Consider the following 225835-nt stretch of genomic DNA (forward strand, 5'->3'; position numbering starts at 1 on the left):
GCGCGTCTCGCCGCGATGGCGCCAATAGCCGAGCGCCATTTTGATCGCGACCTCGACCGACGTCGAGCCGCTGTCCGAATAGAAGACGTAATCGAGCCCGGGCTGCGCAATCTCGACGAGACGGCGCGCCAACGCTTCCGCAGGCTCGTGTGTGAAGCCCGCAAAGATGATCTGATCGAGCGTTTCCGTCTGCTTGCGGATCGCCGCCATGATCTCGGGGCGGCGATGCCCGTGGGTGATCACCCACCAGGACGAGATGGCGTCGAGAAAGCGCGTTCCGTCTTCCGCCGTCAGCCATGCGCCTTCGGCATGCGCGATCTTATAGGCGCCCGGCTGCAAGGCGTGTTGCGTGAACGGGCGCCAGACAGGCGAATCGGTGACGATGCTCATCTATTCGAAATCCGTTCGCGAGAAGGCGGCGTCGAAAGCAGTGCGTAGCGTTTCTTTCGACAAGACGGCAAGGCGCGGCAGGCGCCCGAGCGCCTTCACCTTGCCGATCCGCAAGATCGTCTCCTGTGCCTCCCGTTCTTCCTCGCCGACAAAAGCGACGCCATGAATGGCGATGGCGCGATGGCGCAGAACCTCGATGGTGAGGAGCGAATGATTGATCGCGCCGAGCCGCGTGCGCGCCACCAGTATGACGGGCAGGCGCCAGCGCGCCAAAACGTCGATCGTCAGTATCTCGTCCGTGAGCGGAACCATCACGCCGCCCGCCGTCTCGATGACGAGCGGACCCGCGACATCCGGCGGCGTGAGGCTTGCGGCGTCTATCTCTACCCCTTCAGCGCGTGCGGCGATATGCGGCGAGGCGGCCAGCCGCAAGCGCCAGGCCTCGGGAAGAATGCGCTCTCGCGGCGCGCCCGAGAGCCGCGCGACTGTTTGCGAGTCCGTCTCCTCGTCGAGCCCAGCTTGCACGGGCTTCCAATAAGACGCGCCGAGCGCCTGCACGAGCGCGGCCGAGAAGATCGTCTTGCCTACGCCCGTGTCCGTCCCGACGATCACGAAGCGGCGCGTCATGCCTTTGCCTTCGCGAGTTCTTCGGCGAGATCCGAGATCATTTTCGTGGTCTGCGCGTTGCTGGCGTTGAGCGTCAGCGACAGCCGCAGGCGCGCCGTCCCTTCCGGCACGGTCGGCGGGCGAATGGCGCGAATATCATAGCCGCGCATGCGCATCCGCGCCGCAAGCGACATCGCCAAAGCGTCGGCGCCGACGATGACAGGCTGCACCTGCGAGCCGGACGGCGCGACGCCGCACAGACGCTGCAACTCGCGGCCAGCAAGCGCAACGCGCGCGCGCAAAGCCGCGCGGCGGTCTTCCGCGCTTTCGACGATCGTCAAAGCGGCGCGCACGCAAGCTGCGACGAGCGGCGAGGGCGCGGTCGCGAAGATGAAATTGCGGCAGCGATTGACCAGAAAATCACGCAGCGGCGCGGCGAGACAGACGAGCGCGCCCGATGCGCCGAGCGCCTTGCCGCAGGTGTGAACCGAAATCACATTCTCCCGCCCCTCGAAAGCCGCAGCGAGGCCGCGGCCACCTGGGCCATAGACGCCGCTCGCATGGGCTTCGTCGATCAGCAGAAAGGCCTCATGGCGGTCCGCCAAGGCCATCAACTCCTTGAGCGGCGCAACGTCGCCATCCATGCTGTAGAGGCTTTCGACGGCGATCCAGGGACGCCCCCTGCCGCCTTTCGCGCGCCAGCCGATGATCGCGTAGCCGAGCGCGCCGACGTCATTATGCGCGAAAGCGGCGCAGGGCGCGCGGGAGAGCCGCATGCCGTCATGGGCGCTCGCGTGAATCAGCGCATCGTAGAAGATCATATCCTCGCGCTGGGGCAGCGTCGACAGCAGCGCTTCATTCGCCGAGAAGCCCGCCCCGAAGAACAGCGCGCTTTCCGCATGGAAGAAGCGCGCGGCCTCCGCCTCCAGCGCCTCGTGCTCCGGGTGATTGCCGCGCAACAGCCGCGAGCCGCCGGCGCCGACGGGAACGCCGCGCGCGATCGCAGCCGCCGCGGCGGCCGAGAGCTCACGCGATTCGGCAAGCCCCAGATAGTCGTTGGAGGCGAAATCGAGGCCGGCGCGCGGCGCGAGCGTCCGCAGCCGGTCGCGCGCGGCAAGGCCGGCAAGGTCCGCCTTGTAAGGCTCGAGCGTCTCCGCCACGTGTCGCTCCCTAATGTCGCGTGTTTGGTAAAGACTGGCGCCAAACGGGTCAATGGACCGCGAGCCTTCAGGCTCGCTTCAAGAATGCGGGCCTGAAGGCCCGCGTCCCAGGGGCGCCCCGGCTTGGGCGCGGGGTTGAAAATTCGGGCGCGTCTCGCGATGTTAGGGGCGCTCGGAGTCCCCATCATGCCCTCTCCCGACGCCCCGCCTGCCCGCGCGCCCTGGCCGCCGATCCTGATTACGCTTACGATTCTCGCCGGTCTCGCGCTCGACCGATTGAGCGGCGGCGCCGTTGCGGGGCTCGTCGCCTTCCCCGGCGCCCAATTCCTCGGCGGCGTCATTATCGTGCTTGCGCTCGCCAATGACATTTGGTGCGCCCAAGCCTTTGCGCGTCACAAGACGACCATCCTGCCGCACCGCGCCGCCGCGCATCTCGTCACCGACGGCCCGTTTCGCTGGTCGCGCAATCCCATTTACATTTCACATATCGCGGTCGTTCTGGGCGTCGGACTTCTCATCGGCTCGCCCTTCACCGTGCTTTTGACGCCGCTTCTCGCCTTCGGGCTGCAAAAGCTCGCCATCGAGCCCGAGGAGCGGCACCTCGCTGCAAAATTTGGAAACGACTACCGGGCTTATATGGCGCGCACGCGTCGCTGGCTTTGAAGGAGGAATAGTTGAGCGCCGAGGCCACACGGTTCGACTTCAACGTGCGCGGCATGACTTGCGCCTCCTGCGTCTCTCATGTCGAGAAGGCGCTTGCCGCCACGCCTGGCGTCGCCTCGGCGAGCGTCAATCTCGCCACCGAAAGCGCCGGTGTCGCGCTTGCGCGGGGCGCCGACCCGGCGGCGATCGCCAAATCGGTTGCCGACGCCGGTTACGAGCCGGTCATCGAGACGATCGAGCTCGGCGTCGGCGGCATGACCTGCGCCTCCTGCGTCGCCCATGTCGAAAAGGCGCTCAAAAGCGTTCCGGGCGTGTTGGAAGCGAGCGTCAATCTCGCCACGGAACGCGCGAGCGTGCGCGCCCTCTCCGGCCCCGGCCTCGCCGAGCGCCTGCGTCGCGCCATTACTGAGGCCGGCTACGAGCCGCGCCGCATCGAGACCGACGCCGGCGCGACCGACCGCGAACGCGCGAGGCGCGAGGCGGAGATGAAGACGCTGCGCTTCAATCTCATCCTCTCCGCCGCGCTGAGCGCGCCGCTGTTCATGGTCGAGATGGGCGGACATCTCGTCCCCGCCTTTCATCATTGGACGATGATGACGATCGGCGAGGAATTGGTGCGCCAATTCTCCTTCCTCCTCGCGACGCTCGTTCTCTTCGGGCCGGGCGCCGTCTTCTTCGTCAAAGGCGTTCCGGCGCTGCTGCGCGGAGCGCCGGATATGAACGCGCTCGTCGCGGTCGGCACGCTCAGCGCCTATCTCTATTCCTTCGTCGCGACCTTCCTGCCGCAGCTTCTGCCGGCCGGCGCGGTCTATGTCTATTACGAGGCCGCGACCGTCATCGTGACGCTGATCCTTTTCGGCCGTTTTCTCGAAGCGCGCGCCAAGGGCCGCACCTCGGAAGCCATTCGCGCCCTTGCAAAACTGCAGCCTAAGACGGCGCGCGTCGAACGCGACGGCGAGACAACGGACGTCGATATAGACGACGTGCGCGTCGGCGATATTGTGCTGGTGCGGCCGGGCGAGCGTATCCCGACCGACGGCGTGGTGACGGCGGGCGCTTCCTATGTCGACGAATCCATGGTGACGGGCGAGCCCGCGCCTGTCGCGAAAACGATCGGCGCCACTGTTACGGGCGCGACAGTGAATGGCTCCGGCGCCTTCTCCTTCCGCGCGACGCGAGTCGGCGCGGATACGGTCCTCGCCGGCATCATCCGCATGGTGGAGCAGGCGCAGGGCGCGAAGCTTCCCATTCAGGCGATGGTCGATCGCGTCACCGCCGTCTTCGTGCCGACGATCTTCGCAATCGCGGCGATCACCTTCGTCGTCTGGATGGCGATCGGCCCGGAGCCGCGGCTGACCTATGCGCTGGTCAGCGCCGTCGCCGTGCTCATCATCGCCTGCCCCTGCGCCATGGGCCTCGCAACGCCGGCCGCCATCATGACCGGCACCGGGCGCGCGGCGGAATTGGGCGTGCTGTTTCGAAAGGGCGAGGCGCTGCAAACTCTGCAGGAGGTGACGCTCATCGCCTTCGACAAGACCGGCACGCTCACCTTCGGCAAGCCGCGCCTCACCGATCTGATCCCGGCGCACGGCGAAGAAGATGCCGAGCTGCTGCGGCTTGCAGCGAGCGTCGAGGCGCAATCGGAGCATCCCGTCGGCGCGGCGATCGTCGCCGCCGCGAAGGATCGTGGACTTGCCGTGCCGCCGGCCGCGCAGTTCGAGTCCGTTTCGGGCATGGGCGTCGCCGCCCTTGTCGATAGCCGGAAGGTCGCCATCGGCGCCGCGCGCTATATGGCCTCGCTGGGCCTCGATACGACCGCCTTCGAGGGAGACGCGGCCGCCCTCTCCGACGAGGGCAAGACGCCTTTCTATCTTGCTGTGGATGGCAAGACACGGGCGATCCTCTGCGTCGCCGACGATTTGAAGCCCACCACCAAGCCCGCCATCGACGCGCTGCACGCCATCGGCGTCAAGACAGCCATGATCACCGGCGACGAGGCGCGCACGGCCAACGCCATCGCGCGGCGGCTCGGGATCGACGAAGTGGTTGCCGGCGTCATGCCCGACGGCAAGGTCGCGACGCTCGAACGGCTGCGCGAGAGGGAAAAAATCGCCTTCGTCGGCGACGGCGTGAACGACGCCCCGGCGCTCGCCGCCGCGGACGCTGGCATCGCTATCGGCACGGGCACGGATATCGCGATCGAAGCCGCCGACGTCGTGCTGATGTCGGGCGATCTCGCCAAAGTGCCTGCGGCGCTGGCAGTGTCGCGCGCGACGATGCGCAACATCAAGCAGAATCTCTTCTGGGCGTTCGGCTACAACGCGCTGCTCGTTCCTGTCGCGGCGGGCGCGCTCTATCCGGTGAATGGCGTGCAGCTCTCGCCCATGCTCGGCGCCGGCGCCATGGCGCTTTCCAGCGTCTTCGTGCTGACCAACGCGCTACGGCTGCGCCGCTTCAAGCCGCCGGTGATCGCCGAGACGCCTCCCCGTCATCGCGAGGAGCGTAGCGACGAAGCGACCCAGGAGCCTCATCACGGCTCTGGATTGCTTCGCTCGGCTCGCAATGACGAGGCGGCGGCTGCGCCCGTAAAACAGGATAACAAGGAGGAAAGAATGACGACTTTCAATGTGAAAGACATGACCTGCAACATGTGCGTCAAGCATGTCACCAAAGCGGTACAGGCGGTCGAGCCCGGCGCAGATGTGAAGGTCGATCTCGCCAGCGGCAGGGTCGACGTCTCTCCGACGCCGAAGGACCCGGAGGCGCTGGCGAAAGCCATCACGGACGCCGGCTATCCCGCGCAAATCGCGGCTTGACGGAGAGCGTGGCCGGACGGCGTCAGGGGCCGCCCGGCTCTCGCCCAGCGTCTAAAATCTTTACATGCCGCCCGCCATTGCGTTCGATATTTCGAACGAAATCGGATATTATGCCGTCCGACTCAGAAACAGGGAGCCGGCCGGGGCGGCGTGAACGCAATGGGCGTCGAAGGGAAAGAAAAACACAAGATTCTCGAAGCGGGCGCGCTGGCGCTCTCGGGTCAGCTCGGCGCCACCGTTCAGCGGCTACGCAAGGCCTATAATCTATCGCTCTCCGAATTATCGCTGCAATCGGGCGTCGCCAAGTCGATCATCAGCCAGATCGAGCGAAACGAGACGAACCCGACGCTCGCCACCATCTGGCGCCTCGCCCAGGCTCTCGACGTCTCGATCGAGCGCGTGCTCCAAACGACTGAAGACGAACCTTTCCTCGAAAAGACCAGCAAAGCCGACACGCCGATCCTCGTTTCCGACGACGGCAAGTGCCGGTTGGCGATCATCGGCTGGATCAAGACGGTCGAGTGGCTGCAAGCCTACGAGCTTTCCGCTGACCCAGGCGGCGCACTCGAATCGGACGCCCATCAGCGCGGCTCGGTCGAGAGTCTCTCGGTGCGCGAGGGCGAGCTGGAGGTAGAGGTCGCCGGCGTCAAGGAGACCGTGAAGGCTGGCGAGACGCTGCGCTATCGCTGCGACCGGCCGCATGTCATCCGCAACATCGGCAAGGCGCAGGCGCAGGCGACCATGGTGTGTATTTTGAAAGCCGCGGTGATGGAGTAGAGCGCGAAAAAACCAAAGCGCGACAACCCATCACCCCTCTCTCTGTCCGTTCAAAATCGCGACGATCCGCCGGCTCGCAGGGTCGACGACGGCGATGCGCTGGCCAGCGACAATGAACCGGTAGCCGCGCAGTCCGGCCTCGTGCGCGATCAGTCTGCGCGGGAAAATCGCCAGATGGACGGCGCGAGGAACAAGGGCCCCAGGGGCGACAGGAAAAGACGCGTTCTTGACGCGCGCCGATCTCCAATCGCCGACGGTCGAAAAAATCTCCCGCTCCCGCTCGGGAGAAAGTCCTAGGGACGGTTGGGCGTCGTTTGACGCCTCTTGGTTGTTCCTGTCTCCTGCGAGCTGACTCGCTCCTGCTTGGGACGCGGTCCCCTGCTCCGTTTTCGCAACGCCTGTCGCTGGCCTTTCCCCCTGCATTTCCCTGAAACTTGCGAGTGGCGGGGCCGACTCCTCCACTCTCTGGCGATCGAGCTCCGCCATCTGAAGCGACGACGCGGCGGGGGAATTCCGAGTGAGTTTAGGCGACACGAAGCTCACTAAGAACGCCGCCACGGCAAGGGCGCAGAGCTGGGCGGCGACAACGCCGAATTGCAGGACTGGCCCCTGACGGTCCCTAGCTATCGGCTCGGGCGCGGAAAGTTCTTCAACGAGCGCCTGACGCTCCTCCGCCGCGCGCTTCGCTGTTTTCTCGACCTCCGCCGCCGCTGCGGCAAAAGCAATCAGCGAGTCTCTCGACGCTTGCTTTCCTGCGTCCACAATGCGGCCATCGAAGGTCAGATTATCATTTATCGAGCGCAAGCAGATTCGCCGGCGCATGAGATCCCGGATCACGTCGGATATTTCCGTGTAGCTTTCGCCGAGGCTGCCTATTGCGCTGACGACAAGCGTATCACCCGCTTTGAGCTTGTCGTGGACAGGCAGGCGCCCGCGATCCGCGTCGTCCGCGCCCCGCTCCGTAAACGCCTCGTCGATTGCGAGGCCCACGGCTTCAGCGCGGCGCCATTGCGTCGCAAGCGCTTGCCGAGATCGGGATGAAGGCGCCTCATAAAGGTAGGTGGTCACATCCGGGCCCATGCGCATCCGAAAGCAAGACACATATTGTGCTGCTCTGAGCGTTTGGCAGGTCCGGTGTATTGCTTATTGAGACGAGCCCGAGCTGAACCGGCGGCAAGAGGGCCCGCGAAAGGCGCCTTTGCTCAAGACGCCTCGCAGGCCGCCTGCGGCCCTTGCGGGATCTGGGTTAGGACGAAAGCCCGCCCATATGCTTCTGGCTGTAGAGCTGCACGCCGAGCTGCTTGATCAGCTCCTGCTGCGTTTCGAGGAAGTCGATATGCTCTTCCTCGCTCTTGATGATGCTCTCGAAGAGCTCCATCGACACGCGGTCATCCACGGAGTCGCAATAAACAGCAGCCTCGATATAGAGCTTCCGGGCGTCCGTTTCGGTGGCGAGATCGGCGGCGATGATCTCCTCGACGGTCTGCCCGATGCGCAGCGGATCGAGCACCTGCATGTTGGGGAAGCCTTCGAGGAAGAGGATGCGCTTGGTGAACCAATCGGCGTGAAGCATCTCCTCGATCGATTCCTTACGCCATTTCTCGGCCAGCTCCTTGAAGCCCCAATTGTCGAAAATGCGATAATGTAGCCAGTACTGGTTGACTGCCGTCAGCTCGGCGCGAAGCCCGCGATTGAGATATTCGATAACCTTCGCGTCGCCGCGCATGAGCAATCCCTTTCCATAGCTTAAAACTCACGCCGCCAAACCATCGGCGCGACAGCTGTCACAATCGCCTGTTCCGCCGCATTCGTCCAGTCTTGCCGCAGCATGCTGATCGACGATCGCGACGATGCTGCGAACACAGCGTCCGCATTTGGCCTCGCAGCCCATGTTGCGGAACACCGCCCCCACAGAGGGGCGATCGGCGCGCGCGCTCAACGATTCACGCACATCACGGTCAGAGAGGACGTTGCAGGAGCAGACGATCATGGCTTCGCCTAGTTTGGAAAGATTGCAAACTACCTTTTACTTCAGTAGCTTACAAAGCTCTCCCAGTTTTGCAACCCGTCACTGTCAGTTTCCCGACATCGCGTTGGCGGACACCTTAGAAGTCGCAATCGACGTGCCGCCGACTCGAAATTTGGAACTCTTCCACGCTGGGCAAAGGGGTCGCAAAAAAAGCCGCGACGAAAGCGTCGCGGCCTGTCTGTGCGTTTCTTTCAGAAAAGCCTGACCTGCTTAGTAGCCCGGCCCCCAAGGACGCGGATGCGGGCCGTAGATCGGGGGACGCGGACGCGGCCCATAGCCATACACGGGAGGGCGCGGGCGCGGCCCATAGCCATAGACCACCGGAGGACGCGGACGCGGGCGCCAGCCATAACCATAGCCCGGTCCGCCGGGGCGGCAGCCGTAAGGCCCACACCAAGCCTTTTCGACCTTTGGCCCGCCGCCGACGGCGACGCCAGGGTCCAGGCCCGGCATGGCCTGAGCCGACGAAAGGCCGAAGGCCAGCCCGCCGGCGATGGCCAGTCCAGCGAGCGTTTTGACGGTAACCAATTTCATGAGGCATTCTCCTGGAGCCAAATGGGCGCCCTGCTCAGCTAAGGTGGAAGAGAGTGGCGCAGCCGTCTTGAACTAAGCATTAAGCCCCCGCTCAGCAAGGATTCAGAAAGGCGCTCCATGCGGCGATTCATCGGCGCGATCGACCAGGGCACGACCAGCACGCGCTTCACGGTCATCGACGAGGCGGGCGAAATCCTCGCCTTCGACCAACGCGAGCATGCGCAGGTCTATCCCCGCCGGGGCTGGGTGGAGCACGACGCGGCTGAGATTCTCGCCAACACCTATCTCTCGATCGAAGGGGCGCTGGGAAAGGCGGGGCTCGCGCCCAACGACCTCGCCGCCGTCGGCGTAACCAATCAGCGCGAGACCTGTCTGTTGTGGGACCGCGCGACCGGCGCGCCGCTGCATCATGCGCTGGTCTGGATGGACACGCGCACGCAGCCGCTCGTCGATAAATATTCGGCGCAGGACGTCGGCGATCTCGTGCGGATGAAGACCGGCCTACCGCTCGCGACCTATTTCTCGGCGTTGAAGCTCGTGTGGCTCCTGGAGAATGTCCCCGGCGCGCGCGCAAAGGCCGAGCGCGGCGACGCGCTCTTCGGGACGATGGACAGCTGGCTCATGTGGAGCCTGACCGGCCGTCACATCACCGACGCCACAAACGCGGCGCGCACGCAGCTCATAAATCTCTCGACCCTGCAATGGGACGAGGAGCTGCTCGCGCTTTTCGGCGTCCCGCGCGTCTGCCTGCCGCAGATATGCTCGTCGAGCGAAGTTTATGGCGAATGCGCGGGGCCGCTCGCGGGCGTTCCGCTTGCGGGGGCGCTGGGAGACCAGCACGCCGCGCTTCTGGGTCAGGCCTGCATCGAACCGGGCGACGCCAAGAACACCTATGGCACTGGCTGCTTCCTGCTGATGAACACGGGCGAGACGCCGCATGTTTCGACCGCCGGCCTCCTGACGACGCTCGCCTATAAGCTCGGCGACGCGAAGCCGGTCTATGCGCTGGAAGGCTCGATCGCCATCGCAGGCGCCCTGGTGCAATGGCTGCGCGACAATCTCGGCCTCATCGAGAAAAGCCCCGAGATCGAGGCGCTGGCGAAAACGGTTCCCGACAATGGCGACGTCTATTTCGTGCCGGCCTTCTCCGGCCTTTACGCGCCGCGCTGGCGCGGCGACGCGCGCGGCGTCATCGCGGGGCTCACGCGCTTTTCCAACAAGGGCCATATCGCCCGCGCCGCGCTGGAGGCGGCCGCCTATCAGACGCGCGAGGTGCTTGCCGCGATGGCGGCGGATTCCGGCGTGGCGATCGGGGAGCTGAAGGTCGATGGCGGCATGGCGGCGAATGATCTGCTGATGCAGTTTCAGGCCGACATTCTCGACGCCCCGGTGGTGCGCCCCCGCCATTTGGAGACGACCTCGCTCGGCGCGGCCTATGCGGCCGGCCTCGCCGTCGGCGTGTTCAAGAACGTCGAAGATATTGCCGCCCATTGGCGCGCCTCGCAGCGCTTCGAGCCGGCGATGGCGGCGGAAGAACGGGCGCGGCTCATCGCCTCATGGGAGAAGGCGGTGGAGCGCTCGCTCGGTTGGGCGGTCTAATGACAGGGGCGGCGCTTCAGTCGAAATCCACCGTCAGCCCGTGCTTGGCGAGCTCCTTCTCGACCGCGTCGAGAATCCTCTGCAAATCGTCGATCGGAATTTCCTTGTCCTGATCGGGGGCATCCCAAGTATCGATCTCATCGAGACGCACGACGAAGTCCGTCTCCTCGCCGGACTCGGCGTCGGGCGCCTCCGCGTGGATCGTCAGCGTGCGCCCATCCTGATGGACGCGAATCGCGCCCTCCGTCATCTCGACCTTGATCTTCGCCCGCGCCATCGGCCGCGCCCCTGCTAATCATCGAGAAGCCCAGCCGCGACGGCGGCCTTGCGCATGAGCGTGGGCAAGCCTTCCTTACCTAGATTGCGCCGCGCCGCCCAGCGGCAATCGGAGTCCAACCGAAGCGGCGCCTTGGTTTGCGCCACGAAAACAGTAGCCCTCAGCGCGAAATGTGTGAAGACATGGGCGACTGGCTCGGCAAGCGCGCGCCAATCGGCCGGGCATGGCGCGAAATCGAGCCACTCCTGCGGGCCGACGTCCCGGGTTAAGGGCGTCGAAGGAAAGGCGCTCATGCCGCCAAAAAGGCCTTTGGGCGGGCGGCGCATCAGCAGCGTCTCCTCCCCCCGCCTCAGAACGAAAATGGCCCCGCGCCGCCTCGGCTTTTCTGCCTTCTTCTCCTTGACGGGGTAATCCTCCTGCGCGCCCGCGCGACGGGCGGCGCAATTTCCCGCCCATGGGCAGAGGCCGCACAAAGGCCCGCGCGGCGTGCAGACCGTGGCGCCGAGATCCATCAGCGCCTGGGCAAAATCGCCCGCGCGGGCAGTAGGGAGAAGCCCCTCGGTCTTTTGCCTGATGAGGGGTTTTGCCTGGCGGGCGGGAGTCTCGATTGCATAAAGCCGCGTGATCACCCGCTCGACATTGCCGTCGATGGCGGCGCAAGGGGCGTCGAAGGCGATGGCGGCGACGGCCGCCGCTGTATAGGGACCAACCCCCGGCAGATCCAGAAGCTCCGCTTCGCTCGCCGGAAACCGCCCGCCATATTCGCACGCGACCGTCCCAGCGCAGGCGTGGAGATTGCGGGCGCGGGCGTAATAGCCGAGCCCTGCCCAGGCCGCGAGCACATCCTCCAGCGGCGCCTCGGCCAGGGCGTCCACGGTCGGCCAGCGCGCCAGAAATTTTTGAAAATAGCCTTTCACGGTCGTTACCGTGGTCTGCTGCAACATAATTTCCGACAGCCAGACGGCGTAAGGGTCCGCCCGCCTTCCCGGCGGCGCGCGCCACGGCAGATCGCGGCGATGGGCGTCATACCAGGCGAGGAGCGTTTCGGCCGGCGCCGCGCCCTCAGGCCGCTTTCGCCGTTTGGCTGGAGGCTTTATCATCAAAGAGAGCCATTGGCGCCGCCGCCGCGCCGAAGCAAGGGAGAAGGCCGCATGAGCGTCGCGCCGCGCAGGAAAGGCGTCTTCGCCCGCCCGCTCGCCGAATATGTGCTCAAGCAGGTCGACCCGCTCGTGGCCAAAAAGGGCTTCGGCGAGGCGTCGCTCCTCATGCAATGGCGCGAGATCGTCGGCGCCCGCATCGCCGACATATGCGCGCCCGAGCGCCTGCAATGGCCGGCTCGCGGCCGCAAGCCCTCCCCTGACAAGGCGCAAGAGCCGGCGACGCTCATTCTGCGCGTCGAGCCGGGGTTCGGCCTCGAGATCCAGCATATGGCGCCGGCCATCGTCGACAGGGTCAACGCCCATCTCGGCTGGCGTTGCGTCTCGAAAGTGACGCTGCGGCAGCAGGCGCTGGCGCAACGGGCGGAAAAAAACCGCCCCAGGATCGCGCCCGTGGACCCTGCCGCTCGGGCGCGAGCAGTCGAGGCCTCAGAAGGGGTGGCCGAAGAATCGCTTCGGGCGGCGCTGGTGAAGCTCGGAGAAAGGGCGCTCGCGCCGCGCCGCATCGGCTAACCGCCTGGCCTTACGGTCAATTACGCGATCTGGCTGCAGGAGCGCTTGCAATCCCCGCCGTGAGCGAATAGGTTCGCGCCGCTTCGGGCCGCCATAGCTCAGTTGGTTAGAGCACCAGATTGTGGATCTGGGGGTCCCCCGTTCGAGCCGGGGTGGCGGTACCATCACAAAAACAAGAAATTATGCGTAGATTAATGGTCCGCTGAACGGTAAAGCTTGGGTCTCGGTAAGCGGACGGTAAGCAGAAATCGGAAATTCGGCGGAAGCGTCGGCAATTAATTAAACCCCCGTGATGCGCTCGCACGGCCGCTCGGCACCACTCAACGGCGCGGCTCCGGCTTCACCACAACACTCGCGGCGGCTGGCCTGCCTTCGCCCTCAGCGCCTCGTAAAGCTCCGCTGGCCCGAGCAGCACGTCCTTCAGATCCTCACGAACCCGAACCGACTCGAGCGCCTGGTTGCTCATGGTATTGTGCGCCGCAAGAGCGTCCATGATCGCGCTCATGATTTCCGAGGAGAGCGTCGGCGAGTTATCCGAGGTCCTGGCGCCGTGGGCTCGCGGGACAGCGCGATTAGCAGGCCGTTGAAAAACCGCCCCGCGTCGCTTTGAGAGCAGCCTCGTCGTCGCTGTCGTAGTCGAATTCGACCTTAATGGAGCCGTCTTCGAGCAACTCGGCGTTTCCTCCGCCGGAAACTTCATCCATCTCGTCGAAGCCGATCCACGTGAAGGCGATCGATGTGGGACCGTATTCAATATCGAGGGTCGCCTGCATGGCGCCGATGACGATTGCCGCGGGGCCGCACAGGTCGAGATAGTCCCGATCCCAAATGTCGGCCTCGACGATCCGCCAGCGACCGACGATCTTGCAGTTGGCGGGCGCGCTCACGCCGGCGCCGCCATCAGCTTCGGCAGTCTCACCAGGTTGTAAGCGACCGCGGCGAAGGTGAAGGCCCAGCCGACCCGCTCGCAGCCCCTGAACTTGGTCTGCTCTTGCCCGGCGACGGTCTTGATCCAGCCGAAGCCTTCCTCGATCTTCTTGCGGATGCGCTGGCTGACGGCGTAGCCCGCGTGCCGCGTCGTGCGCGCATCGATCGCCGAGGCGCGTCCGCTGGTATTTTGCGCGACATGCGGCGTCACCTTCATTGCGCGCAGCTCATTGACAAAATCCTCAGCATCATAGGCCTTGTCGGCGCCAAGCGTGATCGTCTGCGACCGATCCGCGTGCGGCTCGATCATGTGCAGCGCCGCCATGCGCTCGGCGTGGCCGTCTGCCGGCGTCAGGCAGGCGTCGACGAAGAGCGCGTGACGATTTTCCATCAGAGCATGGCCGATGAAGCAGAGCTTGGCTTCCTTGCCGCGCCCTTTGCGATAGAGGCGCGCTTCTGGATCTGTCGTCGAGGCATGCGTTTCATTCGAACGCTTCTCGCCGTGGAAATCCGCTTCTTTGTTGCGCCCGCCGCCTTCGCTGGGCGGTTCGTCCACCCCATTCTTGGGCTTGAAGCTCTTCATCGACGCCCAGGCTTGGATCAACGTGCCGTCGACCGAAAAGTGGTCCGTGCTCAAGAGCCTCTTCACGCGCGGCTGCTCGAGCGTCGCATTCAAGAACTTCACTGCGATGTCGCCCGCGAGCAGCCGGTCGCGGTTCTTCGAGAAAACTGAATGATCCCAAACAGGATCGTCAACGCCAAGACCCACGAACCAGCGGAACAGCAGGTCGAACTCCAGCCGCTCCATCAACTGGCGTTCCGAGCGGATCGAATAAAAGGCTTGAAGCAGCATCGCTCGCAGCAGCTTCTCGGGCGGGATCGACGGCCGACCCATCGGGGAATAGAGCGCGGAGAACTCTTTCTCGAGCGAAGACAGGGCTTCGTTCACAAGTTCCCTGATTGCCCGCAGGGGATGGCTCTTTCCCACTCGCGCCTCAAGATCGACATAGCTGAAAAGCGCCCCGGATCGTGCGTCCCCGCCCCGCATGACTCTTCGTCTCCCGTGCTGCCAAGGGAGTGAATCATGCCAAGATTCCGAGCGCCAGAGACTTTTTCAACAGCCTGTTAGACTGTCCATCATCTCGGGCTTGTCCTCGGCGGCCGTCCCGCCGCGAGCTTTGCTCGCGGATTAATGCTACCCGTTAGCAACGACACCTTGCCGGCGTCCCTAAAAAGGGGTAATCGCCCATCCAACGCAACGACGATTTCGCTCGATATTCGCCCTATGCGAATCCATTCAGATCGAATATATGAAACAAAATCAATGAGTTCTGCGATTAAAGCCGCCTCCGAACTGAAACACAAATTCCCGCAGCGAGATCGTGGCGTTTTATGCAGCTTCTGCTTGGAAGTAAAAAACCGATACCCGCAAGGCTATCTATAGGTTTACATCTGCAACGAGCGCAGCTTCGATAGGAGAACAGGCCAAAATGAGTGACGCTGTTTTTGAATATATGGGCTACAAAATCCCAATTCATCTCGTCAACTTAACGGGCGCAGGACCTGAGACGTTCGATACGATTGCCCGACACCATTTCCAGACACTGAATGACGTCGTCGGCATCGCTCCAGATCACACTGTTCTAGAAATCGGTTGCGGTATAGGAAGAGATGCCATGCAACTGACAAACATTATAACCGAGGGCACCTACATCGGAGTTGATATCATAAAGCCTTCTATTGACTGGTGCACGAACAACATCAGCAGAGCTTATAGCAATTTCAGGTTTTTCCATTTAGACATTCAAGACCACTTGCATAATCCAAATGGAACCCTCTCTACGCGCGACTGTAAAGTCCCCGCGAAAGACAACTCTGTTGATAGAATTATATTATGGTCTGTTTTTACGCACATGCTTGCTGACGATATTGCGCATTACATGCGTGAATTCAAGAGAGTTCTTAAATCTGACGGGTTAGTCTATGCTACATGCTTTGTCGTAAATGATGACATCATCGACGCTGCACGGCGCACGAATCTGACGATCTATGGCTTGACGTTTGAGCATCTCTACGAACAGGGGTGTTTCGTTCAGGACTTGGAAAGGCCTGCCGCAGCCGTTGCCTTTACTGAAGAAGCTATCTACAAAATCTCTCGAGCTGGCGGCCTCGAACTCGCGCAACCGATCATATTCGGCGCTTGGTCTGGCCATCACCGGTCTCCATACGGACAAGATGCTATGGTCCTCCAGAAGCGCGCTATTCGTTAAAGAGCATCCTGATCGCCTTGGTCAAGGCGGACCGATTAGAAAGTGTTCCAGAGTGAGCGGAAGACGATAGCAAAACTCCGCAGAACGAGCAGAGGTTGGTTTCATAACAAGGATTGATGATGATGTTGACGAATATTTTTAACATTATTGGTGGTCCAAAAAAGGAGCAGCTGGCTAATTTCGACCCCTCGTTCTACTCGATCTATTATCCAGACTTGGCAAGCCTCAAATCGGAAAGAACGCTGAGAAGGCATTACGTTATTTTTGGCGTCAATGAAGGACGCTTGAAAAATCAAGAAGAAGCGATGAATTTTTACGAGGCGAAGTTTGGCGTCGCCTTGCCGGAAGATTTCGATCTTGCGGCCTATCGTTCCTTCAATAAAGATCTTGCCAGCCAATTTACTCAGGACTGGCAATTCAAGTTGCACTACATTCAATATGGACGAAGAGAGCGCCGCAAATTCAAGCTGGATGGCGCGACACGATATGTTCATTCCTACGAACTTCTTGCACCGGACGGCTCAGTGCCGGCGCGCCGGCCGACCGATGAAACGGATTTCGCTTTGGAGATCCCTTTCCGCTTCGAGGCGCAGGTCTCGCAATCGCGCCCCATCGCCGCTTTTGTTCATTGTTTTTATCCAGATGTCTTGCCTCTGATTTTACAAAGACTGGAAAACATTCCGGGCGGCGTGGATCTTTATTTGTCAACCAACGTCGAGGAAAAAAAAGCAGAAGTCGAGGAACTGACGGCCTCCTGGCGCAAGGGCCGAGTGGAAATCCGGATTTTCCCAAATCGCGGACGCGACATCGCGCCGAAATTCGTCGGCTTCAAGGATGTCTATTCGCGTCACGACCTGTTCGTGCATCTACATACGAAGAAGTCGCCCCACGCTGGAGACATTCTGAGCGGATGGCGCGATTATCTTCTCGATAATCTTCTCGGATCGCCGGAAATCGTTCGTTCAAACCTCAGCCTTTTCGACGATCCTAAAATAGGTGTTGTCTTCCCTCAGCATTTTTTCAATGTGCGATCTATGCTGAATTGGGGCTTTGACTACGACATGGCGCGTGCGCTTGTCGCGCCTATGGGCGTCAGCTTGAACAAGAATCTCACGCTCGAATTCCCCTCCGGATCGATGTTCTGGGGCAGGACCGACGCCCTGAACCCCTTGCTCGAGTCAAAACTCCAGTTCTCGGACTTTCCGGAGGAGACCGGTCAAATCGATGGCACGATCGCGCATGCGATCGAACGCTCGTTGCTTATGATCGTGGAGTCGAGAGGCTATGAGTGGTTGAAGGTTGTGCAGCGCGATCTTTATCCGCTCGCCCAAACCATATTGTCGGTCGCCGGGCCCGACGACATTGCAAAGCACCGCTCACGTGTTTTTCAGCCATGCCTGTCCCGCGCCGACGCCATATCATGCACCGAGCGTCTCGGCATGCCTGAAACAAAACCGCTTCTATCCTACCCGTCCCGAAACGAGCGGCCGCGCATAAATATTCTCGTCCCGTCGGTGAATCCGGCGGAAATTTATGGTGGCATTTCCACCGCCTTGAAGCTGTTCGACCTGATTTCCGCCGCGTTAGGAGAGTCCTTCGACCGCCGCATCATCGTGACAGACAGCCGCATTTCGCCCGAAGCCTATGAAATCCACAGCGCCTATAGCCCGGTGCCCTTTTTCCAGTCGCTGGACGCCGAGCCGATGCAGATCGTCGACGGAACCGATCGCGCCGTTGGGCGGCTCAATCTACGCGCTGGCGATATTTTCCTCGCCACGGCCTGGTGGACCGCCCGCCACGCCGTTGAGTTTGGACGCGACCAAAAGCGTTATTTTCGGAAGAAGCCAGCTTTTATTTATTTCATTCAGGACGACGAGCCGTATTTTTATGGCTGGAGCTCCAAATGGGCACTCGCGGAATCGACCTATCATCTTCCCGGTGAGACTATCGCCGTCATCAATTCGGAAGAGCTCTATTCGGATATGACGAAGAGATACAGGTTCAAATCGGTGTTTTGCTATCCGTATAAGATGAACGCCAATATTTCGAATGCGCTGAAGAACCACCCGAGAGAGCGCATAATCCTCGTTTATGCGCGGCCTCATGCCACCCGCAACGCTTTCGAGCTGATCTGCGAATCCCTGCAGGAGTGGCAACAGCGCGAACCGATGCGCGCGCGGCATTGGCGTATCATTTGCCTTGGCCAGCAATTTGATGAGGAAATGACCTATCCCGTTCAGAATGTCTCCGTAGTCGGAAAGGTGAGCCTTGAGGAATATGCGGATTATCTGAGCCGCGCCTCGGTCGGCGTTTCCCTGATGCTGTCGCCGCATCCCAGCTATCCGCCGCTGGAGATGGCGGAGGCGGGCGTGACGACGATCACCAACCGCTATGGCGGAAAGGATCTTCGGCAGCGCTTCCCGGAAATTATTTCTCTCGACTATCTCGAGCCGATGTCGCTAGCGGACGCGATCGAAACTGCCGTGGGGCAGGCGGAGCGAAACATCGGCAGGATCGTGCCGCGCCGGACTCCCAAACAGCCTTTCTGGCGAAAGCCGCCGCCGCTCGACGTCGGTCGGATCGCCAGCGCCGTGCGCGCTGAATTGGGGGATGGCCGCGGACGGAAGACACTGCTTTTCTGGTGATGTCAATCTAATGGCTTGGCGAGGTGCTTGAGCGAGGCGGAGCACTGCGGATCGTGTTGTTGATTGTTGACAGCGCAGGGGATGTGGCAGTTGGACTGCGCAACCTGAATTGATTTGAAGTTGTGCGCCCTTGCCTGTGCGGCCGCATCACATGTTCAATCGAAGAGCAGACGGGCACGTTGGCTGAACAGCAATGCTTAATGGTTTCTGCCTCGTCCGAGAGCCTACTAAGGTAAGGTTGTCGACGTTGGCCTTGTTTAGGGAATGTCGGTTATGAGCGAAACGAACACCAGAGCGCTTGAGAGTTTTACCGGTGCAGATCTTGAACCTTATATTCACGAGGTAGGATTGGCAAAGATAGATCTCTTGGATGTAACCTCAAATCATTTGCAAGCAGATATTAATCGCTCAAATGAATTGCTGCGCTTTATCGATAGGGAGCATTATGGGATTGAAATAGCCCCTTGGATCAATCCAATTACACCGAAATCACATGGGTTTAACTGCCTAACACTTGATGTTTTTGATAAAAACACTCTCGTTTCAAAGGCTATGGCAGATCCAAATATACCTGATGGATGCTTAAACTTGATTGAGGATGTTGATTTTATAGGAAGCGCATGCGACATTGATTCAATAGTTTCGAGCAAGTGCGTTTTAGGATCATTTGATTATATTATTTCATCTCATAATTTTGAACACTTACCAAATCCAATATTGTTTTTGCAGGGCTGCTCAAAGGTTCTGAAACCAAACGGCATACTTTCTATGGCCCTTCCTGATAAAAGAGCGTCTTTTGACTACTTTCGTCCCCACTCCATTACGGCCGATTGGGTGGCGGCATATTATGAAAAGCGAGATCGGCCGAGCGCTCAGCAGCTTTTTGCACAAACCTCATTGCATAGCAGATTCCAGCAAGCTGACAGGGAAGCTTTGTGCTTTTCGCTAGGCGCTGATCCTGAACTTGTCGTGCCGTTTGAGACATTGAAAGAGGCCTTTCATACCTGGGATAACTTTCAAAAGTCGCCGGATGAGATATATAGAGATGTTCATTGCTCAGTATTTACTCCATCATCGTTCGAATTAATTTTGAGAGATTGTGAATTTCTTGGTCTAGTAGATTTCGACATACGTTCGATCTCGCAAAATAACGGAAATGAGTTCTATGTTCACCTTGAAAACGTAGCCGGCACGATTAGAAAGCGGCAGACAGAGAGGGAATTTTATGATCGTCGTAAGATTTTGCTCCAGAAAATCGGTTCTGAAATAGCAATAGATACTACTTTATCGACTGCTTACTCACGTTTGGTCAGGTCACTTAGCAATCTAAACGATCAACAAGCCGTCCGGCTGGAAGCTTTGGAGGAACAGATTGTGCGCTTGCGCAAGAAAACTTCTAAATTCAATCCGTTTCGATGGTTGGCCCGATACGGCATCCAAGGGGTCGTCCGGGATTAAGTAAATCGGCGGCGGAGTGATGCAGCGGGCGCGGGGATTCCAGCGTAAGGCGCGTTTTGCCGACGAAAATAGCGATGACTTGGTCGCTTGGCGCATCAAAACCTGGCTCGATCGCGCCTTTGCGCTGGCGCGAGATATCAGCACGCTGGCGCCCTCCACAATAAAGACGCGCCAGCGAAAACTCGAACGCGACCTCGATGCGATCCTCGCCGAGCCGGCGGCCTGCTCACTGGCTGCCGAGTTGCAAGCGCAATTTGCGCGAGCCAGGGAGCAACTGCTGACCTTCTGCGATTTCCCCAGCATGGTCGAGGCGACCAATAACGCCTGCGAGCGCGATTTGCGGCCGGCGGTGATCCAGCGCAAAGTAAGCGCGGGCGGCGCTCACCCCGCCGGCGCGGCCGGCGTCATTCAAGCGCCGACGGACCGTTCGTCCCGTGATCGCTGGCTCGCGACGCCTGGAAGCGTAGTTGCCCGACCAATTCGGCGTAGGCGCACACGATGTCGCCGCATCCAACGAGCAGCGCCATCGCTAGTTTTAAATCGCCTGGGGAAAGCTGTTCTCGCCGATCGAAATAACGAACGATGGCCCCGTTTACAGCTGTGGAAGCCCGACCGAGATTCTCAGTATCGCTACGCAATAAGGCACCAGCTATCAGTGCCCTCTTGTTCTGCGCACCCTTTGGACGGCCTCGCGGATTTCCGCTGACCCCGGGTGGGAATGGCCGCCCTCGCACTCGCTGTTTTTCCGCTGTATTTTTAGTCATCTTGGGTCCTCAATGCGCTGCAGCCTCAGGGAAGATGCTCTCGCAGCAAACGCTTTCTGGACTCCGGCTGCGCGACTTTGGCGGTCTGCAGCGGTGCGAGAACCTTTTTAGCGCCTGCCTTTGGGCTTGGCAGGATTGGTTGTGGTCGTTGTGACCTGCCCCTGAGCTTTCATCCAGCGGCGAGTTGAGTCCTGGCGGTTGTTGAAGCGCTTGGGAACGGTGGTCCAGGACCAGAGTTAGTTTCCGACGGCGTTTGAACCTATCATGCTGTCGAACTGACTGCCCGCAAACGCTGGCGAATACATCAAGAATGAGGTTGGCCATGGCTGAGTTTGGAGCGCGGGCGGTCGTCCTATCGGACGACAGCGGTGGATCGGCTGTCGTCCGATTGACAATTACCAAGCTGTAGCGGTTCTCCTGAAGCTAACAGAAGCGCTGTGTTGGTCAAAGGCGAGAGTTGTCCCGCCTGTCCCACTTGTCCCAAGCGTCCCAGTTGTCCCGCCCCTCTCATACTGTCCCAGGGGAACAGCGTGCCCCATTGGCCCGATTCGCCTAGGTTGCGTTGTCCCATTCAACTGCTTGGCTGGGACAGCGGAGTCCTTAGAAGAATGAGGGTTTAAGCCGATTTGTCCCGCTGGGACAGCACTAGGCTTGTCCCGCTGAGACAGCGTAGTCTTAGCAATTGCATGGAGATGCTTTAGCGCAAGCTCGCGGAGGCTCATTCGCGGTCTCCCTTCAGCTTGCGTCCCACCGCCGACCTCGACATCCCGAGCCGGTCGGCGATTTCACGAACGGTCGCGCCGCGCTCCTTCATGGCGCGGATCGTATCCAGGCAATCGTCCACGGCGATCTCGCCGACGATCCACTGCCCATCGACCAGACGCGCTTCAAAAGGCGCCGCGTCGTCACCCCAGAACCCTCGCGCCTTCGAATAATGGACCTCAAAGCGTGCTCCCTCGCTGGAGTCGTAATCAATTGGCCGCTTGAGACAGATAACACTGTCGAGAACATCTTCCTTTCGCGAAGTCCCGCGTTGCCCACCACCCTTTCCCGCGTGATGGATCAGCAGCACGGACTTTCCGGCCGCGCGCTGACGAAGACACCATGCTTGGATTGGTCCCCAGCTGTCGGCTTCGTTCTCGCGAAGAGTGCGACAGACGGTCGAGAGGTTATCGACGAAAATCGCATCGGCGTCGGCGATAGCGTCGTCGTAGAACCGCTGCGCGGTGGGGTCAGCAAGGTCGGGAAGACCGTCGGGCTGGAGGTCGGACGCTACGAGCCGGAAATAGTCTTCCGGCGCGTCAAAATTGGCGGCGGTTACGATTGCGGCGTAACGGTCCTTCAACACGCCAGCGGGCATTTCTCCGTCGATGTAGACGACGCGTGACGGACGAGAAGCGCGCCAGCGGAGGAATTCCCCGCCGCCAGCCATGGCGTGAGCGATGTTGAGGCCAATCCAAGTCTTGCCGATGCCCCGCTCGGAAAAAATCATCGCCAGGCCTTTCGAAGGGAGCCAAGGCGACAAAAGAAATTCGCGCGCAGGGAAATCGCGCTTTAGCAGCTCGGCGCCGGTGAGCGTGACAAGGCCTCGCTGATATGCGGGCGCGAAGGGGGCTTGCGGGCTTTCCGGCGCCGCGACGCGAATAATCGTTGAAGACTCAACGAGCGCGCCGCCCATTCCGTTTGGAAGCGGAGTGGGACGGCACCCGTCCCGTTCACGATGATATTCCGCTTTTGCTTCAGCGACAAATGACGAGCGGGAGGAACAGGGCGGCTCTCTCATCAAGCACCCCGGCCAATTTTCATCAGCTCACTGAACGAGCGGACGAGTTCGCGCCCGACAAGTCTGATTTGCTCGAGATGGATCGACGCAAGCGTGTCGCTCCCCCGCCAAGTCGCTTCGGCGAAGGAGACTGTGAGGCTTCCCAGCAGGTCCGCCTGCTCAATGACGAAGGCCCGGACGAGCGGTTCGCGGACATAATCCTTGATCGGGCCGCCGCTCATGGTATTGTTGGGCGTGAGATTTTTTGCATGAGCTTTTAACCCCGGCGTTCCCGCGCCGGGGTTTGCTTTTTCGGGAGGCGCGACCATCATGCCGCCTCCCTGCTCTCGGAGGTCGAGCGGATGGGAGCGCCGATCTTAGCGAGCGCCCATTCATCAAGTTTAGCCGGCTCATAGAGGGTGACGACGCCGGCCTTGCGAAACTCAGGACCGCCGCCGAGACAGGCGAGTTTCGCTAGCGTCTTCTCGCTACCAAATCCGTATTTTTGCTTGAGATATTCGCCGGCGGACTTGCGGCGGAGAAACTGCGGAGCATTGCTCATTCGTCATTCCTTTCTTGCGCGGTAGCGCGGGGAATGATGAAAGCATTTACTAGCATTTTCAGATAGATAAAAACGGGTGAACGCGTTCATCACTTATTGCACTTCACCAACTCTCCATTTTTTTCCCACTTGCTTAAGGCCGGAATCAGTTGTGTCTTCGGACACTTAATCTTACGGCCCAATCTAGCCTCGATTTTTTGGACCCTGTGGTACCATCTAGCCTCGATTTTTTCGGCCAATTCGACCTGAGTGATCTTGGGTTCTTTGCTCCGGATTTCTTTCGCCAGTTCCAGAGCGATTGGCTTCCAGGTAACTTCGGCTGTATCGCGTCGGCTTCGTGCGCTGACTTTTCCCCCTGGGCGACCATGCGCCATGCTGATGGCCTTCGGAATCCTGCGGAGATCAATGCGACTGGCGGCATCCGCACTCGCAAACATGAGGTCCAGGGCGGTGTTTAGGATCTCTATGCCGCGCTGCCGTTCGTCGTCCTTCGCTAATTCTGTCATTTGCTTGACCGCCACTTGCAAACGGGCCTTGCTCTCATCGAGAGCCGCCCTTTCTCCGTCGTCCGAAGCGTTGGCAATTTCGAAGTCAAGTTCTTTCAATATCCCGTTTTGAAAGCGCTTAAGTGCCATAGCTGCGCGCCCGACAGGAGATAAGTCGGCCAGCGATGGAGATTGCGACATACTCAGCGCCTCAACGTTTTTTGAATTTTACTATGGCCACTCTTTTCCCGTCATTCCCGCCATGCATTGCCGCGGCGATCGTCGCGCCGATGGTGTTGACCGCCCGACGCAGCGGGTCCAAATCCAAATGGGCGTAGCGCGCGGTGGTCGCGGGCTGTGTATGCCCTAATAATTTACCAATGATCGGCAATCCCAACGAGGCACCGGCGCCGAATGACGCGAAGCTGTGGCGGAGGTCGTGCAGCCGGACGCCTTCGAGGCCAGCCGCTCGGCAAACGGCGGCCCAGGGCTTCTTGAGGTCGGCCCGCGGCGCGCCCTCCTTCGCCCCAGCGATGATGTGCGGATTGCCTTCGATACGCGGTAGGCTCGCCAGGATGAGTTGCGCAGCCGCGGAAAGATAGACGGGCTTTCGCCCGGTCTTGGAATCCGGCAGGAAGATAATGCCGCGCTCGAAGTCGATGTGCGCCCATTGGGCGTCGAGAATTTCACGTAGTCTCGCGCCCGTCAGGATCAACAGCCGGATCGCAGCGACTGCGAAGGGGTCGAGCTTCACGCGCCGATTTTCGACGTTGGCCGCATGCTTCGCCTTCGGCTTCGTTTCATCGATCTCGTAGGTAAGGCCGATCGTCTCGCCTTCCGCGAGCGCTATGCCGAGGCGCGAAAGCTCTTCGGTCGTGAGAAAGCGTTCGCGGCCTTGCTCGGGGTAGCGCTCAATCCCTTTTGCCGGATTGTCGGCCGACGTAACCTCGTCGCGTCTGGAAGCCCAGTTCCAGATAGCCGAAGCTAGTGCGAGGCAATGATTGGCCGCGCGAGGCGTGTCCACCATTCTGGCGTGGAGCATTGACAAATCCGCCCGCCGCACGTCCAGGATGCGTTTCGAGCCGACGGCCGGCAAGAGGTGGAGATCGAGCAACCGGCGGTACTCGGCGGCCGTCCTCGATTTGCGCTTGGGTGTGATGTGGAGATTTAGGAAGTCATCCGCCACCGCACGGAATGTTCGCACTTCCCGCGTGGCCTTACGCTCGGCGATCGGGTCCGCTCCCGTTTCGACGGAACCCAGGACCATCTTGGCTTGCGAGCGCGCTTCATCCGGCGTCAGCCGGCCGTGGTCGCCAATCGCAATCCGTCGCGAGCGCCCGTCCTTACGGAACTGAGCCACATAGACCTTCTTGCCTGTCGGGAAGGCGGCGACGCCGAACCCTGCGAGCGCGTCGTCCCACAAGAAGATGCGATCCTTCCCGGACGGACAGACGAGAGCATCAACTGAGCGTTTGGAAATTCGGCCCTGCGCCATGGAACGGATTCCGGTAAGCAATCGGTAAGCAGAAGAAAGGTAGCTCCAGCGCTTACCGGAAATCAAGGGTAAACACCATTGCTATTTAAAACAGTGTGATGGCGATGAATTGAAATTTGCGGAAAGCGCCGGAAGACCTCGACCGTCAGATTGTGGATCTGGGGGTCCCCCGTTCGAGCCGGGGTGGCGGTACCATTAGAATCAATCGCTAAGGCGAGCGCGGCTCCCCATCAGTCGATGATCCTCGCCAGGTCGGCAAGGCTGATCTCAATAAGCCCCTCCGCAGATACTCGCCCATGCGAGTGCCGTTCGCTCGCTATTTCCTCGAACGCCTGCTCGTCACCGTCAAATCGCGCTCGCGTGCTTAGCAGGGCTTTGTCCACGAGCGCGTCGTCAGCAACGAAAACGCGTACGCTCTGCTCCGTGCCAACGATGCGCATCGAGAACGAATAGCCGCCGTCCTCACGATGAACGCTCGCGTCAACTCGCTCAAGGGACATTCTGCCCTCCTGCTTTTCGCCGAGATATACGCCGGATCGGATCTGCGCCGGACGCGCCGATTCTTGTTGGAAAGGCGCGACGCGGCGCTAGGCGAAGCTGCGCTGTATTTCCTGAAATTCGGACAATTCCGCGAGAAAGTCCGAGTTTGCGCGCCCCAAGTGGCGTTGTAGGCGGGGCTCGACCTGGACGAAGGGGCAGCGCTTTCCCCATGCATAGTATTGGAACAAAACCCCGATTTTACAGGTCTTGCCGCGGCGGCGGCGCCAATTAATTTGACCGCAACGAAGTGTGACCCCATTTCGCCTCCTGCGTTCTGTTTTAAGCGCCGCGGAAGCGTTCTCGTAGGAGCCACAAAATGGCAAGCACGTATGATCTCATCGTCATTGGCACAGGCGTCGCTGCGACGGGGATTGCACAGCAGTGCCGTAGCGTGGGTTGGCGCGTGGCCATCGTTGACCGACGCCCGTTCGGCGGGACATGCATGCTGCGAGGCTGCGACCCGAAAAAACTTCTCTGGGGCGTCGCCGAAGTCGTCGACGAAGCTCGACGCTTTCAGGGTGATGGTTTCGAAGCTCAAAACATTTCGCTGCGCTGGTCCGACCTTGCCCGGTTCAAACGGTCTTTCTTCGAGAATGCGCCGAGTGCTGTCGAACAGCGTCTGAAAGGCGCCGGGATAGAGACTTTTCACGGCAGCGCGCGCTTCGTGGATCACAACAGCGTCGCCATCGATGGTGAAACGCTCATCGGCCGGCACATCGTTATCGCTTCCGGGTCGCGGCCCGCGCCGTTGCCAATTTCCGGCGCCGAAAATCTGCTGACCAGCGACGACTTCCTGGACCTCGAAGAGCTACCCGAACGGCTGATCTTTGTCGGCGGAGGGTATATCTCCTTCGAATTCGCCCACATCGCAGCGCGCGCCGGGGCGAAGACGACCATCCTGCACGCAGACGACAAGCCCTTAGCGCACTTTGATCGAGCGCTCGTTGAACGGCTTCTCGACAAATCACGCCGCCTCGGCATCGATGTGCGCCTGAATTGCCGTGTTGAACGCATCGAGAAAACTGGTGAGGGGATCGAAGTCTCCACAAAAGACGCAAGCTTTGAAGCGGACGTCGCGGTGCATGGCGCCGGCCGCGTTCCAGATATCGACGATCTCGATTTAGAAGCCGGCGGAATTGAGCGGGACGGACCGCGGTTGCGGCTCAATCAATGGCTGCAAAGCGTATCCAATCCGGCTGTTTATGCCGCCGGAGACGCCGCAAACGCCGGCCCGATGCTGACGCCGGTTTCGGAGCTCGACGCCGAAGTGGTCGCCGCTAATCTCCTGGACGGCGCACGGCGCAGTCCCCAATATGCAGGCGTTCCGAGCGTCGTGTTCACCATTCCGCCGCTGGCTTCGGTCGGTCAGAATGAGGCGAGCGGCGACGCGCCGATCAAGGTGACGGAAGGCGACATCAGCTCCTGGTATTCTGCTCGACGGGTGAAAGAGGACACGGCCGCATACAAGCTCTTGACCGACCCCAACACCCGCCGTCTGCTCGGCGCACATATAATCGGACCGAATGCGGAGGAAGAAATAAACATCTTCGCGCTCGCCATGCGCCTCGGCCTGCGCTTGGATCAGCTGCGCGAATTCGTGCCTGCCTATCCGTCCGAAGCGGCGGATATCCCTTACATGCTCGGGTGAGCAATCCTTCGCTCGCCATCTACTTGAGCTGGGGCGGCCGCCCCCGTCCTGCCAGACGCGTACACTCAGAGGGATAACCGGAACGAGGGCGCTGCTTCTCTACCGCCCTCACGCTAGAACGTCCCCGAAGCAGGCTGGGGTCTGGTCGCCAGGATGACCTCGAGCGCATTAGTCTTTGTGCGCGTTCTTAGCCAAGGCTTCGTCAATGAGCGTCCTGATCTCGGGGCGGAGAACCTTACCGCCTTTTTCGAACAGGCCCGGCAACATGCCTGCCTTAACCAAGGAGGCGCGGATACGGCGCTTTTCTCGGGCGAGACGAGTCGCTTCGGCTTCATATGGGCGCTTAGGCATCGCCACTAGTTAGGACTTTTTCGCCGCGGGTCCACCCCCTCTCTCTCAGACCATAATTGACGGCCGCGACGCCCAGACGGCCGATTTTTCCGGCGCATGCGAGTCTATGTCAAAGCGCTACTCCCAGAAGCCTTCAAGATCGGCGATCGCGCGCTTGGTTGCGTTGCGCGACCGTCGCGCTGAACTCGCGCTTCCACTGTTTGAATACGAGCCGTACGCCTGGACGCTATCTTGCGCTCATATCGAAATGTCGATTGACGCCCGCGTGGATGACATTCCCGCCGAACTTCGTCTGGCTGAGGATGCCGTAACCATAGAACCCGCTGGGGTGGAATACCGGCGCCATGGCTGTCGCCGTCCCGAGGTCGTAATGGAGATATTCCGCCTTCGCGCTCCAATTCGGCGAGAGCGCCCATTCGAGTCCGCCCCCAGCCGTCCATCCAACGCGTGTTTCCTGATTCAGCGGGTTGCCTTGTGTTATTGTAAAGCCGCCGACTCGGTAGGTAAAAAGCGCCGCATTGGAGGTGACGCCGCCATAAGCGAGCCCGCCTGTTCCATAGAGCAGCACGGAAGGCGTTGCGAGATAGCCGAGGCGACAGCGTGCGGTTCCAAGGAAATTCAAGGTCGCCGAGCGCACGCCGTAATTGACGAAAGTGTTGCCGATCGACCAGGCTTTTGTCGCCTGCTGCATCCTATCGGTGTTTCCGCTGACGCCATGCAAATCCGTTTCGATACCGGCCACGACGTTTGTTTTGAACTTCCAGTTCCACCCGATCTGCCCGCCGCCGACGAATCCTGAGAGATTGAAATTGGCGGGCAGCATATTCGATGTCGCCGCGACGGGCAGGCTCGGCTGCGCTTTGCTGATCGGCCCAACAGACACCATTGATCTGGGGCTCGACCAGGCCCCGCCGCCATTGAGCCCGACATAAAAATCGCGCCAAGTCGGCAGCGTGGCCGGGGTCGGGCTCGATGATTGAGTGGGGAAAATCGCAACGAAATCCCGAGCGGGATTTCCGACGATCGGCTGACCGTCGCCGAAGGCGTTCGCCGACGCTTCGAGATAGAAGAAGTCGGTCGGCTGCGCGGTCAGGCCGTTTGTCGTGGTGGTTTGCCCTGGAAAGGATTGCGGGAAATATGTCTGCGCAAGGACAGGCGGCCCGAAGCTCGACGGATAAGAACCGGGCCAGAAGCGGGAATAGCTCGCGGTGATATTAATATATTGCGACAGCTTGTAACGCACGCGCACGTCCACTTCGGAGCCCAGGTAACCTCCTCTGTTGCCGAGCGGCGCATAGAGATTGGCGCGGTCCCACGCGGCGGCCGTGCTCGCAAGCCAGAAACCGCCGAAAGCCGTGTCTATCTGAAGATTCTTTGTCGGCGTGAACTCCAAACGGATTTTCGGCGCTTTGATGTTGTTCCAGGCAAAATAGTCGTTCCGTGAGAAAGGCTGATTGAAGCCGTAGAGAACATCAAGCGTCTGATTGGTGTTGTCGTATGGACTCTTGTCGCCGGAGCCATAGGCGTAATTGACGCTTATCCGTGGCTTCCAGGGATGGTCGACATAGGTGTAGCCCGCCTCGAAGGCATAGGCGATGGCGTCAAGGCGTACGCTCGTCAGCAAGGACGGCCCACCGAAGGGGTGATACTCGCCGATCTGGCCGAACTGCTTGGTGACGTCGAAATCATAGTCGAAGTTGCCGAGAACGCCGTAAACGCGCAGTCCCGGCGAATATGTCTCGCGGCTAACTCTGCTCGCCACCGAAGTGCTGGAAGGGTCTCCATATTGTTTACGCCCGATGAAATAGGGCTGGATCGTCGCATATTCCGACCATCGACGCACGCTCAGGACGCTGCCGTAGACCCAGTTCTGCCAATCGGGACGGTCGAATTCGTAGGGTAAGCGAACCACCGGCCGCATGACGAAATTGTCGAGGTCCCAATCATTGTCGCGTCTGCCGAGTTTAATGCGAAGCCCATCGAATGTGTTTGTGGTGTTACGAAATTCGTTCTCGGCGATCAAACGGCGATCGACGACCTCGAGATGGAAGCGGCCGGCGCGCACCGTCAGCGGACGGTCATTTCCGCGATCGTCCTTGCCGAGAGCGTCCTTGAAATAAAGTTCGCCATAGCCCGAGATGAGGTCCGCCTCGTTGATCTCCTGTCCCTGCAGCTCATAGATGCTGTTGAAGGCGCGCGAGTCCTGAAATTCCACGACGAAGCGGAAGGGATCGAGGATTTCCTTGACGCCGATATAGGCGCGCGTGCGCAGCAGCCACAGAGAGTTCGGGAAATATCTGCGTTTAGACGACGCTGGATTTGTCGACGTGTCGGTCCAGGGCCGATAATCATTTTTGCGATATTCAAATCTCGTGCGCGAATCGAGACCGACGTCCAGCCAGTCGATGCCTTCGAATTCCTTATATGTCCTGCCGAGATTGCGCACATAGGGCGGGATGTCGGGCTGCGGCTCCAATCGATAACCGCGTGTGGGCACATAATAGCTTTTTTTCGCCTCGACCGGCGCAGCGCCGGCTTTCGACGCGGGCGAGGCCGTCTTTACCACGGCTTGAGGAGCGCTCTTCGTCGCGCCCTTCGCAGGCTCGTTGCTTTGGGATTTTGACGGCGCGGCTTCATTTCCCGCAGGCGCCCCCGACGCTCCCCAGGAGGCGGACGCCAATACGACACCCAATGCAACCGACTTCATCCACAGGCAGGAATTACGCGACGCCATGACGACAGGCCTTTTTCAGATTCGAGGTAACGAGCGGCAATCAAAGTTTCGAAAGCAATGGCGGATTCCAATTGAAATGGTAATTGACGCCAGCTCGAACGATATTCCCGCTGTAATGCGCTTGCGTCTTCGCAGAAAGGTAAGAGAATTGATACACGGTCGTATAGTAATATGGATCCAGTGGATAAAGTGGATCAAAGCCACCACTTGTTGCGACAAAGGAAGATCCGGCAGAGCCAAGATCGTAGTAGAGATATTCGGCTTTTACGGACCAATTCGGCCAGACCATCCATTCTCCCCCGGCGCCGGCGGTCCAGCCGAAACGCGTCGTGCTGGAGGCGCCTGTTCCGACGCCGCCGATGGCCCCTTCGCCGGGTTGGAAAATCGACATACTCGAAGACGCGCCGCCATAAGCCGCGCCGCCGGTCGCATAAAGGAGGAAGGCGGGGGTCAAGAGGTAGCCCAAGCGGGCGCGAACGGTTCCGAGATAATCGAGCCGTGACGTTGGATGGAGTTGCGTGGTTGCGTTCGAGATAAACGCGCTGCCCGTGGCGCCAAGAACGCCCTGGAAATCCGCTTCGACGCCAGCGAGTATCTGTGGCGTGAGCAGAGCGTCGTAGCCAAGCTGGCCGCCGCCGATAAATCCCCCGCTTCTCGCGCCTATAATGGTTCCGGTAGCGTCAAAGGCAAAGCGATCGGCCCTCGGCGCCGGGCCTTGCGGAGTGACCAGAGGAGATGGCGCGGGCCAGGGGAAAGAAGAAATCCGGATATCGGGACTATTGGCCCAGGTATAACCGCCGTTGAGACCAACATGAAATCCAGCCCAGGCCGGCGGAGCAGGAGGCGGAAGAATTTGCGGGCTCTTGCGAATGAGATCGGCGGCGAGCGCCGGTCCTTGGTTCAAAGCAAGGGCGCAAAGCAAAGCGGTAACTTTTTTCATATGTTGTTCCCCCCACTGAGAACTCTGGACTGGAAAAGTAAGAGGCCCTCGAGCGACCGTGGTCGCCTAACCCACTGCGCAATCGCGCAGGAAAGATCGAAAGCCTCTGCGTGATGAGGCGGAGGCCGCCAGGCTACTGAGCGCTCGGCAATTTGTAACAGTGGTGCTGCAGGGCCGTCGCTTTTGCGCTGACGAGAAAATTCACGAAGGCTGTCAGCGCGGTTTCCTGATCGACGGTGCGCGTGCGGGCAATTTTTACGCCGGCGAGAACGATGTCGGTCGTATAATCTTGGCCGAGCACATATTCGTGATGGAAGCTGCCGGGCTCATATTGATCGACGTTCGTCACAGCGGTGCAGATTTGGGATTTTCCCGTGAAACCGTAAGCCGTTCCCAGATATGCGACCTGCGCATAAGAGCCGCCGGCGTCCGCTGTTTTGATCGTGAGACTCTGGCCTTGTGCATAAAGATATTCGGGTCCCAAGGCTTGAACCGCGGCTACGCCATAAGGATCCGCGGTGGCGGGGTCCGGCAAGGAAAAGGCCTGCAACTGAAGAGGGATGCCCTGGCTGATATCGACGGTGGTCGAATAAAGGACGAGCGTATCCTTCGCGAAGGGAAAGGGATCCCCCGAAACGAGAGTGGGATAATAATATTTCAGATTGGCTGGAACCGAATAGGATTGGGCCAATAAGAGATCATAAGGTCCCGTCGCGCCGCCGGCGACAATCGCGTCCTTAGAAAGACTGTCCGAAGAGCCGACGACAGCAACGTCATATGTTGGATTTGCGTTGACGAAATCCGCAACGAGATCGACGATAGCGTTGGCGGCCGTCGGCGTGACAGCCACTGTGATTGTCGTGGCTGCTTTGGCGGTCGCGCAGGAAAACGTGAAAGCTGCGACGCCAATTGCAAGTTGTTTGAATTGTTCTTTCAGCATCTACTTATCCTCAGATTTGCACGACCGGGCTTGCGAGTCGGCGCAGGCGAGCGCCGAGCAACGGAGGCGATTAGCCTCTCGGACCAAGGGGCGAACGATTGAAAGCGGCTGCGGAAAACGGTCGCCGCTGGAAACCCTCCGGCGGCGACCAATGCGCCCGACTACAACGTCAGTGAGTAGCAATAGTCTTTGATGACATTTTTTCCGGATGTGCTGTTTATAAAGTTTATGAAATTGGTCAGCACCGTATCCTGCGCAGAAGTGCGAGCCGAATTGACGAGTTTTATGCCGTATTGAGCGATTTCCGTGTGTGGGTACGTCGTGTCATTGTACGGATAGGTATGATGGTATCCTGCCACCCGAGTGAATGACTTCACGCCGCTCACAAGCTTGCAGATGGCCGATTGGTGCACGAAGCCATAGGAGTAGACACCGTTGCTGACATCCGAGTAAGTCAGGCTGATATTGGATTTCGTGAACACATGCGCCGTGCCCGACGGAGGATAAGGGCTCCCCGGCGTCCATGTGATGGACCACGGGCTCGCGCTGAGCACCTGAGCGGCGGCGGTTCCATAAGGCGCCTTGTTCGGATCAGCGAGCACAATATCCACCGGGATCGGGCTCGGCAGGCCCGCGCTGATATCCACTGTCGGCGACCAAAGCTCGAGCTCCCCGACAGCGTAGAGGAACGGGCTGCCGATCACGAGTGAGGGATAGCTCGTCGCGAGAGTCTGCGGGCGCGACTGGTCTGCTGACAAGAATAGATCGTAGGCGGTAGTATGATTGATGATTTCAGTCTGCAGGTAGGCAGAGGATTCTGACTTAAACGTTACGTCTACGCCGCTGCCATATACCGCCTTAAACGCGGAGATAAGCACGCCTAATGTCGCCGTAAAGTTGGCGGCAACGGCCACATTGATCGTTGTCGCGAATGCGGACGGACTCGCCAGAGTCGCAAAAGCGAAAGCGGATAGCGCCGCTGCCTTGAGCTTCATTGAGGACATAACCGTTTCCCTTCTCAGCAATTTCAAAATGAGGAGTTTTGATTTGTGGGAATAGGTCTCGCTACAAGACGATCATTCCCATGTCTTCCAGCGCCCTGGGCGCTTCCTACGGGACGGCGCTCGGCAATTTGTAGCAATGGTGCTGCAGTGCCGTCGCCTTCGCGCTGGTGAGGAAATTCACGAAGGCCGTCAGTGCGGTTTCCTGAGCAGCGGTGCGCGAGCGGGCAAGTTTTACGCCGGCGAGGACGATGTCGGTCACGTAGTTTTGCCCAAGCACATATTCGCGATGAAAGCTTCCCGCTTCATATTGTTCGACGCCCGTAACAGCGGTGCAGATTTGCGATTTTCCGGTGAAGCCGTAAGCCGTTCCCAGATATGCGACTTGCGCATAAGAGCCGCTGGCGTCAGCTGTTTTTACCGGCAGACTCTTGGCCAGCGCATAAAGATATTCGGCTCGCATAGCTTGAACCGCCGCCACGCCATAAGGATCCAGAGTGGCGGGGTCCGGCACGGAGAAAGCCTGCAGTTGGAGAGGGATGCCGCCGCTGATATCTACGGTCGTCGAATAAAGGACGAGCGTATCCTTCGCGAAGGGAAATAGATCCCCAGAAACGAGGCCGGGGTAAAAATATTTCAAGTCCGCAGGAACAAGATAGGACTGAGCCAACAACAGATCATATGGACCCGTAGCGCCGCCGGCGACGATAGCGTCCTTCGAAAGACTGTCCGAGGAGCCGACGACTGCGACGTCATATGTCGGATTTGCATTCACGAAATCCGCGACAAGGTCAACGATCGCAGCTGCGGCCGTCGGCGTCACCGCCACTGTAATCGTCGTGGCTGCTTTGGCGTTCACGCAGGATAACGTGAAAGCCACGAGGCCGATAGCAAGGTGTTTGAGTTTTTCTTTCCGCATCAACATATCCCTCAAATTTCCAGGACTAACTTACTCGACGTCAGCATCGAGCTACGATTGACGGACGCGGTCGTCCGTCACAACAAGCGACCACCTCGGACAACGTGGGCGCTTGTTGATGGCTGAAACCGTAAAGTGTTGAGGGCAAAGGAATGGCGCCCCCGGGGAGTTGGCAGCCGTATAAGCGGCATCCTAGCTCCCAGCAGGACAAGCCTATCCCATTGGTTTTGCTACTCTGTACTCATCTCACAGCCCCCTTAACCGCGCGCTCTCGTCTCGCATCAATAATGCGCACGCCGCCGTCGCGCCCTGCCCACATTTGTACATCAACATTATATAACGCACGGCAATGATCAAGATCGAAAATTGTGCGATAACTGCGTACGGCGCGATCTTGGCCGCAAAAATTATAGGCTTTGCAGAAAACATTACTGTCGCTATATATTCTAGTTATAGCGATTGTCAGCCGCTAAGCTGTTGTTTTGTCATTTGGAGTTTCAGATGACGCGTTCCGTTGCCGCTCCATCCGCGGCCATTCAGACGACCCGGGCTCCTTCGATTGGAGGAGCGCCTCTATCAGTGCGGCGTCGGAGACGATTGCTTTTGTCGACGGCCGCGGCATGCGCGCTGGCGACGGCTCCCTACGCCGCTCTTGCCAATCCTCTCGACGGGCAAGTCGTATCAGGGCAGGTCGGTATTGCCTCTGCCGGCAATCTGATGACCATCAATCAGTACACGCTCGCCGCCATCGTCAATTGGCGCAGCTTCTCGATCGCGCCCGGCGAGATCGTCAATTTCAATCAGCCCACGCCCTATTCGACAATTCTCAATCGTGTGGTGGGCAACGAGAAAAGCGTCATCGAAGGCGCAATGTACGCCAACGGCCAGGTCTTCCTCGTCAATTCCGCGGGAATTCTTTTCTCGAAGGGCGCACAGGTCAATGTCGGCGGACTCGTCGCCTCGACGCTCGACATTTCCAACGCCGATTTCAACGCAGGCAAATATGTCTTCTCCGGTAGCTCGACAGGGTCGGTCGTCAATCAGGGGACGATCACGGCCAACCCCGGCGGTTATGTCGCGCTGCTTGGAAACAACGTCTCGAACGAGGGTGTGATCGAGGCGACGTTAGGAACAGTGGCGCTCGCTGCAGGCGATAACATCACCCTCAATTTTGGCGGCAATTCGCTTGTGGACGTCACAGTCAACAAAGGGACGTTGAACGCGCTTGTCGAAAACAAGGGCGCCATCAAAGCCGATGGCGGGCGGGTCGTGCTCACCGCGCGCGCCGCGGACGCCCTGCTCTCCGCGCAGGTCAACAACACCGGAGTGATTCAGGCCCGCACGATGGCGGGCCTCATGGGCGGTCCGTCGCGAACCGGCGTCATCAAGCTTGCCGCAATCGGCGGAAAGGTTCGCGTCGGCGGTCGCCTGGACGCCTCGGCGCCACAGGGCGGCAATGGCGGAAAGATCGTCACCAAGGGCAGCAAAGTAACGATTGCGCCAGACGCCGACGTCACGACGAGCGCGCCATCGGGCCGGCCCGGGGATTGGATCATCAAATCGTATGGGTTCGCGATCGGACAGAATGGCGACATCGGCGGCGCGCAGTTGGCGAGCCTGTTGGGGGTCAACAATGTTACGATCCGTTCGGTCGGCGCGGAAAGTGAGGGAGACATCAGCGTCTCTGACGCCGTCGCATGGTCTGCCTCGACAAATCTGACGCTCGATGCGGCGCGAAACATCGACATCGCCTCGTCGCTCACGGCCACGGGAGATTCCGCAAATCTCGCGCTGCAATTTGGCGGAGATTATGTTTTCAAAAACGCCGCCAGCGCCATTTCGCTCACCGGGCCGAACGCCGGGCTGACAATCAACGGGCAATCATACCAGTTGATCAATACAATAGCCGAGCTGGCGGTCTTGGCGGATAATCCGGACGCCATTGCGTCAGGGTTCTACGCGCTCAACAGCGACATCGACGCGGGAAGCAGAGTTTTCGGCGGGCCTGTGATTTACACGCTGAGCGGCACGCTTGCCGGGATGGGCCATTCGATTCGCAATCTGACAATCGCCGATGATAGCCGCGAAAAAGACCTTGCTTTCATCGGGACAGCCACTGACACGGCCGTGATTCGCGATCTGACGCTCCTCAATACGAATATCCTAGTTGGTCAAGCATTCCCAGAAGCCGTCGGCGCTGCGGCCGCTCTCGTCGTTACGAACCAGGGCCTGATCAGCAATTCCTACGCCTACGGCGGCTATGTTTCGGGTTATCTCAACGTCGGCGGACTGGTTGCCGGGAACTACGGTTCGATCATCAATTCTGGCACGGATATTTCCGTCTCGGGGAGGGCTACTGTCGGCGGTTTGGCCGCCAACAATGGCATGTTTGCCAGCATCAGTAATTCGTTCGCGAACGGACCTCTCTTCGCTGGCTCACCTTCGACCACTTTCGGGGGGTGGGCGAATGCAGGAACTGCGGGCGGCCTCGTTGGCTTCAACGCTGGCGCCATCTCGGATTCGCGCGCCAATGTCGCGATGACAACTTATAACGCCCAGCACATCGGCGGGCTCGTCGGACACAACGTCAACATCGGTTTTGGGTTGCCGGGCGGCGAAATCAAAAACTCGTCGGCAACCGGCTGGATAAACGCAACCTGGCAATACCCGCTCGGCCTTGACAACCCTACCTCTATCGGGGGGCTGGTCGGGTACAACTGGGGCGGCGTTATTAGCGACGACTTCGCAAAAGTCGATATTACTCTGAATAGTATTGCGGGGTATTTCTACCCTATCAGCGCCGTAGGCGGACTCGTCGGCATAAATGATTTCGCCTTGGACGAGACCGGCGGCGTCATCACCAGATCGGTTTCGCTGTCCAATATCTACAACGACGGACGGGTCATAGACATCGGCGGGCTCGTTGGAGTTGCATACGCCGGCTCTATTACCGACAATTACGCTGCGGGGCAGGTCACGTCCGGCGTAGATGTCGTGCCCTACGGAGCCGGCGGTTTGATCGGCAACGCGGGGGGAGTCGCGACTTTCAGCGGCAATAGTTGGGATATCGCCGCCACCGGGCAGACCTCTGGCTTCGGAGGACTCCCCGTGTTCCACCCGCCTTCCGGCGTCACCGGGCTCGGCGATCCCAATTCCGCGCCGCCCTGGGCGATTGCAACGCCGGGCTCTCCGACCATCTCGACGCAGGTTGCGCTCGGCGCCGAGCAGCTCGGAACCGTCATCTCGACGACGAATACGCAACAGCAGGCGGCCTCGCCCCCATCCCCCGGGATGGCCGCCGCCGGGGTTGCCGCAGTCACGTCAATGGCGTCTCCGGCATTGGACAGCCATATCGACATCAAGGAATCGCCGCGCGAGGCGCCGTCGCAATCGACGTCCCGCGCCCCCGCGAGGGTCTCTTCGCTCGGCAATGGCGCGAGAGCCGCCTCTCGTGGATCCGCCGCCCTGGAAGACGCCCGGACGCATCGACAGGCAGGTCCGCAATCGGGCGCGAAACCGGCCTCATCGAAGCCCAAGAACGCCGATTACGGCGCGGCCATCCAGAGCATCGAAGTCGACGGCAAGCGGTTCAATCTTCAGGACCGCGCCCCCGGCGCCCCGAACAAACCCGCGCACCAGCGTTAATTTCCATCAGGCGTATCGAGAAAATGAGAAGAGTTCTTCAGCTTGCAAGCGCCTTTGGCGCACTCCAGCCCGCCTTTGGCTCCCTCTCGGCCGCACATGCGCAGGAGGCCGGCCCCTTCATCCCCTATACGCTCGGCGACGCCGTGCGCTCGGCCGAATCCGCGCGGCGCGAGGCCCCGCCGCCCCGTCGGCCGGACGTTGAAACGCCCGAGACCGCCGAGCCGCGTTTCACCATGCGGGACGGCGCAACGATTTTTATTCGGCGCATTACGCTCGACGGCCCCGATCTGGTGGGCGCGGAGAACATTCGTGATGCGCTGGAGCGCTACGAAAATCGGAAATTGACGCTTGGCCAGATTTACGAAGCCGCGGACAAAATCACCAATCTCTACCGCGCCAAGGGTTACATCGTCGCAAAGACCTATGTGCCGGAGCAGGACGCGCGCAATGGCCAACTGAAACTGAAAGTGATCCCCGGCCGCTACGGCGCGGTCAAGGTCGATAATAATTCTCTGGTGCGAACCGACTATCTGCAAAATGTGATCGACCGCGCGCTTGCGGGCTCGCCTTTCATCCGTAAGGATGAGCTTGAACGGGCGATGCTGCTAAACGCCGACCTCCCCGGCGCCGGCGCGCCACGGATTTCGATTGCGCCGGGACAAATGCCGGAAACATCCGACTTCGTCTTCAGTCCGCCGGAAGACCGAAGGATCGAAGGCTACCTTCTGGGCGATAATTACGGTTCTCCCTACACAGGACGAATCCGGACCAGCGGCGCGGTAACGCTGAATTCGCCAACCGGCTATGGCGACAGATTGTCGGCTTTCGGCATCGTATCGGAACACGGAGGACTGGTGAACGGGCGGTTGGCCTATGCGCCGCCGCCCGCCTATGGCGGCCTTCGCGGCGAGGTCAGCGTGTTCGAGACAGTCTATAAGCTCGGCGGCGTTTACAACAACGCGCACGCCTGGGGCGAGGCGAATGGCGTCGCGGCGAATCTCGTTTATCCGCTCAAGCGCCAACGCGACGAGAGTATCTATCTCTTTTCCAACTTCACGCACAAATATCTCAACGACAAGGTGCTAGGCGTCTCGACCGCCTATCGGTATATCGAGGTCGGGACGATCGGCGTCAATCATGACATGTTCGGCTCCTTTCTCGACTTGCCCTATGTGACCAATACGTCTCTTTCGGGCTCTTTCGGATTTGTGCGTTTTCCCAACACCGAGGAGCGTCGCGCCAACCAGGCCGGCATCGGCACGGCGGGAAGCTATGGACGAATAAATCTAAGCATCAACGGCACGCTGGCGATAACGCCGCTTGTTTCAGCGTCTCTTGCGTTTCGGGCACAAAAAGCCATCGGCCGCAATCTCGACTCGAGCGAGAGGCTCAGCTTGACCGGCTATTTCGGCGTCAGATCCTTCGACGAAGGCATGGCCGGAGACAGCGGCTTTGTGACCACACCCGAGGTCAGATACGCATTGCCGACGATCGAGGGTTACCAACATTCGGTCGGAGCATTCTCCGATATCGGGGCCGTATGGCTAGAGCACCCTTCCTACACAATCACTCAGAAGGCCTTCTCGCCTTTGAGCGACGTCGGGGCGGGCTATTATGGCTCATATGATTTGCCGAGTTTTGACGACGTGTCGCCCCTGCGTTCTGTCTTTCTGAAGGCGCAGGTCGCGCATTCGCTTGGCTGGAGCCAGATAGCCCCCGCCTACAACAAATACACAAAAGGATTGTTTCAAGTTGGCGTGACCTTCTGAAACACCTCAGCCAACACATTTTCAACCGCATGACTGGATCAAAATGGACATCGAAACGATCTCGAAACTCGTAGATTTCGGCGTCTTGGGTTTGCTCGCCACGCTGAGCGTGACAATCGTCGCCATCGCGCTGGAACGGGCCTTCTATTATCGAGCAGTCCGCCTCGAGACTTTCCGCAACGTAAAGGCGCTGGAGCTGGCGCTGACGCGGCGGCTGCACATCGTTGGGCTCGTCGCCGCGAATGCGCCCTATGTCGGACTTCTGGGGACAGTTCTCGGGATCATGGCGACCTTCTACAGCATGGGGCTCGACGGGTCGGCCGACGCCAATAAAATCATGGCGAGTCTCGGGCTTGCGCTGAAGGCGACTGCGGCTGGGCTCGTCGTCGCACTCATCGCCGTCACGCTCTATAATTGGCTTCTGCGTCGCGTCAAAGTTCTAACCATCGAGTGGGAAATCGCCAATGGATGACAAGCCATTCGAGTCGATCAATGTAGTGCCGTTGGTCGACATCATGCTCGTGCTTTTGACGATCGTCCTGACCACCGCGTCCTTCATATCAGCCGGCCGAATTCCTGTCTCTTTGCCTCAGGCATCAAAGCCCGACTACGAAAAGCACAAGGAAGCCATTATCGAGATCGCTGCCGGCGGCGAAATATATTTCGAAGGAGAAGCTGTCTCGATCACGGCTCTTGAAACGCGTCTCGTCGAGAGGCCGAGTCAGACGCCCGTTCTTGTGCGCGCCGACCGCGGATCAAAATTCCAGAGCTTCGTCGATGTCGCCGATGTTCTCAAACGGCTGAAAATAACCAAGGTCGGGATCCAGACCGAGAGAGCCTCCAAATAATACGACAATCTATCTGTTCCTTATTGTCACAAGCTCAGAAAATGACAAACAATCCGCAGTTCAACCTCTACCATGGAATCGCAGGATCGCTTGCGCTTCATTCTTTGGCTTTGTTCATACTCTGGGGCGCCGTTCAATCGTCGACCTCCGACATCGACGACACATTGGTCGTCGAATTCCAGGGCGTCGACTCCGACGTCCAGGCTGAAGAGAAAAATAAGCAGCAGAATTCCGGCGCAGGCGGCGCAGTCGACGCGCAGAACGCCAAGCAGGAAGAGCAGCGCCAGCAATCAGAGAAGACCGCCACGGACGATGATGCCTTTCCGGAGAGGATAAAGAAGGAGGGAAACGAAGGAGCCAAAGCCGCTGCTTCCGCTCAGCAAACCGGGCGCGACGTCGACGGGCGCGAAAACGAGCAAAGGGCGCAAGTCATCCAACGCCGCACCGACGAGCAGGGGAATGCGCTGAAAGCCTATATCCACAGCCTGTCGAAAAAGATTCAGGCGAAACTCATCTATCCCAAGGAAGCCCGGCATTCCGGCCTGCAAGGCGTGACGACTGTTTCATTCAGGATTTTGGAGGATGGGGCCATGCATCCAGCTTCGTTGAAAATCGTCGCCAGCAGTGGACAGACGGAGCTCGATATGAGCGCGCTCGACACTGTTCGCGCTTGCGCCCCATTTGTCGCGCCCCCGAGGGATATGACCGTCACTATGGCGGTCACTTACGGACGCAAGCGTTGATATGATCTCCCCAAAATCCGAGGTGGAAAAGAACGCTGAAAGGAATTGCGAACCTCTGCCGTGAGCGTCTTTTTTACGAGAAATTAATAAGTTGATTTCTGTCTGATCTCTTGGAAGCAGCGTATTTTCGAGGCCCGAGCTTCCGGGCCAGGGATCAGAAAGGGAACTATGGCGCATCGCCGCGAGCCGGATAAGCGCGCAAGGGGTTGCGTCCCTTGGATCGCCTTATTTACTCTTCTGGCGGGCTTCTTCTGGCCTGGCGCCCTCGGCGCCGCCTTCATGGGGCTTGCATATGTCGGCGCGCTCCATCTCGCCGTGCTTGCTTATGAAGAGATCACCGGGGCGAAGTTCCACGACAACATGAGCCCGGAGGAATTCGAACACTACTGCGCCTGCGTTCTTCGCGAGTGGAAATGGGATGCTCGCGTCACGCAATTTAGCGGCGATCAAGGCGTGGACATCGTGGCCGACAAGCGCGGCATGCGCATCGTTGTCCAATGCAAGAAATACGCAAAGCCCGTCGGCAACCGAGCAGTGCAAGAGATTGTCGCCGGCATCGCTCACCAAAACGCTCAAAGAGGCGTTGTCGTCACGACCAATGGTTACACGCCCTCAGCGCTGAAGCTGGCAGCTTCGAATCAGGTGCTGCTGCTCCACCATACGGATCTCCCGAGGATTGACAGGCTTCTGGCCGGATAGAAATAAGCTATGGAAACCCAGGCAATCACACAGCTGGCGATAAATTAATAAACGCGCCACTCGACGGACGCCTTTTACGAACTAACTGGCGGGTCTCATACCGAGTGTAGGAGGCCTAAATGTTTGGCTCGCGATCACAGAACCTTATGGCGGCCCTTTGCGCCACCGCTGTTGTTTCTGCCGCGCCAACGCCGTCGTTTGCCGGCGTCATGAGCGTCACCAGCAAAGCCGCGATCAGCTTCTCGCAGCCCGTGGAACAGGTCGACTGGCGGCCATATCAGCATCGGCATCATCACTGGCATATGGGCTGGCACTATGGCTGGCCGCGCTACCGCTACGGCCTCTATGCCGGGTGGAATCCGGCGAATGCGCCTAGAGCTTATGGATCCGCATATCGCGCCGCCGCAGTTTATGGCGCCGGATACCCCGCAGGAGTCTATGGATCCGCCGCGTACCCCGGCTGCGCGTCGCCGGGATATTATGGCTATGGCGGCAACGGCCTGTTTGGCCTCGGCGCTCCCGGCGGCGGCTTGTTCGGCTTGGGCCTGGGCCCGCTTTGAGCGACGCCTGACGCAAGAGCAAGAGCGCTCTTAGTCAGAAGGAAACGCCCCGCCGTCAAATCGAGTCGGGGCGTTCGGCGCGACGCCCGAATGCCCGGCGTGAAAAGAGAAGCTCGGGAAGCTTCTCGCCGAACTCCTGCGCGAAGCGCCGGAAGGCAAGATAGGGCAGCAGCGCCAGAAACATCAGCACGGCGGTCGCGGCGGCCTGTGTCACCGCCCCTCCGCCAATTTCTTTTACGCCGCGACCATGAAAATAGCCGACGACAAGTGCCTCTACGACGGACAAGAGGAAGAGCGCGATCGCGAAAAGCAGCGCTTTTTTCGCCGTCGGAATGAGGAGCGTCTCACCGTTTTCTTGGCGCTCGCCGCGCTTGGCCGTGTTCGGCGCCGCGATGAACTTGCCGAGGATCAACGCCTTTGCCGCGGCGAGGCCGAAGGGCGCGAACTCCACGCCCACGCCGCGCAAAATAGCCGCCTTGTAAACTAAGATGGCGCAGAACCAGACCAGCAGATAGCCGGATACGGCCAGATAGGAGATCAGCTCGTGGCTGGCTCGCCACGCGGCGCTCACGCGGCCGGCGAGAGTCTTGCCTCGACCCTGCGCGGCTCCCGGCGTGCTGACGGCGAATTGCGGGAGGCTGCGGGCGTCGGTCCATTCGGACATGCCGGGCGCCCACACGAGAAGCTGTTGCCGTTTGGCCTTGCCAAGGCGTTCCGCAATTTCCCCTGCGCCGACAGGCCCGAAAGTTTCGCCGCCCTCCGCGTAAAACCATATGTCCGCCATTGCGCCGCCTCGCCGTCGTTTTATCGCTTTCGGTGATGACGGCCAAGATTAAAGATAAATGCGGCTAATCTTTTGGCGTAACGTTGGCGGGCGGCGCAAAATCCAAAATTCCGCTCGTGTAGGTTTCGTGGACCTCGGAGAAGGGCTTCTGATCCTGCCCGTATAGGATCGCTGTGTGCTCGAAAATATCGTGAGGCAGCGGCAGTGCGCCCTCCCCTGATGGGGCGCTCTGCGGCGTCAATTCCCAGCCATCGGGCAAAGGCGACCAGCGCATTTTCATGTCGATCGTGCGGCGGAAAGGTTGCAATGGCGCCACGGCCTTCCCGAAGGGCGTCTGCGTCGTCTCGAGCGTTTTGTTCATGTCCTCGGACAGCCGGCCGGGAACATACCAATTGTCCGCCTCCGACAACACATGGGAGCCGCAGCTCAGTTGGACGCGTCGGTATTTGATCGGCTCCGATGCTTCAGCGCTGAGACGGCGCCGCGTATCTTCGCTCGGCGGCTTATCCGCGCCGGAGACCCGCTTTGCGATGATTTTGGACTCAGCCGCCATTTTGTGATCCGCGCACCATTTCTCCAATGTCGTCGTGGCGCTGCGGCTCGCGAGCAAAGAGGCGTTCAGCGTTTGAATGAGGGCGAGAATCTCGACCCGCGACAGAAATCCTTCCGGCCAAGGCTGCTGAGCCAGCGCGCCAGGAACAACGAGGAGCGTCGCCGCCGCCATCGCACTCACTCTTGGAAAAATGCCCGCTGCCATCCGTCCCCCCTCCGCGCCTGTCGTCGGCCCGGATTTTAAACGGATTTGGTAAAAGCGGTCCTGTTTCTGCGACGAAGCGCGCGTCTTTCTACAGGGTCATCCAAGAATGATAGGAGGCGACATGCTGCATGGCGCCTAGCGTCACGGCCACAGTCATGACCTCCACTAGCAAAGCAATTGCAACCGCGCTGAAAACGGTGGTTGCAATGATTGCTCGCATGTCCCGTCTCCTTCCCCTGGCGAAATGTGAGGAGAATGCCCGGCACAAGATGACTCTGCAAAAATTACATACGCCACAAAGGTCGGCAAGCGCCCAGGAGCAGAAATAGCCTGCGGGCGCTCATGCCGCGCCATGCGAGGCGGCGTCCACCCCCAGCAAGGAGGAAATTTCCGCCAGAGTGGATTTCTCCTTTTCGCTCATCCTGATGCCCCCGAAGCCAAGGAAAGTGTCTTCGAGACCCGCTTCCGCCACCAGGCGCGCGATTTTGACCAGCCATTCCTTGAAGGGCTTTGCGTGCTCGCCGGCCTTTGCGTCGAGTATCGCCCCCGTCTCTTTCAAGGAGTCGAGCGCGCGATGCTTTATCTCATCGAGAGCTGCGCCCTGCGCAACCGTACGCACCCCTTCGCGCGCGTCGGCGCGGCCGGTCGGGGTCAGAAGCTCATCCGCAACCGCCTTTATCAGCTCGTCGCCCGGCTGCTCTCTCGCCTGGGCAAGAGAGCGCGCAGCGGCGAAGGCCTCCTGAAGCAAACCGACAAAGCCGCTGGGGTCCGCCGCGCTGACTGCGTAGCCCGCGAGCAAGGGCGCCTGGACCAGCTTTTTCCATTCGACAGGCGCGAAATCCGATTTGCTGGTCATGGCCTTGCTCCGCTGTTCGCTTCTCCCAGATAGAACGCCCGCTTCGTGCGGCAATCGCGCCTTTCTAAGTGAAAGGGCCGGCGGGTGAGCGGCAGGCTGCTATGGGCCCGCCACGGTCAAGCTGGCGCTACGCGGGGGCAGTATCGTCCCATGCGGCTTGGGCTTCTCTGAATAGGCCCGACGCATTACCGGAACTTCCATGAGCATCAGCGTCGCTCCGGCCGCAAGCGACGCGAAGAGTATCGACAGGATGATGGCGTTGGAAATTTGAGGGCGGATCATTCTTTACGTTTGAGCGATGGGCGCTCGACTTGCAATCCACCACTTTGACGCACCCTTTGAGAAGGCGTCGCCCATGCTCTCACATCGCGCTGCTGGTTGTTTTGCTGATGCTTTATAGCGCTCTGGACCCGTCGATTGCATCCATGAGTAGAATCGGAATGCGCAAGCTTCATAAGGGTGGCGCCATCAAATGCGTCGTCGAGTGGTTCTTTTCCTTCGTCGGCTTTACCCAGAAAATGCCTCAACCTTCTGGCACAAAATAAGCACGCAATGACAAAGCGTCGCGAAGCGACGCAAGGGAGAATGCCCATGGTCCGCAAGGTTGGGGCCGACGACCCCGTCATGGTCGTCTCTGGAAACGCGCGCGCCCGCAAGGCCGCGCCGCTGCTACGAAGCTCGCAAACTGTTGCGGTCTCTGCATTTGCATCGGACAGACGCGCTAGCTGGAGCAACCCGAGCCGCTCCAATCGTCTGATCGATCTCGAGCGACGCGCGCGATTTGCACGCATTGAAAGCGCATAAGACGCGCATGCCGGCGCCGAAAAACGAAGCAAGCTGCGTCTGAATGCGTCAGAGAGATAACGAAGCGATCACCGAGAACAGGTCACACATCGAGATCGCGATAGACCGCGATCTCACGCTCGCGCGCGATGCGCGCGTCTTCCCCGGCGCGCACGCCCCGCCAAACGTCGAACATCATGACGAGGGTCGTGAAGAGCCCGGTCGTCTTGCCGAGAATGAAGCCGAACGGGAAGATGACACGCTCCGGAGCCAGGATGAATTGCGCGCCGAGAAAGATCGACGCGGCGTCCAGGAAATAGGCCGGCCGGTAGAGCGATTTCTCTTTCCAGGCGCTGCGCGCGTAATGGCGCGAATGCTTCTTCACTGCCCTGTTATATTCCGGATTTGAAAACAGACCCCAGAAACGCCGCTTAGGCGGCAGCGCATTCGGCCCGGCGATGAGCGCTTTCAGAAGCGCCTTGATCTCAAAATGCGCAACAGCCACAAGCAGGACATTTGCCACGACGAGCACGAGCTTGAGCTGCGGAGCAGAAATATAGAGCTGCGCCCCGATGTCGACGAAGAAGAGCTGCGTCGCCGCGTTCAGCACAAAGGCGGAGCGATGGAAAGCCGCGCGGTTGATGCTCTGGATCTTCTCGTCGAAGAAGGCGAGGCCCGGCTTGCTCCTGACAAGAATGTGGAGGGTCAGCCGCTCTTCCTCGTCGAGCGCCCAGCGCTTACCGAGCTCATCGATCGTCTCCCCCGGCGAGCCGCCCTTGGGGATCTTGAAGGTGACCTTCGCGACAAAGGCCGACAGGCGGGACAGAAAGCCCCGCGCCGCCGCGTAATGCGACGTCACCGCACCAAGAAGCTTTTCCGGTTCGGACGCCATCTTGCCCTTTCCAGCGCCGCCACAGCGCAGCCGGGACCGGATGCGCAAATCGCCGGAAACTTATGCGGCTTCGCAGGGCTTCCGCAAGAGAGGATCGCCCGGGCTCAGTGCCCGCCCGAGTCGGCCGCCCGCGCCGCCTCGAAAAGGAACCAGGTCCGCTTTTCCGTCTCGTCGAGATATTGCTCGATCAGGCTCGCTGTGGCGACGTCGTCCCAGTCGTCGCAGACGCCATGCGCTTCGCGCATAGATTTTGCGATGGAGATGTTATCGTTCATGAGCTCGACCAGCATCTCGTAGGGAGAGACGAAATCCTTCTGATTCTCGCGCAAGGACGCAAGCTGGAGAATCTGCGTGAGGGATTTTAACGTCGGCTGGCCAAGCTTGCGCACGCGCTCCGCCAAAGGATCGATCGACTCCAATATCTGTTCGCTCTGCTCATCCAGCATTTCGTGGAAATCGCGAAAGTTGGGCCCACTGACATGCCAGTGGAAGTTCTTGGTCTTCACGTAAAGCACATAGGCGTCGGCCACGAGCCGGTTGATGCTGTCCGCGAGCGTGGCCGTCGCCTCCGGCGAAAGGTCGCTCGGCGTATTGAGAGCCGCACGCTCCGTATCCCGGCTCTCGGCAATATTCATGGTCATTGCGGTCTCCTTCGAGCGCCTCCAGCGTCACGCGACGAACGCGCGCTCGGCCTTCATTGTTCCGGCAGTCGAAACGTTCTGCGGTCGTCAGGCGACGCGGGACGCCTTGCGCTCGAAGAACAGCGCCTGGCTGATCGTCGCCTTCACCGTATCAACCTTGTAAGGCTTGCTGATCAGGAAAGCCGGCTCAGGCCGCTCGCCCGTCAATAATCGCTCGGGGAAGGCAGTGATGAAAATCACCGGGCAGTCGAAGTTCTGCAGCAATTCATTCACCGCATTCAGCCCGGAACTGCCGTCGGCCAATTGAATATCCGCCAGGATCAGGCCGGGGCGGTGACCCTTCGCGAGTTCGAGCGCTTCCTTATGGGTGCGCGCGATGCCGATGACTTGATGTCCCAGATCGCGGGCGATGAATTCGATGTCCTGCGCGATGAGCGCCTCATCCTCTATGATGAGCACGTCGGTGGCGACGCGCTCGGCAATTTCGCGCCCGGCCTGCGCAATTAGCGCTTCGACTTCTTCTGGCGTGACCGACAGGATGTCGGCGACGTCCTCGGTGGAGAATCCCTCGACAGTCTTGAGCAGAAAGGCCTGGCGCGAGCGAGGCGTCAAAAGGCTGACATTGCGCTGTGCAGCGGAAATCTCGTCGTCTGGACGGTCCTCGACATTCAGAGCGATCGACGACCAGCTCCTCATGAAGAGATGATAAAGCCCGACCTTGGCCGACATCTTGGAAGGGAAAGCGTCGATATCCGCGACGAGCGCTTCCAACGTCGCAACAACATAAGCGTCGCCGCTTTTTTGCGACCCGCACAACGCGCGAGCGAAGCGACGCAGATAGGGAAGATGCGGAGCAATCTCGCGGGAGATGTTCATGACGACACCTTGCGGTCTTGTGAGAGGCTGTCAGTTGAGCATTATGTCGCGTCGAATTAGAAATCCACAACTTCCATCCGGAACGAATGCGCCGTCCCGGGGTTGGCTAACTAGGCGCCTGGAGCGAGGGCGCTCTGTCGAGGCTCCCTCCGATTGAACCAGCGCTTTCGGGACTATAGATGACGCAGGGCAACGAAAAAGAGGAGAGAAAGACCTTGGCGCCACGCGATACCGGGGACCTGGGCATGGACGCAGACCAGGTCGACGGCGTGGAAACGGCCTTTCTTGAGCCACATATCCAGGAGCAATTGGGGCGTGTGCTGCGCTCATTCTGCGACGACCTGATCCACCAGCCGATCCCAGACAAGTTTGTCGTGCTGCTCGCCCAGCTCGAAGCCAAACAGCGCGAGAAGAAATGACCGACGCGACCTTTGGAGAGCAGATGGTGGCGCAGATCCCATATTTACGGGCCTTCGCCATCTCGCTCTCGGGCTCATATAGCGTTGCGGACGACCTCGTCCAGGATACGCTTGTGAAAGCCTGGTCGCACGCCGACAGTTTCGAGCCGGGCACGAATTTCCGGGCATGGCTCGTAACGATTTTGCGCAACACCTATTTCTCGCAATACCGCAAGCGCTCGCGCGAGGTGCAGGACAGCGACAATGTTTTGGCGGAGCAGATTCCCGTCAAAGGGGGCCAGGAGTCCAACGTCACGATGCAGGATGTGCAGAAGGCGCTGGACAAGCTTGCGCCGGAGCATCGCGAAATCCTGCTCATGATCGGAATAACCGAATTATCTTACGAAGAAGCCGCCCAGGTCTGCAACATCGCCGTCGGAACAGTGAAGAGCAGGCTCAATCGCGCCCGCGCCAAGCTCGCGGAACATCTCGGGCTCAACGGCGCCCATGAGATCGATTGCGATCCGATGATAACGGGGATCGCCGCCCGAAAGAATACGAAGGCGATCTGAAACGGGTTCAGAAAATTCGCGCGCAGAAGCGGAACGAGGGAACTCGGCGAAGACCTCGCCAGTTTCAGCATCGTCCCGGCAACGTTCGTGCAGCCTTCAGGCGGCGTCGGCGCAAACGCCCGTGGCCCAATGCAGTTGGCGCGGAGTGATTGGTGGTCGAAAAAGACCTCGTGCGAATCCTGGGATTCGCCCTTCCAAGCAATATTTCCCTTGTCACGAAAAGCCATAACACGCTGGCGGCTGAGTCCCGCCCGCTTGCGCAAGCGGAGCTTTCCTCAACGTTGGGGCAAGCCGCCATCGTTACGCTGGTGATCGCTTTCGTCGCCGCGCTCGTCATGCTTTATCGTCTCGACTCGGCCCGGAGGCGGAATACTGCGGCGACGCACCGGCTTGCGGAATTGGCGCATCGCTTGAAGGCGGGCGAGGCGCCGGCCTGGACCGCAACTGGGGTTACCGACATCGACGATATCGCGCGCGCGCTCGACGAATTCGAACAGAGACTTCGTCGCAAACGCGCGCTGCTCACCCGGCTCAATGAAGAGCTGATCAGAGGTTACGACGCGGCCAACGAGCCGAGCGGCTTCAACAACAGGCTTCGAGCCATAATCGACGCGCTTCCGGTTGGCGTTCTGATCGCGGAAGCACCGAGCGGCCGCATCCTCGAAGGCAATTCGGCGCTCGAAGCAATCCGGCGGGGGCCCGTGATCTATTCCGAAGGAGTGGATAAATATCATCACTGGGCTGCGGTGCACGAGAGCGGCGAGCCCGTGCAGGAGATGGAATATCCCCTCGCCCGCGCCCTTGCCGGGGAAGACCGGCCGACGCTCGAATGCCGGCATCAGCGCGCGGACGGCACATGGGGATGGATCAACATCGTTGGCGCGCCGATCCGCGACGCCCATGGCAAAATTCTAGCGGCCATCGTCGCGATCACCGACATCGACGAGATCAAAAACGCCGAGGAGCATCGGCGCATTATGAACCTCGAGCTGCACCATCGGGTGAACAACTCTTTGGCGATGATCCAGGGCGTGGCCAATATCACCGCGCGCACAGCGACCGACTTTGCCAGCTTTCGCAACAGCTTTTCTGACCGCATTCAATGTCTCAGCCGTCTGTCGACCCTGCTGGTGAAGAAATCCTGGGCGGAAACGCCGATGAAGGAGCTGGCGACGACAGCGCTCGCCTATGACTCGCTCGCCACGCGCGATCGGATATCCATGTCAGGGGAAGAGGTCGAACTGCGCTCGGAAGTCGCCCTGGCCCTGGGCATGGCTCTGCACGAGCTTCTCTCCAATGCCGAGCAGCACGGCGCTCTGTCGACCGAAGAAGGGTGCGTAATGATCGACTGGCGGATCGGCGATGACGAAGGCCGATGGCTGCGGGTCAATTGGAAGGAGCGCGGCGGGCCGCAGGTTGCAGACCCGCAACATTCAGGCGTCGGTCTCTATCTGATGAAGACCGTCCTTACGAGACAGTTCGGCGGCGACATCAACATTGCCTTCGAGCCCGATGGGTTGCGCGCAACCATCACGGCGGAGGTTTAGAGAACGCCCCTCCGCTTTGCTGGATCATTGCAAAGCTGACGCACTCTTTTTTGAGCGCCTCACCACTGGGCGAGACGTTCAAAGCCTCCAATTCCCCGGTTCTGTGAAACGCGCAGGGGAGTTCGAGAATGCCCGGGCCCAAAAGCTGGCGTAACGCGCTATTCGGAATCCTCGTCGTCTGGCTCGCCACCTTCGCGTGGGCCAATCGTTTCGTCCCCACGAGCTCGCCTTATTTTCATAAAAACCGCTATACCGGCGCGCAATGCCACAGAGGCGTCGAGTGCTGGATGCCGCATTCGGCCGGGACCTGGGCGGCGAAAGCCGAATGACGGAGCCTGTTCACTTCGACGGGGCCGCAAATTTGGAGACGAACGCCTCGATGATCGGGCGCTGACCCTTCGTGATTTTCCCCAGCGCTTCCCGAGGCTCGAACCAGCCGGCTCTGTCGATCTCGGGAATGTCGATCATCCGCCCGGATTTCGGCGGCCATTCGATCAGGCATTCATTGCTTTTGACGCGTGAGGGCTCGACGTCGCCCTCGAGCGCGAAGGCGGCCACCTGCTTGCCGCTGGGCTGCTTGAAAACCCCGAGAGGCGTCAGCGCGCCCGTCAGCGCCACGCCCGTTTCTTCTGCGAACTCGCGCCTGGCGGCGCCTTCCAGCTCTTCCCCGTCATCGATCTCTCCTTTCGGGATCGACCAGGCACCGTCGTCCTTTCTGGCCCAAAAAGGCCCGCCGGGGTGGACCAGAAAGACTTCGATCCCATTAGCGATACGCCGGTAAAGGAGTACGCCCGCGCTGCGTTTCGGCATGGCTCGCTCTCCCACACGCCCGATTTTCGGAAATGACGCGTCAGATTTCGGCCGCATTCGTCAACAAACAGTCTCCCCGCCGAGAATGCCAAACGAACGGAGTGACGAAAGCGCCATGAGGAACCGGTTAAGCTTGCCCTTGAAAGCGCTCTTCGCCCTCGCCGTGACGGCGCCTGGGACGGCCCTTGGAAGTCCCTTGGATCGCGGGCCGATCGCAGATTTTTTGACCCTTTTCCGTCAGCAATCGATTCCCAAGCAGGTCGTGCTCTGGCGTCACCCGGAATATAAAGCGGGAACCGTCGTCATCTCGACCACGGAACGGCGTCTTTACTATGTGCTCGGCGGCGGTCAGGCGATCGAATATGGCGTCGGCGTCGGTCGCGAGGGCTTCACCTGGTCGGGCGTGAAGACTGTCTCACGCAAGCGCGAGTGGCCCGACTGGCGCCCGCCCACGCCGATGCTGAAACGCCGGCCTGATTTGCCGCGCTATATGGCGGGCGGCATGGAGAATCCGCTCGGAGCCCGGGCGCTCTATCTCGGCTCCAGCGACTATCGCATCCATGGTTCGAACGAGCCGGATACGATCGGCGCGGCCGTGTCCTCCGGCTGCATCCGCATGACCAACAACGACGTGATCGACCTCTATTCACGCGTGAAGGTCGGCACGAAGGTCGTGGTTCTCCGATAGATCAGCGCGTGGCGGCCTTCTGGCTCGCTTCGACCCTAAGCCGAGCCTGCATCGCCTCGCCCGCGCGATGAAAGCGGACGTCGATCTCGCTTCCGGCCGGGGTCGCGCCGAGGAATGCGCGCAATTGCGCAGGAGCCGCGATCGAGCGCCCATCGACCGCGGTTATAACATCGCCTTTGCGAAGTCCGGCGAGCGCCGCCGAAGAGGCCGGCTCCACCGTGACGATCTCGGCGCCTGCGCCATTCCCCGAAGGCGAACGGATCGAAACCCCGATATGGCCGCGACGCACCTCCCCGCTTTCGACAATCTGCGCCATGATGCGGCGCGCCATGTCGATGGGGATGGCGAAACCGATGCCATGGCTCGCGCCTGATTTGGACAGAATGGCGGTGTTGAGGCCCACGAGGCGGCCATCGAGCGTCACCAGTGCGCCGCCGGAATTGCCCGGATTGATCGAGGCGTCAGTCTGAATGAAATCCTCATAGCCTTCAATTCCGAGCCCCGCGCGGCCGATCGCCGACACGATGCCCGAGGTCACTGTTTGGCCAAGGCCGAATGGGTTGCCGACGGCGAGAACGAAATCGCCGACCTCCAGCGTTCGGCTATCCCCCATCGGAACGGCGGCAATGTTATCCGCCTTGATTTTCAGCACGGCGATATCCGTGGCCTTGTCGCGGCCCACGAGCTGGGCGCGGAAACGGCGGCCGTCCTTGGTCGTGACCTCGATGACCGAGGCGCCGCGGACGACATGCTCATTTGTGAGGATCAGCCCACCCTCGGCGTCGACAATGACGCCCGACCCCGCTGAGGTCGTCTCGCGCTTCAGATGGGTGTTGGGGATCTCGAAGAACTCTTGAAGCACCGGGTCGACGACCGTCGGCACCTCAACCGATTCGATCCGCTTCGTGGCGATGTTGACGACGCCCGGCGTCACCGCGCGAACGACGGAAGCGACGGAAGCCTTTGGCCCCGGGGGCAAAGCGCCGGCGACAAGCGGCGTCGGGCAGGCGAGAAGACACAAGAGAGCGAAACGTCGAATCATGGCGGGTCAAACTCTTGAACGCGCTCGGCAAAAAGATGGCGTGGGCCGGGTAATCGCGGCGGCGCCGTCGCTTATAGTTAATCCTTTGCTCAGCGCCCGATCGGGGACTTAAGAAGCGCCAGCCCCTCCTTCAAGGAGAAAAATCAGCACTCGCGCAGACACGCTGCTAACAAGTTGTTTTTATACATATTTCTGGCTCAATAGTTGCTTCCATTAACGTGTCGCTCCTAGTTTTTTTTGAGCATTCCGAATGGAAAGGAGACCGAGATGGCGTCCAGGGAGTTCCGCTTGCAGATGCAGGGTTACGGTCTGACGACGGCCAATATTTTTTATGGCCTGCCCGACCATCCCAGGATCATCCAAAGCTACATCTGGCAGGAATATGATCTGCACCCGCATTTTCCGGAGCTGAGGAAATTCCTGGATTTTTGGACGAAAAGCCTGGACGGACCGCTCCATGGCGTGACGGTGGCGCATGCGCGACTCATCACGCCGGCTGAGATGCGGCTGGTCAACGGCGAATTTCATGTGCACTGACCTCGCCGCCTCAATCGTCCTTGCCGATGAATTAAGCCTGCCTCTCGCGGCTCTGTCCTGAAACAGGAAAAGGCGGACAGACGAAGGACAAACACAGTCCGAATCGGCGGCGCCCGAAAAGCGCGGCCGATTCGCTAACAACTGGTTTCTCTCGCACGGCTGGCCAAAAATTGGGCTTTGATGCAAGAATGACGGGCCATTCTTGGCGCAGGGAAGAAACGACATGAAAAAGGAAAGCTTCAACGGCGCGACTCTCGCTGTCGCGGCGGTCTCAATCGCGCTCGCGGGCGCCGCGCCGGCCGCGAAGGCCGAGACGACCGCCGCGAGAGTTCATTGCCTCGGCGCCAATAGCTGCAAGGGTAAAAGCGATTGCCATTCGCCCAAAAACGCCTGCAAGGCCATGAACTCCTGCAAGGGCAAAGGCTGGGTCTATATGGAAACGGCTCAGGCCTGCGAAGCGGCCGGCGGCAAGACGCTCGACTGAGTCTCTTCGAGAAGAAGTCGCCGGGGCCGGGCAGAACGCCCGGCCCGGCGCTTGATGCCTTTATGGCGCCGTGAGCCCCTCTCGCCCCGGGACAGACGCCTCGCTGCGCAGCCGGACGAAGGTCTCGATCACGAAATAGAACACCGGCAGGATGAAGAGCGTCAGCAGGGTGGCGACGATCAGGCCGCCCACGATGACGGTCGCTAGACTGCGCTGCACGTCGCTGCCGATGCCCGTCGCCATCGCCGCGGGCAGCATGCCGACCGTCGCGACGGTCGAGGTCATGAGCACGGGCCGGAAGCGCTCGCCCGCGCCCTCCAGCACGCCGGTCCTGATGGCGGCGATGAAGTCGCGTCGCATTGCTTGCGGCTCGACTTCGGTCGCAACCCAACGGGCGCGCGCCGCCGCGATGCGAACCGCCGACGTCCGGTTGAGGTTGGCGACCATGATGATGCCATTCTGCACGGCGACGCCGAACAGCGCCAGAAAGCCGACGCCCGTCGCGACATTCAGGCTGTCGCTTCGGATATGCAGGGACACAAGGCCGCCAAGCGTCGCAAGCGGCACGACGCCGAGAATGAGCAGCGCATGCCGAAACTTCCCGAAGCCGATGAAGAGGAAGAGGAGCATCAGAACCAGCACGGCGCCGACGATGGTCGTCAATCGCTTCTGCGCACGCTGCTGGTTTTCGAATTTGCCGCCCCAAACCACCTTGTACAGCGACTGGTCGTATTTCACATTCTTGGCGATGCGTTCCTGGGCGTCCTCGAGATAGGAGGAAAGATCACGATTCTCGTAGTCGACGCGCACGGTCAAAGAACGCTTCGTCTTGTCGTGCGAAATGGCGCTCTCGCCGTTTTGCAGGCTGATCTTCGAGATCTGCGACAACGCGATCTGCGCGCCCGCTGACGTGTTCACAAGCAGATTGCCGAGCGCCTCGGGGCTGTTGCGCGCCTCCGGCGGAAAGCGAAGCGTGACGTCGTAGCTTCTCTCGTTGACGTAGATTTGCCCGATCGGGCTGCCACCGACGCCGGTCTGAATGAGAGTGGCAACATCGGCGACGTTGATCCCATAACGCGCCGCGAGGCTTCGATCGATATGGAAGGCGATCTGCGGAATCGGCGGCTCCTGCACGATCGACGTCTGCGAGGTGCCGGGCGTGTCTTTCAAAGTGGCGACGATCTCACTCGCGATTCGCCGGCTCTCCTTGAGATCCTGGCCGAACACTTTGACCACCAGCGCGGAGTGCGCGCCGGCGACCAGATCGTTCACATTGTCGATGATCGGCTGGCTGATGCCGACTTCCACTCCCGGCAGCTGCTTCAAGCGCTCCGCGAGGCGACGCACCAAATCAGCCTTGGTTTCGCCGGCCGGCCATTCGTCATAGGGCCTCAATCCGACAGGCGCTTCAATGTGGCTCAACGTCCAGGGATCGGTCCGATCGTCGTTGCGGCCAATCTGGGAGACAACGAAGGATGCTTCGGGGAACTCCATGACGGCGTTGCGAAGGTCGCGGGCCATTTCCTCCGCCTTGCCGATGGAAATGCCGCTCGGCAGCTGCACCTGGAGCCAAAGAGAGCCCTCGTCCAGATTGGGCAGGAACTCGCGGCCGATCGTGGCGCCTGTGACGACGACCCCGAGGAAGGCCGCGGCCGCCGCGCCATAAATGATGCGGGGGCGGTCGACGCATATCGCGAGCAGCTCGCCATATTTGTCCTGCAGCCACTCCAGCGGCACATTGTGGAAAATCTCGGAGGGCTTGTGAAAAGCGATATAGGCGAGCCCCGGCACGAGCAGAAGCGAACAAAGCAAGGCGCCGAAAAGCGCATAGGAAATCGTATAGGCGACCGGCGAGAAGAGCTTGGCTTCGACGCGCTCCAGGCCGAGAAGCGGCAGATAGGCCGTGATGATGATGATCGTCGCGAAGAAAATCGGATTGACGACCTGACGGACGATGAATTGGACGGTATCGGTCTCGAGCGGGCGGGTCGGATTATGCTCGCGCACACGCAATATGGCTTCCGTCACGACGATCGCGCCATCGACGATGACGCCGAAGTCGATGGAGCCGAGCGACAGAAGATTGGCGGGCAGCTTCGTCAGATTCATGAGAATGAAGGTCACGCTGAGCGCGATGGGAATCGTCACGGCGACGACGATCGCGCTTCGTGGGCTGCCCAGGAACAGGATCAGCACGATGAAGACCAGCGCGACGCCCTCGCCGACCGTATGGCCAACCTTGGAGACGGTCGCCTCCACGAGGTCGTTGCGGTCGAGATAAGGCACAATGCGGACGCCCTGCGGCGCCAACTCAGCCTGCAACTGCTCCAGCCGCTCGTGCACGGCCTTCAAGACCTGTCCGGCGTTTTCGCCTTTGAGCATCTGGATCGTGCCCTGAATCGCGTCAGAGTTGTGATCCTTGCCGAGAACGCCTTCGCGTTCCTGGCTGCTCATTTGCGGCGTGCCGAGGTCGCGCGTGAGAATGGGCGTGCCCTTGCTCTGCGTGACGACGATATTGCCGAGATCTTCGAGATTGCGCACCAGACCGATGCTGCGGATGACGTAGGATTGCTCGCCGCGCGTGATGCGGCTACCGCCCGAGCTCGCGCTATTGCTCGAAATCGCGGTCGACACGTCGGAGAGGCCGAGGCCATAGCGCTGTAGCGACAGCGGATCGATCTCGAGCTGGAACTGCCGCGTCAGCCCGCCGAAATTGGCCACGCTCGCAACGCCCGGAACCTGATTGAGCGCGGGCAACACCACCCAGCGTTGAATCTCGGAGAGCTCCGCGAGATTCTTTTCATCCGACTCCAGCGAATAGCGAAGAATTTCGCCGGCCGGCCCGGTCAACGGCCCGAGCGTCGGCTGAATATTCGATGGCAGGGACACCTGGCTGACGCGCTCCAGCACGCGCTGCCTCGCCCAATAATCCTCGACGCCGTCCTTGAAGACCATGGTGATCAGGGACAGGGCGAAGGTGCTGCTCGATCGTATCGTAACGAGGCCTGGCGTGCTCGCGAGCGCGCGTTCGAGCGGCACGGTGATCTGCTGCTCGACCTCTTCGGCTGCGAGGCCTCTCGCCTGGGTGGTGACGATCACCGTCACGTCGCCGACGTCGGGATAGGCTTCGAGCTTGAGTTGGGTCCAGGAATAGAGGCCGTAGAAGAAAATCAGGATCGTCGCCAGAATGACGATCAGCCGCTTCTGGAGGCAGAGTTCGACGGCGCGTTCAATCATTGAGCAGAACTCCGCCGCGCACGACGATCCGCTCGCCGGGCTCCAGCCCGCGCACGATGGTCGCCCCCTCGTAATCGGAGTCGATGACGACCGTTCTTCTTCGGAAGGTCCAGGGCGCCGTTTCGACGAAGACGCTGGTCGTGTCATTCACGATGAACAGCGCCGAGGAAGGGACAAGAATGCTTTGCGTCGCGGGCGCGAAGAAGCGAACCGTCGCGAACATGTTCAGCTTGAAGATGCCATAAGGGTTATCGAAGGAGATGCGCACCTTGTTGCGGCGCGTATCCGCCTCGAGCAATTGGCTGATCACCTGGACGCGGCCCGAGAAGACTTCTCCGGGATAGGCGAGAAGAGAAACCTCCACCCGCTCGTCCTTTTGGACGAAGGAAAGATCCTTCTCCTGTACGCTGGCCGTCACCCAGATCTTTTCGAGATTGGAGATGGTCATCATCGAGTCGGTGGCGCTGTCGATGAAATCGCCCGGCGCAGTGTCGAGCGAGGTGATTGTGCCGTCGATGGGCGTCGTGAGCACAATCTGCCGCTGGCCCGAGACCTTTCCGCTGTCCCCGATGACGTCGAGGCGCGCCTCGGCGCGCTTGAGCTCGGAGATCGCCTGCCCATAATCGTTTTGCGCCTGCTCCAGCTCCTTGAGCGCGAGGCCGCCGGCCTTATTGAGGCTCACGGATCTTTCCATCGCGCTCTTGGTGAGTTTCACCGTCGCGCGCGCTTTCTCGGCGTCGGCCACCGCCTGCGCGAGATCGCCAGAGTCGATCGTCGCGAGGCGTTGCCCTTTCTTGACGGCGTCGCCCAGCGAGATGTTGAGCTCGCCGACGCGGCCCGACACCGGCGCTAGAATTTTGACCGTACGCGTCGGGTCGGCCTCGACGGTTCCGGTCACCAATTTGCTGCGGCTGATGCTTTTCTGCTGAACCGGCGCGACCGCAATGCGTGTGCGATAAGGCGAGCCTTCCGGCACGAAGATCGTTCCCTGGCGCCTGATGAGCTGCGCGGCGTCGCCGCCGCCAATGGCGCCGGTCTCATGACGCTCGTCTTTCCCCGCGCCATGCCCCGACGTGACCGACCATATGACGCTGGCCATGATCACTGCGGCCGCGGCCGCGATCGTCAATCTGGCCCGCGCGGGTAGCTCTTTGAACTTCAGGAGGACGTTCATTTAGGCGTGTTTTCCTGCGGACGGTCTTGCGCGAAGAGAATATGGCGGCTGCCGGCGTTACCTGAGCGGTCTGCAATCAATGCGGAATGCGCGACTTAATTGTGACAGCGGCGGCTCTGTTGTCCGCCCTGTTGCGACACAGGCTCCGCCCTGTCAATCTCGGCGCTTCAATATGATGTATTTAAAGATTTGCTGATCGAAATTCGGCGGGAGCCCGCCTCTGTGCGGGGCAACGGGGCTTGCGCATCGCCCTGCCCGGATCAGCGAGGCGTTCCCGTTCGCGAAATACGAAGTCCAATTAAACGCCCGCAAAAGTGCGATCGGGCGTCCAGAGCAAAACCAGCGCTCTTGTGGTTCGGATTCCGGGTCGGGCATTCAACCCGCCCGGAATGACACGCCCCATGCAAGCTATTGCTTGCCGATCCTGCTCAGCCGGCCTTATCGACCAAGGCGATCAAGCCTTTGAGCAGCGCCACGGGATCCGGCGGACAGCCGCGGATGTGGAGATCGACCGGAATGACCTGCGAGACCGCGCCCACGCAGGCGTAGCTGCCGGCAAAGACGCCGCCGTCGAAAGCGCAATCGCCCACCGCCACGACCCATTTCGGATCGGGCGTCGCGTTGTAGGTGCGCTCCAGCGCCTCTTTCATATTCTTGGTCACAGGGCCCGTGACGAGGAGCACGTCGGCGTGCCGAGGCGAGGCTACGAATCGCAGACCAAAGCGCTCGAGATCATAGAAGGCGTTGCTCAGCGCGTGAATCTCGAGCTCGCAGCCGTTGCAGGAACCCGCGTCGACCTCACGGATTGAGAGACTGCGACCGAGCTTCTCGCGGGCGGTCTTTTCCAGCGCCTGTCCGAGTTCTGCGAGCGCCGCGTCTTCGGGCGGCGGCGGCGGCTCGGTCAGCGCGCCGCGCAAGAGCCCTTGAAAGAGAAATTTCTGCATGATTCCCAGCCGCTTAGAGGTCGTGCCCCGAATAGGAGCAGTTGAAGGATTTGTTGCAGAGCGGGAAATCCGCGACGATGTTCCCCTTGATTGCGGCTTCGAGCAGCGGCCATTGGAACCAGGACGGGTCGCGCAGATGCGCCCGTTCGATCCGGCCGTCGGCCGAAAGGCGCAGCCAAATGAAAATATCGCCGCGGAACCCTTCCACGAGCGCAGCGCCCTCGGTCGCGCCCGGCGCCGCGCCGAGATCGGCGTGGATCGGGCCATGAGGAAGGCGATCCAAAATCTGCTCGATGATCTCGATCGACGCTCTCACCTCGTCGAACCGCACCCAGACGCGCGCATCGACGTCGCCGCCGGTCGATTGGCCGAGCTCGAATGAGAGCGCGTCATAGGGCGCGTAGCCGATGGTCGCGCGGGCGTCGAAGCGACGGCCCGAGGCGCGGCCGATAAAACCCCCGCAGGCATATTGGCTAGCGAGCCCGGCGCTCAGCACGCCGGTCGCAACGGTGCGGTCCTGCAGCGAGGTCGTGTCGCCATAGAGCGCCACGAGACGCGGCACCATGACGGCGATCCAGTCCAGCAGGGAGCGCAACGTCTTTTCACCCTCCTCCGAAAGGTCCGCGGCGACGCCGCCGGGCGTGATGCGGTCCATCATCAGCCGATGGCCGAAACAGGCAGAGGCCGCGCGGAGCAGCCTTTCGCGAACGAGACCGCATTGGGCGAGCATCAGCGCAAAGGCGGCGTCGTTGCAGATGGCGCCGATGTCGCCGAAGTGATTGGCGAGGCGCTCGATTTCCGCCATCAAAGCGCGTAGCCACACAGCCCGCGCAGGCGGCTCGACGCCGTAAGCCGCCTCGACGGCGCGCGCGAAGGCGAAGCTGTAAGCCACGGTGCTGTCGCCGGAGACGCGCGCGGCGAGCTTCGCCGCCTTGTCGAGCGGCGCGCCCGCCATGAGGCTGTCGACGCCCTTGTGCACGAAACCGAGCCGCTCCTCGAGCCGCACGACCACCTCGCCATTGCAGGAGAAGCGGAAATGGCCGGGCTCGATGATGCCCGCATGCACCGGCCCGACGGGAATCTGGTGAAGCGGCGCGCCTTCGGCCGGGCAGAATTCATAACGGTCGCTCGCCGTTTCGATCGGCGCCGCCGCCCCGTCGGGATGACGAAGCCCCCAGCGGCCGTGATCCAGCCAGTGACGCGTATCGGGCGATCCCTCGGGCGTGAGTCCGTAAAGGTCGGCGATGGTGCGTTCCTGCCTCAGCGCCGGCGGATGCCGCACGCCGACCGAGGGAAAGCGGCCCTGCGGGCAGTCGAGCGAGACGAGCCGAACCTTTGGCGTCGCCCGGTTGACGACGGCCATGAACACATGGGCGCCGTCGCTCCAGAGGCTGAGAAGATCGGCCTTGCGGCCGGCGATCTCTTCGATCACCGCGCGCCAGCCCGCGTCATCGACCGTCTCGCGCGCCCAGGGGCGGCAGGATGCGGCCGGCGCAGGAGCCGTGCTGTTCGGGTCCTTTGGGGTGAAGAGCATTTGCATATCCCTTTGCGCTTATCCCAGCAGCCGCGCCACGTTCTGGAACCAGGTGACGAGATAAGACGGCAGGTAAAGGCCCGCGAGGAGCACGAGCGAAAGATGCGCGATCAGCGGTATGGGAGAGGCCGGCGCCTCTCCGGCGCTCTGCGACGGTTCGCCGAAAGCCATGCCGATGAGGCGCATCAACAGGGCGCCGAAGGCGACGAGAAGGCCCAGGACCAGCGGAACGGCCAGCCATGGCTGGCGCGCGAAGGCCGAGCTCACGACCAGAAACTCGCTCATGAAGACGCCGAGCGGCGGCATGCCGCAGATCGCCATCACGCCCACGACCAAGCTCCAGCCCAGGACGGGATGGCTCTGGGTCAGGCCCCTGATTTCGGCAATCTTCTGCGTGCCCTTGGCCTGAGCGATGTGGCCGACAGAAAAGAAGATCGCGGATTTGGTGAGGCTGTGCATCGCCATATGCAGCAGCCCGGCGAAATTGGCTACTGGGCCGCCGATTCCGAAAGCGAAGGCGATGATGCCCATGTGCTCGATCGACGAATAGGCGAAGAGCCGTTTGATGTCGTCGCGCCGGTAGAGCATGAAGGCCGCGAAGAGCACGGAAGCCAGGCCCAGCGCGATGAGCAGCGGCCCGGGCGTGATGGCGGCGGCGTTGGCCGTGAGCAGCATTTTGAAGCGCAGCACGGCATAGAGCGCAACATTCAGCAGCAGACCGGAAAGCACCGCCGATATGGGCGTCGGACCTTCGGCATGCGCGTCGGGAAGCCAGGCGTGCATGGGCGCGAGGCCGACTTTCGTCCCATAGCCGAGCATCAGGAAGACGAAGGCCACATTGAGCAGACGCGGGCTGAGATGAGTGGCGTGCTGCATGAGCGTGGACCAGAGCATGGCGTCATAGCCCTCGCCCAGGAACGGCTCCGCCGACATATAGACGAGGATCGTGCCAAAGAGCGCGAGCGCAATGCCGACGCTGCCGAGGATGAAATATTTCCAGGCGGCTTCGAGAGAGTCGCGCGTGCGATAAAGGCCGACCATGAGAACGGTGGTGAGCGTCGCGACTTCGACCGAGACCCACATGAGGCCGATGTTGCTGGCGAGAAGCGCCAGATTCATCGCGCACATGAGCGCCTGATACATCGCGTGGTAAAAGCGCAGATTGCCCGGCGTCAGCTTCCCCATCGCCATTTCATGCTCGATATAGCTCGCGCTGAAACCCGCCGTGGTGAAGCCGATCAGCGTCGACAGCACGACGAAGACGACGTTGAGATCGTCGACGGAGAGGAAGCTGCCGGCCTCGTGCCCCTTGGCGAGGAGCAAAAGCGCGAAAACGAAGGTTGCGCCTGACGCGGCCACATTGAGCTGGGCCGCTTTCTTGTATTCGGTCTGAAAGGCCAGGACGCCCGCCGCAACCGCCGGAATGGCGACGAGCGCGTTCGACACCATGAAAAATTCGGAAATCATCGGCGTTCTCCGCGCACGCGATCGAGTTCGTATAGATCCACCGTGTCGAAGCGTTCCCGGATGCGGAACAGGAAGATGCCGATCACGATAAAGGCGATGAGGATCGAGAAGGCGACGCTGATCTCGACGACGAGCGGCATGCCATTGGCGCCCGCGGCCGCCAGAACGAGCCCGTTCTCCAGCGACATGAAGCCGATGATCTGACTGACGGCGTTGCGCCGCGTGACCATCATCAACATGCCCAGAAGGACGATCGTCAGCGCGAAAGCCAGGTCCTCACGCGCGAAGGGGTCGGCGGTCGTGGTTGCGGGGAGCATGACGACGAGCGAAAGCCCCATCAGGAACATCCCGACGAGCATGGTCGCGCCGATGCCGCCGACGACTTCCACAGTGCGGTGGACGCGTAGGGCCTTGACGATTTTGTGCAGGCTGAAAGGAATGATGATCGCCTTGAAGACCAGGGCGATCGCCGCCGTCACAAAGAGATGCGGCGCCTCCTGCACATGGGCCTGCCAAGCGACTGACAAAGTCAGCACAAGGGCGTGCAGCGCGAAGATGTTGATGAGCCCGGTGAGGCGATCCTGGTAGAGCAGCATGAAGCTGACAAGCACCAGTCCGCCCGCGAGAAGCTGCGCGATGTCGAGAGACAGATGCCCTTGCATTACAGGCTCCGGGTGACAAAGACGAGGAGAGTGCCGAGAAGACCGAGCATCAGCGCCGCCCCAAGGAAGTCCGACACGCGGAAGACGCGCATCTTTGCGGTCGACACTTCGAAGAGCGCCAGTAGAAAGCCCGCGACGAAGATCTTCAGGACGTAGAAGGCGACGCCGTAGCCCATATCGGCAAGACTGCCATCCGGGTGCGCGATGCCGAAGGGGAAGAAGATGCAGCTGATGAGCGATACGTAGAGGAGAAGCTTGAGCGCGGAGGCCATTTCGATGATGGCGAGATGGCGCCCCGAATATTCGAGGATCATCGCCTCATGCACCATGGTGAGCTCGAGATGGGTGGCGGGATTATCGACTGGAATGCGCCCATTCTCCGCGATCGCGACGATGATGAGGCCGATCAGCGCGAAGAGCACGGAGACACGCAGCGCGAAATCCGACGCCATATAGGCGGCAACCTCGGAGAGCTGGGTCGAGCCGGCGATGAGCGAGACAATGAAGGCGATCATGATCGTCGCCGGCTCGGCGAGCGAACCGAACATCGTTTCGCGGCTCGAGCCGATGCCCCCGAAGCTCGTCCCCACATCCATGCCGGCGAGTGCCAGGAAGAAGCGGGCGGCGCCGAGCAAGGCGGTGAGCGCGATGAGATCGGCGATCCAACTGAACATCAGCCCGGTCGCGAAAGTCGGAACGAGCGACGCCGCCACCCATGTCGTCGCGAAGATGAGATAGGGGGCTGCGCGGTAGAGCCAGGAGGCGTCATGGGCGAGCACGACGTCCTTTCTCAGCAGGCGAATGAGATCATACCAGGGCTGCAAAAGCGGTGGCCCGCGCCGCCGCAGCAGTCGGGCTTTCACCTTGCGCGTGAATCCGATCAACACCGGCGCGAGCGCCAGCACCAGGGCCATTTGCGCCGCTTGCGAGAAGAGGTCGAAGAGAAAGGTCATAGCGCCACGAGGATGAGGAGAAAGACGAGGGCGGCGAAGACGAGGGCGACATATTCCTGGATCGACAGGAAGTTCACCACATTGAGCCGCCCCGAGCAGAACAGCACGGCCTTCGTCAGCGGTTCGTAGATGTAGTCGATGAAGCGGTCGCCGATCTCCACGGAGAAATGCGCGGCGCGCGTCTCTCCCGGAAGCGGCATGTCGAGCTTCTCGCGCACCGAGAAGGCGACGACGCCGAGCGCGCGACGGACGGGCTGGGCAAAGCTGCTCGCCGTATATTGGCTCGCGGGGGTCGGATCGACATAGCCGCAATCCCACGGCGGCGCCCGGCGCAACGGACGCGGCCAGATGGTTTTGATCGTCTGCGCCATCGCAAAGGCCGATAGGCCGATGAAAGCGAAGACGATCAGGCCGTTGTAGGAGCTGCGGCTCTCGGCGATGGGCGCGATTGTGAACCAGCCGATCTGGCTCTGCGCCGGCATACGGCCGCCGACAAATTCGGCCGCCGCGGGCGAGATCGTGTCGATCATGAAGCTCGGCGTAATCCCCGCCAGAAGGCAGAGAGAGATCAGCGCAAACATGGCGCGCAGCGACCATTGATCGGTCTCCTGCGCCTGCTCCGCGGCCGGCGAACGCGGGCGGCCAAGGAAGACGACGCCAAAGGCCCGCACATAGGCGCCGGCGCCCAGCGCCGCGCTCAGCGCCAGCGTCACGCCGACGGCCGGCGTGATCAGCTTCAAGATCCACTGCGGCAGCGAGGGGCTCAGAAGGATGGCCTGGAACACCAGCCACTCGGAGACGAAGCCGTTGAGCGGCGGCAGCGCGGCGATCGCCATGCAGCCCCCGAGAAAGACGAAGGCGGTTTTGGGCATCGAGCGGATCAGGCCGCCGAGCTTTTCGATGTTCTTCTCGCCCGTCGCGCCGAGGACGGCGCCAGCGCCGAAGAAGAGCGTGCTCTTGAACAAAGCGTGGTTGAAGACATGGAACAGCGCCGCGGTGAAGGCCAGCGCCGCGGGCAGCGCCTGGCCGTTGGCCTTGAAAGCCAGCGCCAGTCCGAGCGCGACGAAGATGATGCCGATGTTTTCAATGGTGCTGTAGGCGAGAAGCTTCTTAAGATCGCTCTGAACCGTCGCGAACAGCACGCCGATCAGGGCGCTCGCCGCGCCGAACACCAGCGGGTGAATGCTCCACCAGAAAGCGGGCGGGCCCAGAAGATCGAAAGCCATACGAATGAAGCCGTAAATGGCCACCTTCGTCATGACGCCGCTCATCAGCGCCGAGACATGGCTCGGCGCGGCGGGATGAGCGAGCGGCAGCCAGATATGCAGCGGAACGAGTCCCGCCTTGGAGCCGGCCCCGAGGATGACGAGGGCGAGGACGAGGCCGGATTTCCAGGCGTCCTTAGGAACGCCACGGATCGTGTCGAAGTCATAGGCGCCGGTCGCGCCGCCAAGAACGCCGAAGGCCATGAGCAGGCACAGCGTGCCGAAGCTCGCCATGAGCAGATAAATGTAGGCGGCGGCGCGGTTTTCGGCGTGATCGTGGTGGGAAATGACCAGCGCCCAGGACGAGAGCGACATGAACTCCCAGGCGACGAGGAAGGTGAAGGCGTCGTCGGCCATCACAACGCCGTTCATGCCGGCGATAAAGGCCGGGAAGAACGGCAGCACGCGCATCGGGCTCTTCTCATGCGCCCCATAACCGATCGCATAGGCGCTCGCCGCCGCGCCGCCGAGATTGACGACCGCAAGGAAGAACGCGCTCAGCGCATCTATGCGAAAGCGCATGCCGATCCAGGGCAAGCCCAGGGGCAGCGTCGTCTGCAAGGCATGCGCGCCCCTCGGGACGATGACCGCGAGAAAAATCACCGCGCATAATCCGCCTGTGAGCCCGTAAACGAGCCGCGTCACGTCCGCGCGGTCCTTGAAGCGGATCGAGGCCACGCCGACGCCGACCAAGGCGCCCACGCAGAGAAGGGCAAGATAAAGCGGCATTTATGTTCCTTGAATGATTCGGCCGGGAGCCTTCCCTGAATAGACGGCCGCGGGCGGCGGCTGTCTATCCAGGGAGCGTCTCACCCCGGCGACATTTCCGCCGGAATGGGGCGCGGCGCTTTGTCGCCCTTATGCCGGGCGCTTGCGCGGCGCCAGGGGATGGTCCGAGGTCGGGACGAGCTGGTCGAGCCCGCGGATTTCCGCATGGCCGCCCTTGTTATGGTAGTCCTCGCAGAAATGATGGAGATTTTCCATCACCGTGTGGTCGACGGTCGCCGTTTCGGAGAGATCGAAGAAAACCTTCTTGCCCGGCGGGATAGAGGTAAGGTCGTTCTTGAGCGCAAGATAATTGCCGAAGAAGGCCGCGCCCTTCACCTGCACATGGTAGACGCCGGGCGACGTCTCCTCGATCGAGCGGTCGAGCTTGATCACATCAGCCCAAGGGATGCTGCGCCAGAAATGGAAGGCCAGCTCCGCCAGCACGCCGATGGCGACGCCAATGAGAAGGTCGGTCGCGAGCACGCCGACGATGGTGATGACGAAGACGCCCAGCTGGTCCCAGCCGATCGCCAGAGTTTTCTTGAACTCGCGCGGCGACGCCAGCCGATAGCCCGTGAAGACCAGGAGCGCCGCCAGCGAGGCGAGCGGGATCTCGTGGATCAGCTTCGGGAAAAGGGCGACGAAGACGAGCAGGAAGAGCCCGTGGAAGAAATTGGCCCAGCCCGTTTTCGCGCCATTGTTGACGTTGGCTGAGCTACGGACGATTTCCGCGATCATCGGCAAGCCGCCAATCAGACCGCAGATAGCGTTGCCGACGCCCACCGCCGCGATATCGCGGTTGAGATCGGACGTGCGCTTGTAGGGGTCGAGCTTGTCGACCGCGGCGGCGCTCAGCAGGCTTTCGAGACTGCCGACGAGGGCGATGGTGACGACCTGCTGCCAGAAGACGAGATGGCCGACGAGCGCGAAATCGGGCGCGGCGAAGCCCGCCAGGAAATTCTCCGGCAAGGTGACGAGGAACTTCGGGCCGATCGTGAATTCATGATGCGGCAGGAAGACCATGTCCGGCAGGAAGAGGTATTTGTGCTCATCCTCGATGTCGAAATATTTGCCGAGGGCCATGCCGAGCAAGACGACGAGCAAAGGCGCCGGGATCATCTTGAGCTTGGGATTTCCAACGAAGGTCCACAGCGCCAGAATGCCCAGACCCAGAAAGCCGATGACCGCGACCTCTGGATTCATATCCCTCAAGCTTGCCGGGATGGCGCCGATGGTCTGGAACAGCGTCTGCGCATCGGGCTTCACGCCGAGCATGACGTGAATCTGCTTGGCCATGATGATGATGCCGATCGCCGCCAGCATGCCGTGCACGGCCGAAGACGGGAAGAAGGCGCTCATCTTGCCGGCCTTCATCACGCCCATGAGAATCTGCAGCAGGGAGGCGAAGAAGATCGCAGCGAGCGTATAGCGATAGCCCGCCATGGCGTTGCCGTCGCCGAGCTCCCCCACTGAATCGAGGATCACGACGATCAGGCCGGCCGCCGGCCCCATGATGGTGACGTAGGAGCCGTTGACGCGGGAAACCAGAAGCCCGCCCACGATGGCGCTGATGATGCCCGCCTGAGGCGGAAAGCCAGAGGCCATGGCGATGCCGAGGCACAAGGGCAAGGCGATCAGGAACACAAGGAAGCCCGATATGATGTCGGAGCGCCAGCTTTCGAAAAGCCCGGCGAACCCTGACTTGGGCGGCGAGGTGTCATAAGCTGGCGTGGAGATCGTCATCGTCTGTTATCCTCGAACTGGAGATGAAGACCGGGAAGAGCGATGGCGCCGCCTCCCGAGAGGCGGCGAAGGCATTTTCGGCGCCGAAGACGCCCTCGCTCTTTTTCTGGAGGGGCTACGGGCGCCGGAGCGCCGCTCTCGGACCGGGCGCGATTATATTGCAGGCTTCTTGCTATTTCATTAGGCAGAGCCGGAGATTCGTACAAAAGGAAAACCGCGCCGGCCTTTTGCTGCGCCTAAGTCACGCCTCATTCGCTCTCCTCGAATGGCCTTGAAGGGCTCAGCTACACTTGCAAGCGGCTGTTTCCATAATTTTTCGCAGTGCGGAAAAATGTTTCCGCTTCATGTCGGTAAAACGAACGCGCCCGCGGAAGCCCGGACAATCGCGGTGCGACACGCTATAGCCATGAAAAACAGGCACACACGGACGGAGGCGCTTGGGAGCATGAGCAATCGCAGTTCGGTCCTCCTTGTCGAAGATGACGCGGAAATCGCGGAGTTGATCTCGAGATATCTCGAAAATAACGGCATGGCCGTCACGCACATCCCCAATGGCGAGACTGTCGACGCCAAATTGGCCGCCGGCCACTTCGACATCCTCATCCTCGACCTCAACCTGCCGGGGGAGGATGGTCTTTCCATTTGCAGGCGGGTCCGAGCAGCGCACGACATCCCGATCATCATCGTCACCGCCCAGGGGGAGGACGTCGACAAGATCCTCGGGCTCGAGATGGGCGCGGACGATTATGTGGTTAAGCCCTTCAACTCCCGCGAATTGCTCGCGCGCATCCGAGCCGTGCTGCGGCGCAGCGGGCCGCAAAGCCGAGTCGAGGCCGGCCCATCGAACCAGATCTTTCAGTTTCTTGGCTGGCGCATTAACCTTCTCGCCCGGGAGGTCGTCTCGCCCAGCGGCATGAAGGTCGCCATGACCGGCGCCGAATTCGACCTGTTGCACGCCTTTTGCGAAAACCCGAACCGGGTGCTGACCCGCGATCAGCTCATCAACATGACCCACGGCCCCACGGCCGGACCATTCGAGAGAAGCATCGACGTGCTGATCAGCCGGCTCAGACAGAAGCTCGAGAAGGATCCTAAAAACCCCGCCATCATCCAGACGGTCAGGTCAGAGGGCTATATGCTCTCGGCGCCAGTTGCGCGAATATGACGGTCAGCAGCCTCTTGCGACGCCTTGCCCCGGACCGTCTAGCCGGTCAGATCACGCTGCTTATCCTCGTCTCGATCGTGACCTTCCAGACCGTCGTCCTGGTCACTTTCCATGTGCTGGACGTCGAGGGCCGGCGCCACATCGTCGATCAGACGGATTTCATCGCGAGCGTCGTTCTTGCGCTGGACGCGGCTCCGGCCGAGGCGCGTCAAGGGTTGCTCTCCGAATTCGCACACGCCGCGCCCTTCGCGAATATCCATTTGCAGCAGGAGAAGCCTCGGGCGGTCACGGCGGACGATAGGGAGTTCCGAAACGAAATCCGCCTTATACGGACGGACTTGTGGCCGGAGGCCGACGTTTACGCCGCCGCGCCGCCCAATGACGGCGGCTCGCCAGGCGTTATGGCTGTCGGGCTCCGCAAGGGCGGCTATGCGCTCATCTCCATTACCCAGCACCGCAAGCCGCCGCGCTCGGTGTGGCGATGGCTCTGGGAGCCTGAGCCCGGCACGCCCTTCCTGCTGACGCCCTGGGCGCTTTCGGCCATCCTGTTTTTCCTCAGCACCTCTGTTCTCGTGCTGTGGGCGTCGAACGGCATTGTCGAGCCGTTGATTACCTTGGCGCGGCATGCCGAGCAATTCCCCGGCGCGCGCGACAGCCAAGGCGCGCTCCCCGAGCGCGGTCCGAGTGAAGTGCGGGAGCTGACGCGCTCGATCAACCGAATGCAGGAACGCATCGGCGCCATGATCGTGGCGCGGACCCGCGTGCTGGCGGCCGTCAGCCACGATCTGAGAACCATCATCACGCGGCTGAATTTGAGAACCGAATTTATCTCCGACGGCGATCTGCGCACCAAAATGCTGCACGACGTCGACCTCATGGACGCCATGCTGCGTAAGAACCTGCAGTATCTGCGCGCAGAAAGCGATAAAACGGATTATTCCCTGATCGACCTCGACAGTGTTCTGCAGACCGTCGTGGATCAATTTGTGGATATGAATTACGCAGTGTCCTACTCGGGCGGCGGACGCCAGATGATGATCGGCTCCCTGACCGACATGCAGCGCGTCTTCACGAATCTCCTGGAAAACGCCGTCCATCACGCCGACGCCGTCGAGGTCAGGATCGACGAGTCGCTCCCCGGCAAGCTCGAGGTCGACGTCATCGACGACGGGCCCGGCATAGCGCCGGACCAGAAGTCAACCGTGTTCGAACCCTTCGTTCGCGGCGAGCCCGGGCGCACAATGGACAGCCACAGCGGATTCGGGCTCGGCCTGTCGATCGTCCGTTCGCTCGTCGAACGTCACGGCGGGACAGTCGCTTTGCTCGACCGGGAACCCAATGGGCTGATTGTCCGCGTCACACTTCCGCGCGCCAGCGGCGAAGAAGCTTAGACGGCAGGAACGGCTCCTCGCCGTTCCTGCCGGCGCTTCAGATTCCCTGACCTTTGCCACGGGAAGAACCCGACGAGCCGCTCGGGGCGGTCGAACCGCTCGAGCCCCCCTGATTGAGATCTTGCGAACTCGAGCCCGGGCTGGTGGAAGTCGAGCCCTTCTTCTGCATCGACTTGCTGCTGCCAAAGGTGTCGTTGGTCGAGCTCTTGGTATGGTGGCGATAATGATGCTTCGAATAGCATCCATGCGCCAAAGCCGAAGTGGGAGCCCAAGCCAGTATTGGCGCAACCAGCGCCGCTGCAAGCAATTTCCTGTTCATCGTCTCCTCCACGGATATTCCGGCGCTGCCGGAACACGGGCAAGTAAGCGTGTCCGCCCTTTGGGCAAGCGAAGCGCTGACTCGCATTATTTCCGATTTATTGCTGCGCGAGCTTGATGGCGCAGCAGACGTCGAGCGCGGCGATGGCGCCGATGGTCAGAGCGGCGAAGCCACTCGCTCGCTGCACGGTTTCGTCTTTGGAGCTCAACTGGGGCGCCACCGCCGCCATATCGAGCACATCGCCGGCGGCGCGCGCCCAGAGCCAGGGCGCCGGTCGACCTGAGAGAAGTATCCCGAGACCAGCAGCCATCTCACGCAGCCCATAAGTCTGGAGCAGAGACGAACGCTTTCTCGAGCCCGAACGGCGCTGCGAGTCGTTTTGGCGCGATCGCCTCGAGCAAGCCCAAACCAAGCGAAAACCAACCAAGGCCATTGGCGAGCATTCGCGTCGAGGGCGAGATTGCTTCGGCTCCAACCTGTTTCATCTCTTGTCCTTTCCGTCGATCGGACATCAGCTTTTGCCCACTATCTGGAACCGGCGCCTTCTTCAGACAGTCTCGAAATCCGCAATAGTTTTAGCCATGGCGGAGCTCGCTCGCTCTGTTCCGCCGCGCTAGCTGATCCGAGGCGTATCGCTTCGGTCGGCGAGCGCGCGGGCAACGAGCGCCGCATGGCGGAAACTCAAACGATAAAAGCGCAACGGTCGCAGGCGGAGGCGCCGTCCCGCGTAACAGTCGCGCGCCGCTTCATGCGCCGTCGACCCCTGGCCATTTTGCTTGGGGCGAGCGCCATCCTCGTGCTGGCGGCCATCGGCTATGTCTATTGGGAGCACTCTTCGCATTTTGAAAGCACGGACGACGCCTTCATCGACGCGCGGCAATATTCGATCGCGCCGAAAGTAGGCGGCTATGTCACCGCCGTCGACGTGACGGATAACCAGCATGTCGACGCGGGCGCCGTCATCGCGCAAATCGAGCAACGTGACTATCGCATCGCATTAGCCGACGCTGAGGCCCAACTCACCGCGGCGGAAGCAAGAGTGCAAAATCTCAACGCCCAGATCGCCGCCGAGCAAGCGCAGGCCGGCGCCTCTCGCGCTCAAGTGAAGCAGTCGCGTGCCGCCTTGCGCTTCGCCCAGCAGGAGGCCGCGCGCTCACGAGCGTTGGCGCAACGCGGTTTTGGCACGGCGCAACGGGAGGAGCAAACCTCTTCGGCGCTTCAGCAAGAACAGGCCCGCGGCCAAAGCGCCACCGAGACCGTCGAGGCGGCGAATGCGACAGTTCAGTCCCTCAAAGCACAGCGCAAGAGCGCCGAGGCCAGCGCTGCGCAAGCGAAGGCGCAAGTGGATCGCGCCAAGCTCAATCTCTCCTATACGGTCGTCACCGTGGCGGAGCCGGGGCGCGTCGTGCGTCTGACCGCCGCTGTCGGCGCGCTTGCGCAGCCAGGAACAAGTCTCTGCATGTTCGTGCCGGACAATGTCTGGGTGACGGCCAATTTCAAAGAGACGCAGCTGGACCAGATGCGGCCCGGCCAGCCGGCCGAGGTACGGATCGACGCCTATCCCGACCGTGACGTGAATGGAAGCGTCGTCAGCATACAGCCCGGGTCCGGCACCGCCTTCTCGCTTCTTCCAGCGGAGAACGCCACGGGAAACTATGTGAAGATCGTCCAGCGCGTGCCTGTAAAGATCGTGATGCACGATCCACCCAAGGATGTCTCGCTCGGTCCCGGCATGTCGGTCGTGCCGACGGTCCGCGTCAACGCCGCGCCGTCGGTCTACGAGCGGATAAGCGCGAGCTTATGACCTCCGCATCGATAGCAGCCGGAAAGCCCAATCCATGGTTGATCGCGGTCGTCGTGTCGGTCGCAACCTTCATGGAAGTGCTCGACACCACGATCGCCAATGTCGCTTTGCCCTATATCGCGGGCGGCATGGCTGTGTCGTCCGACGAGGCGACATGGGTCGTCACAACTTATCTCGTCGCCAATGCGGTCATCCTGACGGCGAGCAGCCATCTGGCGAAGGCGCTCGGACGCAAGAGGTTCTTTCTCATTTGTCTCGCCCTCTTCACAACCAGCTCGATCCTGTGCGGCCTCTCCTGGGACATACGTTCGCTGCTGTTTTTTCGTATCCTGCAAGGGCTCGGCGGCGGCGGCATGGTGCCGGTGTCGCAATCCATTCTCGCTGATGCCTTCCCTCCCGAAAAGCGTGGCCAAGGCTTCTCGCTCTTCGGCATCGCCGTCGTCGTCGCGCCGGTGATCGGGCCGACGCTCGGGGGCTGGCTGTCGGACAATTTCTCCTGGCATTGGTGCTTTCTCATCAACGGCCCGATCGGACTGATGTCGATTGCGCTCGTCACCGCCGTGGTGCAGGAGACGGAGACGCCGCGCGATCTCCCGCGTTTCGATTTATTGGGTTTTCTCCTCGTCTCGACCTTTCTGGGGTCGCTCGAGGTCGTGCTGGATCGCGGCGAGATAGAAGACTGGTTTGCGTCAGGCTTTATTCTGACCTTTTCAGCCATCGGCGGCCTTGCCTTCACCCTCATGATCCCCTGGGAGGTGAGCCATAAAAATCCCGTGGTCGATATCCGAATGATCGCCACACGGCAGTTCGGTTCCTGCTTTTTCGTGATGTTGGCGATCGGCGCGATCCTCATTGCGACGACGCAGATGTTGCCTCAAATGCTGCAGCTCAGTTTCGGCTACACAGCCATGCTGGCGGGCCTCGTGTTATCGCCCGGCGGGCTCGTCACCATGGCGATGATGCTGGTGGTCGGTCGTCTCTCGGGCCGCGTGCAACCAAAATATCTGATCATGACCGGCGCCGCGATCGTCGCCGCCTCCATGTATAATCTTACCTCGCTCTATGCCGATCTCGACTTCTGGTTCTTCGCCCGTTCGCGAATTTATATCGGCGTCGGCCTTCCCCTCATTTTCATACCCATTACGACCGCCTCTTATGAGGGCGTCCCGCCGGGAAAGACCGACCAGGCGTCAGCGATGATAAATGTCGCGCGCAATGTGGGGGGATCGATCGGCGTGTCGATCGCGCAAAATGTTCTTGCGCATCGCGAGCAGTTTCACATGAGCCGTCTCGTCGAAACGACCATTCCCTCGACGATCCAATACCAGGAGGCGCTCAAGCGTGCGCAGGACTATTTCCTTTCCGCCGGCAGCTCGGCCTCGCAAGCCCAAAGACAGGCTATGCAATGGATTGGCCGCCAGATCGCAACACAATCTTCCCTGCTCGCTTACATCGACGTCTTTGCGACGCTCATGGTCCTCGCCCTCCTGGTGATTCCGCTGTCGCTGATTTTGCGGCGCAGCCGCGCCGGCGCGAAAGCCGCCGTCGCACATTGACGCGCGTCAGCGTTTGAGCACGGAGAATTTGCCGTTCGGCTCCAGCATCAGACGGCGCGCCTCCGTCTCCTTCTCCAGGCCCTGCATACGTAACGCAACGCCGAGGTCGTTGCGGCTGACGCCCTGCCGAAGAAGAATCCGCTCCTTTACAATCCCATCTTCCAGAAGCGGCACAGGAGCGCCTTCCACCAGCCAGGACATGCGCGGGAACAGGACCGTCAAGCGCGCCAGGCTCCAATGCAAGGCGACGAGAAGCGTCGTGGCCGCGAGCGTTCCCCTTAGCGGCGCTCCGCCGGTCAGCGCCCGGCTGAGGTTCGATCCCGCCATGACGGAGACGATCGCATCGAGCGCCGACCATTTCGCGAAAACGCGACGGCCCGAGAGGCGGATGACCGCAAGACCATAAAAGAAGATCAGGGCCGCCCGCGCGCATTCCTGCGTAGCTGAGACGTTGTTTTGCGTTCCGAAAATATCGTCGAGCGTCATCGCCTCACTCCGAGTGATGCCCGAATAAATAGCGCCGGCGCGGCGCAATTCCTGCCGCCGCGCCATGCTGACGCGGGCTACTCAGGCCGCCTTTGCGTCAAGGGGCGCTACGTCCAGACCCCGGAAGATGGCGCAGCGCTGGAAGGCGCTCAGATCAGGCGGCGCATTCTTCTGGTGGCAGAATTTGGCGACGAGCTTGGCGAGGCCCTTGATGTCGCGGCCTGTCGCCTGTGGGAAGACGCGCACCAGATCGTCGATCAGCGCGTCGTCGATCGCAAGGCCGAACTGCTCCGCCATGACCCGCCATATGCGGCGCTTGGCGTCGGCGTCGGGCGGATAATAGCGGATGAGCGCGATGCAGCGCGAGACGATCGCCTCGTCTATGTCGTCGACGCGGTTGGTCGTGAGAAACAGCAGCCCGTTGAAATATTCGAGCACCCGCAGGAAGACGCCGACGACCGCATTCATCGCCATATTGTCGTCGCGTCGCTTGATATAGACGTCCGCCTCATCGATCAGCATCACCGCGCCCCAACGCTGCGCGCGGGTGAGAATTTCCTTCAGCGAGGCTTCCATCGCCGCGACATTGAGGCCGAGCTGGCCCGAGTGCACGCGGTAGAGCGGACGCTGGATGATCTCGGAATAGACCTCCGCGGTCAGCGTCTTGCCGACGCCGGGCGGCCCGGCGCAGAGCACGGTGGTGCCGCCCGACTTACCCTGCACGATGTCGTCCATCAGCACGTCCATTTCGGCCGTGAGAATGTCGATAAGATCGGTCTGCTCGGGCGGCAGGACGAGCTTTTGCTTCAGCGCCGGTTGATATTGATAGGGCCGCATCTCGTCGACATGTACCCAGAGATGGTGATGCAGGTCGAGGTGGAACATGAGTATGTAAGGATGCACCGGGATGCGCGTGAAAAGCCCTTCCGGGATCTGCGCGCGCAATTCGGCGATTTCATCCTCAGCCGCAAAACGATTGCTCTTGCCGGCCTTGCGCAGGAAATGCCCGAGAATGTCGCCGGGCGCCTCCAGCGTGAGGCTGCGGTTCGTCAGCACGCCCTCGTCATTCACGAGCCGCGCCTCGCCGCCGCTCGTCGAGAGAACGATAATGTCCTTGCGCGCCCAATCGGTGTCGCGATGGGTGGCGTTGGGGTCTTCCGCGTGGAAGCCGACGCCCTTGCCGCTGAACTGCTGGCCGTAACGGCCGCGCCATTCGAAATAGGTTTCCGTCGAGGACTCGAAAGCCTCGATCAACTCCGCCGTCTCACGCAGGAAACCCCTGGCCGCCAATATTTCGCTGATCGTTCGCCCGACGATATCGGCCACCATGATGCGGATGACGTTCGACTGCAGCGTTCCCTTGGCGTTGGCCTTCAGCTCGATGAGGATCTTGCCCGCCTCGTCGTTGGAAGCCGGCACATAATCGATCCGCATGATGAGATAGGGCAGCGGCTTCGACGCGATGCTCGCCGTAAAGAGCCAGCCATGGATCGGATCGGTCGTCAGATAACGCACCAGCGCCGGAAGGACGTCCTCGAGCTCGCCGTTCTGGAAGCGCTTGTCCTGCGAGACCAGCGCGGCGCGCAGCGTGGAAAGCTGCGCCGCGCGGGCGCGCAGCTCGGGACCGGACTCCTTGTAGCGCTCTTCGAGAAAATCCAGCTCCTCGCTCGTAAGATGGCTGAGGTCGACCTCGACTCTGTCGCTGAAGCGCAATTGACTCGCGAGCCCCGCCTGCGCCGGAAAGCGCGCCATCAAGGCTTCGACATGATTTCTTTCGATTTCGATATTCATGGCCGGCGCCGCTCTTCGGGATAGGGAGGAAGGGTCAAAATGCGCGTGTCTTCGACGGCCCCGCCGACCGTGAAGTGATAGACGTCCTGGAATTGCGTTTCGCCCGCGGCGAGGCCAAGCATGGCGTGGACCTCGTCGTCGAAGAAGCAGCCGATGCCTGTGCCGGCGAGCCCGGCGGCCGTCGCCCAGAGATAGAAAACCTGTCCGATCAGCCCCGCCTCCCAATGGAGGCGGCGATAGGCGAAGGCGCCTTCCTCTGCGAGCGCGCGGTCGAAATCGGCGATCATCGCGACGGCGAAACAGCCCTTGCCGGCGATCGGCTGAAGGCAGGCGAATTTCGTCGCCTCGCGTTCATGCGCGCCGGCGCGCAAGCGAAAGAGCGGAACGCCGACGAGATCGACAGGCGCCCAGTCGAAATCGGCGTGGCTGGCCGCGCGCAGCCGCGCCGCCATCTCCCCGTCGCGCGCGAGGAGATACAGGCCCGGCTCCAGCCCCTCGACGCGATGGACGTAAAAAACGAGCGACAAGCGCGGCGGAAAAGGAAAAGCGCTCATCAGCGGCTCGGCGCCGGGCAGCGTCGCGGCGAGCGTGAGGCGGAAGGTTTCGAGCGGCAGGGTGGAGGCGCCATCCATGCGCTGGACGCTGCGGCGCCGACGCACCACCTCGCCGATCGCCGGGCCATCGATCGACGGGGCCGGCAGCGTGGGCGGCGGCTCCGGCGCGGTCGAGGCCGCCTTGTGGCAAAGACGGACAGCGCGATCGACGAGCGGCCAGCCGTCGTGATCCTCGCTGAGCCGATTGGCGGCGCCGTGGAATGCGCGCGGCTTCAGCAGCAAGCCGCCAAGGTCGATTGCAGGCGGCGGCGCGCCGTAGGTCGCGATCCACAGCAAGAGGTCGGGGTGTTCTTCCTCGCGCCGATGAAAGGCGTCGCTTCGATCAAGACCTATCAAAGTGGCGATGTCTTCATCGGCGAGCGCTGCGAAAACATGCGCGCGCCAGCCGAGTCCCGCGCTGGCTTGAGCGGCGGCGCCGACGGCGTGCCCCGCATCGAGCTGGCAATAGCGATAGGCGCGCTCGCCATATTTCCAGCACTCACGCCAGGGAACGGCGCTGAGCGCCAGAAGGAAGCCGCCGCCGGGGACCGCTTCCGCCGCCTCGTAACGCGCGCGCTCTTCGAGGCCATGTTCGAGGGGCGCATAATGATAGAGCCCGGCCGTCTCGCTCACGCCCTCAAGCGCATTCGCCAGAATGTAAGCTTCGGTCGGATGCAGGTTGCCGGACGACGGATTGTTACGCACCGCCCAAGTCGACCCTTCCGCGGTCTTCCAAGCGCTGAGGCCGAAGGCGAGCTCGAGGAAGAGGCCGAGCGCGGCGGCGTCGAGGGGCGCCGGGTCGCGCGCCGGACCGGGGAAAGACGTCTCCGGCCCGTGGCGCAACGGCAACTCGATCAGCCGCGCGCCTTCGAAGCGCCGGAAGGGCGAAGGCTGCGAGGTCCAATCCAGAAAGGCCGGGCCCAGCGCATAACGGTTGGGCGCGTGCTTGGTGCGGACATGATAACCGCGAATATCGGAGGGAAGCGTGTCGGAATAAGCGTTCATCGCGGACGCCGGTTCTGCTGGGCACGAAACTTGTTCTGCATCGCGCGCGGTTCTCTCGTGAAGAGGCGAACCTCTTATTCAAGAAGGGCGCCCGGCCGAGGGGAGCGCTGGCGACGCTGGGAAATCAATAGATTAGATATCCGCCGGCCAGGGAGGCGGCACCCGCTATGTCGGAAAGTTTCAGCCTTGTCATCGATCGTCACGGCGCGTTTGGCGTTTTAGCGACATTGCGCATCGCCGCGCAGCCGGCGCGGCGCTTCACGTTGCAGGAGGCGGCGATCGTGGCGCGCGCGCTCGAAGCGGTGGCGCAGGGCGTCAGCGGTGAACGGCAAATTTACATGAGCCCGATCGCCAGCGACCATGACTTCGAGGCAAGCGTCGAAAAGGACGGGGTTATCGTCCGCGCCTCGGGCTGCGCGGAGGCGCGTCTCAGCTGGCCGGAGACCCTTGCTCTGGCGGAGCAACTCAGAGAAGCGTCATCCGGCTAGAAAGCGCCTGAAAGCGGCGTCTCTCGGATAACTTCCAAAACGGCGCGGGCCGCCGCTACCGTCGGCCCGCGCCGGCGCCGTTATCGACAAAGCTCGCGATAGCGTTGGCAGTTGCCCATGCCTTCTTCGCCGAGTTCGCGCTTGTACATGCAGGCGCGACGAAGCTCGCGGCAATTGGCGCCAGATCCCCAGTGACCGCCACGATAATATTGACTATGCACGAGCTGCAGGAGTGACGCGTCGTCGCTTCCCGCCTCACTCGGAGCCGCCGCCGCAGGCAAGGTCAAGAAAGCCGCCGTACATATTGCAAGGATGTAAGAGCGCATAGGCTTCTCCTATTCAACAGTCGATCCGCTCGCCGCGCGAGCGGATGACCACTAACCACTATGGGAAGCCCTTGTTCCTTCAGCCTCAAGCGCGGGATTTGAACTGACGCTGGCACGCCCGCGAGAGCTCGCGCATATGCGTCTTGAGGCATTTTTCCACGGCGATCGCGTCGGGCTCCGCCTCCGCGCAGAGTTTGTGAGAGTCGCGTTCACACGCCGAGCGCTGTTTTTTCGTGCCCTGGGCGAGCGCTGGATCCAAGGCGACGAGACCCAATAGAACGGAGAACAAGACAAGCTTGCGCATGGCGGTCGATCCCCTGTTGGAGCCGGAGGGCAACCCTTTAAAAGGGCGCTACGGACGAAACTGGGGCGCGGTCGCAGCGTATCAAGCTGGGCGCGTGGTGGGCGGCTGCTTGCCCGTGGTCAATCGCGATGCAAACTCCGAAGCCGACAGAGCTTCACGCGCCCGCCAGAACCGTCGGCTTGCCAACGGCAGCCGGCGTTTTTCGACTGATTGTCGTAAAGATGCACTTCGGCGCGATGCTTTCGATCGAAGGTCTGGTGCGAGAAATCATGCCCGCCGACGTAAACGTTTTTGCCGAAACGAACCTCGCCAAACGCGGAGCCGCAGAGCGCCACGGCTACGGCGAGCGCTGATGCGATGATCACTTTGCGGCTCATGCTTTCCTGTCCTTTCGACGATCCGACGAGCACAACTCTATCACAGCCGCGTCGGCGTCGTCCCTGACCGCGTGGGCAAGCGGGGAGCGGGCAAATTTCCCTGCCCTCGTAGGGTTTTTCTCCGTGTTCGGGCGCGGTCTCCTTTGGTCATGATCCGCCTTGCACGCCATCCAAGGGAGAAAATGCCGTGGCGCAAGTGAGATTCGATGACAGCAATATCCGCTGGCAACGCTTTGGAGACGTCGAGCATTTATGGCTTTCCGTACTCGACTCGGATGCCAAGAACAGAATCGTGCAGGTGCTTTTCAAATTCGCGGCAAACCAGCAGATCGTGCTGCATCGGCACAAAACCACGAACAAAACTTTCGTTATCCAGGGAGAGCACCGTCTGTATCATCCCGACGGGCGACTCAAAGAAATCCGGCCTACCGGGCGCTACACTGTGAGCCCGCCGAACGACGATCCTCACCGCGAAGGCGGGGGCGATCAGGACGTAGTGGTGATGTTCACGATCTATGGCGAAAACGACGCGCTTTACGAACTCCTCGACGATCAAATGAACGTCATCGCGTCGATTTCCATCGACGATTTCGCGAAGCTGACGGCCTGACCGGCGTGCGAGCGCCCTCGAACACGTTCGAGGGCGCTCGCAGGAAGCTAGCAACGATTGTAGGCCGCTTCGACCGCCGCAATATCGAGCTTCGCCATGGTCATCATCGCCTCCATAGCGCGCTTGGCGCCGGCTTTATCAGGGCCGTTGATCAGCTCAACGACCCGAGAGGGAGCGATCTGCCACGAAAGACCATAGCGATCCTTGAGCCAGCCGCAGCGGCTATAGGAACCGCCCTCTCCGAGCTTTTCCCATAAACGATCGACCTCCGCCTGATCGGCGCAGTCCGCCGAAAGCGAAATTGCTTCGGTGAACTTAAATATTGGTCCGCCGTTCAAGGCTAGATATTCGACGCCGGCAAGTTGGAACGTCACCATCAAGACCGACCCCGGCTTGCCGGGGCCGGCCTCGTTATAACGCGCGACGTCTATCACGCGGGAATCTGGGAAGAGCGAGACGTAGAAGTTCGCCGCTTCTTCGGCCTCGTGATCGAACCAGAGACAGGTTCTCACCTTTTGCGCCATTCACGCCTCCACCGCCAAAGTAAATCGCGTCACGCGATGACGATCACATTCCAGAGCACGCCGAAACGATCCTCCACCATGCCGAAGCGCGGCGCGAAGAAGGTCTTGCCGAGCGGCATTCTCGTTTGGCCTTCATCCGCGAGCGCGGCGAATATGCGATCGGCCTCGGCGGCGTCTTTCGCCGTGTAGGTCAGGCTGAACCCCTTGAACCCGGCGTCATCCGGGCCGCATCCATCGGATATGCTCAGGTTGGAGCCGCCAACATTCAGATTGGCGTGCATGACCTTTTCATCCCAGCCCGGCGCGATGCAGCCTGGCGGAGCGGGCTCGGGACTCTCCTTGAAGCGCAAAAGCATCGTGAGCTCTGCGCCGAGCGCCTTTTGATAATAGGCGAGCGCCTCGTCGGCGCGGCCCGCGAAATAGAGATAAGGATTGATCGCCATGACATTGTCTCCTTGCTCAAAAACATAAGTAGGTTTTACCATTTCCGTTTGAACAGCTCGCTGGGGGCTTGTCATTCCCGACGGGCCGAAGGCCCGGTCGGGAATCCAGAGCCACATAAGCGCAGGTTTTGCTCTGGATTCCCGATCGCTCACTTTGCGAGCGTCGGGAATGACACCGAACCAATCAAACGGATCTCGTATTAAACCGCGGCGGGTCGAGCCGAAGCCCCTTCACCGTGGTCAATTGCTCTCTTGCGCGAGCTGCGTCGAATGTCGCGCCAGATATTCGAATGCGCCCGTCCAACCGTGTTCGTGCGAACATGCGGATTCCACTGTGGCGAGGCCAGCATGGATGAAGATCATGTCAGTCTTGCCGTCGCGCTCGTTGAGAACGACGGTGACCCTTGTGTTCGCCTGCGGCTCGATGCTGTTGCGCTCCCATCGATGGGTGAAGACGAGGCGCGAAGGTTTTTCAATTTCGACATATTCGCCGCAATGGATGAAGTCTTCGCCCTCGGGCGAGCGCATGCCGGACCGCCACCTGCCGCCGATGCGCAGTTCATTCTCGGCGAAAAGCACGTTGAAATTGGCCGGGCACATCCACCGGAGCAAATGGTCGGCTTCCGTCCATGCTTTCCATACCAAAAGTCGTGGCGCATCGAAGGTGCGATGCATGACGAGCGTGTAGCCGTTGCCTTCTTCTCCGGTCACGCGCGCCAATCCCTCGAGGATGCTCTCCCATCCGGCGCGCACACTGGCGTTGATCGATATCCATTCCGGCAAGAGGCGATGAGTGAGCGTCAAGAGGCTTCCCGCGCCGTCGGCTTCTATCTCCACTGTAACGAGACTGCTCGGGCCATCCCTGTCATTGGCGAAAGTGAAGACGATCCGACGGGGGCGAACGATCTCCCGATATTCGCCGAAATGCGTTGCAAGGCGCTCGCCGCGCTGCTCGTGAATCGCAAAACCGCCGCCGACGCGCGCGTCTATCTCAACGTGGGTGGACACGCCCCCTGGAGTGGCGAATAGCCACGCGCCGATTGCTTTCGGATCGAACCAGGCGTCGAAGACGATCTCGGGCGGCGCCGCGAAGCGTCGCGAAACGACGAGCGTCGAAAAAACATCATCAGTTGCGAGGTCCATTGGGATCGCCTTTCTGCAATTCCTTCAAATAGGCGTCGAGCCGGTCGAAGCTTTGGTCCCAGAAACGCCGATAGCTCTCGAGCCACCCGGCAAGATCGCGCAGCGGCGCCGCCTCGAGCCGGCAAGGCCGCAACTGCGCCTTGCGACCGCGGCTGATGAGCCCCGCCTGCTCCAGCACCTTCAAATGTTTTGAGATGGCCGGCTGGCTGATCGCAAAGGGCGCTGCAAGCTCGTTGACCGACGCCTCGCCCTGGGCGAGGCGCGCGAGGATCGCCCGGCGGGTCGGGTCGGCAAGCGCGGAGAGCGTTTGGCTGAGCTGGTCCTGCATATTCTTAGCCAGTTATATAACTTATAAGTTATTAATAAACCGGTTTCCCTGCCGCGTCAACTGCGCCCAGTCGATCGGCGCAAGGAAAGTTGCCGCCTGCAGCGCCGGACAGGAACGAAGACAACAAGGGCGGGTTAGGCGTTGGGGGCTCGCTGTCACGGAGCAATCGAGATGAGGCCTGTCATCGCTACGAGCGTGTTTCTTGCGCTTGCCCTGCCAGGGGCGGCCTTTGCGCAATCCACGCAGACTCCAACGCGCGAAGCGCCAACGACCGGCGCGCGAACGACCCAATCGCAGCGTGTCACCACGCAGGAGTTTCTGAACAAGGCATGGAACATCAATAATTTTGAGATCCAGGCAGGCCAGGAGGCCGAGAACAAGGCGCAGCAGGCCGATTTCAAAGATTTTGCCAAGATGGTCGTCAATGATCACCAGAAGATGCAGGACGAGCTGAGATCCATCATGAGGAGCACGCGCGGCGCGGAGCTTCCGAACGCCGCCGACGCCGAGCACAGCCAGAAGCTCAAGCAACTTTCCTCGGCGACGGGCGCAGCCTTCGACCGCGAATTCCGGACCCAGCAGATCCAGGGCCATCAGGAAGCAATCCGCTTCTTCCAGGATTACGCGGCCTCGGCGGATAATCCGGACCTGAAAAACTTCGCGCAAAACTCCGTGGCGATCCTCGAACGCCATCTGCAGCGCGCCGAGTCGCTCAAGAGGCCGGAAGGCGTCATGTAAGAGCTCCGAAATCGGGCGTTTGGCGAAGGCGGGTCGGCGACGGCCCGCCTTTCTGCCTAAGGCGCGCAACCGCGCGACCCTTCTAAAGCGTTGCAAGATATTAACGTTTTTTCACCCAACTTTGCACCGGGTCGACCGTTACGTTCGAGGCCTGTTGAGCAAGCGTAACGGAGTAATGAAAAATGAAGACGGGAAAAATCGCCGCCATCGCGATGATCGCGACGGCGATGGGCGGTTCGGCGTTCGCCGCCGACCTTCCCTCGCGCAAGGCGCCGCCGCCGGCCTATGTCCCGCCGCCCCCGCCTCCGGTGATGACCTGGACCGGCTTCTACGGCGGCCTCAACCTCGGCGGCGGCTGGAGCGCCAACAGAGCCAATCCGAACAACTACACACTGTATGGCAGCCCGGTGAACGGCGCCACTTACCTCCTGCCAGGCAACACGAAGGGCGGCAGCTCGACTGCGGGCGTCGTCGGCGGCGGCCAGCTCGGCTACAATTATCAGATTGGCTCATTCGTGCTGGGCGCCGAGACTGATTTCCAGGGCACGAGCATGCGCTCCGGCGGCAACGCCAATACGGCGCTCTATCCCGATCCAGCCGGGGCCAACGCGTTCCTGGTTCCGCTGGCGCCTGGCGGCAACCCCGGCGTTGCCCTAAACTGGTTCGGCACGGTGCGCGGCCGGGCCGGCCTCCTGGTCGCGCCGACCCTGCTGGTCTATGGCACGGGCGGCTTCGCCTATGGCAATGTTCAGAGCCAGTTCACCGGCTCCAGCAACACCCGTACGGGTTGGACGGCCGGCGGCGGCGCCGAATGGATGTTCATGCCGAACTGGTCGGCCAAGGGCGAGTATCTCTTCACCGACCTCAGCAGCGGCGGCGCACAGAGCTCGTTGGGCAACACCCTGGGCAACACTTCGGTCAATCGCCCTCACCCCCAATACAATGTCGTGCGTGCCGGCGTGAACTATCACTTCAACCTCGGCGGCGCTCCCTCCTTGAACTCCTACTGAAGCGCTTCGGTCCTTCCGCGAAAGGAATGCCCGGCCCTGGCGGCCGGGCGTTTTCGTTTAAAGCGGTTTCTTTCCAAAGAAGCTTATAGCCGGCGGCGAACAAGCTCGCGCGTTCCTTCAGTGCGACTCCTCGAACAAGGCGTCGATCCTGTTCCACAAGGCGTCGACGCTCTTCCTCGGGACCAAGAGAGGTTTTGCCGATTCTATGGTCGCGCGTAGTGCTGGAAGTCATTGAAGGCGCGCGGCCTGCAGACGTTCCTGAGCGTCCATCTTTGGCCGTTCCACACCGGCTTCATGCAGTCGAAGCATTTCATCGACTGCGATTCATCACCTCCCCATGGGCATGTGTCGGCGCGCGCAGCCGCGGGGACAGCCAGGCTAAGACCCACGGCGCAAGCAAAGGTCAATGCAAAAAAATGCGTTGGTTTTGTCATTTTATTTGCTCCTTCCAACGGCTCGGCGCGGCTATCTGTCGAATGACGGTTACGACGCCACTCTTCAAGAAAAGCGCGCTGTCTCATTCGTTCAAGGAGCAGTCTCTCTTAAAAGATTTTTAGTCTGGCTCAGAAGAGATCACCAATCGACCTGCGTTCGGACGAGAAAGGTGTTGGGATGCGCGCCATTGAGATAAGGGCGATCCCAAGGCGCGGACAAGCGGACGACCCGAGTCCAGTTGAACATCAAACGGAAGCCGGGATCGGGGTACCAATTCATGCCGAGAGTGATGTCCTCTTCGCGTCCGCCGAGCACGCCCGAATTTGCGACGGCGTTCCGCATCGCGGCATTGCCCGTTGCGGCGGAGATGGCGAGGAGGTTGGCGAAGGTCGCGCCCTGGAATGGCCCGTTGTTCAGATTGATCGCGCTGTAGCGCGCCAATACTTCCCAGGCGCCGATCCCCCCGGCGCTTACGGGGTTCTTGATATTGATCTGCCGAAAATTCGCGGGGTCTGCGCGCGAGACCTGATAGGTCTCGGCGCGCGATTCCCCGGTCAGGAACAGCGAGGCAAAGGCATAGAGACCGTGGAACTTGAGCCGGTCCCCGCCCGGCGCATAGGGGCCGGCGGCGTTGCCCGCGAGAAGTCCGACCCTGTTCGCCGCCAATATGGCGCCTGCGCGCCTCTGATAGTCCGCGCCGAGATATTCCGCCTGGACGCTGAATGGCCCATAGGCGCCGGCGAATTCGGCCCCATAGCTCACGACATTCTTGACGCATCGCCCGGCGATGACGGGCCCGCTCAAATTCGGGCCCGGCGTCGCGCCGCAGGAAAGATCCTGCGTTCCGAGTAGATTTTCCTTCAAGACATTCGACTCCATCGCCGTGTTCGAACCGGGCGCGAGAGCGCGGTCGTCGTTGATGGCTGTCGAGCTGTTTGGCTGGTGGTAGCGCCCGGAGAGGCCGAAATGAAGAAGGCGGTCGGCCTCCATAACAAGCGCATATGTGGCGCGGCCAGCGACGTCGAAATATTGCGAGCCGCCGGTCGAGACCCATCCCGCTTTGCTGTTCACCCACGCAGGGACGCCGACCGCCGCAGTCGGCGTCAGCGCCCTATCCTCCAGGCTCGTGGAGAACAGGCCGCCTTTGACGCTCCAATTGCCGCCATGGAGAAGAGCGCCCACGCCAATGTGGCGCGCCGGGCCGAAAACCTCGGTGGCGAGCGAGCGCTCGATAAATGAGGTGAAGTTTTTGGAGTTGGTGCGTTCGAGCCCCATCGGCTCATAGAAATTTCCAACCTGCAGGCCAAGCGGCTCTTTTGCGAAGGGAAACGACAAGAGCGGGTGTTTGAGGAGAATATAGGCGTCTCGCAAGCCGCCGAGCGCGCCGACGAGCGCCGTGTTGTTGCCTGCGAAGTCATATTGGAACCGGTATTCCCAGATCTTCGCAACCTTGCCTTCGACCTGCAGGCGCGCCTGGTTGATTCCCACCAGCTCGCTGTATCCCCGCTCGGGTAGCGTCGAGCCGCCGCCGTCGACGAGCACGCGACCGCCGAGGTGGAAGCTGTAATCATGATCCGGCGTTTCGACCGTCAGGCCACTACGGACATTAACGAGAATGGGCAGAGGAGCCGGCTTTTGGCCCTCGGTCGGCGCAGCTGTAGGTTTCGCGGCTTGGATCCGGGGCTTTGCTGCGGCCTGCGGCGGATTTCGACGGCCGATCTTGGACTCGAGCCTCTGCAACTGCTCCTTGAGTAGCCGATTCGCTTCTTCGACCTGAGCGATGCGCGCCTTCAGCAGGCGGATATCGGCGTCGTCGGCTGCTTTTGCGTTTCTGACGCTCGGCCAGAGAGCGACCGCGGCGACGCCCAGGACGAGATACGCTTTGCGGCTACCGCACATGCCTTGTTCCCCTGCTCCGACCTTCGGAATTATTGCCAGTATATGTCTAAACTTATTCTGTGTAGCAAACTTTCACTCGAGCCTTTCCAAGTCGAGCTTAGACTCAGATCAGATTGCCTATTCCAGAAGCCGATCATTGAACCATTGCGATTGAAGTTTAGCCGGCACGCCGAATAAATAATCATGTGTTGTATCTCGGTCACAATGAAAAACATGTTTGTCTACAAGATTTTTGCGCCGTTGAGCTTCCGCCATCGCAATATATAATGACAGCACAACGCTCAACGCGTCTGGGGCGTCGAATGCGCCTCAGACACACCGCTCATTCGAATGTTGGGCGCGAACACGCTCAGGAATTTATGAAAATGCGTAACAGGTCCAAGGCTCGATATAACCGGATTGCCGATCGTACCCTCCGCATCGCGCTCGCTGTCGGCGGTTTGAGCGCCGCTTCCACAGCGGCGCAAGCGGTTGACAAGCCCGCTCCTCGCCGCGTCGTGAAGCCGATCACGCACGCCGCCCAGTCGCCGATTTCGCCTCCCGTCGCGCCCGTGGAGGCGCCGCCGTCGTCTGCGCCGGTCCCGCTCGCGGTTTTCGGCGACAACATGCCCGAACCCGGCAGAGCGACGCTCTCGATCATTCCGCGATTCGTGACCAACGCCAATTCGCTCATCGGCACGAAGAATGTTTCGTCGCAATATATCGTCTCGACCACTCCTTGGTACTGGGCCCCATTTGCATCCAATCTGCGGGTCGTTCCGCAGTACCAATTCATCCAGTCGGAGACGATGACGCTCGCCTATGGGCTGTCCAAGGACTTTTCGATCGTCCTGGCGGCGGGGTTGGTGCAGAAGCACTCCCACCTGATGACCTTCTATGGATCGTCGAACCTCATTCCGCGCGGCATGAGCTTCCCCGGCACGGACAGTCTCGAGGACACGTCGGCTACGATCATATGGCGCGCCTATCAGGACCCGATTCACCGGCTCAAATTCAACCTGGGAATGTCCTTCCCGACCGGCAGCACCTACAATCAAGGCGGCGCCCTGCTGCAACCGGCAGGAGCTTACGGTATCGGACGCGCCTTCTACGGCATGCAATCTGGAACCGGCACGTTCGACCTGCTGCCCGGCGTCCTCTACGCCGGCACGATTGCGCCTTGGTCCTGGGGCCTTTCCTATCGCGCCCGTCTGCCGCTCGGGGTCAATAATGAAGGCTATATGTGGGGCAACTATCAGGAGCTGAACGCCTGGGGCGGATACACCTGGTTTCCCGGCTTCACGACCACGGCTCGCGTCAATTTCAACATCCAGAGCCCGATCGTCGGCAACGATTGGTGGATGGTCGGCAAGCTCCAGAGCGCCAATCCGAACTTCTACGGCGGCAAGAGAATCGAGATCTACGGCGGCGCGGAGATCGACGGAAAGCTGTTCGGCGCGCCAGGCTTTTCGGTTGGCCTGGAAGGCGGCGTTCCGGTCTATCAGAATCTCAACGGACCGCAGCTGGCGAGAGCTTGGCAGGCGGGCATGGCGCTGCGGTGGAAACTCGGCGAAACGGGCCCGAGCGTTGTGGCGGCCGCGCCTGGCATATTCAAGGGGCCGGCGGTCGCTGCGGTTGCTTCGCCGGTCGCTCCTTGGGGCGGCGTCTATTTCGGCGTCAACGGCGGCTACACTTGGGCCGGCGACACCGATACGAACTTCACCTATACCGGCTCCGGAGGATTCGCTTCGCTTTGGGCCAGGGGCGCGTTGCCGTCCAGCATCAGCCTGAACAGCCAGGGCTTCATCGGCGGCGCCCAGGTCGGCTATAACTATCAGCCCCACGAGAAGGCGGTTGCCGGCGTGGAGGCGGATCTTCAGGGCCTGACCGTCGGCAATAGCACCGTGAACTCGTGGCAGGGACCGCCGACCGCTCTCACTTTTGTCCAGGCGCAACGCAATCAGCATAATCTCGGCACTGTCCGCGGCCGCTTGGGCTATCTCGTTACGCCAACCGCGCTGCTCTACGGAACGGGCGGCCTCGCTTTCGGCGAAGCCATTCTCAACCCGACCTTTTTCACCCCGGGCATCGCGCCCGCGCTCAACTTCGGCGTCGGCAACAACGGCTTGTTCGGTTATATCGATATGCGGCTTGGATGGGCGGCTGGCGCCGGCGTCGAGTGGATGTTCGCTCCGAAATGGAGCGTCAAGGCCGAATATCTTCGTTATGATCTGGGCACGGCCAACACTGCGAATATCGGCCCGTTGTTCTATGGCAGCAAGGCAGGCATCTCCAGCGCGGGCTACGCTGCGCCTTTCAATGGAAATATCGTTCGCGCCGGCCTCAACTACCATCTCAACTGGGGCGCCGCCGAACCTCTCGTCGCAAAATACTGAGCAAGGGCGCTGCTCTAAGACAGCGCGCCTCGCCAATGTTTAAATTGTCAAAACAAGACGGAGCCGCCTTTGGGCGGCTTTGTCGATTCTGCGGGGACGCTCGCGGCGCTGAAAACTAAAACGCCCCGGAACGTCCGCACCGATCCTCCCGCTACGAGCGGCTTTCAAATTTTATGGAAGGGACATCAAGCGGAAACACAGGCAAAAATTGTCGAAGTACCGAAACTCTAAACTGGAAATTGAAACGGAGCTTGGCCTTTCTCGTTAGCAGGCAATCTTTGCAGGCGCGTGACAAAGTGGAATAGTCCGCGCTTGCTGCGGCCGGAGGGCTCGATCTCGAACTGCTTCTTATTCTTGGCGTTATCGCGCCGAGCGAGGCAGGAGCGTTTCGCACCTTTTCCTTGGCATTTTCTCGAGGTTCAGAATGATCATGCGGTCTGCAAAACGCGCTCATGGGTTTGCCGCCTTTTTGGGAGCGTCGGTCACTCTGGCGGCTGTTCCGGCTGGCGCCGACAGCATGAGCGAGGAGATTCGCCTGCTGAAGGCGCGGCTGAAACTGCTCGAGGCCAAGGTCAGCCAGCAGGCGCGCGCGGCCAAAGCCGATAAGCAGGCGCGCGCCGCCCCGCCCGCGAGCGCTCAGACCGCGGCGGCGGCCGGGCTTCCGGGCCCCGATCACTTTTACTTCAAGGGTCTCGAGATAACGCCCGGCGGGTTCTTCGCAGCGGAAAGCGTCTATCGCAGCCATTGGATGGGCGCCGACAATAACACCCCGTTTCAGAACATTCCCTTCGGCTTTATGCCTGGCGCGCATGAAACGGAGTGGCGCGCCACTGCGCGTCCGTCGCGCCCGAATCTCATGATCCGGGCGGATATCGATAAGCAGACACATATCATGGCTTTCGGCGAGGTCGACTTCCTCGGCGCCGCACAGACGGCCAACTCCAATCAGAGCAACTCCTATAACCTTCGCCTGCGTCAGGCTTACGGCAACGTCGACTTCGACGAATACGGGCTGCATGTCGCGGCTGGCCAGATGTGGTCGCTCGTGACGATGAACTCCGTAGGCATCCGACCCGACACCTCTCTGCAACCCCTGACGATCGACCACCAATACCTGCCCGGCTATGTCTGGGCGCGAACGCCCGGCTTCCGCATCACCAAGGATTTCAACAAGCAGTTCTGGGCCGCGTTCTCGATTGAAAGCACCTCCGCGACTTTCGCTTTACCGGGGAGCACGCCTTTCGGCACGACGTCTCTGCCGCTCATCGGCGCGCCCTTGCTCTTGTCGGCGCCGGCGGCGGGCGGCCTTTTCAACGGGCTCAATACCTATCCCTTCACCCGCATGCCCGACATGATCGGCAAGGTTGCCTGGGACGGCGAGCTCGCCGAGCGCAAGATCCATGTCGAGGGCTTCGGACTTTTGCGCGACGTCACCGACCGAGCCTATGGGGGCAACCACAGCCAGTGGGGCGGCGGCGCGGGCGGCGGCGTCGTTGTCCAGCTGATGCCGAAACTGCTCGACTTCCAGTTTTCCGGCATGATCGGTAACGGCATCGGCAATTACGGCGCGGGCCAGCTCCCGGTGGCCACCTTTCAGCTCTCGGGCGCGCCGCAGCTCGTCTCCGAGCGTCTTGCGATGGCGGGTCTGATTCTGCACCCCACTGCTCAGACGGAGGTCTACGCCTTCGCGGGCGGCGAATTCGCCGGCAAGAGGCCGCAATGGGCCACGGTCGGGCGGACGCTTATGGTCGGCGGCTACGGCAATCCGCTCTACGACAACTCCGGTTGCGGGCTCGAAAACGACGCCGCGACCGCCGCCGGCGTCGCTTTGGGCACGCCTCTCTTCCCCTGCGCGGGCCAGACCAAGTCGCTGCGCCAGATCACCGGCGGCATCTGGCACACGCTTTATCAGGGCCCCTTCGGAAGAATCAGAGCCGGCGCGCAATATTCCTATACGGTGAGGGATGGTTTTGCCGGCTTCGGCGCGACGCCGCGAGGGACCGAGAACATGGTTTATACGAGCCTGCGCTACTATCCCTTCGACGGTCCGGTTGCAATAACTCCCGCGCTGACGAAATAGTAGCGTAAAGAAGCAGCTCGCCGGGCGGTAGAAATCCGCTTGGTCGGTTCATTGTCATTCCCGACGCTCGCGGAGCGAGCGATCGGGAATCCAGAGCAAGACCAGCGCTCTTGTGGCTCTGGATTCCCGGCCGGGCTTTCAGCCCGCCGTGAATGACAACCCCAATGCGGGCTGCTCGAGCGGAAATGACATGAGAGGATCGTAGCAAGCAGCGTATGGCTTCCTCAGTAGTGGATGCGCGCCCGCCTGCGGTCATTTTCAATGCGTGACGAGGAAAACAACGTGGACGGTCTCGAAACCGCCTTCGATGATGGCGCAAAGGACGCCATGCGGCCGAACATACTTTTGATCGAGGACGATCCCGAGCTGTCTTCCGCCATCATCAAGGAGCTGCGCAGGCGCGAATATGGCGTCGCTTACGCCAGGACGGGATCGGCAGGAATCGAAAAAGCAATGGAAGCGCATTTCGACGTGTTGATACTCGATCGAATGCTTCCGGAGGTCGACGGTCTTACAATTATCAGATCATTACGATCGGCCAAGATCTCGACGCCCGTCCTTATCATCAGCGCCCTCGACGACGTGAACGAGCGAGTCCTCGGGCTCGAGGCAGGAGCAGATGATTATCTGATAAAACCTTTCAGCTTCGCCGAAATGGGCGCGCGGACAGAGGCGCTGCTGAGGCGACCGGCGCTCACGTCTCAGACAATATTGCAGGCAGGCCCCCTCGCGCTGGACCTTCTCGAACGCATCGCCATCTTCAACGGCAATAGAATCGAGCTGTCGAAGCGCGAGTTTCAAATACTACAATATTTTATGGAAAGGCCTGGCCAAGTTATTACGAAGAATATGCTGTTGCAGCAGGTCTGGAAATATAAGTTCATACCTCAGACCAATGTCGTCGATGTGCACATAAGCAAGCTTCGGCAGAAGCTGGAGGCGCATCATGGCGCTGCGCTGATCAGAAACATACGAGGACAAGGGTACGTTCTTGATCAAGATGCTTAAGGTTTCGTGGCCGAGCTTCCGGCGCACGCTCATTTACGCGACGGTATTTATTGTCTCGAGCTCAGTTTTATTTTTATTCGTATATTGGAAGGCGGCGGCCGATGAAATTGAAAGAATCGAGGCTCTTCTGGAATTGCAGGGCTCCGCGCTCTCTGTCTATCAATCCGACCAAGCGCGGCTTCAGCCTGGCGACCGCGCATTTAACGAGACATTCAGGCTGAGCGCTTCGGGGCTGTTCGAAAGCAACGGCGCCTATTTGAGGGGAGACCTACGCGACATCCCTCCCGATCTGCCGATCGACGGAAGATCGCATCTTATCGAAAGCATCGGGCAAGAGGGAGGCGGCGCCGGGCGGATCCAGGTCATCATGGTTGCGAACCGCCTGACCAACGGGCGGATGCTTGTTATTGCGCGCAACGCCACGCAAGTGGTCAACCTCGAAGAAACGGTGAAGAAAGCGCTTGTGCTCGGCGTGCTGCCGCTGTCGCTGCTTTCGATCGTCACCGGCGCGATATTCAGCCAGTATATGAACCGGCGACTCAAAACGGCGCAGCAATGCCTGAATGACATCAAGGGCGGGCGTCTGCATCGGCGTCTTCCCGTGAGCGCGGCGAAGGATGAGTTGGACCAGCTTGCAAAGGCTGTGAACGACATGCTGTCTGAGCTCGAATATGCGGTCTACGAGCTTAAAAACGTCGGCAACAACATCGCCCATGATCTGAGAACCCCCCTTTCCCGCGTTCGTGCGCATCTCGAGCACGCGCAGCGATGCGAAGAGATTCCCCCAGATGCACAGGAGCTGATCGAACGCGCGATTACGGGTCTGGATCAGACCCTTGCGATAACCACTGCGATGCTCCGGCTGGTTCAATTGGAGGCCGGCCGAAACAGCAATCAGTTTTGCGAGATTGATTTGCAGGAAATCTTGCAGGAAGTTGCTGAATTATATGAGCCGCTCGCCGAAAATAAAAATATACGAATTACCCTGAGCGCAAGCCGCACGGCTTCTGTCATAGGTGATAGGGATCTCCTGATCGAGGCAATCGCAAACGTCATCGATAACTCTGTGAAATTCACGCCAAATGGCGGGGAGATTCAGCTAAATCTCGTCGCCTCTGCCCAGGGGCCCGTCATACAGATTCATGACTCGGGGCCGGGAATACCGCGAGAACATCGCAATGACGTTTTCAAACGGTTTTATCGGTGTAGTCAAAGCCGAGATGTCCCTGGCACGGGGCTGGGGCTTACATTGGTTGCCGCGATCCTGAAGCTCCACCGATTCCACGTGGAAATCTGCGATGGCGCTCCGGGGTGCGCTCTTGAAATTCGTTGCTTTTCCTGAACTGGTCTGGCGCATGGCCGGCGTTATGACAAAGGACCAAAATGATTTCCGTTTCAACCTTTGTGAAACAGCCTCTGCCGCCATCAGTATAGTCTGATTATAGACAAGGCAGAGAGTTTATAGGGCGACTGCAAAGGACGCCTAACCACATATTTCTGTTGGAAATGACGTAGGCGCGCACGTAAAGCGGGCTAGGCGGCTATTGGGCTGGTTCAATTCTGGCTAAATCAAAGCGAAAGGTCTGTCGTTTCGAGCCGACCAAAAGCTTAGGTCGCGCTGTCTAAAAGAAATTTTAATGTCGCGAGCAGCCTCGCTAAGCTACTCAGGCGTCGGCGAAAGCGGCTGAAGTCGGAAAACGCGTAAACTCCAGCCTACGGCTTCGACCGGAAAACTCAGGAGCGCAGCTAGAGAATGCTTGCCATCGTCAGGATCGCGCTGCGGCGGCCCTACACGTTCATCGTCATGGCAATGCTGATTCTGATCTTCGGGGTGAAGGCCTGGATCGCAACGCCGACGGATATTTTTCCCAATATCGGCATACCTGTCGTCAGCGTGGTCTGGACCTACAATGGCCTCCCGCCGGACGACATGTCGGGGCGCGTCATTTATTATTACGAGCGCGCGCTGAGCGCGACGGTCAATGATATTCAGCATATCGAGTCGCAATCCCTGCCGGGATATGGCGTCGTAAAAGTCTACTTTCAGCCGAATGTGAAAGTCGAAAGCGCCCTGGCGCAGATCACTGCGGCGTCTCAGACCGTCCTGAAATTTCTGCCGGCCGGAATCACGCCGCCCTATGTGCTGACCTTCAACGCCTCCAGCGTGCCCGTGATTCAGCTCGCCTTGTCGAGCCGAACGCTGTCCGAGACGCAGCTTTTCGACTACGGGCAAAACTTCATTCGACCACAGCTCGCAACCGTCGCCGGCGCCGCCGTGCCGTCGCCTTATGGCGGCAAAGTGCGTCAGGTGCAGGTCGACATCGACCCGCGAAAATTGCGGTCCTACGGGCTTTCCGCGCAGGATGTCGTCGACACGATCGCGCGCCAGAACCTCATTACGCCGGTCGGCACGCAGAAGATCGGCGTCTATGAATATGTCGTCGCTCTGAACGACGCGCCCAAGCAAATTGCCGAGCTCAATAATTTGCCGATCAAGGAGGCGGATGCGACGGTCATTTATATTCGGGATGTCGCCTTCGTTCACGATGGCAGTCCACCGCAAACCAATATGGTGCGCGTCGATGGCGGCGCGGCGGTGCTGATGACCATCCAGAAATCCGGCGCCGCCTCGACGCTAGACGTCATTAACGGCGTCAAATCGCTTCTGCCGAAGATACGCGAGTCGCTGCCGCCGGAAATCCAGCTGGCGGCGGTCGGCGATCAATCTCTCTTCGTCAACTCCGCGGTGAGCAGCGTTATCACCGAGGGCGTGACGGCTGCGGCCCTCACCGGCTTGATGATTTTGCTGTTCCTCGGCAGCTGGCGCTCGACGCTCATCATCGTCATTTCAATTCCGCTCGCGATTCTCGCCTCCATCGCCGCGCTGTCGGCGCTCGGCGAAACGATCAATGTGATGACTCTCGGTGGCTTGGCGCTCGCCGTGGGCATTCTTGTCGACGACGCGACCGTTACCATCGAGAACATCAATTGGCATCTCGAGCAGGGCAAGGAGATCGAGGACGCCATCATGGACGGCGCCCGCCAGATCGTCATTCCGGCGACGGTCTCGCTGCTCAGCATTTGCATCGTCTTCCTGCCGATGTTCGGCCTGGGCGGCGTCGCGGGCTATCTCTTCAGGCCGATGGCCGAAGCCGTGCTTTTCGCCCTGGTCGCTTCCTATGTCCTTTCACGCACGCTCGTCTCGACCCTGGCTCACTACTTGCTCGCTGCCCCGGCGCACCATGGCGAGGGCGCGCCGCCCAGCCGAAACCCTCTGGTGAGATTCCAGCGTGGCTTCGAGCATCGTTTCGAGGCTGTGAGATTCCGCTACAAGCAGTTGCTGTCGGTAGCGATGCTAAACCCCAAACGCTTCGTCGTGACGTTCCTCACCGTCGTTGTCGCGTCTTTCGCTCTCACGCCTTTCCTGGGGCAGAATTTCTTCCCCACCGTCGAAGCCGCGCAGATGAAGCTTCATATTCGCGCGCCGACCGGCACGCGTATCGAGGACACGGCGATATTGTGCGACAGGATCGAACGCGCCATCCACCGGATCATTCCCCCAGAAGCGCTCGAATCCATCGTTGACAACATCGGCCTGTCGATCAGCGGCATCAATCTCGCCTATGGAAATTCTGGAACGATCGGCGTTAGCGACGCGGACCTGCTCGTCACGCTGAAGGAGGGGCAGGAGCGCAATACGGATCAGTATATTGAGGCCATGCGTGAACGGCTGCCCAAGCTGTTTCCGTCGACCTCTTTCGCGTTCCTACCCGCCGATATCGTCACTCAAATTCTCAATTTCGGCTTGCCGTCGCCGATCGACGTTCAGATCAGCGGCAACAAGCTCGCGGCCAACCGGGCCTATATCGAGAACGTCTACAAGAAGATCGTTCGGGTTCCGGGCGTTGCCGATCCGCGAATCCAGCAGGCCTTCAACGCGCCCACGCTGAATGTGGATGTCGATCGTTCGATCGCTTTGGACGTTGGTCTCACCGAGCGCGACGTCACGACCGCGATGCAAGTGAACCTCGCGGGCAGCCTTCAAACGGCGCCGACCTTCTGGCTCAATCCACAGAACGGCGTTTCTTACCCGATCGTCGCGCAAACCCCGCAAAGGTGGCTCGATAGCTTGAGCGCACTGCAGACCATGCCCGTGTCATCGGCAAAGGGGCCGCAGCTTCTGGCGGGCATTGCCGATATCAAACGCAGCCAGAGCAACGCCGTTGTGTCGCACTACAACATCCAGGGGGCGATCGACATCTACGCGGGCATTCACGAAAGAGACCTTGGCGCCATTTCCGGCGACATACAGAAGATCCTCGACGATACAGTCAAGCAGGTTCCCCCCGGTTCGACCGTGGTCATGCGCGGTCAGGTTTCCACCATGACCGCCGCTTACGCGCAGCTCTTTGCCGGCCTCGCTCTGGCGATCGTACTCATTTATCTGCTGATCGTCGTGAACTTCCAGTCGTGGCTCGACGCCTTCGTCATCGTCTGCGCCTTGCCGACGGCGCTGGCCGGCATCGTGTGGATGCTCTTCCTGAGCTATACGACCCTGTCTGTTCCGGCTTTGACCGGCGCGATCATGTGCATGGGCGTCGCCACCGCGAACAGCATTCTGGTCGTCAGCTTTGCGCGCGCCAGACTGGCCGAGGGCTGCGACGCGCTGACCTCCGCCGTCGACGCGGGCTTCACGCGCTTCCGCCCCGTCTTGATGACGTCTCTCGCCATGATCATCGGCATGGCGCCCATGGCGCTCAGCGCCGAGCAGAATGCGCCGCTCGGCCGCGCGGTGATCGGCGGCCTGATGTGCTCGACGATCGCGACGCTGTTCTTCGTTCCTGTCGTCTTCAAGCTCGTTCACGCGCGGCTGGCTTCCTCCAATGAGCAGTGACCCAATGTCTCAATCTAATGAGCGGACGGATGTGTCCTCGCCTGAGGTTCGGCCGGTCGGAGGAAAAACGCGGATTTGGCTGCGAGTCGCGGCGCTGGCGGCGATCGGCCTTGCGGCGGCGGGGATTGTCAGCCGCCGGGTCGCAGATCACAAGCTCGCGCAATGGACCGACGCCCAAGCCATACCATCGGTTGAGCTTGCAGACATTAAGATTGGGAGCAGCGGCCAGGGGCTTGTGCTGCCTGGTGAGTTGAAGGCCTTTTCCGAGGCGCAAATTCGCGCGCGCGTGAATGGCTATCTGAGAGACTGGAAATACGACATCGGCGCGCGTGTGAAAGCCGGCGAAATTCTGGCGACGATCGACGCTCCCGAGCTGGACCAGCAATATGAACAGGCCAGAGGCGAACTCGCCAAGGCGGAGGCGCATGCTCAGCTCGCAAAGCTGACATCGCGGAGATGGGCGGCTCTGCGCGCGTCTACGGCCGTCTCGCAGCAGAGCGTCGATGAAAAGGGCGGAGACGTGAACGCCAAGGAAGCCGATGTCTCCGCGGCGCGCGCGAATCTGGACCGGTTGAAGGCGATGAAAGGATTCACCGAGGTTGCCGCGCCGTTTTCGGGAGTCGTCACCGCGCGCAGAGTCGATGTCGGCGTTCTCGTCGGTCCCTCCAATCCAATCGAGCTTTTCGACGTCGCAGACATTCATCAGATGCGCGTTTATGTGCGCGTGCCGCAGCCTCTTTCGACACGCATCAAACAGGGGATGAAGGCGACGCTGACTCTGTCGCAACATCCGGGACGGACGTTCGAGGCGAAGGTCATCGCCAATTCAGAGGCCATCGCCGAAAACTCCCGCACCTTGCTGGTGCAATTGCTGGCGGACAACAAAGACGGCGCGCTCTTGCCGGGATCATTCGCAGAGATCCGCTTCGAGCTTGCGAAAGACCCCAACATCATCAGAGTCCCCGCAACGGCTCTATTGTTCAAGGATAACCAGTTCCAAGTCGCCATAGTGGGCCCGGAATCAAAAGTTGCCTTCAAGAAAATATCCATCGATCGCGATCTGGGAACAGAGATCGAACTGCGCGAGGGCGTCAAAACGACCGATCGCGTCATCAATTATCCATCCGAGTCGCTTCATGATGGAGACGTGGTCGTCGTCTCCCAGGAAAAAAGCAAGGAGACAAGCGGCGAACATGGCGGGCAAGGGGACGCGGAAAAATGAAGGCGCGCGCGCTCCTTGTTTGGTTGTCCCCTTTGACGCTCTGCGCGTGCAATTTTGCGCCGGACTATGCGCCGCCGGCAATCGAGGTCCCGGTCAAATTCAAAGAAGCGAAATCCTGGGCTCAGGCGACGCCACGCGACGACGCGCCCAGGGGCCCCTGGTGGCGCGGGCTCAACGACAAGGCGCTGAACGAGCTGGAGCCGCAGGTCGACGTCGGCAACCAGAACCTCGCTGCGCATCTCGCGATCCTGGATCAGGCGCGCGCCTATACCGCCCAGGCGCAAGCCGGTCTTTTTCCGACCGTCAATCTCAACAATAGCTATTCCGCCAATAAGCAATCGGCGCATCGGCCGCTGCGCACATCGAACCGAGTGCCGACGGCCCAAGGCTATGAAGAGGCGCTGATCGATGGGCGCCCGTTCAATCAGCCGGATCACTACGGCAACAACCTGCTGACGCTGCAGTCGAGCTATGAAGTGGACCTTTGGGGCCGGGTGAGAGACTCCATTGCCGCGAGAGAAGCGCAGATCCTGGCGAGCGCCGCAGACCTCGAATCAATTCGCTTGAGCCTGCAGGCGGAGCTTGCACGCACTTACATCGCCCTTCGCGGCCTCGACGCTGAAATCGCGCTTTTTGACCGCGTCGTGGAAAACTACCGCGTCGCGCTCAGCTTGGTGAAAACCCTCGTCCAAGGCAATATCGGTGCGCCCGCCGACGTGCCGCGGGCGGAAGCGCAGCTCGAGGTCGCGCGTGCGCGGCGCGACGATCTCATGGCGCGTCGCGCAATGTACGAGCACGCGATCGCCACGCTGATCGGCAAGCCAGCCTCTTCATTCTCCATACGCCCCGCCACGGCGCAGCTCGGCCAACCGACCGTGCCGCCGAGCGCGCCGCTGAGCTTGCTCGAACGCCGCCCGGATGTCGCCGCCGCGGAGCGTCGCGTCGCCGCAGCCAACCAGACGATCGGCGTCGCTCGGGCAGCTTTTTTCCCGCGCCTGACGATCAATCTCTCCGGAGGCACGCAGGATACCGGGCTCAGCCTGCTGAATTTCAAAAACAGCATCTGGTCGGTGGGGCCGGCGGTGACCTTGCCGATATTCGACGCTGGCCTGAGGCGCGCGGAGCTCGCAGGGGCGGAAGCCGCCTATATGCAAACTGTCGCGGAATATCGGGGCGCGGTGCTGCGAGCCTATCAGGAGGTCGAGGATAGTCTGGCCAATCTGCGCTGGCTTTCGAAGGAAGCTCAGAGCCTGAGCATCGCCGTCGCGTCGACGCAGAAGGTGCTCGATACGACGCTGACGCTATATCGCGAGGGGGCGACCAACTATCTCGACGTGATCACCGCGCAAACCGCGGCTCTCGACGCTCAGGACGCTCTCGTGACTTTGAAAACGCGGCGTGTGCAAGCGGCTGTGTCCCTCATGCTCGCGCTCGGCGGCGGCTGGTCGGCCAGCCTGTTGGAGCAGGTCGATCCGACGCCGCCGGCGCCGACAATGCCGCTCGAGCAGGCGGGCCTATTTGGAGATAAGTTATGAGCGCGCAGTTTGAGGCGGAGACAAAATGCGGCGATTGCGCATTCTGGACACGCATGGACAAGCAGGGCGGAAATTGTCGCCGCCACGCTCCCAGGCCGAACAATAATGTGGATGAAATTGCGCATTGGCCGCGCACCGGCTGGGAGGATGCCTGCGGAGAGTGGCTCGCCAAATCGCCCGACGCGCATCTTTTGGTTTTATGCCGCGAATGCGCCTACTGGAAACATACGGCTCAGGGACTTCAACCAACCGATCTGCAAGATCAGTTTTCGGACTGGTGGCGACACGCGGGCAAATGTCTGAGATTTGCGCCGCAGCCTTCCTCTTTCCCGGGGAACAGAGCGTTCTGGCGCGCCACTCATGGCGGCGATGCATGTTCCGAGGGCGCGATTAAATCGCGATAAAAAAATCAATTGCGCCTCGGCGCGCCCTTTGGCGACGGCGCAGTGGTGGAGCTCAAATTCAACACGATGGATGTCTTCGTGGTGATGCCGGTTGAGGAGATCGGCCGCGCTACATTGAATATCCGCTCGGCGTGATCTCTTCCGCCAGCGACGCCCGCCATTGCTAGCGAAGCCCAAGAGCGCCCGTCATTGCGAGCGGAGCGAAGCAATCCAGAGCCACGCCTTGGCTCTGGATTGCTTCGTCGCTTACGCTCCTCGCAATGACGGTAGAGCCGCCCAGCGCCACGCTGGATTGCTTCGCTTCGCTCGCAATGACGCCCTACCGTGTTGGAACCGCATAAACCGGGCACGGCGACTCGCGCAGCACGCGTTCGGTCGTCGTGCCCCGCAGCGCGTCGAGCAGGCCCCCGCGTCCCTGCGTCGGCATGGCGATGAGATCCGCGCCGATTTCCGCCGCATAGGCCAGAATCGTCTCGACCACCGGCCCGTGCCGCAATTCGATATGCGGCAGCAGGCCCTCGAAGATCGGCAGCCGCTCGCCGACATGCAGCAGCATGACGTCGGCCGCCGGGTTTATTGCATGGGCAAAGTCGGCGATGTGCCGGAAGGCGTCGAGCGGCGCCACATTGGGCTCGACCGGCATCAGCACCGTATTGAGCGACACCGCGCCGGTCTCGCGATCGACAAAGCCGGCCTGATCCTCGCGCAGCAAGAGCGCCGGTATATGCGTCTCGCGCACCGCCTCCTCCGCGACCGACTCGTCGAGCCAGCGCTCGAGCCCCGTGCGGTTGTGCGTCATCAGCACCATCAGGTCACAGAGATGGCGCGTCACATAGGCGGCGACGCCATGCACGGGCGAGCCCGCCTCGACCGCAGCCTTCACGAACTGCACGCCCAGCTTTTCAGCGACCTCGGCGCGCGAGGCGGCAGGGTCGATCATCCGCCAGCGGGCCAGCGTCTCCCGCACATGCGGGAAGCGCTCCCAGCCGTCCGGCTCCTCCTCTTCGAGATTCTCGATATGCAGGAGATGCAGCACGCCCTGCGTGGCCACAGCGATGCGCAGCGCATGGGCGAAGGCGTCCTGGCTCGATAAGGAGAGGTCCGTCGGATGAACGATGGATTTGGGCGGGTCTCCGATCATTGCGTCTCTCCCCGGCTCTCTTTTGTCCAAAGAGAAAACTATATCGCCGCGAGAGCCGCGCCTAGGTCGGCGTTGTCGCACCGAAAGCAACTCTCCGCCATTGCGAGCGGAGCGAAGCAATCCAGGGACCGCAATGGCTGCCCTGGGTTGCTTCGTCGCTACGCTCCTCGCAATGACGCCGTAAAGGGCCGTGACTACGCTCCCGGCGGCCCCTCTATTGCTCTCTCTGCGCCGCCAGCGCCTTCGCGACCTCCGTCGCCAGCTCGCTCTCGGGCACGGAGATCTGCGCCGGGCGCGCCGCCTTCCATTCCTCATTGGTGGAAATGGCCGCGGCCGCCCTGGCGCCGGCGATGAGGTCCTTGATCTGGACCTCGCCCTTGGCCTTTTCGTCCGATCCCTGGATCACAACGAGCGGGCTGTTACGGCGATCGGCGTATTTCATCTGCGCCTTCATGCCGGCCGCGCCGAGATAAAGCTCGGCGGCGATCCCCGCCGCCCGTAATTGCGCGGCCATGCGCTGGTAATCGGCGATGCGGTCGCGGTCGAGCACCAGCACCACCACGGGCCCGACATGCGGCCGCGCCGTCACGATGGGGCTGCCAACGAGCTTCAAGGCCGCGAAGAGTCGCGAGACGCCGATGGAGAAGCCGGTCGCCGGCGTATTCTCCGGGCGGAAACGGCCGACGAGGCCATCGTATCGCCCGCCGCCGCCAACCGAGCCGAAGCGCACGGGATTGCCCTTCTCGTCGCGCGTCTCGAAAGTGAGGTCGGCCTCGAAGACCGGCCCGGTGTAATATTCGAGCCCGCGCACGACGGACGGGTCGATGCGGATGCGGTCCGGCCCGAATCCGGCGTCGCGCGCGAGATCCTCGATCTCGAGCAGCTCCTCCGCCCCCTGCGCGCCGATCTCGCTCTTGCCCAACAGGCCGAAGAGATCGAACTGCGGCTTGCCGTCCTTATATTGGCCGCCGAGGCTGAAGGAGAGGATGGTGTCGATCGCCGGCAGCGGCAGGCCCGCGCCTTTGGTGAAATCGCCGCTTTCGTCCTTGCGGCCGTCGCCCAGCAGCTGGCGGACGCCATCCGGCCCGAGCCGGTCGAGCTTGTCGATGGCGCGCAGCACGACGAGGCGCCGGGCGGCGTTCTCCGCGCCGCCGACGCCGATCGCCTCCATCACGCCGTCGAGCACCTTGCGGCTGTTGATCTTGATCACATAGTCGCCGCGCGCAATGCCGAGTTTTTCCAGCGCGTCGGCCGCCATCATGCAGATTTCCGCGTCGGCGGCAGGCGACGCCGAGCCCACCGTATCGGCGTCGAACTGCATGAACTGGCGGAAACGCCCCGGCCCCGGCTTCTCGTTGCGATAGACATGGCCGCAGCGATAGGAGCGATAGGGCTTGGGCAGACGGTCGTAATTCTGCGCGACGAAACGGGCGAGCGGCGCCGTCAGGTCGTAGCGCAGCGACAGCCATTGCTCGTCGTCGTCCTGCAGCGAGAAGACGCCTTCATTCGGCCGGTCCTGGTCCGGCAGGAATTTGCCCAGCGCGTCGGTATATTCGAAAGCCGGGGTCTCCAGCGCCTCGAAGCCGTAAAGCTCATAGACCGAGCGGATGACGTCGAGCATGCGGCCCGTGGCGGCAAGCTCTCCCGCCTCGCGATCCGCAAATCCGCGCGGGCTTCGGGCTTCGACCTTGGATTTTTTTTCGTCGCTGGACATTCAATTCGGTTCCGCTGCGCGCTCCCTCCCAGGGAGGGGGCTGAATCTCGTCGCCTTCCTAGCATTTTCCCATTCGGAGGGAAGCTGTGCGTTGGCGGGAAAAAGCCGCAGATGCGAGACGCAGCGCGGGCAATCGGAGCTGCCGAAGCCGGGCAAAGGAAAAGGAAAGGCGCCGAGCGCCGCATTGAGCGCGCATTCGCTCCCGCCCTCGACGATAAAGGCGCCCAGAACGTCGCCCGCCATGGTGAGCTGGTCGACGTGCCAGTGCGCGCGCTTGTCGCGGCGCATATGGCGCGCCAGCCGGGCGCGCAGCCCGCGGGGGCCATTTGCCGAGCCGCAATAGAGATAATCGCCGGGCTCCAATGCGCCGACGCGTGTGCCGGCCTTCACAGTCAGCGGCGCAGGAAGCTGCAACCACAAGGCATAGGCGCCGGGGCTTGGGGGCGCTCGATCTGCGGCGACAATGAAGACCAATCCAGGCATTTCAGACAGTTGGAGTTTTTCTCCGGCCTCTTCCGCCGCGTCGTAAACAAAAAATTTGCCGCACCGCAAAAACTTTTGCCGCGGTGCGCCCTTAACCGCTAAGCTGCCGGCGCTTTCTTCGATTCTTATGCTTCGCGGGGTTGAATGGCCACGACGCTCAGCGAAAAAAACGTTCTTGTCTTGCAGGGCGGCGGCGCGCTCGGCTCCTATCAGGCCGGAGCCGTCGCGACCCTCATGGGGGCGGGCCATGCGCCCGATTGGGTCGCCGGCATCTCCATCGGCGCGATCAACGCCGCCATCATCTGCGGAAATCCCCCCGAAAAGCGCGTCGACCGATTGCGCGAACTCTGGAGCCGCATGACCAGCGGCCTGCAGGTTTCGCCGCTTTCCGACGACGTCGTGATTCGGCGGGCCTTCAACGAGTTCAGCGCGGCGACGACCGCGACCTTCGGCGTGCCCGGTTTTTTTTCGCCGCGCGCCTCCCTGCCTCTCCTCTGGCCCGCAAACGAGACGTCCGTCAGCATCTATGGCACCAAGCCGTTGCGCGAGACTTTGCTGGAGCTGGTCGATTTCGACCGACTCAATGCCGGCGAGACGCGGATCAGCGTCGGCGCCGTCAATGTGCGCACCGGAAACTTTCACTATTTCGATTCGCAGAATGAGCGCATCACGCCCGAGCACATCATGGCGAGCGGCGCGCTTCCGCCGGGCTTTCCGCCGGTGGAAATCGATGGCGAGCTCTACTGGGACGGCGGCCTCGTCTCCAACACGCCGCTCCAATATGTGCTCGAAATGTGTGGCGCTCGCGACCACATGTGCATTTTCCAAATCGATCTTTTCAGTGCGCGCGGTCCCGCGCCGACGACGCTGATCGACGTCAGCCAGCGTGAAAAGGATATCCGTTTTTCGAGCCGGACGCGGCTGAACACGGACGTATTCCGGGACATCCAGACCATCCGCCGTCACATCCGGCGTTTGAGCGAAAGGATCCCCGAAGCCCTGCGCGACGATCCCGACTGGCGCGCGCTGAGCGACTTCGGCTGCGGCGCTGCGATCACCATTGTGCAACTGATCCACCGCGCTGCCGCCTATGAGACGAACTCCAAGGATTACGAATTTTCCCGTTACACGATGATGGAAAACTGGTCGGCGGGCGTGCGCGACGTCGAAACCACGCTTGCCCACCCGGCGTGGCGCGATCGTGCGCCGCCCGATCATGGCGTCGCCATTCTTGATTTGACGAAGGAGCAAGATTCATGACTCCAGACGAGATCCGTCGCGCCGCCTTCGCCATGCCGTTGACGAGCCCGGCTTTCCCGAAAGGCCCCTATAGATTCGTCGACCGCGAATATCTGATCGTTTCCTACCGCACCGATCCCGACGCGCTTGCGAAAGTTGTTCCCGAACCGCTCTCTTTCGTCGACCCAATCGTGAATTTCGAATTCATCCGAATGCCCAATTCGACGGGGTTCGGCGATTATACGGAGGCGGGCCAGGTCATTCCTGTCGTTTTCGAGGGTCGGCGCGGGAACTACACGCACGCTATGTATCTCAACGACGGCCCGCCCATTTACGGCGGGCGGGAATTGTGGGGCTTTCCAAAGAAATTCGCGCAACCCTCGCTCGCCGTCGAACGCGATGCGTTCGTCGGCACGCTCGATTACGGCTCCGTGCGCATCGCAACGGGAGTCATGGGCTACAAACATGTCGCGCTCGATCCGGCGGCGGTTTTAAAATCCATGTCCGCGCCGAATTTTCTTCTCAAGATCATTCCGCATGTCGATGGCGCGCCCCGCATTCTAGAGCTGGTCGATTACCGGCTCGAGGACGTCACGGTGAAAGGCGCCTGGACTGGTCCCGCCTCGCTTCAACTCGCCCACCATGCGCTTGCGCCCGTCGCCGACCTCCCCGTGCGGGAAATCCTTTCGGCGACGCATATTCTCGCCGACCTCACTCTTGGTCTTGGAACGGTCGTCTTCGATTATCTCTCTCCCGAAAGGCCCCGCTGATGACTCTCAACGGAAAAGTCTGCCTGATCACCGGGGCCGCCAGCGGCATCGGGCATGCCATCGCCAAGCGTTTCGTCGAAGCGGAGGGACGCGTCGTCATCGCCGATCTCAATCTGGACGCCGCCAAGGCGGCCGCCTCCGAACTCGGCGGCGACAAAGTGGCGATCGGCGTCGGCATGGATGTGTCGAATGAGGAACAGGTCAATGCGGGGGTCGACGCCGCGGCGAAATGGTTCGGCGCGATCGACGCGCTCGTTTCCAACGCCGGCATTCAGATCGTTCATCCGATCGAGGAATTCCCGTTCGCGGACTGGAAGAAGGTGCTCGCCATTCATCTCGACGGCGCCTTTCTCACAACGAAGGCCTGCGTGAAATATATGTATCCGCAGCGCTCCGGCGCGCTGATCTACATGGGCTCGGTGCACAGCCACGAAGCTTCGCCTCTGAAATCGGCCTATGTCGCGGCGAAGCACGGCATATTGGGGCTGACGCGCGTGATGGCCAAGGAAGGCGCGAAACATAACGTCCGCGCCAACGCCATCTGTCCCGGCTTCGTCATGACGCCGCTCGTCGAGAAGCAGATCCCCGAACAGGCGCAGGAGCTCGGCATCAGCGAAAAACAGGTGGTGACGGATGTGCTGCTGAAGGAAACCGTCGACAGCCAATTCACCAAGGTCGAGGACGTAGCGGAGGTCGCGCTGATGCTCGCGGCGTTCAAGACCAACGCGCTGACGGGCGAGTCGATCATCGTCAGCCATGGTTGGCATATGAACTGAGGTTTGCCGTCCCAGCATCTTGGGATCGACAGAGCCGCGCGAACGGGCGACGATACAGAATGTCCCGTGGCAATTTTCCTGTCGATCCGCTTTCCCGCCGTGACATGCTGCGCCTTTGCTGCGCGGCAAGCGCCTCACTTTGCCTGCCAAATCCACTCGCCCTGGCGCGGACGGACGATCTTGCGGAAAGGCTGCGTGAGGCGACGCGCAAGGGGGCGGCGGTGTCGCTCCCCGCGGGCGAGATCACACTCGCCGGGCTCGATCTGCCGGACGGCGCCATCCTGCAAGGCGTTCCCGGCCGCACCGTGTTGAAGCTCTCGGGCCTCGGCCCGCTGCTCTCCGCCAGCATGGCGCGAAAGATCACGCTGGAAAACCTCATCTTCGACGGCGCCGGCGGCGTCACGCCGAAGGACAAGGGGCTACTCGACTTCTCCGATGTGGTCGATCTTTCGATCCGCGGTTGCGTTATCCGCCGCTCCTCGGCGCGCGGCGTCATGCTGGCCCGCTGCGGCGGCGTTTTTGCGCAGAATGAAATCGCGGATGTCGCCGACGCCGGCGTTTATTCGCGGGACGGCCTCGGCGTCGATTTCGATAACAACCATATTCGTCGTTGCGGAGACAACGGCCTCGTCATTCACGCCACTTCCGTGGGCCGCTACGACGGCTCGCGCGTCCGCAACACTGTCGTCGAGGATGTCGAGAACCGCTCAGGCGGCAACGGCCCTTATGGCAATGGCGTCCTCGTCTGGGGCGCGGGGGCAATCCGCGTCGAGCGCAACCGCATCTATCGCTGCGCCTATAGCGCCGTGCGTAACAACGCCGGCCACGGCGTGGACGTCATCGGCAACGACTGCAAGGGCTTCCGAGAAAAGGCGATGTATGCCGAGTTCGGCGCGAAGAATTCGGTGTTCCGCGACAATCGCATCGAGGACGCCGGCGCCGGCATCGCCGTCGCCAACGCCGATCAGGGCACGGATGGCGCGATCGTCTCGGGAAATACGATCATCTCTATGCGGGAGAGCCATCCCGACCCCGAGTTTGGGCCGCAGATGCTGTGGCTCACCGGCATTCTCGCCGAGAAGAACGTCGACATCACGGGCAACAAGATCGTCGGCCCCGGATGGATCGGCATTGCGTTGGGCGGCTGGCGCGAAAATCTGCGCGCCGAGGCCAATGACATTTCCGGCGTCGACTACGGCATCGTGCTCGCAACCGGCGAGGGCGCCGGCGACGCCACGGTCGCGCACAACCGGATCAGCGCGAAAAAGGCGACGGTGATTGCGTCCGCGGGGATGAACTTTCTGCCGGGCGATTTGACGAAATCAGGCGCGAAAAAATACCCGCGCCTCATCGTGCGGGACAACGAGACGGGCTGACGCCAACGCGCAATGGAGGAGTGTCATTCCGGTCATTGCGAGCGAAGCGAAGCAATCAAGAGCCGCTATAGCTGCCCTGGATTGCTTCGTCGCTTACGCTCCTCGCGATGACGGCGTCGCGCGTGGGGATTTGACAGAGTCCCGCGTTTTACGCGATCATCACCCGTGCAGCGGCCTTCTCGTCGCCGAGCAGCTCCAGCGCTTTCGCCACCATCGCCTTGCTGTCGAGCATGGCGCGGGCGAGCATCATCTCGTGCTTGTCGTGGTCGATATAGGCGTCGGGCAGCGTCATGCTGCGGAACTTGAAGGCGCCGCGCGCGCCGTCGAGCAGGCCGTCGTCCGAGAGCGCCTGGAAGACCTGCGAGCCGAAGCCGCCGATGGAGCCTTCCTCGATCGCGATCAGCACTTCGTGATTGGCGGCGAGGCGACGGATGAGGTCGCGGTCGACCGGCTTGGCGAAGCGCGCGTCGGCGACCGTCGTCGAAATCCCGTAATTCTCCAGCTCCTCGGCCGCCTTCAGCGCGTCGGCGAGGCGGGTGCCGAGCGAGAGCAGCGCGACCTTGGAGCCCTCGCGGACAATGCGGCCCTTGCCGATCTCGAGAATCTCGCCGCGCTCCGGCAGTTCGACGCCGACGCCCTCGCCGCGCGGATAGCGGAAGGCGATCGGGCCTTCCTCATAGGCGACGGCGGTCGAGACCATATGCATCAGCTCGGATTCGTCGGCGGCGGCCATCACCACCATGCCCGGCAGGCAGCCGAGATAGGCGATGTCGAAAGCGCCCGCATGGGTCGGACCGTCGGCGCCCACGAGCCCGGCGCGGTCGATCGCGAAGCGCACCGGCAGATGCTGGATGGCGACGTCATGCACGACCTGATCGTAGCCGCGCTGCAGGAAGGTCGAATAAAGCGCGCAGAAGGGCTTATAGCCCTCGCAGGCCAAACCCGCCGCGAAGGTCACCGCATGCTGCTCGGCGATGGCGACGTCGAAGGTGCGGGTGGGGAAATGCTTGGCGAAAACATCGAGGCCAGTGCCCGTCGGCATGGCGGCGGTGACGGCGACGATCTTCTCGTCGTGCTCGGCCTCGGCGATCAGCGCCTTGGCGAAGACGCCCGTATAGGAGGGGGCGTTGGCCTTGGGCTTATATTGCTTGCCGGTCTCGACGTCGAATTTGACGACGCCGTGATATTTGTCCTCGGCGGCCTCGGCCGGGGCGTAGCCTTTGCCCTTCTGCGTGACGACATGAACCAGCACGGGGCCGTCGTCCTTGTCGCGGACATTCATCAGCACGGGCAGGAGATGGTCGAGATTATGCCCGTCGATCGGCCCAACATAATAGAAGCCGAGCTCCTCGAACATGGTGCCGCCGGTGATGAAGCTGCGCGAGAATTCCTCGGCCTTGCGCGCCTTGTCATAGATGAAGCGCGGCAGATGCGAGGCGAGCTGCTTGGCGGCGTCGCGGATCGAGCGATAGGCACCGCCCGAGACGAGGCGCGCGAGATAGGCCGACATGGCGCCGGTCGGAGGCGCGATGGACATGTCGTTATCGTTGAGGATGACGATGAGGCGCGAATCCAGCGCGCCGGCGTTGTTCAAGGCCTCATAGGCCATGCCCGCCGACATGGAGCTGTCGCCGATGATCGCCACGACGTGATTGTCGCCATGCGCGAGGTCGCGCGCGACGGCCATGCCGAGGCCGGCGGAGATGGACGTCGAGGAATGGCCGGCGCCGAAAGCGTCATATTCGCTCTCCGCGCGCTTGGTGAAGCCCGAAAGGCCGCCGCCCATGCGCAGCGTGCGGATGCGGTCGCGGCGCCCGGTGAGGATCTTGTGCGGATAGGTCTGGTGACCGACATCCCAGATGATGCGGTCGTCCGGCGTGTTGAAGACGTAATGCAACGCCACCGTCAGCTCGACGACGCCGAGACCCGCGCCCAGATGCCCGCCCGTGACCGAGACGGCGTCGATCGTCTCCCGCCGCAGCTCGTCGGCAACCTGCCTCAGCTGATTAGGCTGCAGCTTGCGCAATTCCTGCGGGGTCGGAATCTGATCGAGCAGGGGGGTCTTCGATGTCGTCAAAGGGTCGCTCTCGTCTGGGATGTCCGAGTTTCTGTAATTTCTAGGCATATCCGCTAAGCCATGGCGCAGCAAATGCGCCGCGGCGCCTGGGGACAGATTCTCATCAGACTGTTGCCCCGGCGCAACGCCTTCCCCGGCGTCGGGCCGGAGTCAGTTGGAAATCAATATCTATCGGCTTCGAACAACGTGAAGCCGGAGGGCGCCGGCTCGGCCGGCCGGGCGCGCTGGACCGGCCGGGGGCGGAGAAGGCGCTCGTCATCGGCGCGCTCAGCCCTGGGCGCGCGACCCGCCATCCGGGTTCCGCCGACGATATCGATCGTCGCCCCCTGCTGCTCCACCCATTCGAAGAGCTTCTGGGCGTTCGCCACGGACAGGCGGACGCAGCCATGCGAACGCGGGCTGCCCAGCCCACGCTCGAAACTGCCGTGGATGGCGAGGCCTCGCGGCGAAAAGAAGATGGCGTACGGCATTGGCGCCTGGTCATATTCGTCGGAGAAGTGATCGGCCTCCATGCGCATGACAGCGTAATGCCCGGTCGGCGTCTCGTAGCCCTGTCGGCCGCTGGATATTTTCCATACAACGGTCTCGCCGCCGCGCTCCGCCGTCAGGCGCTGCGTGGCGAGATCGATTGAAATGCGCACGGTCGCGAAGGCTGGCGCGGCGGCCAGCAGCGTCGCCGTCAGGAGAAAGAGACGAACCATTTTCATGAAGAAAACCTAATCACGCCGGGCTGTCCCCGTAAAGGCGTCAGGCTGGATAGGATGAACGCCCTGGCGCCGGGCTTGAACCTCACGTCTCCAGCACGGCGGGCCAGGGCTGATCGTATCGCATTCAGACGCCCCACCGCTTCAAAATGGGTCAGCTCCGGAGATTGTCGAAGATGCTCGCGCCATTCCTGAACACGAAAGGGACCGCATTCGGCATGGCCGAGCTCGGGCGCTCCGGCGGGCGCGCGTCTAGCCAGCGCCTCCCGCGCCTCGTGGGCGGGAAGGATTTCGCCGCGCCGAACGCGACCCTTCAGGTTGCGGAATTGTCGCTCGAAGAGATGGACGCGATCGCGTCCGAGTGGCGTGATCTCGCCCGGCGGGCCTTGGAGCCGAACGCCTTTTACGAGCCGGGCTTCGCCCTCTCCGCCGCGCGGCATCTCCCTGCAGCCGAACGCCCCCGCTTCATCGTCTTGCGCAATGGCGCGGGCCGGCTGATGGGCCTCTTCCCGATCGTCGCGCCGAGCCCGCTGTTCGGCGACGGTCTGATCCGTCTGTGGCTGCACAAGCAGGCGGCGCTCGCGACGCCGCTTGTCGACCGCGATCAGGCGTCCGAGACGATCGAGGCCTTCCTCGCCTGGGTCGAGATCGAGGATAAATCCGCCGGCGTCGTATTCTCGCGGATGCCGACCAACGGTCATTTCCACCAGGCCCTGCAGCGGGCCGTCGCCGCCGCAGGCCGCGCCGTCGACGTTCTCGACTCTTACGAACGCGCCGCGCTCCTGCCGGGCGGCGACGCCGACGCGCTCGGTGCCCGCGCGGGCTCGAAGAAGAAGCTCGCGGAAATCCGCCGCCAGGCTCGCCGCCTCGGCGAGATGGGCCGCGTCACCTTCGAAACCCATGAAAGCGACGCGGAGATCAAAGCGGCGGCGGAAGAATTTCTGGCGCTCGAAGCCGCCGGCTGGAAAGCTGGGCGCGGGGCGTTTCTCTCGCAGCCGGCTCTCGCCACTTTCCTGCGCAGCGCGACGCGCCTGCTCGCGCGCGAAAAGGGCTGCAAGATCCAGTCGCTGCGGTTGGACGGACGCCCGATCGCCATGGCAGTCGTGCTGGAGAGCCAGGGCCGCAGCTATTTGTGGAAGATCGCTTTCGACGAGTCCCTGCGCGCGCAGGCGCCCGGCGTTCAGCTCGTCTATGCGCACACCAAGGCGGCGCTCGACCGCGGCGATCTCGATTATGTGGACAGCTGCGCCATCGCCAATCATCCGATGATCGACCGCATCTGGCCGGATCGCATCGGCGTCTGCGACGTCGCGGTGTCGCTGCGGACTCGCGGCAACGGCGCTTTCCTTTCGAGCTGCCGTCGCGCCAACGCCCGCCGGCAGGCGCGGGAGCTAGCCAAGCGCATGGCCAACCGGCTGCTGAAACGCAAAGTGAGCTGAGCACGACGGGCCGCGAGCCGTGGCGGCGCTCTCGCCTTTTCGGTCCGGATGGGTATAGTGCCGGCGACCTCGCCAAACGCCGGACTTGACGCCTGTGACGATCCGCCGAACCCACCTGCTCCTTCTCCTCGCCGCTCTTGCCGCAGCCGGCCTCTCGGCCTGCGGCCGGCGCGGTCCGCTCGAGCTGCCGCCCGAGATTCAGGCTCAGGGCGCGGCGCTGAAGGCGCAGCAGGCCGCCGCGCTGGCGAAAAACGCGCCCAAGCCCGCTCCGGGGCAGGCGGCTCCGGAATCGCCGCCGCCGCCGATCCCCGGCACGATCGGCAACCGGCCGCCCGAACAATATCCCTTCCCTCTCGACCCGCTGCTCTGACGCAATGCATCATTTCGATTACCGCAACGGCGCGCTCTTCGCCGAAGACGTCGCCGTGTCCGAGCTCGCGAGCGAAGTCGGGACGCCCTTCTACTGCTATTCAGCGGCGACAATCCGCCGGCACTTCCGGGTCTTCTCGCAGGCTTTCACGGGGCTCGACGCCCTCGTCTGCTATGCGATGAAGGCCAATTCCAATCAGGCCGTGCTACGCCTCCTCGCCAAGGAAGGCGCCGGCATGGACGTGGTCTCGGGTGGCGAGCTTGCCCGCGCCCTGGCGGCTGGGGTTCCGGGCTCGAAGATCACCTTCTCGGGCGTCGGCAAGACCGACGACGAGATTGCGGCGGCGCTCGACGCCGGCATCTTGTGCTTCAACGTCGAATCCGAGCCGGAGCTCGAGGCCATTTCGCGCATCGCCTCGGCCAGGGGCTGCGCGGCGCCCGTGTCTCTACGCGTCAATCCAGACGTGGATGCTCGTACCCACAAGAAGATTTCGACCGGCAAATCCGAGAATAAATTCGGCGTGCCGCTGTCGCATGCGCGCGAGGTCTACGCCCGCGCCGCGAAGCTGCCGGGCATAAAGATCACCGGCGCCGATATGCATATCGGCTCGCAGCTCACCGACCTCGAGCCTTTCGACGAGGCCTTCTCGCTGCTCGCGGAGCTGGTGCGCGACCTGCGCGCCGATGGCCATGAAATCTCCCATGTCGATCTCGGCGGCGGGCTCGGCATTCCCTATCACGAGGGCGACGATCCGCAATCCTACCATCCGGAGCGTTACGCCGAGATCGTGCGTCGGCATTTCGGCGGGCTCGGCTGCAAGCTCGTCTTCGAGCCCGGACGCCTCATCGTCGGCAACGCCGGCGTGCTGATCACCCGCGTGATCTACGTGAAGCAAGGCGAGGCCAAGACCTTCGTCATCGTCGACGCCGGCATGAATGATCTCGTGCGGCCGACGCTCTATGACGCGCACCACGATTTGATGCCGGTGCGCGAGCCGTCGGATCGCGCCGAAATCGTCGCCGACGTCGTCGGCCCGGTCTGCGAGACGGGCGACTATCTGGCGCTGGGCCGAAAAATGCCGGAAGCCGAACCCGGCGAGCTGATCGCCGTGCTGACCTCCGGCGCCTATGGCGCGGTGCAGGCAGGGACATACAACACCCGGCCCTTGATCCCGGAGGTGCTAGTCGACGGCGCGCGCTACGCCGTGATCCGCCCGCGCCCGACCGTCGCCGAGCTTATTGCGCTGGATCGCGTGCCGGACTGGCTGTAACGGCGGCATCGATCCAGTCCATCGTCTTTTCCAATGCGCCGGGGCTCGACAAGGCGAGATGGCTGACTCCCGGCAAGGCCATCAACCGCTTGGGCTCCCCTGCCCGCTCGAACAGCCGCCGTGCGTTGGCGGCCGGGGTGATGGCGTCGTTTTCGCCGACGATCATCAACACCGGCGCGCGCACTTTGCCGATCGCCTCATCGGCGCGGAAGGTGTCCTCTAGGACGAGGCTCACCGGGAAGATCGGGAAGCGCGACTGCGCCACGGCGAGGACCGAGTCATAGGGCGAATCCAGCACCAGCGCCGCCGCGCCATGGCGGGCGGCGAGCATGGTCGCGACGCCCGTGCCGAGCGACTCGCCCATCACCACGATGCGCTCGGGCTTAAAGCCACGATTGAGCGCTTCCGTATAGGCCGCCTCCGCGTCGCGCATGAGGCCCGCTTCCGATGGCTCGCCAGTCGATCCGCCATAGCCGCGCCAAGAGATCGCCAGCAGGCCGTAGCCATGGCGCGTCAATGTATCGAAGCGCTTCTTGCGATCGGCCAGGGGACCCGCGTTGCCCTGAAAATAGAGAATGAGCGGAAAGCGCGCGTCTTTCGGGGCGCGATGCCAGGCTTCGAGCGTCTCCCCGTCCTCGGTCTTGAGCCGTAGCGTCTCGACATCTGAGAGCCCCGCTTGCACGGGCGTCACCAGGAGCGCATGCCGAGGATAGATCATGGCGCGCTGCTGGACGGCGAGGCCGGTGAATGAGAGAAGATAAATCGTTGTGACGCTAGCGAGCGTTATCTTGAGCCATTTCACGGCGCTGTCTCTCCCAAAGCCGTCATTGCGAGCGAAGCGAAGCAATCCAGAGCAGCGATGGGGCTCTGGATTGCTTCGCTTCGCTCGCAATGACGGGAGTCCGGTCAAAGCCGCAACGGCCCCTTCTTCTCCCGATACTCGCGATACCAGTCGACGAGCGCCCTCACCCCCTCCTCCACCGAAGTCTGCGGACGGTATCCCGTGAGCCGCTCAAGGAGATCGGCGGAGGCGAAGGTGCGCGGCACGTCGCCCTTCTGCATCTCGAGATAATTGCGGATCGCCTTTTTGCCTGCCGCTTTTTCCAGCGTGTCGATAAAGTCGAGCAAAGGCGCCGGCGCGCCGCGGCCGATGTTCACGATGCGATAGGGCGCCTGCGGCGAGACCGAGTCGTCGCCCGAGCCGCGCTCTGGAACGCAATCCATCAGCCGCGCAACCGCCTCGACGAGATCCTCCACATAAGTGAAGTCGCGCGACATATTGCCGTGATTATAGATGTCGATAGGCCGGCCGCTTTCGATCGCCTCGAGGAATTTCAACGGCGCCATGTCGGGCCGGCCCCAAGGGCCATAGACCGTGAAGAAGCGGAACATGGTCGTCGGGATCGACCACAGATGCGCATAAGAATGCGCCATCGCCTCGCCCGCCTTTTTGCTTGCAGCGTATAGCGTCAGCGGATGGTCGGTTTTGTCGTCCTCGCGGAAGGGCACGGTCGGGCTCGCGCCATAGACCGAGCTTGTCGAGGCGATGAGGAGATGGCGCGGCTTCAACATGCGCGCGATCTCCAGCACGTTGAAGGTCCCGACCAGATTGGACTCGACGTAAGCGCGCGGATTTTCGAGGCTGTAGCGCACGCCCGCTTGCGCCGCGAGATGGATGATGACGTCGGGGGCGCTGCGCTCGGCGGCCTGCGTCAGCGCCGCCATATCCTCGAGCATCGCGACCGTGTCGCGAAAGCCTTCTTCGCGCGCCAGAATTTCGCGCCGCGCCTCCTTCAGGCGTGGATCGTAATAGGGCGTCATGCCGTCGAAGCCGTCGACCGTGTGGCCCTGCGCCAGCAGCCGCCGCGCGAGGTGGAAGCCGATGAAGCCGGAAGTGCCGGTGATGAAAACGCGCATCGCTTAGCCTGGCTCTGGGCGGACAGATCGCCGCCGCGCCGTCTTGGGCAATCGCCTTGCCCCTGTCAACGCGCGCCTTGGCGCGTTAGGCTGCGACGAAGATGCGGAGCGAGACGATGGACGCCCCAAACCACCCGCTCTTGTTGCGGGTCCTGCATTGGATCAACGCCTTCGCGGTGATCGTGATGATCCTGTCCGGCTGGCGGATCTATGACGCCTCGCCACTCTATGGCTTCCTGTTCCCGGTCGACTTCACGCTCGGCGGCTGGCTCGCCGGGGCGCTGGCCTGGCACTTCGCGGCGATGTGGTTACTCGCAGCCAATCTCCTCGCCTATCTGCTTTATGGAATCGCAACCGGTCGTTTCCTGCGTCTTTTCCTGCCGCCGTGGCCGGGCGCGATCTGGCGTGACGCGCGCAGTGTCGTGACGGGCCGCATGACGCATGTTCACGGCCGCTACAACGCGGCGCAACGCGCGGCTTACGTCTTCGCGATTCTCGCAACCATCGTCGCAATCCTCTCCGGGCTCGCCTTGTGGAAGCCCGTGCAATTGCAGGAGCTGACCGCGCTCATGGGCGGCTTCGAGACAGCGCGGCGCGTGCATTTCTTCGCCATGGCGGCGCTGGTTTGCTTCCTTCTCGCCCATATCTCACTGGCGCTTTCGAATAAAAGCGCTCTGAAAGCCATGACGATCGGAAGCAAGGAGCGGGCGCAGTGAAACGCAAAATCTCCCTTGCTGATTTCCGCCCGCAACTCGAACGCGTCGAACGCCGGCTTTTCCTGAAGCAAAGCCTCTCTCTCGGCGCGCTGACCATGCTTTCCGGCTGCACGCTGAAAGACGAAGACGCTGTCGACCGCCTGCTCTTCGCCATGTCGCGCTTCAACGACGCCGCGCAGGCGGCGCTCTTCAACCCAGGCAAGCTCGCGCCTGTCTATTCCGAGGCCGAGATCACGACGCCTTTTCCCTTCAACGCCTATTACGAAGAGGGGCTCGCGCCGGTGATCGACGGCGAGCGCTATCGCTTGCTGCTGTCGGGGCTCATCGAAAACAAGCGCCCCTGGTCGTTGCAAGAACTGCGCGACCTGCCGCAGGTCTCGCAGATCACGCGCCACGTCTGTGTCGAAGGCTGGAGCGCCATCGGCAAATGGGGCGGCGTTCCGTTCCGAGTGTTCCTCGAACGCATCGGCGCAGATATGACTGCGCGCTATGTCGGCTTCCGCTGCGCCGATAATTATTCGACGAGCATCGACATGCCAAGCGCGCTGCATCCGCAGACGCTGCTCGCTTTGGATTTTCCTGGCCGACCGGGAGAGACCAAATACGGCTTCCCCGTGAAGATCCGCATTCCGACCAAGCTCGGTTTCAAAAATCCCAAATTCGTCACCGAGATCTTTATCACGAATGACAATCCCGGCGGTTACTGGGAAGACAAGGGCTACAACTGGTTCAGCGGGTCGTAACTGTCATCCCTAGAGCGGTTTCTTGTCTGACTGAATCGAAGGGGATTCACGAATCGGCTCCGGTCTACTTCTTCGCCGCAGGGGGGCGTGAGCCCTCGTTGAAAAGAAACCGCTCTAAGATGGAACGCCCCGTTGCCGCGGCGCTTTATTAACCTCATTGTCCCTGCAGTGTTTCCGCGATTGAGAGCCAGCCTTTCCCGGGGTTGTTCATCCCTAGTAGTTGCCCCATTCAACGCCTTTTTCGGGCGTGGACGAACAACCTACCCCAAGTGCTGCAGGGGTTAGATTTCAGCCGACTCGTAGCTCGTGACTTCCATGCCGACGCAAACTTCGACGATTACCGGGCTCGACCACGTCATGACGATCTCCTTCTCATTGGGCCCTGGATCAGGCCCTTGAGAAAGATAACAACGCGCGCTGCTTCGTTCAGCCTGAAAATTTGCCAACGGACCATTCCAAACCTTCCCGACGAAGCTTGCCCCTTTGAAGCATCAGCCCTACTCCCGATCAGGCTCCTCTTCGTCGCGGATCGGCAGCGAGACGAACACCCGCGTGCCGCCGGCTGCGCGCCGCTCCACTTTCATCCTGCCGCCCAACCCCTGCACGCGCTCGCGCATGCCGAGCAGGCCCATTCCCGAACGATGCTCCGCCGCGAGGCCGATCCCATCGTCCTCGACAATGACAATCAATGTCGGCGCATCCTCGGTTTCGCTTTCGCCCCGGTCGCCGAACCTATCCCACCCGAACTCGAGAGTGACCTGCGCCCAATTCGCATTAGCGTGCCGGAAGACGTTGGTTACGCTCTCCTGAACGACTCTATACGCCGTGAAGGCCGTCGTCTCGTCGAGGGATGACAAATCATAAGGGGAGGACAACCGAAGCTCGACCTCCGGATGGCCCGCAGACCAGGATGCAAAAAGATTTTTGAGGGCCGCCTCGAGCCCAAGTTCAGATAGACCCTTTGGCCTCAAGCGTCCGAGCAGGCCCCGGAACAAAGACTGAAGCGCTTCGCTCGCCCTGTCCATGATCGCGCTGAGCTGCCGTAATCGCACGGGATCCGGCGGAGATTGCGCGACAACCTCTTGTAGAGAAGCCGCCGCCGCGCGGATCGAAAACAAACATGGTCCCGCCTCGTCGTGGAGATCTCGGGCGATTTCCTTACGCTCGCTGTCCCCAATCTCGATAATTTCGTTTACGAGATCGCGGTTTTCCTGCCGCATGCGGTCAAGCGTCGTCGCCAGCGAATTGAGCGCGTTCGAAATGTTGCGAAACTCGGAGGCGCCGCGCGGCGCGATCCGAATGCCGCTCTTCCCAGCCTCGAGGTCTGCGAGGCCAGCCTGCAGCGCTCCGAACGGCGTGAGCGAAAAGCGAATGAGCAGCAGCAAGAGTATGACAATCGCGAGCGTCACCACGAGGCTAATCGATGCCAGCCACGTCATGTCGGACCAAATTTCTTCCAGCTCATCAAGCGGATTGGAGACAATCGCCACGCTGCCGTAATCACGCGCGTTGACACGGATGGGCACGAGGATGACTCGTGGCGAGGGAACGCCGACGAGCTTGACGAACCATGTCGGCGGATCGTCGTCTGAGGCGTGGTCCGCCATCGACCATTGCGTCGGCGGCGCTTCGCCTCGTTCGAGTATCTTGATGTCGACATGGCGTAGGGCGCCAAGATTTGCATAAAGTCTGCGCAGAACGAGCGTCGGGTTCTCGTCATCGGGAAGACTTGCAATTGATGTCAGGACGAATTCCCGAACAAGACGGAGATTACTTCCCGCCTCTGCACGAATACGCGGCCCCGCGTGCATCGATTGAATCGTGAGATTGATCAGCAGCGTTGCAAGAAGGACGAAACCGATAAGCCAGCTCAACCCGACTTTCAGTGAGATCATTAGTCGTCGCCTTGAAAGAACGGCCTCGAAAAGGCCACAAGACGATTGACACCGCGCTCGGTTTTTCACAACAAAGATTAAGGTCCACAAGAAGAAAAAAATATCATGCGGGTTTTGATCGTCGACGACCATCCGATGGTGATCGAGGGCTGCCGTGGCATGCTCGCCGGCCAAAAAGACATCGAGGTGTTCGAGGCCCACAACGCCGACGAGGCGCTGGAGAAATACGCGTCGGGAGCTCCGGACGTCATCGTTCTCGACATCAACCTTCCCGGCGTCTCCGGCTTCGAGCTGCTACGCCTCCTGCTGAAGCGCAATCCCAACGCGAAAGTGATCGTCTTCACCATGAACGACGATCCCGTCTTCGCAGCGCGCGCGATCGAACGCGGCGCAAAGGGCTATCTGGCCAAAAGCGAGGATCCGAAAGTCTTCGTCAAAGCGATCCGATCCGTCGAGGCGGGCGAACGCTATCTGTCGGGCAATCTGGCGCTGAAGCTCGCATTCGCCGATCAGAGCCTGACCAAAAATCCGCTCGACGCGCTCAACAGCCGTGAGATCGAAATCCTGCGCAACCTGGCCAATGGCAAGGACATGACCGAGATCGCGCATATTTTGAAGGTCTCTTATAAAACGGTCGCGAATAATTGCATCTTGCTGAAGCGCAAGCTCGGCGCACGATCGAAGGCCGACCTTTTGCGCATCGCGGTTGAAAACAAAGTTGCGATGAAATTGGTTTGAAACGAGATCCGCTTGATTGGTTCGGTGTCATTCCCGACGCTCGCGAAGCGAGCGATCGGGAATCCAGAGCAAAACCAACGCTCTTGTGGCTCTGGATTCCCGGTCGGGCTTTCAGCCCGCCGGGAATGACAAGTCCCCAATGCCAGCTGTTCAAACGGAAATGGTTTGAGAGCCCCGTCTATCTGAACTGCTTTTGTGTCTCGTAGCGCGCCGAGAGCAGGCGCAATGCGTCGTCGCGCGCCGCGCCTTTGTGGCGCAGATTGTAATAATGTTGGCAAAGCTCGCCATAAGTCTGCTTCTGCCCGGCTGCGGCGGCGACATTGGCGAGCGCCTTCAGCAGCCCCGCGTAATCTTCCAAGCTCCCATCTGCCATTAGCATCTTGCCGATTTGCGCGGTCCGATTGGCAAGCATGCGGTCAGACTCGAGGAAATGTGGGCGCGCCGCGAGCAGCGCCTCGCGCATGCGTCCCACCGCCAAGTCGTTGGCGGGGAGGTCCCGACCAACTTCCCGGCTCGCGAGCCAGAGAGCGGGGTCGACGTGGTCGACCGCCCGGAGCCAGGCCGCGTCGGTTTTGCCATCCTGCGCCTCGATCACATCATCGGAGCCGCCCGCGCGATCCTCTTCGCCGCAAGCGACGCAGAGGAGGCACGCGAGCAGCGCGAGGCCTGTCTTCGGGACGCTGAACAGCGCCACCCTTATTTTCCCTCGACTTTCTTCTTCAACCCCTCCAGCCCGTTGTGAAGAAACGCCGCCATTGCCGTGCGGGCCGCGTCGTCGTTGAGATTTTCCGGCGGCTCGTTGCTCGTGTCGCCACGATAAAGACGTCCGTACCATTTGACCTGGCTTCCGCCGCTCGCCACGGGCTCCACCGTGAAGGTGAGCGTGTAGGAACTCACCGGCAGCGCGTCCAGATTGGGATCCGACATGCGCCAGGAAAGCTTGTGTCCCGCGGCGTCATATTCGTCGAGGCCTTCCTTCAGCACGCCGCCTTTCTTCAACGTCACTTCGCGCTCGGCGCCGGCCGCGTCGCCCCCCTTGGCCTTCACGGTCTGAACGTCCGGATGCCAAGCGGCGAGTCCGTCAAATTTTCCCGCCGTCGCCCACACGGCCTTGGGATCGGCGGAGATGACGATCGTCTCATCCACCTTGATCGGCGTCGGCCCATGCGCGAAAGCGGGCGAGGCAAGCAAAAAGGCCAGCAATGATAGTGTCTTTCTCATTTGTTTCTCCCATGTCGTTATTTTTGGGCGGCGCGGGCCGATTTGCGCGCGAGGCGTTCGAAGAGCTGCGCGAGCGAGAAGGCGCCGAACAGACAAGCTGCGGAGGCGCCGCCGAAAAAGGGGCGCAGGTCCAGCGTCCCAGAGCGCATCCGCGCCGTTCCCGCAGCGCGGTAATGATCGAGAAGGGGGGCGTTGTCCGAGAGATGGGCGTAGGCGAGGCCGGTTTTTTCCGCGAGCGTGCGCAGATAATCTTCCTTCACCGCGGAAAGATGCTCCACGCCAACGGCGGCCGTCGCGCCAAAGGGCGCGTTACGCGCATTGTAGCCTTCGCGTTGCTCCGCGCCTTTCGGCGGCAGGCCGAAACGGCTTTCATGCGGCACCTCGTCGCTTGCGACGAAGCCGACTTCCCGCCCCCTGTCATCGAATTTCGGGATGGGCGAGAGATCATAGCCGCCGGTTCCAACGATCAACCCACGCGTCTCGCCCACTTTTCCCTCGAAAGCGGGGCCACCCGAGGGCGGCAGCGGCGGGGCTTCCTGGCCATCCGTGAAAAACAGGAGATCAGTCTTCAACTCACGGGCCATGTCGATGGCGCGAAAAAGCCCCGCCGAGATCCGGCTGTCGCCCTCCCAGGCCATCCGCCAATCAATCGCCGTGATCGCAGCTTCCAGGGGCGAGAAATCGGCGCAGGCGTCGATCGGCTCGAAGAGCAGGAACGGCCGCCGTTCGGTGAATACGCCGAGCGCCACATGCGAGGGGCAAGGCAGGCTGACGATCAGCGCCCGCAAGGCGGCCTTGGCCTTTTCGAGGCGGCTGATCGGTTTGCCCGAAGCTGCGTAGTCGCGAACATTCATGCTGCCAGTGATGTCGATGACGGCGAGGAGGTCATAACCCGGGCGCATCACCTGGGTTTGGGGCGCGACGAATGTCGCGATGAGCAGCGCAGCCGCTAGCGTCAGCAGAATCAGCCGCGGGTCGCGCAGGTCGGGGCGCATCAGGGCAAACCTTTCGGCTTGCCCGGAATGTCGGTCCATAACTTCTTTGGGTCGGCGCTCAGCTCGTCGCCGCTCTTTCTTTCGAAATCGGGAAAATCGCGCACGAGTCGGGCCGCCACGTCGACGTTGAATTTGGCGTCCCAGAGTTCCGGGTTCAGTTGGAGAGCGCGGCGATATTCCCGCTTTGAGAGATTGACGAAGGGCCCCGCGGCTTCGAGTTCGGACTTTTCGATATGCTCCAGCGCCGTCCGCAGCAGCGCATTCGCGAGAAGATAGTGCGCTCGCGCGCGCGTCTGGGCGTCCCCGGCGCGGTCCAGCGCTTCCAGAAGACCGCGCGCCTGGTCGAGTTCATTGCGCTTTGCGAGGAAGGCGATCCGCGCGAGCAACGCTTCGGGGCGGTCTGCCGCATCGACGTGACGATCATGGCCGTCAAGGAGCGATTTGACGACGCCATTTGTCGCGACGGCGCTGCGCCATTCTACGAACTCGACGCTCGTCGCGAGAGCGGTCGCCAGAAGGGCGGCGACGAGCAGCAAGGAGCGCTGCGCACTCCAAAAGGCGAGAATATCTCCGCGAAGAGCGTCGATCACAGGCGCCCTCTCGCTGGAGATAGGCGGACTTCCGCCAATTTGGCGACGAGAAGCAGAGCCGCCGCGCCGAGCGCCATAGCGAAGAAGGCCCCGCCGAGGTCGCGACGCGGAAGCTTCTCAATGTAGCGCATGGGGCGGCGCTCCAGCCGGTCGATCTGTTGCAGCGCCTCTTCCGTCGCCTTTGGCCCTTCCACTTCGAAAGCGCGATATGGCGCGCCAAGAGATTTGAAATAAAGGTCGAGATGGCGTTCCGGAGCCGCTTGTGGCGACTCGTCGCCGTCCGACGCGTCGTAGATTCCCGGGCTTCCTTCGGAACGTAGAAAGAGCCAGTAGAGATTGACGCGGGTCTTTTTGAAATCAGCGCGCAGATCGTCCTGGACTTTCGGATCGATCACGCCCGCGCCGTCGGAAATGAGAAGAACGGCGCGCGATTGATCGGCGTCGCCTGCGCGAAACATCGACAGCGCCATGGCGAGGCCGCGCGCAATATTTGTGTAATCGAGCCCCGGACGGTCCATCGCGTCGATCGCTGCTTTGGTCACGTTCGGGTGGTCGGAGAGCGGCGTGACCAGCATGGGCGACGTGGAAAAAGCTGCGACGCCGACGAGATCGCGCCGGCGGCTATCGACGAAGGCCTTCAAGATGCGCTTAGCGGCCGCCGCTTTAGACTCCTCGGCGCCAGAGGGGCTGCGGCCAGCGAAGGTCTCATTCATGCTGCCGCTGCGGTCGATCAGCATCACGATCTGCGCACCCTCGGCAATGCGCTCGAATTCCTCCCCCGGCTGGAAAGGACCGGCCGCGCCGGCAAGGCTTGCGAGAAGCGCCACGACGCCGAGGAGCTTCAGGGAAGCGTGAACGATTCCCGAGACCCCGTCTTCCGGAGCGCAATTCAGAGAGGGGATCGCGGAAGCGCGCAAAGCGGAATTCAGCAGCGGCGCTATGGCGGCAGGGGCCAGCAGGAGTAGTTCCGGGCGATCGAAGCTGGTGACCGTCATCGCGCACGCTCCCGGCGAGCGAGCGCTCGAGCGAAATCGAGGAGTTCGGCGAGGCTGTAATCTGCCGGTGGGGCGCCTTCCACGGCAAAGAAAGAGCTTCGCGAGGCTGAAAAAAAGCGATCGAATGAAGGCTTCAGTGACGCAAATTCGGGTCGTCGCGACAGAAAGCCGGGGAGGTCGTCGGCCAAAAGCGATGCGCCATTGGCGAGATCGATCGCACGGTGCATGCTCTTAAAGGCAAGAGAGAGGACGCTGGCGTCCGCCCCGCCACGCGTCTGAGCCGCGAGCCTGTGCGCCAGCGCACTGAAAATGCGCGCCCGTCTTTGGTGGAACGGCGGCCAGGCGCGATCCCGAGCGACGGCGGCAAGCACGAGCGAAGACAGAATAGCGAATAAGAGCGTCAGGAATTTTGGCGGCGCCTCATCCGCAAAGACCATCGGCGTATCCGGGCGCAAATAGTCTTCCGGCCGTTCCTGCTTCGCCGGCGCAATTTCGCGCAAGGGCGAGACGCCGACTTTCCAGGCCGGGACGGTAACGGTTCCGTCGCCAAAGCGCAGCTCGAAAGAGGGGATCTCGATATTGCGCACATCGAGCGCGACGTAGAAGTTCTGGTAGACGAGATCGACATCCCAGCGCTTATGCGCGCCCTCCGCCTTCACGCGAACGCTCACATCCCTCAGATCCAGAGAAACGCCAAGCGGGCCCGGGTGCGGCAGCGAGGAGGCGGAAAGCGTCACATCGCCCGGCGCTAAGATCTCCACGTGCGCGCGGATGAGATCGCCGACAAAATAGCCGAAGGGCCGCGCGGAATGAATCGTGACGCGCAGGTCGTCTGCCGCAGCGGGAAGCGCCCAAAGGAATGCAAGAATGATGGAGAACGCGACACGCATGACACGCCTCACGCCGCCATAAGACGCAAACTGAGGGATCGGGGATCGAAACGATCCTGGACGAAGACCGGCGGCCGTACCCGTCGAGCCGCAAGCTGGATCAACTCTGCGCGTCGCTTCGATTCAGCGTCGATCCACTTTTGCCGTAGGGCCGGCCTCATGAACATCACGCGCCGCCGCCGCGTCTCCGGGTCTCGTAACTCGAGCAAACCCCAGCGCGGGGGATTCAGCTCGACGGAGTCCACGAGCGCGACCGGCAGGACATCATGAAGAATCAGCGCGTCGAACACGCTCTGGAGGAGTCGCGCGGGCCAGCGAAAATCGGAAATGATCAGAACGAGCTTTCGTCCCGCCCCCAGTCGCATTACGGCGCTCTTCAGGCTTTCCGCGCTTGCGCCGGCCGGACGCTCCTCCCGGAGTCTTGCGACGGCTTGAAATGCTGCATTTTGCGATCTTGTCGCGGGCAGAAAGGCGTTTTCACGCAAAACGTCGCCGCCGGCGATGAGGCCGAAGCGATCGCCGATTCGCGTCGCGGAAAAGGCGAGCGCCTCGCAGAGATCGCAGGCGACCGAGAAACGGTCGACGGCGCCGGTGAAGCCCATGGACGCTGAAAGGTCGACGAACGCATAAACATCGATCCTGCTTCTCTGTTCGAAGCGCCGGACATGCGTCTCGCCGAAGGGATCGCGCAATGTCGCGCGCAGATCGATGCGCCTTGCGTCCGGATAGCGTAGAAAAGGCGCCTGGTCGCGAAACACGCCGAAACCGCCAACTTCGCTCGATACATGCGCGCCAGCATGATGGGACCGGAAATATCCGCGCGGACGATAGAGGATGTCGGCGGGCGGTGTCATGGAACTGGCGTCGCGTCGAAAACGGCGTGACATAGCTGCTTGACCGGCTCGTCGCCACGCAATGCGTGGATCGGATCGACGAAGATGCGATGCGCCATCACTTCAAAGAAGACGTCTTTGATGTCGTCGGGTGTAAGATAGTCTCTGCCCTCGAGCCAGGCCCGCACTCGCGCCGCCCGCGCCAGGGTCGCAAGGCCGCGCGGGCTCGCGCCGCCCTTGACCAGAGTCGTCACGTCGACATCCGGCAAGGATATGCCCACAGATGCAGGTTCGGTCAGCCCCCGCCAGAGGCCCAGCACGTAGTTTTGAAGGGTCGCGCTCGCCTTGACCGTCTCCTGGATCGTTCGGGCCACATGCCCGATCCGCCGATAATCGACCGTACCCGGTTTAACTCTTTCCAGGAGCGCGTCCACATCCTGAAAGGCGGAGTCGAAAACGAGCTTGCGGCGCGCCTCCGGATCCGTTGGCGCCTGCATGGAAATCTCCATGAAGAAGCGGTCGCGCGCCGCGGCCGGCAACTCGAAAGTCTCTTCGCGCTCCACCATATTTCGATCCGCGAAGACCTGGAGATAAGGGAAGCGAACGAGCTGGTTGAACGCCGTCACGCTGCGTTCCGCCATCAGCCGCAACAGGAGGGAATGGACCTGCGGCCGCGCGCGATTGATTTCGTTGAAGAAGAAAACCGGCAGCGTCTTCGCCAGGCGGAGAAGCTCCGACGCCTCGACGCGCGGGCGTCCGTCATCGCCGAGATAGGTGTGATAGAGAATGTCGCTCGGCATCATGTCGACCGTGCCCTCGACACGCGCGAAATCGCCGCCGAGCGCGCGAGACACCGCGCGTAGCAGGGTCGTCTTGCCCACGCCAACATCCCCTTCGATCATGACATGACCGCGGGCGAAAATGCAGATCGTCGCGAGCCTGATGACGCGCGCCTGCCCGATGACGGCTTTTTGGATTTCCTGCTCAAACGCGATCGCGCGTTCGCGCCATTCAGCGAGCTCTTGCTCTGCTTGAGAGACGTTGTTCAAGGCGCGACCCTACACTATCGATAAAAAGGCGGCCACGATCTCGGGAACGGACGCGATGCGCTGTTGTTGGATAACACCGGGTCCAGATCGTGGCCGCTTAAATTCATCGCGCTGAGAACGCGATGAATAGCGTTACTGAGCGATCTTGCTCACGTCATATTCCCATTTTCCGGTCTTCTTGAAATTCTCGACCCGCTTCTTGTTTCGCTCCTCCATGGCCTGGACCGAGGCCTGCTGCTTGGCGAGCTCTTTCGGGTCGTGCTTGGGATCATATTTCGAGCCCTCGACCTTTTCCGGAAAGCCGGGCTTGGGCTCCCAGCAATTGCCGGGCGCCTTGCACTTGGTGCCGTCATAGGCGAGAGCGCTGCCGGCGCTGAACATGATGCCGAAGGCGAGCGCCGCGGCGAAATGCATCTTACGCATCCCTGGTTCCTCCATATGAGCGAGGCGTGAGCCTCTTTGTTTGCGCCTCCGGCCGATGGGGGCGGAACTTGCTTTCGTGACGTTATTTTTTGACCTGGCACTTGCCGGTCGGATTTTCCGGCAGGGTCTCGTGCCCGGGATAAGGCTTGAACGACTTGCGCTGCGCATCCGTCAGCCACGTCGCCTTCTCCGGCGCCTCCTTGAAGAGATGGCGAACCCAGGCCATCACTTTCAGCATCTCGTCGAGCTGAAGATTCTGGTACTGCGGACCCATCGACGCTTGCGCGCCACCATAGATCGTCGAGAACAGGCCTTCGTCGGTCTCGTTCTGTGGATAGGTCCAATAAGCGTCGTTAAGACCGGGGCCGATCTTGCCTTCGCCGAGATGGCCATGGCAGCCGGAACAGGCCGAGAGGAAGATCTGCTCACCTTGCTTCAGGCAGCTCATATCCTCATTGTAGGGGTTCTGGGCCGTCGTCATGAATTCCTTGACCGCCGGGGTGTCTTTACCTTCCGGCAGGGCGTCGTTGAAATTGAGGACTCCGCCAGTGATGGTGTTGCGGAAAGTGATGGCCGATTGCGCGAGCGCCGCCGTGACAGCCACAAAGGCCCCAATCGCAGCAACGACGATACGAGCCGCCTTTTTCTTCTGATTGAACACTTTTTTCTTCCTGCTCAGTGATCGCCGCATCCCTATTGGGAAACAGGCAGAAGGGGCACGCCCTCCGCTTTGAGGATTTCCTCGATCTTCGGCTTGGCGACGATGAGGGCGGCATCGACGGCTGCCAGCAAGGCCTTGTCGTCACGGCGAACGGCGACCGACTGGTCGAATCGCTGCGGCACTTTTTCGCCATTGCTCTTCGCCGCATTGTCCTCGATCAACGTCATTCGCAGGGGGACGGTCGACCCTTTGACGTAGCGCGCGACATCTGGCGCGAAGCCGACGGCGATTTCAGCCGCGCCGTTCACAACCTCACCGACCATGCGGCTGGGATCGATCTGCGTATATTGATTGCGCGCCGACTTGAAATTCACCAGCGAGTAAAGATAGGCCATGTTGTCTTCGTAGAGGCCGATATCCTTCATCAGCACCTCGCCGGGCGACCCGAAGGCGACGACGATGTGGCCAAGCTTTTTCAGTCGCGCGTCGTTCCAGGACTTCACATCGAGTTCGCGATCGGCTCGACTCACGAACACGTAACCCGTGCGATAATAGGGCTTCGACGTTGCGACGCGGGGATCGCCCGTATCGAGGCCGACAATCACGTCGCAGAGATTCTTGTCGAGATAGTCTCGAACGAGATAGATGGCGGGCCGCTCGGACCACACGAATTGCGCCTTGCGCATCATGGCGTCCGCTAGCGCGACGGCGATCTTGTTCTCCAGACCGGAGCCGTCTTCCAGCGACAGCGGCTGTTGGTTTTTTGCGGCGCAGATGCGCAGCGCAGTCGGATCGGGGGCTTGCGTCGGCGTCGGAACCGACGTTGGCGCTGCATTGCTGACGGCGTCGCTCGAAACGCCGAGCGACGCAGCAGAAGCGCTCGCCGCTCCGAGGAACGCCAAAGCGGCGACGCTTAGCTGGATGAATGAGCGGACACGCAACATCTTCGCTTCTTCCGTGAATTGATCGGGCGTTGCTCGGACGCACATTCATGCATCCGAGCAAACGTCTCGCATTCGCTTCTTGCGAAGCGGGGGAGAAGGTTTAGTTGGCTTTGTATTCACCAAGGCTCAGGTCGTCGTACGGACCCTGGCCATTGAGTGAAAACACCATCACGCCGCCGCCCATCTGCGTGTAGTTGGCGAGCTGCTTGAAGGCGCCGACCGCGCCGAGGCCGGCCGTCGGATCCTGAAGGTCAAACACAAGGCCCACTCCCGGCCAACCGCCGACGCCATACAAGATGGCGACATATTCAGTGCCCTTGTGCTGATAGACGATGGGATGACCAATGACGCCCGAGGGCAGCTTGAATTTCCAGAGCAGCTCGCCGGTGTCGCTGTTGCGAGCCTTGATGAAGCCGTCCAGCGTGCCATAGAAGACGACATTGCCAGCGGTCGCAGCGGTGCCGCCCCAAACCGCGAAGCGCTCCATCTTCTCCCATTTGAACTGGCCAGTGATCGCATTATAGGCTTTGATCTGGCCCAGCCCCTCGCCTTTCTGGCGGTCGCCCTTCGGACCCGGATACATGTTCAGGGTCGCGCCAACGAAGAACTGACCTGCGCGGTAGGGAAGCATGAAAGGCTCCCAATCCATGCAGATGTGATTCACGCCGAGGAAGAACAGCTCCTTGGTCGGATCGTAAGAGTCGAGACCCTGGTTGTGATAGCCCATCGCCGAGGGGCAAACATCCTTGGCGAGATGGTCCATGCGGGTTCCATATTCTGGATCGCGCGCAGGCAGGCCGCTTTTGAGGTCGACCTTCTTGAACACATTGACCGTGTCGTCGATCTTATCCGCGGAGATCAGCGTGCCGTCGGTGCGGTCGAGAGTATAGACGATGCCGTTGCGATCCGGATGGGTCAGCAGCTTGCGCAGCTTGCCTTCCTTATCCTTCTGCTCACTGAGCATCATGAAGTTGATGCCCGCGTAGTCCCACTCGTCGTGCGGCGTCTTCTGATAGCCGAACTTGGCCTGGCCGGTCTCGAGGTCGCGACCCCAGATGGTCATCGTCCACTTATTATCACCCGGGCGCATGGTCTCGTTCCACGGCGCCGGATTGCCGCTGCCGTAGTAAACGAGGTTGGTTCCCGGATCATAGGCGAACCAGCCCCAGTTCGTGCCGCCGCCGATCTTCCAGGCGTCGCCTTCCCAGGTCGAGGTGCCGAGGCCCTTCTGACCGTAATGCGGATTTGCTTTGTTGAAATCGTCGCCGATGAGAACGTCCGAATCGGGGCCAGTCGCGTATGCGCGCCACTTCTGCTCGCCGGTGCGAACGTCGTAAGCCGTCATATAGCCGCGCACGCCGAGTTCCGCGCCCGAGCTGCCAATCAGCACAATGTCCTTATAGACGTGAGGCGCAACGGTGAGCGTCGAGCCGACCTTGAAGTCAGAGTTCTCGATTTTCCAGTATTCCTGGCCCGTAACGGCGTTGAGCGCCACAACATTGCCGTCGAGAAGCGTCTTGATGATCAGCGAGGGCGCCTTGCCGTCGCCCGGCCAGTAGGCAAGGCCGCGATTGACGATGTCACAGCAGGCGACAGCGCGCGCGGCGGCGTTTTGCTTGGGCTTATGCTGCCAGAGAATACGAGTGGGATCGGCCAGATCGAGAGCGAATGTGTTGTTGGGGAAGGAGGTATGCACATACATCTTCCCGTCGGCGACAATCGGCGCGCCTTCGTGCCCGCTCAGGAGCCCCGTCGAAAACGACCAGGAAACCTTGAGGTTCTTTACGTTGTCGGCATTGATCTGGGTGAGGGTGCTGTAATGGTTGGCGCTGTAGTTCTTGCCCTGCATCGCCCAGTTGTCTTCGCTTTTGGCCAGCGCTTCGAGCCGGTCTTCGGCTCGAACAACTGACGTCATCGCGAAGGGCGTCGCGATCAGGACCGACAGCAGGGAAACAGAATTCAGGAATTTCCTCATAGACGAGTCCTCCTGCGACGTCCTGCAAGGCCGTTGATGGCTTCTTGAAAGGGTTACGTCGCCTCGTAAAGACGCTCCGCGATTCTTTTGGAGTCGTCGTGGTTCGTTGAAGGTCGCTTCCTTGGAAGCGCTTGTCGCGCTTTAATGGAAGAGACGATCCGCGAGCATATAAATTTAAGCGCTGCAGCGTGTCTTCACGATTTATCGGTAATGTGCATCGGGAAAGACCGGCATATATCCTCCCGGTATTTCCTGAGAAACGCCCTGCCGCGCTCTATGGCCTGACACAGCTTGACGCGCGAGGGCTTGCAGTATCTCCTTGCGCCGAACGAGGTCCCAGAAAACGAACATCATGACCGATCGTAGGATCCGCGTCCTTTTCGGCGCATTGCTATTGACGCTCCTCGCTCCCAAACTCCAAGCCATGAAGGCGCAGATCGTCGACGTCGCACTCTATCCGCAGGACAGGCGGCGTCTGATGACCGAAGTTGATGCGGCGCGCTTCGTCGGCGCGGGCGTGCTGATGTGCTATTCCGATTTCGGCACGTTGGAGCGCGGGGCCGCCGCCTGGCTGATCGGCACGCACGATCTCGTTGTGTTGAACGCGCATAATTTTGTCGATCGCAAGCTGGCGCCGACGCACCCGGTAACCGACTGCTTCTTCCGGATCGCGGGCGGCGACTATCACTTCGACGGCGACAGTCTGCGGATCGGGGCGGCGGTGGCTTCAAAGGCCCTGCACATCACCGACGACTGGGCGCTTCTGCGGCTGCTGCAACCAACGCCAGACGACGTAAAGCCTCAGCCTCTTCCCGATACGAGCGGCATCGCGACCGGCTCCGCAATGAAAGTGACGATGGTGTCGCCTGCGGGACATTCCAACACGCGTCTCTCTGCGACGATCGAATCCTGCGAGATTCGCCAGATCGACGAACCGACCGAGGGGCATGTACGACGCGTGCGCCACAACTGCAATGACGGCTATGGCGGTTCCGGATCGGCTCTCTTCTCGGAAGACGGGCGACTGATTGCGATGCACAGCGCGTCGCTGGACATGAATCTCCAGCGTCCCTTCGACATGGAGACGCATTATGGGTCCGCCATGCTCTTCGAAGGTGAATTGGTCAAAGCCATTCGCGAAGCGGTCGAGAAGCGCTGACTACTCCTTCGCGGGGATCGACCGCAGATAGGCGATAAGCGCATCGAGGTCATCTGGCGACATCTTTGCGAAATGCGCCTTGGCGAGGGTCGACATAGGCGGCTTGAGCGGATCACCATTGCGCGAGACGCCTTGCGTGATGGCGCGCTTGATGTCTTCGTCGGACCAGGCTCCGACGCCTTTCTCTCGATGTGCGCTGATGTTCGATGCAACGGCGACGCCGGCCGGGGTGCGGAAAATCTTGCCTCCGGCGCCGAGCTTCTTCACATGATCGGGCGCGTCTTCTACCTCGCCGCTGTGACAAGCCATGCAGCGGGCAACCGAGGCGATATACAGGCCGCGTTTGATTTTGACGGCGCGGGCCGATTCATCGAAAGGCGCTTCGGCGCCTGGCAGCGGGTGCGGGGCCCACGCGCCATGCCGCTGTGACGGCGCCGCAGACGGCGCCCGTACGGGAGCCGCCGCGCGCAGGAAAGCGATAACCCCGTCGAGATCGTCTTTCGTCAGCACCCGGTAGGAATCAGAGGGCATGGCCGGCGCGAGCGTCCCATCGCGGCCCTTGCCGGCAATGATGGCGGCGCGCAACGCGTCATCGCCCCAGCCGCCCACGCCCGTCTCGTTGTCGGATGAGATATTCGAGCCACGCGCCACATAATCCGCGCCGGAAAAGGTTTGAGAACCGCCGGAGAAACGCACGGAGAAGTCGTAACCGCCAGGACCGCGCGGCGTGTGGCAATTATCGCACGCCGCCAAGGCTTCCACGAGATATTGCCCCCGCGACAGATCGTCCGCGGCGATCGCCGAGCCGGCGGCTCCAATGCAAATGGCCATAAAAACAAATCTTCGACCGATCATATGCCCGGCTCACGAGGGGGATAAAAGACATGAGCCGTGCGACCGGCTCACGCAATGGGAGAGATTCACCCAGGACAAGGAAAAATCGGAAAGCGCCTTTACAGCGACGATAGTGAAATCGATAAGGGACAAAATGCAAGCAAGGCGTTCATGGCGACTATCGAGAATAACAATGAAAACCCCGCTATCTTCATGTCGCCTGTTTTCGATCTTTATCGCGCTTTCTGGCTTGGCGGGAGAAGCGTCGTCAAACGGCGCTTTGCAAGCGGAACTGCCGAAGAGAGCCCCGGGTCTGTGGCGGATCACAACGGTTTCCCCCGAGATCGGAATGCAAAGCAATGATGTCTGCATCACCGAGGACGACAGCATCATTGGCCCTCGAGCGAGCGGTTGCGCGCAACCAATCGTCACGCGGGTCCAGGATCAGGTGATTGTGACCATCGAATGCGTCGCAAGCGGCAGGCGCGATGTCGAGAGCCTTCTCTTCACGGGTGATTTCAGATCCTGGTATCGCGCCCAATCCAAAATAAGTTCGGGGGGCGTAGGCTCCGGTTTCACGATCGACGCCAAATTACTCCGAGCAAGTTGCGCGCCTTGACGCAGGTGCGGCTACCTCACCGAGCACACAGCGCGCGCTATTCTGCTTGCTGGACGGCGGGCGGGCTCCACGCCTCTAGCCCGAACCATTGATTCTTGATCTGCTCATAATGCGTCGTCGCGTCATAGATCGGCACGTTGAGCGCTAGCTTCTCCGCTGAGAGCTGCCCCATCGAAGCGAGAAGGTTGAAGCCGGAGAGAATGCGATTGCGTTGAGCGTCGACCAGAAGAACCCTCGCGTTCATCAGCGTCAATTGGGCGTTCAAAATATCCCAGGTGCTTCGCAGACCAATCTTGGCTTCCTGGCGAACGCCGGCAAGAGCGGACTCGGCGCTTCTGGCTTGCTCTCTTGCCGAGGCTGCAAGCCTGCCTGACTCATTCCAGGCGGCCCAGGCGGCCTCGACAGACTGCTTTATTTGATTGATTTGCTGGTGGTAGAGAAATTTTGCTTCTCCAAGCCTTTCCTTGGCTTGTCGAGCCCGGGCGTAGATAACGCCGCCTTCATAGATCGGAACGTTCACTTGAATGCCCGCCATTCCCTGAAAGAGCCGCTCGTTCGGCGCGCCGACATAGCCAACGTAGTTAAAATTCTGATTCACAGAACCCACGAGATTCACTGTCGGGGCCAGCTCCCCTTCGGCAATTTTTACCGCGAGCTCGATTATGTCGACGTTGTACCGAGCGGCGAGAGCGGCCGGATGGTCAGTAAGGGCGAGTTGAACGGCGGCGCCAAGGTTCTTTGGCAGCATCCGGTCGAACGGCTCGACAGGCGTCAACCTATTCGGCGATTTCCCAATCAGCTGGTTGTAGGTCGCGATGCAAGATCGAAGATTCACGAGCGTCGTCGATCGATCGAGTTTGCCTTGAGCCAAATAGGATTCTGCCTGAAAGATATCTGTCTTGGTGACCTCGCCGCCGAGAAACCTGCCCTTTGTCATCGCCACCTGATTGGCGAGCGCTCGCACAAAATTGTCTCGGAGTTTGTAGATCGCGGTGTCGTGCAGAACATTCAAATAAGCGGCTGCGGCGTTTGCGAGAATGATATTCTCGGCATTGCGCAGAAGCTGCCGCGACTGGACTATTTGGGCCTTCGCTTGGTCGATTCCATTAACCCCGCGAAAGCCGTTAAAAACATTGAGATTGACGAACACGCCCGCTCCAGCGGGCTGCGTCAAGGTGTAGGACTTGAACGCGCTCGTCAGCAAGTTCTGCTGGAGTACGCTGTAATTGCCCAAGAGATTGACCGTGGGAAGAAGAGTCCCGCGAGCGATCGGAAGGTTCTCATCGACACTGCGGGTGTCGGCGCGCTGCGCGTTCAGCTGCGGATTGGTGATATAGGCTTCGGACAGCGCGTCATTCAGCGTTTCGGTGTGGCCGAGAGAAGCGAGCGCGAGACACCAGCAAGCCGTCGAGATGAAGTAGAGCTTATGACCTCCAACCGGAGGAAGCCATCTTGCAGGTTTCTCGAGGGGAAATATTCTCGCCTGTCGCATCACAGTTTCCCTAACTGCTTATCTCTCGCCCGCGCGGCAGTCTTTCAGCTTATCCTTCTCGCTCCCAGAGAAATTGAGTCGATTTGCATGAGTGGGAAATGACGCTTTCGAATATCGCCGACGTGAATCTTCCGCTTATTGTTTTCGTGTCACTCTAGCCGTCGGCTTCTCCGTACATTTCCGCAAGCGCGTCATAATCATGCAACGCCAGGCCCGCGTAATGATGGGACGTAAACCGGCTGGCAATCAGAGTGTCGAATTCGACCATCGCGGTTGAAAAACGATCTGACGGCGTACCGCGCCAAGACGTCCCAGGTTCGGCGCGGCCGACTTCGGCGCCCATTCGCCAACGCCTGCCGACCGCTTCGATCTGCGCGACCGCTGGAGCGGCCCACTCGAGCGCGCGCTTTGGCTCCGCTCGATAGGCCATGATCGACAGTGATCTGGCCCTTTTCGCGAGCTCGTGCATGAAATTGGATCCGTCTGTGGCAAGTGTCGCGAATATCGGGTTGACCGCAATGTCGATCGTCTGGTCAGGAGCCGCGGCGCGGAGAAGGTCGTAGAATTTCAGCGTGCCCTTCAGCAGATTGCGACGGCCCGCCTCTTCGTTCCATTCCGGCAATGCGTTGGGTTCGACATCGAAATGGATCCCGTCGAACAATCCCGTTTCCGTCGCCAGCCTGACGAGCAAGGCAGAGTGTTCCGGCATCTTTATTGGTCCCCATGCCCAGTCGGGTTCGCCGGCGACCGCATAGACCTCTCGCCCGTTCGCGCGCATTGCACGCACTGCCGCGACGGCGTCTTTGTTTCCGTCCAAAAGAACCGCTGCAGCCGTCGGGCTGACATAAACGAATAAGGTCGCGATCCCGTGCTTCTCTGCGAACGCTGACAAGTGGTCGGGGAATAAAACGCGGTCCTTCCACACCCACATCGCCATGCGCGGCGGCGCCTCTCGCGCTTTTGCGAAAGCGCTCGCCAATGATGCGGCTGCACAGGCGGACAAGAATGAGCGGCGAGATGGAAGAATGGCCCTAATCGACGTCACTTGGTTTAGCCCGAGTTGGCCGTAGCTCATTTTCAGCAGCTCCGTCTTTTCCGCAATCAAGTCGCGCGCCGCGCGTGGCTCGAGCGGATGCCAATCATTCCATATTCAGGCGTGCGGATCTGGTCGCCGGTGAGGATGGCCATAAACCATTTGGAGCTGGAAACCACGGCGCCGATGATCGCCCCCGGGGCTTGCGTAACCAGATTCGCGGGTGCGAACGGCGTCGTGATTTTGATTTTCGCCAAGAGCGGAAATACGTGGGCATCCTCAATGGAGATCCGCGCGAGTTGCTGACGCTCGACCGTGCGGAAGGCGGACTGAAACTCGACCGGCAACTGGTCGGCGATATTGCCGATCGCCTCTATGCGTCCGGTCTGCCGTTTGAACCCGTCTGTAACGATAATATTTTGACCGGGCTCGGCTGAATAAATGCGGTTCGTCGGAAGATAGGCGAGGATGAACTGTTTTCCGTGGTAGACTTCGGCAATCTTACTCGCGGCCCCAGGCGAGAACACGGTCCCAGGCGTCGCAACATGCGGGCCGAGCGTCCCCGCCACCGGACTTATAATCGCACCATTGCGATATGAACGCTGCGCCGCATCGACGGCTTCCTGAAGGCGACGGAGATTGCTTACAACCGAAGCGCGCTCGCTCACGAGGCCTGCCTGCTCGGCGCGCAACGACGCAAGTTCGCGTTCGGCCTCGAAGCGGTCTCGCGTTGCTTCCAGTAGCCGCGTCGTCGTGCTGTAGCCGCGCGCCATGGCTTGGTCCACGACGACATAGGCGGCGTCTGAACGCTTTATGCGTTGTTGCGCAACGGGAAGCATTGCTTCGATTGCCGATAGCCGCGCGTCGATTTGCGCCTTGCGGACATCGAACTGGCCTTTGCGCGAGTTGAGGTCCGAGATCAAGTCGATCATCTGCGTCGACACGACGCTGCCGATCTGTTCCCCCGCGGAGACTTTTTCCCCCGGTCGAACGGAAATCGTCAACACCTGCGCGCTGAACGAAGGGGACACAACTTCCTCGTCCTCGAGGATCATGCCGTCCGCCTCCATGAAAATCATGGGGCCGAAAACGAGAAGCCCGATCCAGCATCCGGCGCCAACGAGCGCCGCCAGATAAATCTTGCGCGCAAGAGATTGGCTGGCGCGGGCTTGATTCTTCAGGTTGTCGGGCCGCGACAACGGACGCAAGGAATGAAGCGCCATAAATACATCTCTCCCTTGTCATTCTTAACGCCAGACCATGAGATCGCGTGATTTCTGCGGGACGTAGTTGTCCCCGAGCGAAGACGAAAAAATGATTTCCGTGACGTAGGCATAGAAGCGGTTCATCCGCATCACATAGGACTGGAACAGTCCGAACAACGGAAGGAATGGCGCCAATCGCCAAAGGACGGGTTTGCCTGTGATGAGCACAGCCACAAAAAATACAGTGACATCGAAAACGAAGAGCAGCATCGCGACCGTGATCAGCAAAAGAAGCCCAAATCGACCGTAATTGACCAACAGCCAGACCACATAAAACGGGGAGGCCAGCGCCGGTAACATGTTAAAGATGATGAAATCCCACTGATGGAAGGCTTCACGCCAGTCGAAGCTGGGGCTGAACGGATTCATAAGTCGAGGATACTTACGGTAGCGAACCCAGATTGCGTCGCGTTCCCAACGATTCCGTTGCCGCCACAGGCTGTAGAAGGAGTCGGGGACGTCCGTGTAGCAAATCGAATGTCTGGCAAAGACAACTTTATAGCCGCAGGAACGTAGGCGAAGCGTGAAATCCAAATCTTCGCCGCCGCCCACATCCATGCCGCTGACGCGCTCCCATGCGTCGCGCCGAAACGCGCCAAAGGCGCCAGACACGCAGACGACCTGATCAAGGACGTCCGAAAACGCTTTCCCCAGAGAAATCGAGAGCAGATACTCGATGGCCTGCAACGATGTGATAATCGACGTCCGCCAGTTACGCACGAGAATATTGCCGCTCGAACCGGCGACTTCTGGATTGGTTGCGAACGGCCGTAATAGCTCCTCGATTGCGTCCGGCTCGAAAGAGCAATCGCAGTCGATGACCACGAAAATATCGCCCTTTGCAATTCGGGCAGCGAGATTAAGAGCCGCAGCTTTTCCTCCGCGCAGCTCGAGTCGTGCGACCGAAGAGACGAGGTTTTCTCGCCGAGCCCGGCTCATGATTTCGTAGGTTCTATCGTTTGAGCCATCATCAACGCAGACGATCTCAAAATCTTTGAAGGTCTGGGCGTGGAGAGAACGGATGCACTTCTCGATAGACGCTTCTTCGTTGTGTCCTGCGAGAAGGATCGAGACTGTGGGAAAGGGGCCTATCGGGTGAGTTTGGCGTCGCTCACGAAACAGTAACGCCGCGGCGGTGGCTTGAATGCCGATGAAGTAGCGAGGCACTTCCGCAACGATAGTGAGCCAAAGGAGCGCGAAGTAAGCCGACCCCGGGAGGGCAAGGAGAAAGTGCCAGGCAGATGCGAGATGGTCGCTCATCTTGGCGCCGCCGCGTTGGAGGCGACGGCGGCCAACCCCAGAAATTCCGACGCCGTTTGGACGGCATATTCCACGACAGGGGCGAGCGACAAGTGTCGCTCCAAGCGGGACCGAATTTCCGGCAGCGCCTGTTCAACATCCCGTTTCGCGTCTCCCTCGATCATTACGAGGAACTCGGGGGGCTCCTCGACGATCTCCGTCCCTTGCACAAAGCACTCTTGAAGCAAGGAGCGAAAGAACGCCCAAGTTTGTTGCCAACTACGGCCGGCGGCCGGCATACCACGCGGTTCACGGAGCCGTATTTTCAAGATACAGCCGACTGTATTTCGGGAAGATAAGCGATCTGCAAAAGCGCGCACCGCGCCGTTAATTCCCTCTTCCTCTGAGGAAGGCGGCAGATGTGGCGTAGTCGACACAACGAGGGCTCTCGCTGCGTCGGTGAGACTGTAACTATAGAAATCGCGACGGCTCATGTCGCCTGTTGCGATAGAATTGCCACAAGCCACACAGAGGAAACTGACACGAACGTCGCCAGAGGAATGACCGCATGCGTGACAGATGTGCAGAGAGCCTGGACGATCGTAATCGAGACTAAAAAAATTGAGGCCCTGCCGACATTTGGGGCAAATAAGCCCGCCGCTTTCATGCCGGAAATCCGATTCCGGGCCTTGATAGGCGCAACTCAAGTGATGGAGCACCGGCTGCTCGACCAGATGCGCACTGCCGCAGGACGCGCAGAGCTCCCGAACGACGAGCCGCGCCGATGACGCACAATGTGGGCAAGCCGCTAGCAGGCCGTTGAAAAACCGCCCCGCGTCGCTTTGAGAGCAGCCTCGTCGTCGCTGTCGTAGTCGAATTCGACCTTAATGGAGCCGTCTTCGAGCAACTCGGCGTTTCCTCCGCCGGAAACTTCATCCATCTCGTCGAAGCCGATCCACGTGAAGGCGATCGATGTGGGACCGTATTCAATATCGAGGGTCGCCTGCATGGCGCCGATGACGATTGCCGCGGGGCCGCACAGGTCGAGATAGTCCCGATCCCAAATGTCGGCCTCGACGATCCGCCAGCGACCGACGATCTTGCAGTTGGCGGGCGCGCTCACGCCGGCGCCGCCATCAGCTTCGGCAGTCTCACCAGGTTGTAAGCGACCGCGGCGAAGGTGAAGGCCCAGCCGACCCGCTCGCAGCCCCTGAACTTGGTCTGCTCTTGCCCGGCGACGGTCTTGATCCAGCCGAAGCCTTCCTCGATCTTCTTGCGGATGCGCTGGCTGACGGCGTAGCCCGCGTGCCGCGTCGTGCGCGCATCGATCGCCGAGGCGCGTCCGCTGGTATTTTGCGCGACATGCGGCGTCACCTTCATTGCGCGCAGCTCATTGACAAAATCCTCAGCATCATAGGCCTTGTCGGCGCCAAGCGTGATCGTCTGCGACCGATCCGCGTGCGGCTCGATCATGTGCAGCGCCGCCATGCGCTCGGCGTGGCCGTCTGCCGGCGTCAGGCAGGCGTCGACGAAGAGCGCGTGACGATTTTCCATCAGAGCATGGCCGATGAAGCAGAGCTTGGCTTCCTTGCCGCGCCCTTTGCGATAGAGGCGCGCTTCTGGATCTGTCGTCGAGGCATGCGTTTCATTCGAACGCTTCTCGCCGTGGAAATCCGCTTCTTTGTTGCGCCCGCCGCCTTCGCTGGGCGGTTCGTCCACCCCATTCTTGGGCTTGAAGCTCTTCATCGACGCCCAGGCTTGGATCAACGTGCCGTCGACCGAAAAGTGGTCCGTGCTCAAGAGCCTCTTCACGCGCGGCTGCTCGAGCGTCGCATTCAAGAACTTCACTGCGATGTCGCCCGCGAGCAGCCGGTCGCGGTTCTTCGAGAAAACTGAATGATCCCAAACAGGATCGTCAACGCCAAGACCCACGAACCAGCGGAACAGCAGGTCGAACTCCAGCCGCTCCATCAACTGGCGTTCCGAGCGGATCGAATAAAAGGCTTGAAGCAGCATCGCTCGCAGCAGCTTCTCGGGCGGGATCGACGGCCGACCCATCGGGGAATAGAGCGCGGAGAACTCTTTCTCGAGCGAAGACAGGGCTTCGTTCACAAGTTCCCTGATTGCCCGCAGGGGATGGCTCTTTCCCACTCGCGCCTCAAGATCGACATAGCTGAAAAGCGCCCCGGATCGTGCGTCCCCGCCCCGCATGACTCTTCGTCTCCCGTGCTGCCAAGGGAGTGAATCATGCCAAGATTCCGAGCGCCAGAGACTTTTTCAACAGCCTGCTAGGGCGTCAAAAAATTGGCGTTCCAGCAAGCCGTTGTCAAAAAGCTCTTCCGCCGCCTTCGCCGCTCCTTCGACAGCGGCTTCGTCCGGATAGACAAAGGCGTCCTTAGCGGCAGGATCGATCGAGGGATCCATATTGCGATCACGGACAAACAATCGTGCAAGAAGCAAAAGACGCGGATCGGTCTCTTGAAAAATCACCGGCGAAAGCTGCCTGAGTCTCGAAATCATCGGAGACAGCGTGATCAGCGCGTCCGAGAACGCTCGCGCAGAAGCAATGCCGATACTGAAGTCGCCGCGGCGATTAACGCGGTCTTCTCCCGGAATTCCGGTCGCGTTTATCACAGGCACGATCGCTGCGGCGGCAGGAGATAAGGCCAATCCAATATGCGAAAACGATGCCGCATCGTTGATAACAACGAAATCGGGGAGCTCGCCAATCTCGCAGGAGACGACGCCTGGCGGCAGAACCTCTTTATCGAGGGCAAATGGCAAGCTGAGAACGCGCCACTGCGAGCAGGGCTCCGATCTTGTCCAACTCGATCTCTGGTCCGAACCCTCGCTGAGCACATCGAGCGAGACATTTCGCAAAAACACTGACATCGCTCTCTACTCGTTTCCACACGCATCTTTAAATCAGCCGCGAATGGCGTTGAGTCTTCCATTTGCAGCTAAGAGGCAGCACTTCAGGCAAACTAGCCGCTGAGTATTCGCCACGTAAGCATGCAGATTGGTCGATGAACCAAAGTTGATACTACTGAATACCTCGACGACGGAGAATCGCCGCAAAAATACATTTTGATTACCACTCATGCGCCGCGCGGACATGGCGCGCAGAGGCGCTGTCAAGTTAACGCGTTTTAGCCGCGAGTTTCGCGTTCGGTCGGTCGGTACTTATCGAATTCGACTCCCCTGATCTCGCGGCAAGTCGTGATGAAAGCTCGGAGGGCAGGACAGCGCGCAGGGCGTCCAAAGTCGTCGTCGTCTTGCTTTTCGAATTGAAAGAGGCTTCGTCGTCTTGCCCAACCGCTGGGTCGTCGAACGCTGTTCGCAGCCGCTTTCATGATACAAGGCGCATAACACCCGCTAGGGCAATCCAGACCGCAATCCAAGTCAACGATATTAAATCGTTGAGCTTTGGAAGACTGCATCAGGACGCAATGGAGTTTGATATGAGCGATGAGCGTTCGGATTATGCGGCTCGTCTCGACACTCTGGAAACGCTAATCGCCCACCAGGACAGGACGATTGCCGAACTGAACGACGTGATCACCTCACAGTGGCGCAAAATCGATATTCTGGAGCGCCAGGTCGCCCAGTTGCGTGAGGAATTTCAGAATCTCGGAGCTTCCCGCGATACGCCCGAGCCGCCTCCCCCGCATTACTAAGAAAGGGAAGGTCGATCTGTGATCGAATTACAGGCCAATTTTGAAAAAATCGTAGCGAGGCGTCAGCAAGGGGGTAAGCCTGCCGAGGGCTATTTCACGGGCATCGGTTCGCAGCGCATGCCTTATGTGAACTGATCCGATCATGGACGCTACCGTATGGGCTTGTCTTCGGCTCTCGTGAATTATTACAGAAATGAAATTTGCCTCGGAGACGAATGACCGCTTCGGGCCAAAATTTCGCGTTCGTTTACTGTAAGGATGCGCAGGAGCAGACATTCGAGCCGACGCGCCTCCGCTAAAGGCCCATTGCCTCACCTTTCGCCTCGTAGCAGGCCGATCGCCGCGCCGAAAAGGCAGAGCGCCGACATGTAATAGAAGGGCGCCATGGGAAGGGCGCGCTCTCCGACCAAGATTGTCATTAGCGGCGGAGTCGTTCCGCCGACGATGGCGTAGGCCGTGTTGTAGGACAAAGCGAACCCCGTGAATCGCAGTTCGGGCGGGAAGCTGCGAATGATCAGATAAGGGGTGAGCGTGATCGTTCCGATCGCGAAACCGCCGATCGCATAGAGATGCAGCGTCCATGCACTGCCGTGGTCGAGGGCGAACCCGAGCGTCGCGACAACCACCGCCATCGCAGCGCCGCCGATCGCATAGGCTTTCCCGCCACCGATGACATCCGTGACCCGACCCACGAAGACGCTGCCGAGGATCAACAGCGTTATCGACCAGCAGTTCGCGGTGAAAACATCCGCCGCGCGATAGTCGAATTGCGACTGCAGATAGGTCGGCAGGTAGAGAAAATAGGTCACGAAGACGCCAGCGAAAACCCAGGTCGCGGCCATGGAGACGAGAACCTCGCTTTTACAGCGCGCGAAAACGAGCGAGATCGGCAGTCGAGCGTCGGCGACGCGCCGCTCGCGAAGCGCCTCGAAGACCGGCGTCTCCCGCAAATGTTTCCTCAGATAGACGGAGATCAGGCCGAAGACGCCGCCGAGGATGAACGGAATGCGCCAGCCCCAGGCGACGAGATCGTCGGCGCCGAGACTCGACGTCAGTATTTTGGCGGTGAGCGCGCCCATCAATATTCCGCAGCAGAGCCCGGCCATCAGCAGCCCACAGGCGAAGCCCACGCGGGTTTTGTGGACATGCTCGGCGCAGAAAATCCACGCGCCGGGCACTTCTCCGCCCACCGACAGCCCTTGCAGCAGCCGGCAGAAGAGAAAAAGGAGCGGAGCGGCAAAGCCAATCGTCTTGTAATCGGGCGTCAGGCCGACGAGCAGCGTGGGAAAGGCCATCAGGAAGAGACCAAGCGCGAACATTTTCTTGCGGCCGACGCGATCGCCAAAATGCGCGAAGACGACGCCGCCGATCGGACGCACGAGATAGCCGGCGGCGAATATGGAGAAGATCTGGAGCTGCGAGAGCCATTCGGGGCTGTTTTGCGGGAAGAACACCGCGGCGAGGGTCTTGGCGAAAAAGACGCCGACGATAAAATCATAATATTCAAGCGCGCCGCCGAGCGAGGCGAGCGCCAGCGTCTTCGCCTCGTTGCGTGAGAGACCGCGCTGCGCTTCGATTTGGCCCGGCGCCAGAGGCCGGGATTGGACTGTCATGAGTCTATTCCGATCTGATGATGTCACGACACGCGCTTCAAGGTTTCGTCGCCGTCAAAAGCACGTCGACGCCCTCATGACAAATCGATCGCACATCCGCGACGCCGAGAGCGCGCATAGTCGACAGGGTCCGCCGAAGAATGCATGAGGTGATCCGCCGATCCTCTCCGCGCTGAAAAACAGCTTGGTCGAGTCCTGCGCGGCGAACCAGTCCAGGACCGCCTGCGCGGGCTTAGGCGACGTCATTCACAAGCGTTGATTGCATTGCAATCAACTTACGAGCTTCTAGCGGCGTATCGTAGACGGGAGTGGTGCCCAGGGGCGGAATCGAACCACCGACACTGCGATTTTCAGTCGCATGCTCTACCAACTGAGCTACCTGGGCGCGCGCGCAGCGCGTGGAGGGGCTTATAGAAAGGGCTTTGCCTCTTGTCCAGCGGGCGAGCGAAACTTTTCTCGCTTCTTGCCGGCCGGGCGAGCTTCGCCTAAACCCTCGACGCAAACTCCGGAGGCATTATGAGCGATATCAGGCGAATTGGCGCGGGCCCGCGCATGAGCAAGGCCGTCGTGCGCGGCAACGCGGTCTATACGGCGGGCCAGGTGGCCGAAAAGACCAAGGGCGGCTCGGTCGGCGACCAGACGCGGGAAATCCTTGGCCTGATCGACGAGCTGCTCGCCGAAGCCGGCAGCGAGAAGGCCAAGATCCTCTCCGCCACCATCTATCTTTCGGACATTTCGACCTTTCCCGAGATGAACAGCGTCTGGGACGTCTGGGTCGACAAGCAGAACCCGCCCGCCCGCGCGACGGTCGAGGCGAAGCTCGTGGCGCCGGAATATAAGGTCGAGATCGCCGTTATCGCGGCGAAATAGTTCCCGACAGCGGATTCTCGGGGTCCCAGGCGTAGCGCAGCGTCTCGAAACGCATGGCGAGCGTGTCGATCAGGAGCAGGCGGCCGACGAGCCCCTCTCCAAAACCGACAATCTCGCGAATCACCTCGAGCGCCATCATGGAGCCGGCGACGCCGGTCAGAGCGCCGAGAATGCCGGCCTCCTCGCAGCTCGGCACGGTTCCGGGGGGCGGGGGCTCGGGAAAAAGGCAGCGGTAGGTGGGGTTGGGGGCGCCGTCCGCCCCCGCCTCGAACGGACGCAGCGTCGTGAGCGAGGCGTCAAAACCGCCCACGGCGGCAGTGACCAGCGGCTTTTTCTCGTAAAAGCAGGCGTCCGAAACCAGATAGCGGGTGGCGAAATTGTCCGAGCCGTCCGCGACGACGTCGTAGCGTGCGATCAGGGCCCGCGCATTGTCTTCAGTGAGCCGCATCGCATGCTGCTCCACTCGAACATGCGGATTGAGGCGGGCGATGGCTTCCCGGGCGCTTTCGACCTTCAGGCGGCCGACGCCATACGTCTCGTGAATGACCTGCCGCTGCAGATTGGACAGCGAAACGGCGTCATTGTCTACGATGCCGATCGTGCCCACTCCGGCGGCGGCGAGATATTGCAGCAATGGCGCGCCAAGCCCGCCTGCGCCGACAACCAGCACCCGCGCCGCTTTGAGCTTCTGCTGCCCCGGCCCGCCAATTTCGCGCAAAACCAGATGGCGGGCGTAGCGTTCGATCTCCTCCGGCGAGAGGCTCATTCTGTTTTCCTGTAACGGCGCTTGCATAACGCGCCAGCTCGGCGATGCTGCGTTCGTCGCCGATTCGCTCGGCACAGCAGGCGGTCCTTTTCATGACCATAACCTCTTCGTCGCCCGCGCTCCAACATGCGGATTACGAGGCGATCGAAACGACGCTCATGGCGACGGCGCGCGGCCGCTCATTCCTGGCCGAATATGCGCGCCGGGCGCGCGGGTCGGACAACGCCCGTCTGCTGGCGGCGATCGAGCGGCTGGAGGCGCGGCTTGACCCACAAGCTGCGCTCGACTCGGGTGGGACTTTGGCGGTCGCCGAGCAGCTCGATGAACCTTCCCGGCCGCGGCGCGAAGGCGGAGCTCAGGAAGCGGCCTCGAGCGCGATTGCAGCCTCGGCCGGGGAGCTCCGAGGCGGCGCTTCGGGCGAGGGCGCCACTAAAGCGGCGCACACAGGAGATCACGCTACGGCTATCGCCGTGGCCCAGCCAAAATCGGCGCCGCGTGCCGGTGACCCCCGCCTCGCGGCGCTGTCATGGCTGGACCGTCTGTCCCTTGTCGACCGCTTTGCGCTGTTCTCCTGAATTCTTTAGAGCCGCGAGTCCGACCGGCCCCAGCGAGGCGGCGCCGCGCGCATAGGCGATATTGTCGAGGAACTGGCGGGCGCAGTTTTCCCAGGTGAACGCGCGCGCATAAGCGTGAGCTGCCTCACGCGGAATTTCGAGCGCCGCAAGCGCCGCCGCGCGAAGATCTTCGTCCAATACGCCAGCATTGCTGCCGCCCACGACGTCGAGCGGCCCCATCACCGGATAGGCTGCGACCGGCAGGCCGCAGGCGAGCGCCTCGAGCAGCACAATGCCAAATGTGTCGGTGCGGCTCGGGAAGACGAAGACGTCGGAAGACGCGTAAAGCGCCGCCAGCTCGGAAGGCGTCTTGAAGCCGAGGAAACGCGCGTCAGGAAAGCGGGCCTCCAACGCCGCGCGGTCGGGGCCATCGCCTGCGACGAGCTTCGTTCCGGGCAGATCGAGCGCGAGGAAGGCCTCGACATTCTTCTCCACCGCCAGACGCCCGGCGTAGAGGAAAATTGGCCGGGGGAAATCGAGCGGGATTTTCGCTTTCGGCGTGAAAATCGAATGATCGACGCCGCGCGACCAGCGTAGCAGGCGGCTGAACCCGCGCGCGTCGAGCTCGCGCGCAAGGCTCGGGGTCGCAACCATCACGCCGGCGCCGGCGTTATGAAAGCGCCGCAGCGCCGCATAGGCCAGGCCCACCGGCAGGCCGGTGCGCGCATGGATATATTCGGGAAAGCGCGTGTGGAAGCTCGTCGTGAAGACGCGCTTGTCCCGCAGGCAGACCGCGCGCGCCGCAAGGCCGATCGGCCCCTCGGTCGCGATATGGATATGGTCGTAGTCCTGGGCGAGCCGGCGGCGCACGGCGCGAGGCGTCGCCAGCGCGAGAGAAATCTCTCGATAAGTCGGCATGGGAACGGAATTGAAATCGCGCGGCGTGAGAAAATCGATCTCGGCGCCGAGGGGCGGCGCCGCCTGCGCGATTGATTCCAGAGACCGCACGACGCCATTGACTTGCGGGCGCCACGCATCCGTCGCAACAAGTATCCGCATCTTACGCAGCCGCCGCCTTCGGCGCAGGCAGCGCCTTCACAGGCTGATTGGCCGACGCGGCCGCGCGCTCGGCCGCCGTCATGCGCCAATGCAGAATTTCGAAATTGCCATCCTCATGCTCGGCGATGGCCGTGCAGCTCTCCACGAAATCGCCGGTGTTCACATAAAGCATGCCGTTGATCGTCTTGATCGTCGCATGATGGATATGGCCGCAGACCACGCCATCGACGCCGCGACGCTCGGCCTCGGTGGCAAGCGTCTCTTCGAAGTCGCCGATGAAATTGACAGCCTCTTTGACCTTCAACTTCGCCCAGGCAGAGAAAGACCAATAGCCGACGCCGAACATTCGGCGCGCGCGGTTGAGAACCGTATTGGTCGCGATGGCGACGTCATAGGCCCAGTCGCCGAGCAGAGCGAGCCAGCGTGCGTTGCGCACGACAATGTCGAATTCATCGCCATGGATAACCAGCATTTTCTTGCCCGTGGCGGTCTCGTGGATCGCATGATGCACGACCTCGACGCCGCCGAAGCTCATTCCGGTATAATCCCGCGCGAATTCGTCGTGATTGCCGGGGACGTAAATGACCCGCGCGCCCTTGCGCACCCTGCGCAGCAGCTTCTGCACGACGTCATTGTGCGCCTGCGGCCAATGCCAGCCCTTGCGCAGCTTCCAGCCGTCCACAATGTCACCGACGAGATAGATCGTCTCGGCGTCGTTGTGCTTGAGGAAATCCAGCAGCAGATGCGCCTGCGAGGCCTTGGCGCCGAGATGCAGGTCGGAAAGGAAGAGGGTGCGGTAGCGCTTGGGCTCAGGCTCGACCGCTGGATGGGCGCGGAAGTTCGCAAGATTCTGTTCGGGCATGAGCGTGTTCGCCTCCCCGCGTCGGATTACTCTTGCGTCATTCAACAGATTCAGGTCACAGCGAGATGACAGCGGGACGGGCTCCCGAGATCGTCCCGTCATTGCGAGCGCAGTGAAGCAATCCAGAGCCGCTGTGGCCGCCCTGGATTGCGTCGTCGCTACGGTCCTCGCAATGACGGATCTACAAACTCAAATCCCAGCCTCGGCCTCCTGCGGCGTCACCCGCAGCGCGGTCACGCGGTTGCGGATCCGGCGCATGACTTCGAAGCGGAAGCCGTGGAAGGTGAAGACCTGGCCCGCCTCGGGGATCGCGCCCGCCTCGTGGATCACGAGGCCGGCGATGGTCGTCGCCTCCTCGTCGGGCAGGCTCCAGGCCATGACGCGGTTGAGGTCGCGCACCGGCACCGCGCCGTCGACCAGCACCGAACCGTCCGGCTGCGGGCGAACGCCCTGCACGGCGAGATCGTGCTCGTCGCGGATGTCGCCGACGATCTCCTCCAAAATGTCTTCGAGCGTGACGAGGCCCATCACCTCGCCATATTCATCGACGACCAGCGCGAAATGCGTCTTGCGCTTGAGGAAGGCTTCGAGCTGATCTTCGAGCGTCGTCGCCTCCGGCACGAACCAGGGGGCGAACATCACCTCGTCTATGTCGATCTTCGCAGCGTCGCCGCCGGCGGCGTCGAGCGCCCGCAGCAGATCCTTCGAATGCAACACGCCGACGAAGTTGTCGGGCCGCTCCCGCCACAGCGGCAGGCGCGTGAACGGCGAAGACAGCACCTCGCGCACGATCTGGACGGGAGGAAGATCGGCGTCGATGGTGCGCATTTTGGTGCGGTGGATCATCACATCCGCGACATGCAGCACCTGCAAATCGAGCACGCCGCCGAACATATCGCGCGCCGAGCGCTCGACCTCGCCCTCTTCATGCAGAATATCGACCGCGCCCTTGAGCTCCTCATAGGGCGAGATCAAGGTGCGGCCATGGCTGAGCTCCACGCCCACGAGGCCCAGCACGATCCGCACGAACCACTCCACCGCCGCCAGCACCGGCCCGAAGATCGAAACAAAGGGCGTGATGAAGCGCGCCACGCGCAGCGACATGGCGTCGGGGTGATTGATGGCGAGCGTTTTCGGCAGAACCTCCGCGAAGACCAGAAGTAACGCCGTCATGAGGATCGTGGCGTAGACCGCGCCATTTTCCCCGGCGACCGCGGTCAGCACGCTCGTGGTGAAGGCCGAGCCGCCGATGTTGACCAAAGTGCTCCCGAGCAGCAGCGCCGCAATCATGCGGTTACGCTGGCGCAGTAGCCGGTTGACGGCTCCGGCGCGCTTGTCGCCCTCCTTTTCGAGCGTATGCATGCGCGCATGCGAGGCCGCGGTCAGCGCCGTCTCGGAGCCGGAGAAAAAAGCCGACAGCAAAACGCAGGCGATGACGACGAGCACATCGGTCCAAGCGAAAGACCCGCCGCCCCCGGAGTCGAGCCCATGCATGACCGTTACCGCGCCAGTTCGTCGTTGAGAAAGCCTAAGACCTCTGTCGGCTCGACCGATTTCGCGATGAAAGCCTCGCCGATTGCGCGCAGGAGGATGAAGGTGAGCGCGCCGGCCTCGACCTTTTTGTCCTGATACATGGCGCTGACAATTGCATGAACGTCGGCGCTCCAGCCGGGAATTTGCCGGATTTCGGTCGGCAGGCCGACGCTGGCGAGATGGCGCGCGATGCGGTCGGCGTCTTCCTTGGCGCAGAGGCCCAGGCGCGCCGAGAAGCGCGCGGCGCAGGCCATGCCGATGGCGACGCCCTCGCCATGGACGAGCCGCTCGCTGTCAAAGCCGGTGAGCAGCTCGAAGGCGTGGCCGAAGGTATGGCCAAGATTGAGCAGGGCGCGGTCGCCCTGCTCTGTTTCGTCCCGCGCGACGATCATCGCCTTGGTCTCGCAGCTCACCGCCACGGCGCAAATCTGCTCGGCGCGGCTGTGGAACACGGCCTCGACGTCGGCCTCCAGCCATTCGAAGAAGCGCTTGTCGCCGATCAGGCCATATTTCACGACCTCGGCGTAGCCGGCCCGGAACTCCCGCAACGAAAGGGTGCGCAGCACGTCGACGTCGGCGAGCACCAACGCGGGCTGGTGGAAGGCGCCGATCAAGTTCTTGCCGAAGGAGGAGTTGATCCCGGTCTTGCCGCCAACCGAGGAATCAACCTGCGACAGGAGCGTCGTCGGGATTTGCACGAAGCGCGAGCCGCGCCGCACGCTCGCCGCGACATAGCCTGCGAGATCGCCGACGACGCCGCCGCCGAAGGCGACGATAAGATCACGGCGCTCGATCTTGGCCTCGAGCACCTCGTCGCAGACGCGCCCGAAGGTCGCCAGTGATTTGGAGCCTTCGCCAGGCTTCACCACGATCGCCGTATAGCGGATGCCGGCCTTTTTCAGGCTTTCTTCGAGCGCGGGCAAATGCAGCCGGGCGACATTCTCGTCGGTGACGATCGCGCAGGCCGCGCCGGGCGCGACGCGCTTGATATGCTCGCCCGCCTCTTCGAGGAGGTTAGAGCCGATGAAAATGTCATAGGAGCGCCCGCCCAGCGCGACATGCACGGTCTCTCGATGCGCTGCGCCCTGCTCGGGCTGCGGGCGGTCCAAATGCAGATGGGTCATGGCCTTGGTGAAATCCTTCTTCTGCGCGGCGCGGGCGGCGGCGACGCGCGGCAGGCTGGTCAAAAGGGCGTCGAGCGTCTCCTCCACCATAACGTCCTGCGGTTCGTCGCGCGATTGAACGCGGATGTCGGCGAGCTCATAGACCGGCCGGCGTTTTTCGAGGAGCTGGCGCAGCGTTTCTTCGGGGTCGTCGGTATGAAGCAGCGGGCGGTCGTTCTTGCGGCGCACGCGCTTCATCAGCGTCTTCAGATCGGCGTCGAGCCAGACGGAGATCGCCCGCTCCCCGATACGCTCGCGCGTGCGCGGGTCCATGAAAGCGCCGCCGCCGGTGGCAAGCACCATGGGACCCGCGTTGAGGAGCCGCATGATCACCCGGCGCTCGCCGTCGCGGAAATAGCGCTCGCCATATTTGGCGAAGATCTCGGGGATGGTCATGCCGGCGGCGGCCGTGACAATCTCCGCGTCGGCGTCCACGAAAGGCAATCCCAAACGCATCGCAAGGCGCTGCCCGATGGCGCTTTTGCCAGAGCCCATCATACCGACGAAGACGAGGGTGCGCCCGCCGAGCCCGGTCCGGATGGCGGCAATGCGCTCGTCTCCGGCGCCGGGCGTGAGCGCCGGCGCCGCGCCGGAGGTTTCCGTTCGTGTCATGGCCGGCAATCTATACCGACAAAAACGGAAATTCAGCCGGGGAATTTCGCGCTTATCCAGCCGCGTGGGCCAGAAAGGCGGTCATGAAGGACGGAAGGCGCGGGTCGGCGTGACGCCCGGGCGCCAGCATGTGAGCGTCGCTAAGCTCAGGCTTGGCCTCCCGGGCGATATGCGCGCGCACGCGTTCTCTTAAGTCCGAGGCCGGCTCCGGCCAGTCTACGCGCTTGAGGCAGGCGATGCGCTGGCCATCGAAAATCACGGTCCAGCCTGCGGCCGCCGCGCCTTCGGCGGCGTGAAGCCCGGTCTCTTCGAGCAGCTCGCGCACGAGGCTTCCCTCCAGATCTACCACGCCGCCCTCGGTGACATCGGTGGGGTCTGGCGTGCCGCCGGGAAAATAACGGTAGCCGGCGACGGAATGGCCGGGGCCCATCTCGCCCAGGAGATAGCAGCCGTCGCTGGAACGTACGGCCGGCATGGCGAAGCAATTGTAAACGCTCGTATCCAGCCAGCCCAACTCCCGCCAGGCGAGGAAATGCGAGAAGCGGGTCTCGAATGCGCCAAGCCTTAGCGTGCGCTGACCGGCTTCCTCGACGACTTCGGCGCGGCAGGCGAGCAGCACAGGCCCGTCATAGAGTGTCGGATTGCCGGCGACCCGTTCCGCCCAATGCCGGTCCATCTCCTCGGCCGCCTTCTCGGCGTAAGCCCAGCGATGTGCGACCAGGCGGCAATCAAGCCTGTCGACTTCGACGATGCGCGGCTCGTCGCTCAAGTGAACAGCCTCCCCTGCCCGACGCGCACCACCTGGCCGCCAATGGCGACCCGCGTCAATTCGCGGTTCTCGACCCACATCCGCAAGGTGATGCGCGACGGCCGGCCCATTGCGTGCCCCTGTTCGATAAACAGCTGATGCTCCCCGTCAACGGGACGCTCGAACTCCAGCGCCACGCCAGCAAAGGCCGCAGCGGCGGCGCCGGTTGCAGGATCTTCGTCTATGCCGACCCCATTGGCGAACATTCGGGCGTTGATGGCGCAGGCCGTATCGACTGTCTCTCTTGTATAAAGATAGGCGCCTCCTGCTGCGCCCATCGCCCCGGAAAAAGCATCCGTCCGACAGGCCCGGTCGAGAACCTCGCGCGAGCGCACGGGAACGAAGACAAAGGCTGGCCCCGCCGCGTAAACGACCGGGACATGCGCGCCGAAGCCGATATCGTCGGCCGAAAGCGACAAAGCGGAAGCAAGCACTGCGGCCGGCGGCGCCTCGTCGCAGCGCCGGGGCGTGAATGGCGGCGTGACTTCGACATAGGTCGCTTTGCCGAAGCCCCGCAATGCCTCGCAGCGTATCACGCCGATCTCGGCTTCCAGCGCCATCGCGATCCCATGCCGCGAGAGAAGCTCCCCTGCCCGCAGCTCGGCGAGGAGCGCGGCTGCGCCGATGGTCGGGTGGCCGGCGAAGGGCAGCTCGCGCTTGGGCGTGAAAATTCGGATGCTGGCGCTGTTCGTCGGGTCCCGCGGCTCGAGGAGGAACACCGTCTCGCTCAGATTGAACTCACGCGCGACGTCCTGCATTTCGGCGTCTCTCATCGGCGTGTCCAGCTCGACGACCGCAAGCGGATTGCCCGCAAAACGGCGATCGGTGAACACGTCGAGGAGGTGATAGGAAAGGCTTCTCGTCACGTCTCTCTCGAACTAGCCCTGCATCTGAAGAAGCGCGACATTGTCGCGAAACTCGACGAGCTCCACTATCATCCCGTCCTCGAAGCGTACGAAATTCGCGAGTTCGACGACGCCGCGCCGGCCCGTTCCGCGGTGGCGCCACTCCACCGAGCGACGAATGGCGAGCGCGCCGCCATCGACGATCATCTCCGGCGCCGTGCTGCCCACCTGCTCGAATTCCATGCCGACCGTCCGGATGATATTCGCAAGGGCGTCGATCCCGCGGTGGCGCCCCGCGTAAAATATCTTCGAGCGATCGCCGACGAATTCGCAGACGACGTCCGGCGAGCAATATTGCCGGAAGAGCGCGACGTCCGGCCCCTGGCAGGAAAAGCTCCCAACATCCATCATCCGCCGAACCATCTCGTCACGGGCGAGACCAGGCTCCGGGGCGCTCATCAGTTTTTCTAGACTTCCCGGCGGATCGACCGCGCGCGACGCCGGGTGATGGTCGATGAACTCGTGCATTCGCACGATTTTGTCTTTCCGCCAGCGCAAAAAATAGGCCATGTCCATGGAATAGATTCGGCCGGTCGCGCGGCGTCGCCAATTAGCGACGCAATGTAATGCAGCGGCGCCGCCCTCGACGAGCACGGATCGAACCTCTGAATCCAGCGGCTCATACTCTATGTCGGTGCGCCTCAAATTCTCGCGCAAGGCATCGCGGCCGCGCCAATGACCAGTCGGAAAATAGCCGACGGACGAGCCATTGTGACTGATTTCTACTTCGTCGGCGAAATAATCGAGGACGGCCGGCGCGTCGCCCGCCATGCGCCGTTTCAAGAGGTCGTGGACGCGCCTGCGCGTCTCATTGTCAGCGTCCTGGTTCGAACGCCAGTCCCACCCGTGCATTCCGCCTGCGCCTCGAGGGCCCCACCCGCCCGCGCCAAGCCGCCTGTCCCCAGAGGCGGCATGGTCTGTTTCTGATCATTTAGGCAGGCACACTCGATTTGTCGACACGCTTACGCCCCTAACCAGCGCCGGCGCCGCGCAAATTGTGGTCAATCCTGGATGCGCATGAGCGTGCCGGTATCTCTGAACTCGATAAACTCGACGACCAACCCATCCTCAAATCTAACGAAATCGGCTAGTTCCGAACAGCCGACCCGGCCGGTGCCGCGATGGCGCCACGCCACTTGCCGGCGTCCAGCGACCCTGGCGCCCTCCGCGATCATCTCCGGAACGACCAGCGGCCATTGTTCGAAATCGACGCAGATGGCCTGAATAATGCCGAGCATCGTGTCGAGGCCTTTATGGCGGCCCGCATAGGGGATGCGCGAGCGATCGCCCACAAATTCGCAAACGATATCCGGGGAGCACCATTCTCTCAGGCGGGCGGGGTCGGGCCCGTCGGCTTCGAAACAGACGAGGCCGCGCGCCCGCTGCTCCATTTCCTCACGAGTCAAACCGGATGGCAACGGCGTCAACAGGCTTTCGAAGTTCGACAGATCGGGCGCAGCTGGCAGCGCGAGGCTATGGGCGTCGAAAAATTCGTGCATTTCGACGACGCGGCCGCCTGGACCCCAGCGCAGGAAATGAGCGGCGTCTATCGTGTAGATCTTGCTGGTGGCGTGGCGGCGCCAATCGCCCCGCCAGCGGACCGCGGCGCGATCTCCGTCGACCATGATGTCAAGGATCTCATGCTCGAGCGGAAAATAATCCTCATCCGTACGGCGGAAAAGCTGGCTCAGCGCCGGGGCCCCGTTCCAGACGTCCGGCCCGATGATTCCCTCTCGCCATGCGTTGCAATAGACAACGACCAGAGGGTCGACATAGGACGCAAAGCGCGCGTAATCGCGGCGCATGCGCAGCTCAAGCATCTCGGAGATGAGGCGACGCATGTCCGCGGCGGTCAGCCCAACCGTGCGGTTGCCCCCACTCTGCATGCCTCCTGCCCCCGTTGCGAGAAACCGGCGCGGGAGCCCCTTCCCGCGCCGGCCTTATTTTGCCTTAGTTTCGCTCTTTGTCGACCAACTTGTTCTTGCCGATCCAGGGCATCATGGCGCGAAGACGCGCGCCGACTTCCTCGATTGGGTGAGCGGCGTTGCGCGCGCGCGTCGCCTTGAACGACGTTTGGCTGACCTTGTTCTCGAGCATCCAGTCGCGGGTGAACTTACCCGATTGAATATCCTCGAGAACGCGCTTCATCTCGGCTTTGGTGTCCTTGGTGACGATGCGCGGCCCGGTGACATATTCGCCATATTCGGCCGTGTTGGAGACCGAATAATTCATATTGGCGATGCCGCCCTCATAGATGAGGTCGACGATGAGCTTCACCTCGTGCAGGCACTCGAAATAGGCCATTTCGGGGGCGTAGCCCGCCTCGACCAGCGTCTCGAAGCCGTTGCGAATCAGCTCCACGAGGCCGCCGCAGAGCACGACCTGCTCGCCGAAGAGGTCCGTCTCGCATTCCTCGCGGAAGGTCGTCTCGATGATGCCGGCCTTGCCGCCGCCGATCGCGGAGGCATAGGAGAGCGCAATGTCCTTGGCGTTGCCCGAGGCGTCCTGATGGACCGCGACGAGGCAGGGCACGCCGCCGCCCTTGAGATATTCGCCGCGCACCGTGTGGCCGGGGCCCTTGGGGGCGACCATCAGCACGTCGAGGTCCTTGCGCGGCTCGATGAGGTTGAAGTGGATGTTGAGGCCATGGGCGAAGAAGAGCGCCGCGCCCTGCTTGAGGTTCGGGGCCAGCTCATTGGCGTAAATCTCGCCCTGCAGCTCGTCGGGCGTCAGCATCATGACGACGTCGGCCCATTTGGCGGCCTCCGGCACGGTCATGACCTTGAGGCCGGCGCCTTCCGCCTTGGCGGCGGAGGAAGAGCCCGGACGCAGGCCGACTGCGACTTCCGGAACGCCGCTTTCCTTCAGGTTCAACGCATGGGCAAAACCCTGGCTGCCATAGCCGATAATGGCGACCTTCTTGCCCTTGATCAGATTGATGTCGGCGTCCCGATCATAGTAAACGCGCATTTCCTGTCGTTCCCTTGGGTGTCTGTTGTTTTGGCGGATGACGGGACCGCCCGTAACGTCATTGAATGTCGCGCCCCTTCTACGCGGGGCGGCCGCTAAGGTCAAAGGCCGCCGAGCGGCGGCGGCCTTTTTCGCGCGCAGCGGCGGCAAGGAAGGTCAGTAGCTGGCGGCCACCGGCGCGGGCGCCCCGCCGCCGAAACGCCAGTTCAGTCCGACGCGGGTGACGTTGGTCCCGAAGCGGCTCGTCGAGAACGAGCCGGCGAAGGGCGCGAGGCCGAGGCCCACGGCCGGGTCGCTGACGCCGTCCAGGCTGACGTAAAGAAACTCGGTCTTCAGCGAAAGGTTCTGCGTCAGCGCATATTCGGAGCCGCCGCCAACCGTCCAGCCGACATGGGTGCGGGCGCCCGATCCGGAAAACAGCGCGCCGGCGAATTGCAAACCTGTCGTTGTGATTTCGCCATAGGCCACGCCGCCCGTGGCGTAGACCAGGGCCCGCCCCGACGCGAAGCCCAGACGCGCGCGCGTCGTGCCGAACCAGCTCATGCCGTTCGGCGTGTCGGTGAAGACGAAGCCGCCGGGAACGCCCACGGTCGTCGCCTGGTGCCAGGCCTTCACGCCGCTCCACTGCGCGTCGCTTTCGACGCCGAGGACGATTTGGTTGGCAAGTTGATAGTTGTAGCCGACCTGTCCGCCCGCGATGGCCCCGCCCGTACGGTTCGAGGCATAGGTCGAGAAGGCGAGGCCGGGTTGCCCGAAGGCCGTGACGCCCCCGACCTTGCCGCCGCCATAGCCGCCGTTCACGCCGACGTAAAAGCCGCTCCAATCCACTTCCGGCCTTTGAAACAGCATGGCCAAAACCCCGCCCTCCGGCAGGAAGTCGCCCGCGCCGCCGAAATGGTAGTTGACGCCGGCGCGGACCATATGCGCCTGCATCAGGCCGGTCGAGAACGAGCCGACCAGCGCCGGCAGCGGCGGCGGCGTCAGGCCGACCGCGGGGGCGGAGACGCCCGGCAGTTGAAGATAGAGATACTCCGCCCGCGCCGAGAGCCGGTTCGAAAGGGAGATGTCGAGGCCGGCGCCCGCGGTCCAGCCAACATTGGTCGAGCGCCCATAGCCGGAGGTGATGAGGCCTGCGGCGAGCGCCTGCACGCCATTGACGGAAACCCCGCCATAGGCGACGCCGCCGGTCACGTAAGGAAGCAGGCGTCCAAAGGCGAAGCCGAGCCGGCCGCGCGTCGTGCCGAACCAGTCGAGATTCTGGCGCGTATCGGCGTAAGTGAAGAGCAAGGGCGCGGAGGCGGTGGTTGTCGCCTGATGCGAGGAGCCGAGGTCGCTCCATTGCATGTCGCTCTCGAGGCCGAGCACGAAGCCATTGGCGAATTGGTAGTCGTAGCCGACCTGCCCGCCGATGAACCAGCCGCCGCCCTGGTCGAGGGTGCGCGTCGTCGTTCCCACGAAGGGATTGGCGATGGCGACATTCGCCGAATACACCGCGCCGCCATATCCGGAGTTATAGCCAATGTGGAAACCCGTCCAGGTGAAGAGCGGCGCGGGCGGAGCCGGCGGCGGGCCCTTGCGGGAGGGAAGATCGGCGGCTTGCGCGGAAAGCACCAAGGCCCAGAACGCCACGCTCGAGAATAAAAGCTTTTTGAACATTCGGGCGCTCCTTGCCGGGCTGCATTGGCGGCAGTCCTACGTCCAGAATGATCAAGGATGGTAAAGCGTCAACGAGCGGCCTCCCGCCAAGCTTCGACGCCAAGCGCATTTCCGCAGGTCTGTGTCATTTGCGCAACGAGGCCGGTTCGGCCGAGCGTGAGGCCAGCGCTCAGATCGGCTCTGGCCCGCGCGAAATAGCAGCGACGCCGGTGCGCGAGACCTCGACCAGCCCGATCGGACGCATGAGATCGATGAATTCGTCGATCTTCTCGGGCCTGCCCGTCAACTCGAAGATGAAGCTCTCGGTCGTCGCGTCGACCACACGGGCGCGGAAGGCTTCGGCAAGCTGCAGCGCATCGTTGCGATTGTCGCCGCGGCCGCGCACCTTGACCATCGCCAGCTCGCGCTCCAGCGAACGCTTGGTAAGGGTGAGGTCCGTCACCTGCCGCACGGGGACAATGCGCTCCAGCTGGTGATGAATCTGCTCGATCGTCTCGGGAGCGCCGGAGGTGACGATGGTGATGCGCGAGCGGTGATCGGCATGGGCCACCTCGGCGACGGTAAGGCTCTCGATATTATAGCCGCGCCCAGAGAACAGGCCCACGACGCGGGCAAGCACGCCCGGCTCATTGTCGACGAGCACGGAAAGCGTGTGCGATTCGATCTTGGAGTTGGGCGTCGCCGCGGAATAGGGGGACGGCGGGGAAGCTGGAGCGTTCATGGGTGTCGGCCTGTTCAGCAACCGTCGTCATTGCGAGCCGAAGGCGAAGCAATCCAGAAAGCCACACTGGATTGCTTCGCTGCGCGCGCAATGACGGCGCAAATTACGGGGCAGCGAAGCGCGTCGAATTTAAACCAGCATCTTGCCCTTTTCGTCGATGATCGCGCCGATGTCGACGCCCGCGTCGTCCGAGAGATCGGCGAGCAGCATATCGTTGTGCGCCTTGCCCGAGGGGATCATCGGGAAGCAATTCTCGACCTTGTCGACGAGGCAGTCGAAGAGCACCGGCCCGTCATAGTCGATCATCTCCTGGATGGCGGCGTCGAGCAGCTTCGGATCAGAGCAACGGATGCCCTTGGCCCCGAAGGCTTCGGCGAGCTTCACGAAATCCGGCAGCGCTTCCGAATAGCTGTGCGAATAGCGCCCGCCATGCAGCAGCTCCTGCCACTGGCGCACCATGCCCATATATTCGTTGTTGAGGATGAAGACCTTCACCGGCAGGCGGAACTGAATCGCCGTCGAGAGCTCCTGAATGTTCATCAGGATCGAGGCCTCGCCCGCAATGTCGATGACGAGCGCGCTGGGATGGGCGAGCTGCGCGCCGATGGCGGCGGGCAGACCATAGCCCATGGTGCCGAGCCCCCCGGAGGTCATCCAGCGGTTCGGCTCCTCGAAGTGGTAATGCTGCGCGGCCCACATCTGATGCTGGCCGACCTCGGTCGTGACGTAAGAGTCGCGGTCCTTGGTCAGCGCATAGAGACGCTGCACGGCGTATTGCGGCTTGATGGTCGTGTCGGAATTGCGGAAGGCGAGCGATTTCTTCTCTCGCCATTTCTCGATCTGCGACCACCATTGATCGAGCGGCTGCTTGTCGGCGTGCATCGCCTCGGCGCGCCAGATGCGCACCATGGCTTCGAGCACATGGGCGCAATCGCCAACAATGGCGAGATCGACCTTGACGTTCTTGTTGATCGACGAGCGGTCGATGTCGATGTGGATTTTTTTCGAGCCCGGCGAGAAGGCGTCGAGCCGCCCGGTGATGCGGTCGTCGAAGCGTGAGCCGACCGCGATCATCAGATCGCAATCATGCATGGCGTTATTGGCTTCATAAGTGCCATGCATGCCGAGCATGCCGAGCCAGTTCTGGCCGGAACCGGGATAGGCGCCGAGACCCATCAGCGTCGAGGTGATCGGAAAGCCCGTGAGGCTCACCAATTCGCGCAGCAGGGTCGAGGCCGAAGGGCCGGAATTGATGACGCCGCCGCCGGTGTAGAAGATCGGCCGCTTGGCGGCCGCCATCATCTTCACCGCCTCGCGGATCGCGTCCATATCGGCGTCGAGCTTGGGCTGATAGGTCTTGTGCTGCGCGACGCGCGGCGCCGAATATTCGCCGCGCGCGAATTGCACGTCTTTGGGAATGTCGATGACCACCGGGCCGGGACGGCCCGAGGTCGCGACATAAAAGGCCTCGTGCAGAATACGCGGCAGGTCCGCAATGTTCTTCACGAGATAATTATGCTTGGTGCAGTGGCGCGTGATGCCGACCGTGTCGCATTCCTGGAAGGCGTCGGAGCCGATGAGATGCGTCGGCACCTGGCCGGTGATGCAGACGAGCGGGATCGAATCCATCAGCGCGTCGGTGAGGCCGGTGATCGTGTTGGTGGCGCCAGGGCCCGAGGTGACGAGCAGCACGCCGACCTTGCCGGAGGAGCGCGCATAGCCCTCGGCCGCATGGGCGGCGCCCTGCTCGTGACGCACGAGAATATGCTTCACCTGCTCCTGATGAAAAAGAACGTCGTAAATCGGAAGGACCGCGCCGCCGGGGTAGCCGAAGAGAATCTCGACGCCCTGATCCTTCAGGGCCTCGACCACCATTTCTGCGCCGGTCATTTCCTTCGACATGGTCATTTTTCCGTTTCAACTCAGCGGCGGGCAATAAAAAAGGCCCTCTCCGGGGCCTTGGGTCAAGCGCCATTGGCGGAGTGCGGGCCTAGTCCCGCTCCGTCTCCGGCGCCACATCTACTACGAGAAGACCGCGCATCGCGCCCCGCCTATCTTGATCTAGCGCGCAGAGGTTAAGGGAGGCGCGGGAGAGAATCAAGCCGGATAGCGGGCGCATTTATCGTCCAATGGAGCCCTCGCCCGTCATTGCGAGCGAAGCGAAGCAATCCATGGGCGGCAACCGCCGCAGTGGGTTGCTGCCTCGGCTCCGCGGCGGCCAGATCGTCACGCCCCTTCCGCCGCGAGAACGTTCTTCACGGCCGGGTCCGCGGCCATCATGTCGTGATGGGCCCGTACGGACGGAAATTCCGAAAGCCCGTCGTCCAGCATGCTTTGCGCCCAGCGCTCCATGGGGAAGATATAGGCGTCGAGATAGCTGCGCCGTTCGCTCAGGAAAAAGCGCCGGCCCGCCAGATGCGCGTCGACGAGCGCGAATTTCTTATGCGCCAGCGCTTTCGCCGCCTCGCGAATAGCGTCGAAGGCCTCCTTCTCCCGCGCCCGCGTGTAGCGATTCGGCACGAAGAGCGGGAAGAAGGCGGGGTGGAGATCGCCCGTGATGAAAAAACTCCAGCGGTCGGCCTCTGCCTCCTCCCGCGCCGAGCCATGGATGGCGAGGCCCGCCTTGGGAGAGCGCAAGGAGAGGTAGCGCAGGATCGCTGCGTCCTGGGTCAAAATCCAGCCCTCGCCATCGTCGAGCGCGGGCACGGCGCCGGCAGGGTTGATCTTGAGATAGTCCTTGTCGCCGAACGCAACTTCCTTCGTCGCATAGGGCTCGCCGATCCATTCGAGAACAATATGGGCGGCAAGCGAGCAGGCGCCGGGATGGTAGTAGAGCGTGAACATGGCCGGGGCTCCTTTAGGAGACGCCCATTCAAATAGTGCGGCCCGCTTCCCGGCCGACACACTGGCCTCCGGGCCCGTCGTCAGCGGCTGGCGTAACGGGCGGGAGAGCTGACGATCGAAATGCTCGCGCCTTCGTTCTGGACCATTTCATACAGCATCTTGGCGTGCTCCGGAGAGAGACGGACGCAGCCGTGAGAGGCGGGCGTGCCGAGCGCGGACAGCGCGTAAGTGCCGTGAATGGCGTAGCCGCCGCGAAAGAAGATCGAATAGGGCATCGGCGAGTTGTGGTATTTTTTCGAGTAATGCATTCGCTCCATGCCGATCGGCGCGAAATGACCGTGCGGCGTCGTGAAGCCGGCGCGCGCCGTGGAGACCGGCCAGTCGTAAGAGCCCGTGGCGGATTCGACGTGCATGTTCTGCGTCGTGAGATCGACGTCGATGACGACTTCGGCCTTGGCCGCAGCGGTGAAGGCAAAAACGGAAAGAGCGCCGGCGACGAGCGCGCAATTGAGAGATTTTTTCATTGTCGTGTCCCCCTTGGCGGCGGTTCCCCTCGAACCGATGACGCCAAATTAGGAGGAAGACGCTCGGGCCTCTGTGCGGCAATGCACGCAGCCGGCACGGCCGTTTTCAGTGGAAGGCGGTCACGCCGGATCGGTTGGCCGGCTGTAGGGTTCTCACCCCTTGGCCTTCACGACCGCCGCCGCCATCACCCCCTGCACCGCGCCCTCTAAGACAGTGGCGGGGTCGGCCGTTTTCGCGGGATCGAAATGGCCCGAGATGGTCAGCATGGCGACGCCATGCGCCGCCGCCCAGATTTGTAGCGCGACATGGCGCGCGCCCTGCGCCGGCGCGCCGGCCGCCTGCAGCCAGGCCACGGCGGCGCGCCACAGGATTTCGAGCGCGTGATCGGCCGCGCCGCCCGCCTGCGGATCAGCGAGCGTCGCCGCCTGGCCGAACATCGCGGCGTAGAGGCCCGGTTCCTCGCGGGCGAATTTGAGATAGGCCGCGCACATGGCGCGCGTGGCGGATTGGGCGTCCGGCCGGCCCTCGTCCCAGGCCGCCTCGATCCGCGCGCCGAAGGTCTCGAACCCCTGGCGGGCGAGCTCGGCGAGCAGCGCGTCGCGGCCGCTAAAATGCCGGTAAGGGGCAGCGGGGGTGACGCCCGCGCGGCGGGCGGCTTCCGTCAAGGTGAGGGCGGAAGGGCCGCCCTCGGCCAATATCTCGATCGCCGCATCCACCAGCGCCTGCTTGAGGGAACCGTGATGGTAGCGGCGTTTTACATGCATGGGGTTCGCTCAACAGGCGGGGCTCCGTATCGGAGCATGTCTTTCGCCGGGGCAACCCCGTCCGGGCGCCGGTCGTGAGCTTATCCCTCCCCTTTACGGGGAGGGTGGCGCGCGAAGCGCGACGGGTGGGGTAAGGCCCCAACCGCTGCCGTCGTTGCGTGAACCCCACCCGGCGGCCTTTGGCCGCCGACCTCCCCGTAAAGGGGAGGTATGGGGATCAACGACGCTGGACCGCTAACCGGTCTCAGCCCGCGAGCTTCGCCATCAGCGCGTCCGAAATCTCGAAATTCGCGTAGACGTTCTGCACGTCGTCATTGTCTTCGAGCGTGCCGACGAGCTTCAGGATCTTCTCGCCCGCCTCGTCATCGACCTTGATCGTATTTTGCGGCCGCCAGACCAGAGCGGCCTTCTTCGGCTCGCCGAATTTGTCTTCCAGCGCCTTGGCGACGTCGCGCAGGCTTTCGACCGAGGTGATGATCTCATGCGATTCGTCGGTGGAGGAGACGTCGTCGGCGCCGGCCTCGATCGCGGCCTCCATCATGGCGTCCTCGGAGGCGACCTTCTTGTCGAATTCGATCAGGCCGACGCGGTCGAACATGAAGGACACCGCGCCCGTTTCGGCAAGCGCCCCGCCCGCCTTGGTGAAATAGGAGCGCACCTCGCCCGCCGTGCGGTTGCGATTGTCGGTCAGCGCCTCGATGATAACGGCGACGCCGCCGGGGGCGTAGCCCTCGTAGCGCACCTCGTCATAGTTCTCCGAATCGGCGCCCGAGGCCTTCTTGATCGCGCGGTCGATATTGTCTTTGGGCATATTCTCGGCCCTGGCCGCGAGAACGGCGGCGCGCAGCCGGGCGTTCATATTGGGGTCGGGGAGCCCCATCTTGGCGGCGACGGTGATTTCGCGGGCGAGCTTGGAGAAGAGCTTGGAGCGGATTGCGTCCTGCTTGCCCTTCTTGTGCATAATGTTCTTGAACTGACTATGCCCGGCCATCGTCCTTCGCCCTTGCGTCCATCTTTCTTCGCCTCTAGCGGCGTCCGGGCCGTCTATACCTCCCGGCGCAACGGAAATAAAGAAAGGCCGTGGCATGAGCGGGATTGACCACATCGGCGGCAAAGCGCCCTCCCCACCCGATCCCTTCCGGCGCCGTGAGCCGCTCCCGGAAGAGCGGCCGAAACCCGTCGACGACGATCCCCAAGCGGCGCAGCGCGTCGCGACCCTGCTCGCGAGCCCGGCCTATCGAGAGGCTGACTCCGACATAGATTTCCTCGCCACCGGCGACGCGCGCGGGCCGAGGCTCGGGCTGGATTATCTGAAGGCCGAGATGCTGCTGCAGCGGCACGGCGTCACCGACGCCATCGTGGTCTGGGGCTCCACACGAATTGTCGAGCTCAAGGCGGCGCGGCAACAGCTTGCGCAGGCCGAGGCGGAAGCAGCGGCGCGGCCCGATGACCCGGAATCCGCCCGCCGCGTCAAGACCGCCCTGCGCATCGCGGAGAAGGCGCGCTTTTATGACATTGCGCAGGCGTTCGGCGGGATCGTGGGCGCGGCCGGGGAGCTTCCCGGCGAGCGGCGCCTCGCCATCGTCACGGGCGGCGGGCCGGGAATCATGGAGGCGGCCAATCGCGGCGCATTCGACGCGGGGGCCAAGACCGTCGGGCTCAATATCGCCCTGCCCCGAGAGCAATATCCCAACCCCTACATCACCCCGGAGCTTTGCTTTCGCTTTCATTATTTCGCGATGCGCAAACTGCATTTCGTTCTGCGCGCCCGGGCGCTCGTCGCCTTCCCCGGCGGCTATGGGACGCTCGACGAAGTCTTCGAGACGCTCACCCTGGCGCAGACCCGCGTATTGAAGCCGCTGCCCGTCGTTCTCGTCGGCGAAGCCTATTGGCGGCGCGTGTTCGATCCGGATTTCCTGGTCGAGGAAGGCGTTATCGCCCCGGAAGACCGCTCTTTATTCTGGTACGCGGAGACCGCGCAGGAGATTTGGGACGGAATTTTGCGCTGGTGGGAAAAGGCTGGCCAACCGCTGATTTAGGCAATTTGGGCGACTTCCGGGGACGCGAGCCCGGGGCTCCGCGTCATTGTATCGCCGCAGCTCGATCCCTATCTGTCGGGCGGCGCGGCGCAGCGCCGCCCGTTTGAATGGAGATGACAGATGAGCTGGCTCAAGGCAATTGTCGGCGGCGCCATCGGCGCGGAAGCGCTCAGCCTCATTAAGGATTACGTCGAAAAGCAAGGCGGCCTCGACGCCGTGGTCAAGCAGTTCCAGGAGGGCGGGTTCAAGCGTCAGGTCGATTCCTGGGTTTCCACCGGTAAGAACGAGGCGATTAACGCCATCGAGGTTGGTCAGGCGATTGGCATCGAGAATGTGAAGAAATTGGCGGCGAGCGCCGGCGTCGACATCAACAAGGCGCGCGACCTTCTCGCGCAATATCTCCCCGAGGCGATCGATCAGGCGACGCCGGAGGGCAAGCTGCCCACGCCGGAGACAGACGAAACCAAGAAAGCCGGCTGATCGAGCCGTCGGCCACTCGGAAACCAGCCGCCGGCCGCACGCCGGCGGCTTTTCCGTTCGATCGCCAGAAACACGCTTTCCTGCCGCGGCTTGCCTCGCCGGGCTCAATTCAGTAAGCCCTTCAGCCGAAGCATTGGACAAGGAAGATTGATGACCAAGCGCGCGCTTGTGACAGGCGTCACGGGACAGGACGGAGCCTATCTCTCGCAGTTTCTGCTCGAAAAAGGTTACGAGGTGCATGGCGTCGTCCGACGCTCCTCGCATCGCGGCGTCGAGGACCACCGCCTGCGCTGGCTCGGGATCAGCAACAAGGTTCATCTGCACGACGCCGATCTCATCGATCTCTCCAGCCTTCTGCGCACGGTCGAGGAGGTCAAGCCCGACGAAATCTATAATCTCGCCGCGCAATCCTATGTCGCCTCCTCCTGGCGCCAGCCCCTGCTCACCGCCAATGTCACCGCCATCGGCGTAACCAATGTGCTCGAAGCCATGCGCCTCGGCGCGCCGGGCGCACGCTTCTACCAGGCTTCCTCCTCGGAGATGTACGGGCTCATCCAGGAGCCCATGCAGAGCGAGAAGACGCCTTTCTATCCGCGCTCGCCCTACGCCGTCGCCAAGCTCTACGGTCATTGGATCACCGTCAATTACCGCGAGAGCTTCGGGCTGCACGCCTCGTCCGGCATTCTGTTCAACCACGAGAGCCCGCTGCGCGGCGTCGAATTCGTCACCCGCAAGGTCACGCGCGGCGTCGCCCAGATCAAGCTCGGCCAGGCGAGCGAGCTGCGGCTCGGCAACATCGACGCCAAGCGCGACTGGGGCCACGCCAAGGATTACGTGCGGGCGATGTGGCTGATGCTGCAGCAGGACAAGCCCGACGACTACGTCGTGGCGACGGGCGTCACCACCACTGTGCGCGACATGTGCAAGATCGCCTTCGACCATGCCGGGCTCGACATGGGCAAGCATCTGGTCATCGACCCGGCGTTTTATCGACCGGCCGAGGTCGACGTGCTGCTAGGCGACGCCAGCAAGGCCCGCCGGGCGCTGGGTTGGGAGCCGCAGATCAATCTGGACCAGATGATCCGCGAAATGGTCGACGCCGATCTCGAGCGCCTCCGGCGCGAGGCTTGAGGCAAACCGAAAGAGCCCGGCGATGGCGGCGGCCTATGAGCGGATTTTAGTCACGGGCGGCGCCGGTTTCGTGGGCGCCCATGTCTCGAACGCCCTTGTAGAGGCCTATCCCAACGCCGTCCATGTGACGCTTCTGCGTCCGGGCGAGGAGGGCGCGCATCCCGCTTTTGAGACCACGACGGCTGATCTCCTCGACGAGGCTGCGATCGACCGGCTGGTGGCGGAGCTGCGTCCCGATCTCATTGTCCATCTTGCTGGGCAGGCGTCCATCGGTCTCGCCGCCAGGGCCGCCGAGCACACCTGGCGGGTGAATTTCCACGGCTCTTTCAGCCTCGCCGCGGCAATCGCGCAACATGCGCCGCACGCCGTCACGCTGTTTTCGTCCACGGCGGCGGTTTATGGCGCGAGCTTCCGCGACGGCGCGCTGAACGAAGATGCGCCGCTGCGGCCGATGGATATTTACAGCCGCTCCAAGGCGGCGGCCGAAGGCGCGTTCGCGGATCTGCTTGGGCAGGAAGGGCGGCTGATCGTCGTGCGTCCGGTCAACCATTCCGGCCCCGGCCAAAGGAACCACAACTTTGTCCTCTCCTCTTTCGCATCGCAGATCGCGTCGATCGAGGCGGGTAAGTCGGAGCCGCGCATCAGGGTCGGCGATCTCTCGAAGGAGCGGGACTTCCTGGATGTGCGCGACGTGGTCGACGCCTATATGCGGCTGATCGCCCGCGCCCGCGATCTCCCCGAGCGCGTCTCGACCTTCAATATTGGCTCGGGCGAGGCGCGCACGATCGCGTCTCTCCTGGATGAAGTGGGAGCAATGGCGCGGACACCTTTCGACGTCGAGGTCGATCCGCACTTGCTGCGCCCCTCCTCGACCGATATCGCCACGATCGCCTGCGACGCCTCCAAGCTGCGCGCCGCGACGGGGTGGGCCCCGCGCTACAAGGCGAATGAAATGCTGCGCGCGCTGCTCGAGGAATGGCGCGCTAAATTTGCTGGCGGCGAGGCATGAGCGAGGAGGCCTCGAAGGACAAAGAGCGCATCCGCCTCCTGGAATTTCAGCTCGATTACCTCCGCGCCGAGCTTCTGCATCTCACCCATGAACGCTATCGGCTGACCTATTCGGTCTCCGGCCATATCTATCGCTTTCTGCGGCCGATCGAGCAGCGGCTCGCCGACGCCGGCGCGGCGATCGCCGCCTATTTCCAGCCGCAGGCCGAGAAGGCGCCTACGCAGACCGAAACATCGCCCCCCATAACGGCCTCGGCGCCGGCCTTGCCGGCGCGGCGGCTCCTGATCGACGTGACCGGCACGATCAAGCGCGACGCCGGGACGGGCATTCAGCGCGTGGTCAAGGAAGTTGTGCGCGCCTGCCATTCCGGGGTGCGCTTCGACATCCCCGCCTTCGCCGTGCGGTGCGAGGACGGGAAGCTTTATACGGCCAACGCCTTTACAGCGGCGCTCGGCGGGGCCGAGACGGGCGACAACGTCCAAGTGACGATCGCGCCCGGCGATCGGTTTTTGATGCTCTCCGACAGTTGGAACGCTTTCGAGGAGTTGGCGCCGATCTTTGGCCAGATCCGCGCCGACGGCGGCGAGATCGTCACCTGCATCTTCGACCTCATCCCCGAGCTTTATCCGCACGCCTGCCATGAGGTGACGGTGCCGCGCTATCGGGCGTGGCTGCGCAAGGCGCTTCTCGAAAGCGACGCCTTTCTCGCCATCTCCCGCACCGTCGCCGAGGAGCTCGCGGAATATGTCGCAGCAAAGGGCTTGCCCCATCGGCCGGGCCTGAAGATTGGTTGGTTCCAATGCGGCGCCGATCTCGCCGCGCCGCCAACGGCGACGCCGCGAGATAAGATCGCCGCCGCCGTCGCTGGAGACGCGCCTGTTTTCCTGATGGTCGGCACGATCGAGCCGCGCAAGGGGCACCGGATCGCGCTGCAGGCTTTCGACGCCTTGTGGCGCTCGGGCGTCGGTCTACGATTGATCGTCGTCGGCCGGCGCGGCTGGTTCGAGGAGGCGATCGCCGCCGGAATGGAAAATCATCCGGAGTTCGGCCAACGTCTCTTCTGGTTCAGCGACGTGGACGACGGCGAGCTCTCCTATCTTTACCGCCATGCCAGCGCGCTGCTCCTGCCCTCCTACGCCGAAGGGTTTGGATTGCCGATCGTCGAAGCGGCCCAGCACGGCCGCCCCGTGATCTGCAGCGACATCCCCGTATTCCGGGAGGTCGGAGGCGACGGCGCCATCTATTTCGGGGTCAATGACGCCGACGCGCTTGCCGAGGCGATCCGCGCCTTCCTTGCGGGGGAGCTCACCGCCGACCCGGCCAGGGCGCTCAACGTCTCCTGGGCAGAGGCGGCCCGACGCATCGTCGAGGTCGTCGCGCGCGAGGACTGGCTGACGCGCCTACCCTGACCGCGCACTTGGTTCCGGCAGGCGCAAAAGCATGTTAGAGAGGCGACAATGGGCCGCGCGCAACTGGGAAAGCGCGGCTTTTTCGCGCGCCGCCCGGCGCCGCCGACAGGGGGACAGAAGTTCATGGCGTTCAATATTCCGTTCATCAACGATCCGACGCCGAGGACCGTCCTCAAAATGCTCAACCTCGAGGCGTCGCAGCTCTCCCTCCCTGAATCAGAGCAGCTGATGAAGGGCGCGCTCGCCGCCTATGTCGTGCTGCAGATCGGCGCTCAATATTTCTCCCATTCGCTGCCGCCGAGCATTTTCTACGGAGTCGCCACCGCGGCGGTTCTTTACGGCGCGACGCTGCTCCTGCTCCGCTACCTCAAGCAGGAGGAAAAATTCATCAAGACCGTGAGCGCATTGGCGATCATGGGCGCCATCGGGGCCGGCGCCTATATCGTCATGCATCTCATCGTCGGCATCGCGCTGCCGCCGCCGCTGCCGACCGAACGCCTGACGCGCTTCCTGCTTTTCCCGATCATCATCTGGCTCGTCTTCATTTACGCCTTCCTGTTCCGGCATGTGGCGCTGCGGCCGATCCCGGCCTTTGTGACGGCCTCGTTTTACGTGCTGGTGATCGAGATCGTGCTGTCGGCCGTCAAATTCTGAAGAACGCCTCGGCAGAAGAGAGATAAGGCGCCCGCATTAGTGGGCGCCTTTTTTCTTGGTGCATAAGAAGACGGAAACCATGTCGGCAGATTAAGCCGCCATTAAGCATGATCCCTCATTCTTCCTTCATTACCGAGCTTGGCCGTCGCGCCCCGCTCGGTCTCGACCAAGGAAGAGAGAAATGGTTCGCCCGTTTTTGCGCGCCCGCGCGACGATCGTCACCGCGCTCTTTGGCGCGCTTATCGCGCCAGCGACGCAGGCCGCGGACTTCCCAGCCATTCAGCCGCCGACGCTGCCGCTCGTCGAGGAAGGCCCCGTCGAATGGGGCTCGAACTGGTATCTGCGCGGCGACCTGGGCATCGCTCGCACCTCGCCGACCGAGCTCAACGGCGTCACCTTGTCGAACAGCTTTCCCAACAATTGGACCATCGGTCTCGGCGGCGGCTACAAGTTCAATGATTTTCTGCGCGCCGACGTGACGGTCGATTACGAGAGCCTCTATCACAAGAGCGGCGTTCGCAACGATATCGGGCTGCCGTGCACGATCGGCCTCTATCAGCCGAATCCCGGCGGGAATCCAGGGCTGGTCAACCCCATCTACTCGGCCTGTTTTCCCTGGGTCAGAAACAGAACCGAGTCGATGCTCACCCTGGCCAACGCCTATATCGACTTGGGCAACTGGTGGGGTTTCACGCCCTACGTCGGCGCCGGCGTCGGCCTCAACGTGCTTTACCAGAGAGTGTCCTCCAACTGGTATATGTATAACGGCGTCCCTTATGCCGGCGTGACCTATACAGACCCGCGCACCAACGCCACCTATATGGCGAATTGGGACACGAAATACCAAGACACCTTTGTTCGCTTCGCCTACGCCTTCATGGGGGGCTTTTCCTACGACATCGACAACCATTGGAAGATCGACGTCGGTTACCGCTACGCGAATATGGGTAAAATCAGCGGCGTCGACCGCTACAACAATGTAGTTTCCACTAGTCTCGTCAGCCAGCAGGTCCGCATGGGCTTCCGCTATGTGATCGACTAGCTAGGCGCGCCGGTCACACGGTGTTAAACAGGCGCCGGCCGCCCGCGAGGGTCGGCCGGTTTTGCTTTTGGCGCCCAAAAACCGGATTGCTTCATGACCACTCTCGATGTTCTCGGCATTGGCAACGCCATCGTCGACACTCTTTCCCGCGCCGATGACGACGTGCTGGTCGGCGCCGGGCTGATCAAGGGCTCCATGGCGCTCGTCGATGAACAGCGCGCGGACGCGCTCTACGAGCTGATGGGGCCGACGACGGTCATTTCCGGCGGCTCGGCCGCCAACACCATGGCGGGCCTCGCAAGTCTCGGCGCCAAGGCCGGCTTCGTCGGCAAGGTGAAGGACGACGCGGCCGGCCGCGAATTTACCCATGACATCCGCAAAGCCGGCGTCGTCTTCGACACGCCGCACGCGACCGATGGCGCCGCGACGGCGCGTTGCCTGATCTTCGTGACGCCCGACGGCCAGCGCACCATGAACACGTTTCTGGGCGCATGCCAGGCGCTGCAGCCGGAAGACATCGACGAAAGCGCCGTCGCGGCGGCGAAAATCCTCTATATGGAAGGCTATCTCTGGGACCCGCCGGGGGCCAAGCAAGCCTTTCTGCGCGCCGCTAAAGTGTCGCGCGCCCATGGCCGCAAGGTGGCGCTGAGCCTCTCCGATTCCTTCTGCGTCGATCGCTATCGCGCCGAATTCCTCTCGCTGATTCGCGACCGCGTGGTCGATATTCTCTTCGCCAATGAGAGCGAATTGCACGCGCTTTACGAGACCTCGGATTTCGACGCGGCGCTCGCGGCGCTGCGGGCCGAAAAGGGCCTGCTCGGCGTCGTCACCCGCTCGGGAAACGGCTGCGTTGTCACGAGCGAGGGCACGGTGATCGCCGCGCCCGCCTTCCCGGTCGAGGAAGTTGTCGACACGACCGGCGCGGGCGATCTTTTCGCGGCGGGCTTCCTCGCCGGCTACGCCAGGGGCCTGCCGCATGAACGCAGCGCCGCGCTCGGCGCGCTGGCCGCCGCCGAGATCATCTCGCATGTTGGCGCGCGTCCCCTAAAAGACCTGCTGCAGCTCGCGCGGGACAACGGCATCGTGGCTTAGGCCCGCTAAAAACATCCGGGAGGAAAAAATGCGCTTTTTCTCGAAGACTTTCGCGGCCGCGATTCTCGCCGCCGCAGCTGGCCTCGCCCTCGCGCCGACCATTGTCCGCGCCGAGCCCGAGACCACGCTCACGGCGAGCGGGCTGAAATATATCGACACGAAGCCGGGAACCGGCGCTTCGCCGAAGATCGGCCAGACCGTCACCGTTCACTACACCGGCTGGCTCTATGTGAATGGCGCCAAGGGCAAGAAATTCGACAGCTCGCGCGATCGGGGCGAGCCCTTCGATTTTCCGCTCGGCATGGGCCAGGTCATCAAGGGCTGGGACGAGGGCGTCGAGACCATGAAGGTCGGCGGCAAGCGCACGCTGATCATCCCACCGGCGCTCGGCTATGGCGCGCGCGCCATGGGCAACGCCATTCCGGCCAATTCCTGGCTGATTTTCGACGTCGAACTGCTCGGCGTGAAGTAAGCCTCATCGCTGCGAGCCTGGGTCACTCCCGACGCTTCGCGTCAGCGAAGCGATCGGGAACCCAGCACAAAGGCTGGTTATTTTGACTCTGGATTCCCGATCGGGCCTTTGGCCCGTCGGGAATGACAGGCGCCGCGCTGAGCCTGATGCAACGCGCGTCTCTTTGGCCCCAACTTCGCATACGCCGTTCGGTCCCTATTTTCGTGAGCCGACTGGATGAGCGCCACACTAAATCTCAGCGACGCGCTGCAGACATTCCTCGCGGAACATGGATTTTCGCGCGACGCCGTCAACGTCTTCAACAAAGACAAAGCGACGCCGCTGATGCTCGCAGTCCGGCTCGCGCCGCCGGCTTTGGTGCGCGAGCTGCTTGCCGCCGGCGCCGACATCCGCGCCGAGAATGCTGACGGCAACCAGGCCCTATGGCTCGCCTGCGTCGGCGAGAACGCGGAAAACATCGGGCTTCTCATCGAAGCCGAGGCCGATATTCAGCATGTCAATTGCACGGGCGCGACGCCGCTGATGTTCTCCGCCTCCTCCGGCCGCGCCAGGGCCGTCGCGCAGCTGCTGGCGGCGGGCGCCGATCCGCTTTTCGAGACAAGCCTTGGACTGACGGCGCTCGACATGGCCTCGACGGCCGAGTGCCTCAAACTGATGCGCGACGCAGTTCGGAGCCGAAGCGCCCTTTGGAGCGCATTCCGGAAAAGTTGACAAAAGTTGATCTTCCGCGATTTCTTATCGCTCGCACGATTCCCTGCGAGCGGAAAGCGCGCTAGACCAAAGTCTACGGGCAGCGCGTCTTTACCGTCACGCCGTCGCGATAGAGGAAATATTCGACGCAGGAACGGTCATTGACGAGGACCGGCCGCTTGCCGATCTCGGCTGCCTTGAGAAAATCGAGAAGCGTCGTGTGGCCCTTGCCGTCCCAATCCATCTCGGCCCAGCCATAGCCTGCTTGCCAAGCCGAGAAGACCCTTACAGAGAAGAAGAAGGCCGGAACGACGAGCAAGGCCAAAATGCTCGTCACGATGAGGCGCTTGCCGAAAGGCGATGACATGGGCCCTTCCTCCCGCGCCGCGGAAGGCGGCGTTGGGCGATCATAGCGACTCCTCGAAAATCGCCAAAATGCGGATTCACACGTCGCGGCTCGGGCAAACCAGACATGCTCGACCAAGCCAAATTTTTAGGAAAGCATGCCTTGCAACCCACCGATGACCAATCCGCCGGCCTGCTCGCACGCTGGCGCGCCATTCCACTTTACCTGCGCATTCTCGCCGGCGCGACGCTCGGACTCGTCGCCGGAGTCCTTCTGGGGGCGGAAGCCGCGCCGCTCGCCATGCCCGCAAAGCTCGTTCTCCGCGTCTTGGGCGCCCTCGCGCCGCCGCTCATTCTGCTCGCCATCATGCAGGCGCTGATGCGGGCGCATCTCGGCGGCCAACAGGCGTGGCGTCTTGTCACGCTGCTGCTCACGAATACGCTCGTCGCCATCGGCGTCGGCCTGTTTGTCGCCAATCTCGTCCAGCCCGGCGCCCTGACGACCACCGACCCGCCCTCGCCACCCGCCACAAAGGCCTCGGGCGCCGTGGATCCGCTCGCGCAGCTCTTCGACGCGATCCCCAAGAGCATTGCCGGGCCTTTTTCCGACGAAGGAACGGTGATGGGCGTCATCTTCATCGCGGTGGCTTTCGGCGTCGCTTTGCGCGGCGTCAGGCATCACGAAGTGCGCACGGTGGAGGACCTCGTCCATGTCGCGCTGACGAGCCTGATCACCATCCTGCACTGGATCATCGACGTCGTACCCCTCGCCGTCTTCGGCATTGTCGCGAGCATCGTCGGCGCCAATGGCTTCCACGATTTCGTCGCGCTCGGCGGCTTCATGCTCGCCGTGTTGGTGGGGCTTTTGCTTCAGACCTGCTATTATATGATGCGGGTTCGGCTTCAGACCTGGGTTCGGCCGCTCGGCCTCATAAAGGACGTACGCGACGCGCTGGTCATGGCCTTCTCGACCGGCAGCTCGACCGTCACAATGCCCCTCACCTATGAGGTCTTGCGTAAAAATGTGGGGCTGCGAGAGCAATCGGCGAGCATGGGCGCGCTCGTCGGCTCCAATTTCAACAACGACGGCACCGCGCTTTACGAAGCCATGTCGGCGCTTTTCGTGGCGCAATTGCTCGGCATGCATCTGACGCTCGGCCAGCAGTTCACCGTCGTGTTGACTTCGGTCATCGCCTCCGTCGGGGCCGCCGGCATTCCCGAGGCCGGGCTCGTGACGATGACCATGGTGTTCAAGGCCGTGGCGCTGCCAACCGATTACATCGCCATGCTGCTGACCGTCGACTGGCTGCTCGACCGCTGTCGCACCGCCATCAATGTCATGGGCGACGTCACGGTGAGCTGCCTTCTGGACGGGAAGACAAGGGACCTTGGCGATCGAGGTTAGCGTTATGTTAAGCTGGCTTCCGGGCCCGCCGCCTTCTTTCGGGATTCTTGAAACGCAGCCGGCACAAACCCGGTCCGAATCGAGAGCGCTTGATTCGTGTCCCGCTCTCGTGAAGAAAGGCTTAAATCCCGAAAGCAAGGAGACCGCATGAGCGACGCGGCGACGACAACGAAAATCCTTTGGCGCGGCGCGCTGATGAAATGCCCCAGCTGCGGCGAGGGCCGCATCTTCAAGGGCTATCTCACGCGCGAGGATAGCTGTCCGCATTGCCACGAGAGCTTCGAGGGCCTCGACGCGGACGACGGGCCGGCCTGGTTCACCATCGGCATCGTCGCCCATATTGTGGTGCCGCTGCTCATCTTCCTGGAGCGCGGGGAGCTCATGCCCTATTGGCAGGAGGCGGGGATTCTCACCCTGGTGACGATCGTCTCGGCGCTTTTCTTCCTGCCGATCTCAAAGGGGATTTTCGTTGCGGGTCTGTGGTTGATCAACCGCAAGCCGGCTTAAACCGCCGCCGCCTCCCGCATGGCCGGCTTGGGCGCCGGCGCGTTCGAGAGCTGCGGCTCCCAATAATCGCCCCGGTCGAACATGTGCCGCGCCTGGGCATATTGGAACATGATGCGCGCGACGATGGTCATGGTCTGCGGCTTGCGCACGGCCGCGCCCCAGACCTTGTTCCACATGCGCCCTTCCGCCTCGCCATATTTGCGCACGTCCATGGCGGCCTGCATCGCCTGCTTCTCGATGTCGCGCAGCGCATTGGCGTCCATCGGCGCTGGCGCCGGGCCGTTGCGACGGCGTCCGAATGTCTCGATCAGCCGCAGCATGCGTTCCTGGAAGGCTGAGGGCGAATAAAGGGCGTTGCAGAGATTCTGCATGCCGGAATGCAGCTCCTCCATGCTCATCGTGCGGCACTGGATGTTGGAGCTCCAGGGCACGGCCTGGGTCTCGACGCCGCCTGTGAGAAGCCGCCCCTCTTTGACGATGCGGTCATAGAGCGGCGTCGCTTCCGACGCCATCAGCGCGCCGAGGCTGAAAACCGGGATCGGCGTCGCCATGGCGAAATCATATTGCTGCGCGAAGACGTTCGGCCCGTCGTGATCGAAGCCGACGATCATGCCGCCCATAACGGAAATGCCCCGTTCCACGAGCTTCTGCACTTCGTCGATAAGGCTGATCTTCAGATTCTGGCGCTTGCCGGTCTCGCGCAGGCTCTCGACGTTTGGCGTCTCGATGCCGACGAAAACCTGGGTCAGGCCGGCGGCGACGCACATGTCGATCAGCTCGTCGTCGCGCGTGGCGTCGATCGAGATTTGCGTCACAAACTCCATCGGCCGGTCGCGCCGCCAATCGGCGATGGCCGCGAGCAGCTCCTTGCAATGGGACCGATAGGCCGTGAAATTGTCATCGGCCAGGAAGGCCGTGCGATAGCCATGTGCACAAAGGGCGTCGAGCTCGGCGATGACATTGGCAATCGGCTTGTGGCGCTGCTTGCGCCCCAGATACTGGATGACGTCGCAGAACTCGCATTCGAAGGGGCAGCCGCGCGAGGTCTGCACCGCGCCGAGCATGGCGCGGTCGTTGCGGTAAAGATCCCAGCGCGGCAGAGGCGAGAGCGCGAGCGACGGCTTGTCGCCAAAATAGCCGTCCTTTGGCTTGCCGGCGCGCAGATCGGCAAAAATTTCCCCCGCGATCTCCTCCGCCTCGCCGCAGACCAAGACGTCGCAATGGTCGCGCAGACGGGCCGGGCTCAAGCTGGCGTAGGGGCCGCCGATGACCACCGGCTTGCCGCGGCGGCGGAATTCGTCGGCGATGGCGATCATGCGGCGGCGCTGGCTGACCTTCCCGGTGATGAGTATCCAATCGGCCGGATGATCAAAATCGACCGGAGAGATCGCTTCGTCGCAAAGCGACATATCGAAGTCGGATGGCGCGAGGGCGGCGATGGTGGCGCTCGAAAGGTCGGCCATCATCACGCCTCCCGGCGCGCCGGAAGCGGCGAGAACTTCGCCGCCGAAATAAGTCGGAAAATCGCCCGCCGGATTGATCAGATAAATCGACGTCATGGCCAAGCTCAAGAATATTAAGACTTGGCAACTATTCCATCGTCCGCGAAAGGCCGCAAGCTTGACTATCGCGGACAATGCAGGATCGAAGCAAACTTGACTTTTGACAAGAATAGGCCGCCGCCTATCCTTTCTTGAAAGGCTTAACCTCGGTCAGCGTCCATTCCGCCGTCTTTTCGCGACAGGCGACGCCTTGCAGCTTTTCGACATTGTCGCTCGCCGCAACTTCGGCCAAAAAAGAGCGGCATATTTTGCTGTCGAGGGGATAGGCTTGGCCGACCGGCGTGAAAGAACCCTTGGCGCCCGATTGCGGATTGTCCCAATGAACGCTCGCGCCGCTGCCCTGCGGATCGAGCGCCGTGCCGAGCGCGGCGTTGGCGCGGCGCATGTCTTCGCCGTCGATATGGCGGGAAAGCTTGAGCGGCGGCTTGGCGATGGAGCCCGTAATATCCTCGGGCGCGCCCTGCCACATCGCCGACGAAGACGAGGCGCTCATGGGGATGGCGATCGAGCAGCCGGAAAGCGCGCAGGCGGCGATCAGGGAGACAAAGACGCCGGCGGGCGGGAATTGAGCAAAGCCTTCAGCAGCGATATGTCTCATACACAAGAACAGCAAAGCGCCACCTTACAAACGCCCGCGCCCATTGAGCGCCCTCAGGAAAGGATTTTCGCTTGAACGCGTTAACGTCGGGTGACTTCGTCGACGCCGCGGAGCCTTTCGCCTTGTTTGGCAAATGGTTCCAGGAGGCGAAAGCCAAAGAGCTCAATGATCCTGAGGCGATGGCGATCGCCACCGCCGGCGCCGACGGCCTGCCGGACGCGCGTATGGTGCTGATGAAGGAATGGGGTCCCGAAGGCTTCGTCTTCTACACCAACGCCGAAAGCGACAAAGGCCGGCAGCTCGCCGAGAATCCGAAGGCGGCGGCGCTCTTCCACTGGAAATCCCTGCGCCGGCAGGTGCGGCTGCGCGGCCCCGTCGAGCCGGTGAGCGAGGCCGAATCGGACGCCTATTACCAGAGCCGCCCGCGCGATTCGCGCATCGGAGCCTGGGCCAGCCAGCAATCCCGGCCGCTCGAAAGCCGTTTCGCGCTGGAGAAATCCGTCGCGACCTACGCCGCGAAATATGCAATCGGAGACATCCCACGCCCGGCTTATTGGCGTGGCTTCCGCATCGCGCCCATCGCCATGGAGTTCTGGCAGGACAAGCCCTTCCGCCTGCACGACCGGGTGCGCTTTTTCCGCGACGCGCCGGGCCAGGACTGGCGCAAGGATCGGCTCTATCCATGAGGCGCATGAGGCGCGCCGCTCGCGCCGCCGCGCTGGCGGGAGCGTGTCTTTTCAGCTTCGACGCCGGCGCGCAGGGGATTTTCGACCACCTCTTCGCCCCCGACCGGCCTGTGCGCGCGGCCCCGCGTCCCGCCCGCGACATTCCGCGCGCCGAGAAGAAGCGCGAAACCAAGCTGAAGAAGCACGACGCCGCGAAAGGCCAGCCGGAAGCAGCGAAGCCGGCGCCCCAAGGGGCCGAGGCGCCGCCCCCGCCTTATGAGGGGCAGCTCATGCGCCTATCGGAAATTATCGGCGCCCTCGCCTTTCTGCGCGACCTCTGCGGAGAGAAGGACGGGGAGGAGTGGCGCGGCAAGATGTCGGCCCTCCTCGACGCCGATGCGCCGAGCGGGCCCCGCCGGGACAAATATGTCTCGGCCTTCAACCGTGGCTTTCGCGGCTATGAGCTAACCTATCGGGTTTGCACGCCGAACGCCAAGACTGCGACCGCCCGCTACCTCGACGAAGCAGCCAGGATTTCCCGCGATCTGACCTATCGATTCGGCAGCCCGTAGAGAATCTTTTCAATTGCGGATTAACCTTTTGGAAAGAGGCGTGTCGCGCGGCGCGTCCCGCTTGTCTAATGTGTCTCTCATGACGCAGACGCCTTTCGACTCTTTCGACGAGACCCACGGTGAGCACCAGGCGGCGCTCGCCTATGTCACCGAAGCCTTCGCTGAGGCCATTCTGGCGGGGATCGAAAGCGATTCTTTTGCTCAGGCCGCGCTGATGGCCTCGCTGCGCGAGCTCGTCGCGACCTATGGCGAAGAGGCGGTCGTCAAGCTTGCCGAAGCCCTGCCGGGCAAAATACGCGCCGGCGAATTCACTTGCGCGTCGCGCCACTGAAAAGGCCCGGTCTCCGGCTTTTTACAAAAGCGGACTGACTTTTGCGCCGAATTCGGGCACAAGTGCCCGGCGTATTCGGCGCGGCGGGCGATTTTTGCGCGAGGCCCGCGCGCCTATCGGCCTTCGCCGCCCCCAGACCAGATGACCCGCACGATCATCTGTCTCGCCCGCCATGGCGAGACAAATTGGAACATTGAAAGGCGCTTTCAGGGGCAGTTCGATATTGCGCTCAACGCCCGCGGCCGCGCCCAGGCCCAGGCCCTTGCCCACGAATTGGCGAACGCCCATTTCGACCGCGTCTATTCGAGCGACCTGCGCCGCGCCATGAACACCGTCGCGCCCATCGCCGAGGCGCGAGGTCTCACAGTGCTCGCGACCCAACGTCTGCGCGAAAAGGACGACGGCGTCTGGCAGGGCCACACCCACGCCGAGGTGCAGGCCAAATACGCCGAGGATTACCAGCACTACCTGACGCGCGACCCGGATTTCGCCGCCATCGAAGGCGAGACTCTGAACGAATTCTCACGCCGTGTGCGCTCGGTGCTGACCGACATCGCACGCGAGAGCGCCGGGCTCACAGTGCTCGTCCTGGCCCATGCCGGCGTGCTCGACATCGCCTGGCGCATGGCGACGGGCAAGGGCCTCTCGGAGAAGCGGGAGCATCCCGTGCTCAACGCCACGCCCAATTGGATCGCCTTTGAGGACGGGAAGTGGTCGCTCGTCGATTGGGCGCAGGCCGAGGGGCGGCCCGAGATCGCCGCGCCTTGGGACGGGCTCGTCCTGCCCCGGCGCGAAGCCGCCCGCGCATTGATTCTCAACCCGAAGGGCGAAGCGCTGCTCATGCAATATGCCGGCGGGCTCTCGCCGCATTTTCTGGCGCTCGGCCATCATCATTTCTGGGCGACGCCCGGCGGCGCGCTCAAGGAAGACGAGACTTTCGAAACCGCGCTACGCCGCGAGCTGCGCGAAGAAACGGGGCTCATCCTCGCCGGCGATCCGGGGCCTGTCGTGGCGACCCGCGACTTCCCGATCGAGATCGGCGAAGATTGGCAGCAGGCGATCGAGCGATATTTCCTCGTAAGAACGGAAGGCTTCGAGCCTCGCCCGCAATTGCTGACGCCCGAGGAAAAGATTCATACGCTGGGCTGGCGCTGGTGGTCCGCCGACGCCATCGCGGCATCGGACGAATTGATCTTCCCGGAAGCGCTCGCAGCGCTAATTCGGAAGGTCAGTACCTGAAGGTCGCGCTCCCGGCGGGCCGGCCAGGCTGGAGGAGACGCGTGACGCCGACCGCCCCCGCGAGAGCCAGCGCCGAGCTGCGGCGCTCGATCGCGGTTCCCGAAGGCGGCGCGCTGCTTAGACGACTCCTCGTCTTTCTTGGGCCGGGCTATCTCGTCGCCACCGGCTATATGGACCCCGGCAATTGGGCGACCGCTTTGGCGGCGGGCTCCAAATTCGGCGCCGCCCTCCTCTTTGTCGCCGTTCTCTCCAGCCTCATGGCGATCGTGCTGCAATCGCTCTCGGCGCGGCTCGGGGTCGGCGCCGGGCTCGATCTCGCGGAAGCCTGCCGGGCGCATACGCCCTTTCCCGTCGCGGTCGGACTCTGGCTCCTGGCGGAAGCGGGGATTTTCGCGACCGATCTCGCCGAGGTGATCGGCACGGCGATCGGGCTTCAGCTGCTCTTCGGTCTGCCGCTGGCGATCGGAATCCTTGTGACGGCGCTCGACGCCTTTCTCGTGCTCGCCTTCGAGCGGCTGGGATTTCGCAAGCTCGAGCTCTTCGTCGTCGCGACGCTGCTGCTCATCGGCCTGTCCTTCGCGGCGCAGCTGGCCTTGGCGCGCCCGGATATGAGGGCCGTCGCGCAGGGGCTAATCCCGAGCCGCCAATTTTTCACAGACCCGGACATGCTCTATCTCGGGCTCGGCATCCTCGGCGCGACGGTGATGCCCCATAACCTCTTTTTGCATTCCTTCGTGGTGCAGACGCGCGCGGTGGGCGTCTCGACGGAAAAGAAGCGGGAAGCTGTGCGCTTCGCCGTGATCGACAGCTCGATCGCGCTGCTTTTCGCGATGCTCGTGAATGGCGCCATTTTGATCCTCGCTGCGGCCGCGTTTCACGCACATGGGCTGACCGAGGTTTCGGAACTTGGCGAAGCGCATCGCCTCATCGCGCCTCTGCTTGGCGAACCCCTCGCCGCAACGCTTTTCGCGGTCGCGCTCATCGCCTGCGGGCTGAACTCCACTGTGACGGCGACCCTCTCGGGGCAGATCGTGATGGAGGGCTTCATCCGCCTGCGTCTCAAGCCCACGACGCGGCGACTTGTCACGCGCGCCCTCGCCATCGCGCCGGCCATCGCCGTGACCCTCTCAGCTGGAGAAAGCGCAACCGCGCGCCTTCTCGTGCTGAGCCAGGTCGTTCTGAGCCTGACCCTGCCCTTCGCAATGCTTCCGCTCATCATCTTCACCGCAAGGCGGGGGATCATGGGCGCGCTTGTCGCCCCGCGGCGCACGACCTTGCTCGCCGGCGCGATAGCGGCCCTGATCGTCGGGTTGAATGCGAAGCTGGTTTGGGACGCGATCGTTGGAGCGCTTGCATGAAAGCGCTCCCGCCTGGCTGATCTCAGCCCAGCTGGGGCAATCGTTTCCGGAGCTACTCCCGATGGGTAGCGCCATCGCTTTAACGGAACAAGGCGCGGGCGGCGCGCGTTCGATCCTTGAAGAACCCAAACCTGAGCAAATCCATGAAAGTCGCGAACCTCGGCTCGGTAGAAATCGAAAAAGCCCTCATCTCTCCTGCCTCCGTGTTCGACATCCCTTCAGAAGTCGTCGAGAGCAAGGCGCTCGCCAAGCTGATGAAGATCGAGATTCTGAAGCGCTGGGAACTCGACGCCCGGGCCCTTTTGCGCGCCGCCGAAGAAAATATGGGTGGAGGCGAAGCAAGCCAGATCGACGCCGTCAACGAGGCGCTCGCCAAGCTCGACCCCGAGGGCAAGGCCTTCACCGATTTCCAAAAGGCGCCGACGAAGCTTTAAACATTCGCCCGCGCCGGCGCTTGCGTTGGAAGCGCGCTTCTCCCAAATAGTCTGTCAGACATATGCGCTCGCGCCGATTGCGGGCGGGCGCTCCCATGGGCTGATTGGACAAAATGCGCGACCCTTACGACGTTCTCGGAGTCACCAAGTCTGCGAGCGCGGCCGACATCAAGAAGGCCTACCGCCAGCTCGCGAAAAAATACCATCCCGACCGTAACAAGGATGACACGAAGGCCAAGGAGCGCTTCGCCGAAATCAACACGGCCTATGAAATCGTCGGCGACGAAAAGAAAAAGGCCCAATTTGATCGCGGCGAGATCGGGCCGGACGGTAAGCCGCGCGGATTCGAGGGATTCGGTGCAGGCCCCGGCGGATTTACGCGCGGATGGCGCACGGCCGGGGGCGCGCCGGGGGGCGATCAGCATTACGACTTCAACTTTGGCGGACAGCAGGGCCCCGGCGCCGGCGCGGGCGGTTTCGATCCGAGCGATCTTTTCGCCGATCTCTTCGGCGGCCGGCGCCGGCAGGCGACGCCCACGCGCGGCGACGACGTGGTCGCAACGGCGACCGTGCCGCTCGAGACCATCGCCAAAGGCGGCTCGGCCCGCGTGATTCTGCCCTCGGGCCGCACGCTTGAGGTGAAAATTCCGGCGGGCGTCGAGGACGGCCAGCAGATCAGGCTGCGCGGCCAGGGCCAGCCGGGCCTGCGCGGCGGCGAGCCCGGCGATGCGCTGGTGACCGTGAAGCTCGCGCCGCATCCCTATTTCAAGGTGGAAGGGCGCGACCTCAGGGTCGAGCTGCCCGTGGCGCTTTATGAGGCGGCGCTCGGCGCAAAGGTGCAGACGCCCACCCTCGACGGCAAGGTGGAGCTCGGCGTGCCGGCCGGCTCCAACGGCGGCCGCGTGCTGCGCCTGCGCGGCAAGGGCCTGCCCGCAACCGACGGCAAGCCGGCGGGCGACCTGTATGTCGTGCTGAAAGTCATGCTGCCGGAGGAGCCCGACGCTGATTTTGAGGCGAAGATGCGGGAGATTCGCGACCGGCACGGCTACGACCCGCGCCGGAAAATGGGTTAATCCAGCGCGGCGCGCAAATCGGCAAGCGTCGCCATGAGCGTCATCGGCTCCAGCGGCGAGGGCTCGAAGCCGACCGCTTCATAGAATGCGGCGGCCTCCGGCGACAGGGCGTGAACCAACATGCCTCTAATGCCGATGGTTTCAGCCGCCAGAAGGACGCGCAACAGCGCATCCTTCACAAGAGCGCGGCCGAGCCCCTTTTTCTGCCACGCGCGGTCGATCGCCAGCCTCCCCAAAACGGCGACGGGAACCGGATCGGGCATATTGCGGCGCAGGCGCCCTGTCGCCTCATCGAGATCGACGGCGCCCGACGCCAGCGCGAAATAGGCGACCACTCGGTTCCCCTCGCAGACCACATAGGTCCGCGAGGCGCCGCTCGCCTGATTGGCGCGGGCGCGCCGCCTCAGCCAGTCGTCCAGCGCCAATACGCCGCAATCGAAGCCAGAAATATCGTCGGCGTCCGAGATCGGACGCGGTGCGGCGAGCGTCACTCCCAGGGCGCGCGCGTTTTCATGGTCCGGCGCAGCCTCTCATTTGGGTTAGGCGGGGCGTCGAGCCGCGCGACAAAATCCGCATAGGCCGCCGCATCCGCCCGAAAGAGCCGCTTGTCGAGAAGCGCCTCCTCGGCGGCGTTGCGCGCGGCGTCGAGGACGAAATCCGTGCGACTCTTGGAGACGAGCTTGGCCGCCCGGTCGATCAGCGACCGGTCATCCGGCTTGATGCGGAGATTGAGCGTTTCACGCTTTGCAGGTTGCGCCTTGGACGACATCTCAAATTCATAGCACAATGTAACGCAGACGTCATTACGTAGTGGCGCGCGCCTGCACTTCACCTTGACCCGCGCCAAATTCCGCGCGACCTAGGGCCAAAGTCCAACGGAGCCGCGACGAGACCCATGACCGACGCCGTCGAAACCCGCCTGCCCGACCCCATCGCCGCCGAGCCGGCGCCGCGCAAGAAAACCTGCGCCGTGCGCATCGGCGAGGGCCCCGGCGCCGTTACGGTGGGCGGCGGCGCGCCCGTCGTCGTGCAATCGATGACCAACACCGACACGGCCGACGTCGATTCGACCGTGGTGCAGGTCACGGCCCTCGCCCAGACCGGCTCGGAGCTCGTGCGCATCACCGTCGATCGCGACGAGGCGGCGGCGGCGGTGCCGCATATTCGCGAGAAGCTCGACAAAAAGGGGATCAACGTGCCCCTCGTCGGCGACTTCCATTACATCGGCCACAAGCTCCTCGCCGATCATCCGGCCTGCGCCGAGGCGCTCGCCAAATATCGCATCAACCCCGGCAATGTCGGCTTCAAGGACAAGAAGGACCGGCAATTCGCGGCGATCGTCGAGCTTGCCGCCAAGCACGGCAAGGCCGTGCGCATCGGCGCCAATTGGGGCTCGCTCGACCAGGAGCTGCTCACCCATCTCATGGACATCAACGCGGCGTCAGATCGGCCGATCGACGCCCGCGCCGTGACCCGCGAGGCGCTGGTGCGCTCGGCGCTGGTCTCCGCCGCCCGCGCCGAGGAGATCGGCCTCGCCAAAGACCGCATCGTCATTTCGGCGAAAGTCTCGGCCGTGCAGGATTTGATCGCCGTCTACCGCATGCTGGCGCAACGCAGCGACTATGCCTTGCATCTCGGCCTCACCGAGGCGGGCATGGGCACCAAGGGCGTCGTCGCCTCGGCCTCCGCGCTCGGCGTGCTGCTGCAGGACGGCGTCGGCGACACGATCCGCGTCTCGCTCACCCCCGAGCCCGGCGGCGACCGTTCGCTCGAAGTGCGCGTGGCGCAGGAAATCCTGCAGACCATGGGCTTTCGCACCTTCGTGCCGCTCGTCGCCGCCTGTCCGGGCTGCGGCCGCACGACCTCGACCGTGTTCCAGGAGCTGGCGCGCGATATTCAATCGCACATCCGCGAGCGCATGCAGGTTTGGCGGGCGCAATATCCTGGCGTCGAGACCCTCAATGTCGCGGTGATGGGCTGCATCGTGAACGGCCCCGGCGAATCGAAGCACGCCGACATCGGCATTTCGCTCCCCGGCACCGGCGAGACGCCGGCCGCGCCCGTCTTCATCGACGGCAAAAAGGCGATGACGCTGCGCGGCGAGGGCATCGCGGAGGAGTTCACGCGCATCGTCGACGATTATGTCGCGCGTCGCTATGGCGGCGTGAAGGAAGGCGAAGCGGCCGAGTAATATAACGTCATTGCGAGCGAAGCGAAGCAATCCAGAGCAGCAGTCGCGGCCCTGGAATGCTTCATCGCTTTGCTCCTCGCAATGACGGGATCAGGATCGCAGGAGTCCCGCCGCTGCCCGCAAATCCCGCCAGGCCGCCGGCTTCAACGCGGGGCTTTTGAGCATCGAGTCCAGGCCCGAGAAAACGAAACCACTGGCAGTATGTGCGCCGCAAGCGACGCCGAACGGCTTGCCGCGCAACTTCCCCACCGGCTCGTTTGTCGCGAGCAAGGCCCGCGCCGGAGCCTCGCCGAAGAGCAGCAGAACCTCCGGCCGCGCCAGCTCCACATGGCGGCGCGCGAAGGGCGCGAAGACCGCCAATTGCTGCGGCGTCATCGACATCACGCCGGGCGGCCGCCAGGGCGAGACATAAGCCAGATAAGCGCTCTCACGCCCGCGCCCTATCGCCTTCAGCATATTGTCGAGAAGCCGCGCCTGCTCGCCGCAGAAGGGCTCGCCCGTCGTTTCTTCGGCCACGCCCGGCGCGCCATCGAAAATCATCAGCGGCGCGCCGGCGGCCCCCGAGCTGAAAAGAAAATGCTGCGCCATGTCTCGGAAAGGCGCGTGCGGGAATCCGGCCAGCGCGGCGGCGAGTTCTTCGAGCGTATTGGCGTTCGCCGATGCTTCCTCCGCCGCGCGCGCGGCTTCGTCGGGCGCGGCGATGGCGGGGGCTGCGCGCGGACGGGTCGTTGCCTCGAGCGCCGGCGGCGGCGAGCGGGATGGCGCGAGCGGGGGAGCGGCGATCGGCGTTTCGACCGGCCTCAGGCTCTCGGCGTAACGATCATGTGGCGCGGCGTCGAGCATGGCATCGACCCCGCTCTCGACATACCAGTCGAGAAGCGCGAGGAGCGCCGCGCGCGTTTCGGGCGTCTGGATCATGGCCATCAAAGGAGATTAGCCCAATTGACGGCGGCCGTCATTGCGAGCGGAGCGAAGCGATCCAGAGCAGCAGTCGCGGCTCTGGATTGCTTCGTCGCTTCGCTTCTCGCAATGACGGAGCTTCTTAGCAGCAGCGGAACGCGCGTTCTCCGGCGCCGCCGAAACGCGCGTTCTCCCTTGCGCGAAAAAACTCCTCGCGCGTCATGATGCGCTGGCCTTCGTGCTTGGCGCGCGCGTGGGCGATATAAGCGTCGTAATCGCCCTGCCCGACCATCAGCCGCGCGCCGTCGCGCAGCTTCGTCGCGAGCTTCACGAGATCAAGCCCGGGCAGGCAGCAGGTCATCTTCGCTCTCCCGGGTGGTGGCGCTCTCGACGGCGCGGGCCTGTCTTATCGACGAAAGGGCGAAGCCCAAAATCGACAGCACGAGCACGATGTAAATCGCACAAAGACCCGCATCGACGTAATCGTTGAAGATCACGCGATGCATCTGATCGAGCGTCTTGGCCGGCGCCAGAAGCTCGTTCTTATCGGCTGCGGCGGCGAATTTCTTTGCATGGGCGAGGAAGCCGATCTTCGGATCGTCGTGGAAGATTTTTTCGAGCCCTGCCGTCATGGTGCAGATGTAGAGCCAGGTCGTGGGGATGATCGCGACGAAGGCGTAGCGCTCGCGCTTCATGCGGAACAGCACGACCGTGCAGAGCGTGAGCGCCATCGCCGCCAGCATTTGATTGGCGATGCCGAACAAGGGCCACAGCGTGTTGATCCCGCCCAAGGGATCGATGACCCCCTGATAGAGGAAATAGCCCCAGCCGGTGACGGCGATCGCCGTCGCCGCGAGATTGGGCCCCCAGGCATGAGTGTTCCGGAAGGCCGGAACGAATGTGCCGACGAGATCCTGAATCATGAAGCGCGCGACGCGCGTGCCGGCGTCGATCGTCGTGAGAATGAACAGCGCCTCGAACAGGATCGCGAAATGATACCAGAAGGACATGGCGGCGGAGCCGCCGATGACTGAGGACAGGATGGTCGCCATGCCCACAGCGAGCGTCGGCGCGCCGCCGGTGCGCGACAGGACGCTCTTCTCACCGACGTCATGCGCGACGCCCGCGAGCGTTTCCGGCGTCACGGCAAATCCCCAAGATGAAATGGCGGCCGCCGCCGCCTCCGGCGTCGCGCCGATCACAGCCGGGGCGCTGTTCATGGCGAAATAGACGCCGGGCTCCAGGCAGCTCGCGGCGATCAGCGCCATGATGGCGACGAAGCTCTCCATCAGCATGGCGCCATAGCCGATGAAGCGCGTCTGCGTCTCATCGGCGATCATCTTCGGGGTCGTGCCGGAGGAGACGAGCGCGTGGAAGCCCGAAACCGCGCCGCAGGCGATGGTGATGAAGAGGAAGGGGAAGACGCTGCCGGCGAAGACCGGCCCCGTGCCGTCGATGAAGCGGGTCACCGCCGGCATTTTCAAATCCGGCCAGACGACAAAGATGCCGAGCGCCAGGGACAGGATCGTGCCGATCTTCAAGAAGGTCGAAAGATAGTCGCGCGGCGCCAGCAGCAGCCACACGGGCAGAACGGAGGCGACGAAGCCATAGCCGATCAGCATGAAGGCCAGCGTCTCGCCCTTATAGGTGAAGAGCGGCGCGAGCGTCGCGCTCTCGGCGACTGTGCGGCCGAAGGCGATGCTGGCCAGAAGCAGAACGAAGCCGATGATCGACATCTCGCCGATGCGGCCGGGCCGGATGTAGCGGCCGTAGACGCCCATGAAGACAGCGATGGGGAGCGTGGCGAAAACGGTGAAGGAGCCCCAGGGGCTATCGGCCAGCGCTTTCACCACGACGAGCGCCAGCACCGCGAGCAGAATGATCATGATGGAGAGAATGCCCGCCATGGCGATGACGCCGGGGATGGGGCCCATCTCCGTCTTGATGAGATCGCCCAGCGAGCGGCCGTCGCGCCGCGTCGAGATGAAGAGGACGAGAAAATCCTGCACGGCGCCGGCGAGAATGACGCCGGTCAAAAGCCAGAGCGTTCCGGGCAGATAGCCCATTTGCGCGGCGAGCACGGGACCGACCAGCGGGCCTGCGCCCGCAATGGCGGCGAAGTGATGCCCGAACAGCACCCATTTATCGGTCGGCACATAATCGAGCCCGTCGTTGCGACGGTGCGCGGGCGTGCTGCGGCTGGCGTCGAGCCGCAGCACAGTGTCCGCGATGAAACGCGAATAGAAACGATAGCCGATGGCGTAAACGCCAATCGCCGCGGTGACAAACCACATGGCGTTGACCGGCTCGCCGCGCGCGCTCGCAAGCGTATAGAGCGAAAAAAGCGCAAGGGCGAAAACGGCGGCCCAACCGAAGGCGGCGGGGGCAGCGCGCCCCCGGGCAATTGAAACGGACATGTCACATACTCGCAGTCGCGGCCCAAGCGCCCCCCAAGCGAGATCGGTCTCTTCGGCGCGGCCAGAGAAGGCGGCACCTTAAGAGACGGCCGAACGCGCTTCAACCTGCAAGCGACGAAAACATGCGCCGCTAAAGCCCCTCCGGCGGAATGGCCGTCAGAAGGCCAATCGCACGGTGCGCTGAAGGCTATAGCCGAAGCTTGTCACGCCGAACGAACCGCACCCGGTAATGTCGATGTTGGAATCTCCCGTGAACTTCACCGTATCGGCGATCAGCTGCATGCACCCGCTCGACGTCGTCGCGCCGCCGTTGAACAAAAGCGCCGCCTCGGGAAGATAAACCGCGCCCTTGAAGGTTTGCGAGGAGCCGCCGTTCAATTTGAAGAGCGTTCCCGTCGCCATGGCGCGGTCGCCATACAAGACGACGCCAGGGATGCCCGCGGCTGCGCCCGGCAAGGGCGCCTCGAGATCGACCTGCGCGCCGCCATTTATGGTCGCATTCGCCCAGCCGCTCCCCAAGCTTTGCGTAAAGACGATCGTCACGCCAAGGCCTGTCACCTGGGCCTGGCTGTTGATGACGAGTTGCCCGCCATCGATGACGTAGAGACCCGGATTCAACGTCACGGGCCCTTTGGACCCGCTGTTGGTGTTGATCGACAGGCCGTTGCAATAGACGCCGGGGTTGAGCTGGCCGCCGTCGTTGGTCGAAAATCCGTTGTAGTCGCAGCCCGAGAAGCTCGGCAGCGGAAGAGACTGATAGGGATCCGGCAGGCGCGCCTGACCCGTCATCTGGATGGCGTTGAGCGTCCCGCCGCCCTGCACGACGATATTGCCGTTCACGCTGACCATCCGCGCCGTCAGTTGCGCGGAGCCGCTTACCTCGAGCGCATCGCTCGCGCCCGAATTGCCGTAGATGTCGCAGTTGTTGAGCGTGACATTGGCGTTGCCGGTCCAGTCGAGCGCCTCGACGGCGGATTGGTCGAGCGACAGAACACAGCCCGCGCCGCCGCCGCTGACGCTCACCTGGGTCTGCGCCGCCGTCGCCGAAGCAGAGATCGGGATCGCGCTGACCTGCGCCAGTTTCATAATGATCGTCGGAACATTCGCGGCGGCCGTCACCAAATAGCCGCCCGCCTGATCATTCGCCGCCACAGTCACGCCGATTGCGGTCGCCGTCGCGCCGAGCTCGGCGTTGACGATGTTTTGCGCAAGCGCTTGCTGCGACGCCAGCGAGGCCGTCGGATCTGACTGCGCAATCGCGATCGAGGCGGAATCAACCGCTCTCTGCAGCCGGGATCTCATGACTGTGGCGTTGCGGTAGTCGATCGCCGCGCCCACCATCAGAAAGGCGGGAATGAAGGCCAGACCGAAGATCACACCGGCCGTGCCGGAGTCGTTGGAAAAGAACGATCCTCGCGCCAAAAGCGCTTTCAGTCCTGCCGATGGTTTCATCTTGCTCGCCCAAAAAAAAGACGCGGGCCCTGGAAAGGTCCGCGTCGTCATGCCGCGAAACGAGCATAGTCAATTTTTCGGAAATCAAACCTTCGAATGTATACGATGGTTTTCAGGTTATATATTTGATTGCTATGTATTTATATTGATTTATCCGGTATTTTATTCAATAAAAGATCAACATAAATTCAATTTTTCTTTCATTTTTCGCTATTTTCCAGGATGCGCGGCCGGCGCAAGCGCCGGCCGCATCTTTCTTTTCTACTCCGCAGCTTCAGCCGTCGCGGGCTCGTAGTTGAGAATGGGCCCGAGCCAGCGCTCGACATCCGCAACCAACATGCCCTTGCGGCGCGCGTAATCCTCGACCTGATCGCGCTCCACCTTGGCGACGCCGAAATAATGCGCCTGCGGGTGGCCGATATAGAGGCCGCTGACCGACGCTGCCGGCGTCATCGCGAAACTTTCCGTGAGCTTCACGCCCGTGCGCTTCTCGACGTCGAGAAGCGTGAAGAGCGTCGCCTTCTCGGTGTGGTCGGGCTGCGCCGGATAGCCGGGCGCCGGGCGGATGCCGGCGTAGGGTTCGGCGATCAGCTCCTGCGGCGCGAAGGCTTCGTCCTTGGCGTAGGCCCAGAACTCGCGGCGCACGCGCTCATGCATGCGCTCGGCGAAAGCTTCCGCGATGCGGTCCGCAAGCGCCTTCACCATGATCGACCCATAGTCGTCGTTGGCGCGCGCATAGCGGGCGGAAATCTTTTCTTCCTCCGCTCCGGCGGTGACGACGAAGGCGCCGACGTAATCCGCCTTGCCGCTCTCCTTTGGCGCGACGAAATCGGAAAGCGCGATATTCGCCTTGCCGTCGCGTTTGCCCAGCTGCTGGCGCAGCGTGAAGAAAGTCGCGAGCGGCTCGCTGCGCGATTCGCCGACGTAAAGCGCGATGTCGTCGCCGACGCTGTTCGCCGGCCAGAAACCGATGATCGCCTTGGGCGTGAACCAGCGCTCTTCCACAATGCGCTTCAGCATCGCCTGCGCATCATCGAACAGCTGGCGCGCCGCCGCGCCGCGCTCGGGATCGTCGAGCAAAGCGGGATAGCGGCCCTTGAATTCCCAGGTCTGGAAGAAGGGCGTCCAGTCGATATAGGGCACGAGCTCCGCGACGTCATAGCTCGCGAAAGCGCGGGCGCCCATGAAGCTCGGCTTCGTCGGCTCATAAGCCGCCCAATCGATCTTATAGTGATTGGCGCGCGCCTGCGCGAGCGGCACGCGCTGCTTATCGGCCTGCGCGCGCGCATGCGCATCCGCGACGCGCTCATATTCCGCGCGCGTCTCGGCCATGTAATCGCCGCGCGTCCTCTGCGAGACGAGCGCCTGCGCGACGCCCACCGCGCGGCTCGCGTCGGTGACATAGACCGCCTGCCCGCGGCGATAATTCGGGCTGATCTTGACCGCCGTATGCACCCGGCTCGTCGTCGCGCCGCCAATCAGCAGCGGCGTGTCGAGCCCTTCGCGCTCCAGCTCGGAGGCGACGAAGCACATTTCATCGAGCGAGGGCGTGATGAGGCCGGAGAGGCCGATGAGATCGACCTTCTCTTGCTTCGCGATTTCGAGAATCTTTGCCGCCGGCGTCATGACGCCGAGGTCGATCACCTCGAAGTTGTTGCAGCCGAGCACAACGCCGACAATATTCTTGCCGATGTCGTGCACGTCGCCCTTCACCGTGGCGAGCAAAATCTTGCCGGCGGAAGAGCGCGCATCCTTCCCCTCCTCCATGAAGGGCATGAGATAGGCGACCGCCTGTTTCATCACGCGCGCGGATTTCACGACCTGCGGCAGGAACATTTTGCCGGCGCCGAAGAGATCGCCCACGACATTCATGCCGGCCATCAGCGGGCCTTCGATAACGTCGAGCGGGCGCGTCGATTTCTGACGCGCTTCCTCGACGTCGGCGTCGATATATTCAGTGACGCCGTTCACGAGCGCATATTCGAGGCGCTTCTCGACGCTGTTGTCGCGCCAGGCGGCGTCCTTCTCCGCCGATTTGGCGCCGGCGCCCTTGAATCTCTCCGCCGCTTCCACCAGCCGTTCGGTCGCGTCCTTGCGGCGGTTCAACACCACGTCTTCGCAAAGCTCGCGCAGCTCAGGGTCGATCTCGGCGTAGACCGCGAGCTGGCCGGCGTTGACGATGCCCATATCCATGCCCGCCTGAATGGCGTGGTAGAGGAAGACTGAATGCATCACCTCCCGCACCGGCTCATTGCCGCGGAAGGAGAAGGAGAGGTTCGACACGCCGCCCGAGACATGGGCGTAAGGCAGGTCGCGCTTGATGGTGCGCGTCGCCTCGATGAAGTCGACGCCGTAATTCTCATGCTCCTCGATGCCCGTCGCCACCGCGAAGATGTTGGGATCGAAGATGATGTCCTGCGGCGGGAAGCCGACTTCTTCCATAAGAATCTTGTAGGCGCGCGCGCAAATTTCCGTCTTGCGTTTAAGCGTATCAGCCTGACCCGTTTCGTCGAAGGCCATGACGACAACAGCAGCGCCGTAACGGCGCACTTTCTTGGCGTCTTCGACGAACTTCTCTTCGCCTTCCTTCAGCGAGATCGAATTCACCACGCCCTTGCCCTGCAGGCACTTCAGGCCAGCTTCGATGACGCTGAATTTCGACGAATCGACCATCACCGGCACGCGGGCGATGTCCGGCTCGGCGGCGAGCATATTGAGGAAGTCGACCATGGCGCGCTGCGAGTCGAGCAGGCCCTCGTCCATATTGATGTCGATCACCTGCGCGCCATTCGCCACCTGGTCGCGCGCGACGTCGAGCGCCGCCGTGTAGTCGCCATTGGTGATGAGCTTGCGGAACTTGGCCGAGCCCGTGACATTGGTGCGCTCGCCGACATTCACAAAGGGGATATCCTTGGTGAGCGCGAAGGGCTCGAGCCCGGAAAGACGCAGCAGCGGCTCGATCGTCGGGACCGCGCGGGGCTTCATCCCCTTCACCTTCTGCGCAATGGCGCCGATGTGATCGGGCGTCGTGCCGCAGCAGCCGCCGAGAACGTTCACCAGCCCCGCCGCGGCGAATTCGCCGACGAGCTCGGCCATATATTCCGGGCTCTCGTCATAGAGACCGAACTCATTCGGCAAGCCGGCGTTGGGGAAGGCGCAGACGCGCGTGTCGGCCACGCGGCCGATCTCGGCGATATGCTGGCGCATCTCCCGCGCGCCGAGCGCACAATTGAAGCCGATGGAAAACGGCTTGGCGTGCGACAGCGAATTCCAGAAGGCGACCGACGTCTGGCCGGAGAGCGTGCGCCCGGAAAGATCGGTGATCGTGCCCGAGATCATGATCGGGAAGCGCGTGCCGATTTCCTCGAACGCGTCTTCAAGCGCATAGATCGCCGCCTTGGCGTTCAGCGTGTCGAAGACCGTCTCGACCAGCATGATGTCAGCGCCGCCGGCGATTAGGCCCAGCGCCTGCTCTTTGTAGGCGGCGCGCAGCTCGTCGAAGGTGACGGCGCGGAAGCCTGGATTCGAAACGTCGGGAGAAATAGACGCCGTGCGATTGGTCGGCCCCATCGAGCCGGCGACGAAACGGCGCACGCCGGTTTTCGACGCCACTTCGTCGGCCGCCGCGCGCGCGAGCTTAGCGCCTTCGCAATTGAGCTCGAACACAATCGATTCGAGCCCGTAATCCGCTTGCGCGATGGTCGTGCCGCTGAAGGTGTTGGTTTCAATGATATCGGCGCCGGCGTCGAGATAGGCGACGTGGATCGCCTTGATCGCCTCGGGCTGGGTGAGGATCAAGAGATCATTATTGCCGCGCAGATCCTTAGGGTGATCCTTGAAACGCTCGCCGCGGAAGTGGCTTTCCTCGAATTTATGGCGCTGGACCATCGTGCCCATGGCGCCGTCGAGAATGAGGATGCGACTGCTCGCCGCCTCTTCCAGCGCCTTCAGAATGTTCGGGCCGTGAGCTTTGTCGAAAGTCATGCGTCTACTTTCTCGCGAAGGGGACGAACGCCGAGCAGGTGGCATATGGCGAAGACCATATCGGCGCGGTTGTTGGTGTAGAAATGAAACTCCTCGACGCCGGCGCGGGCCAGGCCCATCACCTGCTCGACGGCGGTCGTCGCGGCGACGAGCGCGCGGGTCTCTTGATCTTCATCGAGGCCGTCGAAACGCTCGGCGACCCAGCGCGGCACGCTCGCGCCCGCCTTCGCCGCGAAATTCGCGACCTGCTTGAAATTGCGGATCGGCATGATGCCCGGTACGATCGGGATCGTAATGCCGCGGGCGCGCGCCTTGTCGAGAAAGCGGAAGTAGACGTCGTTGTCGAAGAAGAACTGCGTGATGGCGCGCGTCGCGCCGGCGTCGATCTTCGCCTGCAGCGCGTCGAGATCCTGTTCGATAGAGCGGCTTTCGGGATGGCCCTCGGGGTAGGTCGACACCGAAATCTCGAAATCATGCAGCCGACGAATGCCCTGCACGAGATCGGAAGAGCTGGCGTAGCCCTTGGGGTTGGGTTCGAACGCCGTGCCGACGCCTGTCGGCGGATCGCCGCGCAGCGCCACGATGTGGCGCACGCCAGCCTCCCAATAGGCGTGAAGAATCTCGTCGATCTCTTCTTTCGAGGACGACACGCAAGTGAGATGCGCCGCCGGCTTCATGACGGTCTCGCGGGCGATGCGCGCGACGATCGCATGGGTGCGCTCACGCGTCGAGCCGCCCGCGCCATAGGTGACGGAGACGAAATGCGGCCGCAAGGCTTCGAGGCGCTTCACCGACGCCCAAAGCTGCGTCTCCATCTCCGCCGTCTTGGGCGGAAAGAATTCGTAAGAGATATTGAACCGCGAGCCGGAGGCGGTCGGATGCAGCGCGTTGAACATCAGGCGGTCTCATAGGAAGAAGCAGGAATCGGATCGGCGATCGTGCGCGGATCGCGCGCGAGCCACAGTGAAACAGTCAACTTCGCGCCCTCGCCGGCGGCCGGCGAAAGCGCGCGGTGCATCACCGTCTCCAAGCCCGCCTGGGCGAGAAGGTCGGCGATCTCGCTTTCGGAAAAGCCGAGGCGGCGATGGGCGTGCTTGTCGCGCAGGGCCTCTTCCTGATGCGGCGCGAAGTCGACGACGAGCAGCCGCCCGCCGGGCGCCAATACGCGCGCCGCCTCGCGCAGCGCGCGGGCCGGATCGTCAAGATAGTGCAGGACCTGATGCATGATCGCGAGATCGACGGAATTGCGCTCAATCGGCAAAGCGTAAATGTCGCCCTGGCGCAATTGCACATTGCGTAGCCCCGTCTCCTCCATGCGACCGCGCGCCACAGCGAGCATGGCGGTCGAAAGATCGACGCCAATGGCGCGTTCCGCGAGCGGCGCGAAGAGCTCCAGCATGCGGCCGGCGCCGGCGCCGAGATCGAGCAGGGTGCGCACCGGCGCATCGCCCACGGCCTCGCGCATGGCGTCCTCGACGCGCGCCTCGGGGACATGCAGCGAGCGGATATCGTCCCATTCGGCGGCGTGGGCGGCGAAATAGCGGGCGGCGTTTTCGGCGCGGGCCTGGCGCACGTCTTCGAGGCGCGCCTGATCCTCGGCGAGAACCGCATCATTGGGATCGAGCCAGGCCGCAATGTCGCGCGCCATGGCGCCCGCCTGTCCCGTCGGCGACAGTCGAAAGAAAGCCCAGGCGCCTTCGCGGCGGCGCTCGACCAGGCCGGCCTCGACGAGGAGCTTCAGATGGCGAGAAACGCGCGGCTGCGACTGGCCGAGGATGGTGACGACCTCGCTGACGGTGAGCTCGGACTGGTTAAGCAGAGCGAGCAGCCGCAGCCGCGTCTCTTCCGCGGCTGCATTGAGCGCCGCGAGCGCGGGGTCCAGCCTTAGGGAATTGGGGGCGGTCATGCGGCCTCTACTGCGAGATATAAAGATATCTATATGCGTTGATCGCAGAAGCTGCAAGCCCCGCAAAACGAACAGGGACATCCCGCCGTCTGCTTCAACTTGTCGCTTGACGGAAACGGGAAACGGGAGCAACATTTCCCTTACATCGCAACCGCTTCGGCAAATGAAGCGGGATCGCTCGGGCGGGACCTCGACGCGGCAGCGATACAGGAGACGCCGGCGTACTCCCTGTCACCGGCGGAGCGGTCGAGCAACTTTAGTTGCGGAGGAGCATGACGCCACCGGGTCAGATCATTTGACCGGCGTTTGGTTCCGGTCAAAGCGGGAAGCCAGGCTCAGCGCTGCCTGACATGTCCCGTTCCGAAAAATTCCCTACCATTTGAAGAAGGCTCGCCGCGAAGGCCAAGCAGCGGGCGTTCTTTCCCGAAACTGGACCATACCAGCAGCTTCCGAGAGAAGCATTGGGCCCCGTTCGCACTAGGCGACGGGGCCTTCGCTGTTTTAGCGCCACGTCATTGCGAGCGAAGCGAAGCAATCCAGGGCAGCTATGGGGGCTCTGGGTTGCTTCGTCGGCTTCGCCTCCTCGCAATGACGGCCCCTGATAAGCCTCCAAAAAGAAACGGCCGCCCGAAGGCGGCCGTCAGAAGCTCGAAAGCCCTATGCTTACGCCGGCGCCTTTTCCTCTTCGGCCGCGACCACTTCGAGGAAGGTCTCGGCGGCCTCGCGGCGCTCGAAGACGTGGGGCTGCAGGCCGCGCTTGGCCATGGCTTCCTTCATCTTCATGCGGGCGAAGGCGCTCGTCGCATAGCGCGTCGTCGTCAGATAATAATGCTGGCTCAGATATTCGATCATCTCGGCGTAGTCGTCGTAGAGCGCCTCGGCGATCCGCGCGCCGTCGTGGTTGACGACGGAATTCACGCGCTTGCCCACCTTCTGGCAGGCGGCGCCGAGCGCTTGGCGCATTTCGTCGACGTCCTTCTTGGTGCGCGCATTCCAGCCCTCGAGATTGAGGAAGAGAATATTGCGCGCGGCGTCGTAGCTGATGCGCTGATCGAGATTGAGGTTGAGCAGATCATTGATCAGCCCCATGGGCTCGTCGATGAAGATGCGACGGTCCATAAGCTGCGGATCATTGATGATCGGCTTGAAGTCCATGAAGGGCAGAATGTGCTTGTCGATGTCGATGCCGGGCGCGACCTCGACCAGCTCCAGACCATTCTCCTTGAGCTGGAAGACGCAACGCTCGGTGACGTAATAGACCGGCTGCTTGCGCTTCTGCGCGAATTTGCCCGAGAAGGTCGTCTGCTCGACCGAGTTCAGGAACTTCTTGTTGCGGCCTTCCTGAAGGATATTGACCTTGCCGTCGGCGATCTCGACGCGCAGGCCGCCATTGGTGAAGGTGCCGGCGAAGACGACAAGACGCGCGTTCTGGCTGATGTTGATGAAGCCGCCGCAGCCGTTGAGGCGCCCCCCGAATTTCGAGGTGTTGACATTGCCCTGCAGGTCGCATTCGGCCATGCCGAGGCAGGTCATGTCGAGACCGCCGCCGTCATAGAAATCGAACTGCTGGTTCTGCTGGATAATGCTGTCGGCGTTGGTCGCCGCGCCGAAGCTCGAACCCGAGGCCAGCACGCCGCCGATCGCGCCGGCTTCCGTCGTCAGCGTGATATAGGGCGTGAGCTTTTCTTCATTGGCGACGGCGGCGATGCCCTCCGGCGCGCCAACGCCGAGGTTGACGACGCCATTCGGCGGTAGCTCGAAGGAGGCGCGGCGAGCGATGACCTTGCGCTCGTCGAGCGGCATTTTCGAGAGCTTCTCGACCGGCACGCGGACTTCGCCGGCGAGCGCCGCATTATACATGACGCCGTAATTCATACGGTGCATCTCGGGCTGATCGGCGACCACGACGGCCGAGACCAGAATGCCCGGCACATGCACGTCCTTGGGCTTGATCGAACCCTGCTCGACGATGCGCTCGACCTGCGCGATGACAAGGCCGCCATTATTATGCGCGGCCATGGCCTGGGCGAGATTGTCGAGAACCAGCGCCTCCTTCTCCATGCTGATATTGCCCGAAGGGTCAGCCGAGGTGCCGCGGATGAAGGCGACGTCGATCTTGGTGGAGATGTAGAAGAGCCACTCCTCGCCCTGGATGTTGTGATATTTGACGATGTCGTCGGTGGTGACGTCGTTCACCTTGCCGCCGCCGAAGCGCGGATCGACGTAAGTATAAAGACCGACTTTCGAGAACAGGCCCGGCTGGCCGGCGGCGCAGGCGCGGTAGAGCTGCGAGATGACGCCCTGGGGCAGGTTGTAGCCCAGAATCTTATTCTCCTGGGCGGCCTGGGCGACCTTGGGCATGCGGCCGAAATTGGCGGCGATGACGCGCTTGAGCAGGCCCTCGTGGTGGAAGCGGCCGGTGCCGAGGCCCTTGGAGTCGCCGGCGCCGGCGGTCATGATCAAGGTCAGGTCGCGCGGGTGCTGGGACTCGACGAAACGCTTCTCCAGCGCGGCGTGGAGCGCCTCGGGAATGCAGCTTTGAACGAAGCCCGTGGTAGTCACGACATCATTGTCGCGGATGAGCGCAATCGCCTCGTCGGCGCTGATGACCTTGTTATTCGCCATTTCCTGTGGGTTCCCCTCGACTCCGCTCTTGTAAGCGGCGCCGGCTGCGGCCGCCTCGGCGGACTTTTTGCTGAAATGATGGGCGCAAGCGTAGAGACCGCGCCTTGGAAGCGCAATAGCGACGATGCCGCATGAATTCTAGGGCTCTTTTCGGATAGGCGGAGAGGACAAATCTATGAATGGCGCGCGGGGATCGACCCGCGCGCCCATGACGCAAGCGCGCGCCGGTCAGCCATTTTGCGCAGGCGCGACGTCGACGACGATCTTCCCGAAGGGCCCGCTTGCGAGATGCGCCATCGCCTCGGGCAGCGCCTCGAAGGGGTAGCGCCGGTCGATCACGGGTTGCAGGCCGATCGTTTCGACGGCTGTGACGAAGTCTTCCGTGGCGCGGCGGTGACCGACGAAAACGCCCCTGACAACGAGCTGCTTGAGCATGAGCGGGAGAACTGGCGCCGAGAGATCGAGGCCCTCGATGATCCCGATGACCGAAATCTGGCCGCCCACGGCGGCCGCCTCCACGGATTTCGCGAGATTGGCGCCGCCCGCGATTTCGAGGATGTGATCGACTCCCCGCCCGCCCGTGACTTCGATCACCGCCTTCGCCCAGTCGCCGACGTTGCGATTGACGCCAATATCGGCGCCGAGCGCCTTGGCCCGTTCGAGCTTGGCGTCGTCGCTGGACGTGACGATGACCTTTGCGCCATGCGCCCGCGCGATCTGCACGCCGAACAGCGCAACGCCGCCAGTGCCCTGCACGAGGACGGTTTGACCGGCGCGAAGCCGCCCCGCTTCGATGAGCGCGGCCCAGGCGGTGACGCCGGCGACCGGCAGCGTGCTCGCCTGCGCGTCGGAGAGGCTCCCCGGCGCCCGAACCAGCCAATCGGCGGGCAGAGCGACGAACTCCGCCAGCACGCCGGGCAGCGGCCCGCCCATGGTCGTCGAAAAGGGCCGCGCCGCCGACCCCGGCGGCAGTCCGTCGATCCAGCCGGGCACATAGCTCGATAAGACGCGGTCGCCGGCGCTGAAACGCGTGACGCCCGCGCCGCAGGAGGCCACCCTCCCGGCGAGGTCGGAGCCGGGCGTGAAGGGAAAGTCGAAGCCGCCGCCGAACTTCCCGTCGATGACGAGCTGGTCGCGATAATTCAGGGAAACATTCGCGACCTGAACCAGCACGTCGCCGGGGCCCGGCTCGGGGCGCGCCATTTCAACGAACTTCAGATTATCGCGGCCGAAAGAATCGATCGTCCAAGCCCTCATTCCAATGCTCCTGTCTCGATGCGGAGCTGAAACGATAAATGCGCCAGAGGCGCTACAGTTGCGCCGATCTTTCCGCATATTGTATCGTTTGAAGAGCCAATGAGGCGCTAATGGACCCTATCAGCCTCACGTCCATTTTCCTGGCTTGCGCGGAGGCGGGCGGCTTCTCGGCCGCCAGCCGGGCTCTCAACCTGTCGCGATCCTCAGTAGGCAAAGCCGTCGCGCGACTCGAGGCGCAGCTCGGCGTCCGCCTCTTCCACCGCACCACACGCAGCCAGAGCCTGACGGAAGACGGCCAGCTTTACTATGAGCACGCGCGGCGCGCGATGGCCGAGCTCGATGCGGCGCGCGGGGCGATGGCCTCGGGTCGGCGGGAGCCTGCCGGCGTCCTGCGGGTCACGGCGCCGGTCTGCCTCGGCCGCCACTGCATCGCGCCTTTGCTTTTAAGATTTGCCGCGGCGCATCCGCGCCTGGAGCTCGCAATGTCCTTCACCGATCGGCCCGTCGATCTGATCGAGGAAGGCTATGATCTGGCGGTCCGCATCGCGGCGAGTCTGGATTCGACCGGCGTCGCCGGCCGGCGCCTGGGCGCGCAAAGGATGACTATCTGCGCCGCGCCCGACTATCTCGCGCGGCGCAGCGCGCCGGCGACGCCGGCCGATCTCGAAAGCCACGATCTGCTGATCTATACGCGCGCCAACGCCATGCGTCACTGGCGTTTTCCCGACGCCTGCGGACGCGTCCCCGCCTTCGCGACAAAGGCCCGGGCGCGTTTCGACGATCTCGACGCGCTCGCCGGCGCTGCCGTCATGGGGTTTGGCCTTGCTTGGCTCCCCTCCTACCTGGCGAAGAAATGGCTGGAGGCCGGCGCTCTGGTCGAGGTAATGCCAAGCGAGCCGGCCGTCGTGTTCGACATCATGCTGCTCTGGCCGCAAGGGCCGCAAATGCCGATGCGCGTCAGGCGGGCGATCGACTTTCTCGTCGCGGAAGCGCCCGCCCTCCTGGATTGAGCCTAGTCGCCCCTGTAAACGCAGCCCTCGAAACAACTGTCGCGGAAAATGCCGATCTCGCAGAGGCCAGGGAGCGCGGGCGCGAGGTCGCGCCAGATATAAAGGCACAGGTTTTCGAGCGTCGGCTTGCCGAGGCCTTCCAGATCATTGAGGAAGGAATGGTCGAGCTTCTCGCGCAGCTCTGCGAGACGGCGGCCGAGCTTGCCCAGGTCCATGACCCATTGCTCCTCGCCGTGGCGCTCGCCGCGCAGGGTCACGCGCACACGGAAGGAGTGCCCGTGGAGGTTGCGGTATTTGCCGCCGTCCTTTGCCTCGGGGTCGTAGAGGGCGTGCGCCGCCTCGAAATAGAATTCGCGGAAGACCTCGAAACTCGCCACCGTCACTTCACCCCGATCATCTTGTGCGTCTGCAGCGACAGCCGCCAGCGCGGATGGGCGAGGCAGTAGTCGACCGCGGCCCTCGTATTACGCAGAATCTCCGGGCCGTCCATGGGCTGCAACAGAAAATGGCGGAAGTCGAGGCTTTCATATAAGGCCGGATCGGCTCCTTCCTGCGGGTAGACGAGCTTCATTTCGTCGCCGCGCGTCTGGGCCAGCGTCGTTCCGGCTTTCGGAGAGACACAAATCCAGTCCAAGCCGGGCGTTGCGGGGAGCGTCCCATTGGTCTCGACCGCGATCTCGAACTCTTCCGCATGGAGCGCGTCCACGAGAGCCGCGTCGATTTGAAGCATGGGTTCGCCGCCGGTCAGCACGGCGAACCGCCCCTCGCGGCCCGCCCCCCAGAGCGCGGCAAGATGCGCGGCGAGCGCCTGGGCGTCGCCGAACTTGCCGCCGCCCTCGCCGCCCGTCCCGATGAAATCCGTATCGCAGAAGCGGCATTCGGCTGCGGCGCGGTCCTGCTCCCGCCCGCTCCACAGGTTGCACCCGGCGAAGCGGCAGAAGACGGCGGCGCGGCCCGCGTGCCGTCCTTCGCCTTGCAGCGTCTTGAAAGCTTCCTTGACGGCGTAACTCACCGGCTTTCCGTCCTACTCACCCATTCTTCGGCAACGCATCGTCCTTGTCCTTCTGCTCCGGCGGCTGAGGGCTCGGATCGAGACTGCGGATGTAGCTCGTGATGTCGTCGATCTCCCTGCGCGAGAGATGCATGTCCGGCATCGGCGGGTGCGGATCGATGAGGAAGTTGCCGATCTGCTTTTTATCGGGCCGCCGCTTTGCGATGTCCAAGAAGGATGGCGCGTCGGCGACGGCCGTCGTCTGGTCGCTGGAGACGACGTGGCAGCTCGCGCACCAACGCTTGGCGATGACCGCGCCCTTTTGCGCATCCCCGGCGAAAGCAGGCGCAGCGAAAAGCGCGGCGCTCGCAGCGAGGCTGATGAAACCTGGGGCGCGTGAGTATGATGCCATGCGTCGATCCTTGTAAGGCGGCCTCAGGTTTCGATTCGCCCCGGCCACATGCGATGTAAGCATAACTCCCAGGACGCGAGAAACCGCGCCCGCGTTAATCTTTCGGCAAGATCCGACACGAATTGCAGGGCCTAAGCCGGCCTCCTGCTGCAAATTTGCAACAGTAGTTGTGTTGTTGTTGCAACAGGTGCGGAAGATTAGATTTAAGAGCCGCGAACACGGCTCAGAAGCCCCTTTTCAGCCATAAAAGCTGAGATAAGCTCCCCCCTGTCACTTGCTCATCCAGGACGCGGGAAGACACCTTCGGCGGCGACCTCGCCCCGTCGGCGCGCTCTCCTATTTTTCGTTGCGCACGAGGATGTCGGCAGTGTGCCTTGTGTCGCGTTCAGGCGCTGGCTCAGCGCCTTGGGTCGAGGAAGTCGGATAATTATGGTCGGATCCGCGCAAAAATACATCTCTGTCGCTGCAAAGCAAAAGACCAAGCGCGTGGCGCTTCCGACCGGCCTCTTCGCGGCGAGCTTCGCCATGCTCGTGACCGCCTTCGTCGCCCCCGCCCCGGCGCTCGACGCGCCGTCCGCGCGCGCGCCGGAGACGACGCCGCTTCCTATCTTCAAGAATCCCCGCGCCGCTCTGCGCGCCGGGCTGGAAAGCTACCACGCCGGCGACGCGGCCACCTCTGTCGCCGCGCTGCGCTACGCCGCCGAGGGGGGCGAGGCGCTGGCCCAATGGAAGCTCGGCCGGATGTACGCCGATGGCGATGGCGTCCGCCGGGACGACGCCAAGGCTTACGACTACTTCTCGAAGATCGTCGATCATTTCGCCGAGGAGGAGCCGGACCCGCGCGAGCGCTCCATGGCGGCGAACGCCTTTGTGGCGGTCGGCCTCTACCTGCGCGACGGTCTGACCTCGGCCAAGATCGAACCCGATCTCGACCGCGCCTTCGAACTCTTCCGCTACGCCGCGACCTATTTCCGCAACGCCGACGCCCAGTTTTATCTCGCCCGCATGTATCTCGACGGCGCGGGCGTGAAGAAAGACATGCGGCAGGGCGTCAATTGGCTCGAGCTTGCCGCGCGCAAAGGCCACGCGCAGGCGCAAGCGATGCTCGGCCGACTAATGTTCAACGGCGAGGCCGGCGGCGGCGCGCAGAAAGCGCGCGGGCTGATGTATCTGACGCTCGCGCGCGACGCCGCGACGGGCGGCGGGGTCAATGAGCAGTGGATCGTCGACTCACACGCGAAGGCGCTGGCCACGGCCAACGAAGCGGAACGCAAGGCCGCCGTCGCTTTGCTCGAAGACTATCTGCGCGAGCGGAGCAACTGAAGAATAGCGCTCGCCTAGCGCACTGAGCGCCCGCCGTCATTGCGAGGAGCGTAAGCGACGAAGCAATCCAGAGCCGTGTTGCGGCCCTGGATTCTTCGCTCCGCTCGCAATGACGGCGACTTTGGATTGCGCTTAATGCCCGGGCGCTGCGGCGCCTTTGAATTTTACCGGGACAAGAAGCCGGCGCACGCCATCGGGTCCCGGCGGCGGGAAGCGCCCAGCCCGGATATTGACTTGTATGGACGGCAGCAAAAGGCGGGGCGCCGCTAGCGCCTTGTCGCGTTTCTGGCGATCCGCAACGAACTCCTCTTCGCCCACCCCGTCCTTTATCTGCACGTTTTTCGCCCGCTCCTCGGCGACCGTTGTCTCCCAACGATAGAAATCACGGCCTGGCGCCTTGTAGTCGTGGCACATGAAGAGCCGCGTCTCGGGCGGCAGGGCCAGCAGGCGGCGGATGGACCGGTAAAGCGCGCGTGCGTCTCCCCCCGGGAAATCGGCGCGGGCGGTCCCGTAATCCGGCATGAACAGAGTGTCGCCGACGAAGACCGCGTCGCCGATCTTATAGGAGACGCAGGCGGGCGTATGTCCCGGCGTATACATGACCTCTATGTCGAGCCCGCCCAGCGGCAGGCGGTCGCCGTCCTTGAACAGGCGGTCGAAATCGCGGCCCGCGGGGGCGATGTCGTCGGCCAAAAATACCGGGCGGAATATCTCCTGGACCGCGACGATATGCTCGCCGACCCCGACTTTCGCGCCGGTGGCGGCTTTCACGACCGGCGCCGCCGAGAGATGGTCGGCATGAGCATGGGTTTCGAGCACCCACGCGACGGTCAAGCCTTCTTCGCGCGCGACCGACAAGACCGTATCGATCGAACGGGTGTCGGCAACTCCGCCGCCCGGCTCGAAATCGAGCACAGGGTCGATAATCGCGGCCAATTTGGTCGCTGGATCGGAAACGAGATAGGTGATGGTGAAGGTGGCTTCGTCGAAGAAGCCCCTGATCGTCGCCGACATGTTTTCTCTCCGTCGCGCGCTTGCTTGCCGCAACGATATATGCAACTTATCTAAATAAGCAATATCTAATGTTGTGATCCAGAGGATCGCCGATGCTGACGCCCTTTGTGATGAAACTCGCCGCCGGCACGCTGTCCGGCGTCTTCGTCGGCTTTACGCTCGGACTCATCGGCGGCGGCGGCTCGGTCCTCGCCGTGCCGCTTCTCGTCTATTTCGTCGGCGTGCCGGAGCCGCATATCGCCATCGGCACGAGTTCCGTCGCTGTGTCGGTCAACGCTGTCTTCAACCTCGTCAACCACGCCCGATCGGGCGCGATCAAATGGCGCTGCGCATCGGTCTTCGCCCTTTTCGGCGCGCTCGGCGCCTTCGTGGGCTCGACCCTCGGCAAGCTTATCAATGGTGAGAAGCTCCTCGCTCTCTTCGGCCTTTTGATGCTCGTCGTCGGCGCGCTGATGTTCCTCAATCGCCGTGGGCAGGGGCATCCTCAAGTGCGGCTGAGCCGCGAAAATTTCCCGCGCCTCGCCGCAACGGGCGCCGCGACCGGCGCGCTTTCCGGGTTCTTCGGCGTCGGCGGCGGTTTTCTGATCGTTCCGGCCCTCATGTTCGCAGCCAATCTGCCGATCCTCAACGCGATCGGCTCCTCGCTTGTTTCGGTCACGGCCTTCGGCGTGACGACGGCGGTCAATTACGCGGCCTCCGGCCTCGTCGACTGGGCGCTCGCCGGCGGGATCCTCGGCGGCGGCGTCATCGGCGGCATGATCGGCGCGGCGACCGCGCGCCGCCTTTCCGCCCAGCGCGGCACGCTGGCGACGGCCTTTGCGGGAATCGTCGTCACTGTTGCGCTTTACGTTATCTGGCGGTCGGTCGGGGCGCTGACGTAATCAGCGCAGCTCCCCAAAAATCGCCACATGGTCGGAGGGCTTCTCCCCCGCCCGCATTGCCTTGACGATCTCGACCCCCGTCAGCCGGTCGGCGGCCTGCGGCGAGAGCAGCAGGTGGTCGATGCGGATGCCCTTGTTCTTCTGCCAGGCGCCCGCCTGATAGTCCCAGAAGGTGTAAAGCCCCGCGTCGTCGGTGACGGCGCGGAGCGCGTCCGCATAGCCAAGGTTCAGGAGCCGCCGATAGGCCTTGCGGCTCTGCGGCAGGAACAGCGCGTCGCTTGCCCAGGCGGCCGGGTCATAGACGTCGCAAGCCTCCGGGATGATGTTGTAATCGCCCGCGAGCACCGTCGCCTCCTCGAGCTGCAGGAGCGCAGCGGCGTGGCGCGTCAGCGCCTCCATGAAGGCGAGCTTATAGTCGTATTTGGGCGTGTCCGCCGGATTGCCGTTGGGCGCATAAATGCTCGCGACGCGCAGGGCCCCGCCATCGTGGGAGATCACCGCCTCGATGTAGCGCGACTGCCCTTCGTGGTCGAAATCGGGAAGCCCGACGCGCGATTCCTCGATCGGATGTTTGGAGAGGATCGCCACCCCGTTGAAGGTCTTCTGCCCATGCAGAATGACATTATAGCCCGCGTCTTCGACCTCCATGCGCGGGAAGGCGTTTTCCTCGCATTTGAGCTCCTGCAGGCAGAGGACGTCCGGCGTGGTCTCCTTCAAAAAGGACAGAAGCGGCGTGAGCCGCTGCCGGACGGAATTCACGTTCCAAGTCGCGATGCGCAAAAAGAGGCTCCCGCTAGTGCGAGGCGCGCCTCGCTCATTCGTTCATTGCAGCCGATAGGCGGCGTGACATGCGTTGCAGGCTTGCACGACCTGGCTCAGCTCGGCAAGCGCGGGACGCGGATCGCCGCCCTGCTTCAACTTTGCCGCCTCTTCGGCAAATTTCGACGCCTGCGCATGCATGGCCATGCCGAGCCCCTGCATGGCTTCCGGCATATGGCTCGCCATCATCATCGGCATCTCGCCGAGACCGCCAGATTTTGCGTTCGGCTTGCAGGCGGCCGAACCCGGCGAGCCCATGCCGAGCCGCGTCTCGGCGATTTTCGCCGCGCCCTCGCCGTCGCTTTTGGCGAGCGCCGCCAGAATTTCCGCGACCGTCTGCTGATGCCCGCGCATATTCGTGAGCATATGCGCCTTCATCGGCGGCGGCATGTCGACCTCGATGCGCGTGTCCTTCGCCATCTTCGACATCATCTGCATGTGATCGTGATGATCCTGCGCCGTGGCGCCGGCGGCGAGAAGCGACAGGCCGCAAATCATTGCAACAGGGAACAGAACCCGCATCTCATTTCTCCCCACTCGAATGGCTGAGCCTAGCGTGCTTTGTCGAAGACGCGCCAGAGCAAATTGTCATGGCCGCGCTTTTGGCGGCAGTGTCAGAACCTGACCCCGTTTCAGTCTCCCGACATGCACGCCCGGATTGGCCGCGGCGATCTCGCGCCAGCGCGCGACATTGCCATATTTTTTCTTCGCGATGCGCATCAGCGTATCGCCGCGCTGGACGACATATGTTTCGACAGGCGCCGGCGCCGGTTCCGCCTCCACCGGGCAAGCCGCAGAGGGCGGCGCGGCTTCTTTCGGCGCCGGCGGCGGCGCGCCGGGCTCGACCACGTCGAATTCGCCGCGAATCATGCCCATCCAGCAGCTCCACGGAATCAGGCCCGCATTCTGTGGCGTGAAGTCGATGGTCTGGAGCCCGGGCTTCAAATCGAATTCGAGGCCAAGGGCGGGGACGACAATGCGATGATTGCACTGCGTGATCCGCGTGGCGTTGATCACCCATTTGACCGGCGCGCCGCGAATGAGCGTGAAGCGGGAAGGCGCATAACCGAGCGCATTCGCCTCCATCTCGATGGTCTGCACGGCGCGCGCGGGCGGCGGGGCGCTCGTTGCGATCGGCGCGTCGCTTTGCTGCATCTGCGCCACGATCGAGCCGAGATCGACGCCCCAGCCTGTTAGTATCAGCCCGCGGTTGATCATCACCGCGCCCAGCGCGACGACGATCACGCCCGAGGATTTCAGCAGGCGATGCGTCAGCGCATTCGAGAGCATCGAGGCGATGACGCCGAAGGCGAGCATGACCGGCAGCGTGCCAAGCCCGAAAGCCAGGAGCATTTTTGCGCCTTCGATGGCGCTGCCGGTTCCGGCCGCCATCACATACATCGCCTGCAAAGGGCCGCAGGCGATCATCAAGCCATTGAGGAGCCCGATGACAAAGGGGCGATGCCGTCCGTTCGCTTCACGATGTACCCAACGTTCGAGCGGCGCCGGCAGGGAAAGGCGAAAGCGCCGCAGCGGCGCGAACAGGCCCAGCATGTTGAGCCCGAAGATGATGAGAAAGGCCCCCGCCGCCATGCCCGCCACGCCCCGCAGCAGCGGCGTGAAAGCGATGATCGCGCCCAGCGCGCCGAAGGCGGCGCCGATCGCTGTATAGGAGAGCGTCTTGCCGGCGCCGAAAGCGAGATGCGAAAGGCGCGACGAGCGGTTGGCGCGCGCATCCGCGGTCGTATAGCTCACCACGAAGGCGCCGCACATGCCGATGCAGTGGAAGCCCGTCACGAGCCCGAGCAGGAAGATAAGCCAGAGGCTCATATGCTGCGCAATGTCGGGAGAGCCGTGAGCGCTGATCCATTTGGTGTCGATGTAGATCAGACCTGCGAGACCGACGGCGGCCACGGCAAACAATGCTAGCCGCTGCAGCAGCGGCTTTTCGCGCCGCTCGCCTAATTCGACGCGATAGCCATTTTCCTCGACGCTCTCATAGATCGCGTCGAGGCCGACCGCCTGAGGGTCGAAGTCGACTGTAACGGTTTCGGTTGGATAGCTGGCGACGGCGCGGCGCACGCCAGGAAGTCTTCGCAGACTCCTTTCGATAATATGCTCGCACCCATGACAGTGCATGCCATGGGCGCGAAAAATAACCGTCTCATCGCCCAAGATCCACGCCTCGCCGCCGGCGTCGATTGAAACGAATTGCTATTTGCCGAGCGTATTCATGCCCAGAAGTTTATAGGCTGGACAGAAATTGATGAAGGCGGTTGCGAGAGGCACGAGTCCGATGAAGCCCCAAGCCGTCTTCGGACCGATAAAGGCGAGACTGAGCAGCACCAGCCCTGCAACGATACGGATGATTTTATCCGTCTGGCCGATATTCGCTTCCATCACGACCCTCCCTTGGTGTTGTGCCCCAAAAGATATGCGTCGCCGCGGCCATTGCCATCAGCGACTTTGTCGCCAAAAGGCCGCGGCGCATCGTCGCGCGTTACTTGCGGCGCTCGTCGTCGTCGTCGAGCTCAAGCCACATGGCGTTGAGGATGCCGAAGGCGCAGGCGAGCCCTAGGCCGAGGATCCAGGAAAAATACCACATGCCGTCTCTCCCTTCAGTAATAGTGATCGTCGCCTTTTTCGATCGCCGCCTCGCGCACCGCGCCGCGCAACACCCAATAGACCCATGAGGTATAGGTAAGCACGATCGGCAGGAAGAAGAGGGCTACGACGAGCATGAGCCCGAGCGTGGCCTGGCTCGACGACGAATCCCACACGGTCAGGCTCTCGCCCGGATGCGAAGAAGATGGCAGCAGGAAGGGAAACAGGCTGAAGCCCGCCGTCGTCACGACGCCTGCGACAGAGACGCTCGACGCCAAGATCGCGAGCGGCGAACCGATCGCCAGCAGGATCGCGGCGCCGAGCGCGCCGAGAAGGGCGGCAAGGGGCGCGAGCGCGGCAAGCGGAAACCGCGCATAATTGAGAAGCCACTCGCCGGCGCCGGCCACGACCGTCTTGCCGAAGGGGTTCGACGGGCCGGCGTAATTGACGTCCGACTCGATTCGATAGCCTTCGATTCCGGTGGCGATCCAGAGCCCTCCCGCCAGAAGCAGTAGTACGAGCGCCAGGGCGGCGGCGGCGGCGATACCGCGCGCCCGAGCGCTAATCTCGCCCTCGGTCTTGCCCGCGAGCCAGGCGGCCCCTTGCATGAACAGCATCACCACGCTCACAAGTCCGCAGAGCAGCGCGAAGGGGCGCAGCAGGCCGAGAAGGTCGCCCTCATATTGGAAGCGCAGCGACGGATCGAAATGGAAGGGGACGCCCAGCAGCAGATTGCCGAAAGCGACGCCAAACAACACCGACGGCAAGGCGCCCGAGACGAAAAAGAGCCAGTCCCATGTCGCGCGCCAGAGCGGCTCCTCCCGCTTGCTGCGGAAGGTGATGGAGACGGGCCTTAGAATGAAGCCGATCAGCACCAGCAACATCGCGAGATAGAAGCCGGAGAAGGAGGCGGCGTAGAGCGGCGGCCAGGCGGCGAAGATCGCGCCGCCGCCCAGAATGAACCAGACCTGATTGCCTTCCCACACCGGGCCGATCGTGTTGATCAACACGCGGCGCTCGACATCCTTCTTCGCCACGAAGGGGTGCAGCATAGCGACGCCGAGGTCGAAGCCGTCGAAGATGGCGAAGCCGACGAGCAGCACGCCGAGGAGCGCCCACCAGATGAAGCGCAGGGTCGCATAATCGAACATGTGGCGTTCCTTTTAGCGCGAGGCGTCGAAGGCGGGCTGCGCTTCCGGAAGCGCGCCGGCAAGCGGCGGGGATGCCGGCGCGGGATGCGGTCCCTTGCGGATATATTTGACGAGCAACCCTACATCGACCGCCGCAAGCGCCGTGTAGAAGATGACGAAAGCCGCGAGGCTCGCCGCGACATTGGAGGCGGGCACGCTCGACACGCCGACGAAGGTCGGCATCACGCCGTCGATGATCCAGGGCTGGCGGCCATATTCGGCGACGATCCAGCCGAGCTCGGCGGCGATCCAAGGCAGGGGCAGGCTGAACATGGTGAGCCGCAGAAACCACGGCTGGCCGCAGCGCCGCTGGCTCGACAGATAGAAGGCGACGCCGAAGAGCACGATGAAATAGAAGCCCAGCGCCACCATGATGCGGAAGGACCAGAAGAGGACCGGCACATCGGGGATGGTCGAGAGCGCCGCCTGCTTGATCTCGTCCTCGGTGGCGTTCTCGATGTCCGGGCGGATGCGCTTGAGCAGCAGCGAATGGCCGACGTCGCGCATCGAGCCTTCGAGCTGCGGCGGCACGGAAACGCCAACGCGGCCGCCTTGCTCGGTCATCCATTTATAACCGGGAAGTCCGTTGCGGATGCGCGCCGCATTGTGCTCGACAAGCGGCTTGATGCCTTCGACGGGTTTGTCGAAGGAGCGCGTCGCGATAAGGCCCAGGACATAGGGGATTTCGACCGCATATTTGGTCGTCTGGGTCTGGAGATCGGGCAGGCCGAAGAGCGTGAAGGAAGCCGGTGCGGGCTCCGTCTCCCACATCGCCTCGATGGCGGCGATTTTCATCTTCTGGTTTTCACCCGCCGTATAGCCGCTCTCGTCGCCGAGCACGACGACCGACAAGGCTGACGCAAGACCGAAGCTCGCGGCGACAGTCAGCGAGCGGCGTGCGATTTCGACGTGCTTCTTGCGTAGGATGTAATAGGCGCCGATCGACATGACGAACATGGAGCCGGTCACATAGCCGGCGCTGACCGTATGGACGAATTTCGATTGCGCCACCGGATTGAACATCACTTCGAAGAAAGAGCTGAGCTCCATGCGCATCGTCTGCGGATTGAAGGCGGCGCCGACGGGATTGGACATCCAGGCGTTGGCGATAAGAATCCAGAGCGCCGAGAAGTTGGAGCCGAACGCGACGAGCCAGGTGACGAGAAGGTGTTGCACCTTGGTGAGACGCTTCCAGCCGAAGAAGAAGAGGCCGACGAAAGTCGCCTCCAGGAAGAAGGCCATCAGCCCTTCGATGGCGAGCGGCGCGCCGAAAATATCGCCGACATAGTGGGAGTAATAGGCCCAGTTCGTTCCGAACTGGAATTCCATCGTGATGCCGGTGGCGACGCCCATCACGAAATTGATGCCGAAGAGCGTCCCCCAGAATTTGACCGCGTCCCGCCAGATCTCGCGCCCCGTCATCACATAGACGCTCTCCATGATGGCGAGCAGCAAGGTGAGACCCAAAGTGAGCGGCACAAAGAGAAAGTGGTATAGGGCCGTCAGCGCGAATTGCAGACGGGAAAGTGTGACGACGTCAAAGTCCATTGCGACTGTCCTGCTTTGGCGCAAGCCCGCCGGAAAAGGGACACGTCCCTCCGGTCAGAGCCTGCTCGGCACCCTTGCGAGGTCTCTTGGCTCATGGAAGCGATGAGACACCGCAAAATTCGAGTTCAACGCGCGTGCGGCTTCTCCAAGAGCGCCGCAGCCATGTCGGCCGGCGACACATGGATGCGATGCGCCGGACTGAAGAACAGGAAATACAGCAAGAAAATTGCCGCTACTTTGACAGTGATCGCGAGCGTTAGTTCGCGGCGAAGGGTGCTGCGCGGCATTTTACGTGGAATCCTCAAGCGTTAGCGGCCCGGCGCGGCCGATGGTCGCGCCGGGCCGGCTGTATCAGAGAACGCGGCGCAAGCGTTCGATTCCGATCAGCTTCATGATGTAGCGTTCGTAAACCGGCTCGCTTTGTCCGTTACGCACCTTACGCAAGAAGTATTTCTCATATGCGACTTTCGCCCAGTGCACCCAACGACCCTGGCTCGACCAGTTGACGTTGCGCGGCGGGATTTGCGGCTGAGCGACGAAGGCGACGCCGCGATCGCCGAAATCGGCGAGGCAAACGGCGTTCCATGTGCCTTCTTCCTTCGGCTCTTTGCCGTTGATGACCGCCGCAATGTTGTGCGCGGTCGCCGTCACCATTGATTCGATCATATAACCCGTTTTGGGCATGCCTGTCGCAACAGGCGTCGGTTCCGCCGGCGGGATGGCGACGCAGACGCCGACGCCGAAGACGTTCTTGAAGGTCGGATTGCGCTGGTTCTTGTCGATGACGACGAAACCGCGCGGGTTGACGAGACCTTCGATTCCCATCAGCGCGTCGATGCCCGTGAAGGCCGGCATCATCATCGCGAATTTGAAGGGAAGCTCGTGTTCTTTCTTCAACGAGCCGTCGTCGTTCAACTCCTGGCATTTGAGGACGCCCGGCTCCACCGAGGTGGTCTTCGCGTTAGTGATCCATTTGACGTCACGATCGCGGAAAGCGGACTCGAGCATGCCCTTGGTGTCGCCGACGCCGCCGAGGCCCAGATGGCCGATATAGGGCTCCGACGTCACGAAAGTGATCGGCACCTTATGGCGGATGCCGCGCTTGCGCAGGTCTGACACAAGGATCATTGCATATTCGTAAGCGGGCCCGAAACAGGAAACAGCGGGAGACGCGCCGACGACGATTGGTCCGGGATCCGCGCAGAATTCTTCCCAGGCCTTCGACGCGATTTCGGCGTGCTGCAGCGTGCAGATCGAATGCGTATGGCCGCCATGCGGGCCGAGCCCCGGGATTTCTGAGAAGGCGAGCTTGGGCCCCGTCGCGATGACGAGATAGTCATAGGAAATGCTCTCGCCATTATTGAGCTCGATGCGGTTCTCCGCTGGATGCACGCGCTTGGCGCCGGCATCCGTGAAGCCGATGTTCTTTTTCTTGAACACGGGCGCGAGCGGCACCTTCAATTCCTCGGGCTTGCGCCAATTGACCGCGAGCCAGGGATTTGACGGCGTGAATTGAAAGTTCGGCAAATCGGAAACGACAGTGACCTTGTGCTCCTTCTTCAAGGATTCGCGCACTTCGATCGCTGCCGCGACGCCGCCGATTCCGGCGCCGAGAACCACCACGTGAGCCATCTGACATCCTCCCATAGTCGCGGCAGACTGCCGCGCGCTCGTTATATTCGAACTATCTAAATTAGGAGATGCTCACAGCGACTTAGTCACGCTCGGCATCGCAAAGCGCGCGCAAGGCCCCTGCGTCGGTGATTTCTGTTCCTCCGCGCGATAGTTTGACCCAGCCCGAACGTTCGAAAGTCTTGAGTGTGCGCCCCACAACTTCCCGCGCCGTTCCGAGATCGGCCGCGAGCGCCTGCTGCGTGACGCAAATGCGATTGTCTACGCCGCGCAAGGCGAGCAGCCGCTCGGCGAGCCGCACATTGATGCGCGTGCAGACGATCTCTTCGATGCGGCACATCAGCGTGGCGATGCGGCGGCTGTAGCCGTCGAAAACCAGCGCGCGAAAGCCTTCCGAAGCATTCATCAAGGCGGCGAAGCGCTCGGCCGGCACGATATAAGCGACGACATCCGTCTCGGCGACGCCTTCCGCCGCATAAGCGTCGTCGGAGAGCAGCGAAGCGGTCGTGAGAATGCAGGTCTCATTGGTCGAGACGCGGTAGAGCACGATCTCGCGCCCCGACTCAGTGACGCGCTGGACGCGGACGGTTCCCGAGACGATCAAGGGAAACTGTACGCATTGGTCGCCGGGACGGAAAAGCACAGCGCCGCGCGGAATTTGCTTTCGGATGGCCGAGTCGCGCAGCATCGTCTTGGTCGACCCGTCGAGCGCGCGCAGGAGGGGGACATCCTCGATCCAGTCAGACGCCATTTTTGGTCCTCACGTCGAACCCGCCAAAGGCAACGGCGCCGCGACGCCGTGAACCCGGGCAGATCAGAAGGCCGATCCCGGTCTTACGCCGATGCGCTTGAGTATCAAGGCCAAAGGGCAAAAGCCGGTAAAAGAGGCCTGCAACATATTCGCCCCGACGAAAGCGGCGAGCGCCATCCACCAGGGCGAAAACAGATAAGCCAGCGTTACGCTCGACAGCACCATCGCGCCGGCGACAGCCATGACCATTCGATCGACGTTCATGGAACGCTCCATCAGTTGCGCGCCCGCGGGCGCTTCTTAGGTCGGCTCCGCGCATTGCATTCGTCCGCGCAGAACAATTCGTAAAGCAAGCCGATAAAACGAGAGACGTTTTCATCGGCGAGCGAATAGAAGATCGACTGTGACTCGCGGCGCGTTTTCACGAGCTTGTCATCACGCAGCCGGGCGAGATGCTGCGAGAGAGAGGACTGGCTGAGGCCAATCGTCTCCTGGAGCTTGTTCACCGACAGCTCGCCCTTGTGCAATTCGCACAGGACCATGAGCCGGTGGCGATTGGCGAGAGCCTTCAAGAAGCTTTCAGCCTCTTCGGCTTTTGGCGCGAGGTCTGCCGGATTTATATTCATAGTGACTAAATTAAGTTTGACGAATATAAGTGTCAAGCATCAAATCCTCATGGCCCGCTCGTGCTACATTCGCCGAGCGGGATCGGGTCGTTCCGAATGAAGCGGCAACGCAGCAGTTTTTAAATTCGTACTTGCTAATTTACATATATCGAATATATCTGGATGCGTCAGCGTGGGAGACTTCTCATGAATCGCTTCCGACTCGCTTTTCTTTTAGCCGCCCTGGCCTCGCCGTCCGCAGCCTGGGCGGGCGAAACGGCCGTCCGCCTTGCGCCGATCGACGATATGAAGGCGGTCGTCGCTTCTGTCGAACCCGCGCACCAACTCATGGCCCGAGCCCGCATTGGCGGCACGGTGACGACGCTCAAGATCAAGGAAGGCGACACGGTGGCCGCCGGGGCCGAGATTGCGCTCGTCGCCGACCAAAAGCTTTTTCTGCAAATGCAGTCGCTCGATCAGCGCATTCGCGCCCAGCAGGCGCAGCGCGACAAGGCTCAGAGCGACTTCGACCGCGCGCAAGAGCTTCTGCGCCGCGGCACCTCAACCAAGGTCATGTTCGATCAGGCCAAGACCGCGCTCGACGTCGCAGAGCGCAATCTCGCCGCGCTGCAATCCGACCGCGGCGTGATCGAGCAGCAGACGGCGGAAGGCTCGGTGAAGGCGCCGGGCGCCGGCCGCATTCTGACCATCCCCGTCTCCGTCGGCCGTGTGGTGATGCCCGGCGAAACGATCGCGACTCTCGCCGAGAACAATTACATCCTGCGCCTGCAATTGCCGGAGCGCCACGCCCGCTTCATGCGCGCCGGCGATCGCGTCGAGATCGGCGAACGCGGCGTCAACACCGGCGCCGGCGCCCGCAAGGAAGGGCGCGTGCGCATCGTCTATCCTGAGATTCAAGGCGGCCGCGTGATCGCCGACGTCGACGTGAAGGGGCTGGATAATTATTTCGTCGGCGAGCGCGCCCGCGTCTATGTGACGACCGGCAAGCGCGACACGATCCTCGCACCGAAATCCGCCGTCTATCGGCGCGCCGGCGTCGACTTCGTTCGCCTCGCGGACGGCGCCGAAGTGGTCGTGCAGACCGGCGACGCGCATGGCGAGACGATCGAGATTCTCACGGGTCTCCATGACGGCGATGTGGTGCACACGCCATGAGCCAGGAAAAGGAAAACGCCAAGCAATTCCACCCCGGCATCAGCGGCACGCTGACGCGGACCTTCATCAATTCGCCGCTGACGCCGCTTCTGCTGCTGGCCTCGATTCTCGTCGGCCTCATCGCGCTGCAAGCGCTGCCACGCGAGGAGGAGCCACAAATCTCCGTGCCCATGGTCGACATCATAGTGCAGGCGAACGGCTATAAGGCGGAGGATGCGATCGAGCTCATCACCCGTCCGCTCGAAGACATCATCAAGGGCGTCAATGGCGTCGAGCATGTCTATTCGCAGACGCGCGACGATCAGGTGATGGTGACGGCGCGCTTCTTCGTTGGCACGCCGCAGGACAACGCCGTGCTGCGCGTGCACGACAAGATTCGCGCCAACATATTGGACTTGCCCAAAGGGATTCCCGAGCCGGTCATCATCGGCCGCGGCATCGACGACGTCGCCATTGTGGTGCTGACGCTGTCCGCAAAGCCCGAGCGCGCCAACGGCTGGACCGACAATGGGCTCTACCAAGTCGCCGAGGAGCTGCAACACGACCTGACCAAGGTCGAGAATGTGGGCTTAAGCTATATCGTCGGCGGCAGTCCCAACCAGATCCGCGTCGAAGCCGATCCGGAGCGCCTGTCGCAATATGGCGTGACGCTCAACCAGCTCATCGACAAGCTGACCAACGCCAACCGTTCCTTCATGGTCGGCGCCTTCCGCGAGGACAACCATTCCATCCCCGTCGTCGCGGGTCAGACGCTGCAGGGCGTGCCCGACATCGGCCTGTTGCTGCTGACGACGCGCGACGGACGGCCTGTCTATGTGAAGGATGTGGCGAATGTCATCGTCGGCGCCGCCGAGCCCGACAAGCGTAGCTGGACGATGACGAAGGAGAAGGACGGGGAGCTCTTGAAGCGCCCGGCCGTCAGCATCGCCATCGCCAAGCGCAAGGGCGCCAATGCGGTGATCGTCGCCGAGGACGTGCTGCATCGGCTGGAGTCCGTCAAAGGCCGCATCGTTCCGGAAGACCTGGAGATCGCCGTCACTCGCAACTATGGCGAGACCGCCACGGAAAAGGCCAACGAGCTTCTCTTCCATCTCGCGCTCGCGACTGTCTCCATTGTTCTGCTCATTGTCGTGATGGTCGGCTGGCGCGAGGGCGTCGTCGTCTTCGTCATTATCCCGACGACAATCCTGCTCACCCTCTTCGCCTCCTGGCTGATGGGCTATACGATCAACCGCGTCAGCCTCTTCGCGCTCATCTTCTCAATCGGCATTCTCGTCGACGACGCCATCGTCGTGGTGGAGAACATTGTCCGTCACTGGCAGATGCGCGGTTCGCGCAGCCTCATCGACACCGCCGTCGAGGCCGTGGCGGAGGTCGGCAATCCGACCATCGTCGCCACTATGACCATCATCGCCGCGCTTCTGCCGATGATGTTCGTTTCGGGTTTGATGGGGCCCTATATGAGCCCCATTCCGGCCAACGCCTCGCTGGCCATGGTGTTCTCCTTCTTCGTGGCCATGACGATCACGCCCTGGCTACTGTTGAAGATCGCCGGCAAGCGTTTCGAACAGGAAGGTGGCGCGGGCCATGACCACTCCCACGAACGCGGCGCCATGGGCAATTTCTACGCCCGCATCGCCACGCCTTTGTTGCAGGGCCGCAAGCGCTCGCAACGCTTTCTCACCGCCGTGGGCGTGGCGACGCTGCTCTCGCTCGGCCTCTTCGCCACGAAGAGCGTGCGCGTGAAACTGCTGCCTTTCGACAATAAGTCGGAAGTCGCGGTCGTCGTCGATCTGCCGCGCGGCGCCTCGCTCGAAGAGACGGATCGCGTGCTGACCGCCGCGGCCGAGCGCCTCAAGGACATTCCGGAACTCACCTCCATCCAGTCCTATGCGGGCGCGGCCGCGCCCTTCAACTTCAACGGCCTGGTGCGTCACTATTATGTGCGCTCGGCGCCGGAGATGGGCGATCTCGCGATCAACCTGCTGCCCAAGGACGAGCGCAAGCGCGCCAGCCACCCGATTGCTCTGGAGATTCGCGAGAAGCTCAAGGGCCTGCCGATGCCCGAGCATACGGCGATCAAAGTCGTCGAAGTGCCGCCGGGCCCGCCCGTGCTCTCGACGCTTCTCGCCGAAGTCTATGGGCCCGACGCGCAGACGCGGCGCGATCTCGCGACCAAGCTGCGCAAGGCCTTCGACGCGGTCGATTTCGTCGTGGACACCGACGATTCATTCGGCCAGCGCGCCGAGCGGCTGCGCTTCGCGATCGATCAGGAGGCGCTCGAATATCACGGCGTCGAGGAACGCGCGGTCTACGACACGATCGGCGCTCTCGTCGGCGGCGTGAAGATCGGCTTCTCGCAAAGAGGCGGCGGCGCCAAGCCGATCGACATCACCGTCGCTCTCCCGCACGCGCAGATGACGCCTGGCGAACGCATTCTCTCGACGCCGCTCCCGGCCGGCGGCACCGTGCGCCAGGGCGCCAATGTCGAGCTCGGCGATGTGGTGAAGGCGACGCGCGAGCTCGGCTCCTATCCCATCTTCCGCCACAATGGCCGCTTTGCCGAAATGGTGAGCGCCGAGGTCGCCGGACGTTTCGAGGCGCCGATCTACGGCATGTTCGCGGTCGAGGACGAGATCAACAAGATCGACTGGGGCCCCTCCGGCGCGCCGACGATCAAATATCACGGCCAGCCGCTCGACGACGCAAAGCCGACCTTCCTTTGGGACGGCGAGTGGGAGGTGACCTATGTGACCTTCCGCGACATGGGCGCGGCCTTCATGGTGGCGCTGCTCGGCATTTATCTGCTCGTCGTCGCGCAATTCGGCTCGTTCAAGCTGCCGCTCGTCATTCTCGCGCCCGTGCCGCTCACGCTCCTCGGCATCGTGCTCGGCCATCTGCTCTTCAACGCCGCCTTCACGGCGACATCGATGATCGGCTTCATCGCGCTTGCCGGCATCGTCGTGCGCAACTCGATCCTGCTCGTCGACTTCATCCGCCATCTGCGCGAGCGCGGCATGTCGCTACGCGAAGCTTTGGTCGAGGCGGGCGCGGTGCGCTTCAAGCCGATCTTCCTCACCGCCGCGGCGGCGATCATTGGCGCGGCCTTCATTCTCACCGACCCGATCTTCCAAGGTCTCGCGATCTCGCTCGTCTTCGGCCTCGCGTCCTCGACGGCGCTGACGCTGCTCGTGATCCCCGCCATCTATGTCGTCCTGCGCGACGACCAACGCCCAGCGGCGCCGAACGCGCCGGAAGGAGGGAAGCTCGCATGACCAATGATTGGCCCGAACTCGCCAAGGCGCTCTCTGCCGATCTTCGCAATCTGCGCGTCGGCGCGCCCGACGTGATGAAGACCTTCTCCGCCATGGCGACGACCGCCGGCGCGCCCGGCGCGCTCGACGCCAAGACGAAGGAGCTGATCGCCGTCGCCGTGAGCGTCGCGGTGCGCTGCGACGATTGCATCGCCTTCCACACGAAGGCCGCCGCCCAGCGCGGCGCGACGCGCGAGGAGATTTTGGAGACGCTCGGCATGGCGATCTACATGGGGGCCGGCCCCTCGGTGATGTACGCGAGCCATGCGCTTTCGGCTTTCAACCAATTTGCCGGCGGCGAAGCCGCCAGCGCGCAAGCCCCTCAAGCCCAGACCGCTTGAGCAAGAAGAAAGGAAGAAGAAAATGCTGTCAGGCCTGATGTCCAAGCTCACCGGGGGCGGCGGCGAATTACCGACGATCGAGCACGAGGATTTCGCCCGCCTCGTGAAGGAAGGCTCCTGCGCCATCGTGGATGTGCGCGAGCCGCATGAATATGCCGCCGGCCATGTGCCGGGCGCACGCAATCTGCCGCTCTCGCAATTCGATCCGTCGAAGCTGCCGGCGGGCGATTGCGTGATCATCTGCCAGGCGGGCGGCCGCTCGGCCAAGGCGCTGGGGCAGGCGATCCAGGCCGGCCGCAAGAATGTGCGCCACTATGCGCCGGGCACCGGCGGCTGGCGCGCGCGCGGCGGCGCGGTGCAGGCGTAACGCGGTTCCCCTTCCCCAACCCTCCCCCGCTTCGCGGGAGAGGGAGCAGATCGAGGCCTTCATACCCAGTGCTGGTCATGAGCATCCCCTCTCCCGCGTCAGCGGGGGAGGGACAGGGAGGGGGCCGGCTTAGATTACCTGATATCAGGCGGCGCGGCCGATTTCGGTCGCCCTGGACACTTCGTTCAGCTTGCCGGTCTTCACGTCATAGATATAGCCGTAGATCGGTATGTTCTTCGGAACCAGCGGATGCGAGCGGATGCGCGCGACGTCCTGGGCGACGCTCTCCTCCTGGTTCTTGATCGTGTGCCATTTAATGAAATGACCCGCCGAGCAGCCGCCGCCATGCTGCGGGTTCGACCATTTCAACGTCGCCATGTCGAGTGCGGCCGTCGCGAGGTTGTCGTCGAGGAGCTCGCTCATCACCTCGTCGCAGAAAAGCTCCATGCCGCAATTGGTGTGATGGATCACGAACCACTCATTCGTGCCGAGCAGCTTGTGGGAAATGACCAGCGAACGAATCGCGTCGTCGGACGCGCGGCCACCGGCGTTGCGGATCACATGGGCGTCGCCTTCGGAAAGGCCCGCATATTTCGCCGGGTCGAGACGCGCATCCATGCAGGTCAGAATCGCGAAACCGCGCGCCGGCGGCAAAGCGAGATCGCCCTTCGAGCCGAAGCCCGATACATAAGCCGCATTGGCGGACAAAACTTCGTCGACGATCTTGCTCATCATTTTCTCCCACAAGCCAAACAAGCTTGTTCTGATTTTTCGCTTCGCCCAAGCCCGTTCGCACGGCGCTCCGGCGTTTCATTCAAGCAAATAAGGAATATTGTTTCCGTGACAAAGTCCCCGGTCGGCGCATAGAGAAGAAAAAACGTGGCAGTTCGATGGTTGTTACAATATAACATCCACCCCAAGGGCTGCCACGGCCCATCTGAACATGGTTTAGCAAATGTCTGAACTTGCTGATCTCTTCCCCGGTTTCGCATCGCACTGGATCGACACGCCGGCAGGCAAAATTTTCGCGCGGTCTCACGGCGCCGGACCGGCGCTCGTCCTGCTGCACGGCTTCGGCGAAACGCATGTGGCCTGGCGCAACATTGCGCCGAAGCTCGCCGAGCGCTTCAGCGTCGTCGCCATGGATTTACGCGGCTATGGCTGGTCGGCGGCGCCCGAGAGCGAGAAGGGCGAGGCCTATACGAAGCGCGAGATGGCCGACGACGTGGTCAAGGTCATGGAGGCGCTGGGCCATGTGCAATTCGCGCTTGTCGGCCACGACCGCGGCGCGCGCGTCGGCCTGCGCCTGGCGCTCGACCATCCCGGGCGCCTGACGAAGCTCGCGCTGATCAACATCGCGCCGATCGACGACAATTTCGGCGCCGGCGACCTCTGGCGCTTGGGCCGCGCGCGCTTTCTCGCGACCGAGGCCCCGCGCCCCGAGGAGCTGATCGCCCTCGACCCCAACGACTTCCTCGAAGACGCGCTGAAAAGCTCGACGAAGGAGAAATCGCTCGACGTCTTCGGCGCGGCGGCGCTGGCGCATTATCGCGCCGCCTTTAACGACCCCGCGCGCATCCACGCCTTTTGCGAGGACTTCCGCGCGGGCGCGACCCTCGACAAGGAAGCCCTGCTCGCCGACAAGGCCGCGGGCAAGAAGGTCATGACGCCCACGCTCATCCTCTACGGCGAAACGACCTTCCCCGCCGACGGCCCCTCGCTTGTCGACGCCTGGAAGGAATGGGGCGACGACGTCACCGGGACCGCCGTCGACGCCGGTCTTTACGCCATGGAGGAAGCGCCCGAGGCGACGCCGCAGGCTTTGGAACGCTTCCTCTGATGAAGCGCCGCGGCGTTCTCGGCGGCAAGACGGTCGCCGTGGCGCTCGGCGGCGGGGGCGCGCGCGGCCTCGCACATATCAGCGTGCTGCAGGCGCTCGACGACTTGGGCGTGCGCCCCGTCGCCATGGCGGGAACCTCGATCGGCGCCATTATCGGCGCCGCCTATGCCGCGGGCTTCTCCGGCGCGGAGCTGCGCGCGCATACCGAGGCGATCTTGCGCAACCGGTTGGGCCTTGCGCGCAAGCTGCTTTACGCGCGGGCGCGGCGCCGCCAGCCGCTTCTGACGCGTCTTGCGCATCCGCTGCTTTTCGACGGCGTGCGTTTTCTGGACGCCTTCTGGCCCGAGGGCATGCCGGAACGTTTCGAGGATCTGGACATACCCATGACCGTGGTGGCGACCGACTTCCGTCGCCGCTGCGAGGCGGTGTTTTCGAAAGGGTCGCTGCGCACGGCCATCGCCGGCTCGATGGCGATCCCCGGCGTGGTGCGCCCGCCCAAAAGCGAGCTCGGCTATCTCGTCGACGGCGGCCTCGTCAATCCGCTCCCCTACGACCATCTGCAGGGGAAGGCCGACATTATCGTCGCGGTGAATGTATCCGGCAATTCGGGCATGGAAAGCGAGACCCGCGCGCCCTCGCCCTTCCAGACGATGATCGTCGCAACCCAGATCCTCATGAACTCCATCAGTTCCCGCATGATCGAGGAAAACCCGCCGGACGTGCTGCTTGCCCCGGGCGTGCATCAATATCTGGCGCTCGATCTCTTCAAGGCGTCGCGCATTTTTGCAGCGGGCGACGCCTGCCGCGACAAATTGCGCGAGGGGCTGTTGAAGGCCGCCGAGCGGCTCGAACCTCAGCGCCGCGACTGAAAGAAGTCGCGCAGCAATGTCGCCGCCTCGCTCTCGCGAAGGCCGCCATAGACGTCCGGCGCGTGATGGCAGGTCGGATGCGAGAAAAAGCGCGGCCCATGCTCCACTGCCCCGCCCTTCGGATCGTCGGCCGAAAAATAAAGCCTCCGGATGCGCGCGAAGGAGATCGCGGCGGCGCACATGGCGCAGGGCTCCAGCGTGACATAGAGATCGCAGTCGATCAGCCGCTCGCTGCCGATCGCCTCGCACGCGGCGCGAATCGCCAGCATTTCGGCATGCGCCGTGGGGTCCCTGTCGCGGAGCGTGCGATTGCCGGCGGTCGCGATGATCTGGCCGGCGCGCAAGATCGCCGCGCCGACAGGCACTTCCTCGGCGGCGGCGGCCGCGCGGGCGGCGTCGAAGGCGGCTGCGAAGGGGTCGACAGTCAAATCCAGGCCTCCGCAGCATGAGGCGGAGAAAACGTCGCCTTCAAACCCGCCTTCATTTCGTTTATCTCCGTCGATCGCGCTTCAAAGCCATCCCGGCGCCTGCTATCAAAGATCATGGCCGACAAAAAACCAACCAAGCGCTCCGGCGCGCCCGGCGGCGACCGCCCCATGCGCCGCCGCGACTCCAAGACCGCCGCGCGCGACGGCGCGCCCAAGAAATTCGATTCGGACAAACCGAAATTCAATAAGCCGCGCGGCGAAAAAGCCGCCAAGCCGCAATTCGATAAGCCGCGGCCCGCGGCCAAGCGGGCGAAGCCGGTCTCCGCGCCGGTCGAAAAGTCCAGCGCTTTCGAGGGCGAGCGCATCGCCAAGGCAATGGCGCGCGCCGGCGTCTGCTCGCGCCGCGACGCCGAAGAATGGATTGCGGAAGGCCGCGTCGCCGTCAATGGCGAGAGGCTCACGAGCCCTGCCGTCAATGTCACCGAAGCTGACAAGATCACCATCGACGGCGAGCCGATGCAGGCGCGCGAGCGCACGCGGCTCTTTTTGTTTCACAAGCCGCAGGGCCTTGTCACCACAGCGAGCGATCCGGAAGGGCGCCCGACCGTCTTCGCTTATCTCGAAGAAAAGCACCCTGATCTTCCCCGCCTCGTCAGCGTCGGTCGGCTCGACATCAACACGGAAGGCCTGCTGCTCCTCACCAATGACGGCGGCCTCGCGCGCACGCTGGAATTGCCGGCGACCGGCTGGACGCGGCGCTATCGCGTGCGCGTGCATGGCGAGATCGATCAGGCGCAGCTCGACGAGCTGAAGAAAGGCGTCACCGTCGAGGACGTGACCTACGCTCCGATCGAAGCGCGGCTCGAGCGCGTGCAGGGCGGCAACGCCTGGATTGCCTTGAGCCTCACGGAGGGCAAGAACCGCGAAGTCAAGCGCGTGATGGAGCATCTCGGCCTCGACGTCACACGCCTGATCCGCATCTCCTACGGGCCCTTCCAGCTCGGTGAGCTGAGCGAGGGCGTTGTCGAGGAAGTGAAGCTCAAAACGCTGCGCGAGCAATTGGGCAAGAGTCTCGCCGAGCTTGCGGGCGCTGATTTTGCCTCGCCCTTGCGCGAAGCGACGCCGACCGAACAGCAAGAACAACGCGAGCGCACTGAAAAACGCGCGCGCAAACATGTTTCCGTGCTGCGCAAGCAACGCGACGAGAACGCCGAAAAAGGTCCGCGCGCGCGCATCGAGCGTTCCGCCACGGCCGACCGTAAGGGCCGCGCCGTCGCCGTCGAGCGCGTGACGCTGACGCGCCGCAAACCTGCGGCCGAGGACGAAGCGCCGTCGCGCAACGCCAAGCGTTTCGACGCGATGCGCACGGGCCGACCCCCGAGACGCGACGAGGCGGAGGCCGGGCGGCCCGCGCGAGGCGCCGCAAGGGGCACGCGCGGCGAGGGCTTTACGCGAGACGATCGACGCGGCGCAGAACAGCGCCGTCCGCGTGTCGAAGGCGAGCGCGAGCCTTCACGAGGCCCCGCAAGAAGCACACGCGGCGAAGGTTTCGCGCGTGATGATCGGCGCGGCGCTGAAAATCGCCGCCCGCGTTTCGAGGGAGAGCGCGAGCCTTCACGTGGCCCCGCAAGAGGCGCGCGCAGCGAAGGTTTCGCGCGGGACGACCGGCGTGGCGGCGAAAATCGTCGTCCGCGTTTTGGGGGAGAGCGTGACGAACGCGCCGCCCGGCCGCCGCGGGAGCGTGAGACACAAGCCCGGCGCGACCATGGCGACGCGACGGCCGCGCGCGGTCGTGCGCGCACGCGCCCGCATGAAGAAGAGCGGCCGCGCGCCGAACGCCGCCCGCCCCGCCGTGAGGGCGAAGCCCCCCGTCGCGCGCGTGGCGCCGACGAGCGGGAGGCGCGGCCGCGCAAATTCGAGGGCCCGCGCGCCGAGCGCGGCTTTGCGCGCAGTGGAGATGAGCGCAAATCGCAGCGTCCGCGCAGCGGCGAAGGTAGAGCGCCCGACGAAGGCGCGCCTCGCGGCGCTCGTAGCGGCGGGCCGCGCAAGGGCCCGCCCAAAGGTCCGCCAAAGGGGCGCGGCCCCGGCAAAGGCCCGAGCAAAGGTCCCTCGAGAGGGCCGCGCAAGCCGCGCGGAGAATAAGCCATGCGCATCGTCGGCGGCGCGCTACGCGGGCGCGCGCTCGCGGCTCCGCGCTCGCAAGCGATCCGACCGACAACGGACCGCTTGCGCGAATCTGTCTTCGACATTCTCGCGCATGGTTTCGACGATCCGATCAGCGGGGCGGCGGTGATCGACCTTTTCGCCGGCACCGGCGCACTTGGGTTGGAGGCGCTCTCGCGCGGCGCGGCGCGCGCGCTTTTCGTCGACGACGGAACAGAAGCGCGCGCGCTGTTGCGCGCCAATATCGAGACGCTCGGCCTGGGCGGCGTCACCCGAATCTTCCGCCGCGACGCGACCAAGCTCGGCCTCGCGCCGCCAGGCGAAATCTTTTCGCTCGCCTTTCTCGACCCGCCCTATGGCAAGGGTCTCGCGGAGCCGGCGTTGCGCGCGCTGATCGAGGGCGGCTGGCTTGCTGATGATGCGCTTGTCATCATCGAAGAAGCCGCCAACGCGACGATCGAACTGCCGTCTTCTCTAAAGCAGGAAGATGCGCGCCGATATGGCGACACGCAATTCGTGTTTGCGCGCGTTGCGCGCTGAGTCAATGCGACGATGCAGCGCGACGATCATGCGAATCACGCCATATCTTTTTTTTGTCGCTGAGCGCAGCGACCTTTGAATCATTCGAATTTCTTACACGCTCGCGACAAACGAGCATGTTGGACGCATCGACATGCGCGTCATCATCCTCATGAAGAGGCCACACAAAGTGGTGCGTGTTCACGCGAAAAACTTAAAGTGTGGATGATCCATGTTCGCAGGATCGCGTGCGTTTCGCTGCCCGAAACGGCGAAGTTTCGACACATTCGAATCCTGTCATTTCATTGCGCGTTCAACGATTTGGTTGAACGTGTCGTGACGGGAGATGAAGGATGTCGATTGAAATGGTCGCGAGCTTCGATGCACTTCGCGCGCTCAGGCTTCTCTTCAAACTTGAAGAGTCGCGGGACGCCGACAGCGCCTATCTACGTAATATTCTTGTAGCCGACACCAAGCGGCATATTGCTGCTTTGACGACGGCGGTTGTGTCAGAAGTGGCGCCGGTCGAAGACGAGACGGCTGAGACTGCGGAAGAAATTCCGGCCGATGTCGAGGCGATTGAGGCTGTGTCAGAAGAAGCATTGGCCGACGACGAGGCAGTTGACGCTGACTTGGAAGAAGCGGCGGTCGAAGACGAGGCGGCTGGCGCTGACTTCGAGGAAGCGGCGGTCGAAGACGAGGCGGTTGAGGCTGACTCCGAGGAAGCCACGATCGAAGGCGAGGCGACTGAGACTGACTCCGAAGAGCCGGTGGTCGAAGACGAGGCGGCTGAGGCTGACTCCGAAGAACCGGTCAAAGCCGCGGCGAAAGAGACTCCCCCAAAAAAGGCGTTGTCTAAATCGAAAGCCGGCTGAGGCCGCGCCGAAAAAGTGAGGGCCAAAGCCTAACGCGCGCAAAGGGCGGCGTGACAAGCGCCGCCTATATCTGGCGACGCGCGCCTTACAGCTTGCTTTTAGATCTTTGCCTTCAGCTCGTACAGCGCCGCCAAGGCCTCGCGTGGGCTCATTCGATCGGGGTCCATCTGCTTGAGCGCCTCTCTAAGCGTATCGCTCGGCTGCGTAGATTGGAGGACGTGTTTGAACAGTGGCAGATCGTCGATCAGCGCCTCGACCGGCGCGCGCCTGTCGGCCGCCTCCAACTCGGCGAGAATGGCGTGCGCGCGCGTCACAACGCTCGCGGGCAGCCCGGCAAGCTGAGCGACATGCACGCCATAGGAACGATCGGCCGCGCCTTTCACGACCTCGTGCAGAAACACCACCTCGCCTGCGTGATCCGTCACCTTCATGGTGAGATTGACGAGCCGCGCCATGCGCTTGGTGAGCTGCGTCAGCTCGTGAAAATGAGTGGCGAAAAGCGAGCGGGCGCAATTGACCTCGTGCAGATGCTCCATCGTCGCCCAGGCGATGGAGAGGCCGTCGAAGGTCGCCGTGCCGCGGCCGATCTCGTCGAGAATGACGAGCGAGCGCGATGTCGCGCAATTGAGGATCGCGGCGGTCTCCACCATCTCGACCATGAAGGTCGAACGCCCGCGCGCGAGATCATCCGAAGCGCCGACGCGCGAAAAGAGACGATCGACGACGCCGAGACGCGCCTCTTGCGCCGGCACGTACGACCCCGCCTGCGCAAGAAGCGCGATCAGCGCATTCTGGCGCAGGAACGTCGATTTGCCCGCCATGTTCGGGCCGGTCACGATGGCGATGCGGCCGGCCTTGTCGCCGGAGAGTTCGCAGTCATTGGCGGCGAAGGCTTTGCCTTGTGCTTGCAGCGACGCCTCCACGACCGGATGTCGCCCGCCGAT

222 protein-coding genes, 2 tRNA genes and 2 pseudogenes (2 of these 226 cut by a window edge) are annotated in these 225835 nt (G+C 62.2%); 90 read left to right on the forward strand and 136 right to left on the reverse strand.

What is annotated here, in order from left to right; genetic code table 11:
* The 3 genes in view from OGR47_RS17380 to OGR47_RS17390 are tightly spaced (each overlapping or abutting the next) and all read right to left on the reverse strand, a layout consistent with a single transcriptional unit that may run on beyond the window.
* A protein-coding gene (locus OGR47_RS17380; protein WP_165052082.1) for an adenosylmethionine--8-amino-7-oxononanoate transaminase crosses the window boundary here: on the reverse strand, nt 1-390 show its start. 876 nt of this gene lie to the left of the window's left edge; 390 of the gene's 1266 nt are visible here — the first part of the coding sequence; the start codon lies at nt 388-390; its stop codon lies beyond the left edge, outside the window.
* Nucleotides 391-1017, reverse strand: coding sequence for a dethiobiotin synthase (gene bioD / locus OGR47_RS17385; protein WP_165052080.1), 627 nt, complete (start codon nt 1015-1017; stop codon nt 391-393).
* Nucleotides 1014-2156 carry an 8-amino-7-oxononanoate synthase gene (locus OGR47_RS17390; protein ID WP_165052076.1) on the reverse strand — a complete coding sequence of 381 codons (1143 nt, stop codon included), beginning with the start codon at nt 2154-2156 and terminating at the stop codon, nt 1014-1016. The genes bioD and OGR47_RS17390 overlap by 4 nt, the downstream gene beginning before the upstream one ends.
* Before the next feature lie 186 nt (nt 2157-2342).
* On the opposite strand from OGR47_RS17390, the gene OGR47_RS17395 reads away from it, so the two are divergent.
* The 3 genes from OGR47_RS17395 (at nt 2343) to OGR47_RS17405 (ending at nt 6412) form a co-directional block, all read left to right on the forward strand.
* Nucleotides 2343-2819, forward strand: a complete 477-nt coding sequence (locus tag OGR47_RS17395; RefSeq protein WP_165052074.1) for a methyltransferase family protein — start codon at nt 2343-2345, stop codon at nt 2817-2819.
* 53 nt (nt 2820-2872) lie between these two features.
* Nucleotides 2873-5635, forward strand: coding sequence for a heavy metal translocating P-type ATPase (locus OGR47_RS17400; RefSeq protein ID WP_165052377.1), 2763 nt, complete (start codon nt 2873-2875; stop codon nt 5633-5635).
* 159 nt (nt 5636-5794) lie between these two features.
* Nucleotides 5795-6412, forward strand: a complete 618-nt coding sequence (locus OGR47_RS17405; protein WP_165052375.1) for a helix-turn-helix domain-containing protein — start codon at nt 5795-5797, stop codon at nt 6410-6412.
* Between the two features lie 30 nt (nt 6413-6442).
* Here OGR47_RS17405 and OGR47_RS17410 read toward each other — a convergent pair whose 3' ends face one another.
* The 4 genes from OGR47_RS17410 to OGR47_RS17425 form a co-directional block, all read right to left on the reverse strand.
* Nucleotides 6443-7480: a DUF1236 domain-containing protein gene (locus OGR47_RS17410; protein ID WP_165052072.1), complete on the reverse strand. Its 1038-nt coding sequence runs from the start codon at nt 7478-7480 to the stop codon at nt 6443-6445.
* Between the two features lie 178 nt (nt 7481-7658).
* Entirely contained in the window at nt 7659-8138 is a 480-nt protein-coding gene (bfr, locus tag OGR47_RS17415; RefSeq protein ID WP_165052070.1) for a bacterioferritin, read from the reverse strand.
* Between the two features lie 27 nt (nt 8139-8165).
* Nucleotides 8166-8402, reverse strand: coding sequence for a (2Fe-2S)-binding protein (locus tag OGR47_RS17420; protein ID WP_165052068.1), 237 nt, complete (start codon nt 8400-8402; stop codon nt 8166-8168).
* 249 nt (nt 8403-8651) lie between these two features.
* Entirely contained in the window at nt 8652-8975 is a 324-nt protein-coding gene (locus tag OGR47_RS17425; RefSeq protein WP_165052065.1) for a hypothetical protein, read from the reverse strand.
* Between the two features lie 117 nt (nt 8976-9092).
* On the opposite strand from OGR47_RS17425, the gene glpK reads away from it, so the two are divergent.
* Entirely contained in the window at nt 9093-10574 is a 1482-nt protein-coding gene (gene glpK, locus OGR47_RS17430) for a glycerol kinase GlpK (RefSeq protein WP_165052063.1), read from the forward strand.
* Nucleotides 10575-10590: 16 nt separating this feature from the next.
* Here the strand turns inward: glpK and OGR47_RS17435 are convergent, their stop codons facing one another.
* Nucleotides 10591-10851, reverse strand: a complete 261-nt coding sequence (locus OGR47_RS17435; RefSeq protein ID WP_165052061.1) for an Imm74 family immunity protein — start codon at nt 10849-10851, stop codon at nt 10591-10593.
* Nucleotides 10852-10865: 14 nt separating this feature from the next.
* Nucleotides 10866-11951, reverse strand: a complete 1086-nt coding sequence (mutY, locus tag OGR47_RS17440) for an A/G-specific adenine glycosylase (protein WP_165052059.1) — start codon at nt 11949-11951, stop codon at nt 10866-10868.
* A gap of 51 nt (nt 11952-12002) precedes the next feature.
* Here mutY and OGR47_RS17445 point away from each other — a divergent pair, with 51 nt between their 5' ends.
* Together OGR47_RS17445 and OGR47_RS17450 are read left to right on the forward strand one after the other, a co-directional pair.
* Entirely contained in the window at nt 12003-12521 is a 519-nt protein-coding gene (locus OGR47_RS17445) for a DUF721 domain-containing protein (protein WP_165052055.1), read from the forward strand.
* 87 nt (nt 12522-12608) lie between these two features.
* Nucleotides 12609-12685: transfer RNA gene (locus tag OGR47_RS17450), tRNA-His, on the forward strand.
* Nucleotides 12686-12861: 176 nt separating this feature from the next.
* Here OGR47_RS17450 and OGR47_RS17455 read toward each other — a convergent pair.
* From OGR47_RS17455 to OGR47_RS17465, 3 genes are all read right to left on the reverse strand, one after another.
* Nucleotides 12862-13026, reverse strand: coding sequence for a hypothetical protein (locus tag OGR47_RS17455; RefSeq protein ID WP_206527444.1), 165 nt, complete (start codon nt 13024-13026; stop codon nt 12862-12864).
* Nucleotides 13027-13093: 67 nt separating this feature from the next.
* On the reverse strand, nt 13094-13408 hold the full coding sequence (locus tag OGR47_RS17460; protein ID WP_165056375.1) for a hypothetical protein: 315 nt from the start codon (nt 13406-13408) through the stop codon (nt 13094-13096).
* Entirely contained in the window at nt 13405-14496 is a 1092-nt protein-coding gene (locus OGR47_RS17465; RefSeq protein WP_165056373.1) for an IS5 family transposase, read from the reverse strand. The genes OGR47_RS17460 and OGR47_RS17465 overlap by 4 nt, the downstream gene beginning before the upstream one ends.
* A 442-nt stretch (nt 14497-14938) precedes the next feature.
* Here OGR47_RS17465 and OGR47_RS17470 point away from each other — a divergent pair, with 442 nt between their 5' ends.
* From OGR47_RS17470 to OGR47_RS17485, 4 genes are all read left to right on the forward strand, one after another.
* Nucleotides 14939-15718: a class I SAM-dependent methyltransferase gene (locus OGR47_RS17470; RefSeq protein ID WP_165054266.1), complete on the forward strand. Its 780-nt coding sequence runs from the start codon at nt 14939-14941 to the stop codon at nt 15716-15718.
* Nucleotides 15719-15834: 116 nt separating this feature from the next.
* Nucleotides 15835-18363 (forward strand): rhamnan synthesis F family protein, encoded by a 2529-nt coding sequence (locus OGR47_RS17475; RefSeq protein ID WP_267270098.1) that lies wholly within the window; start codon nt 15835-15837, stop codon nt 18361-18363.
* A 273-nt stretch (nt 18364-18636) separates the two neighbouring features.
* On the forward strand, nt 18637-19821 hold the full coding sequence (locus tag OGR47_RS17480; RefSeq protein WP_165054260.1) for a methyltransferase domain-containing protein: 1185 nt from the start codon (nt 18637-18639) through the stop codon (nt 19819-19821).
* A gap of 19 nt (nt 19822-19840) precedes the next feature.
* Entirely contained in the window at nt 19841-20527 is a 687-nt protein-coding gene (locus tag OGR47_RS17485) for an IS66 family transposase (protein WP_165054257.1), read from the forward strand.
* Here OGR47_RS17485 and OGR47_RS17490 read toward each other — a convergent pair.
* From OGR47_RS17490 to OGR47_RS17520, 7 genes and pseudogenes are all read right to left on the reverse strand, one after another.
* Nucleotides 20493-20585, reverse strand: a pseudogene (locus OGR47_RS17490) (hypothetical protein); the annotation flags it as partial. The gene OGR47_RS17485 and the pseudogene OGR47_RS17490 overlap by 35 nt on opposite strands.
* 718 nt (nt 20586-21303) lie before the next feature.
* Nucleotides 21304-22368 (reverse strand): AAA family ATPase, encoded by a 1065-nt coding sequence (locus OGR47_RS17495; protein ID WP_323809331.1) that lies wholly within the window; start codon nt 22366-22368, stop codon nt 21304-21306.
* The gene (locus tag OGR47_RS17500; RefSeq protein ID WP_165054251.1) at nt 22368-22679 is read right to left on the reverse strand and encodes a hypothetical protein; all 312 of its coding nucleotides are present in this window, start codon (nt 22677-22679) and stop codon (nt 22368-22370) included. The genes OGR47_RS17495 and OGR47_RS17500 overlap by 1 nt, the downstream gene beginning before the upstream one ends.
* Complete coding sequence (locus OGR47_RS17505; RefSeq protein WP_165054249.1) at nt 22676-22909, reverse strand: hypothetical protein; 234 nt, start codon at nt 22907-22909, stop codon at nt 22676-22678. Before OGR47_RS17505 ends, OGR47_RS17500 begins: the two co-directional genes overlap by 4 nt.
* An 89-nt stretch (nt 22910-22998) precedes the next feature.
* Nucleotides 22999-23595: a hypothetical protein gene (locus tag OGR47_RS17510; RefSeq protein ID WP_165054246.1), complete on the reverse strand. Its 597-nt coding sequence runs from the start codon at nt 23593-23595 to the stop codon at nt 22999-23001.
* Nucleotides 23596-23605: 10 nt separating this feature from the next.
* Nucleotides 23606-24817: a tyrosine-type recombinase/integrase gene (locus OGR47_RS17515; RefSeq protein ID WP_267270093.1), complete on the reverse strand. Its 1212-nt coding sequence runs from the start codon at nt 24815-24817 to the stop codon at nt 23606-23608.
* 302 nt (nt 24818-25119) lie between these two features.
* Nucleotides 25120-25389, reverse strand: coding sequence for a hypothetical protein (locus OGR47_RS17520; RefSeq protein WP_165054240.1), 270 nt, complete (start codon nt 25387-25389; stop codon nt 25120-25122).
* A 356-nt stretch (nt 25390-25745) separates the two neighbouring features.
* On the opposite strand from OGR47_RS17520, the gene OGR47_RS17525 reads away from it, so the two are divergent.
* Nucleotides 25746-27077, forward strand: coding sequence for a dihydrolipoyl dehydrogenase family protein (locus OGR47_RS17525; RefSeq protein WP_165054236.1), 1332 nt, complete (start codon nt 25746-25748; stop codon nt 27075-27077).
* A 577-nt stretch (nt 27078-27654) separates the two neighbouring features.
* Here the strand turns inward: OGR47_RS17525 and OGR47_RS17530 are convergent.
* From OGR47_RS17530 to OGR47_RS17550, 5 genes are all read right to left on the reverse strand, one after another.
* A complete protein-coding gene (locus OGR47_RS17530) occupies nt 27655-30162 on the reverse strand; it encodes an alginate export family protein (protein WP_165054233.1) in 2508 nt (835 codons plus the stop codon).
* A 40-nt stretch (nt 30163-30202) separates the two neighbouring features.
* The gene (locus tag OGR47_RS17535) at nt 30203-31102 is read right to left on the reverse strand and encodes an outer membrane protein (protein ID WP_165054230.1); all 900 of its coding nucleotides are present in this window, start codon (nt 31100-31102) and stop codon (nt 30203-30205) included.
* A 133-nt stretch (nt 31103-31235) separates the two neighbouring features.
* Nucleotides 31236-32042: a substrate-binding domain-containing protein gene (locus OGR47_RS17540; RefSeq protein WP_165054227.1), complete on the reverse strand. Its 807-nt coding sequence runs from the start codon at nt 32040-32042 to the stop codon at nt 31236-31238.
* Nucleotides 32043-32203: 161 nt separating this feature from the next.
* Nucleotides 32204-33046, reverse strand: coding sequence for a substrate-binding domain-containing protein (locus tag OGR47_RS17545; protein WP_165054224.1), 843 nt, complete (start codon nt 33044-33046; stop codon nt 32204-32206).
* 106 nt (nt 33047-33152) lie between these two features.
* Nucleotides 33153-33962 carry a molybdate ABC transporter substrate-binding protein gene (locus tag OGR47_RS17550; RefSeq protein WP_165054221.1) on the reverse strand — a complete coding sequence of 270 codons (810 nt, stop codon included), beginning with the start codon at nt 33960-33962 and terminating at the stop codon, nt 33153-33155.
* A gap of 603 nt (nt 33963-34565) precedes the next feature.
* Here OGR47_RS17550 and OGR47_RS17555 point away from each other — a divergent pair.
* The 7 genes from OGR47_RS17555 to OGR47_RS17585 all read left to right on the forward strand — a co-directional run bounded on the left by OGR47_RS17555 (nt 34566) and on the right by OGR47_RS17585 (nt 42226).
* A complete protein-coding gene (locus tag OGR47_RS17555; RefSeq protein WP_165054218.1) occupies nt 34566-37607 on the forward strand; it encodes a filamentous hemagglutinin N-terminal domain-containing protein in 3042 nt (1013 codons plus the stop codon).
* A gap of 23 nt (nt 37608-37630) precedes the next feature.
* A complete protein-coding gene (locus tag OGR47_RS17560) occupies nt 37631-39376 on the forward strand; it encodes a ShlB/FhaC/HecB family hemolysin secretion/activation protein (RefSeq protein ID WP_165054215.1) in 1746 nt (581 codons plus the stop codon).
* A gap of 43 nt (nt 39377-39419) precedes the next feature.
* Nucleotides 39420-39848: a TonB-system energizer ExbB gene (gene exbB / locus OGR47_RS17565; RefSeq protein ID WP_165054212.1), complete on the forward strand. Its 429-nt coding sequence runs from the start codon at nt 39420-39422 to the stop codon at nt 39846-39848.
* A complete protein-coding gene (locus OGR47_RS17570; RefSeq protein ID WP_165054209.1) occupies nt 39841-40224 on the forward strand; it encodes an ExbD/TolR family protein in 384 nt (127 codons plus the stop codon). The genes exbB and OGR47_RS17570 overlap by 8 nt, the downstream gene beginning before the upstream one ends.
* Before the next feature lie 41 nt (nt 40225-40265).
* Entirely contained in the window at nt 40266-40967 is a 702-nt protein-coding gene (locus tag OGR47_RS17575; RefSeq protein ID WP_165054206.1) for a TonB family protein, read from the forward strand.
* 168 nt (nt 40968-41135) lie between these two features.
* Nucleotides 41136-41666 carry a restriction endonuclease gene (locus tag OGR47_RS17580; protein WP_165054204.1) on the forward strand — a complete coding sequence of 177 codons (531 nt, stop codon included), beginning with the start codon at nt 41136-41138 and terminating at the stop codon, nt 41664-41666.
* Between the two features lie 119 nt (nt 41667-41785).
* Nucleotides 41786-42226 (forward strand): hypothetical protein, encoded by a 441-nt coding sequence (locus tag OGR47_RS17585; RefSeq protein ID WP_165054201.1) that lies wholly within the window; start codon nt 41786-41788, stop codon nt 42224-42226.
* 55 nt (nt 42227-42281) lie between these two features.
* Here the strand turns inward: OGR47_RS17585 and OGR47_RS17590 are convergent, their stop codons facing one another.
* The 6 genes from OGR47_RS17590 to OGR47_RS17615 form a co-directional block, all read right to left on the reverse strand.
* Nucleotides 42282-43010: a DUF4339 domain-containing protein gene (locus OGR47_RS17590; protein WP_165054199.1), complete on the reverse strand. Its 729-nt coding sequence runs from the start codon at nt 43008-43010 to the stop codon at nt 42282-42284.
* Between the two features lie 64 nt (nt 43011-43074).
* The gene (locus tag OGR47_RS17595; RefSeq protein WP_165054196.1) at nt 43075-43734 is read right to left on the reverse strand and encodes a hypothetical protein; all 660 of its coding nucleotides are present in this window, start codon (nt 43732-43734) and stop codon (nt 43075-43077) included.
* 373 nt (nt 43735-44107) lie between these two features.
* Nucleotides 44108-44623, reverse strand: coding sequence for a hypothetical protein (locus OGR47_RS17600; RefSeq protein WP_165054193.1), 516 nt, complete (start codon nt 44621-44623; stop codon nt 44108-44110).
* A gap of 886 nt (nt 44624-45509) precedes the next feature.
* Complete coding sequence (locus tag OGR47_RS17605; protein ID WP_165054190.1) at nt 45510-46298, reverse strand: hypothetical protein; 789 nt, start codon at nt 46296-46298, stop codon at nt 45510-45512.
* A 104-nt stretch (nt 46299-46402) separates the two neighbouring features.
* A complete protein-coding gene (locus OGR47_RS17610) occupies nt 46403-46939 on the reverse strand; it encodes a Dps family protein (protein ID WP_371824434.1) in 537 nt (178 codons plus the stop codon).
* 87 nt (nt 46940-47026) lie between these two features.
* Nucleotides 47027-47815 (reverse strand): response regulator, encoded by a 789-nt coding sequence (locus tag OGR47_RS17615; protein WP_165054187.1) that lies wholly within the window; start codon nt 47813-47815, stop codon nt 47027-47029.
* A 179-nt stretch (nt 47816-47994) separates the two neighbouring features.
* Here OGR47_RS17615 and OGR47_RS17620 point away from each other — a divergent pair, with 179 nt between their 5' ends.
* The 4 genes from OGR47_RS17620 to OGR47_RS17635 all read left to right on the forward strand — a co-directional run bounded on the left by OGR47_RS17620 (nt 47995) and on the right by OGR47_RS17635 (nt 50661).
* Entirely contained in the window at nt 47995-48234 is a 240-nt protein-coding gene (locus OGR47_RS17620; RefSeq protein ID WP_165054184.1) for a NepR family anti-sigma factor, read from the forward strand.
* Nucleotides 48231-48785, forward strand: a complete 555-nt coding sequence (locus OGR47_RS17625; protein ID WP_165054182.1) for a sigma-70 family RNA polymerase sigma factor — start codon at nt 48231-48233, stop codon at nt 48783-48785. Before OGR47_RS17620 ends, OGR47_RS17625 begins: the two co-directional genes overlap by 4 nt.
* A 152-nt stretch (nt 48786-48937) precedes the next feature.
* Nucleotides 48938-50332 carry an HWE histidine kinase domain-containing protein gene (locus tag OGR47_RS17630; protein WP_246729764.1) on the forward strand — a complete coding sequence of 465 codons (1395 nt, stop codon included), beginning with the start codon at nt 48938-48940 and terminating at the stop codon, nt 50330-50332.
* A gap of 128 nt (nt 50333-50460) precedes the next feature.
* Nucleotides 50461-50661, forward strand: a complete 201-nt coding sequence (locus OGR47_RS17635) for a hypothetical protein (protein WP_165054180.1) — start codon at nt 50461-50463, stop codon at nt 50659-50661.
* Between the two features lie 10 nt (nt 50662-50671).
* Here the strand turns inward: OGR47_RS17635 and OGR47_RS17640 are convergent, their stop codons facing one another.
* Nucleotides 50672-51142: an NUDIX domain-containing protein gene (locus tag OGR47_RS17640; RefSeq protein WP_165054178.1), complete on the reverse strand. Its 471-nt coding sequence runs from the start codon at nt 51140-51142 to the stop codon at nt 50672-50674.
* A 115-nt stretch (nt 51143-51257) separates the two neighbouring features.
* On the opposite strand from OGR47_RS17640, the gene OGR47_RS17645 reads away from it, so the two are divergent.
* Complete coding sequence (locus OGR47_RS17645) at nt 51258-51830, forward strand: L,D-transpeptidase (RefSeq protein ID WP_165054177.1); 573 nt, start codon at nt 51258-51260, stop codon at nt 51828-51830.
* A 1-nt stretch (nt 51831) separates the two neighbouring features.
* Here the strand turns inward: OGR47_RS17645 and OGR47_RS17650 are convergent, their stop codons facing one another.
* Nucleotides 51832-52872, reverse strand: a complete 1041-nt coding sequence (locus OGR47_RS17650; protein WP_165054175.1) for a trypsin-like peptidase domain-containing protein — start codon at nt 52870-52872, stop codon at nt 51832-51834.
* 267 nt (nt 52873-53139) lie between these two features.
* Here OGR47_RS17650 and OGR47_RS17655 point away from each other — a divergent pair, with 267 nt between their 5' ends.
* Nucleotides 53140-53409, forward strand: coding sequence for an usg protein (locus OGR47_RS17655; protein ID WP_165054173.1), 270 nt, complete (start codon nt 53140-53142; stop codon nt 53407-53409).
* A gap of 223 nt (nt 53410-53632) precedes the next feature.
* Nucleotides 53633-53893, forward strand: a complete 261-nt coding sequence (locus tag OGR47_RS17660; RefSeq protein ID WP_165054171.1) for a hypothetical protein — start codon at nt 53633-53635, stop codon at nt 53891-53893.
* A gap of 60 nt (nt 53894-53953) precedes the next feature.
* On the opposite strand, the gene OGR47_RS17665 is transcribed toward OGR47_RS17660, so the two are convergent.
* From OGR47_RS17665 to OGR47_RS17705, 9 genes are all read right to left on the reverse strand, one after another.
* Nucleotides 53954-57130 (reverse strand): efflux RND transporter permease subunit, encoded by a 3177-nt coding sequence (locus tag OGR47_RS17665; RefSeq protein ID WP_165054169.1) that lies wholly within the window; start codon nt 57128-57130, stop codon nt 53954-53956.
* Nucleotides 57123-58304, reverse strand: coding sequence for an efflux RND transporter periplasmic adaptor subunit (locus OGR47_RS17670; protein ID WP_165054167.1), 1182 nt, complete (start codon nt 58302-58304; stop codon nt 57123-57125). The genes OGR47_RS17665 and OGR47_RS17670 overlap by 8 nt, the downstream gene beginning before the upstream one ends.
* 428 nt (nt 58305-58732) lie before the next feature.
* Nucleotides 58733-59248 carry an NADH-quinone oxidoreductase subunit B family protein gene (locus OGR47_RS17675; RefSeq protein WP_165054165.1) on the reverse strand — a complete coding sequence of 172 codons (516 nt, stop codon included), beginning with the start codon at nt 59246-59248 and terminating at the stop codon, nt 58733-58735.
* A gap of 13 nt (nt 59249-59261) precedes the next feature.
* Entirely contained in the window at nt 59262-60782 is a 1521-nt protein-coding gene (locus OGR47_RS17680) for an NADH-quinone oxidoreductase subunit C (protein WP_246729763.1), read from the reverse strand.
* A gap of 18 nt (nt 60783-60800) precedes the next feature.
* A complete protein-coding gene (locus tag OGR47_RS17685; RefSeq protein ID WP_165054163.1) occupies nt 60801-62249 on the reverse strand; it encodes a hydrogenase 4 subunit F in 1449 nt (482 codons plus the stop codon).
* Nucleotides 62246-62911, reverse strand: a complete 666-nt coding sequence (locus OGR47_RS17690) for a hydrogenase-4 component E (protein WP_165054162.1) — start codon at nt 62909-62911, stop codon at nt 62246-62248. The genes OGR47_RS17685 and OGR47_RS17690 overlap by 4 nt, the downstream gene beginning before the upstream one ends.
* The gene (locus tag OGR47_RS17695) at nt 62911-63864 is read right to left on the reverse strand and encodes a respiratory chain complex I subunit 1 family protein (protein WP_165054161.1); all 954 of its coding nucleotides are present in this window, start codon (nt 63862-63864) and stop codon (nt 62911-62913) included. The genes OGR47_RS17690 and OGR47_RS17695 overlap by 1 nt, the downstream gene beginning before the upstream one ends.
* Entirely contained in the window at nt 63861-65858 is a 1998-nt protein-coding gene (gene hyfB, locus OGR47_RS17700; RefSeq protein WP_165054160.1) for a hydrogenase 4 subunit B, read from the reverse strand. The genes OGR47_RS17695 and hyfB overlap by 4 nt, the downstream gene beginning before the upstream one ends.
* 129 nt (nt 65859-65987) lie before the next feature.
* A complete protein-coding gene (locus OGR47_RS17705) occupies nt 65988-67640 on the reverse strand; it encodes a SulP family inorganic anion transporter (RefSeq protein ID WP_165054159.1) in 1653 nt (550 codons plus the stop codon).
* A 445-nt stretch (nt 67641-68085) separates the two neighbouring features.
* On the opposite strand from OGR47_RS17705, the gene OGR47_RS17710 reads away from it, so the two are divergent.
* Together OGR47_RS17710 and OGR47_RS17715 are read left to right on the forward strand one after the other, a co-directional pair.
* Complete coding sequence (locus OGR47_RS17710; RefSeq protein ID WP_165054158.1) at nt 68086-68805, forward strand: response regulator; 720 nt, start codon at nt 68086-68088, stop codon at nt 68803-68805.
* A complete protein-coding gene (locus tag OGR47_RS17715) occupies nt 68802-70196 on the forward strand; it encodes an ATP-binding protein (RefSeq protein WP_165054156.1) in 1395 nt (464 codons plus the stop codon). The genes OGR47_RS17710 and OGR47_RS17715 overlap by 4 nt, the downstream gene beginning before the upstream one ends.
* 416 nt (nt 70197-70612) lie before the next feature.
* Here OGR47_RS17715 and OGR47_RS17720 read toward each other — a convergent pair whose 3' ends face one another.
* Nucleotides 70613-70825, reverse strand: a complete 213-nt coding sequence (locus tag OGR47_RS17720) for a hypothetical protein (RefSeq protein ID WP_165054153.1) — start codon at nt 70823-70825, stop codon at nt 70613-70615.
* A gap of 360 nt (nt 70826-71185) precedes the next feature.
* Here OGR47_RS17720 and OGR47_RS17725 point away from each other — a divergent pair, with 360 nt between their 5' ends.
* Both OGR47_RS17725 and OGR47_RS17730 read left to right on the forward strand, forming a co-directional pair.
* Entirely contained in the window at nt 71186-72319 is a 1134-nt protein-coding gene (locus OGR47_RS17725) for an HlyD family secretion protein (protein WP_165054150.1), read from the forward strand.
* Nucleotides 72316-73875, forward strand: coding sequence for a DHA2 family efflux MFS transporter permease subunit (locus OGR47_RS17730; protein ID WP_165054147.1), 1560 nt, complete (start codon nt 72316-72318; stop codon nt 73873-73875). The genes OGR47_RS17725 and OGR47_RS17730 overlap by 4 nt, the downstream gene beginning before the upstream one ends.
* 6 nt (nt 73876-73881) lie before the next feature.
* Here the strand turns inward: OGR47_RS17730 and OGR47_RS17735 are convergent, their stop codons facing one another.
* From OGR47_RS17735 to OGR47_RS17745, 3 genes are all read right to left on the reverse strand, one after another.
* A complete protein-coding gene (locus OGR47_RS17735; RefSeq protein WP_165054145.1) occupies nt 73882-74361 on the reverse strand; it encodes a DUF421 domain-containing protein in 480 nt (159 codons plus the stop codon).
* A gap of 81 nt (nt 74362-74442) precedes the next feature.
* Nucleotides 74443-76152, reverse strand: coding sequence for an AAA family ATPase (locus tag OGR47_RS17740; protein WP_165054142.1), 1710 nt, complete (start codon nt 76150-76152; stop codon nt 74443-74445).
* On the reverse strand, nt 76149-77750 hold the full coding sequence (locus tag OGR47_RS17745; RefSeq protein WP_165054139.1) for a SagB/ThcOx family dehydrogenase: 1602 nt from the start codon (nt 77748-77750) through the stop codon (nt 76149-76151). The genes OGR47_RS17740 and OGR47_RS17745 overlap by 4 nt, the downstream gene beginning before the upstream one ends.
* 167 nt (nt 77751-77917) lie before the next feature.
* Here OGR47_RS17745 and OGR47_RS17750 point away from each other — a divergent pair, with 167 nt between their 5' ends.
* Nucleotides 77918-78238: a hypothetical protein gene (locus OGR47_RS17750; protein WP_165054137.1), complete on the forward strand. Its 321-nt coding sequence runs from the start codon at nt 77918-77920 to the stop codon at nt 78236-78238.
* 80 nt (nt 78239-78318) lie between these two features.
* Here the strand turns inward: OGR47_RS17750 and OGR47_RS17755 are convergent, their stop codons facing one another.
* From OGR47_RS17755 to OGR47_RS17765, 3 genes are all read right to left on the reverse strand, one after another.
* A complete protein-coding gene (locus OGR47_RS17755; protein WP_165054135.1) occupies nt 78319-78564 on the reverse strand; it encodes a hypothetical protein in 246 nt (81 codons plus the stop codon).
* An 85-nt stretch (nt 78565-78649) separates the two neighbouring features.
* Nucleotides 78650-78868: a hypothetical protein gene (locus OGR47_RS17760; protein ID WP_165054134.1), complete on the reverse strand. Its 219-nt coding sequence runs from the start codon at nt 78866-78868 to the stop codon at nt 78650-78652.
* 119 nt (nt 78869-78987) lie between these two features.
* On the reverse strand, nt 78988-79245 hold the full coding sequence (locus OGR47_RS17765; protein WP_165054132.1) for a hypothetical protein: 258 nt from the start codon (nt 79243-79245) through the stop codon (nt 78988-78990).
* A gap of 187 nt (nt 79246-79432) precedes the next feature.
* Here OGR47_RS17765 and OGR47_RS17770 point away from each other — a divergent pair, with 187 nt between their 5' ends.
* Nucleotides 79433-79855: a cupin domain-containing protein gene (locus OGR47_RS17770; RefSeq protein ID WP_165054130.1), complete on the forward strand. Its 423-nt coding sequence runs from the start codon at nt 79433-79435 to the stop codon at nt 79853-79855.
* 47 nt (nt 79856-79902) lie between these two features.
* Here OGR47_RS17770 and OGR47_RS17775 read toward each other — a convergent pair whose 3' ends face one another.
* The 4 genes from OGR47_RS17775 to OGR47_RS17790 all read right to left on the reverse strand — a co-directional run bounded on the left by OGR47_RS17775 (nt 79903) and on the right by OGR47_RS17790 (nt 82293).
* Nucleotides 79903-80379, reverse strand: a complete 477-nt coding sequence (locus OGR47_RS17775) for a VOC family protein (RefSeq protein ID WP_165054128.1) — start codon at nt 80377-80379, stop codon at nt 79903-79905.
* A gap of 29 nt (nt 80380-80408) precedes the next feature.
* Complete coding sequence (locus tag OGR47_RS17780; RefSeq protein WP_165054125.1) at nt 80409-80822, reverse strand: VOC family protein; 414 nt, start codon at nt 80820-80822, stop codon at nt 80409-80411.
* A 240-nt stretch (nt 80823-81062) separates the two neighbouring features.
* On the reverse strand, nt 81063-81965 hold the full coding sequence (locus OGR47_RS17785) for an SRPBCC family protein (RefSeq protein WP_165054122.1): 903 nt from the start codon (nt 81963-81965) through the stop codon (nt 81063-81065).
* The gene (locus OGR47_RS17790) at nt 81949-82293 is read right to left on the reverse strand and encodes an ArsR/SmtB family transcription factor (RefSeq protein ID WP_165054119.1); all 345 of its coding nucleotides are present in this window, start codon (nt 82291-82293) and stop codon (nt 81949-81951) included. The genes OGR47_RS17785 and OGR47_RS17790 overlap by 17 nt, the downstream gene beginning before the upstream one ends.
* Nucleotides 82294-82464: 171 nt before the next feature.
* Between OGR47_RS17790 and OGR47_RS17795 the strand changes: the two genes are divergently transcribed.
* The 3 genes from OGR47_RS17795 to OGR47_RS17805 all read left to right on the forward strand — a co-directional run bounded on the left by OGR47_RS17795 (nt 82465) and on the right by OGR47_RS17805 (nt 84521).
* The gene (locus tag OGR47_RS17795; RefSeq protein WP_165054116.1) at nt 82465-83031 is read left to right on the forward strand and encodes a DUF4142 domain-containing protein; all 567 of its coding nucleotides are present in this window, start codon (nt 82465-82467) and stop codon (nt 83029-83031) included.
* A gap of 182 nt (nt 83032-83213) precedes the next feature.
* Complete coding sequence (locus OGR47_RS17800; protein WP_165054113.1) at nt 83214-84041, forward strand: outer membrane protein; 828 nt, start codon at nt 83214-83216, stop codon at nt 84039-84041.
* Between the two features lie 231 nt (nt 84042-84272).
* Nucleotides 84273-84521: a hypothetical protein gene (locus OGR47_RS17805; protein ID WP_216697930.1), complete on the forward strand. Its 249-nt coding sequence runs from the start codon at nt 84273-84275 to the stop codon at nt 84519-84521.
* Between the two features lie 93 nt (nt 84522-84614).
* Here the strand turns inward: OGR47_RS17805 and OGR47_RS17810 are convergent, their stop codons facing one another.
* Nucleotides 84615-86375, reverse strand: a complete 1761-nt coding sequence (locus OGR47_RS17810) for an OprO/OprP family phosphate-selective porin (RefSeq protein ID WP_165054111.1) — start codon at nt 86373-86375, stop codon at nt 84615-84617.
* Between the two features lie 365 nt (nt 86376-86740).
* Here OGR47_RS17810 and OGR47_RS17815 point away from each other — a divergent pair, with 365 nt between their 5' ends.
* The 8 genes from OGR47_RS17815 to OGR47_RS17850 all read left to right on the forward strand — a co-directional run bounded on the left by OGR47_RS17815 (nt 86741) and on the right by OGR47_RS17850 (nt 100028).
* Nucleotides 86741-88750 carry an outer membrane protein gene (locus OGR47_RS17815; protein WP_165054109.1) on the forward strand — a complete coding sequence of 670 codons (2010 nt, stop codon included), beginning with the start codon at nt 86741-86743 and terminating at the stop codon, nt 88748-88750.
* A gap of 517 nt (nt 88751-89267) precedes the next feature.
* A complete protein-coding gene (locus tag OGR47_RS17820; protein ID WP_165054286.1) occupies nt 89268-90830 on the forward strand; it encodes a hypothetical protein in 1563 nt (520 codons plus the stop codon).
* A 282-nt stretch (nt 90831-91112) separates the two neighbouring features.
* Complete coding sequence (locus OGR47_RS17825; protein ID WP_246729760.1) at nt 91113-91838, forward strand: response regulator transcription factor; 726 nt, start codon at nt 91113-91115, stop codon at nt 91836-91838.
* A complete protein-coding gene (locus OGR47_RS17830; RefSeq protein WP_246729767.1) occupies nt 91831-93180 on the forward strand; it encodes a sensor histidine kinase in 1350 nt (449 codons plus the stop codon). The genes OGR47_RS17825 and OGR47_RS17830 overlap by 8 nt, the downstream gene beginning before the upstream one ends.
* Before the next feature lie 411 nt (nt 93181-93591).
* Nucleotides 93592-96732 carry an efflux RND transporter permease subunit gene (locus OGR47_RS17835; protein ID WP_165054102.1) on the forward strand — a complete coding sequence of 1047 codons (3141 nt, stop codon included), beginning with the start codon at nt 93592-93594 and terminating at the stop codon, nt 96730-96732.
* A 4-nt stretch (nt 96733-96736) separates the two neighbouring features.
* A complete protein-coding gene (locus tag OGR47_RS17840; RefSeq protein WP_165054100.1) occupies nt 96737-97954 on the forward strand; it encodes an efflux RND transporter periplasmic adaptor subunit in 1218 nt (405 codons plus the stop codon).
* Nucleotides 97951-99489: an efflux transporter outer membrane subunit gene (locus OGR47_RS17845; RefSeq protein WP_165054098.1), complete on the forward strand. Its 1539-nt coding sequence runs from the start codon at nt 97951-97953 to the stop codon at nt 99487-99489. Before OGR47_RS17840 ends, OGR47_RS17845 begins: the two co-directional genes overlap by 4 nt.
* A gap of 413 nt (nt 99490-99902) precedes the next feature.
* Nucleotides 99903-100028, forward strand: coding sequence for a hypothetical protein (locus OGR47_RS17850; protein WP_371824435.1), 126 nt, complete (start codon nt 99903-99905; stop codon nt 100026-100028).
* Nucleotides 100029-100212: 184 nt separating this feature from the next.
* Here OGR47_RS17850 and OGR47_RS17855 read toward each other — a convergent pair whose 3' ends face one another.
* From OGR47_RS17855 to OGR47_RS17865, 3 genes are all read right to left on the reverse strand, one after another.
* Nucleotides 100213-101034, reverse strand: coding sequence for a universal stress protein (locus OGR47_RS17855; protein ID WP_165054096.1), 822 nt, complete (start codon nt 101032-101034; stop codon nt 100213-100215).
* A gap of 214 nt (nt 101035-101248) precedes the next feature.
* A complete protein-coding gene (gene hisS, locus OGR47_RS17860; protein WP_165054094.1) occupies nt 101249-102748 on the reverse strand; it encodes a histidine--tRNA ligase in 1500 nt (499 codons plus the stop codon).
* Nucleotides 102749-103222 (reverse strand): GIY-YIG nuclease family protein, encoded by a 474-nt coding sequence (locus OGR47_RS17865; protein WP_253948126.1) that lies wholly within the window; start codon nt 103220-103222, stop codon nt 102749-102751.
* A 153-nt stretch (nt 103223-103375) separates the two neighbouring features.
* Here OGR47_RS17865 and OGR47_RS17870 point away from each other — a divergent pair, with 153 nt between their 5' ends.
* The 4 genes from OGR47_RS17870 to OGR47_RS17885 are packed head-to-tail and all read left to right on the forward strand — an operon-like array spanning nt 103376 to nt 107392.
* Nucleotides 103376-104491 (forward strand): patatin-like phospholipase family protein, encoded by a 1116-nt coding sequence (locus OGR47_RS17870; protein WP_165054092.1) that lies wholly within the window; start codon nt 103376-103378, stop codon nt 104489-104491.
* Nucleotides 104488-105240: an acetoacetate decarboxylase gene (locus OGR47_RS17875; RefSeq protein WP_165054091.1), complete on the forward strand. Its 753-nt coding sequence runs from the start codon at nt 104488-104490 to the stop codon at nt 105238-105240. The genes OGR47_RS17870 and OGR47_RS17875 overlap by 4 nt, the downstream gene beginning before the upstream one ends.
* Entirely contained in the window at nt 105240-106016 is a 777-nt protein-coding gene (locus OGR47_RS17880; RefSeq protein ID WP_165054090.1) for a 3-hydroxybutyrate dehydrogenase, read from the forward strand. Before OGR47_RS17875 ends, OGR47_RS17880 begins: the two co-directional genes overlap by 1 nt.
* Before the next feature lie 59 nt (nt 106017-106075).
* Nucleotides 106076-107392 (forward strand): TIGR03808 family TAT-translocated repetitive protein, encoded by a 1317-nt coding sequence (locus OGR47_RS17885; protein ID WP_246729759.1) that lies wholly within the window; start codon nt 106076-106078, stop codon nt 107390-107392.
* A 148-nt stretch (nt 107393-107540) separates the two neighbouring features.
* On the opposite strand, the gene dxs is transcribed toward OGR47_RS17885, so the two are convergent.
* A complete protein-coding gene (dxs, locus tag OGR47_RS17890; protein WP_165054089.1) occupies nt 107541-109469 on the reverse strand; it encodes a 1-deoxy-D-xylulose-5-phosphate synthase in 1929 nt (642 codons plus the stop codon).
* 161 nt (nt 109470-109630) lie between these two features.
* Nucleotides 109631-110176 (reverse strand): L,D-transpeptidase, encoded by a 546-nt coding sequence (locus tag OGR47_RS17895; protein ID WP_165054088.1) that lies wholly within the window; start codon nt 110174-110176, stop codon nt 109631-109633.
* A 173-nt stretch (nt 110177-110349) separates the two neighbouring features.
* On the opposite strand from OGR47_RS17895, the gene OGR47_RS17900 reads away from it, so the two are divergent.
* The 3 genes from OGR47_RS17900 (at nt 110350) to lysA (ending at nt 113252) form a co-directional block, all read left to right on the forward strand.
* On the forward strand, nt 110350-111612 hold the full coding sequence (locus OGR47_RS17900; RefSeq protein WP_165054087.1) for a GNAT family N-acetyltransferase: 1263 nt from the start codon (nt 110350-110352) through the stop codon (nt 111610-111612).
* A gap of 94 nt (nt 111613-111706) precedes the next feature.
* The gene (gene lptM, locus OGR47_RS17905; protein WP_253948127.1) at nt 111707-111982 is read left to right on the forward strand and encodes an LPS translocon maturation chaperone LptM; all 276 of its coding nucleotides are present in this window, start codon (nt 111707-111709) and stop codon (nt 111980-111982) included.
* Between the two features lie 4 nt (nt 111983-111986).
* On the forward strand, nt 111987-113252 hold the full coding sequence (gene lysA / locus OGR47_RS17910; protein WP_165054086.1) for a diaminopimelate decarboxylase: 1266 nt from the start codon (nt 111987-111989) through the stop codon (nt 113250-113252).
* On the opposite strand, the gene OGR47_RS17915 is transcribed toward lysA, so the two are convergent.
* Both OGR47_RS17915 and OGR47_RS17920 read right to left on the reverse strand, forming a co-directional pair.
* Nucleotides 113218-114054, reverse strand: coding sequence for an alpha/beta hydrolase (locus OGR47_RS17915; RefSeq protein ID WP_165054083.1), 837 nt, complete (start codon nt 114052-114054; stop codon nt 113218-113220). The two genes, lysA and OGR47_RS17915, sit on opposite strands and share 35 nt — an antisense overlap.
* Before the next feature lie 104 nt (nt 114055-114158).
* The gene (locus OGR47_RS17920) at nt 114159-115169 is read right to left on the reverse strand and encodes an SDR family NAD(P)-dependent oxidoreductase (RefSeq protein WP_165054080.1); all 1011 of its coding nucleotides are present in this window, start codon (nt 115167-115169) and stop codon (nt 114159-114161) included.
* A 116-nt stretch (nt 115170-115285) separates the two neighbouring features.
* Between OGR47_RS17920 and OGR47_RS17925 the strand changes: the two genes are divergently transcribed.
* Entirely contained in the window at nt 115286-115885 is a 600-nt protein-coding gene (locus OGR47_RS17925) for a cytochrome b/b6 domain-containing protein (protein ID WP_246729757.1), read from the forward strand.
* Complete coding sequence (locus OGR47_RS17930; protein WP_165054073.1) at nt 115882-116628, forward strand: molybdopterin-dependent oxidoreductase; 747 nt, start codon at nt 115882-115884, stop codon at nt 116626-116628. Before OGR47_RS17925 ends, OGR47_RS17930 begins: the two co-directional genes overlap by 4 nt.
* Nucleotides 116629-116909: 281 nt before the next feature.
* Here OGR47_RS17930 and pqqA read toward each other — a convergent pair whose 3' ends face one another.
* Entirely contained in the window at nt 116910-116987 is a 78-nt protein-coding gene (gene pqqA / locus OGR47_RS21950; RefSeq protein WP_165054276.1) for a pyrroloquinoline quinone precursor peptide PqqA, read from the reverse strand.
* 138 nt (nt 116988-117125) lie between these two features.
* The gene (locus OGR47_RS17935; protein ID WP_165054070.1) at nt 117126-118523 is read right to left on the reverse strand and encodes a histidine kinase; all 1398 of its coding nucleotides are present in this window, start codon (nt 118521-118523) and stop codon (nt 117126-117128) included.
* 105 nt (nt 118524-118628) lie between these two features.
* On the opposite strand from OGR47_RS17935, the gene OGR47_RS17940 reads away from it, so the two are divergent.
* Nucleotides 118629-119261 (forward strand): response regulator transcription factor, encoded by a 633-nt coding sequence (locus OGR47_RS17940; RefSeq protein ID WP_165054067.1) that lies wholly within the window; start codon nt 118629-118631, stop codon nt 119259-119261.
* A gap of 178 nt (nt 119262-119439) precedes the next feature.
* Here OGR47_RS17940 and OGR47_RS17945 read toward each other — a convergent pair whose 3' ends face one another.
* The 12 genes from OGR47_RS17945 to OGR47_RS18000 form a co-directional block, all read right to left on the reverse strand.
* Complete coding sequence (locus OGR47_RS17945) at nt 119440-119955, reverse strand: hypothetical protein (RefSeq protein WP_246729756.1); 516 nt, start codon at nt 119953-119955, stop codon at nt 119440-119442.
* Between the two features lie 2 nt (nt 119956-119957).
* On the reverse strand, nt 119958-120482 hold the full coding sequence (locus OGR47_RS17950; RefSeq protein WP_165054065.1) for an SRPBCC family protein: 525 nt from the start codon (nt 120480-120482) through the stop codon (nt 119958-119960).
* Nucleotides 120483-120499: 17 nt separating this feature from the next.
* A complete protein-coding gene (locus OGR47_RS17955; protein ID WP_165054063.1) occupies nt 120500-121477 on the reverse strand; it encodes a vWA domain-containing protein in 978 nt (325 codons plus the stop codon).
* Nucleotides 121477-122067 carry an MxaK protein gene (locus tag OGR47_RS17960; protein WP_165054061.1) on the reverse strand — a complete coding sequence of 197 codons (591 nt, stop codon included), beginning with the start codon at nt 122065-122067 and terminating at the stop codon, nt 121477-121479. Before OGR47_RS17960 ends, OGR47_RS17955 begins: the two co-directional genes overlap by 1 nt.
* Nucleotides 122064-123062, reverse strand: a complete 999-nt coding sequence (locus OGR47_RS17965) for a vWA domain-containing protein (protein WP_165054059.1) — start codon at nt 123060-123062, stop codon at nt 122064-122066. The genes OGR47_RS17960 and OGR47_RS17965 overlap by 4 nt, the downstream gene beginning before the upstream one ends.
* Nucleotides 123059-123952, reverse strand: a complete 894-nt coding sequence (locus OGR47_RS17970) for a nonribosomal peptide synthetase MxaA (protein ID WP_165054057.1) — start codon at nt 123950-123952, stop codon at nt 123059-123061. The genes OGR47_RS17965 and OGR47_RS17970 overlap by 4 nt, the downstream gene beginning before the upstream one ends.
* A gap of 8 nt (nt 123953-123960) precedes the next feature.
* Nucleotides 123961-124806, reverse strand: coding sequence for a DUF58 domain-containing protein (locus OGR47_RS17975; protein ID WP_165054055.1), 846 nt, complete (start codon nt 124804-124806; stop codon nt 123961-123963).
* Nucleotides 124803-125834, reverse strand: a complete 1032-nt coding sequence (locus OGR47_RS17980; protein ID WP_165054053.1) for an AAA family ATPase — start codon at nt 125832-125834, stop codon at nt 124803-124805. The genes OGR47_RS17975 and OGR47_RS17980 overlap by 4 nt, the downstream gene beginning before the upstream one ends.
* Before the next feature lie 132 nt (nt 125835-125966).
* Nucleotides 125967-126257 carry a methanol dehydrogenase [cytochrome c] subunit gene (locus OGR47_RS17985; protein WP_165054050.1) on the reverse strand — a complete coding sequence of 97 codons (291 nt, stop codon included), beginning with the start codon at nt 126255-126257 and terminating at the stop codon, nt 125967-125969.
* A gap of 82 nt (nt 126258-126339) precedes the next feature.
* The gene (gene moxG / locus OGR47_RS17990; protein ID WP_165054048.1) at nt 126340-126918 is read right to left on the reverse strand and encodes a cytochrome c(L), periplasmic; all 579 of its coding nucleotides are present in this window, start codon (nt 126916-126918) and stop codon (nt 126340-126342) included.
* A 32-nt stretch (nt 126919-126950) separates the two neighbouring features.
* A complete protein-coding gene (gene moxJ, locus OGR47_RS17995; protein ID WP_165054270.1) occupies nt 126951-127862 on the reverse strand; it encodes a methanol oxidation system protein MoxJ in 912 nt (303 codons plus the stop codon).
* Nucleotides 127863-127962: 100 nt separating this feature from the next.
* Nucleotides 127963-129837: a methanol/ethanol family PQQ-dependent dehydrogenase gene (locus tag OGR47_RS18000; protein WP_165054045.1), complete on the reverse strand. Its 1875-nt coding sequence runs from the start codon at nt 129835-129837 to the stop codon at nt 127963-127965.
* Nucleotides 129838-130189: 352 nt separating this feature from the next.
* Between OGR47_RS18000 and OGR47_RS18005 the strand changes: the two genes are divergently transcribed.
* Nucleotides 130190-130996 (forward strand): trypsin-like serine peptidase, encoded by an 807-nt coding sequence (locus tag OGR47_RS18005; RefSeq protein WP_165054043.1) that lies wholly within the window; start codon nt 130190-130192, stop codon nt 130994-130996.
* On the opposite strand, the gene OGR47_RS18010 is transcribed toward OGR47_RS18005, so the two are convergent.
* The gene (locus tag OGR47_RS18010; protein WP_246729754.1) at nt 130997-131827 is read right to left on the reverse strand and encodes a c-type cytochrome; all 831 of its coding nucleotides are present in this window, start codon (nt 131825-131827) and stop codon (nt 130997-130999) included.
* Between the two features lie 78 nt (nt 131828-131905).
* Here OGR47_RS18010 and OGR47_RS18015 point away from each other — a divergent pair, with 78 nt between their 5' ends.
* On the forward strand, nt 131906-132193 hold the full coding sequence (locus OGR47_RS18015) for a hypothetical protein (protein WP_246729753.1): 288 nt from the start codon (nt 131906-131908) through the stop codon (nt 132191-132193).
* Nucleotides 132180-132449 carry a hypothetical protein gene (locus OGR47_RS18020; RefSeq protein ID WP_246729752.1) on the forward strand — a complete coding sequence of 90 codons (270 nt, stop codon included), beginning with the start codon at nt 132180-132182 and terminating at the stop codon, nt 132447-132449. The genes OGR47_RS18015 and OGR47_RS18020 overlap by 14 nt, the downstream gene beginning before the upstream one ends.
* 37 nt (nt 132450-132486) lie before the next feature.
* On the opposite strand, the gene OGR47_RS18025 is transcribed toward OGR47_RS18020, so the two are convergent.
* The 9 genes and pseudogenes from OGR47_RS18025 to OGR47_RS18060 form a co-directional block, all read right to left on the reverse strand.
* Nucleotides 132487-133941 (reverse strand): TolC family outer membrane protein, encoded by a 1455-nt coding sequence (locus OGR47_RS18025; RefSeq protein ID WP_165054035.1) that lies wholly within the window; start codon nt 133939-133941, stop codon nt 132487-132489.
* Between the two features lie 154 nt (nt 133942-134095).
* Nucleotides 134096-134878 (reverse strand): hypothetical protein, encoded by a 783-nt coding sequence (locus tag OGR47_RS18030; protein WP_165054032.1) that lies wholly within the window; start codon nt 134876-134878, stop codon nt 134096-134098.
* 164 nt (nt 134879-135042) lie between these two features.
* Nucleotides 135043-136197, reverse strand: coding sequence for an HlyD family secretion protein (locus OGR47_RS18035; protein WP_165054029.1), 1155 nt, complete (start codon nt 136195-136197; stop codon nt 135043-135045).
* A gap of 24 nt (nt 136198-136221) precedes the next feature.
* Nucleotides 136222-137499 (reverse strand): glycosyltransferase, encoded by a 1278-nt coding sequence (locus OGR47_RS18040; RefSeq protein WP_165054026.1) that lies wholly within the window; start codon nt 137497-137499, stop codon nt 136222-136224.
* Nucleotides 137496-137708: a hypothetical protein gene (locus OGR47_RS18045; protein ID WP_253948128.1), complete on the reverse strand. Its 213-nt coding sequence runs from the start codon at nt 137706-137708 to the stop codon at nt 137496-137498. The genes OGR47_RS18040 and OGR47_RS18045 overlap by 4 nt, the downstream gene beginning before the upstream one ends.
* A 291-nt stretch (nt 137709-137999) precedes the next feature.
* A pseudogene (locus OGR47_RS21955) lies at nt 138000-138356 on the reverse strand (hypothetical protein); the annotation flags it as partial.
* Nucleotides 138287-138601: a hypothetical protein gene (locus tag OGR47_RS18050; protein WP_165056375.1), complete on the reverse strand. Its 315-nt coding sequence runs from the start codon at nt 138599-138601 to the stop codon at nt 138287-138289. The pseudogene OGR47_RS21955 and the gene OGR47_RS18050, both read right to left, overlap by 70 nt.
* Entirely contained in the window at nt 138598-139689 is a 1092-nt protein-coding gene (locus tag OGR47_RS18055; protein ID WP_165056373.1) for an IS5 family transposase, read from the reverse strand. Before OGR47_RS18055 ends, OGR47_RS18050 begins: the two co-directional genes overlap by 4 nt.
* A gap of 66 nt (nt 139690-139755) precedes the next feature.
* Nucleotides 139756-140370 carry a hypothetical protein gene (locus tag OGR47_RS18060; RefSeq protein ID WP_165055985.1) on the reverse strand — a complete coding sequence of 205 codons (615 nt, stop codon included), beginning with the start codon at nt 140368-140370 and terminating at the stop codon, nt 139756-139758.
* Between the two features lie 569 nt (nt 140371-140939).
* On the opposite strand from OGR47_RS18060, the gene OGR47_RS18065 reads away from it, so the two are divergent.
* Nucleotides 140940-141155 (forward strand): SlyX family protein, encoded by a 216-nt coding sequence (locus OGR47_RS18065; protein WP_165055986.1) that lies wholly within the window; start codon nt 140940-140942, stop codon nt 141153-141155.
* Between the two features lie 311 nt (nt 141156-141466).
* On the opposite strand, the gene OGR47_RS18070 is transcribed toward OGR47_RS18065, so the two are convergent.
* Both OGR47_RS18070 and OGR47_RS18075 read right to left on the reverse strand, forming a co-directional pair.
* On the reverse strand, nt 141467-142768 hold the full coding sequence (locus OGR47_RS18070) for an MFS transporter (protein ID WP_165055988.1): 1302 nt from the start codon (nt 142766-142768) through the stop codon (nt 141467-141469).
* 309 nt (nt 142769-143077) lie between these two features.
* Nucleotides 143078-143153 (reverse strand) — tRNA-Phe (locus OGR47_RS18075).
* Nucleotides 143154-143284: 131 nt separating this feature from the next.
* Between OGR47_RS18075 and OGR47_RS18080 the strand changes: the two genes are divergently transcribed.
* Complete coding sequence (locus OGR47_RS18080) at nt 143285-143638, forward strand: RidA family protein (protein ID WP_165055990.1); 354 nt, start codon at nt 143285-143287, stop codon at nt 143636-143638.
* On the opposite strand, the gene OGR47_RS18085 is transcribed toward OGR47_RS18080, so the two are convergent.
* On the reverse strand, nt 143622-144404 hold the full coding sequence (locus tag OGR47_RS18085; RefSeq protein ID WP_165055991.1) for a HesA/MoeB/ThiF family protein: 783 nt from the start codon (nt 144402-144404) through the stop codon (nt 143622-143624). The genes OGR47_RS18080 and OGR47_RS18085 overlap by 17 nt on opposite strands.
* A 92-nt stretch (nt 144405-144496) precedes the next feature.
* Here OGR47_RS18085 and OGR47_RS18090 point away from each other — a divergent pair, with 92 nt between their 5' ends.
* The gene (locus OGR47_RS18090; protein ID WP_165055993.1) at nt 144497-144979 is read left to right on the forward strand and encodes a hypothetical protein; all 483 of its coding nucleotides are present in this window, start codon (nt 144497-144499) and stop codon (nt 144977-144979) included.
* Here OGR47_RS18090 and OGR47_RS18095 read toward each other — a convergent pair.
* The 16 genes from OGR47_RS18095 to OGR47_RS18170 form a co-directional block, all read right to left on the reverse strand.
* A complete protein-coding gene (locus tag OGR47_RS18095; protein ID WP_165055995.1) occupies nt 144929-146017 on the reverse strand; it encodes a glycosyltransferase family 4 protein in 1089 nt (362 codons plus the stop codon). The genes OGR47_RS18090 and OGR47_RS18095 overlap by 51 nt on opposite strands.
* A 1-nt stretch (nt 146018) precedes the next feature.
* Complete coding sequence (locus OGR47_RS18100; RefSeq protein ID WP_165055997.1) at nt 146019-146879, reverse strand: UDP-2,3-diacylglucosamine diphosphatase; 861 nt, start codon at nt 146877-146879, stop codon at nt 146019-146021.
* A gap of 189 nt (nt 146880-147068) precedes the next feature.
* Nucleotides 147069-148373 (reverse strand): HlyC/CorC family transporter, encoded by a 1305-nt coding sequence (locus OGR47_RS18105; RefSeq protein ID WP_165055999.1) that lies wholly within the window; start codon nt 148371-148373, stop codon nt 147069-147071.
* Between the two features lie 5 nt (nt 148374-148378).
* Nucleotides 148379-150187: a 3-dehydroquinate synthase gene (gene aroB, locus OGR47_RS18110; RefSeq protein ID WP_165056000.1), complete on the reverse strand. Its 1809-nt coding sequence runs from the start codon at nt 150185-150187 to the stop codon at nt 148379-148381.
* A 52-nt stretch (nt 150188-150239) separates the two neighbouring features.
* Nucleotides 150240-150956: an NUDIX hydrolase gene (locus tag OGR47_RS18115; protein WP_165056002.1), complete on the reverse strand. Its 717-nt coding sequence runs from the start codon at nt 150954-150956 to the stop codon at nt 150240-150242.
* Nucleotides 150953-151861, reverse strand: a complete 909-nt coding sequence (locus OGR47_RS18120; protein ID WP_165056004.1) for a PhzF family phenazine biosynthesis protein — start codon at nt 151859-151861, stop codon at nt 150953-150955. Before OGR47_RS18120 ends, OGR47_RS18115 begins: the two co-directional genes overlap by 4 nt.
* Nucleotides 151862-151873: 12 nt before the next feature.
* The gene (locus OGR47_RS18125) at nt 151874-152752 is read right to left on the reverse strand and encodes a nuclear transport factor 2 family protein (protein ID WP_165056006.1); all 879 of its coding nucleotides are present in this window, start codon (nt 152750-152752) and stop codon (nt 151874-151876) included.
* 149 nt (nt 152753-152901) lie between these two features.
* Nucleotides 152902-153786: a nuclear transport factor 2 family protein gene (locus OGR47_RS18130; protein ID WP_165056007.1), complete on the reverse strand. Its 885-nt coding sequence runs from the start codon at nt 153784-153786 to the stop codon at nt 152902-152904.
* A gap of 64 nt (nt 153787-153850) precedes the next feature.
* Nucleotides 153851-154870, reverse strand: a complete 1020-nt coding sequence (gene ilvC / locus OGR47_RS18135; RefSeq protein ID WP_165056009.1) for a ketol-acid reductoisomerase — start codon at nt 154868-154870, stop codon at nt 153851-153853.
* Between the two features lie 156 nt (nt 154871-155026).
* Nucleotides 155027-156526 (reverse strand): outer membrane protein, encoded by a 1500-nt coding sequence (locus OGR47_RS18140; protein WP_165056010.1) that lies wholly within the window; start codon nt 156524-156526, stop codon nt 155027-155029.
* 169 nt (nt 156527-156695) lie between these two features.
* The gene (gene ilvN, locus OGR47_RS18145; RefSeq protein WP_165056011.1) at nt 156696-157247 is read right to left on the reverse strand and encodes an acetolactate synthase small subunit; all 552 of its coding nucleotides are present in this window, start codon (nt 157245-157247) and stop codon (nt 156696-156698) included.
* Nucleotides 157248-157376: 129 nt separating this feature from the next.
* Nucleotides 157377-159149 (reverse strand): acetolactate synthase 3 large subunit, encoded by a 1773-nt coding sequence (locus OGR47_RS18150; RefSeq protein ID WP_165056013.1) that lies wholly within the window; start codon nt 159147-159149, stop codon nt 157377-157379.
* Nucleotides 159150-159473: 324 nt separating this feature from the next.
* Nucleotides 159474-160091 (reverse strand): glutathione S-transferase family protein, encoded by a 618-nt coding sequence (locus tag OGR47_RS18155; protein WP_165056014.1) that lies wholly within the window; start codon nt 160089-160091, stop codon nt 159474-159476.
* 80 nt (nt 160092-160171) lie between these two features.
* Complete coding sequence (locus OGR47_RS18160) at nt 160172-160615, reverse strand: L,D-transpeptidase (RefSeq protein ID WP_165056015.1); 444 nt, start codon at nt 160613-160615, stop codon at nt 160172-160174.
* A 153-nt stretch (nt 160616-160768) separates the two neighbouring features.
* Complete coding sequence (locus OGR47_RS18165) at nt 160769-161380, reverse strand: TetR/AcrR family transcriptional regulator (protein ID WP_165056016.1); 612 nt, start codon at nt 161378-161380, stop codon at nt 160769-160771.
* A 244-nt stretch (nt 161381-161624) separates the two neighbouring features.
* Nucleotides 161625-162371: a YebC/PmpR family DNA-binding transcriptional regulator gene (locus tag OGR47_RS18170; RefSeq protein ID WP_165056018.1), complete on the reverse strand. Its 747-nt coding sequence runs from the start codon at nt 162369-162371 to the stop codon at nt 161625-161627.
* Nucleotides 162372-162465: 94 nt separating this feature from the next.
* On the opposite strand from OGR47_RS18170, the gene OGR47_RS18175 reads away from it, so the two are divergent.
* The 10 genes from OGR47_RS18175 to OGR47_RS18220 all read left to right on the forward strand — a co-directional run bounded on the left by OGR47_RS18175 (nt 162466) and on the right by OGR47_RS18220 (nt 171419).
* Complete coding sequence (locus OGR47_RS18175) at nt 162466-163419, forward strand: LOG family protein (RefSeq protein ID WP_165056019.1); 954 nt, start codon at nt 162466-162468, stop codon at nt 163417-163419.
* Between the two features lie 120 nt (nt 163420-163539).
* Complete coding sequence (locus OGR47_RS18180) at nt 163540-163899, forward strand: YidB family protein (RefSeq protein ID WP_165056020.1); 360 nt, start codon at nt 163540-163542, stop codon at nt 163897-163899.
* Nucleotides 163900-164049: 150 nt separating this feature from the next.
* Nucleotides 164050-165030: a GDP-mannose 4,6-dehydratase gene (gene gmd, locus OGR47_RS18185; protein WP_216697931.1), complete on the forward strand. Its 981-nt coding sequence runs from the start codon at nt 164050-164052 to the stop codon at nt 165028-165030.
* Between the two features lie 22 nt (nt 165031-165052).
* Complete coding sequence (locus OGR47_RS18190; RefSeq protein WP_165049215.1) at nt 165053-166039, forward strand: GDP-mannose 4,6-dehydratase; 987 nt, start codon at nt 165053-165055, stop codon at nt 166037-166039.
* Complete coding sequence (locus tag OGR47_RS18195) at nt 166036-167448, forward strand: glycosyltransferase family 4 protein (protein ID WP_165049217.1); 1413 nt, start codon at nt 166036-166038, stop codon at nt 167446-167448. Before OGR47_RS18190 ends, OGR47_RS18195 begins: the two co-directional genes overlap by 4 nt.
* A gap of 48 nt (nt 167449-167496) precedes the next feature.
* Nucleotides 167497-168102, forward strand: a complete 606-nt coding sequence (locus tag OGR47_RS18200; RefSeq protein WP_246729566.1) for a hypothetical protein — start codon at nt 167497-167499, stop codon at nt 168100-168102.
* Nucleotides 168103-168283: 181 nt separating this feature from the next.
* Entirely contained in the window at nt 168284-169144 is an 861-nt protein-coding gene (locus OGR47_RS18205) for an outer membrane beta-barrel protein (RefSeq protein ID WP_165049219.1), read from the forward strand.
* 93 nt (nt 169145-169237) lie between these two features.
* Nucleotides 169238-170236: an adenosine kinase gene (locus tag OGR47_RS18210; RefSeq protein ID WP_165049221.1), complete on the forward strand. Its 999-nt coding sequence runs from the start codon at nt 169238-169240 to the stop codon at nt 170234-170236.
* Between the two features lie 28 nt (nt 170237-170264).
* Nucleotides 170265-170708, forward strand: a complete 444-nt coding sequence (locus OGR47_RS18215) for an FKBP-type peptidyl-prolyl cis-trans isomerase (RefSeq protein ID WP_165049223.1) — start codon at nt 170265-170267, stop codon at nt 170706-170708.
* 216 nt (nt 170709-170924) lie between these two features.
* Nucleotides 170925-171419 carry an ankyrin repeat domain-containing protein gene (locus OGR47_RS18220; protein WP_165049225.1) on the forward strand — a complete coding sequence of 165 codons (495 nt, stop codon included), beginning with the start codon at nt 170925-170927 and terminating at the stop codon, nt 171417-171419.
* Between the two features lie 73 nt (nt 171420-171492).
* Here OGR47_RS18220 and OGR47_RS18225 read toward each other — a convergent pair whose 3' ends face one another.
* Nucleotides 171493-171765 carry a hypothetical protein gene (locus tag OGR47_RS18225; protein WP_165049227.1) on the reverse strand — a complete coding sequence of 91 codons (273 nt, stop codon included), beginning with the start codon at nt 171763-171765 and terminating at the stop codon, nt 171493-171495.
* A 141-nt stretch (nt 171766-171906) separates the two neighbouring features.
* Between OGR47_RS18225 and OGR47_RS18230 the strand changes: the two genes are divergently transcribed.
* Together OGR47_RS18230 and OGR47_RS18235 are read left to right on the forward strand one after the other, a co-directional pair.
* Nucleotides 171907-173148, forward strand: a complete 1242-nt coding sequence (locus OGR47_RS18230) for a dicarboxylate/amino acid:cation symporter (protein ID WP_246729567.1) — start codon at nt 171907-171909, stop codon at nt 173146-173148.
* Between the two features lie 147 nt (nt 173149-173295).
* Nucleotides 173296-173655: a DUF983 domain-containing protein gene (locus OGR47_RS18235; RefSeq protein WP_165049232.1), complete on the forward strand. Its 360-nt coding sequence runs from the start codon at nt 173296-173298 to the stop codon at nt 173653-173655.
* On the opposite strand, the gene OGR47_RS18240 is transcribed toward OGR47_RS18235, so the two are convergent.
* Nucleotides 173652-175214, reverse strand: coding sequence for a radical SAM protein (locus tag OGR47_RS18240; protein WP_165049234.1), 1563 nt, complete (start codon nt 175212-175214; stop codon nt 173652-173654). The two genes, OGR47_RS18235 and OGR47_RS18240, sit on opposite strands and share 4 nt — an antisense overlap.
* Nucleotides 175215-175338: 124 nt before the next feature.
* Nucleotides 175339-175815 carry an RT0821/Lpp0805 family surface protein gene (locus OGR47_RS18245; RefSeq protein WP_165049236.1) on the reverse strand — a complete coding sequence of 159 codons (477 nt, stop codon included), beginning with the start codon at nt 175813-175815 and terminating at the stop codon, nt 175339-175341.
* A gap of 71 nt (nt 175816-175886) precedes the next feature.
* Here OGR47_RS18245 and pdxH point away from each other — a divergent pair, with 71 nt between their 5' ends.
* The 7 genes from pdxH to OGR47_RS18280 all read left to right on the forward strand — a co-directional run bounded on the left by pdxH (nt 175887) and on the right by OGR47_RS18280 (nt 181487).
* Nucleotides 175887-176501, forward strand: coding sequence for a pyridoxamine 5'-phosphate oxidase (gene pdxH / locus OGR47_RS18250; RefSeq protein WP_165049238.1), 615 nt, complete (start codon nt 175887-175889; stop codon nt 176499-176501).
* Nucleotides 176498-177052 (forward strand): TIGR02301 family protein, encoded by a 555-nt coding sequence (locus tag OGR47_RS18255; RefSeq protein ID WP_165049241.1) that lies wholly within the window; start codon nt 176498-176500, stop codon nt 177050-177052. Before pdxH ends, OGR47_RS18255 begins: the two co-directional genes overlap by 4 nt.
* A 79-nt stretch (nt 177053-177131) precedes the next feature.
* Nucleotides 177132-177383, forward strand: coding sequence for a hypothetical protein (locus OGR47_RS18260; protein WP_165049243.1), 252 nt, complete (start codon nt 177132-177134; stop codon nt 177381-177383).
* 141 nt (nt 177384-177524) lie between these two features.
* Nucleotides 177525-178622 carry a histidine phosphatase family protein gene (locus OGR47_RS18265; protein ID WP_165049245.1) on the forward strand — a complete coding sequence of 366 codons (1098 nt, stop codon included), beginning with the start codon at nt 177525-177527 and terminating at the stop codon, nt 178620-178622.
* A 41-nt stretch (nt 178623-178663) separates the two neighbouring features.
* Nucleotides 178664-179980 carry an Nramp family divalent metal transporter gene (locus OGR47_RS18270; RefSeq protein WP_165049247.1) on the forward strand — a complete coding sequence of 439 codons (1317 nt, stop codon included), beginning with the start codon at nt 178664-178666 and terminating at the stop codon, nt 179978-179980.
* A 143-nt stretch (nt 179981-180123) separates the two neighbouring features.
* The gene (locus OGR47_RS18275; protein ID WP_165049249.1) at nt 180124-180414 is read left to right on the forward strand and encodes a hypothetical protein; all 291 of its coding nucleotides are present in this window, start codon (nt 180124-180126) and stop codon (nt 180412-180414) included.
* A 113-nt stretch (nt 180415-180527) separates the two neighbouring features.
* Nucleotides 180528-181487, forward strand: coding sequence for a DnaJ C-terminal domain-containing protein (locus tag OGR47_RS18280; RefSeq protein WP_165049252.1), 960 nt, complete (start codon nt 180528-180530; stop codon nt 181485-181487).
* Here the strand turns inward: OGR47_RS18280 and OGR47_RS18285 are convergent.
* The gene (locus OGR47_RS18285) at nt 181484-181978 is read right to left on the reverse strand and encodes a GNAT family N-acetyltransferase (protein WP_165049254.1); all 495 of its coding nucleotides are present in this window, start codon (nt 181976-181978) and stop codon (nt 181484-181486) included. The genes OGR47_RS18280 and OGR47_RS18285 overlap by 4 nt on opposite strands.
* Nucleotides 181975-182256 carry a DUF1778 domain-containing protein gene (locus OGR47_RS18290; RefSeq protein ID WP_165049256.1) on the reverse strand — a complete coding sequence of 94 codons (282 nt, stop codon included), beginning with the start codon at nt 182254-182256 and terminating at the stop codon, nt 181975-181977. The genes OGR47_RS18285 and OGR47_RS18290 overlap by 4 nt, the downstream gene beginning before the upstream one ends.
* A 126-nt stretch (nt 182257-182382) precedes the next feature.
* Between OGR47_RS18290 and ispG the strand changes: the two genes are divergently transcribed.
* Nucleotides 182383-183678, forward strand: a complete 1296-nt coding sequence (ispG, locus tag OGR47_RS18295) for a flavodoxin-dependent (E)-4-hydroxy-3-methylbut-2-enyl-diphosphate synthase (protein ID WP_165049258.1) — start codon at nt 182383-182385, stop codon at nt 183676-183678.
* A gap of 90 nt (nt 183679-183768) precedes the next feature.
* Here ispG and OGR47_RS18300 read toward each other — a convergent pair whose 3' ends face one another.
* The 9 genes from OGR47_RS18300 to OGR47_RS18340 all read right to left on the reverse strand — a co-directional run bounded on the left by OGR47_RS18300 (nt 183769) and on the right by OGR47_RS18340 (nt 198219).
* Nucleotides 183769-184596, reverse strand: coding sequence for a uracil-DNA glycosylase (locus OGR47_RS18300; RefSeq protein WP_165049792.1), 828 nt, complete (start codon nt 184594-184596; stop codon nt 183769-183771).
* A 124-nt stretch (nt 184597-184720) separates the two neighbouring features.
* Nucleotides 184721-184939, reverse strand: a complete 219-nt coding sequence (locus OGR47_RS18305) for a YbdD/YjiX family protein (protein WP_165049261.1) — start codon at nt 184937-184939, stop codon at nt 184721-184723.
* A complete protein-coding gene (locus OGR47_RS18310) occupies nt 184914-186995 on the reverse strand; it encodes a carbon starvation CstA family protein (RefSeq protein WP_165049263.1) in 2082 nt (693 codons plus the stop codon). The genes OGR47_RS18305 and OGR47_RS18310 overlap by 26 nt, the downstream gene beginning before the upstream one ends.
* Before the next feature lie 156 nt (nt 186996-187151).
* On the reverse strand, nt 187152-188447 hold the full coding sequence (locus OGR47_RS18315; RefSeq protein WP_165049265.1) for a TadE/TadG family type IV pilus assembly protein: 1296 nt from the start codon (nt 188445-188447) through the stop codon (nt 187152-187154).
* Between the two features lie 261 nt (nt 188448-188708).
* A complete protein-coding gene (gene metH, locus OGR47_RS18320) occupies nt 188709-192431 on the reverse strand; it encodes a methionine synthase (RefSeq protein WP_165049267.1) in 3723 nt (1240 codons plus the stop codon).
* Complete coding sequence (gene metF, locus OGR47_RS18325; RefSeq protein WP_165049269.1) at nt 192428-193327, reverse strand: methylenetetrahydrofolate reductase [NAD(P)H]; 900 nt, start codon at nt 193325-193327, stop codon at nt 192428-192430. The genes metH and metF overlap by 4 nt, the downstream gene beginning before the upstream one ends.
* Nucleotides 193327-194337 carry an ArsR/SmtB family transcription factor gene (locus OGR47_RS18330; RefSeq protein ID WP_165049272.1) on the reverse strand — a complete coding sequence of 337 codons (1011 nt, stop codon included), beginning with the start codon at nt 194335-194337 and terminating at the stop codon, nt 193327-193329. The genes metF and OGR47_RS18330 overlap by 1 nt, the downstream gene beginning before the upstream one ends.
* A 663-nt stretch (nt 194338-195000) precedes the next feature.
* Complete coding sequence (locus OGR47_RS18335) at nt 195001-196962, reverse strand: acyl CoA:acetate/3-ketoacid CoA transferase (RefSeq protein WP_165049274.1); 1962 nt, start codon at nt 196960-196962, stop codon at nt 195001-195003.
* A 228-nt stretch (nt 196963-197190) separates the two neighbouring features.
* Nucleotides 197191-198219 carry a zinc-dependent alcohol dehydrogenase family protein gene (locus OGR47_RS18340; RefSeq protein WP_165049276.1) on the reverse strand — a complete coding sequence of 343 codons (1029 nt, stop codon included), beginning with the start codon at nt 198217-198219 and terminating at the stop codon, nt 197191-197193.
* A 110-nt stretch (nt 198220-198329) separates the two neighbouring features.
* On the opposite strand from OGR47_RS18340, the gene OGR47_RS18345 reads away from it, so the two are divergent.
* A complete protein-coding gene (locus tag OGR47_RS18345; protein WP_165049279.1) occupies nt 198330-199229 on the forward strand; it encodes a LysR family transcriptional regulator in 900 nt (299 codons plus the stop codon).
* A gap of 2 nt (nt 199230-199231) precedes the next feature.
* Here OGR47_RS18345 and OGR47_RS18350 read toward each other — a convergent pair whose 3' ends face one another.
* The 3 genes from OGR47_RS18350 to OGR47_RS18360 are packed head-to-tail and all read right to left on the reverse strand — an operon-like array spanning nt 199232 to nt 200632.
* Nucleotides 199232-199612, reverse strand: a complete 381-nt coding sequence (locus tag OGR47_RS18350; protein ID WP_246729569.1) for a 6-pyruvoyl trahydropterin synthase family protein — start codon at nt 199610-199612, stop codon at nt 199232-199234.
* Nucleotides 199609-200241, reverse strand: coding sequence for a 7-carboxy-7-deazaguanine synthase (gene queE / locus OGR47_RS18355; protein WP_165049282.1), 633 nt, complete (start codon nt 200239-200241; stop codon nt 199609-199611). The genes OGR47_RS18350 and queE overlap by 4 nt, the downstream gene beginning before the upstream one ends.
* 16 nt (nt 200242-200257) lie before the next feature.
* Nucleotides 200258-200632: a c-type cytochrome gene (locus OGR47_RS18360; RefSeq protein WP_165049284.1), complete on the reverse strand. Its 375-nt coding sequence runs from the start codon at nt 200630-200632 to the stop codon at nt 200258-200260.
* Between the two features lie 429 nt (nt 200633-201061).
* Here OGR47_RS18360 and OGR47_RS18365 point away from each other — a divergent pair, with 429 nt between their 5' ends.
* Nucleotides 201062-201955 carry a tetratricopeptide repeat protein gene (locus OGR47_RS18365; protein WP_165049287.1) on the forward strand — a complete coding sequence of 298 codons (894 nt, stop codon included), beginning with the start codon at nt 201062-201064 and terminating at the stop codon, nt 201953-201955.
* Nucleotides 201956-202087: 132 nt separating this feature from the next.
* On the opposite strand, the gene OGR47_RS18370 is transcribed toward OGR47_RS18365, so the two are convergent.
* Nucleotides 202088-202969, reverse strand: a complete 882-nt coding sequence (locus OGR47_RS18370) for an MBL fold metallo-hydrolase (protein WP_165049289.1) — start codon at nt 202967-202969, stop codon at nt 202088-202090.
* Nucleotides 202970-203061: 92 nt separating this feature from the next.
* Between OGR47_RS18370 and OGR47_RS18375 the strand changes: the two genes are divergently transcribed.
* Nucleotides 203062-203850 (forward strand): sulfite exporter TauE/SafE family protein, encoded by a 789-nt coding sequence (locus OGR47_RS18375; protein WP_165049291.1) that lies wholly within the window; start codon nt 203062-203064, stop codon nt 203848-203850.
* On the opposite strand, the gene xth is transcribed toward OGR47_RS18375, so the two are convergent.
* From xth to OGR47_RS18435, 12 genes are all read right to left on the reverse strand, one after another.
* On the reverse strand, nt 203851-204630 hold the full coding sequence (gene xth / locus OGR47_RS18380; RefSeq protein WP_165049293.1) for an exodeoxyribonuclease III: 780 nt from the start codon (nt 204628-204630) through the stop codon (nt 203851-203853).
* A 42-nt stretch (nt 204631-204672) separates the two neighbouring features.
* Nucleotides 204673-205191 (reverse strand): hypothetical protein, encoded by a 519-nt coding sequence (locus tag OGR47_RS18385; RefSeq protein WP_246729570.1) that lies wholly within the window; start codon nt 205189-205191, stop codon nt 204673-204675.
* Nucleotides 205192-205257: 66 nt separating this feature from the next.
* The gene (locus tag OGR47_RS18390; RefSeq protein WP_246729588.1) at nt 205258-206808 is read right to left on the reverse strand and encodes a sulfite exporter TauE/SafE family protein; all 1551 of its coding nucleotides are present in this window, start codon (nt 206806-206808) and stop codon (nt 205258-205260) included.
* A gap of 75 nt (nt 206809-206883) precedes the next feature.
* On the reverse strand, nt 206884-207069 hold the full coding sequence (locus OGR47_RS18395; protein WP_165049296.1) for a DUF2892 domain-containing protein: 186 nt from the start codon (nt 207067-207069) through the stop codon (nt 206884-206886).
* Nucleotides 207070-207169: 100 nt separating this feature from the next.
* A complete protein-coding gene (cydX, locus tag OGR47_RS18400; RefSeq protein WP_165049298.1) occupies nt 207170-207274 on the reverse strand; it encodes a cytochrome bd-I oxidase subunit CydX in 105 nt (34 codons plus the stop codon).
* A gap of 13 nt (nt 207275-207287) precedes the next feature.
* Nucleotides 207288-208424, reverse strand: coding sequence for a cytochrome d ubiquinol oxidase subunit II (gene cydB, locus OGR47_RS18405; RefSeq protein ID WP_165049300.1), 1137 nt, complete (start codon nt 208422-208424; stop codon nt 207288-207290).
* 12 nt (nt 208425-208436) lie between these two features.
* Complete coding sequence (locus tag OGR47_RS18410) at nt 208437-210011, reverse strand: cytochrome ubiquinol oxidase subunit I (RefSeq protein ID WP_165049303.1); 1575 nt, start codon at nt 210009-210011, stop codon at nt 208437-208439.
* Nucleotides 210012-210136: 125 nt separating this feature from the next.
* Nucleotides 210137-210298, reverse strand: coding sequence for a cytochrome oxidase putative small subunit CydP (gene cydP / locus OGR47_RS18415; protein ID WP_165049305.1), 162 nt, complete (start codon nt 210296-210298; stop codon nt 210137-210139).
* Between the two features lie 64 nt (nt 210299-210362).
* Nucleotides 210363-211643 (reverse strand): NAD(P)/FAD-dependent oxidoreductase, encoded by a 1281-nt coding sequence (locus OGR47_RS18420; RefSeq protein ID WP_165049307.1) that lies wholly within the window; start codon nt 211641-211643, stop codon nt 210363-210365.
* An 82-nt stretch (nt 211644-211725) separates the two neighbouring features.
* A complete protein-coding gene (locus OGR47_RS18425) occupies nt 211726-212394 on the reverse strand; it encodes a Crp/Fnr family transcriptional regulator (protein ID WP_165049310.1) in 669 nt (222 codons plus the stop codon).
* A 63-nt stretch (nt 212395-212457) separates the two neighbouring features.
* Entirely contained in the window at nt 212458-212658 is a 201-nt protein-coding gene (locus OGR47_RS18430) for a DUF2892 domain-containing protein (RefSeq protein WP_165049312.1), read from the reverse strand.
* 11 nt (nt 212659-212669) lie between these two features.
* A complete protein-coding gene (locus tag OGR47_RS18435; RefSeq protein WP_165049315.1) occupies nt 212670-213020 on the reverse strand; it encodes an ArsR/SmtB family transcription factor in 351 nt (116 codons plus the stop codon).
* A gap of 186 nt (nt 213021-213206) precedes the next feature.
* On the opposite strand from OGR47_RS18435, the gene OGR47_RS18440 reads away from it, so the two are divergent.
* From OGR47_RS18440 to OGR47_RS18455, 4 genes are read left to right on the forward strand one after another with little or no spacing between them, the layout of a single operon-like run.
* Nucleotides 213207-214175, forward strand: a complete 969-nt coding sequence (locus OGR47_RS18440) for an efflux RND transporter periplasmic adaptor subunit (protein ID WP_165049317.1) — start codon at nt 213207-213209, stop codon at nt 214173-214175.
* A complete protein-coding gene (locus tag OGR47_RS18445) occupies nt 214172-217450 on the forward strand; it encodes an efflux RND transporter permease subunit (protein ID WP_165049319.1) in 3279 nt (1092 codons plus the stop codon). The genes OGR47_RS18440 and OGR47_RS18445 overlap by 4 nt, the downstream gene beginning before the upstream one ends.
* The gene (locus tag OGR47_RS18450) at nt 217447-217830 is read left to right on the forward strand and encodes a carboxymuconolactone decarboxylase family protein (RefSeq protein ID WP_165049322.1); all 384 of its coding nucleotides are present in this window, start codon (nt 217447-217449) and stop codon (nt 217828-217830) included. The genes OGR47_RS18445 and OGR47_RS18450 overlap by 4 nt, the downstream gene beginning before the upstream one ends.
* A 22-nt stretch (nt 217831-217852) precedes the next feature.
* Complete coding sequence (locus OGR47_RS18455) at nt 217853-218197, forward strand: rhodanese-like domain-containing protein (RefSeq protein ID WP_165049324.1); 345 nt, start codon at nt 217853-217855, stop codon at nt 218195-218197.
* 144 nt (nt 218198-218341) lie between these two features.
* Here the strand turns inward: OGR47_RS18455 and OGR47_RS18460 are convergent, their stop codons facing one another.
* On the reverse strand, nt 218342-218932 hold the full coding sequence (locus OGR47_RS18460) for a beta-class carbonic anhydrase (RefSeq protein WP_165049326.1): 591 nt from the start codon (nt 218930-218932) through the stop codon (nt 218342-218344).
* A 220-nt stretch (nt 218933-219152) separates the two neighbouring features.
* Between OGR47_RS18460 and OGR47_RS18465 the strand changes: the two genes are divergently transcribed.
* Together OGR47_RS18465 and OGR47_RS18470 are read left to right on the forward strand one after the other, a co-directional pair.
* Nucleotides 219153-220037: an alpha/beta fold hydrolase gene (locus tag OGR47_RS18465; protein WP_165049328.1), complete on the forward strand. Its 885-nt coding sequence runs from the start codon at nt 219153-219155 to the stop codon at nt 220035-220037.
* Nucleotides 220037-220906, forward strand: a complete 870-nt coding sequence (locus tag OGR47_RS18470) for a patatin-like phospholipase family protein (RefSeq protein ID WP_165049330.1) — start codon at nt 220037-220039, stop codon at nt 220904-220906. The genes OGR47_RS18465 and OGR47_RS18470 overlap by 1 nt, the downstream gene beginning before the upstream one ends.
* On the opposite strand, the gene OGR47_RS18475 is transcribed toward OGR47_RS18470, so the two are convergent.
* The gene (locus OGR47_RS18475; RefSeq protein ID WP_246729571.1) at nt 220891-221334 is read right to left on the reverse strand and encodes a nucleoside deaminase; all 444 of its coding nucleotides are present in this window, start codon (nt 221332-221334) and stop codon (nt 220891-220893) included. The two genes, OGR47_RS18470 and OGR47_RS18475, sit on opposite strands and share 16 nt — an antisense overlap.
* Before the next feature lie 114 nt (nt 221335-221448).
* Here OGR47_RS18475 and OGR47_RS18480 point away from each other — a divergent pair, with 114 nt between their 5' ends.
* The 3 genes from OGR47_RS18480 to OGR47_RS18490 all read left to right on the forward strand — a co-directional run bounded on the left by OGR47_RS18480 (nt 221449) and on the right by OGR47_RS18490 (nt 224891).
* The gene (locus OGR47_RS18480) at nt 221449-223476 is read left to right on the forward strand and encodes a pseudouridine synthase (RefSeq protein ID WP_165049333.1); all 2028 of its coding nucleotides are present in this window, start codon (nt 221449-221451) and stop codon (nt 223474-223476) included.
* A gap of 3 nt (nt 223477-223479) precedes the next feature.
* A complete protein-coding gene (gene rsmD / locus OGR47_RS18485; RefSeq protein ID WP_165049335.1) occupies nt 223480-224037 on the forward strand; it encodes a 16S rRNA (guanine(966)-N(2))-methyltransferase RsmD in 558 nt (185 codons plus the stop codon).
* A 332-nt stretch (nt 224038-224369) separates the two neighbouring features.
* On the forward strand, nt 224370-224891 hold the full coding sequence (locus OGR47_RS18490) for a hypothetical protein (RefSeq protein ID WP_165049337.1): 522 nt from the start codon (nt 224370-224372) through the stop codon (nt 224889-224891).
* A gap of 98 nt (nt 224892-224989) precedes the next feature.
* Here the strand turns inward: OGR47_RS18490 and mutS are convergent, their stop codons facing one another.
* Nucleotides 224990-225835: the end of a DNA mismatch repair protein MutS gene (gene mutS, locus OGR47_RS18495; RefSeq protein WP_165049339.1), read on the reverse strand. It continues 1815 nt past the right edge of the window; the window shows 846 of its 2661 coding nt (coding positions 1816-2661); its start codon lies off the right edge, out of view; the stop codon is at nt 224990-224992.

This window comes from Methylocystis sp. MJC1 (assembly GCF_026427715.1).
Taxonomy (GTDB): Bacteria; Pseudomonadota; Alphaproteobacteria; order Rhizobiales; family Beijerinckiaceae; genus Methylocystis.

Excerpts from the sequence above, each read along its gene's own strand:
- OGR47_RS17650 (WP_165054175.1), bottom strand. The coding sequence starts at position 52,872 with ATGATTCGACGTTTCGCTCTCTTGTGTCTTCTCGCCTGCCCGACGCCG.
- OGR47_RS17690 (WP_165054162.1), bottom strand. The coding sequence starts at position 62,911 with ATGCAAGGGCATCTGTCTCTCGACATCGCGCAGCTTCTCGCGGGCGGA.
- OGR47_RS18245 (WP_165049236.1), bottom strand. The coding sequence starts at position 175,815 with ATGAGACATATCGCTGCTGAAGGCTTTGCTCAATTCCCGCCCGCCGGC.
- OGR47_RS18055 (WP_165056373.1), bottom strand. The coding sequence starts at position 139,689 with ATGCGGGGCGGGGACGCACGATCCGGGGCGCTTTTCAGCTATGTCGAT.
- OGR47_RS18040 (WP_165054026.1), bottom strand. The coding sequence starts at position 137,499 with ATGAGCGACCATCTCGCATCTGCCTGGCACTTTCTCCTTGCCCTCCCG.
- OGR47_RS18235 (WP_165049232.1), top strand. The coding sequence starts at position 173,296 with ATGAGCGACGCGGCGACGACAACGAAAATCCTTTGGCGCGGCGCGCTG.
- mutY (WP_165052059.1), bottom strand. The coding sequence starts at position 11,951 with ATGATAAAGCCTCCAGCCAAACGGCGAAAGCGGCCTGAGGGCGCGGCG.
- OGR47_RS17750 (WP_165054137.1), top strand. The coding sequence starts at position 77,918 with ATGTCGGAAAGTTTCAGCCTTGTCATCGATCGTCACGGCGCGTTTGGC.
- cydX (WP_165049298.1), bottom strand. The coding sequence starts at position 207,274 with ATGTGGTATTTTTCCTGGATCCTCGGCCTAGGGCTCGCCTGCGCCTTC.
- OGR47_RS18130 (WP_165056007.1), bottom strand. The coding sequence starts at position 153,786 with ATGCAGAGTGGGGGCAACCGCACGGTTGGGCTGACCGCCGCGGACATG.
- OGR47_RS18265 (WP_165049245.1), top strand. The coding sequence starts at position 177,525 with ATGACCCGCACGATCATCTGTCTCGCCCGCCATGGCGAGACAAATTGG.
- OGR47_RS18340 (WP_165049276.1), bottom strand. The coding sequence starts at position 198,219 with ATGAGGGCTTGGACGATCGATTCTTTCGGCCGCGATAATCTGAAGTTC.
- OGR47_RS18480 (WP_165049333.1), top strand. The coding sequence starts at position 221,449 with ATGGCCGACAAAAAACCAACCAAGCGCTCCGGCGCGCCCGGCGGCGAC.
- OGR47_RS17640 (WP_165054178.1), bottom strand. The coding sequence starts at position 51,142 with ATGCCGAAACGCAGCGCGGGCGTACTCCTTTACCGGCGTATCGCTAAT.
- OGR47_RS17950 (WP_165054065.1), bottom strand. The coding sequence starts at position 120,482 with ATGAGAAAGACACTATCATTGCTGGCCTTTTTGCTTGCCTCGCCCGCT.
- OGR47_RS18425 (WP_165049310.1), bottom strand. The coding sequence starts at position 212,394 with ATGGCGTCTGACTGGATCGAGGATGTCCCCCTCCTGCGCGCGCTCGAC.
- OGR47_RS17810 (WP_165054111.1), bottom strand. The coding sequence starts at position 86,375 with ATGTGCGGTAGCCGCAAAGCGTATCTCGTCCTGGGCGTCGCCGCGGTC.
- OGR47_RS18360 (WP_165049284.1), bottom strand. The coding sequence starts at position 200,632 with ATGGCATCATACTCACGCGCCCCAGGTTTCATCAGCCTCGCTGCGAGC.
- gmd (WP_216697931.1), top strand. The coding sequence starts at position 164,050 with ATGACCAAGCGCGCGCTTGTGACAGGCGTCACGGGACAGGACGGAGCC.
- OGR47_RS17670 (WP_165054167.1), bottom strand. The coding sequence starts at position 58,304 with ATGAACGTCCTCCTGAAGTTCAAAGAGCTACCCGCGCGGGCCAGATTG.
- OGR47_RS17540 (WP_165054227.1), bottom strand. The coding sequence starts at position 32,042 with ATGCTGAAAGAACAATTCAAACAACTTGCAATTGGCGTCGCAGCTTTC.
- rsmD (WP_165049335.1), top strand. The coding sequence starts at position 223,480 with ATGCGCATCGTCGGCGGCGCGCTACGCGGGCGCGCGCTCGCGGCTCCG.
- OGR47_RS17940 (WP_165054067.1), top strand. The coding sequence starts at position 118,629 with ATGCGGGTTTTGATCGTCGACGACCATCCGATGGTGATCGAGGGCTGC.
- OGR47_RS17790 (WP_165054119.1), bottom strand. The coding sequence starts at position 82,293 with ATGCAGGACCAGCTCAGCCAAACGCTCTCCGCGCTTGCCGACCCGACC.
- OGR47_RS18100 (WP_165055997.1), bottom strand. The coding sequence starts at position 146,879 with ATGCCCGAACAGAATCTTGCGAACTTCCGCGCCCATCCAGCGGTCGAG.
- OGR47_RS17510 (WP_165054246.1), bottom strand. The coding sequence starts at position 23,595 with ATGTCGCAATCTCCATCGCTGGCCGACTTATCTCCTGTCGGGCGCGCA.
- OGR47_RS18420 (WP_165049307.1), bottom strand. The coding sequence starts at position 211,643 with ATGGCTCACGTGGTGGTTCTCGGCGCCGGAATCGGCGGCGTCGCGGCA.
- OGR47_RS17720 (WP_165054153.1), bottom strand. The coding sequence starts at position 70,825 with ATGGCTGCTGGTCTCGGGATACTTCTCTCAGGTCGACCGGCGCCCTGG.
- OGR47_RS17970 (WP_165054057.1), bottom strand. The coding sequence starts at position 123,952 with ATGCGTGTCGCGTTCTCCATCATTCTTGCATTCCTTTGGGCGCTTCCC.
- OGR47_RS18070 (WP_165055988.1), bottom strand. The coding sequence starts at position 142,768 with ATGACAGTCCAATCCCGGCCTCTGGCGCCGGGCCAAATCGAAGCGCAG.
- OGR47_RS17610 (WP_371824434.1), bottom strand. The coding sequence starts at position 46,939 with ATGACCATGAATATTGCCGAGAGCCGGGATACGGAGCGTGCGGCTCTC.
- OGR47_RS17745 (WP_165054139.1), bottom strand. The coding sequence starts at position 77,750 with ATGAACGCTTATTCCGACACGCTTCCCTCCGATATTCGCGGTTATCAT.
- OGR47_RS18465 (WP_165049328.1), top strand. The coding sequence starts at position 219,153 with ATGTCTGAACTTGCTGATCTCTTCCCCGGTTTCGCATCGCACTGGATC.
- OGR47_RS17735 (WP_165054145.1), bottom strand. The coding sequence starts at position 74,361 with ATGACGCTCGACGATATTTTCGGAACGCAAAACAACGTCTCAGCTACG.
- OGR47_RS17435 (WP_165052061.1), bottom strand. The coding sequence starts at position 10,851 with ATGGCGCGGGCGAAGATCAAGGTCGAGATGACGGAGGGCGCGATTCGC.
- OGR47_RS17645 (WP_165054177.1), top strand. The coding sequence starts at position 51,258 with ATGAGGAACCGGTTAAGCTTGCCCTTGAAAGCGCTCTTCGCCCTCGCC.
- OGR47_RS17830 (WP_246729767.1), top strand. The coding sequence starts at position 91,831 with ATGCTTAAGGTTTCGTGGCCGAGCTTCCGGCGCACGCTCATTTACGCG.
- OGR47_RS17975 (WP_165054055.1), bottom strand. The coding sequence starts at position 124,806 with ATGACACCGCCCGCCGACATCCTCTATCGTCCGCGCGGATATTTCCGG.
- OGR47_RS17985 (WP_165054050.1), bottom strand. The coding sequence starts at position 126,257 with ATGCGTAAGATGCATTTCGCCGCGGCGCTCGCCTTCGGCATCATGTTC.
- OGR47_RS18015 (WP_246729753.1), top strand. The coding sequence starts at position 131,906 with ATGGGAGAGATTCACCCAGGACAAGGAAAAATCGGAAAGCGCCTTTAC.
- OGR47_RS17715 (WP_165054156.1), top strand. The coding sequence starts at position 68,802 with ATGACGGTCAGCAGCCTCTTGCGACGCCTTGCCCCGGACCGTCTAGCC.
- OGR47_RS18085 (WP_165055991.1), bottom strand. The coding sequence starts at position 144,404 with ATGAGCCTCTCGCCGGAGGAGATCGAACGCTACGCCCGCCATCTGGTT.
- OGR47_RS17885 (WP_246729759.1), top strand. The coding sequence starts at position 106,076 with ATGTCCCGTGGCAATTTTCCTGTCGATCCGCTTTCCCGCCGTGACATG.
- OGR47_RS18410 (WP_165049303.1), bottom strand. The coding sequence starts at position 210,011 with ATGGACTTTGACGTCGTCACACTTTCCCGTCTGCAATTCGCGCTGACG.
- OGR47_RS17705 (WP_165054159.1), bottom strand. The coding sequence starts at position 67,640 with ATGACGATCTCCACGCCAGCTTATGACACCTCGCCGCCCAAGTCAGGG.
- OGR47_RS18435 (WP_165049315.1), bottom strand. The coding sequence starts at position 213,020 with ATGAATATAAATCCGGCAGACCTCGCGCCAAAAGCCGAAGAGGCTGAA.
- OGR47_RS17445 (WP_165052055.1), top strand. The coding sequence starts at position 12,003 with ATGAGCGTCGCGCCGCGCAGGAAAGGCGTCTTCGCCCGCCCGCTCGCC.
- OGR47_RS18205 (WP_165049219.1), top strand. The coding sequence starts at position 168,284 with ATGGTTCGCCCGTTTTTGCGCGCCCGCGCGACGATCGTCACCGCGCTC.
- OGR47_RS18140 (WP_165056010.1), bottom strand. The coding sequence starts at position 156,526 with ATGTTCAAAAAGCTTTTATTCTCGAGCGTGGCGTTCTGGGCCTTGGTG.
- OGR47_RS18160 (WP_165056015.1), bottom strand. The coding sequence starts at position 160,615 with ATGAAAAAATCTCTCAATTGCGCGCTCGTCGCCGGCGCTCTTTCCGTT.
- OGR47_RS17475 (WP_267270098.1), top strand. The coding sequence starts at position 15,835 with ATGATGATGTTGACGAATATTTTTAACATTATTGGTGGTCCAAAAAAG.
- OGR47_RS17695 (WP_165054161.1), bottom strand. The coding sequence starts at position 63,864 with ATGACCTTTCTCTTCGACCTCTTCTCGCAAGCGGCGCAAATGGCCCTG.
- OGR47_RS17455 (WP_206527444.1), bottom strand. The coding sequence starts at position 13,026 with ATGAGCGCGATCATGGACGCTCTTGCGGCGCACAATACCATGAGCAAC.
- lysA (WP_165054086.1), top strand. The coding sequence starts at position 111,987 with ATGCATCATTTCGATTACCGCAACGGCGCGCTCTTCGCCGAAGACGTC.
- OGR47_RS18175 (WP_165056019.1), top strand. The coding sequence starts at position 162,466 with ATGAGCGGGATTGACCACATCGGCGGCAAAGCGCCCTCCCCACCCGAT.
- OGR47_RS18290 (WP_165049256.1), bottom strand. The coding sequence starts at position 182,256 with ATGTCGTCCAAGGCGCAACCTGCAAAGCGTGAAACGCTCAATCTCCGC.
- OGR47_RS18315 (WP_165049265.1), bottom strand. The coding sequence starts at position 188,447 with ATGAAACCATCGGCAGGACTGAAAGCGCTTTTGGCGCGAGGATCGTTC.
- OGR47_RS17395 (WP_165052074.1), top strand. The coding sequence starts at position 2,343 with ATGCCCTCTCCCGACGCCCCGCCTGCCCGCGCGCCCTGGCCGCCGATC.
- OGR47_RS17580 (WP_165054204.1), top strand. The coding sequence starts at position 41,136 with ATGGCGCATCGCCGCGAGCCGGATAAGCGCGCAAGGGGTTGCGTCCCT.
- OGR47_RS18000 (WP_165054045.1), bottom strand. The coding sequence starts at position 129,837 with ATGAGGAAATTCCTGAATTCTGTTTCCCTGCTGTCGGTCCTGATCGCG.
- OGR47_RS18370 (WP_165049289.1), bottom strand. The coding sequence starts at position 202,969 with ATGTCGGCGACGATCAGGGGCTTCTTCGACGAAGCCACCTTCACCATC.
- OGR47_RS17530 (WP_165054233.1), bottom strand. The coding sequence starts at position 30,162 with ATGGCGTCGCGTAATTCCTGCCTGTGGATGAAGTCGGTTGCATTGGGT.
- OGR47_RS17710 (WP_165054158.1), top strand. The coding sequence starts at position 68,086 with ATGAGCAATCGCAGTTCGGTCCTCCTTGTCGAAGATGACGCGGAAATC.
- OGR47_RS18190 (WP_165049215.1), top strand. The coding sequence starts at position 165,053 with ATGGCGGCGGCCTATGAGCGGATTTTAGTCACGGGCGGCGCCGGTTTC.
- OGR47_RS17900 (WP_165054087.1), top strand. The coding sequence starts at position 110,350 with ATGCTCGCGCCATTCCTGAACACGAAAGGGACCGCATTCGGCATGGCC.
- OGR47_RS17465 (WP_165056373.1), bottom strand. The coding sequence starts at position 14,496 with ATGCGGGGCGGGGACGCACGATCCGGGGCGCTTTTCAGCTATGTCGAT.
- OGR47_RS17620 (WP_165054184.1), top strand. The coding sequence starts at position 47,995 with ATGACGCAGGGCAACGAAAAAGAGGAGAGAAAGACCTTGGCGCCACGC.
- OGR47_RS17920 (WP_165054080.1), bottom strand. The coding sequence starts at position 115,169 with ATGCGCGTTTTCATCACCGGCACTTCCGGCTTCATCGGCTTCCACCTC.
- ilvN (WP_165056011.1), bottom strand. The coding sequence starts at position 157,247 with ATGAACGCTCCAGCTTCCCCGCCGTCCCCCTATTCCGCGGCGACGCCC.
- exbB (WP_165054212.1), top strand. The coding sequence starts at position 39,420 with ATGGACATCGAAACGATCTCGAAACTCGTAGATTTCGGCGTCTTGGGT.
- OGR47_RS17895 (WP_165054088.1), bottom strand. The coding sequence starts at position 110,176 with ATGAAAATGGTTCGTCTCTTTCTCCTGACGGCGACGCTGCTGGCCGCC.
- hisS (WP_165054094.1), bottom strand. The coding sequence starts at position 102,748 with ATGTCCAGCGACGAAAAAAAATCCAAGGTCGAAGCCCGAAGCCCGCGC.
- OGR47_RS17925 (WP_246729757.1), top strand. The coding sequence starts at position 115,286 with ATGGACGCCCCAAACCACCCGCTCTTGTTGCGGGTCCTGCATTGGATC.
- OGR47_RS17740 (WP_165054142.1), bottom strand. The coding sequence starts at position 76,152 with ATGAATATCGAAATCGAAAGAAATCATGTCGAAGCCTTGATGGCGCGC.
- aroB (WP_165056000.1), bottom strand. The coding sequence starts at position 150,187 with ATGACACGAACGGAAACCTCCGGCGCGGCGCCGGCGCTCACGCCCGGC.
- OGR47_RS18200 (WP_246729566.1), top strand. The coding sequence starts at position 167,497 with ATGGGCCGCGCGCAACTGGGAAAGCGCGGCTTTTTCGCGCGCCGCCCG.
- OGR47_RS17590 (WP_165054199.1), bottom strand. The coding sequence starts at position 43,010 with ATGGCGGACATATGGTTTTACGCGGAGGGCGGCGAAACTTTCGGGCCT.
- OGR47_RS17550 (WP_165054221.1), bottom strand. The coding sequence starts at position 33,962 with ATGCGGAAAGAAAAACTCAAACACCTTGCTATCGGCCTCGTGGCTTTC.
- cydP (WP_165049305.1), bottom strand. The coding sequence starts at position 210,298 with ATGCCGCGCAGCACCCTTCGCCGCGAACTAACGCTCGCGATCACTGTC.
- OGR47_RS18335 (WP_165049274.1), bottom strand. The coding sequence starts at position 196,962 with ATGGCGAATAACAAGGTCATCAGCGCCGACGAGGCGATTGCGCTCATC.
- OGR47_RS18150 (WP_165056013.1), bottom strand. The coding sequence starts at position 159,149 with ATGTCGAAGGAAATGACCGGCGCAGAAATGGTGGTCGAGGCCCTGAAG.
- pqqA (WP_165054276.1), bottom strand. The coding sequence starts at position 116,987 with ATGACGTGGTCGAGCCCGGTAATCGTCGAAGTTTGCGTCGGCATGGAA.
- OGR47_RS17665 (WP_165054169.1), bottom strand. The coding sequence starts at position 57,130 with ATGATTGAACGCGCCGTCGAACTCTGCCTCCAGAAGCGGCTGATCGTC.
- OGR47_RS17545 (WP_165054224.1), bottom strand. The coding sequence starts at position 33,046 with ATGTCCTCAATGAAGCTCAAGGCAGCGGCGCTATCCGCTTTCGCTTTT.
- OGR47_RS18280 (WP_165049252.1), top strand. The coding sequence starts at position 180,528 with ATGCGCGACCCTTACGACGTTCTCGGAGTCACCAAGTCTGCGAGCGCG.
- OGR47_RS18375 (WP_165049291.1), top strand. The coding sequence starts at position 203,062 with ATGCTGACGCCCTTTGTGATGAAACTCGCCGCCGGCACGCTGTCCGGC.
- OGR47_RS17935 (WP_165054070.1), bottom strand. The coding sequence starts at position 118,523 with ATGATCTCACTGAAAGTCGGGTTGAGCTGGCTTATCGGTTTCGTCCTT.
- OGR47_RS18300 (WP_165049792.1), bottom strand. The coding sequence starts at position 184,596 with ATGATCCAGACGCCCGAAACGCGCGCGGCGCTCCTCGCGCTTCTCGAC.
- OGR47_RS17675 (WP_165054165.1), bottom strand. The coding sequence starts at position 59,248 with ATGCAGAAATTTCTCTTTCAAGGGCTCTTGCGCGGCGCGCTGACCGAG.
- OGR47_RS18385 (WP_246729570.1), bottom strand. The coding sequence starts at position 205,191 with ATGCGGGTTCTGTTCCCTGTTGCAATGATTTGCGGCCTGTCGCTTCTC.
- moxJ (WP_165054270.1), bottom strand. The coding sequence starts at position 127,862 with ATGTTGCGTGTCCGCTCATTCATCCAGCTAAGCGTCGCCGCTTTGGCG.
- bioD (WP_165052080.1), bottom strand. The coding sequence starts at position 1,017 with ATGACGCGCCGCTTCGTGATCGTCGGGACGGACACGGGCGTAGGCAAG.
- OGR47_RS17795 (WP_165054116.1), top strand. The coding sequence starts at position 82,465 with ATGAGGCCTGTCATCGCTACGAGCGTGTTTCTTGCGCTTGCCCTGCCA.
- OGR47_RS18215 (WP_165049223.1), top strand. The coding sequence starts at position 170,265 with ATGCGCTTTTTCTCGAAGACTTTCGCGGCCGCGATTCTCGCCGCCGCA.
- OGR47_RS17765 (WP_165054132.1), bottom strand. The coding sequence starts at position 79,245 with ATGAGCCGCAAAGTGATCATCGCATCAGCGCTCGCCGTAGCCGTGGCG.
- OGR47_RS17840 (WP_165054100.1), top strand. The coding sequence starts at position 96,737 with ATGTCTCAATCTAATGAGCGGACGGATGTGTCCTCGCCTGAGGTTCGG.
- OGR47_RS17595 (WP_165054196.1), bottom strand. The coding sequence starts at position 43,734 with ATGGCGGCGGCGACGCTCCTCGTTGTTCCTGGCGCGCTGGCTCAGCAG.
- OGR47_RS18195 (WP_165049217.1), top strand. The coding sequence starts at position 166,036 with ATGAGCGAGGAGGCCTCGAAGGACAAAGAGCGCATCCGCCTCCTGGAA.
- OGR47_RS18455 (WP_165049324.1), top strand. The coding sequence starts at position 217,853 with ATGCTGTCAGGCCTGATGTCCAAGCTCACCGGGGGCGGCGGCGAATTA.
- OGR47_RS18030 (WP_165054032.1), bottom strand. The coding sequence starts at position 134,878 with ATGGCGATGTGGGTGTGGAAGGACCGCGTTTTATTCCCCGACCACTTG.
- OGR47_RS18080 (WP_165055990.1), top strand. The coding sequence starts at position 143,285 with ATGAGCGATATCAGGCGAATTGGCGCGGGCCCGCGCATGAGCAAGGCC.
- OGR47_RS17965 (WP_165054059.1), bottom strand. The coding sequence starts at position 123,062 with ATGACGGTCACCAGCTTCGATCGCCCGGAACTACTCCTGCTGGCCCCT.
- OGR47_RS18255 (WP_165049241.1), top strand. The coding sequence starts at position 176,498 with ATGAGGCGCATGAGGCGCGCCGCTCGCGCCGCCGCGCTGGCGGGAGCG.
- OGR47_RS17520 (WP_165054240.1), bottom strand. The coding sequence starts at position 25,389 with ATGTCCCTTGAGCGAGTTGACGCGAGCGTTCATCGTGAGGACGGCGGC.
- OGR47_RS18395 (WP_165049296.1), bottom strand. The coding sequence starts at position 207,069 with ATGGAAGCGAATATCGGCCAGACGGATAAAATCATCCGTATCGTTGCA.
- OGR47_RS18460 (WP_165049326.1), bottom strand. The coding sequence starts at position 218,932 with ATGATGAGCAAGATCGTCGACGAAGTTTTGTCCGCCAATGCGGCTTAT.
- OGR47_RS17480 (WP_165054260.1), top strand. The coding sequence starts at position 18,637 with ATGAGCGAAACGAACACCAGAGCGCTTGAGAGTTTTACCGGTGCAGAT.
- OGR47_RS18010 (WP_246729754.1), bottom strand. The coding sequence starts at position 131,827 with ATGGCCATTTGCATTGGAGCCGCCGGCTCGGCGATCGCCGCGGACGAT.
- OGR47_RS18470 (WP_165049330.1), top strand. The coding sequence starts at position 220,037 with ATGAAGCGCCGCGGCGTTCTCGGCGGCAAGACGGTCGCCGTGGCGCTC.
- OGR47_RS18065 (WP_165055986.1), top strand. The coding sequence starts at position 140,940 with ATGAGCGATGAGCGTTCGGATTATGCGGCTCGTCTCGACACTCTGGAA.
- OGR47_RS18390 (WP_246729588.1), bottom strand. The coding sequence starts at position 206,808 with ATGCACTGTCATGGGTGCGAGCATATTATCGAAAGGAGTCTGCGAAGA.
- OGR47_RS18095 (WP_165055995.1), bottom strand. The coding sequence starts at position 146,017 with ATGCGGATACTTGTTGCGACGGATGCGTGGCGCCCGCAAGTCAATGGC.
- OGR47_RS17780 (WP_165054125.1), bottom strand. The coding sequence starts at position 80,822 with ATGGCGATCAATCCTTATCTCTATTTCGCGGGCCGCGCCGACGAGGCG.
- OGR47_RS17560 (WP_165054215.1), top strand. The coding sequence starts at position 37,631 with ATGAGAAGAGTTCTTCAGCTTGCAAGCGCCTTTGGCGCACTCCAGCCC.
- OGR47_RS18180 (WP_165056020.1), top strand. The coding sequence starts at position 163,540 with ATGAGCTGGCTCAAGGCAATTGTCGGCGGCGCCATCGGCGCGGAAGCG.
- OGR47_RS17500 (WP_165054251.1), bottom strand. The coding sequence starts at position 22,679 with ATGATGGTCGCGCCTCCCGAAAAAGCAAACCCCGGCGCGGGAACGCCG.
- OGR47_RS17405 (WP_165052375.1), top strand. The coding sequence starts at position 5,795 with ATGGGCGTCGAAGGGAAAGAAAAACACAAGATTCTCGAAGCGGGCGCG.
- OGR47_RS18155 (WP_165056014.1), bottom strand. The coding sequence starts at position 160,091 with ATGTTCACGCTCTACTACCATCCCGGCGCCTGCTCGCTTGCCGCCCAT.
- hyfB (WP_165054160.1), bottom strand. The coding sequence starts at position 65,858 with ATGCCGCTTTATCTTGCCCTTCTCTGCGTGGGCGCCTTGGTCGGCGTC.
- OGR47_RS17425 (WP_165052065.1), bottom strand. The coding sequence starts at position 8,975 with ATGAAATTGGTTACCGTCAAAACGCTCGCTGGACTGGCCATCGCCGGC.
- OGR47_RS17525 (WP_165054236.1), top strand. The coding sequence starts at position 25,746 with ATGGCAAGCACGTATGATCTCATCGTCATTGGCACAGGCGTCGCTGCG.
- OGR47_RS17400 (WP_165052377.1), top strand. The coding sequence starts at position 2,873 with ATGACTTGCGCCTCCTGCGTCTCTCATGTCGAGAAGGCGCTTGCCGCC.
- OGR47_RS17725 (WP_165054150.1), top strand. The coding sequence starts at position 71,186 with ATGGCGGAAACTCAAACGATAAAAGCGCAACGGTCGCAGGCGGAGGCG.
- OGR47_RS18210 (WP_165049221.1), top strand. The coding sequence starts at position 169,238 with ATGACCACTCTCGATGTTCTCGGCATTGGCAACGCCATCGTCGACACT.
- OGR47_RS17875 (WP_165054091.1), top strand. The coding sequence starts at position 104,488 with ATGACTCCAGACGAGATCCGTCGCGCCGCCTTCGCCATGCCGTTGACG.
- OGR47_RS18275 (WP_165049249.1), top strand. The coding sequence starts at position 180,124 with ATGAAAGTCGCGAACCTCGGCTCGGTAGAAATCGAAAAAGCCCTCATC.
- OGR47_RS17505 (WP_165054249.1), bottom strand. The coding sequence starts at position 22,909 with ATGAGCAATGCTCCGCAGTTTCTCCGCCGCAAGTCCGCCGGCGAATAT.
- OGR47_RS17755 (WP_165054135.1), bottom strand. The coding sequence starts at position 78,564 with ATGCGCTCTTACATCCTTGCAATATGTACGGCGGCTTTCTTGACCTTG.
- OGR47_RS17420 (WP_165052068.1), bottom strand. The coding sequence starts at position 8,402 with ATGATCGTCTGCTCCTGCAACGTCCTCTCTGACCGTGATGTGCGTGAA.
- OGR47_RS17845 (WP_165054098.1), top strand. The coding sequence starts at position 97,951 with ATGAAGGCGCGCGCGCTCCTTGTTTGGTTGTCCCCTTTGACGCTCTGC.
- OGR47_RS17615 (WP_165054187.1), bottom strand. The coding sequence starts at position 47,815 with ATGAACATCTCCCGCGAGATTGCTCCGCATCTTCCCTATCTGCGTCGC.
- OGR47_RS17495 (WP_323809331.1), bottom strand. The coding sequence starts at position 22,368 with ATGAGAGAGCCGCCCTGTTCCTCCCGCTCGTCATTTGTCGCTGAAGCA.
- OGR47_RS18020 (WP_246729752.1), top strand. The coding sequence starts at position 132,180 with ATGCAAAGCAATGATGTCTGCATCACCGAGGACGACAGCATCATTGGC.
- OGR47_RS18025 (WP_165054035.1), bottom strand. The coding sequence starts at position 133,941 with ATGCGACAGGCGAGAATATTTCCCCTCGAGAAACCTGCAAGATGGCTT.
- metF (WP_165049269.1), bottom strand. The coding sequence starts at position 193,327 with ATGTTCAACGCGCTGCATCCGACCGCCTCCGGCTCGCGGTTCAATATC.
- OGR47_RS17730 (WP_165054147.1), top strand. The coding sequence starts at position 72,316 with ATGACCTCCGCATCGATAGCAGCCGGAAAGCCCAATCCATGGTTGATC.
- OGR47_RS17800 (WP_165054113.1), top strand. The coding sequence starts at position 83,214 with ATGAAGACGGGAAAAATCGCCGCCATCGCGATGATCGCGACGGCGATG.
- OGR47_RS17870 (WP_165054092.1), top strand. The coding sequence starts at position 103,376 with ATGGCCACGACGCTCAGCGAAAAAAACGTTCTTGTCTTGCAGGGCGGC.
- OGR47_RS17585 (WP_165054201.1), top strand. The coding sequence starts at position 41,786 with ATGTTTGGCTCGCGATCACAGAACCTTATGGCGGCCCTTTGCGCCACC.
- ispG (WP_165049258.1), top strand. The coding sequence starts at position 182,383 with ATGACCGACGCCGTCGAAACCCGCCTGCCCGACCCCATCGCCGCCGAG.
- OGR47_RS17605 (WP_165054190.1), bottom strand. The coding sequence starts at position 46,298 with ATGGCGTCCGAACCGGAAAAGCTTCTTGGTGCGGTGACGTCGCATTAC.
- OGR47_RS17785 (WP_165054122.1), bottom strand. The coding sequence starts at position 81,965 with ATGGACCTCGCAACTGATGATGTTTTTTCGACGCTCGTCGTTTCGCGA.
- OGR47_RS18345 (WP_165049279.1), top strand. The coding sequence starts at position 198,330 with ATGGACCCTATCAGCCTCACGTCCATTTTCCTGGCTTGCGCGGAGGCG.
- OGR47_RS18220 (WP_165049225.1), top strand. The coding sequence starts at position 170,925 with ATGAGCGCCACACTAAATCTCAGCGACGCGCTGCAGACATTCCTCGCG.
- OGR47_RS18310 (WP_165049263.1), bottom strand. The coding sequence starts at position 186,995 with ATGTCCGTTTCAATTGCCCGGGGGCGCGCTGCCCCCGCCGCCTTCGGT.
- OGR47_RS18060 (WP_165055985.1), bottom strand. The coding sequence starts at position 140,370 with ATGTCAGTGTTTTTGCGAAATGTCTCGCTCGATGTGCTCAGCGAGGGT.
- OGR47_RS18105 (WP_165055999.1), bottom strand. The coding sequence starts at position 148,373 with ATGCATGGGCTCGACTCCGGGGGCGGCGGGTCTTTCGCTTGGACCGAT.
- OGR47_RS18225 (WP_165049227.1), bottom strand. The coding sequence starts at position 171,765 with ATGTCATCGCCTTTCGGCAAGCGCCTCATCGTGACGAGCATTTTGGCC.
- OGR47_RS18430 (WP_165049312.1), bottom strand. The coding sequence starts at position 212,658 with ATGAACGTCGATCGAATGGTCATGGCTGTCGCCGGCGCGATGGTGCTG.
- cydB (WP_165049300.1), bottom strand. The coding sequence starts at position 208,424 with ATGTTCGATTATGCGACCCTGCGCTTCATCTGGTGGGCGCTCCTCGGC.
- OGR47_RS18090 (WP_165055993.1), top strand. The coding sequence starts at position 144,497 with ATGACCATAACCTCTTCGTCGCCCGCGCTCCAACATGCGGATTACGAG.
- OGR47_RS18330 (WP_165049272.1), bottom strand. The coding sequence starts at position 194,337 with ATGACCGCCCCCAATTCCCTAAGGCTGGACCCCGCGCTCGCGGCGCTC.
- OGR47_RS17815 (WP_165054109.1), top strand. The coding sequence starts at position 86,741 with ATGCGTAACAGGTCCAAGGCTCGATATAACCGGATTGCCGATCGTACC.
- ilvC (WP_165056009.1), bottom strand. The coding sequence starts at position 154,870 with ATGCGCGTTTACTATGATCGGGACGCCGACATCAATCTGATCAAGGGC.
- OGR47_RS17760 (WP_165054134.1), bottom strand. The coding sequence starts at position 78,868 with ATGCGCAAGCTTGTCTTGTTCTCCGTTCTATTGGGTCTCGTCGCCTTG.
- metH (WP_165049267.1), bottom strand. The coding sequence starts at position 192,431 with ATGACTTTCGACAAAGCTCACGGCCCGAACATTCTGAAGGCGCTGGAA.
- bfr (WP_165052070.1), bottom strand. The coding sequence starts at position 8,138 with ATGCGCGGCGACGCGAAGGTTATCGAATATCTCAATCGCGGGCTTCGC.
- OGR47_RS17820 (WP_165054286.1), top strand. The coding sequence starts at position 89,268 with ATGAGCGAGGAGATTCGCCTGCTGAAGGCGCGGCTGAAACTGCTCGAG.
- OGR47_RS18240 (WP_165049234.1), bottom strand. The coding sequence starts at position 175,214 with ATGACGTCGATTTATCTGATCAATCCGGCGGGCGATTTTCCGACTTAT.
- OGR47_RS17535 (WP_165054230.1), bottom strand. The coding sequence starts at position 31,102 with ATGAAAAAAGTTACCGCTTTGCTTTGCGCCCTTGCTTTGAACCAAGGA.
- OGR47_RS18005 (WP_165054043.1), top strand. The coding sequence starts at position 130,190 with ATGACCGATCGTAGGATCCGCGTCCTTTTCGGCGCATTGCTATTGACG.
- OGR47_RS17855 (WP_165054096.1), bottom strand. The coding sequence starts at position 101,034 with ATGATCGGAGACCCGCCCAAATCCATCGTTCATCCGACGGACCTCTCC.
- OGR47_RS17600 (WP_165054193.1), bottom strand. The coding sequence starts at position 44,623 with ATGACCAGCAAATCGGATTTCGCGCCTGTCGAATGGAAAAAGCTGGTC.
- OGR47_RS17775 (WP_165054128.1), bottom strand. The coding sequence starts at position 80,379 with ATGGCGCAAAAGGTGAGAACCTGTCTCTGGTTCGATCACGAGGCCGAA.
- OGR47_RS18260 (WP_165049243.1), top strand. The coding sequence starts at position 177,132 with ATGACGCAGACGCCTTTCGACTCTTTCGACGAGACCCACGGTGAGCAC.
- OGR47_RS17880 (WP_165054090.1), top strand. The coding sequence starts at position 105,240 with ATGACTCTCAACGGAAAAGTCTGCCTGATCACCGGGGCCGCCAGCGGC.
- OGR47_RS17485 (WP_165054257.1), top strand. The coding sequence starts at position 19,841 with ATGCAGCGGGCGCGGGGATTCCAGCGTAAGGCGCGTTTTGCCGACGAA.
- OGR47_RS17625 (WP_165054182.1), top strand. The coding sequence starts at position 48,231 with ATGACCGACGCGACCTTTGGAGAGCAGATGGTGGCGCAGATCCCATAT.
- OGR47_RS17685 (WP_165054163.1), bottom strand. The coding sequence starts at position 62,249 with ATGATTTCCGAATTTTTCATGGTGTCGAACGCGCTCGTCGCCATTCCG.
- OGR47_RS18035 (WP_165054029.1), bottom strand. The coding sequence starts at position 136,197 with ATGGCGCTTCATTCCTTGCGTCCGTTGTCGCGGCCCGACAACCTGAAG.
- OGR47_RS17655 (WP_165054173.1), top strand. The coding sequence starts at position 53,140 with ATGGCGTCCAGGGAGTTCCGCTTGCAGATGCAGGGTTACGGTCTGACG.
- OGR47_RS17470 (WP_165054266.1), top strand. The coding sequence starts at position 14,939 with ATGAGTGACGCTGTTTTTGAATATATGGGCTACAAAATCCCAATTCAT.
- OGR47_RS18445 (WP_165049319.1), top strand. The coding sequence starts at position 214,172 with ATGAGCCAGGAAAAGGAAAACGCCAAGCAATTCCACCCCGGCATCAGC.
- OGR47_RS17575 (WP_165054206.1), top strand. The coding sequence starts at position 40,266 with ATGACAAACAATCCGCAGTTCAACCTCTACCATGGAATCGCAGGATCG.
- OGR47_RS18440 (WP_165049317.1), top strand. The coding sequence starts at position 213,207 with ATGAATCGCTTCCGACTCGCTTTTCTTTTAGCCGCCCTGGCCTCGCCG.
- OGR47_RS18450 (WP_165049322.1), top strand. The coding sequence starts at position 217,447 with ATGACCAATGATTGGCCCGAACTCGCCAAGGCGCTCTCTGCCGATCTT.
- OGR47_RS17635 (WP_165054180.1), top strand. The coding sequence starts at position 50,461 with ATGCCCGGGCCCAAAAGCTGGCGTAACGCGCTATTCGGAATCCTCGTC.
- OGR47_RS18490 (WP_165049337.1), top strand. The coding sequence starts at position 224,370 with ATGTCGATTGAAATGGTCGCGAGCTTCGATGCACTTCGCGCGCTCAGG.
- OGR47_RS17680 (WP_246729763.1), bottom strand. The coding sequence starts at position 60,782 with ATGCTCTTCACCCCAAAGGACCCGAACAGCACGGCTCCTGCGCCGGCC.
- OGR47_RS17955 (WP_165054063.1), bottom strand. The coding sequence starts at position 121,477 with ATGCGCCCCGACCTGCGCGACCCGCGGCTGATTCTGCTGACGCTAGCG.
- OGR47_RS18365 (WP_165049287.1), top strand. The coding sequence starts at position 201,062 with ATGGTCGGATCCGCGCAAAAATACATCTCTGTCGCTGCAAAGCAAAAG.
- OGR47_RS18305 (WP_165049261.1), bottom strand. The coding sequence starts at position 184,939 with ATGACCTGCTGCCTGCCCGGGCTTGATCTCGTGAAGCTCGCGACGAAG.
- OGR47_RS18125 (WP_165056006.1), bottom strand. The coding sequence starts at position 152,752 with ATGCACGGGTGGGACTGGCGTTCGAACCAGGACGCTGACAATGAGACG.
- OGR47_RS18165 (WP_165056016.1), bottom strand. The coding sequence starts at position 161,380 with ATGCATGTAAAACGCCGCTACCATCACGGTTCCCTCAAGCAGGCGCTG.
- glpK (WP_165052063.1), top strand. The coding sequence starts at position 9,093 with ATGCGGCGATTCATCGGCGCGATCGACCAGGGCACGACCAGCACGCGC.
- OGR47_RS17835 (WP_165054102.1), top strand. The coding sequence starts at position 93,592 with ATGCTTGCCATCGTCAGGATCGCGCTGCGGCGGCCCTACACGTTCATC.
- OGR47_RS18170 (WP_165056018.1), bottom strand. The coding sequence starts at position 162,371 with ATGGCCGGGCATAGTCAGTTCAAGAACATTATGCACAAGAAGGGCAAG.
- OGR47_RS17660 (WP_165054171.1), top strand. The coding sequence starts at position 53,633 with ATGAAAAAGGAAAGCTTCAACGGCGCGACTCTCGCTGTCGCGGCGGTC.
- OGR47_RS17570 (WP_165054209.1), top strand. The coding sequence starts at position 39,841 with ATGGATGACAAGCCATTCGAGTCGATCAATGTAGTGCCGTTGGTCGAC.